This window comes from Streptomyces glomeratus (genome assembly GCF_021462825.1).
GTDB classification, from domain to species: Bacteria; Actinomycetota; Actinomycetes; order Streptomycetales; family Streptomycetaceae; genus Streptomyces; species Streptomyces glomeratus.
In genome coordinates this window covers 284,414-465,635 of the sequence record NZ_JAKEEB010000001.1, presented here as the reverse complement: position 1 = coordinate 465,635, position 181,222 = coordinate 284,414, and the positions used below count along the sequence as shown (strand labels likewise).

At 71.5% G+C, this 181,222-nt stretch carries 155 protein-coding genes, 2 tRNA genes, 1 pseudogene and 1 riboswitch (1 of these 159 only partly in view); of the genes and pseudogenes, 67 read left to right on the top strand and 91 right to left on the bottom strand.

Translation table 11 applies throughout. From position 1 onward, the window contains the following. Positions 1-388 precede the first annotated feature (388 nt). On the bottom strand, positions 389-1,396 hold the full coding sequence (locus LZ604_RS02080; protein ID WP_234511874.1) for a stage II sporulation protein M: 1,008 nt from the start codon (positions 1,394-1,396) through the stop codon (positions 389-391). Positions 1,397-1,527: 131 nt separating this feature from the next. On the opposite strand from LZ604_RS02080, the gene LZ604_RS02075 reads away from it, so the two are divergent. Further along, positions 1,528-2,568, top strand: coding sequence for an RDD family protein (locus LZ604_RS02075; RefSeq protein WP_234511872.1), 1,041 nt, complete (start codon positions 1,528-1,530; stop codon positions 2,566-2,568). Between the two features lie 19 nt (positions 2,569-2,587). Here LZ604_RS02075 and LZ604_RS02070 read toward each other — a convergent pair whose 3' ends face one another. After that, entirely contained in the window at positions 2,588-3,202 is a 615-nt protein-coding gene (locus tag LZ604_RS02070; RefSeq protein WP_234511870.1) for a hypothetical protein, read from the bottom strand. A gap of 102 nt (positions 3,203-3,304) precedes the next feature. Beyond that, a complete protein-coding gene (gene ahcY / locus LZ604_RS02065; protein WP_234511868.1) occupies positions 3,305-4,762 on the bottom strand; it encodes an adenosylhomocysteinase in 1,458 nt (485 codons plus the stop codon). 512 nt (positions 4,763-5,274) lie between these two features. Here ahcY and lepB point away from each other — a divergent pair. Continuing rightward, complete coding sequence (gene lepB, locus LZ604_RS02060; RefSeq protein ID WP_234511865.1) at positions 5,275-5,943, top strand: signal peptidase I; 669 nt, start codon at positions 5,275-5,277, stop codon at positions 5,941-5,943. Between the two features lie 3 nt (positions 5,944-5,946). On the opposite strand, the gene LZ604_RS02055 is transcribed toward lepB, so the two are convergent. The 6 genes from LZ604_RS02055 to LZ604_RS02030 all read right to left on the bottom strand — a co-directional run bounded on the left by LZ604_RS02055 (position 5,947) and on the right by LZ604_RS02030 (position 11,640). Next, positions 5,947-6,924 carry a cation diffusion facilitator family transporter gene (locus LZ604_RS02055; protein WP_234511863.1) on the bottom strand — a complete coding sequence of 326 codons (978 nt, stop codon included), beginning with the start codon at positions 6,922-6,924 and terminating at the stop codon, positions 5,947-5,949. A gap of 156 nt (positions 6,925-7,080) precedes the next feature. Then, entirely contained in the window at positions 7,081-8,232 is a 1,152-nt protein-coding gene (gene manA / locus LZ604_RS02050) for a mannose-6-phosphate isomerase, class I (protein WP_234511861.1), read from the bottom strand. A gap of 62 nt (positions 8,233-8,294) precedes the next feature. Continuing rightward, positions 8,295-9,422 (bottom strand): SIS domain-containing protein, encoded by a 1,128-nt coding sequence (locus tag LZ604_RS02045; protein WP_234511859.1) that lies wholly within the window; start codon positions 9,420-9,422, stop codon positions 8,295-8,297. Positions 9,423-9,450: 28 nt separating this feature from the next. Next, positions 9,451-9,621 (bottom strand): Trm112 family protein, encoded by a 171-nt coding sequence (locus LZ604_RS02040; RefSeq protein WP_234511856.1) that lies wholly within the window; start codon positions 9,619-9,621, stop codon positions 9,451-9,453. A 145-nt stretch (positions 9,622-9,766) separates the two neighbouring features. After that, positions 9,767-11,128, bottom strand: a complete 1,362-nt coding sequence (locus tag LZ604_RS02035) for a phosphomannomutase/phosphoglucomutase (RefSeq protein WP_234511853.1) — start codon at positions 11,126-11,128, stop codon at positions 9,767-9,769. 134 nt (positions 11,129-11,262) lie between these two features. Next, the gene (locus tag LZ604_RS02030) at positions 11,263-11,640 is read right to left on the bottom strand and encodes a DUF3499 domain-containing protein (RefSeq protein WP_234511851.1); all 378 of its coding nucleotides are present in this window, start codon (positions 11,638-11,640) and stop codon (positions 11,263-11,265) included. A 388-nt stretch (positions 11,641-12,028) separates the two neighbouring features. On the opposite strand from LZ604_RS02030, the gene LZ604_RS02025 reads away from it, so the two are divergent. After that, a complete protein-coding gene (locus LZ604_RS02025) occupies positions 12,029-12,478 on the top strand; it encodes a metallopeptidase family protein (RefSeq protein WP_234511926.1) in 450 nt (149 codons plus the stop codon). Positions 12,479-12,530: 52 nt separating this feature from the next. Here LZ604_RS02025 and LZ604_RS02020 read toward each other — a convergent pair whose 3' ends face one another. The 3 genes from LZ604_RS02020 to LZ604_RS02010 form a co-directional block, all read right to left on the bottom strand. After that, on the bottom strand, positions 12,531-14,063 hold the full coding sequence (locus LZ604_RS02020) for a DUF5719 family protein (RefSeq protein WP_234511849.1): 1,533 nt from the start codon (positions 14,061-14,063) through the stop codon (positions 12,531-12,533). After that, positions 14,060-17,680, bottom strand: a complete 3,621-nt coding sequence (locus LZ604_RS02015) for a glycosyltransferase family 2 protein (RefSeq protein WP_234511847.1) — start codon at positions 17,678-17,680, stop codon at positions 14,060-14,062. Before LZ604_RS02015 ends, LZ604_RS02020 begins: the two co-directional genes overlap by 4 nt. Before the next feature lie 241 nt (positions 17,681-17,921). Next, complete coding sequence (locus tag LZ604_RS02010) at positions 17,922-18,185, bottom strand: WhiB family transcriptional regulator (protein ID WP_003975777.1); 264 nt, start codon at positions 18,183-18,185, stop codon at positions 17,922-17,924. Positions 18,186-18,885: 700 nt separating this feature from the next. Here LZ604_RS02010 and LZ604_RS02005 point away from each other — a divergent pair. The 4 genes from LZ604_RS02005 to LZ604_RS01990 all read left to right on the top strand — a co-directional run bounded on the left by LZ604_RS02005 (position 18,886) and on the right by LZ604_RS01990 (position 22,986). Then, on the top strand, positions 18,886-19,428 hold the full coding sequence (locus tag LZ604_RS02005) for a cysteine dioxygenase (RefSeq protein WP_234511845.1): 543 nt from the start codon (positions 18,886-18,888) through the stop codon (positions 19,426-19,428). Between the two features lie 127 nt (positions 19,429-19,555). After that, complete coding sequence (gene cofD / locus LZ604_RS02000) at positions 19,556-20,515, top strand: 2-phospho-L-lactate transferase (protein WP_234511843.1); 960 nt, start codon at positions 19,556-19,558, stop codon at positions 20,513-20,515. Continuing rightward, positions 20,512-21,858, top strand: coding sequence for a coenzyme F420-0:L-glutamate ligase (locus tag LZ604_RS01995; RefSeq protein WP_234511840.1), 1,347 nt, complete (start codon positions 20,512-20,514; stop codon positions 21,856-21,858). Before cofD ends, LZ604_RS01995 begins: the two co-directional genes overlap by 4 nt. Before the next feature lie 126 nt (positions 21,859-21,984). Further along, on the top strand, positions 21,985-22,986 hold the full coding sequence (locus tag LZ604_RS01990; protein ID WP_234511837.1) for a DNA-3-methyladenine glycosylase family protein: 1,002 nt from the start codon (positions 21,985-21,987) through the stop codon (positions 22,984-22,986). Positions 22,987-23,172: 186 nt separating this feature from the next. On the opposite strand, the gene manB is transcribed toward LZ604_RS01990, so the two are convergent. Continuing rightward, positions 23,173-24,255 carry a mannose-1-phosphate guanylyltransferase gene (manB, locus tag LZ604_RS01985; protein ID WP_234511835.1) on the bottom strand — a complete coding sequence of 361 codons (1,083 nt, stop codon included), beginning with the start codon at positions 24,253-24,255 and terminating at the stop codon, positions 23,173-23,175. A gap of 125 nt (positions 24,256-24,380) precedes the next feature. Next, positions 24,381-25,742, bottom strand: a complete 1,362-nt coding sequence (locus LZ604_RS01980; RefSeq protein ID WP_234511833.1) for a peptidoglycan recognition protein family protein — start codon at positions 25,740-25,742, stop codon at positions 24,381-24,383. 121 nt (positions 25,743-25,863) lie between these two features. Here LZ604_RS01980 and LZ604_RS01975 point away from each other — a divergent pair, with 121 nt between their 5' ends. The 4 genes from LZ604_RS01975 to LZ604_RS01960 all read left to right on the top strand — a co-directional run bounded on the left by LZ604_RS01975 (position 25,864) and on the right by LZ604_RS01960 (position 31,965). Continuing rightward, positions 25,864-26,631: a TIGR03089 family protein gene (locus LZ604_RS01975; protein WP_234511831.1), complete on the top strand. Its 768-nt coding sequence runs from the start codon at positions 25,864-25,866 to the stop codon at positions 26,629-26,631. A 247-nt stretch (positions 26,632-26,878) separates the two neighbouring features. Next, on the top strand, positions 26,879-28,096 hold the full coding sequence (locus LZ604_RS01970) for an LCP family protein (RefSeq protein ID WP_443732470.1): 1,218 nt from the start codon (positions 26,879-26,881) through the stop codon (positions 28,094-28,096). Between the two features lie 240 nt (positions 28,097-28,336). Next, positions 28,337-30,076 carry an LCP family protein gene (locus tag LZ604_RS01965; RefSeq protein WP_234511828.1) on the top strand — a complete coding sequence of 580 codons (1,740 nt, stop codon included), beginning with the start codon at positions 28,337-28,339 and terminating at the stop codon, positions 30,074-30,076. 215 nt (positions 30,077-30,291) lie between these two features. Further along, on the top strand, positions 30,292-31,965 hold the full coding sequence (locus LZ604_RS01960; RefSeq protein ID WP_234511826.1) for an LCP family protein: 1,674 nt from the start codon (positions 30,292-30,294) through the stop codon (positions 31,963-31,965). Between the two features lie 61 nt (positions 31,966-32,026). On the opposite strand, the gene LZ604_RS01955 is transcribed toward LZ604_RS01960, so the two are convergent. Beyond that, positions 32,027-33,055, bottom strand: a complete 1,029-nt coding sequence (locus LZ604_RS01955; RefSeq protein ID WP_234511824.1) for a glycosyltransferase family 2 protein — start codon at positions 33,053-33,055, stop codon at positions 32,027-32,029. 94 nt (positions 33,056-33,149) lie between these two features. Between LZ604_RS01955 and LZ604_RS01950 the strand changes: the two genes are divergently transcribed. Next, positions 33,150-34,658, top strand: a complete 1,509-nt coding sequence (locus LZ604_RS01950; protein WP_234511822.1) for an LCP family protein — start codon at positions 33,150-33,152, stop codon at positions 34,656-34,658. A 10-nt stretch (positions 34,659-34,668) separates the two neighbouring features. Here the strand turns inward: LZ604_RS01950 and LZ604_RS01945 are convergent, their stop codons facing one another. Then, positions 34,669-35,241, bottom strand: coding sequence for an acyl-CoA thioesterase (locus LZ604_RS01945; RefSeq protein WP_234511820.1), 573 nt, complete (start codon positions 35,239-35,241; stop codon positions 34,669-34,671). Positions 35,242-35,361: 120 nt separating this feature from the next. Between LZ604_RS01945 and LZ604_RS01940 the strand changes: the two genes are divergently transcribed. Beyond that, a complete protein-coding gene (locus LZ604_RS01940; protein ID WP_234511818.1) occupies positions 35,362-36,633 on the top strand; it encodes an LCP family protein in 1,272 nt (423 codons plus the stop codon). A gap of 49 nt (positions 36,634-36,682) precedes the next feature. On the opposite strand, the gene LZ604_RS01935 is transcribed toward LZ604_RS01940, so the two are convergent. Continuing rightward, a complete protein-coding gene (locus tag LZ604_RS01935) occupies positions 36,683-37,066 on the bottom strand; it encodes a VOC family protein (RefSeq protein WP_234511921.1) in 384 nt (127 codons plus the stop codon). A gap of 61 nt (positions 37,067-37,127) precedes the next feature. Beyond that, positions 37,128-37,487, bottom strand: coding sequence for a VOC family protein (locus LZ604_RS01930; RefSeq protein WP_234511816.1), 360 nt, complete (start codon positions 37,485-37,487; stop codon positions 37,128-37,130). Positions 37,488-37,655: 168 nt separating this feature from the next. On the opposite strand from LZ604_RS01930, the gene LZ604_RS01925 reads away from it, so the two are divergent. After that, the gene (locus tag LZ604_RS01925; protein WP_234511814.1) at positions 37,656-38,156 is read left to right on the top strand and encodes a CGNR zinc finger domain-containing protein; all 501 of its coding nucleotides are present in this window, start codon (positions 37,656-37,658) and stop codon (positions 38,154-38,156) included. Positions 38,157-38,284: 128 nt separating this feature from the next. Here LZ604_RS01925 and LZ604_RS01920 read toward each other — a convergent pair whose 3' ends face one another. After that, positions 38,285-39,628: a UDP-glucose dehydrogenase family protein gene (locus LZ604_RS01920; protein ID WP_234511811.1), complete on the bottom strand. Its 1,344-nt coding sequence runs from the start codon at positions 39,626-39,628 to the stop codon at positions 38,285-38,287. Between the two features lie 174 nt (positions 39,629-39,802). Between LZ604_RS01920 and LZ604_RS01915 the strand changes: the two genes are divergently transcribed. Then, complete coding sequence (locus LZ604_RS01915; RefSeq protein ID WP_234511808.1) at positions 39,803-40,960, top strand: acyl-CoA dehydrogenase; 1,158 nt, start codon at positions 39,803-39,805, stop codon at positions 40,958-40,960. Between the two features lie 97 nt (positions 40,961-41,057). After that, positions 41,058-41,576, top strand: a complete 519-nt coding sequence (locus LZ604_RS01910; RefSeq protein WP_234511806.1) for a CbrC family protein — start codon at positions 41,058-41,060, stop codon at positions 41,574-41,576. A gap of 40 nt (positions 41,577-41,616) precedes the next feature. On the opposite strand, the gene LZ604_RS01905 is transcribed toward LZ604_RS01910, so the two are convergent. The 3 genes from LZ604_RS01905 to LZ604_RS01895 are packed head-to-tail and all read right to left on the bottom strand — an operon-like array spanning position 41,617 to position 44,467. After that, positions 41,617-42,795, bottom strand: a complete 1,179-nt coding sequence (locus LZ604_RS01905) for a dipeptidase (RefSeq protein ID WP_234511803.1) — start codon at positions 42,793-42,795, stop codon at positions 41,617-41,619. Between the two features lie 5 nt (positions 42,796-42,800). Then, positions 42,801-43,331, bottom strand: a complete 531-nt coding sequence (purE, locus tag LZ604_RS01900) for a 5-(carboxyamino)imidazole ribonucleotide mutase (protein ID WP_234511801.1) — start codon at positions 43,329-43,331, stop codon at positions 42,801-42,803. Next, positions 43,328-44,467: a 5-(carboxyamino)imidazole ribonucleotide synthase gene (locus LZ604_RS01895; RefSeq protein ID WP_234511799.1), complete on the bottom strand. Its 1,140-nt coding sequence runs from the start codon at positions 44,465-44,467 to the stop codon at positions 43,328-43,330. Before LZ604_RS01895 ends, purE begins: the two co-directional genes overlap by 4 nt. Positions 44,468-44,671: 204 nt before the next feature. On the opposite strand from LZ604_RS01895, the gene LZ604_RS01890 reads away from it, so the two are divergent. Next, positions 44,672-45,214: a GtrA family protein gene (locus LZ604_RS01890; protein ID WP_234511797.1), complete on the top strand. Its 543-nt coding sequence runs from the start codon at positions 44,672-44,674 to the stop codon at positions 45,212-45,214. 69 nt (positions 45,215-45,283) lie between these two features. Here LZ604_RS01890 and LZ604_RS01885 read toward each other — a convergent pair whose 3' ends face one another. Together LZ604_RS01885 and LZ604_RS01880 are read right to left on the bottom strand one after the other, a co-directional pair. Continuing rightward, positions 45,284-46,561, bottom strand: a complete 1,278-nt coding sequence (locus LZ604_RS01885) for a sensor histidine kinase (RefSeq protein WP_234511795.1) — start codon at positions 46,559-46,561, stop codon at positions 45,284-45,286. A 217-nt stretch (positions 46,562-46,778) separates the two neighbouring features. Next, on the bottom strand, positions 46,779-47,456 hold the full coding sequence (locus tag LZ604_RS01880; protein ID WP_086747411.1) for a response regulator transcription factor: 678 nt from the start codon (positions 47,454-47,456) through the stop codon (positions 46,779-46,781). Positions 47,457-48,034: 578 nt separating this feature from the next. On the opposite strand from LZ604_RS01880, the gene LZ604_RS01875 reads away from it, so the two are divergent. After that, positions 48,035-49,573 (top strand): peptide MFS transporter, encoded by a 1,539-nt coding sequence (locus tag LZ604_RS01875; protein ID WP_234511793.1) that lies wholly within the window; start codon positions 48,035-48,037, stop codon positions 49,571-49,573. A 66-nt stretch (positions 49,574-49,639) separates the two neighbouring features. Here LZ604_RS01875 and LZ604_RS01870 read toward each other — a convergent pair whose 3' ends face one another. The 4 genes from LZ604_RS01870 to LZ604_RS01855 all read right to left on the bottom strand — a co-directional run bounded on the left by LZ604_RS01870 (position 49,640) and on the right by LZ604_RS01855 (position 52,987). Then, a complete protein-coding gene (locus LZ604_RS01870) occupies positions 49,640-50,683 on the bottom strand; it encodes a hypothetical protein (RefSeq protein ID WP_234511790.1) in 1,044 nt (347 codons plus the stop codon). A gap of 172 nt (positions 50,684-50,855) precedes the next feature. Further along, positions 50,856-51,611, bottom strand: coding sequence for an LPXTG cell wall anchor domain-containing protein (locus LZ604_RS01865; RefSeq protein ID WP_234511788.1), 756 nt, complete (start codon positions 51,609-51,611; stop codon positions 50,856-50,858). Positions 51,612-51,815: 204 nt separating this feature from the next. Next, a complete protein-coding gene (locus tag LZ604_RS01860; protein ID WP_234511786.1) occupies positions 51,816-52,361 on the bottom strand; it encodes an ATP-binding protein in 546 nt (181 codons plus the stop codon). 257 nt (positions 52,362-52,618) lie between these two features. After that, entirely contained in the window at positions 52,619-52,987 is a 369-nt protein-coding gene (locus LZ604_RS01855) for an STAS domain-containing protein (RefSeq protein ID WP_234511784.1), read from the bottom strand. A 248-nt stretch (positions 52,988-53,235) separates the two neighbouring features. Between LZ604_RS01855 and LZ604_RS01850 the strand changes: the two genes are divergently transcribed. Together LZ604_RS01850 and LZ604_RS01845 are read left to right on the top strand one after the other, a co-directional pair. Next, positions 53,236-54,162, top strand: coding sequence for an RNA polymerase sigma factor SigF (locus tag LZ604_RS01850; protein WP_234511782.1), 927 nt, complete (start codon positions 53,236-53,238; stop codon positions 54,160-54,162). Positions 54,163-54,353: 191 nt separating this feature from the next. Then, entirely contained in the window at positions 54,354-55,904 is a 1,551-nt protein-coding gene (locus LZ604_RS01845) for an RICIN domain-containing protein (protein WP_234511779.1), read from the top strand. Positions 55,905-55,907: 3 nt separating this feature from the next. Here LZ604_RS01845 and hutI read toward each other — a convergent pair whose 3' ends face one another. The 4 genes from hutI to hutU all read right to left on the bottom strand — a co-directional run bounded on the left by hutI (position 55,908) and on the right by hutU (position 61,391). Further along, the gene (gene hutI, locus LZ604_RS01840; RefSeq protein WP_234511777.1) at positions 55,908-57,083 is read right to left on the bottom strand and encodes an imidazolonepropionase; all 1,176 of its coding nucleotides are present in this window, start codon (positions 57,081-57,083) and stop codon (positions 55,908-55,910) included. 35 nt (positions 57,084-57,118) lie between these two features. Continuing rightward, a complete protein-coding gene (locus tag LZ604_RS01835) occupies positions 57,119-58,453 on the bottom strand; it encodes a formimidoylglutamate deiminase (protein ID WP_234511775.1) in 1,335 nt (444 codons plus the stop codon). Continuing rightward, positions 58,450-59,658 carry an allantoate amidohydrolase gene (locus LZ604_RS01830; RefSeq protein WP_234511919.1) on the bottom strand — a complete coding sequence of 403 codons (1,209 nt, stop codon included), beginning with the start codon at positions 59,656-59,658 and terminating at the stop codon, positions 58,450-58,452. The genes LZ604_RS01835 and LZ604_RS01830 overlap by 4 nt, the downstream gene beginning before the upstream one ends. A gap of 68 nt (positions 59,659-59,726) precedes the next feature. Beyond that, positions 59,727-61,391, bottom strand: coding sequence for a urocanate hydratase (hutU, locus tag LZ604_RS01825; protein ID WP_234511773.1), 1,665 nt, complete (start codon positions 61,389-61,391; stop codon positions 59,727-59,729). Between the two features lie 227 nt (positions 61,392-61,618). Here hutU and LZ604_RS01820 point away from each other — a divergent pair, with 227 nt between their 5' ends. The 5 genes from LZ604_RS01820 (at position 61,619) to LZ604_RS01800 (ending at position 65,495) form a co-directional block, all read left to right on the top strand. Further along, the gene (locus tag LZ604_RS01820) at positions 61,619-63,007 is read left to right on the top strand and encodes a type III PLP-dependent enzyme domain-containing protein (protein WP_234511771.1); all 1,389 of its coding nucleotides are present in this window, start codon (positions 61,619-61,621) and stop codon (positions 63,005-63,007) included. 237 nt (positions 63,008-63,244) lie between these two features. Continuing rightward, the gene (locus tag LZ604_RS01815; protein WP_234511768.1) at positions 63,245-63,643 is read left to right on the top strand and encodes a hypothetical protein; all 399 of its coding nucleotides are present in this window, start codon (positions 63,245-63,247) and stop codon (positions 63,641-63,643) included. Further along, positions 63,640-64,548 carry a transcriptional regulator gene (locus LZ604_RS01810; protein WP_234511766.1) on the top strand — a complete coding sequence of 303 codons (909 nt, stop codon included), beginning with the start codon at positions 63,640-63,642 and terminating at the stop codon, positions 64,546-64,548. Before LZ604_RS01815 ends, LZ604_RS01810 begins: the two co-directional genes overlap by 4 nt. 40 nt (positions 64,549-64,588) lie before the next feature. After that, positions 64,589-65,104, top strand: coding sequence for a roadblock/LC7 domain-containing protein (locus tag LZ604_RS01805; protein WP_234511764.1), 516 nt, complete (start codon positions 64,589-64,591; stop codon positions 65,102-65,104). Between the two features lie 16 nt (positions 65,105-65,120). After that, on the top strand, positions 65,121-65,495 hold the full coding sequence (locus tag LZ604_RS01800) for a roadblock/LC7 domain-containing protein (protein WP_234511762.1): 375 nt from the start codon (positions 65,121-65,123) through the stop codon (positions 65,493-65,495). Between the two features lie 29 nt (positions 65,496-65,524). Here the strand turns inward: LZ604_RS01800 and LZ604_RS01795 are convergent, their stop codons facing one another. Beyond that, entirely contained in the window at positions 65,525-66,106 is a 582-nt protein-coding gene (locus tag LZ604_RS01795) for a hypothetical protein (RefSeq protein ID WP_234511760.1), read from the bottom strand. An 84-nt stretch (positions 66,107-66,190) separates the two neighbouring features. Next, the gene (locus tag LZ604_RS01790) at positions 66,191-67,033 is read right to left on the bottom strand and encodes a MurR/RpiR family transcriptional regulator (RefSeq protein WP_234511758.1); all 843 of its coding nucleotides are present in this window, start codon (positions 67,031-67,033) and stop codon (positions 66,191-66,193) included. Between the two features lie 845 nt (positions 67,034-67,878). Between LZ604_RS01790 and LZ604_RS01785 the strand changes: the two genes are divergently transcribed. After that, positions 67,879-68,301: a hypothetical protein gene (locus LZ604_RS01785; RefSeq protein WP_234511913.1), complete on the top strand. Its 423-nt coding sequence runs from the start codon at positions 67,879-67,881 to the stop codon at positions 68,299-68,301. Between the two features lie 408 nt (positions 68,302-68,709). Here the strand turns inward: LZ604_RS01785 and LZ604_RS01780 are convergent, their stop codons facing one another. Then, complete coding sequence (locus LZ604_RS01780) at positions 68,710-70,098, bottom strand: cystathionine beta-synthase (RefSeq protein WP_234511756.1); 1,389 nt, start codon at positions 70,096-70,098, stop codon at positions 68,710-68,712. Positions 70,099-70,272: 174 nt separating this feature from the next. On the opposite strand from LZ604_RS01780, the gene LZ604_RS01775 reads away from it, so the two are divergent. The 3 genes from LZ604_RS01775 (at position 70,273) to LZ604_RS01765 (ending at position 73,845) form a co-directional block, all read left to right on the top strand. After that, positions 70,273-71,373 (top strand): SGNH/GDSL hydrolase family protein, encoded by a 1,101-nt coding sequence (locus LZ604_RS01775; RefSeq protein ID WP_234511753.1) that lies wholly within the window; start codon positions 70,273-70,275, stop codon positions 71,371-71,373. Positions 71,374-71,541: 168 nt separating this feature from the next. Then, the gene (locus tag LZ604_RS01770) at positions 71,542-72,762 is read left to right on the top strand and encodes an acetyl-CoA C-acetyltransferase (protein WP_234511751.1); all 1,221 of its coding nucleotides are present in this window, start codon (positions 71,542-71,544) and stop codon (positions 72,760-72,762) included. A gap of 264 nt (positions 72,763-73,026) precedes the next feature. Then, entirely contained in the window at positions 73,027-73,845 is an 819-nt protein-coding gene (locus LZ604_RS01765) for a hypothetical protein (protein ID WP_234511749.1), read from the top strand. Between the two features lie 23 nt (positions 73,846-73,868). Here LZ604_RS01765 and LZ604_RS01760 read toward each other — a convergent pair whose 3' ends face one another. Further along, entirely contained in the window at positions 73,869-74,180 is a 312-nt protein-coding gene (locus LZ604_RS01760) for a hypothetical protein (protein ID WP_234511747.1), read from the bottom strand. A gap of 101 nt (positions 74,181-74,281) precedes the next feature. Here LZ604_RS01760 and LZ604_RS01755 point away from each other — a divergent pair, with 101 nt between their 5' ends. Beyond that, positions 74,282-74,509 carry a DUF4287 domain-containing protein gene (locus tag LZ604_RS01755; RefSeq protein ID WP_234511744.1) on the top strand — a complete coding sequence of 76 codons (228 nt, stop codon included), beginning with the start codon at positions 74,282-74,284 and terminating at the stop codon, positions 74,507-74,509. 83 nt (positions 74,510-74,592) lie between these two features. Here the strand turns inward: LZ604_RS01755 and LZ604_RS01750 are convergent, their stop codons facing one another. Further along, positions 74,593-75,480: a Bax inhibitor-1/YccA family protein gene (locus LZ604_RS01750; protein WP_234511742.1), complete on the bottom strand. Its 888-nt coding sequence runs from the start codon at positions 75,478-75,480 to the stop codon at positions 74,593-74,595. A 532-nt stretch (positions 75,481-76,012) separates the two neighbouring features. Here LZ604_RS01750 and LZ604_RS01745 point away from each other — a divergent pair. After that, positions 76,013-76,207: a hypothetical protein gene (locus tag LZ604_RS01745; protein ID WP_234511740.1), complete on the top strand. Its 195-nt coding sequence runs from the start codon at positions 76,013-76,015 to the stop codon at positions 76,205-76,207. Between the two features lie 11 nt (positions 76,208-76,218). Continuing rightward, positions 76,219-76,518, top strand: coding sequence for an FKBP-type peptidyl-prolyl cis-trans isomerase (locus LZ604_RS36180; RefSeq protein ID WP_372482075.1), 300 nt, complete (start codon positions 76,219-76,221; stop codon positions 76,516-76,518). 168 nt (positions 76,519-76,686) lie between these two features. Here the strand turns inward: LZ604_RS36180 and LZ604_RS01740 are convergent. Beyond that, positions 76,687-76,769: transfer RNA gene (locus LZ604_RS01740), tRNA-Leu, on the bottom strand. Between the two features lie 417 nt (positions 76,770-77,186). On the opposite strand from LZ604_RS01740, the gene LZ604_RS01735 reads away from it, so the two are divergent. Together LZ604_RS01735 and LZ604_RS01730 are read left to right on the top strand one after the other, a co-directional pair. Further along, positions 77,187-77,957, top strand: a complete 771-nt coding sequence (locus tag LZ604_RS01735) for an ABC transporter ATP-binding protein (RefSeq protein ID WP_234511737.1) — start codon at positions 77,187-77,189, stop codon at positions 77,955-77,957. Between the two features lie 153 nt (positions 77,958-78,110). Next, positions 78,111-80,639: an ABC transporter permease gene (locus LZ604_RS01730; protein ID WP_234511735.1), complete on the top strand. Its 2,529-nt coding sequence runs from the start codon at positions 78,111-78,113 to the stop codon at positions 80,637-80,639. A gap of 101 nt (positions 80,640-80,740) precedes the next feature. Here LZ604_RS01730 and LZ604_RS01725 read toward each other — a convergent pair whose 3' ends face one another. The 14 genes from LZ604_RS01725 to LZ604_RS01660 form a co-directional block, all read right to left on the bottom strand. Next, positions 80,741-82,036, bottom strand: coding sequence for an SAM-dependent methyltransferase (locus tag LZ604_RS01725; protein WP_234511733.1), 1,296 nt, complete (start codon positions 82,034-82,036; stop codon positions 80,741-80,743). Positions 82,037-82,302: 266 nt separating this feature from the next. Next, a complete protein-coding gene (locus LZ604_RS01720) occupies positions 82,303-83,685 on the bottom strand; it encodes an NAD(P)/FAD-dependent oxidoreductase (protein WP_234511731.1) in 1,383 nt (460 codons plus the stop codon). Positions 83,686-84,187: 502 nt separating this feature from the next. Next, positions 84,188-85,129 carry a Ppx/GppA phosphatase family protein gene (locus LZ604_RS01715; RefSeq protein WP_234511729.1) on the bottom strand — a complete coding sequence of 314 codons (942 nt, stop codon included), beginning with the start codon at positions 85,127-85,129 and terminating at the stop codon, positions 84,188-84,190. After that, a complete protein-coding gene (locus LZ604_RS01710; RefSeq protein WP_234511727.1) occupies positions 85,126-85,764 on the bottom strand; it encodes a DUF501 domain-containing protein in 639 nt (212 codons plus the stop codon). Before LZ604_RS01710 ends, LZ604_RS01715 begins: the two co-directional genes overlap by 4 nt. Positions 85,765-85,827: 63 nt before the next feature. Further along, on the bottom strand, positions 85,828-86,304 hold the full coding sequence (locus tag LZ604_RS01705) for an FtsB family cell division protein (protein WP_234511725.1): 477 nt from the start codon (positions 86,302-86,304) through the stop codon (positions 85,828-85,830). A 100-nt stretch (positions 86,305-86,404) separates the two neighbouring features. Continuing rightward, on the bottom strand, positions 86,405-87,691 hold the full coding sequence (gene eno, locus LZ604_RS01700; protein ID WP_234511722.1) for a phosphopyruvate hydratase: 1,287 nt from the start codon (positions 87,689-87,691) through the stop codon (positions 86,405-86,407). 326 nt (positions 87,692-88,017) lie between these two features. Beyond that, entirely contained in the window at positions 88,018-88,710 is a 693-nt protein-coding gene (locus LZ604_RS01695) for a LysM peptidoglycan-binding domain-containing protein (protein WP_234511720.1), read from the bottom strand. A 4-nt stretch (positions 88,711-88,714) separates the two neighbouring features. Further along, positions 88,715-88,880, bottom strand: a riboswitch (cyclic di-AMP (ydaO/yuaA leader). Positions 88,881-89,078: 198 nt separating this feature from the next. After that, on the bottom strand, positions 89,079-90,164 hold the full coding sequence (locus tag LZ604_RS01690; protein ID WP_234511717.1) for a LysM peptidoglycan-binding domain-containing protein: 1,086 nt from the start codon (positions 90,162-90,164) through the stop codon (positions 89,079-89,081). Positions 90,165-90,342: 178 nt separating this feature from the next. Further along, entirely contained in the window at positions 90,343-91,662 is a 1,320-nt protein-coding gene (locus tag LZ604_RS01685; RefSeq protein ID WP_234511715.1) for a cytochrome P450 family protein, read from the bottom strand. Positions 91,663-91,720: 58 nt separating this feature from the next. Beyond that, the gene (locus LZ604_RS01680; protein WP_234511713.1) at positions 91,721-92,797 is read right to left on the bottom strand and encodes a nucleoside triphosphate pyrophosphohydrolase; all 1,077 of its coding nucleotides are present in this window, start codon (positions 92,795-92,797) and stop codon (positions 91,721-91,723) included. A gap of 88 nt (positions 92,798-92,885) precedes the next feature. Next, a complete protein-coding gene (locus LZ604_RS01675) occupies positions 92,886-93,539 on the bottom strand; it encodes a SurA N-terminal domain-containing protein (RefSeq protein WP_234511711.1) in 654 nt (217 codons plus the stop codon). A gap of 139 nt (positions 93,540-93,678) precedes the next feature. Further along, complete coding sequence (locus LZ604_RS01670) at positions 93,679-94,506, bottom strand: glycoside hydrolase domain-containing protein (protein WP_234511708.1); 828 nt, start codon at positions 94,504-94,506, stop codon at positions 93,679-93,681. A 321-nt stretch (positions 94,507-94,827) separates the two neighbouring features. Further along, on the bottom strand, positions 94,828-96,609 hold the full coding sequence (locus LZ604_RS01665) for a peptidase M16 family protein (protein ID WP_234511706.1): 1,782 nt from the start codon (positions 96,607-96,609) through the stop codon (positions 94,828-94,830). Next, on the bottom strand, positions 96,606-97,562 hold the full coding sequence (locus LZ604_RS01660) for a hypothetical protein (protein ID WP_234511703.1): 957 nt from the start codon (positions 97,560-97,562) through the stop codon (positions 96,606-96,608). Before LZ604_RS01660 ends, LZ604_RS01665 begins: the two co-directional genes overlap by 4 nt. Positions 97,563-97,834: 272 nt before the next feature. Here LZ604_RS01660 and LZ604_RS01655 point away from each other — a divergent pair, with 272 nt between their 5' ends. Beyond that, positions 97,835-98,278, top strand: a complete 444-nt coding sequence (locus LZ604_RS01655) for a hypothetical protein (RefSeq protein ID WP_234511701.1) — start codon at positions 97,835-97,837, stop codon at positions 98,276-98,278. Positions 98,279-98,292: 14 nt separating this feature from the next. Here LZ604_RS01655 and LZ604_RS01650 read toward each other — a convergent pair whose 3' ends face one another. The 3 genes from LZ604_RS01650 to LZ604_RS01640 all read right to left on the bottom strand — a co-directional run bounded on the left by LZ604_RS01650 (position 98,293) and on the right by LZ604_RS01640 (position 102,507). Next, on the bottom strand, positions 98,293-99,816 hold the full coding sequence (locus LZ604_RS01650) for a serine/threonine-protein kinase (protein ID WP_267970790.1): 1,524 nt from the start codon (positions 99,814-99,816) through the stop codon (positions 98,293-98,295). Further along, positions 99,813-100,364, bottom strand: a complete 552-nt coding sequence (locus LZ604_RS01645) for a hypothetical protein (RefSeq protein ID WP_234511697.1) — start codon at positions 100,362-100,364, stop codon at positions 99,813-99,815. The genes LZ604_RS01650 and LZ604_RS01645 overlap by 4 nt, the downstream gene beginning before the upstream one ends. Before the next feature lie 118 nt (positions 100,365-100,482). Continuing rightward, the gene (locus LZ604_RS01640) at positions 100,483-102,507 is read right to left on the bottom strand and encodes an N-6 DNA methylase (protein WP_234511695.1); all 2,025 of its coding nucleotides are present in this window, start codon (positions 102,505-102,507) and stop codon (positions 100,483-100,485) included. Between the two features lie 200 nt (positions 102,508-102,707). On the opposite strand from LZ604_RS01640, the gene LZ604_RS01635 reads away from it, so the two are divergent. Both LZ604_RS01635 and LZ604_RS01630 read left to right on the top strand, forming a co-directional pair. Then, entirely contained in the window at positions 102,708-102,908 is a 201-nt protein-coding gene (locus tag LZ604_RS01635; protein WP_234511693.1) for a hypothetical protein, read from the top strand. A 74-nt stretch (positions 102,909-102,982) separates the two neighbouring features. After that, positions 102,983-103,732 (top strand): hypothetical protein, encoded by a 750-nt coding sequence (locus LZ604_RS01630; RefSeq protein ID WP_234511691.1) that lies wholly within the window; start codon positions 102,983-102,985, stop codon positions 103,730-103,732. A gap of 33 nt (positions 103,733-103,765) precedes the next feature. On the opposite strand, the gene LZ604_RS01625 is transcribed toward LZ604_RS01630, so the two are convergent. The 4 genes from LZ604_RS01625 to LZ604_RS01610 all read right to left on the bottom strand — a co-directional run bounded on the left by LZ604_RS01625 (position 103,766) and on the right by LZ604_RS01610 (position 111,879). Further along, the gene (locus LZ604_RS01625) at positions 103,766-104,521 is read right to left on the bottom strand and encodes an HNH endonuclease family protein (RefSeq protein ID WP_234511908.1); all 756 of its coding nucleotides are present in this window, start codon (positions 104,519-104,521) and stop codon (positions 103,766-103,768) included. Between the two features lie 177 nt (positions 104,522-104,698). Next, on the bottom strand, positions 104,699-108,241 hold the full coding sequence (mfd, locus tag LZ604_RS01620; protein WP_234511688.1) for a transcription-repair coupling factor: 3,543 nt from the start codon (positions 108,239-108,241) through the stop codon (positions 104,699-104,701). A gap of 273 nt (positions 108,242-108,514) precedes the next feature. Then, positions 108,515-111,094 carry an ABC transporter permease gene (locus LZ604_RS01615; RefSeq protein ID WP_234511686.1) on the bottom strand — a complete coding sequence of 860 codons (2,580 nt, stop codon included), beginning with the start codon at positions 111,092-111,094 and terminating at the stop codon, positions 108,515-108,517. Beyond that, positions 111,091-111,879, bottom strand: a complete 789-nt coding sequence (locus LZ604_RS01610) for an ABC transporter ATP-binding protein (protein ID WP_234511684.1) — start codon at positions 111,877-111,879, stop codon at positions 111,091-111,093. Before LZ604_RS01610 ends, LZ604_RS01615 begins: the two co-directional genes overlap by 4 nt. 478 nt (positions 111,880-112,357) lie before the next feature. Between LZ604_RS01610 and LZ604_RS01605 the strand changes: the two genes are divergently transcribed. The 3 genes from LZ604_RS01605 to LZ604_RS01595 all read left to right on the top strand — a co-directional run bounded on the left by LZ604_RS01605 (position 112,358) and on the right by LZ604_RS01595 (position 116,275). Then, positions 112,358-113,863 (top strand): MFS transporter, encoded by a 1,506-nt coding sequence (locus LZ604_RS01605; RefSeq protein ID WP_234511681.1) that lies wholly within the window; start codon positions 112,358-112,360, stop codon positions 113,861-113,863. A gap of 298 nt (positions 113,864-114,161) precedes the next feature. Further along, entirely contained in the window at positions 114,162-114,602 is a 441-nt protein-coding gene (locus LZ604_RS01600) for a DUF485 domain-containing protein (RefSeq protein ID WP_234511678.1), read from the top strand. Between the two features lie 26 nt (positions 114,603-114,628). Beyond that, the gene (locus LZ604_RS01595; RefSeq protein ID WP_234511676.1) at positions 114,629-116,275 is read left to right on the top strand and encodes a sodium/solute symporter; all 1,647 of its coding nucleotides are present in this window, start codon (positions 114,629-114,631) and stop codon (positions 116,273-116,275) included. A gap of 45 nt (positions 116,276-116,320) precedes the next feature. Here the strand turns inward: LZ604_RS01595 and LZ604_RS01590 are convergent, their stop codons facing one another. The 3 genes from LZ604_RS01590 to LZ604_RS01580 all read right to left on the bottom strand — a co-directional run bounded on the left by LZ604_RS01590 (position 116,321) and on the right by LZ604_RS01580 (position 121,415). Beyond that, on the bottom strand, positions 116,321-117,217 hold the full coding sequence (locus LZ604_RS01590; RefSeq protein WP_234511674.1) for a cellulose-binding protein: 897 nt from the start codon (positions 117,215-117,217) through the stop codon (positions 116,321-116,323). A 364-nt stretch (positions 117,218-117,581) separates the two neighbouring features. After that, positions 117,582-120,377 (bottom strand): SUKH-4 family immunity protein, encoded by a 2,796-nt coding sequence (locus tag LZ604_RS01585; protein ID WP_234511672.1) that lies wholly within the window; start codon positions 120,375-120,377, stop codon positions 117,582-117,584. Positions 120,378-120,386: 9 nt separating this feature from the next. Further along, complete coding sequence (locus tag LZ604_RS01580; RefSeq protein WP_234511670.1) at positions 120,387-121,415, bottom strand: SMI1/KNR4 family protein; 1,029 nt, start codon at positions 121,413-121,415, stop codon at positions 120,387-120,389. 265 nt (positions 121,416-121,680) lie between these two features. On the opposite strand from LZ604_RS01580, the gene LZ604_RS01575 reads away from it, so the two are divergent. Continuing rightward, positions 121,681-122,181 carry a YwqJ-related putative deaminase gene (locus tag LZ604_RS01575; RefSeq protein ID WP_234511667.1) on the top strand — a complete coding sequence of 167 codons (501 nt, stop codon included), beginning with the start codon at positions 121,681-121,683 and terminating at the stop codon, positions 122,179-122,181. Positions 122,182-122,329: 148 nt separating this feature from the next. Beyond that, positions 122,330-122,824 (top strand): SUKH-3 domain-containing protein, encoded by a 495-nt coding sequence (locus LZ604_RS01570; protein ID WP_234511665.1) that lies wholly within the window; start codon positions 122,330-122,332, stop codon positions 122,822-122,824. 77 nt (positions 122,825-122,901) lie between these two features. Here LZ604_RS01570 and LZ604_RS01565 read toward each other — a convergent pair whose 3' ends face one another. Next, on the bottom strand, positions 122,902-124,218 hold the full coding sequence (locus LZ604_RS01565) for a sensor histidine kinase (protein WP_234511662.1): 1,317 nt from the start codon (positions 124,216-124,218) through the stop codon (positions 122,902-122,904). A 166-nt stretch (positions 124,219-124,384) separates the two neighbouring features. On the opposite strand from LZ604_RS01565, the gene LZ604_RS01560 reads away from it, so the two are divergent. From LZ604_RS01560 to LZ604_RS01525, 8 genes are all read left to right on the top strand, one after another. After that, a complete protein-coding gene (locus LZ604_RS01560; RefSeq protein WP_234511658.1) occupies positions 124,385-125,257 on the top strand; it encodes a hypothetical protein in 873 nt (290 codons plus the stop codon). A gap of 11 nt (positions 125,258-125,268) precedes the next feature. After that, positions 125,269-125,339: transfer RNA gene (locus tag LZ604_RS01555), tRNA-Gln, on the top strand. A 125-nt stretch (positions 125,340-125,464) separates the two neighbouring features. Beyond that, on the top strand, positions 125,465-126,910 hold the full coding sequence (gene glmU / locus LZ604_RS01550; RefSeq protein ID WP_234511655.1) for a bifunctional UDP-N-acetylglucosamine diphosphorylase/glucosamine-1-phosphate N-acetyltransferase GlmU: 1,446 nt from the start codon (positions 125,465-125,467) through the stop codon (positions 126,908-126,910). Positions 126,911-127,055: 145 nt separating this feature from the next. Further along, positions 127,056-128,030, top strand: a complete 975-nt coding sequence (locus LZ604_RS01545) for a ribose-phosphate diphosphokinase (protein WP_234511653.1) — start codon at positions 127,056-127,058, stop codon at positions 128,028-128,030. A gap of 235 nt (positions 128,031-128,265) precedes the next feature. Then, positions 128,266-128,859, top strand: a complete 594-nt coding sequence (locus tag LZ604_RS01540; RefSeq protein WP_234511651.1) for a 50S ribosomal protein L25/general stress protein Ctc — start codon at positions 128,266-128,268, stop codon at positions 128,857-128,859. A gap of 69 nt (positions 128,860-128,928) precedes the next feature. Further along, complete coding sequence (pth, locus tag LZ604_RS01535) at positions 128,929-129,531, top strand: aminoacyl-tRNA hydrolase (RefSeq protein WP_234511649.1); 603 nt, start codon at positions 128,929-128,931, stop codon at positions 129,529-129,531. Positions 129,532-129,596: 65 nt separating this feature from the next. Further along, entirely contained in the window at positions 129,597-130,085 is a 489-nt protein-coding gene (locus LZ604_RS01530; RefSeq protein WP_234511646.1) for a hypothetical protein, read from the top strand. 136 nt (positions 130,086-130,221) lie between these two features. Beyond that, complete coding sequence (locus LZ604_RS01525) at positions 130,222-130,905, top strand: LAVTG motif-containing sortase-dependent surface protein (RefSeq protein ID WP_234511644.1); 684 nt, start codon at positions 130,222-130,224, stop codon at positions 130,903-130,905. 66 nt (positions 130,906-130,971) lie between these two features. Here the strand turns inward: LZ604_RS01525 and ppc are convergent, their stop codons facing one another. Next, positions 130,972-133,704, bottom strand: coding sequence for a phosphoenolpyruvate carboxylase (gene ppc, locus LZ604_RS01520; protein ID WP_234511641.1), 2,733 nt, complete (start codon positions 133,702-133,704; stop codon positions 130,972-130,974). Positions 133,705-134,012: 308 nt separating this feature from the next. Here ppc and LZ604_RS01515 point away from each other — a divergent pair, with 308 nt between their 5' ends. Together LZ604_RS01515 and LZ604_RS01510 are read left to right on the top strand one after the other, a co-directional pair. Then, a complete protein-coding gene (locus LZ604_RS01515) occupies positions 134,013-135,023 on the top strand; it encodes an acyl-CoA desaturase (protein WP_234511639.1) in 1,011 nt (336 codons plus the stop codon). Continuing rightward, positions 135,020-135,697 carry a TetR/AcrR family transcriptional regulator gene (locus LZ604_RS01510; RefSeq protein WP_234511637.1) on the top strand — a complete coding sequence of 226 codons (678 nt, stop codon included), beginning with the start codon at positions 135,020-135,022 and terminating at the stop codon, positions 135,695-135,697. Before LZ604_RS01515 ends, LZ604_RS01510 begins: the two co-directional genes overlap by 4 nt. A gap of 25 nt (positions 135,698-135,722) precedes the next feature. Here the strand turns inward: LZ604_RS01510 and LZ604_RS01505 are convergent, their stop codons facing one another. Beyond that, on the bottom strand, positions 135,723-136,094 hold the full coding sequence (locus tag LZ604_RS01505) for a VOC family protein (protein ID WP_234511634.1): 372 nt from the start codon (positions 136,092-136,094) through the stop codon (positions 135,723-135,725). A 3-nt stretch (positions 136,095-136,097) separates the two neighbouring features. Then, positions 136,098-136,943, bottom strand: coding sequence for a trans-aconitate 2-methyltransferase (locus tag LZ604_RS01500; RefSeq protein ID WP_234511632.1), 846 nt, complete (start codon positions 136,941-136,943; stop codon positions 136,098-136,100). Positions 136,944-137,107: 164 nt separating this feature from the next. On the opposite strand from LZ604_RS01500, the gene tamR reads away from it, so the two are divergent. Then, a complete protein-coding gene (tamR, locus tag LZ604_RS01495) occupies positions 137,108-137,605 on the top strand; it encodes a MarR family transcriptional regulator TamR (RefSeq protein ID WP_234511630.1) in 498 nt (165 codons plus the stop codon). Here the strand turns inward: tamR and LZ604_RS01490 are convergent. Further along, positions 137,564-138,331, bottom strand: coding sequence for a LuxR C-terminal-related transcriptional regulator (locus LZ604_RS01490; protein WP_234511628.1), 768 nt, complete (start codon positions 138,329-138,331; stop codon positions 137,564-137,566). The genes tamR and LZ604_RS01490 overlap by 42 nt on opposite strands. 249 nt (positions 138,332-138,580) lie before the next feature. Here LZ604_RS01490 and LZ604_RS01485 point away from each other — a divergent pair, with 249 nt between their 5' ends. Further along, positions 138,581-139,087: a GNAT family N-acetyltransferase gene (locus LZ604_RS01485; RefSeq protein ID WP_234511905.1), complete on the top strand. Its 507-nt coding sequence runs from the start codon at positions 138,581-138,583 to the stop codon at positions 139,085-139,087. On the opposite strand, the gene galK is transcribed toward LZ604_RS01485, so the two are convergent. Genes galK through galT form a run of 3 tightly spaced genes read right to left on the bottom strand, consistent with a single transcriptional unit; the run spans position 139,029 to position 142,204 of the window. Further along, positions 139,029-140,171 carry a galactokinase gene (gene galK, locus LZ604_RS01480; protein WP_234511626.1) on the bottom strand — a complete coding sequence of 381 codons (1,143 nt, stop codon included), beginning with the start codon at positions 140,169-140,171 and terminating at the stop codon, positions 139,029-139,031. The genes LZ604_RS01485 and galK overlap by 59 nt on opposite strands. Continuing rightward, a complete protein-coding gene (galE, locus tag LZ604_RS01475) occupies positions 140,172-141,140 on the bottom strand; it encodes a UDP-glucose 4-epimerase GalE (RefSeq protein WP_234511623.1) in 969 nt (322 codons plus the stop codon). It abuts the gene before it with no gap. Beyond that, positions 141,137-142,204, bottom strand: a complete 1,068-nt coding sequence (gene galT / locus LZ604_RS01470; RefSeq protein WP_234511620.1) for a galactose-1-phosphate uridylyltransferase — start codon at positions 142,202-142,204, stop codon at positions 141,137-141,139. The genes galE and galT overlap by 4 nt, the downstream gene beginning before the upstream one ends. A 201-nt stretch (positions 142,205-142,405) precedes the next feature. Here galT and LZ604_RS01465 point away from each other — a divergent pair, with 201 nt between their 5' ends. Both LZ604_RS01465 and LZ604_RS01460 read left to right on the top strand, forming a co-directional pair. Next, positions 142,406-144,106: a sodium:solute symporter family protein gene (locus LZ604_RS01465; RefSeq protein WP_234511618.1), complete on the top strand. Its 1,701-nt coding sequence runs from the start codon at positions 142,406-142,408 to the stop codon at positions 144,104-144,106. Positions 144,107-144,127: 21 nt separating this feature from the next. Beyond that, positions 144,128-144,433 carry a hypothetical protein gene (locus tag LZ604_RS01460; RefSeq protein WP_234511616.1) on the top strand — a complete coding sequence of 102 codons (306 nt, stop codon included), beginning with the start codon at positions 144,128-144,130 and terminating at the stop codon, positions 144,431-144,433. A gap of 69 nt (positions 144,434-144,502) precedes the next feature. Here LZ604_RS01460 and LZ604_RS01455 read toward each other — a convergent pair whose 3' ends face one another. Both LZ604_RS01455 and LZ604_RS01450 read right to left on the bottom strand, forming a co-directional pair. Continuing rightward, the gene (locus tag LZ604_RS01455; RefSeq protein WP_234511614.1) at positions 144,503-145,213 is read right to left on the bottom strand and encodes a helix-turn-helix transcriptional regulator; all 711 of its coding nucleotides are present in this window, start codon (positions 145,211-145,213) and stop codon (positions 144,503-144,505) included. Positions 145,214-145,542: 329 nt separating this feature from the next. Beyond that, positions 145,543-147,345: an ABC-F family ATP-binding cassette domain-containing protein gene (locus LZ604_RS01450; protein ID WP_234511612.1), complete on the bottom strand. Its 1,803-nt coding sequence runs from the start codon at positions 147,343-147,345 to the stop codon at positions 145,543-145,545. A 144-nt stretch (positions 147,346-147,489) separates the two neighbouring features. Here LZ604_RS01450 and LZ604_RS01445 point away from each other — a divergent pair, with 144 nt between their 5' ends. Continuing rightward, positions 147,490-148,092 carry a Uma2 family endonuclease gene (locus LZ604_RS01445; protein ID WP_234511610.1) on the top strand — a complete coding sequence of 201 codons (603 nt, stop codon included), beginning with the start codon at positions 147,490-147,492 and terminating at the stop codon, positions 148,090-148,092. A gap of 15 nt (positions 148,093-148,107) precedes the next feature. Here the strand turns inward: LZ604_RS01445 and LZ604_RS01440 are convergent, their stop codons facing one another. From LZ604_RS01440 to rsmI, 7 genes are all read right to left on the bottom strand, one after another. Then, complete coding sequence (locus LZ604_RS01440; protein WP_234511608.1) at positions 148,108-149,436, bottom strand: acyltransferase family protein; 1,329 nt, start codon at positions 149,434-149,436, stop codon at positions 148,108-148,110. Positions 149,437-149,537: 101 nt separating this feature from the next. Then, positions 149,538-150,434: a 4-(cytidine 5'-diphospho)-2-C-methyl-D-erythritol kinase gene (locus LZ604_RS01435; RefSeq protein ID WP_234511606.1), complete on the bottom strand. Its 897-nt coding sequence runs from the start codon at positions 150,432-150,434 to the stop codon at positions 149,538-149,540. Beyond that, a complete protein-coding gene (gene rsmA / locus LZ604_RS01430) occupies positions 150,435-151,361 on the bottom strand; it encodes a 16S rRNA (adenine(1518)-N(6)/adenine(1519)-N(6))-dimethyltransferase RsmA (protein ID WP_234511604.1) in 927 nt (308 codons plus the stop codon). 59 nt (positions 151,362-151,420) lie between these two features. Then, positions 151,421-152,755, bottom strand: coding sequence for a resuscitation-promoting factor (locus LZ604_RS01425; protein ID WP_234511601.1), 1,335 nt, complete (start codon positions 152,753-152,755; stop codon positions 151,421-151,423). A gap of 150 nt (positions 152,756-152,905) precedes the next feature. Next, positions 152,906-153,787, bottom strand: a complete 882-nt coding sequence (locus LZ604_RS01420) for a TatD family hydrolase (RefSeq protein WP_234511599.1) — start codon at positions 153,785-153,787, stop codon at positions 152,906-152,908. Between the two features lie 164 nt (positions 153,788-153,951). After that, positions 153,952-154,401, bottom strand: coding sequence for a hypothetical protein (locus LZ604_RS01415; RefSeq protein ID WP_372482073.1), 450 nt, complete (start codon positions 154,399-154,401; stop codon positions 153,952-153,954). Positions 154,402-154,727: 326 nt separating this feature from the next. Continuing rightward, positions 154,728-155,600, bottom strand: a complete 873-nt coding sequence (gene rsmI, locus LZ604_RS01410) for a 16S rRNA (cytidine(1402)-2'-O)-methyltransferase (RefSeq protein WP_234511597.1) — start codon at positions 155,598-155,600, stop codon at positions 154,728-154,730. 62 nt (positions 155,601-155,662) lie between these two features. Here rsmI and LZ604_RS01405 point away from each other — a divergent pair, with 62 nt between their 5' ends. Continuing rightward, complete coding sequence (locus LZ604_RS01405; RefSeq protein ID WP_234511594.1) at positions 155,663-157,402, top strand: dolichyl-phosphate-mannose--protein mannosyltransferase; 1,740 nt, start codon at positions 155,663-155,665, stop codon at positions 157,400-157,402. Between the two features lie 64 nt (positions 157,403-157,466). After that, the gene (locus tag LZ604_RS01400) at positions 157,467-157,886 is read left to right on the top strand and encodes a hypothetical protein (RefSeq protein WP_234511592.1); all 420 of its coding nucleotides are present in this window, start codon (positions 157,467-157,469) and stop codon (positions 157,884-157,886) included. Between the two features lie 27 nt (positions 157,887-157,913). Here the strand turns inward: LZ604_RS01400 and LZ604_RS01395 are convergent, their stop codons facing one another. After that, positions 157,914-159,002: a PP2C family protein-serine/threonine phosphatase gene (locus LZ604_RS01395; protein WP_308283551.1), complete on the bottom strand. Its 1,089-nt coding sequence runs from the start codon at positions 159,000-159,002 to the stop codon at positions 157,914-157,916. A 404-nt stretch (positions 159,003-159,406) separates the two neighbouring features. Here LZ604_RS01395 and LZ604_RS01390 point away from each other — a divergent pair, with 404 nt between their 5' ends. The 5 genes from LZ604_RS01390 (at position 159,407) to LZ604_RS01365 (ending at position 165,436) form a co-directional block, all read left to right on the top strand. After that, the gene (locus LZ604_RS01390; RefSeq protein ID WP_234511588.1) at positions 159,407-161,041 is read left to right on the top strand and encodes a penicillin-binding transpeptidase domain-containing protein; all 1,635 of its coding nucleotides are present in this window, start codon (positions 159,407-159,409) and stop codon (positions 161,039-161,041) included. Positions 161,042-161,133: 92 nt separating this feature from the next. Next, positions 161,134-162,804: a penicillin-binding transpeptidase domain-containing protein gene (locus LZ604_RS01385; protein WP_234511585.1), complete on the top strand. Its 1,671-nt coding sequence runs from the start codon at positions 161,134-161,136 to the stop codon at positions 162,802-162,804. Between the two features lie 920 nt (positions 162,805-163,724). Beyond that, positions 163,725-164,615 carry an NAD(P)-dependent oxidoreductase gene (locus tag LZ604_RS01375; protein ID WP_234511583.1) on the top strand — a complete coding sequence of 297 codons (891 nt, stop codon included), beginning with the start codon at positions 163,725-163,727 and terminating at the stop codon, positions 164,613-164,615. Positions 164,616-164,630: 15 nt separating this feature from the next. Beyond that, positions 164,631-165,053: a PPOX class F420-dependent oxidoreductase gene (locus LZ604_RS01370; protein ID WP_234511581.1), complete on the top strand. Its 423-nt coding sequence runs from the start codon at positions 164,631-164,633 to the stop codon at positions 165,051-165,053. A gap of 107 nt (positions 165,054-165,160) precedes the next feature. Further along, positions 165,161-165,436 carry a DUF1876 domain-containing protein gene (locus LZ604_RS01365; RefSeq protein WP_234511579.1) on the top strand — a complete coding sequence of 92 codons (276 nt, stop codon included), beginning with the start codon at positions 165,161-165,163 and terminating at the stop codon, positions 165,434-165,436. 154 nt (positions 165,437-165,590) lie between these two features. On the opposite strand, the gene LZ604_RS01360 is transcribed toward LZ604_RS01365, so the two are convergent. The 5 genes and pseudogenes from LZ604_RS01360 to LZ604_RS01340 all read right to left on the bottom strand — a co-directional run bounded on the left by LZ604_RS01360 (position 165,591) and on the right by LZ604_RS01340 (position 169,600). After that, positions 165,591-166,748 carry a serine hydrolase domain-containing protein gene (locus LZ604_RS01360; RefSeq protein WP_234511576.1) on the bottom strand — a complete coding sequence of 386 codons (1,158 nt, stop codon included), beginning with the start codon at positions 166,746-166,748 and terminating at the stop codon, positions 165,591-165,593. A gap of 127 nt (positions 166,749-166,875) precedes the next feature. Further along, positions 166,876-167,030: pseudogene (locus tag LZ604_RS01355) on the bottom strand (organic hydroperoxide resistance protein); the annotation flags it as partial. Between the two features lie 17 nt (positions 167,031-167,047). Next, positions 167,048-167,815, bottom strand: a complete 768-nt coding sequence (locus LZ604_RS01350; RefSeq protein ID WP_234511574.1) for an energy-coupling factor ABC transporter ATP-binding protein — start codon at positions 167,813-167,815, stop codon at positions 167,048-167,050. Then, positions 167,803-168,564 carry a cobalt ECF transporter T component CbiQ gene (gene cbiQ, locus LZ604_RS01345; protein ID WP_234511572.1) on the bottom strand — a complete coding sequence of 254 codons (762 nt, stop codon included), beginning with the start codon at positions 168,562-168,564 and terminating at the stop codon, positions 167,803-167,805. Before cbiQ ends, LZ604_RS01350 begins: the two co-directional genes overlap by 13 nt. A gap of 1 nt (position 168,565) precedes the next feature. After that, positions 168,566-169,600 carry an energy-coupling factor ABC transporter permease gene (locus LZ604_RS01340; protein ID WP_234511570.1) on the bottom strand — a complete coding sequence of 345 codons (1,035 nt, stop codon included), beginning with the start codon at positions 169,598-169,600 and terminating at the stop codon, positions 168,566-168,568. A gap of 168 nt (positions 169,601-169,768) precedes the next feature. Between LZ604_RS01340 and LZ604_RS01335 the strand changes: the two genes are divergently transcribed. Continuing rightward, on the top strand, positions 169,769-170,113 hold the full coding sequence (locus tag LZ604_RS01335; protein ID WP_234511568.1) for an SsgA family sporulation/cell division regulator: 345 nt from the start codon (positions 169,769-169,771) through the stop codon (positions 170,111-170,113). A gap of 59 nt (positions 170,114-170,172) precedes the next feature. Here the strand turns inward: LZ604_RS01335 and LZ604_RS01330 are convergent, their stop codons facing one another. Beyond that, entirely contained in the window at positions 170,173-172,398 is a 2,226-nt protein-coding gene (locus LZ604_RS01330) for an MMPL family transporter (protein WP_234511566.1), read from the bottom strand. A gap of 101 nt (positions 172,399-172,499) precedes the next feature. Next, positions 172,500-173,099, bottom strand: a complete 600-nt coding sequence (locus tag LZ604_RS01325; protein ID WP_234511564.1) for a TetR/AcrR family transcriptional regulator — start codon at positions 173,097-173,099, stop codon at positions 172,500-172,502. Positions 173,100-173,312: 213 nt separating this feature from the next. Between LZ604_RS01325 and LZ604_RS01320 the strand changes: the two genes are divergently transcribed. Next, on the top strand, positions 173,313-176,909 hold the full coding sequence (locus LZ604_RS01320) for a S41 family peptidase (protein WP_234511562.1): 3,597 nt from the start codon (positions 173,313-173,315) through the stop codon (positions 176,907-176,909). A 66-nt stretch (positions 176,910-176,975) separates the two neighbouring features. Here LZ604_RS01320 and LZ604_RS01315 read toward each other — a convergent pair whose 3' ends face one another. From LZ604_RS01315 to LZ604_RS01300, 4 genes are all read right to left on the bottom strand, one after another. Then, on the bottom strand, positions 176,976-177,233 hold the full coding sequence (locus tag LZ604_RS01315) for a hypothetical protein (protein ID WP_234511559.1): 258 nt from the start codon (positions 177,231-177,233) through the stop codon (positions 176,976-176,978). Positions 177,234-177,309: 76 nt separating this feature from the next. Then, positions 177,310-178,194, bottom strand: coding sequence for an SDR family oxidoreductase (locus tag LZ604_RS01310; RefSeq protein ID WP_234511557.1), 885 nt, complete (start codon positions 178,192-178,194; stop codon positions 177,310-177,312). Next, positions 178,191-179,117 carry an alpha/beta fold hydrolase gene (locus LZ604_RS01305; protein ID WP_234511555.1) on the bottom strand — a complete coding sequence of 309 codons (927 nt, stop codon included), beginning with the start codon at positions 179,115-179,117 and terminating at the stop codon, positions 178,191-178,193. Before LZ604_RS01305 ends, LZ604_RS01310 begins: the two co-directional genes overlap by 4 nt. Beyond that, positions 179,114-180,649, bottom strand: a complete 1,536-nt coding sequence (locus LZ604_RS01300; protein WP_234511553.1) for a flavin-containing monooxygenase — start codon at positions 180,647-180,649, stop codon at positions 179,114-179,116. Before LZ604_RS01300 ends, LZ604_RS01305 begins: the two co-directional genes overlap by 4 nt. 167 nt (positions 180,650-180,816) lie before the next feature. Between LZ604_RS01300 and LZ604_RS01295 the strand changes: the two genes are divergently transcribed. Beyond that, positions 180,817-181,222 carry the 5' portion of a MerR family transcriptional regulator gene (locus LZ604_RS01295; RefSeq protein WP_234511551.1) on the top strand. Its footprint extends 248 nt past the window's final position, so only the first 406 of its 654 coding nucleotides appear in the window; the start codon lies at positions 180,817-180,819; its stop codon lies beyond the right edge, outside the window.

Genomic DNA, 181,222 nt, shown 5'->3' with positions numbered 1-181,222 from the left:
CTTCCTTCGTACTCACCCGAGAGACTCTCTCAGGCTTTCCTCCGGGCGCTTCCCTTCGGTGTTTCCGACTCTATCAGACCTTTTCTCGGCCCGATTTCCTCGGCGCTTTCCAGGTTCCCGCTCTCGCGTTTCCCTTTCCGGCTTTCCCGACTTTATCAGAAGTTCCGGAGCCGATTGACCGGCATCCATTTCTGAATCGGGAGGGGCTCCACGGACCCGATGTTCCGGAAGCAGGTAGATGTTCTCAATGTCCCGTGGTGGAGGTCCACCTCCAGGCAACTGTTCGAATCTACCTCCTCGCTCGACCCGTGTCAACGGGTCTTGCGCGGCGAAGAGGAGACTAGCAGGCCAACGGAGCGCGACGCACATCCGACGGGCCGCCTCCGCATCACGCCGCCGTCGGGACGGCCGCGCTGCGCTCGTGCGCCTCCAGGTCGCCCGTGTTGCCGGCCCGTGCCGCGCGGCCGCCCAGGACGAACACGTAGGCAAGAAAGGCCAGCTCAGCGAGGATGCCGATCCCTATTCGCGCCCAGGTCGGAAGGCCGGAAGGGGTCACGAAGCCCTCGATGGCGCCGGACACGAACAGAACGAGGGCGAGGCCGATCGCCATTCCCAGAGCCGCCCGGCCCTCCTCCGCGAGGGCGCTGCGTCGGGTGCGGGGGCCCGGGTCGACGAGGGTCCAGCCGAGTCGCAGACCCGTGCCGGCGGCCACGAAGACGGCCGTCAGCTCCAGGAGTCCGTGCGGAAGGACGAGCCCCAGGAAGGTGTCTAGACGGCCGGCGGAGGACATCAGGCCGATGCCCACTCCCAGGTTCAGCATGTTCTCCAGGAGGATCCAGAGGACCGGGAGCCCCAGGAAGATGCCGAGTACCAGGCACATGGCGGCGGCCTTGGCGTTGTTCGTCCACACCTGGGCGGCGAAGGCGGCAGCGGGATGGCTCGAGTAGTACGTCTCGTACTCCCCGCCGGGGCGGGTCAGACTGCGGAGTTCGCCCGGGGCCGCGATCGCGGACTGGACCTCCGGGTGGGTGCCGATCCACCATCCCAGGAGCGCGGCGATCACCGTGGAGAGCAACGCGGTGGGTACCCACCAGCGGCGCGAGCGGTAGACCGCGGCGGGAAAGCCCTGCGTGAGGAAGCGAGTGACATCGCGCCACGAGGCGCTGCGGGTGCCCGTCACGGCACTGCGGGCTCGTGCCACCAGTTGACTGAGTCGGCCCGTGAGCTGGGGATCCGGCGCACTGGACTGGATCAGCGAGAGATGGGTGGCGGTGCGCTGGTAGAGGGCGACGAGTTCGTCCGCCTCGGCTCCGGTGAGGCGGCGCTGGCGGCGCAGCAGGGCCTCGAGGCGGTCCCACTCGGCGCGGTGGGCGGACACGAACACGTCGAGGTCCATGGGTCGGGCTGCTCCTCGTCCTCTCGTACTGCGTCACGTACTGGGCGTCAGCTTGTCGCACTGGAGCGCGATGCGCCCTCAGCTTGGCAGACTGTCGTATTCCGGGGCGGGTCAGGGGAAGGACGGCGGGCGTGAGTGGACTGGTGACGGGCGAGGCGGTGGCGTTGGAGCTGCGCCCGGCGAAACTGCCGAGCCGAGTGCTTGCGGTGATGCTCGACCTGGTGGTGGCGCTGGCCGCCTATGTGATCGTGATGATCGCCTTTGCCGCGTCGGCGTCCGATCTGGACGAGGCCGCGCAGATCGCGGTGTCGATCGCGGTCTTCATCCTCGTACCCGTGGGCGGACCGATCGCGGTGGAGACCCTGAGCCACGGCCGTTCGCTGGGGAAACTGGCCTGTGGACTGCGTGTGGTGCGCGACGACGGAGGACCGATCCGGTTCCGTCACGCGTTGGTCCGTGGCGCGGTCGGCGTGGTCGAGGTCCTGATGACGTTCGGGGTCGTCGCATGCATCGCCTCGCTGGTGTCGGCCCGGGGCCGCCGCCTCGGGGATGTGTTCGCGGGCACGCTGGTCGTGCGGGAGCGGGTGCCGGCGGGACGTGCGGCCTTCGTGCCCCCGCCGCCGCCCTGGCTTGCCGGGCGGTTCTCCGATCTGGACCTTTCGGCTGTTCCGGACGGGCTGTGGCTGGCGATCCGGCAGTACCTGACGCGTATGCAGTACCTGGATCCGCAGGTGGGCTGGGCGATGGCGGAACGTCTCGCCTCGGATCTCACGGCCCTTACGGAGGCTCCCGCGCCCCACGGAGTCCCGCCGGCCGCCTATCTGGCGGCGGTGGTGCAGGAACGCCAGGCCAGGGAGGCGCGGCGGACGCTCGGCGGCCGGGCTGAGGAGGCTCCCGCCGGGGTGGATTCGCCGGTGCGGGGGATGCCCGAAGGGCACTCTCCGGCACCGCAGGCTCCTGTCCCGCAGCATGGAGGAAGCCCCTGGCAGGCTCCCGGGTCCCACGATGTGGACGATTGGTCCGGCAAGGCCGTCGAGCAGCAGACGTATGGCCGGCCACAGACGTCCGGGCAACCGCAGGCGTCGGCCGCGGGCTCTCGGGATGACCGGCCGCCGACGACGCAGGCAGCGCCGGCGGACCGCCCTGCCACCGGGTTCGCGCCGCCCGCCTGACGGTCCGGCGCCCGTCCCGTCATGTGAACGCCGACGGCGGTGACTCGAGGTGTTCCAGCTCTACACCGGGCGCCGCCAGAACGACGTCACCGGCGATGTGAACGGTGTGCAGCTCCCCTGTGTCCAGGGCTGTGACCTGGTATTCGTCGACGATCAGAGGGTCGTTGTCAGTGGGGTGTGCTTCTCTGTCGATCAGGGCCCAGGACTGGTCCACGGTGCGGGGGGCGAGGACCGGATCGGTGAAGGCGACGAGGCGTACGCGCGTCGCGGCAGAGGAGGGGGTGAGGCGCAGCAGCCGGGCGGTGGCGACGAGGAAGGCGGGGGACGTGCCGGTGAAGGCGTGGGCGGAGACATTGCCTTCGGTGGCATGGGTGCCGGTGGGGTCGCTGCGAACCCAGGTGACGCCGTCCAGGGCGGCGCCCCGTACCTGCCAGCTCGCAGCGTGGAGTTCCAGGCGGATGGGGCGGCCGAGGTCGTCGAGGGCGAGGTCGACGGATCCGGCGTGGTCGCCGGAGGGGGTGGTGAGTTGGGAGACGTAGCGCCAGCCGGAAGGGCCCGGCGCGCACTGGAAGTGTTCTTCGGCGAGGAGGGTGCCGTCGTGCGGATCGTGAAGCGAATATCGGCCGCGGGGCATGGGGGTCCTGGGGTGTGACGGGCTGGTCCGGCCGGTCCCGCCGGTCGGACCGAAGGGGCAGGCCCCCGACACGGGGGTGCGGGGGCCTGCCTCAGTGCATGATCAGTACCGGTAGTGGTCCGGCTTGTACGGGCCCTCGACGTCGACGCCGATGTACGCCGCCTGCTCGGGGCGGAGCGTGGTCAGCTTCACGCCGAGCGCGTCCAGGTGGAGGCGGGCGACCTTCTCGTCGAGGTGCTTGGGCAGCGTGTACACGCCGGTCGGGTATGCGTCGGGCTTGGTGAACAGCTCGATCTGGGCCAGCGTCTGGTCCGCGAAGGAGTTGGACATCACGAACGACGGGTGACCGGTGGCGTTGCCCAGGTTCAGCAGACGGCCCTCGGAGAGAACGATGATCTTCTTGCCGTCGGGGAAGGTCCAGGTGTGGACCTGCGGCTTCACCTCGTCCTTGACGATGCCGGGGACCTTGGCGAGGCCGGCCATGTCGATCTCGTTGTCGAAGTGGCCGATGTTGCCGACGATCGCCTGGTGCTTCATCTTGGCCATGTCCGAGGCCATGATGATGTCCTTGTTTCCGGTCGTGGTGATGAAGATGTCGCCCTTGTCGATGACCTCGTCGAGGGTCGTGACCTGGTAGCCGTCCATGGCGGCCTGAAGCGCGCAGATCGGGTCGATCTCGGTGACGATCACGCGGGCGCCCTGTCCGCGCAGCGACTCCGCGCAGCCCTTGCCCACGTCGCCGTAGCCGCAGACGACCGCGGTCTTGCCGCCGATGAGGACGTCGGTGGCGCGGTTGATGCCGTCGATCAGGGAGTGGCGGCAGCCGTACTTGTTGTCGAACTTCGACTTGGTGACGGCGTCGTTCACGTTGATCGCCGGGAACAGCAGGACACCGTCGCGCTGCATCTCGTACAGACGGTGGACGCCGGTCGTGGTCTCCTCGGTCACACCGCGGATCTCGGAGGCCAGCTGTGTCCACTTCTGGGGGTTCTCGCCCAGGGTGCGGGTCAGCAGCTGGAGGATGACGCGGTGTTCCTCGGACTCGGCGGTCTCGACGGAGGGGACCTTGCCGTCCTTCTCGTACTCGACGCCCTTGTGGACGAGCAGAGTGGCGTCACCACCGTCGTCGAGGATCATGTTCGGACCGCCCGTGGGGGTGTCCGGCCAGGTCAGCGCCTGCTCCGTGCACCACCAGTACTCCTCCAGCGTCTCGCCCTTCCAGGCGAAGACGGGGATGCCCTGGGGGTTGTCGGGGGTGCCGTTCGGGCCGACGGCGATGGCGGCGGCCGCGTGGTCCTGGGTGGAGAAAATGTTGCAGGAGGCCCAGCGGACCTGCGCGCCGAGCGCCGCCAGCGTCTCGATGAGCACGGCGGTCTGGACGGTCATGTGCAGGGAACCGGTGATACGGGCGCCGGCCAGGGGCTGCGCCTCGGCGTACTCCTTGCGGATCGCCATCAGACCGGGCATCTCGTGCTCGGCGAGGGTGATCTCCTTGCGGCCGAATTCGGCCAGGGAGAGGTCGGCGACCTTGAAGTCCTGTCGGTTGTCGACAGTCGTCATTGCGAGGTGCTCCTCGGAGTCGGGTCGAGGTGGGTAGGGCTGGTCTGCGCGGCGGCGGGCACAGGGGTGCCCGAAGGGGACACGGTGATGCCCACGTACGCGCAGCGCAGTCCGTCGGAGGCCCTCTCTCCCTCGGCCGGCCCACGGGGCCGCCCGACCGCCATCAGCAGCGACGTCTGGCTCTGTCCCAAGCTACACCGCGGGACCCGGCCGTCCCCAGTCCGCCTCCGGACACATCGCGGGCCCGGCGGAGCGGACCGCGCGACGTCCCGGGCGGTCCGGCGGAAGCCCGCAAAGCCGTATGAGCAGGGTGTTTCCGTGCTTTTGCGCGCGGACGGCGAGCAAGGCGCCTGCAGTCGGGGACGCTGGACCGGGCGTTCCCGGGCCGCGATCCGTGTGAGGAAGGTGTCAGGCGGAGGGGTCAGGCGGGCGTCGGGCCCGGCGCTCGGGTGTCGCACAGGCTGTCGTTAGCCTCTGCGCGTGCGGATGGGCCGCGCGGGGAGGGGACGGCGATGGGTAAGGGGCGGGGACTGGCGCTCGCGGCATGGCTGACGCTGCCACTGGGGCTGATCTTGTTGGTGGGCTCCCTGCTGTATGTGCGGTCGGCCTATACGGCAGTCACGGTGCGCGGCGGAAGCATGGAGCCCACCTATGGCATCGGCCGGCAGCTCGTCGTGCAGCGGCTGGACGGGGACGAGATACACAGGGGGGATGTCGTCCTCTTCGCGACGCCGGGCCGCTTTTCCGACCAGGCCGTGCTGAAGCGGGTGATCGGGGTGGGCGGCGACCACGTGGTGTGCTGCGGCACGGGCACGGAGGAACGCATCACCGTCAACGGCCGGCCGCTGGTGGAGCCGTATGTGAAGGACGGCATCGCCGACGGTACGCATCGGCCGTATGACGTGAAGGTGCCCGAAGGCCGCTTGTTCGTGCTGGGTGACCACCGCGTCAACTCCATGGACTCACGGTTCTTCGCGACCGACGGCCACCAGGGAACGGTGGCCGTCGGCGATGTGCAGGGGCGCGTCGTCGGGGGTCCGGCCCGGCTTCTGGGCTGGCTCCTGTGCGGGCTGCTCGGACTGGTCCTGGCAGCCACGGGTCTCGGGCTGGGAATCGCCGCCGTGGCGGTGCGCAGAAGGCGGGTCGTCCCGCCCGCGCCGCCGTGGCCGACCCAGGTGTAAGGGTCAGTGACCGGCGGTCCGGTCCGGCCCCCCGGGCGTTGCCTCGGGGTTCGGGCCCTTGGCCGCCTCCGCCTCGCTGTAGATGTCCGGCTCCAGGTAGATGACGCGGGCGATCGGGACGGCGGCGCGGATACGGGCCTCGGCGGCGTTGATCGCGGCGGCGACCTGCGTGGCGGTGTCGTCGTGCTGGACGGCGATCTTGGCGGCGACCAGCAGCTCCTCGGGCCCGAGGTGGAGGGTGCGCATGTGGATGACGCGGGTGACGGTCTCGCCGTCGACGGTCGCCGCCTCGATCTTCCTGACCACGTCCGGGCCGGCGGCCTCGCCGAGGAGCAGGGACTTGGTCTCGGCGGCGAGCACGAGGGCGATCAGGACGAGGAGGAGGCCGATGCAGACGGTGCCGATGCCGTCCCAGATGCCGTCGCCGGTGAGGAGCGCGAGGCCGACACCGCCGAGGGCGAGGACCAGACCGATCAGCGCGCCGAAGTCCTCCAGGAGGACCACGGGCAGCTCGGGCGCCTTGGCGCGGCGGACGAACTGCGCCCAGGACAGCGTTCCGCGCAGTTCGTTGGACTCTTTTATGGCGGTGCGGAAGGAGAAGCCCTCGGCGATCAGCGCGAAGACGAGCACGCCCACCGGCCAGTACCAGTGCTCGACCTGGTGTGGGTGCTGGATCTTCTCGTAGCCCTCGTAGATGGCGAACATGCCGCCGATCGAGAAGAGGACGATCGAGACCAGGAAGGCGTAGATGAAGCGTTCGCGGCCGTAGCCGAAGGGATGCTGCGGGGTGGCCGCGCGCTGGGACCGCTTGCCGCCGATCAGCAGCAGGAACTGGTTGCCGGAGTCGGCGAGCGAGTGGACGCCCTCGGCGAGCATCGAGGACGAGCCGCTGAACGCGAACGCCACGAATTTCGATGCCGCGATCGCGAGGTTGGCGCCGAGTGCCGCCACGATCGCCTTGGTGCCGCCTGACGCGCTCATGTGTTCGCGTTGTCCCTTCGTTGCCGTCCGGCCCTGGCCCGGTCGTACTCGCGTACCCCGGTCCAGTGCTTTGCCCGTCCTTTGCCGGTGGGTCATTGTTGCAGCCGGGTCCGGCGGCGCTGCGCCGGACCGGCCAGGGACGGGGTACGGCCGCGGTCAGGCGACGACGGTGGCCCTGAAGAGCGTGCCCGCTCCGGACACCTGGGTCTGTTCGTCCGCCGGTACGAAGACGGACTGGCCCGGGGAGAGCGGATGGCCGCCGACGCGTACGGAACCGGCCGTGCACAGCAGGATCTGCGGGGTCGGGCGGGTGAGGTCGTGCGGGGCGGCGCCCTCGGGGAGGACGTAGCGGGACAGGCGGAACTCGTCGATCGGGGTCTCGTAGACCTCCTCGCCGTCCGGGGACGCCTCGGGGCGCAGCACGCCGGGGTCGTTCGCCTCGAAGCGGACGACGCGCAGCAGTTCGGGGACGTCGATGTGCTTGGGGGTCAGACCGCAGCGCAGGACGTTGTCGGAGTTGGCCATGATCTCGACGCCGAGGCCGCTCAGATAGGCGTGCGGGACGCCCGCGCCGAGGAAGAGGGCCTCGCCGGGCTGGAGCCGCACGGGGTTGAGCAGCATGGCCGCGATCACGCCCGGGTCGCCGGGGAAGTGGTGGGCGATGTCCGCGTACGCGGCGTAGGCGCCGCCGAGGCGGGCGCAGGCGGCCGCGGCCTCGGTGACCGTGCGGGCCATGTCCTCCGGGTCGGCGGACAGCACGGCGGTGAGGACCTCGCGCAGGGCCGCCTCTTCGGGGTGTGCGTGCAGCAGGTCGACGTAGGGCTTGAGGGAGTCGACGTCGAGGCCCGCGAGCAGGTCGGCGGCCTCGACGGGCGCACGGAAGCCGCACAGGCCGTCGAACTCGGTCAGGGCGCAGATCAGTTCGGGCTTGTGGTTGGCGTCCTTGTAGTTGCGGTGGGGCGCGTCGATGGGGATGCCGCGGCGCTCCTCGTCCGCGTAGCCCTCCTTCGCCTGCTCCAGGTCGGGGTGCACCTGGAGGGAGAGCGGGGCGCCGGCGGCGAGGATCTTCAGCAGGAAGGGCAGCCGGGGGCCGAACTTGGCGACCGTGCGGTCGCCCAGCTCGTGGTCGGGGGACTTTTCGATCACCTCGTTGAGCGGGCCACGCGGGGTGCGCGAGGGTGCGCCCGGGTGGGCGCCCATCCACATCTCCGCCTGTGGCTCACCGGTCGGCTCCACGCCGAGGAGGCGGGGGATGGCGGTGGTCGATCCCCAGGCGTAGGGGCGGACGGTGTTGTCGAGGCGATCCATGGGTGTCTTTTCTCCGTACGTACGCTGTGCGACGGGTACCGGTCAGGTGGCTTGAGCCAAGATCAGGCCCCGGAAGCGAGCGCCACGTAAACAGCGGCGAAATCCGTGATGGCGATCAGTTCCGCAAGGGTCTCCAGCTCGCTGCCGTCCTCCGGCTCCAGCTCGCTGATCGCCGTGTCGTGGCTGAGGGCCAGCTCACGGGCGGCGGGGGCCGCGCTCAGGCCCCCGATGGGGCGGTCCCGCAGCAGTACCACGCGCGCGTGGAGGGCCTGGGCCTCCTCGACGCGGTCCCGGAAGAAGTCCTCGGGGTCGGCACCGGCGGCGAGCGGACCGGAGAGCAGGACGCTGTGCGAGGCGAGTGCCTCGGGCAGCTGCGCGGTGAGCGCGGGGCGACCGGCCAGCTCGGCCAGCGCGGCCGCGAACCGGCGGCCGGCCGGCTCGGCGGAGATTCCCTCGGTCCAGATGACGGGGAGGGACTCCGCCAGCTCGGCGGCGAGGGTCTTGGCGGGGTTGCTGTAGGTGGCGATGGCCGGGCCGCAGCGTTCGGCGACCTGGTCGAGGCGGTCGGCGACCTTCTCCAGGGCGCCGGGCGGCGAGGCGATCAGGCCGGTGCGGTCCAGGAGGGCGAGCAGCGGGGTGAGCAGGGCCCACAGCACGCCGGGCGCGGACGCGGCGAGCGGCTCCTCCTGCTCGTAGGGGGCCGTCGCCATCGGCACGAACAGGCCGTGCGCGCCGCTCACCGCCTCCGTGACCGGGGAACCGGCGGGGGCCACGGCGACGACGGTGCAGCCGCGCCGGTAGGCCTGCTCGACCAGGATCCCGAGGCCCGGTTCGGTGCCGTCGGGCGTGGCGACCAGCAGGAGGTCGACGGGGCCCGCCCAGCCCGGCAGGTCCCAGCGCAGCGCGCCGGCGGCCGGGGCGACACCGGTCGGGTGGATACGGGTGACCGGGCAGGAGGCGCCGGCGAGGGTGCTGAGCAGCTCGGCCACGCCCACGGAGGCGGTGCCGGGGCCCGCGATGAGCAGGGCCCGGGGGCGGCCGTCGGGCTTCAGGTCGTTGATGCCCGCCTCGGCGGCGTGCCGCACCGCGGTGCGGACCCGGGCGCCGGCCTCGGCGGCGCCGCGCAGCAGGGCACGGCGGTCGGCGAGCGCCAGCGCGTCGGGGTCGTCCAGCAGCGATTCGTCGAGCATGAGCGGCAGTCTCCGATCGCCGGGTCCGTCAGTCGGGGCGGCGGGCCTCGTCCACGAGCAGGACCGGGATGCCGTCCCTGACGGGATAGGCGAGGCCGCAGTCCTGACCGGTGCAGACCAGCTCGCTGTCCTCCTCCTTGAGAGGGGCGTGGCACGCCGGGCAGGCGAGGATCTCCAGGAGGCCGGCTTCGAGCGGCATGAGGGGTCCCTTCAAAGCGAGTGCGCTTGGCCTGGTCAGACTACCGCCGAGGGGGGCGGCGTGCGGGGGTTGGGCGGGGCGGCGCGGCCTTGGGGCGCCCCGCTCGCAGGGGACGCCCGCTCCGGCCGTGCCGCGCGGGGTGCGGTCAGCCGCGGATGATGTCCAGGGCCTCGTCGCGGATCTTGGTCATGGTCGCCTCGTCCTTCGCCTCCGCGTTCAGCCGGAGCAGCGGTTCGGTGTTGGACGGGCGGACGTTGAACCACCAGTCCGCGGACGAGACGGTCAGGCCGTCCAGCTCGTCGATGCCGACGCCCTCGTGGCCCTCGTACGCCGCCTTGATCGCGGCCAGGCGGCCCTTCTGGTCGTCGACCGTGGAGTTGATCTCTCCGGAGCCCACATAGCGGTCGTACTCGGCGACCAGCTGCGACAGCGGGCCGTCCTGCCCACCGAGAGCCGCCAGGACGTGGAGCGCGGCCAGCATGCCCGTGTCGGCGTTCCAGAAGTCCTTGAAGTAGTAGTGCGCGGAGTGCTCCCCGCCGAAGATCGCGCCGGTGCGCGCCATCTCGGCCTTGATGAACGAATGGCCCACGCGCGTGCGCACGGGGGTGCCGCCGTGTTCGCGGACGACCTCGGGCACGGACCAGGACGTGATCAGGTTGTGGATGATCGTGCCCTTGCCGCCGTGCTTGGCCAGCTCGCGCCCGGCGACCAGCGCCGTGATCGCGGACGGCGAGACGGGGTCGCCGTGCTCGTCGACGACGAAGCAGCGGTCGGCGTCCCCGTCGAAGGCGATGCCGATGTCCGCGTGCTCCTCGCGCACCCGCTTCTGCAGGTCGACGATGTTCTTCGGGTCGAGCGGGTTGGCCTCGTGGTTCGGGAAGGTGCCGTCCAGCTCGAAGTACATCGGGACCAGGTCGACGGGCAGCCCGGCGAAGACGGTGGGGACGGTGTGGCCGCCCATGCCGTTGCCGGCGTCGACGACCACCTTCAGGGGGCGGATGGTCAGGTCGACGAGGGACCGAAGGTAGGCCGCGTAGTCCTCCAGCGTGTCCCGCTGGGTGACCGTCCCGGGCGTCTGCACGGGCTCCGGCGCGCCCTCGTCCACCCACCGCTCGACCAGGGCGCGGATCTCGGCGAGACCGGTGTCCTGGCCGACCGGGGCGGCACCCGCGCGGCACAGCTTGATGCCGTTGTACTGCGCCGGGTTGTGCGAGGCGGTGAACATGGCGCCCGGCAGGTTCAGCGCGCCCGACGCGTAGTACAGCTGGTCCGTCGAGCACAGGCCGATCTCGGTGACGTCGGCTCCGCGGGCGGCGGCCCCGCGGGCGAATGCGCGCGAGAGTCCCGGGGAGGAGGGCCGCATGTCGTGACCGATCACGATCGCGTCCGCGCCGGTCACCTGGGCGAAGGCCGCCCCGAAGAGTTCGGCCAGCGCCTCGTCCCACTGGTCGGGGACGACACCGCGTACGTCGTACGCCTTCACGATCTGCGACAGATCAGCAGCCACTGCCAACCCTCCTGAGGTCTTGACGATGGCCCCAAACTACCCGCTCAAACGGGTGCCCGGTGGGCTGTCCACCCGCCTCGAAAGGCAGTTCCCACGGAGTTCATACCGGGGCTTCATGGACGCCGCCGGAGGACTCAGTTGTCGGGTGAGCGCAGGACCCTCAGATGGCCCCGGCGCGCAACCTCCATCGGGTCCGCCGTGCGGGCGCTGCCGCCGCCCGCCTCGGCCGCGCGCTGCTGCGGGCGGGCCGCCTCGCGGACCGCGTTGGCGAGCGCCTCCAGGTCGTCACCGCTGGGGCGGGCGGGGGCCGAGCCGTCCAGGAGCCGGACGACCTCCCAGCCGCGCGGTGCGGTCAGGCGTTCGGAGTGCTCGGCACACAGGTCGTAGCAGTGGGGCTCGGCGTAGGTGGCGAGCGGGCCGAGGACCGCGGTCGAGTCGGCGTAGACGTACGTCAGCGTCGCGACGGCGGGTCGGCCGCAAGCGGTGCGCGAACAGCGACGTACAGGGCTCACGACGTTGGACGGTACCGCACTCTTGAGCGGGCCGCGACGACTCTCCCCCAGGTCACTCCACCGTGTCGTGCTGTGAAACACCCCACACGCTCCTCCTGGCCCGCCTGGGTGACCTGCGTGGAGACCTCCGGACCCGACCTCGGGGCCCTCTGAAATCGGTCACCACTTGGTACAAATCTCGTCAATTTTCATGAGGTAGACGGTCTGGGAGGGATATCGGATCGGGCCCAACCTTGGCTGAAATGGTCATCATGCGACATGCGGTACGGCTTCGGCGGACATCCGGCGGCCGGCCCCGGCGAGCCGTCTGGACAGGACGCGGCCCAGGGAGCGCGTGGTCGTGTGGGGCCGGGCGCCGAGCCCGTGCGGGGATTACGCTTCGTCAGTGATGGAGAACGCCGTACCGCCCCGCGCCGCCGCACCCGGGCCCCGCCGCCGTGACCGCCACGGCAGAGGCATGCGCGGCCCCATCGCGCCACCGCAGGTGCCGCTCGCCGCGAGCCGCGCCGAGGCGTTCGCGGATCTGGTGCAGGACTCCGTGGAGCGTCTGGAGCGGCGCTGGCCGCAACTCGCCGACATCGACTTCCTCGTTCTCGAGGTGCCGCGCCTCGACGGCCCCGGCCAGGCGTGGAGCGACGAGGCGGTGCCCCTGGGGGGCACGGTCCCGGCCGGTGACGGGCGCCGGGCGCGTGTCGTCGTCTACCGCCGCCCGGTCGAGATCCGCACCAAGGGCCGCGACGAGCGTGCCGCCCTGGTCCACGAGGTGGTCGTGGAGCAGGTGGCGGAGCTGCTGGGGCTGACTCCGGAGACGGTGGATCCGCGCTACGGCGAGGACTGACCGGCCTTCGGGGCGACGGCCGCTCGCTCCGGGGCGGCGGCCCCTCGGGCCGTCACTTCTTCAGCAGGACGGAGAGGTCCTGATCCGCCTCCGGCACCGCCACCGTCCCCCGGTCGTCGGGAAGGGTCTGCACGGTGAACGCCGGAACGCCCTCAAGGGTCGTCCTGAGCTCACGGGCGCCATAGACGGGCCCTCCGGAGAGCGGCTCGACGGTGAGGGCGTACGTGCCCTTCAGTCCGCTCGGCGCGGGCGCGTCCACGTTCTGCGTCGTACCGCCCTTGATCGTGTACTCCTTGGACATCGCCGTACCGCCGTCGCTGCCCGCGGACGCGGTGACCCTGACCGTGGCCGTGCCGTCCGGGGCGGTCAGCGCGAGCGTGGTCCCCTTGGCGCTGTTGTCGGCGACCGACGCACGGGTGCCGACCGGCGCGGTCGCCGGGATGAACGCGGACTCCTGCTGGGCGCCCTTGCCGCGCACCACCCGCACGGCGGCGACCAGCGGGACCGGGGTGTCGCCGGGGGTCAGCACCAGGGAGCCCGCCTCGCCGCGGGTGACGTCGCCGAGATCGACTGCGGTGGTCATCCCGGCCTTCACATGCAGCGTCTCGTTGCCCGCCGGGGTGATCTGCCCGGAGGGCGAGGCGAGGCGCACCTTGAGGTCGGCGTCGTTGTCGCCCGGCACGAAGGCCACCAGGCGGACGTCCGTGGCGTCCTTGGGGATGCCCGGCAGCACCAGGGAGCCCGCGGGATCCGTCGAGGGGGCCAGCCAGTCGCCGCCCAGCTTGTCGTCGAGGGCCTGCACGGCCGCGGCGACGCGGCCGCTGCGGACGCCCACGTGGACCGTGACGTCGGGCTCCTGGGCGCCGGTGAGCGTGGACAGCAGGATCGGCTCGCTGGAGTGCGGCTGGACGGTGATGCCCTCGCCGACCGTCGACTTGAGGCTGCCGTCCTTGCCGTACAGCTCGATGTCGACGACCGCGGCTGAGTCGTCGGGGTTGGTCAGGTGCACATAGTCGGTGCGGGAGGCGGCGGTGCTCGCTCCCGCGAACCAGAACTCGGTGTCCGGCGCGGAGCAGCCGGTGCCGAGCAGACCGCGGCCCGCGCCCGCGGCGACCTGGGTGGTCTCCTGGACCGTCCAGCCGGGCGCGAGGCTTCCCGTGGCGGTGCCGATCAGCGCGGGCGTGTCGGCACCCGTGGTGTCCCCGGTGACCGGGGTGCCGGGCGCCTTGGGGGTCACGGTGGGCGCGCCGGACTGCTTCTGGCCCTTGCCGCTCTTGCCGTCCTTGCCCTTGCCGTCCTTGCCGGTGTCCGTTCCGTCCGCCGACTGAGCGAGGGCCGCGGCGAGTTGGGCCTTACCGCTGCCGCTCGTACCCTTCGAGACGGGCGTGAACGACGTGTACGTGGTGTCCGCGATGTCGGAGGTGCTCGGCTCGGGGCACAGCAGCCGGGACTGCTCCACGGGCAGCCGGGCGGCCGTCTTCGCGGTACCGCTGCCGGACGCCTCGGGTGCGTCGAGGGCGGCGAATCCGGTGACGGCGGCGAGTGCGGTCACTGCGGCGATCAGGGACAGGGTCGTGCGGTTCACTGCTGGCTCCCGTCGGGGCGCTCACTGTCGGTGCCGTGCGCCGGGTCGTACGGCGCGGCGTAGCCCTGGGTGTACGTCGGGTCGTACGGCGCCGTGTTCCCGTAGCCGTACGGGTCGTACTGGGCGCCCTGGTAAGGGTCGGCCGGGTAGGACTGCTGCTCGTACGGGCCCTGCGCGTACTCCTGGGTGCCCTGGTACTGCTCGCCGCCGTACGTGCCGTACTCGGTGCCCGCGTAGCCCGCCGTGTCCCACTCCCCGTAGGCGTGCTGCTGCGGGATCGCCACGGGCTCGAAGGCCTCCTCCTCGCCCGGGGGCGGAGCGCCGGTGTCCTGTTCCGCGCCTTCCGCCTCGGCCTGGGCGCGCAGCCGGCGGGCCCGGCGGCCCTCGCCGGCGGTGTCCTGTGCGGCCACGGCCGGCTCCTCGGGGAGGTCGTCGTCGATGTCCCGGCGGCGGCCGGGCAGGGCGAGCACCACGAGGACGACGGCGAGCGCGCCCTGCGCCCACAGCCAGGAGGTGTGGCCGAACGGGGTGTTGTACGTGACGTCCAACGTGCCGCCCGATGCGGGCAGTTCGAAGCCCTGGGCCCATCCGTCGACCGTGGTGCGGGTGAGCGGCCTGCCGTCCAGGGAAGCGGTCCAGCCCGCGTCGGCGGTGTCGGCGATCCGCAGAACACGGCCACCCGTGCCGGACGGGATCTTGGTGTGGATGTCGACGGGTCCGGCCGCGACGGGCCGCGGTGCGGCCGAGCCGGTGACGATCGCGGCGCGGGAGACCTCCCGGTCCACCCGCCACAGGGCGCTGCCGTCCTGCTGGCTGAGCCGGGACAGACCGGGTGTGGCGTCCAGGACCCGGCTGACCTCCCGGGGGGCGCCCTTGCGCACGAGGACGTACCGCACGGCGAAGCCGCCCAGTTCGTCGGCCTGGTCGGCACCCGAGCCCGCGACCAGGTTGGCGACGACCTTGTCGAGCCGCTTGTTCTCACCGTCCTCGGCGGCGAGTTCACCGTCGCCGAGGCGGGCGCCGGAGCCGCGGACCAGGGTGTAGCCCACGCGCGCGGTGGACTCGCCGTCGAGAACGAGGGTGCGGGCCTGGTCGCTGGTGCCGCCCTCCTCGGCGACGAACGCGGGCACCTGGACGGGATCGCGCCGCTCCACGGGCCCGTCCGCGCCGCGGATCATCCATCCCGCGGCGATGAGCAGGGGCCCGGCCGCGGACGCGAACGCGATGAGCGCTGCCACGGGCTGCCGCCAGCCGAAGCTCTGCTCGGCCACCCGGTCGCGTGCGCCGTCCGCGCCGATCGCGGCGGCGGACAGCAGCGCCAGGCCGTAGACGAGGGTCGCCGGTCCGGCCCAGGCCGAGCCGTTGGAGAGGACCGCGAAGACGAGCCCCACCAGAGCGGCCGCCCACGCCGTCCAGACGCCTCTGTGGCGCTCGGCGCGCATCAGGGCCGCCAGCGCGGCCAGGACGATGCCGATGAGCATCAGCCCGCTGACCGTGCCGGGGCCGCCGGGGCTCGCGCCCAGCAGGTCGGAGGCGGAGGCCGCACTCTTGCCGTAGGCGAGACCCGCCTCCCGGAAGAAGCCGTGGGGCAGCAGCGTGAGCGACCAGGGGGCGAGCACCAGCAGCGGGGTGCCCAACTGGGCGAGGAGGCGCGGCGCGTAGGCGAGGAGGTCGTTCCGGCGCACGGCGAGCAGGGAGAGGCCCAGGACCACCGCGATCGGCCACACGATCGGCGTGAACGCGGTGGTGATCGTCAGCAGCAGCGCGTAGGCCCAGGTGGCGCGCCAGCTGCCGCGCGCGCCGGAGGCATGGGCGAGCCCGGCGGCCGCGATGCCCGCGCGCGCGAGGAGCGGCAGCAGGACGGCGAGGACCGCGGTGCCGATGCGGCCTCCGGCGAGGGCGCCGGTGGCGGCGGGCAGGAAGGCGTACACGACGGACGCCCAGGCGCGCAGCAGCCGGGACTCGACGAGCGGACGCGAGGCGAAGTAGGCGGTGAATCCGGCCAGTGGCACCGAGCAGACGAGCAGCACTGTCACCGCGAGTCCGGTGGAGCCGAAGAGGAGGCTCGCGAGCAGGGCGACGAGGGCGATGTAGGGCGGCGCGGACCGCGTGCCGCCGGCGCCCACCGGATGCCAGGCGTCCAGATAGCGCGACCACAGCTCGGAGGAGTCGGCGGGGGCGGGGAGCAGCGCGCCGCCGGCGAGCGCGCCACCGCCGAGCAGGGCGCGGCAGGCGACGAGCGAGACGAGCAGGAGGACGAGGAAGAGCACCGGGCCGGGTTTGCGGGCGATGCGCTTGAGCCGGGCGAACTGCTCGACCTGCAGGAAGTCGGCGTCGTCGCCGCCCGGTCCGGATTCCAGGCCGCCGCCGTGCCGGCCGGCCGAGGAGACCTCGGGGTCGGAGCGGCCCACCAGATTGCTCGCGACCTGTTCGACGGTGGCGCGGACGGTCGCCCCGGGCGGCGGGAACAGCGGGCGCAGTTCGCCCTTGTCGACCTGGGGGCGGCCGCGTCGGCGGCGCCCGGCGATGATCCGCTCCGGCCGCAGCAGGATTCCCAGCAGGCCGCGGATCTCGTCGACGGCCTGCCCGGGCACCTTGCCGACCAGGTACGCGACCGTGCGCAGCAGGGTGCCGAGGACCAGGCGGAGCAGGACCCAGGGCAGCTGTGCCGTACGGGCGTTGACGAGGAGGGTGTAGACGGCGCCCGCCTTGTCCACCTTGTGCGGGGATGCCGTGGTGCGGCCCGCGCAGTCGACGGTGCGGCGCTCGCGGGAGGCTGCCTCCGCGTGCCGTACGACCGCGTCGGGGGCGACCAGGACGCGGTGGCCGGCGGCATGGGCGCGCCAGCACAGGTCGACGTCGTCGCGCATCAGGGGCAGGTGCCGGTCGAAACCGCCGAGCTGCTCGAAGACATCGCGCCGGATCAGCATGCCGGCCGTCGACACGGACAGCACCGGGCGGACGTGGTCGTGCTGGCCCTGGTCCTGTTCGCGGCGGTCCAGACCGGTCCAGCGACGGCCGGAGTTGGCGATGCTGACGCCGACCTCGAGGAGCTGCCGGCGGTCGTACCAGCCGCGTAGCTTGGGGCCGACGACGGCCACGTCGTCGCGGCCCAGCTCCCGTTCGTTGTCCACGATCCGCAGCAGCTGGGCCAATGCGTCGGGCTCGGGGGCGCAGTCGTCGTGCAGGAGCCACAGCCACTGCACCGGCTCGCCGTGCGGCAGCTCGGGCAGGTCGTACGCCTCGTCGTGCCAGCTGCGGGTGACGGGGTCCCAGCCGCTGGGGCGCCTGAGGTAGGGCAGGTCGTCCGGGGTCAGCACGGCCGCGGTGCGGTTCGCCTCCTCGACGGCCTGGCCGAAGCCGGTGCGCCGGGCGAGGTGCAGTACACGGTCGCCGCCGAGGGCGTCGGTGAGCAGTTGGGCGGAGTCGTCGGCGCTGCCGGTGTCGGCCGCCACGGCGTTCTGCACGGGGCGCTCCTGACCGAGCAGCCCGGCGAGCGCGTCGGGCAGCCAGCGGGCGCCGTCGTGGGCGACGAGGACCGCGGTGACCACGTGACGCGGGAACTCAGGTGTGGCAGCGGTGTCTTGGTGGGCTGCCGTATGGCTGTGCACGGACATCGAGGTACGGGCCCCGGTTCGATGGACTGCGGTGGACGCCTGTGCCCACCGGGGGCAGCGGGACGTCTCGGACGAGCGACCACACTATCGGCTGGGCAGCACAGCGGCCCGCCGCCTGTGGATAACCCACCTGCGACGGGCCGTCATGGCGTCTGGGCGGCAGGCCGGGGCCGCTGTCCGCGCAAAGGGCGCCGGAGACCGATGTCCGGGAGAGGGTGCCGGAGATCTCCCCCGGCCCGCGTCAGACCGCGGCCTTCTTGAGGCGGCGGCGCTCACGTTCGGACAGACCGCCCCAAATGCCGAAGCGCTCGTCGTTGGCGAGCGCGTATTCGAGGCACTCCGAGCGGACCTCGCAGGCGAGGCAGACCTTCTTGGCCTCGCGGGTGGAGCCGCCCTTCTCGGGAAAGAAGGACTCGGGGTCGGTCTGGGCGCACAGCGCGCGCTCCTGCCAGCCGAGTTCCTCGTCCGCGTCGTCGACCAGCAGTTGCTGCACCAGCTCGGTCATGTGCGCCCCTCGTCAGTCTTTCGCGTCCCCGTGATGTAGCCGTTACCGATTTCGGCTGAACGACACGAGTGAAATTACAAGTGTGCCGATCCGGGCCAGTCAAGCCGAGATCTGCTATTGGGCCCCTTATTCACTCTGCGGAACCAAGGCTATGCGGAAAGTGTTCAAATCGGCATAAACCCAGACACCTCGCAGGGCTCCAGGCGGGCCGCCACCCCGTCACAGGGGAGGACGTCCGCGCGTTCGATCCCGTTCCGACGCGAACCACGAAGCGAACCGGATCACAGTCCGATCACGAGATCGCAACGAGGTTCGTGCGCCCGGTGGTGCGCTCCATGTGTCCCGCACCCCCCATGAACAAACCTTTCATCTGTCAGAAGAACCGGATGAGGTGAAACAGCTCGCACATTCCGGCTCTCAAGTTGACAGAGAAGGTGTGAGCCGATGTCCTAGAGGGCATGCTCGCGAACTCGGCACTCACCCAGACCCGCTCCGCCGGGTCCCACGGTGCTGCCCGCGCTCGCTGTAGCTGTTGCTGTCTCGGCTGTTGAGCCCGTCTTCCCGCTCCGGCCGCCCCTGAGTCCACCCGACTCGGCTGTTGTTCCCCGCCCGCACCAGGGCTCCCGCCACGCCCGTGACCCGGGCGGACGACTCGCGAAACCAGCCGCCCCCGCACTCTCGCCGAGGAACCACCGCACCCATGAACAGCGACAGCGACCTGCAGATCGCCGGCGACATCCTGGAAGTGCCGCACCTGCTCCAGCCGCCGCGCGAGCACCCGGCCACCGTGGCCGAGTTCGCCGGCCTCGCCCGTTCCATCGCCGCCGACCGCTCCCGGTGGGAGCACCTCGTGCGGTACGACGCGACCTCCCGCTGGTACCACCGGCTGAGCACCGGGCCCGGCTACGAGGTGTGGCTGCTGTCCTGGGTCCCCGGGCAGGGCAGCGGGCTGCACGACCACGGGCGTTCGTCCGGCGTGCTGACCGTCCTGCACGGCGCACTGACCGAGCGCACGGAGCGCGGCACCCGCGCGTTGGGCGCGGGGGCGCAGAGGGTTTTCGCTCCCGGATACGTGCACGAAGTGGTGAACGACGCCCTCGAGCCGGCGGTGAGCCTGCACATCTACTACCCGGGCCTGACCGAGATGCCGATGCTCTCCCCGTCCCGGGTCCGGGCGGCCGGGGGAGCCCCCGTCTCGGCGTGCACGGCGGAGCACGGCCCCGTGGACACGCTCACCGCCTGAGCACGGCGGCCGTCCACGACGTCCACACCCCCGCGCGCGTGGTCACAGCCGCCTGGCAGGCCTGCCCACCCGTCATCCCCGGCCACCGCCGCTCAACGAGTCGGCGTGCGGCTGACACACTGTTCCAATGCGCATTGTGGTTCTGGCAGGCGGCATCGGCGGTGCCCGGTTTCTGCGTGGTCTGAAGCGGGCCGTGCCCGACGCGGACATCACGGTCATCGGCAACACCGGCGACGACATCCACCTCTTCGGGCTGAAGGTCTGCCCGGACCTCGACACGGTGATGTACACGCTCGGCGGCGGTATCAACGAGGAACAGGGCTGGGGCCGGGCCGACGAGACCTTCCATCTCAAGGAGGAGCTCTCGGCGTACGGCGTGGGGCCGGAGTGGTTCGGCCTCGGCGACCGCGACTTCGCCACGCACATCGTGCGGACGCAGATGCTGGGCGCGGGCTATCCGCTCAGCGCCGTCACCGAGGCGCTGTGCGACCGCTGGAAGCCCGGGGTCCGGCTGCTTCCCATGTCGGACGACCGCGTGGAGACCCATGTCGCCGTCGAGCTGGACGGCGAGCGCAAGGCGATCCACTTCCAGGAGTACTGGGTGCGGCTGCGGGCCTCCGTCCCGGCCGAGGCGGTCGTACCGGTCGGAGCCGAGCAGGCGAAGCCCGCCCCGGGCGTCCTTGAGGCCATCGCCGGGGCGGACGTCGTGCTCTTCCCGCCGTCCAACCCGGTGGTGTCCGTCGGCACGATCCTCGCGGTGCCCGGCATCCGGGAGGCCATCGCCGACGCCGGGGTGCCGGTGGTCGGCCTCTCCCCCATCGTCGGTGACGCGCCCGTGCGCGGCATGGCCGACAAGGTGCTCGCGGCGGTCGGTGTCGAGTCGACGGCCGCGGCGGTCGCCGAGCACTACGGCTCCGGGCTGCTGGACGGCTGGCTCGTCGACACCGTGGACGCGGCCGCGGTGGAGCGTGTGGAGGCCGCGGGCATCCGCTGCCGCGCGGTACCGCTGATGATGACCGACCTGGAGGCGACGACCCGGATGGCCCGCGAGGCACTGGCGCTGGCGGAGGAGGTGCGAGGCGCTTGAGCGGCGGGTTTTCCGGGGGTGAGGGCGCGGGCGGGGCGGCCGGTGGTGTGCCCGGTTACCGTGTGTGGGCCGTGCCCGGGCTGCCCGAGATCCACGAGGGCGACGATCTCGCCAAGGTCATCGCGATGGCGGAGCCCGGGCTCGCCGACGGCGACGTGCTCCTCGTCACCTCGAAGATCGTGTCCAAGGCCGAGGGCCGCGTCGTCCGCGCGGACGACCGCGAGGCCGCCATCGACGCCGAGACGGTGCGGGTCGTGGCCCGGCGCGGACCGCTCCGGATCGTCGAGAACCGGCAGGGCCTGGTGATGGCCGCGGCCGGCGTCGACGCCTCCAACACCCCCGCCGGGACCGTGCTGTTGCTGCCGGAGGATCCCGATGCCTCCGCGCGGGCGGTCCGGGACGGGCTGCGGGACACGCTCGGCGTCGAGGTCGGCGTGATCGTCACGGACACCTTCGGAAGGCCGTGGCGCACGGGACTCACCGATGTGGCGATCGGGGCCGCGGGCGTACGGGTGCTGGACGACCTGCGCGGCGGCACGGACGCGCACGGCAATCCGCTGAGCGCGACCGTCGTCGCCACCGCCGACGAACTGGCCGCGGCCGGCGACCTGGTCAAGGGCAAGGCCGCCGGTCTGCCCGTCGCCGTCGTGCGCGGGCTGCCGCACATGGTGGCGGCGGACGACGGCGAGGGTGCGCGGGCCATGGTGCGCGGCGCACGCGACGACATGTTCCGGCTGGGCACGTCCGAAGCCGTCCGGGAGGCCGTGACCCAGCGGCGCACGGTGCGGGCGTTCAGCGACGAGCCCGTCGACCCCGGCGCCGTACGACGCGCGGTGGCGGCCGCCGTGACCGCGCCGGCGCCGCACCACACGACGCCGTGGCGTTTCGTGCTCCTGGAGTCCGAGCAGGCGCGGACGCGACTGCTGGACGCCATGCGCGAGGCATGGATCGCCGATCTGCGGCGGGACGGCAAGACCGAGGAGTCGATCGCGAAGCGGATCCGGCGCGGCGACGTGCTGCGCAACGCGCCGTATCTCGTGGTGCCCTGCATGGTCATGGACGGCTCCCACACGTACGGCGACACGCGGCGGGACGCCGCCGAGCGGGAGATGTTCGTGGTCGCCACCGGCGCGGGCGTGCAGAACCTCCTGGTCGCGCTCGCCGGGGAGCGGCTGGGATCGGCATGGGTGTCGTCGACGATGTTCTGCCGTGACGTCGTACGCGAGGTGCTGGGGCTGCCGGAGACCTGGGAGCCGATGGGCGCCGTGGCGGTGGGACATCCGGCCGAGGAGCCGAGGCCCCGGCCGCAGCGGGATCCGGGGGCGTTCATCGAGGTGCGCTGAGCGCGCGGAGCGCCGGGTGCGGGTCGCCGCATCCGGCCATGGGAGGCGATGTGCGGACCTGCACCCCCCGAGGGGCCGCGTCGGCTCTACTCTCTTAAGACACCCCGTATCACTAGGACCCCCACCGTGGCCGGACGCTTTCCTCCCCGCCCCACCCCCACGACCCTGCGCGGTGGGGATGTCGTCGTACCCACAGGTGTGCCGCGGCAGGTCACGGCGCCGGGCCGGCGGCGGACCTGGACCCCGCCCGGTCCGCTGGACCTCGGACTGGTGCTGGGACCGCTGCGGCGCGGACCCGGTGATCCCACCTTCCGGGCCACCCCGGACGGCTCGGTGTGGCGGGCCAGTCACACACCTCAGGGGCCGGGCACCCTGCGGGTCGCCCTGCGGTCCGGGATCGCCGAGGCGGAGGCCTGGGGGCCCGGGGCCGAGTGGCTGCTGGACCAACTGCCCGAGATGCTCGGCGCGTCGGACGACCCCGGCGCCTTCGAGCCGCGGCACCGGCTGCTCGCGCTGGTGTGGAAGCGGCGCCCCGGGCTGCGGCTGGCCCGAACGGGCCTGGTCCTGGAGTCGCTGATCCCGTCGGTCCTGGAGCAGAAGGTCACCACGGACGAGGCGTACCGGGCCTGGCGGCTGCTGGTACGGAAGTTCGGGGAACCGGCACCCGGTCCCGCGCCTGGGCGGATGCATGCGATGCCGGCCCCGCGCACCTGGGCGCTGATCCCGTCGTGGGAATGGCACCGCGCCGGCGTCGACGACAAGCGGGCGTCGACGATCCTCCGGGCGGTGCGGGTGGCGGCGCGGCTGGAGCAGACGACGGGGATGGAGCCGGCCGAGGCGCAGGCGCGGCTCGAGGTGGTGCCGGGGATCGGGCCGTGGACCTCCGCGGAGACCGTGCAGCGCAGTCATGGAGCGGCGGACTCGGTGACCGTCGGGGATCTGCATCTGCCGGGGATCGTGGGATACGCCCTCGCGGGGGACCGGCATGCCGACGACGAGGTGATGCTGTCGTTGCTGGAGCCGTACGCGGGGCAGCGGCACCGGGCCGCGCGGCTGATCCTGCTGAGCGGCCGCGTACCGCCGCGACGGGCCCCGCGGATGCGGCGCGGGGACATCGGGCGGTTGTAAGGGACATTCGGCGAGGGTCGGCAGGGGACATCGGGCGAGGAACCGGTAAGGGCCGGGTAAGGACGGTGTTCTGCCCGCCCTCGCCCGGCCCTCACTGGTCTTTACCGGCCCTCATGGCCCTTTACCGGTCCCGCCGGTCCTTCCGGTCCCGCCGGTCACTACCTGCCCCGCCGGTCCCGCCGTTCCTCACTGGTCCGACGAGAAGCGCACAGCGCCCGCGGGGATCCTCGCGTCGCACCAGACCCGTACCCCGTCACGGAGTTCGTTGTCCGCGCCGACCACCGCGCCGTCGCCGATGACCGCGCCCGTGAGCACCGAGCGTTCGCCGATCCGCGAGCGCGCGCCGATCAGGGAGTCGGTGATGACCGCACCCGGTTCCACCACCGCGCCGGAGAGCAGCGTGCTGCCGGAGATCCGGGCACCCTCCCCGACGAACGCCCCCTCGCCCACCACCGTGCCGCCCGTCAGCTTCGCGTCCGTGGCGACCGACGCCGTCGGCAGGATCAGGCGGTCGCCGCAGCGGCCGGGCACCGCGGGCGACGGGGCGCGGCCCAGCACCAGGTCCGCCGAGCCGCGCACAAAGGCGGCCGGAGTGCCCAGGTCGAGCCAGTACGTCGAGTCCACCATGCCCTGCAGATGGGCTCCGGCGGCCAGGAGACCGGGGAAGGTCTCCCGCTCCACCGAGACCGGGCGGCCCACCGGGATGGTGTCGATGACCGAACGGCGGAACACGTACGCCCCGGCGTTGATCTGGTCGGTGACGATCTCCTCGGGCGTCTGCGGCTTCTCCAGGAACGCGGTGACCCGGCCCGACTCGTCCGTGGGGACCAGGCCGTACGCCCTCGGGTCCGTCACCTTCGTGAGGTGGAGGGAGACGTCCGCGCCCGTCGACTCGTGGGTGTGCACCAGGGCGCGGATGTCCAGGCCCGTGAGGATGTCACCGTTGAAGATCAGGATCGGGTCGTCGGGGCCCGAGTGGAGGCGGCCGGCCACATTGCGGATGGCGCCGCCCGTGCCGAGCGGCTCCTCCTCCGTCACGTACTCCAGCCGGAGGCCGAGGGCCGAACCGTCACCGAAGTACGGCTCGAACACCTCGGCGAGGTAGGAGGTGGCGAGCACGATGTGCTCGACCCCCGCCGCCCTGGCCCGCGCCAGCTGGTGCGTGAGGAAAGGGACCCCGGCCGCCGGAACCATGGGCTTGGGGGTGTGCACCGTGAGCGGGCGTAGCCGGGTGCCTCTACCGCCGACCAGGAGGATCGCTTCTGTCACCTGTCGTCTCTGCTTCCTGCCGGGACCGGCCGAACTGTCCATCGGCCGGCCAGTGTATGCAGACCCTGTTATGAGGACCGCTAAAGGCGTTATGAGGAGCGTGAGAGGCACCTTCGAGTCCCCCGTCAGCGACCCTGGTAGCGGGCCGCCACGGAGCGGACCAGGCCGAGTTCGCCGTAGAGCAGCCTTCCTGGGCACTCCGTGGCGTATCCGTCCCGATGGCCGGAGATCACGTTCAGTCGTACGTTCTCGCCCTTTGGGTAGAGATTGCCACCCCCGGACACCAGATATGTCTTGGCTCGCGGATCCCTGCCGAAGAGGCCGAGTTTCCACGCGGTGAGCTGGGCGAGCCCGTCCGCCGCCGCGGCCGACGGGGCCGTGCCGTCATAGGAGCCGATGACGGCGATCCCCGTGGTGTCGCTGTTGAATCCCAGAGTGTGGGCGCCCATGACGGGCTTCTCCACGCCCCCAGCACGGCCTTCGTAGATGGTTCCGCACTTGTCGACGAGGAAGTTGTAGCCGATGTCGCGCCAGCCGCTGCTCACCACGTGGTAGCGGTAGATACTGCGGATGACGGAAGGGGCCTGCGAGCAGCCGTAGTTGTTGCCCGTGGCCGTGTGGTGCACGAAGGCCGCCTTCACGGTGTCCGTGTAGAGGAAGCCTCCCTCGCGCAGGCTCTCGTCGGCGCCCCAGCCGCTGCGCGAGACGATGCGCGGACGCGGGGCGACGTACGGCTGTCGAGGGAGCCCCGCCGACATGGCGATCTTGCCCGCTTTACCCCCTTTCGCCTCCGTCATCGCCGTCGGCCTCTTCGAAGTCCCCGGAATTCCGAGGGCGTTGAGGGGGGCGAGACCGCCGTCGACGACGGACGTGATCACTTCCGCGTCCGGTCCGTCCGATCCGCCGGTGGGGGGCGAGGACGGCGGGGGGATGGCGTCCCGCGGCTCCTTGCCCGGGTCGACCAGTTCGACACGGAGGCCCTCGGGGAGCCTCGGGGCACGGGTCGTGCCCGAGCCGGGCTCGTCCGCACGCACCCACACCTGCACGCCGTCCGAGTCACCCACCCACAACGGCGCGGTCGATCCGCGCATCCGGTTCGAGCGGCCCTCCGCGGTGTCCGGGTCGGGGCCGTGGTCCTGGTTGTGCACCTCCAGCTCCTGCCAGCCGGACCACCGGCCCGTGCCGTTGGCCCGGGTGCGGACGAGGACACGGCCGTGGAGCTCGACGGCCGGGTCGTCCCACACGACACCGACCAGGGAGAAGGAATGTACGGTCCGCGGGGCGAGGCCCCGCTCGGCTGCGGCCCCCGGGGCGCGCGAGCCGGCGAGGGGCACGAGGGGAAGCGACTGGGTGCTGCCGGGGACGGCCGCCCCGGCGATCGGCCCGGCCGCCGCCGAGGCCGGGGGCGCGAGGGACAGGGTCAGTACGGCACAGAGAACACCGGTCGAGGAAGCAAGGAATCCACGCATGCCCCAGATCTTGGACATAGTCAGACATATATGTCCATCAACGAACTGACGGGTCGTCGGATGACTCGGCCGAACCGGTGGCCCGTCAGATACCCGCCGCCCCCCCGTCAGGCCACCGTCCCCGCGTACGCTTGCGCCCGTGAAAGCCACCGACCGCACCCCTGCCGACCTGCTGCGTTCCGCGCTCGCCGCGGATCCCTCGCGCCCCCTGGTGACCTTCTACGACGACGCCACGGGGGAACGCGTCGAACTCTCCGTGACCACCTTCGCCAATTGGGTGGCCAAAACCGCCAACCTCCTCCAAGGAGACCTCGCCGCCGAACCCGGCGACCGGGTCGCGCTGCTGCTGCCCGCTCACTGGCAGACGGCGGTGTGGCTGCTCGCCTGCGCGTCCGTGGGCGTCGTCGCGGACCTCGGCGGCGACGCGGCGGCCGCCGATCTCGTCGTCAGCGGGCCCGACACGCTGGACGCGGCGCGCGCCTGCTCCGGGGAGCGCGTCGCCCTCGCGCTGCGCCCCCTCGGCGGCCGCTTTCCGCAGCCCCCGGACGGTTTCCTCGACTACGCGGCCGAGGTGCCGGGCCAGGGCGACCGCTTCCAGCCGTACGCGCCCGTCGATCCCCAGGCACCGGCGCTGATCGTCGCCGGGGCGGAGTACACGGGCACGGAGGTCGTGGAGCGGGCCCGTGCCGACGCGCCCGCCCTCGGCCTGACCGGGCCCGGCACACGCCTGCTGTCCGGACTGCCGTACGACACCTGGGAGGGTCTGAGCGCCGGGCTGTACGCGCCCCTGGCCACCGGGGGCTCGGTGGTGCTCTGCCGGCACCTGGACCGGCTCGGCGAGGAGGCGCTCGCCCAGCGGATCGAGAGCGAGCGCGTCTCGGCCACCGCCACCGCCCCAGGCCGCTGAGCTGCGGGCGCGCCCCGGCGGGGGCGCGTCCGGCACGCCCGGGCCCGTCCCGCACGCCCGGGCCCGTCCGGCACCCCCCGTTGCGGCCGCCGCGCCGACGCGGGCGCTGGGTGCGCCGCTCCGCAGGGCGCGCCCCCGCCGGGCGTGTCCCCCGTTCGGCCCAGCATCAGCCGCCTCCCGGCCCCGCCCCGGGCCATGGTCGTAAGAGCACGACACGCTCGTACGCCGCAAGGGGGTGCACCCCGCAGTGACCATCCACGGCACCCCGTGGCGGCCACCGCGCCGACGCCGGCGCTGGGTGCGCCGCTCCGCGCTCGGCCTCGCCGTGCTCGTGCTCGGGACCAGCGGGCTCGGGTGGGCCGCATACGAGAAGCTGAGCTCGAACATCACGGCGGACAACGACGCCGCGGCCGAGCTCGCCCGGTACGCCAAGGAGCGGCCCACCCCGCTCGTGCGCGGCGCGCAGAACATCCTGATCATCGGGTCCGACCGGCGGTCGGGCGACGGCAACGGCCAGTACGGGCGCGACCTGGGCAGCGAGCGGTCCGACACCGCGATCCTGCTGCACCTGGCGGCGAACGGGCGCACCGCCACCGCCGTGTCCCTGCCCCGGGACCTCATGGTGGACGTGCCGAGCTGCCGGCGGCCGGACGGCAGCCGTGCCGATCCGGTGTTCACGATGTTCAACCACGCCTTCGCGACGGGCGGTTCCGCCTGCACGGTGCGCACCGTCGAGAAGCTGACGAACATCCGGATCGACCACTACATGGTCGTCGACTTCAACGGCTTCAAGAAGATGGTCGACGCCCTCCACGGCGTCGCGGTCTGCCTGAAGAAGCCGATCGACGACAAGGACGCCAGGCTGAAGCTGCCCGCGGGCAGGGTGACGCTCAACGGCGAGCAGGCGCTCGGCTATGTGCGCGCCCGCAAGAGCCTCGGCGACGGCAGCGACACCGAGCGGATGGAACGCCAGCAGCTCTTCCTCGGCGCGCTGGTCAGCAAGGTGCGCAGCAATGACGTGCTGCTGAATCCGGTGAAGCTGTATCCCGTGCTGGACGCGGCCACCTCGGCCCTGACCACGGACCCGGCCCTGGCGAACCTGCGCGGGCTCTACCGACTCGTGAGGAGCCTGGGGAACCTCGCCACCGAACACGTGCAGTTTCTGACCGTTCCACGCACCCCGTACCCGGGTGACGCCAATCGCGATCAACTCGTGGAGCCCGGGGCGAGGAATCTCTTCGCGCGGCTGCGCGCGGACCAGCCCGTCGAGGTCACGAAGGAAGTTCCGGCCGATTCGCCCGCAAAAACGAGCACCAAGCCGGGCTCTTTCGGTGACTACGAGCAGTCGCACGGCAACGGAATGTCCCCTGGAAAGCCGCACGTTGCTCCCGAAGTGCCACACCGGAGCCCCGAACCCCCGCCCACTTTCCGCGGGAACACCGCCGCGCAGGACGCGTGCGGGTAAAGTGCGCCCCAAGGCGGGGAACGCGTGAGCTAAGAACTCTCTGGGAATTAGGACGGATTGCCCAGTTGTAGGGGAGTGGAATTTGTCACCGCCGTCGCTGAACGCTGAACTGGGCGGATAGTGTGAGCGATCCGGTGCCAAGCCCATGTGGTCCGTCCTGGGGTCGCGCACTGACTGAAGAGACCCGAGCGCCTCGAGGGGGAAGGCGCCGCGTGGCCCCGACGGAGGATTCGGACAACCGTGGACGCGCAAGGCCGTGGGCGGGCGGACAACATCGACCCCGCAGACCAGTGGGTGCTCAACCCGAACACCGGCGAATACGAACTGCGACTGCCCTCTTCCGCTCCGCAGTCGTCCGTGCCGAGACCCCGCCGAGGCGCTCCGGCGTCGGGTGCGTCAGGGGGCGCCCGCACGGCACCCGGATCCCGGGGGCCGCTTCCGGGCACAGCGCCGCCGGACAGCATCCCGGGACCGCGCCGGCGCCGGGGCGCACCCGAGGAACCGCTGCCCGGGCGCCGCCGCGGGCGTACCAAGCCCAGGAAGGGCAAGGCGAAGAAGGTCCTGCTGTGGACCGGCGGCGGCATGGCCTTCGTGCTGGTCGCGGTCTCCGCGGCGGGCTACCTCTACATCAAGCACCTCAACGACAACATCACGTCCGTGTCGGACGACGGCGCGAGCACCGGTGGCTTCCAGAAGGACAAGGCGATCAACATCCTGCTGATCGGCACCGACAAGCGCACCGGCAAGGGCAACACGGGATACGGCGACGCCGGCAGCGTCGGGCACGCCGACACCAACATCCTTCTGCACGTGTCCAAGGACCGCTCGAACGCGACCGCCCTGAGCATCCCCCGCGACCTGATCGTCGACGTCCCGGACTGCCCGACGAAGCAGCCCGACGGCACCACCAAGGTCATCCCCGGCACGAAGGGCGCCCGCTTCAACACGAGCCTCGGCCAGGACGACCGCACACCGAGCTGCACCATGCGCACGGTCACCGAGCTGACCGGTATCACCCCGGACGACTTCATGGTCGCCGACTTCAACGCGGTCAAGACGCTGACGTCGGCGGTCGACGGGGTAGACGTCTGCCTGGGCAAGGACATCAACGACCCGGACTCGCACCTCAAGCTGTCGAAGGGCACGCACAAGATCGAGGGCGAGCAGGCGCTGGCCTTCGTGCGCACCCGGCACTCCGTGGGCTTCGGCGGCGACCTGAGCCGGATCCAGTTGCAGCAGCAGTTCCTCAGCGCGCTGATGCGCAAGCTGAAGTCGAACTCCACGCTCACCGATCCGACGAAGATGCTGGACGTGGCGGAGGCGGCCACCAAGGCGCTGACCGTCGACTCGAAGATCGACAGCATCGGCAAGCTGAAGGACCTCGGTCTGGAGCTGGGCAAGCTCAACCCCAAGAACATGACGTTCACGACGGTGCCGGTCCTCGACAATCCCGCGGACGGGGCGGTCAAGAAGACGGTCATCCTCAATCCCGACAAAGCACCCGGGGTCTTCGCGGCGATAAGGGCGGACGTCTCCTTCACCGCGGTCAAGAAGAAGCAGAAGGCCGCCGTGGACGCCCGGCTCAAGGGCCCCCGCTCGGCCGCCGCCGACGTCCGCGTCGACATCTACAACGGCGGTGCCCCGGGCGGCAGCGCGCAGGAAACCCTCAACTGGCTGCAGAACACCAAGGGCGTGACCAAGTCCAGCCAACTCGGCAACGCGGGTGTCAGTCTCGCCAAAACCACCCTCGAGTACGCCCCCGACCAGGCCGATCAGGCACGCGAGCTGGCGAACCTGATGGGGCTGCCCGCCTCGGCGCTGAAGCCGGGCAAGAGCGAGAAGAACGCCCAGGGACTGCCCGCGATCGTGCTGACCCTCGGCAAGGACTTCAAGGGTGCCGGAGTGCCGCTGACGGCTCCGACCAAGCCGCCGGCCGTCGACAGCAAGTCCACGGCGGATCAGGTTCAGTGCGCCCAGTGACCTGAGCGGCCCGTCACGCGTCTTACACGGCGCAAGACCTGCCCGGCGGCGATACATCCCGTCGGGCGGGCCAAGCGTCCTACTGGACGCGGGAGACATCGGCGGGGCGCGACAGGCGCCGCGCCCACGACGAAGGTCCCGGAGAGGCGCGACGAGGCGGCTCCCGGACCGCGGGACGGACCCGTTCGCCGGGCGCAGGGTGGGGAGGCACGAACTTGGTGCAGAGCAGTGTGCGGGGAAAGGGGGCGCGACCAGGTGTCCGGCACGCCGGTGAACTGGGCTGGGACGAGAGCCCGTACGACGAGAACGGCGACGGCGTCCGGGACGGCGAGGACGGTCCGCCCACCGAAGCCCGCGGCCAGGGCCCGGGCGGCGGCGGAGGCGGACGCGACGGAGCCGACGGAGGGCACCCGCGCCGCAGACGCCGTGCCCTGCGCTGGTCGGCCACGGTCCTGGCGGTCGTCATACTCGGCACCGCCGGGGCGGGATACCTCTACTACCAGCACCTGAACGACAACCTCAAGAAGGACGACCTCAACATCGGCGACGCCAAGGACCGGGCGGCCGCGTCGACGCCGAACGCGGCGGGCCAGACCCCGCTGAACATCCTTCTCCTCGGCTCCGACGCCCGTGACTCCAAGGAGAACCAGCAGCTCGGCGGCGCCAGGGACACCTTCGGGACGCCGCCGCGCGCGGACGTCCAGATCCTGCTGCACGTCTCCGCCGACCGCACCAACATGTCGGTGGTCAGCATGCCGCGCGACACCCTGCTGGACATACCCAAGTGCACCGACTCCCAGGGGCACGTCTACCAGGCGTCGACGCAGGCGATGACGAACGACTCACTGGGCCGCGGCGGCCCCGGCTGCACGGTCGCCACCTGGGAGAAGCTCACCGACATCCATATCGACCACTTCATCATGGTCGACTTCGCGGGCGTGGTCTCGATGGCCGACGCGATCGGCGGCGTCCCGGTCTGCGTCGACAAGAACATCTACTCGCACACCGCCTCCGGCCACGGCTCGGGCCTGAAGCTGAAGGCGGGCACCACCTACGTCAAGGGCACACAGGCCCTCCAGTGGCTGCGGACCCGGTACGGGTTCGAGGACGGCAGCGACATCGCCCGCACCAAGGCCCAGCACCAGTACATGAGCGCGATGGTGCGCGAGCTGCGCGCCAACGCCACGCTGAGCAACCCGGGCAAACTGCGCGGGCTCGCCGAGACGGCCACCCGGGCGCTCACCGTCGACAAGGGCCTCGGCACGGTCGCGAAGCTCTACGACCTGAGCACCGAGCTGAAGAAGGTGCCCACCGACCGCATCACGATGACGACGATGCCGTACGTCTACGCCGGCGAGCGCGTGGTGCCCAAACCGGGGGACGCGGACCAGCTGTTCCGGCTGGTGCGCGAGGACATCCCGCTGGACGGCAAGGGCACGAAGAAGAAGGCCACGACCGCGGCGGCTGCGGCCCCGACGGACAGCGACGACAAGATCGCGGTGCAGGTGCAGAACGGCACGCGCACCTCCGAGCTGGCCCCGGTCGGCGGACGGGCGAGCTCGGTGGCCCAACTGCTCGCAGGCAAGGGCTTCGCCGAGGCCCGGGCGGACGGCTCGACGGTGCTCTCCGAGGACAAGACGGTGATCCGCTACCCGAGCGCGGATCTGAAGGGCGACGCCGAGCGGGTCGCCAAGGTCCTGGGCATCCCGGCGAGTTCGGTGGTCAAGTCCACGGACGTCTCCGGAGTCACCCTGGTCGTGGGCGCCGACTGGCGGTCGGACACCACGTACAAGGCGCCGAAGGCGGACAACAAGACCCCGGAGTCGGCGAACATCCTCAACGGGGCGACCAAGCAGTGCATGAAGGTGGACCCCAGCTACACCTGGTGACCGCAGCGCGTCGGGTCCCCCTCCGTCGCGGAGAGGGACCCGAGCGGAATGCCGAGCGCGCTCAGCGGGCGGCGAGGACCGCCGGCCGCCGTGACGCGATCACCTTCTCCGCCAGCGACTTGGGGCTCGTCAGAAAGCCCCAGCCCCAGGACATGTGCATGGTCGCGAGGGCCACCGGAATCCGCAGCCGCGCCTTCAGCGGCAGGCCCTTGCCCGCGGGGACGGAGCCCAGGGCGATGGCCGCGAGATAGCCGCCGGGAATCACGAAGCCCCACGGGGTCAGCGCGGCGCCCACCACGACGCCGGCCGCTATCGCGCAGACCGCGACCGGCGGGGCGAGGTAGCGCAGGTTGATGGAGCCCTCGTGGTAGCGGGCGACGACATGCCGCCAGCGCCCGTAGTCCTTGTACTGCTTGGCCAGCGCCCGGACACTCGGCCGCGGCCGGTAGGACACCTTCAGCTCCGGCGAGAACCAGATGAGCCCGCCCGCCTCGCGGATGCGGAAGTTCAGTTCCCAGTCCTGGGCGCGGATGAACTCCTCGTTGTAGCCGCCCTGCTGTTCCAGCGCCTCGCGCCGGAAGACGCCGAGATAGACCGTCTCCGCCGGACCGGCCTGGCCACCGGTGTGGAAGGCGGCGTTGCCGACCCCTATCTTCGAGGTCATGGCCGCGGCGACGGCGTGCTCCCAGTCGTTCTCGCCCTCGGCGTGCATGATGCCGCCGACGTTCTGCGCGCCGGTCTCCTCCAGCAGGCGGACGGCGGTGGCGATGTAGTTCGGCGAGAGCATGCCGTGGCCGTCCACACGCACCACGACCGGATGGCGGGAGGCCTTGATCGCGGCGTTGAGCGCGGCCGGCGTCCGGCCGGACGGATTCGGGACCGTGTGCACGCGCGGGTCCTCCCGGACCAGCTCGGCCGCGATCACGTCCGTGCGGTCCGTCGAGGGACCGAGGGCGATCACGACCTCCATCTCGCCGGCGTACTCCTGGGCGAGGATCGCTTGAACGGCTCCGCGCAGATGCCGCTCCTCGTTGAGCACGGGCATGATCACGGAAACGGCGGGGAGCCGCACGTCGGGGTTGGCGTTCATAGGAGCCTCACGTTACCGCGAACGGGGGACACCGGTGCGCGCCGCCCGGGCGCCGCCCGGAGCCCCGGATCGTGTCGGCCTACGGTGCGCAGGGATGCCCCATCCAGCTCCGCCGGAGGTCTCCCCCGTGCCCACGCCGACCCGCTCGCCCGCGCGCCCTCAGCCGGCCCGCCGCTCCCCCGCCCGGCGGCCGCCGGCGGGGCGGAGGAAGTCCGGCTGGACCGCGCGGGTGGTCACCACGCTCTCCGTGGTGCTGCTCGCCTCGGCGGGCATCGGGCACACGGTGATCACCAGCCTCGACGAGGGCATCGGCCGGGTCGACCCCTTCGGGGACATGAAGGACCGGCCCGCGGCGGGGCACGGCATGAACGTCCTGCTGGTGGGCACCGACGGCCGCGACAGGATCACGAAGAAGGAGCGGCGGAGGTTCCGTCTCGGCGGTGCGCCCTGCCACTGCACCGACACGATCATGATCGTGCATCTCTCGGCGGACCGGCAGCGGGCGACCGTGGTCAGCCTGCCGCGCGACTCCTACGCGCAGGTGCCGACGCACACCGGACGCACGGCCGGGCCCCGGCACGACACCCACCCGATCCGGCTGAACGCGGCGTACGCGGAGGGTGGCCCCAACCTGACCGTGCGCACGATCGAGAAGATGACCCGTCTGAAGGTCGACCACTATCTGGAGATCGACTTCATCGGCTTCATGAAGACCGTGGACCTGCTCGGCGGCGTCCGGGTGTGCACGGCACAGCCGCTGAAGGACCGCTACACCGGGCTGAACCTGTCCCCCGGCACCCACCTGCTCGGCGGGGGCCAGGCACTGCAGTACGTGCGCTCCCGGCACGTCGACGGAGCCTCCGACCTGGGCCGGATGCAGCGGCAGCACAAATTCCTGGCGGCGCTGATCGACCGGGCGACCTCCTCCGGCGTCCTGCTGAACCCGCTGAAGCTGCGGCAGGTGACCCGGGCCGCGCTCGGCTCGGTGCGGGCGGACCCGGGTTTCGGCACGGAGCAGTTGCTCGACCTGGGCCGGGCGATGCGGAACTTCTCACCGCGCTCGTCGGAGTTCACGACCGTGCCGATCGGGGACATGACCTACGAGGTCAAGGGCCTCGGCTCGACGGTGAAGTGGGACGACGCGAAGGCGCGGGCGCTGTTCGCGTCCCTGCGCGAGGACAAGCCGCTCGCCCCGCCCCGGCCGAAGCACAAGGCCCCGGCCACCGTCCCGGTCGATGTGGACCCCGGGCAGATCCGCGTGCAGGTGGAGAACGGGACGGGCACGAAGGGACTCGGCAGGCGAGTGGACGACGGGCTGGCGGCCACCGGGTTCCGCACCACCCGGCAGCCGGTGGACGCGGCGGACCGGGTGGCGCGGCGCACGGTCGTCGTCTACGACCCGCGCTGGGACCGCTCGGCGAAGGCCCTCGCTGCGGCCCTGCCGGGCAGTGAGCTGCGTGCCACACCGGGGCATGGGCCGACGCTGAAGGTGATCGCGGGGACGGACTTCAAGGAGGTACAGCGGGTGGGGACGGCACCACCGCCGGCTACGCCGGGGCCGCAGCCCTCGGTGGTGACCGGGGACGAGGTGGTGTGCCCCTGACGCCGGGCGCTCAGTCCTCGTAGCCCTGCGCCGCCCTCTTCTCCCGCAGTTCCCTGATCGCGCGGCGGCGGGCGAGGCGGTGGGTGCGGCGGATCTGGGCCTCCTGGTAGCGGCGCCGGTCCCGGTCCGTCTCCGGGACGACCGGCGGCACCGGCCGCGGCTTGCCGTCGGCGTCGACCGCGGCGAAGACCAGGTAAGCGGAGCCGACCTGGCTGGGCGGTGTGGACTCGTTCCAGCGTTCGGCCAGCACCCGCACTCCCACCTCCATCGAGGTGCGGCCGGTCCAGTTCACCTGGGCCTTCACATGGACCAGGTCACCGACCCTGACCGGCTCGAGGAACACCATCTCGTCCATCGACGCGGTGACGGCCGGGCCGCCGGAGTGCCGGCCGGCCACGGCGCCCGCCGCGTCGTCGACGAGTTTCATGATCACACCGCCGTGCACCGTGCCCAGCAGGTTGGTGTCGTTGTGGGTCATGATGTGGCTGAGGGTGGTGCGGGACGCGCAGGTGGGCTTCCCGGGTATGTCACCCGCGGTTTCGCCCGGAATTTCTGATTCCGGAGCGGGGGCCTGGTCTGTCATGCCGCCCACCTTATGCCGGGGCGACGCGGAGGAGACTTTGTGTCGGGTTCGCAACAGCCCTGACCCCGTTCTTCGTCACCCCTTGTATCGGCCATACCGGGACCGGGCACACTGGGGCGCATGAACGAGTGGCCCGAGGGACGGTACGAGGACAGCCGCGGCAACCGCTACGGACGCGGCAGCACCAGCGCACAGCCCGAGGGCGCGCGCGTGATGCGTCAGGTCCGGCGCGAGCCGGGCGGGGTGGGCGGCCCCCAGGCCGCGCCGCCGTACGGAGGCGTGCCGCAGCAGCCGACGTACGACCAGGGATACGGCGGCTACGACAGCGGCTACAACACCGGCCAGGTCTACGGCGGGCAGGGCGGCCACCCGCAGGGTCCGGGCGGCGCCGGCCCGGGCGGTGTACGCCCGGCGCCCAACTGGGGCCGCCGGATCAAGTGGACCGCGATCACCCTGATCACCGTGCTGGCGGTGACGACCGTGGCCACGTACTTCTGGGCCGACTCCAAGCTCCACCGGGACGTCGACCTCTCCAAGGTCATCGACCGGCCCGCCGAGGGCCAGGGGACGAACTACCTGATCGTCGGCTCCGACAGCCGCGCGGGCATGTCGGCCGAGGACAAGAAGAAGCTGCACACCGGATCCGCCGAGGGCAAGCGGACGGACTCGATGATGATCCTGCACGTCGGCGACAACGGCGACACCCTGATATCGCTGCCCCGTGACTCGGACGTCGAGATACCGACGTACCAGGGCTCCACGTCCGGCAAGGTCTACCAGGGCAAGGGACGCCATGTGAAGCTGAACGCGGCCTACGCGGAGGACGGCCCCGAGCTGCTGGTCCGCACCATCGAGTACAACACCGGCCTGCACATCGACCACTACGTCGAGATCGGCTTCTCCGGCTTCGCGAACATCGTGGACGCGGTCGGCGGTGTGGAGCTCACCATCGACAAGGGCTTCAAGGACAAGTACTCCGGCGCCGACTTCAAGGCGGGCCCGCAGACGCTGAACGGCGAGCAGGCCCTCGCCTTCGTCCGCACCCGGCACGCCTTCGCCGCCAGCGACCTCCAGCGCACGAAGAACCAGCAGAAGTTCCTCTCCGCGCTGGCCCACCAGGTCGCCACCCCGTCCACGGTCCTCAACCCCTTCAAGCTCTACCCGACGATGGGTGCGGGCCTGGACTCCCTGATCGTCGACAAGGACATGAGCCTGTGGGACCTGGGGTCCATGTTCTGGGCGATGAAGGGCGTCAGCGGCGGCGACGGCACGTCGATGAACATGCCGGTCTCCGGCTCCACGGGCGGCAATCTGCTGTGGGACAAGGCCAAGGTCAAGACGCTGGTCAACGAGCTGAAGAACGACCAGAAGGTGACGGTCACGGGCAACTGAGCCGTCCGCCGAGGGGCCCCGCCGAGCGGATCGGCGGGGCCCCTCGCGTTCACACGGCCGCCGTGCGCTCGACCCGGCACAGGCAGAACGGGTGCCCCGCCGGATCCGCGTACACCCGGAAGTCCCGCTTGCCGTTCAGATCGTTCACATCCAGCGGCCGGGCGCCGAGGGCGAGCACCTTCTCCTCGGCGGCCTCGATCGCCTCCACGGTGTCGCCCACGTCCAGGTCCAGGTGCAACTGCTGGGAGTCGGCGTCGTCCCGGGGCCACTCGGGCGGCTTGTGCCCGGGCGCGCGCTGGAAGGCGAGCTTGTGACTGCCGGGCACATGCAGATCGACCCAGTCGCCTTCCCCCTCCACCGTGCCGCCCAGCACCTGCGCGTAGAACTCGGCGAGCGCGCGGGGATCCGGGCAGTCCAGGACTACGGACCGCATACGGGCGACGGGCTGTGCCACGGGGTGCCTCCTCGACGGGCTTGACGGGCCGGCGCCCGGGTCAGCAGGCGCAGAGGCAGAACGGGTGCCCAGCAGGGTCCGCGTAAACACGGAAGGTGCGTGTGCGGTCCTCCGCGTCCAGCGGCCGGGCGCCCAGCGCGAGCACGCCCCGCTCCGCGGAGTCCAGGTCGTCGACCACGAGGTCCAGGTGGAACTGCTGGGAGTCGTCGGGGGACGGCCACTTCGGCGGTACGTGCCCGGGCGCGGCCTGGAATGCCAGCGACCGGCCACCGGGCAGCTTCAGATCCACCCAGTCGCCGTCGCCCTCCACCGTGCCGCCGAGCACCTCGGCGTAGAAACCGGCGAGGACGCGCGGGTCGGGGCAGTCCAGGACGACGACGTCCAGCTTGGCGAGCGCCATGACTTCCTCCTCGAAGTCCGAGTTCTCTTGAGTTACCAGTAAAGCCGTTCAACCGGTAACCGTTACCCCATGCTTGCCCACTGGAGGTAACGTCGCAAGGGAAATACGGAAAGGTAGCGTCGCGGGCATGAGGTCACGCAGGACGCAGAGGTCACAGAGGTCCCGGAGATGACGGACAGAGCCCCCGCGCCCGGCGCGCTCGCCCTGGTGGAGGCCCTGGTCAACACCGTGGACCTGGAGTCCGGCGAGGACCGCCTGGACACACCCGAGGGCCGCGCCGAGTTCGGCGTCACGGAAGCGGATCTGGCGGACATGCGGGAGCTGCGGGAGTCGCTGCGCGCGGTCTGCCTGGCCCACGCCGGCCACCCCCCGCACCGCGAGGTGACCCCCCTGGGCGCGCTGCTTGCGCGGGCTCCCCTGCTGGTGGCCGTCGACGAGCGGGACGGCTCGGCGTCCCTCGCCCCGGCCGACGGGGGCGCCCTGCTCTCCCGGGTGGCGGCGGCCGTCGCCGAGGCGCTCACGGCCGGTACCTGGCTGCGCCTCAAGGCGTGCGAACTGCCCGACTGCCACTGGGCGTACTACGACCGCAGCCCGGCCGGAAAGGGCCGCTGGTGCTCGATGTCGGTGTGCGGGGCGCGCGCGAAAATGCGGCGATACCGGGCGAAGTAGGCGTGCGACTCACAGGGTTGCGCCCGAGCCGCTCGTGCGCCGGGGCGGTGGGGCAGAATGCAAACAGGACGCCGGTCCGGCCGACTGAGCCTCGGCCGGACCGGCGTCACCCTGCTTCCGTCTGCTTTCTACGCCGTCGGGCGGCCCATCGCGCGGTAGGTCCACCCCGCCCGGCGCCACAGCTCGGGGTCGAGTGCGTTGCGGCCGTCGAGGAGCACCCGGGAGCTCGCCTCCGCGCCGAGCTCGGCCGGGTCCAGCTCGCGGAACTCGCGCCACTCCGTCAGGTGCAGCACGACATCGGCGCCCCGGACCGCCTCCAGCGCGGAGCCGGCGTACCCCAGGGTCGGGAAGAGCCGGCGGGCGTTCTCCATGCCCTTGGGGTCGTAGACCGTGACCTGGCCGCCCTGGAGGTGGATCTGCCCGGCGACGTTCAGCGCCGGCGAGTCGCGCACGTCGTCGGAGTCCGGCTTGAAGGTGGCGCCGAGCACCGCGACCCGCTTGCCGAGGAACGAGCCGCCGCCGAGCGCCTCGCGCGCCATCTCGACCATCTGGCCGCGGCGGCGCATGTTGATGGAGTCGATCTCGCGCAGGAAGGTCAGCGCCTGGTCGGCGCCCAGCTCGCCCGCGCGCGCCATGAACGCCCGGATGTCCTTGGGCAGACAGCCGCCGCCGAAGCCGATCCCGGCCCGCAGGAACTTCTTGCCGATCCGGTCGTCGTGTCCGATGGCCTCCGCCAGCTTGGCCACATCGCCGCCCGCGGCCTCGCAGACCTCCGCCATCGCGTTGATGAAGGAGATCTTGGTGGCGAGGAAGGAGTTCGCGGAGGTCTTCACCAGCTCGGCGGTGGGGAAGTCGGTGACCACGAAGGGCGAGCCCTCGGTGATGGGCGTCGCGTACACCTCGCGCAGCAGCTTCTCGGCACGCTCGCTGCGCACGCCGACCACGATCCGGTCGGGGTGCAGCGTGTCCTGGACGGCGAAGCCCTCCCGCAGGAACTCCGGGTTCCAGGCCAGCTCGGCGTCCTCGCCGGCGGGCGCGTGTGCGGCGAGGTAGGCGGCCAGGCGGTCCGCGGATCCCACCGGCACGGTCGACTTGCCGACGACCAGGGCCGGGGCCCTCAGATGCGGCGCGAGAGAGGCGATCGCGGCATCGACGTACGACATGTCGCAGGCGTACTCGCCGTGCTTCTGCGGGGTGTTCACACAGACGAAGTGGATGTCGCCGAACTCGGCCAGCTCGGCCCAGTCCAGGGTGAAGCGCAGCCGGCCGCTGGATCCCTCGATACCCGCCACATGCTTGCGCAGCAGCTCCTCGAGTCCCGGCTCGTACATGGGGACCTCGCCCCGCTGGAGCATCTCGATCTTCTCGGGGACGACATCGAGACCCAGTACCTCGAACCCGAGCTCGGCCATGGCCGCGGCGTGCGTGGCGCCGAGATAGCCGGTGCCGATCACGGTGATCTTGAGGCTCATGGGTGCTCCAGGAAATGCGGCGGTGAATCGGTGCCCGAGCATAGCGGGGCCCTTCGGCGGGCAGGTTTCCCGCTGTCGCCAAGCTCACGTATCACTCGGGTGGGCGTACCCCTAAAATTTGGGTTACTTAACGGTAATTAGCGTCAGCACAGCGTCTTTGGAGCGTGAGACACCTTGGCCGGATCGGCTGACTTCGACCTGTACCGCCCGTCCGAGGAGCACGACATGCTCCGCGACGCCATCCGCTCGCTGGCCGAGGCGAAGATCTCGCCGTACGCCGCCGCGGTGGACGAGGAGGCCCGCTTCCCGCAGGAGGCGCTGGAGGCCCTCGTCGCCAACGATCTGCACGCGGTCCACGTGCCCGAGGAGTTCGGCGGTGCGGGCGCGGACGCGCTCGCCACGGTCATCGTGATCGAGGAGGTGGCCCGCGTGTGCGTGTCCTCCTCCCTGATTCCGGCCGTGAACAAGCTCGGCTCCCTTCCTGTGATCCTCTCGGGCTCCGAGGAGCTGAAGAAGAAGTACCTGGGGCCGCTGGCCGCGGGTGACGGGATGTTCTCGTACTGCCTGTCCGAGCCGGAGGCGGGCTCCGACGCGGCCGGCATGAAGACGCGGGCCGTGCGCGACGGCGACCACTGGGTGCTCAACGGCGTGAAGCGCTGGATCACCAACGCGGGTGTCTCCGAGTACTACACGGTCATGGCGGTGACCGATCCCGACAAGCGCTCCAAGGGGATTTCCGCCTTCGTCGTCGAGAAGTCGGACGAGGGCGTCTCCTTCGGCGCGCCGGAGAAGAAGCTCGGCATCAAGGGCTCCCCCACCCGTGAGGTCTACTTCGACAACGTCCGCATTCCGGCCGACCGCATGATCGGCGAGGAGGGCACCGGCTTCGCCACGGCGATGCGCACCCTGGACCACACCCGCATCACCATCGCCGCCCAGGCCCTCGGTGTCGCCCAGGGCGCCTTCGACTACGCCAAGGGCTATGTCAAGGAGCGCAAGCAGTTCGGCAAGCCGATCGCCGACTTCCAGGGCATCCAGTTCATGCTCGCCGACATGGCGATGAAGATCGAAGCGGCCCGCCAGCTCACCTACGCGGCCGCCGCCAAGTCCGAGCGCGGCGACAGCGACCTCACCTTCCAGGGGGCCGCCGCCAAGTGCTTCGCCTCGGACGTGGCGATGGAGGTCACCACGGACGCCGTCCAGCTGCTCGGCGGGTACGGCTACACCCGTGACTACCCGGTCGAGCGCATGATGCGCGACGCCAAGATCACCCAGATCTACGAGGGCACGAACCAGGTCCAGCGCATCGTCATGGCGCGCAACCTGCCGTAGTGCGCCACCCGTTGCACGCGGTCTGTCGCGGCAACGCGCGGTGGTTTCCGGGGCACCCTGCGGGGTGCCCCTTTCCTTCGTACGGCAGGGTGGGGACATGAGCGATCCGGCGACGACGGCGGAGCTGCCGTCCTTTCCGTACCATCCGGACCCCCTGGCCACCGGCTCGGTGGTCGCGGCGGACACGGAGTGCCTGTGCTGCGGGCTGCGGCGGGGATACGTGTACGTGGGACCCGTGTACGCGGTGGCGGACGTCCGCGCCGAGCTGTGCCCGTGGTGCATCGCGGACGGCAGCGCGGCGGAGCGCTTCGGGGCGCAGTTCACCGAGGTGACGGGCGAGGCCCCGAAGTCGGTGGTGCGTACCGTCGAACGGTGCACGCCGGGCTTCTCCGGCTGGCAGCAGGAGCGCTGGCTGACGCACTGCGGGGACGCGGCGGAGTATCTGGGGCGCGCGGGCGCCAAGGAGCTGGCGGACCATCCGGAGGCCGCGCAGAGCCTTCGGGAGACCCTGGGCGAGACGTTCTTCGCGTCCCTGGACGCCGACGGCCAGCCCACCGCGTATCTGTTCCGCTGCCGCAGCTGCGCGCAGCATGTGGCGTACGCGGATTTCACCTGACGGACGGCGAGGGGCGCCGCAGCGGGCGGCGCCCCTCGAGTCAGCCGTCCAGCTGCTCCAGCGTCGCGTTCGACGGGCCCCTTTGCCCCTGGAGGTCGCGGGCCACGTCCTCGGCCGCGCCCAGCACCCGCACGGCGTTCTGCCAGGTCAGCTTGGCCAGGTCGGAGGCCGACCAGCCTCGGTCCAGCAGCTCCGCTATCAGGTTGGGGTACCCGGAGACGTCGTCGAGACCGTCCGGTGTGAACGCGGTGCCGTCGTAGTCGCCGCCGATGCCGAGGTGGTCGATGCCCGCCGCCTCGCGCATGTGGTCCAGATGGTCGGCGACCGTCGCTACCGTGGCGACCGGGCGGGGGTTGCGCTCCTCGAAGGCGCGGTGCACCTTCATGGCCTCGGCGGTGGTGTCGAGGTGGTGGAAGCCGTGCGCGCGCATGTTGTCGTCCGCCGCGGCCGTCCAGTCGACGGCCGCCTGGAGGACGAACTTCGGGACGAACGTCACCATCGCCACGCCGCCGTTCGCGGGGAGGCGTTCGAGGACGTCGTCGGGGATGTTGCGCGGGTGGTCGCACACCGCGCGGGCGGAGGAGTGGGAGAAGATCACCGGGGCGTCGGTGGTGTCCAGCGCGTCCCGCATGGTCGTGGCGGCGACATGCGAGAGGTCGACGAGCATGCCGAGGCGGTTCATCTCCCGGACGACCTCGCGGCCGAAGGCCGACAGGCCGCCGACGCCCGGCTCGTCCGTCGCCGAGTCCGCCCATGCCACGTTGTCGTTGTGGGTGAGCGTCATATAGCGCACGCCCAGCCGGTACAGACCGCGCAGGGTGCCGAGGGAGTTCGCGATGGAGTGGCCGCCCTCCGCGCCCATCAGGGAGGCGATCCGGCCCTCCGCGCGCGCCGCCTCCATGTCGGCGGCGGTCAGCGCCTGGCGCAGGTCCGCCGGGTGACGGGCGAGCAACTGACGGACGCAGTCGATCTGCTCCAGGGTCGCGGGCACCGGGTCGGGCAGGTCGGCGCGGACGTACACCGACCAGTACTGCGCACCGACGCCGCCCTCGCGCAGCCGCGGGATGTCGGTGTGCAGATGGGCGTTCTGGTGCGTGGCGATGTCACGGGCGTCGAGGTCGTAGCGGACCTGCTGGCGCAGGGCCCAGGGCAGGTCGTTGTGACCGTCGACGACCGGGAACGCGCGCAGGAGCTCCCGGGCTGCCTCCACCGAGCTCATCGCGGTCACTTCCCCGAGCCGAAGCCGAAGCCGCCGGCCGCGCCGTCGACCTTGGCGCGCAGCCGCTTGCCCTTCTCGGTGGCCTGGTCGTTGAGGTCGTGCTGGAAGTCGCGCATCCTGCCGAGGAGTTCCTCGTCGTGGGCGGCGAGGATACGGGCCGCGAGCAGGCCGGCGTTGCGGGCGCCGCCCACCGAGACCGTGGCCACCGGCACACCGGCGGGCATCTGCACGATCGACAGCAGCGAGTCCATGCCGTCGAGGTACTTCAGCGGGACGGGGACGCCGATGACGGGGAGCGGGGTGACGGAGGCGAGCATGCCGGGCAGATGGGCGGCGCCGCCGGCCCCCGCGATGATCACCTTCAGACCGCGGTCCGCGGCGTGCTCGCCGTAGCTGATCATCTCGCGCGGCATGCGGTGCGCGGAGACGACGTCGACCTCGTACCTGATCTCGAACTCGTCGAGGGCCTTGGCGGCGGCCTCCATGACGGGCCAGTCCGAGTCCGACCCCATGACAATGCCTACGACCGGGCTCATTCCGTGATCGTCCCTCTCAGGTAGCCGGCAGCGTGACGGGCGCGCTCCAGCACGTCGTCGAGGTCGTCGCCGTAGGTGTTGACGTGACCGACCTTACGGCCGGGCTTCACGTCCTTGCCGTACATGTGGATCTTCAGCTGGGGGTCGCGGGCCATGCAGTGCAGATACGCGGGGTACATGTCGGGGAAGTCGCCGCCCAGGACGTTCACCATGACGGTCCACCTGGCACGCGGGCGGGGGTCGCCGAGCGGAAGGTCGAGGACGGCCCGGACGTGGTTGGCGAACTGCGAGGTGATCGCGCCGTCCTGGCTCCAGTGGCCCGAGTTGTGCGGGCGCATCGCCAGCTCGTTGACGAGGACACGGCCGTCGCGGGTCTGGAACAGCTCGACGGCGAGATGGCCCACGACACCGAGCTCCTTGGCGATCGTCAGGGCCAGCTCCTCGGCCCTGAGCGCCAGTTCCGCGTCGAGGTCGGGGGCGGGGGCGATCACGGTGTCGCAGACGCCGTCGACCTGCCGCGACTCGACGACGGGGTAGGCCACGGCCTGACCGTGCGGCGAGCGTACGACGTTGGCGGCCAGCTCCCGGACGAAGTCGACCTTCTCCTCGGCGAGGACGGGCACACCGGCCCGGAACGGCTCGGCGGCCTCCTCGGCCGACCGTACGACCCACACGCCCTTGCCGTCGTAGCCGCCGCGGACGGTCTTGAGGACGACGGGGAAGCCCTCGCCCTCCGCGGCGAAGGCGGCCACGTCCGCCGGGTCGCTGACGATCCGGTGCCGTGGGCACGGCACCCCGATCGCGTCGAGCTTCGCGCGCATCACGCCCTTGTCCTGGGCGTGCACGAGCGCGTCCGGGCCGGGGCGCACGGGGATGCCGTCCGCCTCCAGGGCCCGCAGGTGCTCGGTGGGCACATGCTCGTGATCGAACGTGATCACGTCGCAGCCCCGCGCGAAGGCACGTAGCGTCTCCAGGTCGCGGTAGTCGCCGATGACCACGTCATGGACGACCTGCGCCGCGGAGTCCTGGGGGGTGTCACTGAGGAGCTTGAATCTGATGCCGAGCGGGATGCCTGCCTCGTGTGTCATACGAGCGAGCTGACCCCCGCCGACCATGCCGACTACCGGAAACGTCACGCCCCTAGGGTATCGGCCACGCCACGGCGGCCGGTTTCCGTCCCTCCCGCGGCATTCTTTCCGTCCTCATACAGTGGTCCCCGGGCGCCGCCCACGGCCGCTGGTTAGCATGGCGGGGTTGACGGAACCGCTCGGCGCGCCCTGCCGACCGGCGCCGCGTCCGACCGACCGATACGACCCGACCCGACGGGGGCTGGCGACACCATGGGCAGTGGTTCCACGGGCCTGCAGGACAAACCCCGGGGCGCGGTGCGCCGGCAGGTCGAGCAGCTGCTGCGCGAGATCGCCAAGTTCGGGGCGGTCGGCGGGGCGGGGCTGCTGATCAACCTCCTGGTGTTCAACCTCGTGCGCAACGTCACCGGCCTTCAGGTGGTCCGGGCGAGCGTCATCGCCACGATCGTCGCGATCGTCTTCAACTACATCGGGTTCCGCTACTTCACCTACCGGGACCGGGACAAGAGCGGCCGCACCCGCGAGCTGACGCTTTTCCTGCTGTTCAGCGCTGCGGGTCTGGTGATCGAGAACGGTGTGCTGTACGTGGCGACATACGGGTTCGGCTGGGACAGCCCGTTGCAGAGCAACATCTTCAAATTCCTCGGCATCGGCCTCGGCACGCTGTTCCGGTTCTGGTCGTACCGCTCGTGGGTCTTCCGCGCGATGCCGGCCGGGGAAGCCGTGGCGGGTGCGGAGTCGATACTCGAGCAGGCGGAACGGCGGCGCCACGACGGCCAGCGCGTCAACCGCTGAACCCGCGCCCGAGCGTCTCCGGGCGCCCGGTGCCTTCCGGCTCGCCTGACCCGGCTCACCTGACCCGGCTCACCTGACCGTGGGCTCCGGTTCGTCGCCCGGCGGGGGCACCTTCAGGGGGGTGCGCGACAGGAACAGACCGAACACGGGGGGCTTCGCCTGGAGCATCTCCAGGCGGCCGCCGTCGGCCTCCGCGAGGTCCCGGGCGACCGCGAGGCCGATGCCCGTGGAGTTGCGGCCGCTGATCGTGCGCTCGAAGATGCGGGAGCCCAGCTCCGGCGGCACACCGGGCCCCTCGTCGGTGACCTCCACCACCGCCTGGTTTCCGGTGACACGGGTGCGCAGCGCGACCGTGCCGCCGCCGTGCATGAGGGAGTTCTCGATCAGGGCGGCCAGCACCTGGGCCACCGCGCCCGGCGTGCCCACGGCCCGCAGGTGCCGTTTGCCCGAGCTGACGATCGCCCGTCCCACGCTGCGGTAGGCGGGGCGCCACTCTGCGAGCTGCTGCTGGATGACCTCGTCGAGGTCGAAGGAGACGGCGGAGCCGGTACGCGGGTCGCGGGCGTTGGTGAGCAGCCGTTCCACCACGTCCGTGAGCCGCTCCACCTGCGTCAGCGCGATGGTCGCCTCCTCCTTCACCGTGTCCGGGTCATCCGTGAGGGTGATCTCCTCCAGACGCATCGACAGTGCCGTCAGCGGCGTGCGCAGCTGGTGGGAGGCGTCGGCGGCGAGCCGCCGCTCGGCCGTCAGCATGCGCCCGATCCGCTCGGCGGAGGCGTCGAGGACATCGGCGACCCGGTCCAGCTCCGGGACGCCGTAGCGCTTGCGGCGTGGCCGCGGGTCGCCGGAGCCGAGACGCTCGGCGGTCTCCGCGAGGTCGGTGAGCGGGGAGGCGAGGCGGTTGGCCTGACGCACGGCGAGCAGGACCGCGGCGACGATCGCGAGCAGCGCGACCAGGGCGATGATCAGCAGCGTACGGCCGACTTCGCGGGTCACCGTGGAGCGGGGCTCCTCGACGCGTACGGTCTCGCCCTGCTCGCCCTTGGCCGTGGCGTGGATGACGTCGCCGACCGGCTTGGTGCCGACCTGGATGGGCACCTGGCCGGGGATGTCGATGAGCGCGTACCTGTCCCCGGTGACCTGGTCCTTGAAGATCCCGCGGTTGACCTTCTCGTCACCGAGGATCCGGCTGTCCACGATGCTCGCGAGCCGCAGCGCCTCCGAGTCGACGCGTTCCTGGGCGCTGTTGCTGATGGTCCGGGTCTCGACGATCACGAGGGAGACACCGAAGACGGCGATCACGACGAGGACGACCGCAAGGGTGGACTGGATGAGACGACGACGCACGAGGCCCTCCGGGCGGTGGCTTTACGACGACCAGTGTGCCCCGGGCTCCCCGGCACCTCGCAGGGGCGGCGGCCCTCGACGGGCGCCGAGCCGTGACGTCGCCCGGCCCGGCCGTCGACGTCGCCCGGCCCGGCCGTCACGGACGCGCGGCCGTGGCGGCGTGACGCGCGTAGCCACGCCGACCGCGCCCCGCCCGCCCGGCCGAGCCCGACGGCACCTAGTTCTTCTCGAAGCGGAAGCCCACTCCCCGCACCGTGGCGATGTACCGCGGGTTGGCCGCGTCGTCCCCCAGCTTCTTGCGCAGCCAGGAGATGTGCATGTCCAGGGTCTTGGTGGACGACCACCACGTCGTGTCCCAGACCTCCCGCATCAGCTGGTCGCGCGTGACGACCCGGCCCGCGTCCCGGACCAGGACCCGCAGCAGGTCGAACTCCTTCGCGGTGAGCTGGAGCTCCTCGTCCCCCATCCACGCACGGTGGGACTCGACGTCGATGCGCACCCCGTGCGTGGCGGGCGGCTGCGCCGGCTCGGTGGCGCCGCGCCGCAGCAACGCCCGGACGCGGGCCAGCAGTTCCGCCAGCCGGAACGGCTTGGTGACGTAGTCGTCGGCGCCCGCGTCGAGACCGACGACGGTGTCCACCTCGTCGGCCCGTGCGGTCAGGATGAGGATCGGGACGGTGTGGCCCTCGGCGCGTAGCCTCCGGGCCACCTCCAGGCCGTCCATGCCGGGCAGCCCGAGGTCCAGTACGACCAGGTCGACGCCGCCCTGCATCCCGGCGTCGAGCGCGGTGGGTCCGTCCTCGCGCACTTCGACCTCGTAACCCTCCCGGCGGAGGGCACGGGCCAGCGGCTCCGAGATGGACGCGTCGTCCTCGGCGAGCAGTACACGGGTCATGGGGTGATGGTAGTCCGCCTACGACCAGAGCAAAGGTGTGATCGCGGGTGTGACCGGCACAGGCGGATTCTTACCTTCCGCCGCGACCACGCGGCGAACCGGCCCATGGTCACGGAGCGCATTCGCGCCTGCGCCTCGGAGGTGTCATCCTGGGAAGGACCTTCGAATAGGCGTTCAAGGTTGCGGGCTCACCTGTGATCCCGGTCTCAAGTCCTTCCATATCCGACACTGTCATGCCGTATGGTGACCGAAACGCCTGTAGCACCACCAGAGACCTTTGGCGGGTACTCGACGCTGAAAGGTCTCTTTTGCGTGCGGGCTGGTTGTCCCCAGCCTGAGGAATGACCTGTGGCCGGGCCTCGGGCGCATCGACACAGACGCGCACGGAGGCGTGGATCCCGGTGACCGCCGTCCGCCGCTCCGTGACCCGGAGCGGACACCCCGTGGGCGTGGGGGTGGACGACCGGTCCCGCCGGAGCCGGCCGCCCCATACCGGGTGCGCATGAACCCCGACCTCTCGGCTCCGCCCGAGCGGAGGGACACCCACGGCAGCGCGCCCCGACCAGCAAGGAACGACCATGGCGTCCAGCCTGACGAAGGACTCGGTCCGCCCGGGCACACCCGGGTCCGAGAAGACCTTCTTCGGCCACCCCCGCGGACTGGCCACTCTCTTCATGACCGAGATGTGGGAGCGTTTCAGCTTCTACGGCATGAGGGCACTGCTCGTCGTCTATCTGCTCTCCGGCGGCCCCGACGCCAAGAAGGGCAGCATGGGCGGTGGCCTCGGCATGGACCTGGCCACCACGACGGCTATCTACTCCGTCTACCTGTCGATGGTGTACCTGCTCGCCATGCCCGGCGGCTGGCTCGGCGACCGCGTCTGGGGCCCCCGCAAGACGGTGGCGATCGCCGCTGTCACGATCATGTCCGGCCATGTGGTGCTGGCGCTGCCCGGCGGTCAGGCTCCCTTCTTCGCCGGTCTGGCTCTGGTCGCGCTCGGCTCCGGTCTGCTGAAGGCCAACATCTCCACCATGGTCGGCCACCTCTACAACGGCCCGGACGACCCGCGCCGTGACGGTGGCTTCACGATCTTCTACATGGGCATCAACGCGGGTGCCTTCTTCGCGCCGCTGGTCATCGGTACCGTCGGCCAGCAGGTGAGCTGGCACCTGGGCTTCGGTCTGGCCGCCGTGGGTATGGCGATCGGCCTCGCGGCCTTCCTCATCGGCACCCGCACCCTGGACCCGAAGAGCAGCGTCGTCCCCAAGCCGCTGGACACCGCCGAGCGCGCCTCCTGGCTGCGCAAGGGTCTGCTGTGGCTGGCCGTCGCGGCCGTCTTCTACGGCATCGTCGGCTTCAGCGGCCACTTCACCCTGAACTGGGCGATGATCCCGCTCACCGTCATCGGCCTGATCATCCCGGCCGGTGTGCTGCTGCGCATCAAGCGGGACAAGGAGCTGTCGGCCGTCGAGCAGTCGAAGATGACCGGCTACATCTGGTTCTTCGTCGCGGCCGCCGCCTTCTGGATGATCTACGACCAGGGCGGCTCCACGGTCCAGGCCTTCGGCGAGACCAAGGCCTCCGGCTCGCTGCTGGGCTTCGACTTCCCGTCCTCCTGGTACCAGTCGCTGAACCCGGTGTTCATCATGGCGCTGGCGCCGGTCTTCGCCTGGTTCTGGATCTGGCTGAGCCGCCGGAGCAAGGAGCCGAGCACGGTCGCCAAGTTCGCGGCCGGTCTGTTCTTCATCGGCGTCTCGTTCTTCTTCTTCCTGCTGCCGCTGGGCATGGCCACCAACGGCACGCTGGTCAGCCCGATGTGGCTGGTGGGCATCTACCTGATCCAGACCGTGGGCGAGCTGTGCATCTCCCCGGTCGGCCTGTCGGTGACGACGAAGATGGCGCCGGCCAAGTACGCCAGCCAGATGATGGGCGTCTGGTTCCTCGCGGTCACCGCGGGCGACTCGGTGACCAGCCTGCTGTCCAACCCGGCCGTGGCCGGTGTGGACCTCAGCGGCACGGCAGCGGTCGCCGTGGAGGCGGCCCTCGCCTCCCTCGCGGGCATCGCGGTCTACATGTACCGCCGGAAGGTCAAGACCCTGATGGGCGACGTCCACTGACGTCCCCCGGACACACGGAAAAGGGCCGCGGCACCCTGGGTGCCGCGGCCCTTTTCCGTGTGTCCGTCAGGTCCCGGGCGGCGGAGCGTCGGCCCCCGCCCCACCTCCCGGATCCGTGTCCGGGCAGAACCAGGGCAGCGCCGTCGCGGCGCGGAGTGCGGGGCCGGGCGGCGAGGGGTGCGGCCCCAGCGGGCGCGGGAGGAGCCCCGGCAGCCGCGGCCCGCGGTGGCGTACCGCCCGCCCCGCCGGCCCGCGCGGCCGTACCCGCTCCACGACGGCCATGCCGAGCCGGAACACGGCCGCCGGCACGACCACGCAGACCATGAGCCAGAAGACGGTGACGCCCCAGGGGCGGCCCGCACCCCACGGCTGTTCGGCGAGGACCCGCCCGCCGTACTCGAGGGAGACGGTGTAGTCGCCGTGGGCGCCCGCCGGAAGGTCCACCGGCAGTTCGATCCGCGCCTTGCCGCCGGGCGCGAGGGTGCCTTGCCAGCGCTGCTCGTCCCACTGGGGGGCGAACACCCCGTGGGAGGTGCCGACCCGGAAGACCGGGTCCTTCACCGGCGAGCGGCCGGCGTTGCCGACGGTGAACACGAGCGTGCGGGACGGCGGCGCCCCGAACCAGGTCAGCAGCCCGTCGGCACCGTCGAGCCGGGTGTCCGTCAGCAGCGACAGACGCCCGGAGGCGGACTCGGCGGGCAGGGGCTCGACCGCGTGCCCGGCGATCTGCAAGGCCGCGTCGGCATCCGCCCCGGCCCCGGTGACGGTGGCGACGTGCACCACGCAGGGGCACGGCACGGGCGGCTCGGCGACCGGAAGCCCCCGGCGGAACGTCCCCCGGGCGTCGGTGGTGACGGCCCGCCCGTCGGCGTTGGCGCAGAAGTCAGTGGAGCCGGTCAGACCCCGGGAGGGCACGGACTGCCCGCAGATCAGGATCGTCAGCAGGGCCCCGGGCCGCCAGCCGGTGCCGGTCACGGTGATCGAACCGCCCGCTCCGGCCTGGGAGGCGGACAGATGGACGGTCGGTCGGCCGGTGCCCCGGGCGGGCGCGGCCAGGGGCACGAGAACGAGCACGAGCACCGCCGCCAGCGCCGGGATCCACCGCTTCACGTCACCGCTCCCGTCAACTCGACTTCCGTGGGCGGCATCCGCCACTCGCGGGTCCGGCGGGCGGCGCCCGCGACGTCGTACGAGCGCGCCGAAAGCCGTGGGCGCCGCGCTCGCGACGGCATACGACCGGGTCGGCGTCCGGAGCCGCGGCGCCACCCCTCGCGGGGTGCGCTCAGGGGCGCGCCGCCTGGTTGCGGCGAGTCAGCCAGAGGACCCCGGCCGCGCCGGCGAGCAGCACCGTGCCGCCGAGGGTGCCCAGGGCGATGGCGGAGTCGTCGGGGCCGGTCCGCGGGAGCTGGCCGCCGGAGCCCGCACCGCTCGTGGAGGAGCCGGAGGAACCTGAGGAACCTGAGGAACCTGAGGAACCTGACGAGCCTGACGACCCTGATGAGCTTGAGGTTCCTGAGGAGCCGCCGCCCGAGGCGGAGACGTCGAGGGTCAGGGACGGGCCCGGGCTGTTGGTGGGCGAGCAGGTGGTCGTCGTGCCGAGCGCCTTGATGGTCAGCACGGCCGCGGTGAAGGTGACCTTGCCGGTCTTCTTCGGGGTGTAGGTGCCGCTCAGGTCGTTGACCTTGATGGGGGTGTTCGGGGGGATCGCCGTCTGGTTGGCCGGGCCGGTCACCGTCATGGTGCCGCCGTCGGCGCCGCCCAGAGCGATGGTGGCGCTCGGGTTCATCGCCCCCTTGCCCAGTTCCACCGGGCTGGAGGAGACGCCCTTCTGCCAGGACATGGTGATCTTGTAGCCGCTGCCGCTCCGGACGCCCTTGATGTCGATGGGCGACACGGCGGTCTTGACGCCGATCGGCGTCTGGCACCGGTAGTTGACGTCGACGACGTCGGCCCGGGCCTCGGGCGCGGCCAGCAACACCGCCGAGCCGGCCAGGGCCGCGGCGGACGCGAGGGCGGCGGTTCGCTTGTGGTACGACACGGTCGCCTCATTCCTGACGGCACATCAGATGGGCCGTCAAGGTACGCCCGGGGTCGTATGGAGGGAAGACACGGTGCGCGCCGGATGTGCGGTGATCCGGCGCGCAGTCGGTGAGCGGTGGGTAAAGGTGTCCGTGCCGCGGGAGGGAGAGCTCGTACGGGAGTGCGGCCTCGCGGGGCGGCTCCGCCGTGCGGCCGGGCGGGATCAGGCGGGGGCGCCCAGCTCCGCCCACACGGTCTTGCCCGCCACGCCGGGCGTGCGCACGACCCCCCAGTCCAGACACAGCCGCTGCACGATGAACATCCCGTGCCCCCCGGGACGCCCGGCGCGGTGCGGGGTGCGCGGGGCGGGCTGACCCGCGCCACGGTCGGCGACCTCGATGCGCAGCACCTTGTTGTCACAGGCGATCCGCAGCTCCTGCGGGCCCTCGGCGTGCAGGCAGGCGTTGGTGACGAGCTCGGAGACGACGAGCAGTACGTCCTCGGCGGCGGCCCGGTGGTCGGCGGTGGCGGCGGGCAGCCAGCCCCATGCGTACAGCGCCTGGCGGGTGAAGTCGCGAGCGAGCGGGACGACGCCGCTCTCGTCCTCGAAGCTCAGCCTGCGGACCTGCCGGCCACGGCCTGGCGCCGCCCCCTCGCCGGATCCACCGGACGAGGCGCCCTGGGCGGGCGGCCCCTGCGCGGACGTCCCGGAAGCGCCGCTGGGCTCGGGGCCGCGGTCGCCCGGCGAGTAGGGCCGGGTGGTGCTCATCAGCGCTTCACCTCACCGATTCACCAGTTCACGATTCAAAAGTCTCAGTACGGGGATGGGTGGCGTTTTCGCCAGTTGTTGCTCGTGCTGTGCGCGAGGGCTCTTCTCCTGCGGTTCTGGCCGGGGGCCGCCGACATGTTCAGCATGTCTCCTGCCCGACCGGACCGATGGAACACCCATGGATTCGGCCGGAACCTGTGACACCTGTAACGCGCCGGTCACAGAGAGGCACTCCAGGATGGGGCCCGCCCGCCGCATTACTGCTCCAGGGCCGCGTCCAGCGTGTCATGCACCGTGAAGACGGCGTCCGCCCCGGTGATCTCGAACACACGGGCCACCACGGGCTGCATCCCGACGAGATGGATCCCGCCCCCCGCGGCCTCGGCCTTCAGCCGGGCGGCGAGCAGCACGTTCAGCCCTGTGGAGTCGCAGAACTCCAGCCGTGAGCAGTCCACGACCAGGCGCGCGAACCCCTTCTCGAGGCAGTCCTCGAGTGGTTCACGCAACAAATCGGCGGTGTGGTGATCCAGCTCACCCGCCGGGGTTACGACGGCACTCGTGCCTTCGTGCCGCACCTCGACCAGAAGCCGGCCCGACTGTGCGCTGCCGACCGTCCCGCGGTCCATGCCGTCTCTCTCCCGACGTCGTCGCTGTTGGTGGACGCCCTCGAACACTACGCCTTCCTCACGTTTCCCGACACCCGAACAACCCTACTAAAACGGACATTTCACTACAGAGCGCACTTGCGGCGGCCAGACGAAAGCAGGTAGGGCTAGTAGGGACACCCGTACGACACGGCCGGCTTTGGAGGCGCCGCACACCGTAGAGCACGTATTGGCATCGGCTGCCATATGCCGAGAACGATGGAGGACACATGTCACCCCGGCTCGACGCATCGCAGAACAAGAGGGCGACGTCGGCACCCTCTCCGGCACGACCGGACGCGTACCCCACAGCCGGCCCCGCACACCCGGGCGGTGTCCCCGCTCCGCGCGGTCCGGTCGATCTCCCGGAGATCCCCCCGTACGACGAGGTGGGGGCCGTCGACGCACGGGCCCTGTCCAAGACGCTCTTCGAACGGCTGGAGTCGCTCGAGGAGGGCACGCACGCATACGCGTACGTCCGCAACACCCTCGTCGAACTGAACCTGGCGCTGGTCAAGTTCGCCGCCTCCCGCTTCCGCACGCGCAGCGAGCCGATGGAGGACATCATCCAGGTCGGCACGATCGGCCTGATCAAGGCCATCGACCGCTTCGAACTCAGCCGGGGCGTGGAGTTCCCCACCTTCGCCATGCCGACGATCATCGGCGAGATCAAGCGTTTCTTCCGTGACACGTCATGGTCCGTGCGCGTCCCGCGACGGCTGCAGGAACTCCGCCTCGACCTGGCGAAGGCCGGCGACGAACTCGCCCAGCAGCTCGACCGTGCACCCACCCCGACGGAACTCGCGGAGCGCCTCGGCCTCTCGCGGGACGAGGTCGTCGAGGGCATGGCGGCGTCCAACGCCTATACGGCGAGCTCCCTCGACGCACAGCCGGAGGAGGACGACTCCGAGAGCGCGCTCGCGGACCGCATCGGATACGAGGACCACGGCCTCGAAGGCATCGAGTACATCGAGTCGTTGAAGCCGCTGATCGCCGAACTGCCGCCTCGGGACCGGAAGATCCTCTCGCTGCGGTTCGTGGCCAACATGACGCAGTCGGAGATCGGCGAGGAACTGGGCATCTCGCAGATGCACGTCTCGCGCCTGCTGACCCGGACGCTGGTACGGCTGCGCAAGGGACTCACGGTCGAGGAGTGAGTGGGGACGCTGTGCGGCAACCCGGACCGTACGACGGGGGGTTGCCGTAACGGCACCCGGCGGCACGCCGTCAGTTACCCGGGGAAACCTCTTTCCTCGGGAGTCCCCTTCCACCACTATGGTCACCCACCGAACCGGCTGGTACGCCAGGGTTCTGGCGCATGGCCGCGGGGGCGCGAGGAGGCAGGTGGATGGCCCGGGCCGACGGGACCGACAACGACGTCGAGACCACTGGCGGGGTGCACGCGGACGCGTCCGACGTGCGTCTCACCGAGTTGCTGCGGGCCGACACGCCCGGCGTCTATCCGGCGCTCCAGGAGCTGCGCGCGCGGCACCGGCCGTCCGTGCTCGAGTACGCCCGTGTGTGCACGACGAGCGAGTCGGCGGCACGGCAGCTCGCGGCGCAGGCGTTCACCCTCGCGGCCAGAGAAGCGGCACGCGGCAGCGACCCCGGTGTCCCGCTGCGGCACCACCTTCTGCTGCTGACCGTACGGCTGGCCTCCTCCTGGGCCCGCGACGAGCGGGCGGGCGGCCTCGACCCCGGCCTGCTGCTGGTGCTGAGCCGGGCGGGAGCAGCCGGTCCGCTCCCGCCGATGCTCGCCGCCTTCCGGTCCCTGCCGTCCCGCACCCAGGGCCTCGTCTGGTACGGGATCGTGGAGGGGGAACCCGAGGACCGCACGGCGGTCTTCCTCGGCCTGAGCCCCGAAGACGTCGCGGACCGCACCCAGCGGGCGCTGGCGGCCCTCGGCCAGGCTTCCCTCAGAGCCCGGCTCGCCGCCTCCGAGGACCCGCGCTGCGGTGACTTCCGCAGGCTGATCGAGGAGTCCGTACGGCCGGACCAGCCCCGCTACAGCACCGATCTGAACGCCCACATGGCGCACTGCCCGCACTGCACGGCCGCGTTCGAGGAACTGTCCGTCCTGCGCGACCAGCCGCGCGCGGCGCTCGCGGAGGGGCTGCTGCCGTGGCGCGGTACGGCCTACGTCACGCGCCGCGCGGCCGAGCCCCTGGCCGGAACCGGTGCCGCGACGGGCTCCTGGTCGCACTCCCGCCGGCTGGCCCTGGCCTCGGCGGCCCTCGGCGTGGCCCTCGTCCCCCTGCTCCTCTTCCTCGTGTCCTCGGGCGGCTCGCCGGAGCACTCCGCCCCGGCCGCCGCGACACCCCTGAACCCGCCGCCGGTGACGGTGACGACGACGGTCTCGGCACCCGCGCCTACGCCCTCCCCGACCTCCGCGTCCCCCTCTCCGTCTCCGTCCCCGTCCCCCTCCTCGACCCCGAGTCCCACGCCGTCGCGGACGCTGCGCCCGAAGCCGACTCCGAAACGCACCCCGTCCCATGCGCCGAACGGCACCTTCGCCCAGGTGGTGAACGCGGCCTCGGGCCTGTGCCTGGAGGTCGGCGGGGATTTCTACGACGGCACGGACGTCGTCATGGTGCCCTGCACCTCCTCCTCCAGCCAGCGGTGGCGCGTGGACTCCGAACGCAGTGTCCTGCAGTCGTCCGCCGACCCCGACTTCTGTCTGGACAGCCGCGGCTCGGTCGACAGAGGCGTCGGGGTCTGGGAGTGCTCCTCGGTCTACGGCCGCAACGGCCGGAACCTCATGTTCACCGTGGACGACGACGGTGTCATCCGCCCGGCCATCGCCATCGAGACCGCGCTCACCGCGAACGACGACGGCAGCCTGTCGCTGTCGCCGCTGACCGGGGGCGCGGAGCAGCGGTGGCGGGCGGGCGCGACCTGACGGTCAGACCACCCGCACGCCTCGCCGCCACACTCCGGTGACGAGCGGCACGCCGGGCCGGTAGGCCAGGTGGACATGGCTCGGGGCGTCGAGGAGGGCCAGGTCCGCGTACGCGCCCGGGGTGAGGCGGCCGATGTCCGTGCGGCGCAGGGCCTCGGCTCCGCCCGCCGTGGCCGACCAGACGGCCTCGTCCGGGGTCATCCCCATGTCCCGTACGGCCAGCGCGACGCAGAACGGGACCGAGGACGTGAAGGACGAGCCCGGGTTGCAGTCCGTGGACAGGGCCACCGTGACGCCCGCGTCGAGCAGCCGGCGGGCATCGGGCCACTGCGCGCGGGTGGAGAACTCGGCGCCCGGCAGAAGCGTGGCGACCGTACGGCCGTTGGCCAGCGCGTCGACGTCGGCGTCCGTCAGGTGGGTGCAGTGGTCGGCGCTGGCCGCGTCGAGTTCGACGGCGAGCTGCACTCCCGGGCCGTACGACAGCTGGTTGGCGTGGACGCGCGGGTGCAGGCCCTTCGCCCTGCCCGCGGTGAGGATCGCGCGGGCCTGGTCGCCGTCGAAGGCGCCCTTCTCGCAGAAGACGTCGATCCACCGGGCGTACGGGGCGCAGGCGTCGAGCATCTCACCGGTGACCAGGGCCACGTACGCGGCGGGGTCCTCGGCGTAGTCCGGGGAGACGATGTGGGCGCCAAGGTAGGTGACCTCGTCCGTGTGCGCGGACGCGATGCGCAGGGACCGTGCCTCGTCCCGGACGGTGAGGCCGTAGCCGGACTTCGTCTCGAAGGTGGTGGTGCCCTGGCGGAGGGCCTCGGTGAGGTAGCGCACCAGGCCGGCCTCCAGCTCCGCGTCCGATGCGGCCCGGGTCGCCGCGACCGTGGTGCGGATGCCGCCCGCCGAGTAGCCGCGGCCCGACATGCGGGCGTTGAACTCCTCGGTGCGGTCGCCCGCGAAGACGAGGTGCGAATGGGAGTCCACGAAGCCCGGGATCACCGCCCGGCCGCCGGCGTCGACCCGGTTGTCGGTGGCGGGTGCTTTGCTTGACTCACCGATCCACGCGACGCGGTCGCCGTCGATGACGACGGCCGCGTCCCGGATCAGTCCGAGGGGCGAAGTGTCACCGAGGGAGGGGTCGTTGGTGACCAGGCTGGCGATGTTGGTGATGACCGTGCTGCTGCTCATGGGTTCCTCGTGGGTGGCCGGACCGGTGGTGGACGTCAGGCGCGCAGGGCTTCGACGGCGTCCGTCAGCGCCCGCGGCACATCCGGTACGCGTGTGTGCGCCCCGTCGCGGACGATGTGCCGTCCGCCCACGACCGTATGGCGCACATCCGCTGCCGTCGCGGCGAAGACGGCCGTCTCCGCGCCCAGCCGCGGCAGCGGCCCCGCGGTCCTGACCGAGTCGAGCGCGATCGTCGTGAAGTCGGCGGGCGCACCGGCCTCCAGTACCCCCGCTCCCTCCCAGCCGAGTGCGGCGTGCCCGTCGGCGGAGGCGGCCCGCAGCAGCGCCGCCGCCGTCCAGTGGCCCCGTGTGCGGGTGCGCAGCCGCTCGTTGAGCTCCATGGCGCGCGCTTCCTCGAGCAGGTCGATGACGGCGTGGCTGTCGGAGCCCAGCGAGAGCGGGGAGCCGGCCGCCTGGAGTGCCTTGGCCGGGCCGATGCCGTCCGCGAGGTCCCGCTCGGTGGTCGGGCACATGCAGGTGCCGGTGGAGGTGGAGCCGATCAGCCGGATGTCCTCGTCCGTGAGGTGGGTGTTGTGGACGCCCGTGGTGCGCGGCCCGAGGACGCCGTGGTCGGCGAGGAGCTGCGTCGGGGTGCGGCCGTGGGCCTCCAGGCAGGCGTTGTTCTCCGCCGTCTGCTCGGACAGGTGGACATGCAGCGGGGCCCGCCGCTCCTCGGCCCAGCGCGCCACCGTCGCCAGCTGCGTGGCCGGCACGGCCCGTACGGAGTGGACGGCCGCACCGATCCGCGCGTGATCCCGTTCTTTGAGAAGTGAACAGCGTTCTGCCCAGGCCTCGGCGGTGCCGTCGGAGAAGCGGAGCTGATGGGCGTTGGGCGGCTGTCCGAAGCCGGAGGAGAGATAGGCGGTGTCGAGGAGGGTGATGCGGATGCCGGCCTCGGCGGCGGCGTCGATGAGCGCCTCGCCCATGGCGTTGGGGTCGGCGTAGGGCGTGCCGTCCGGGGTGTGGTGAACGTAGTGGAACTCGCCGACCGCGGTGACACCGGCGAGCGCCATCTCCGCGTACACGGCGCGGGCGAGCGCGTGGTACGTCTGGGGGGTCAGCCGGTCGGCGAACGAGTACATGACCTCCCGCCAGGTCCAGAAGGTGCCGGAGCCGACCTGGACCGTGGAGCGCAGGGCCCGGTGGAAGGCGTGCGAGTGGGCGTTGGCGAGCCCGGGCAAGGTGAGCCCGCGCAGGATCTCGGCGCCGGGCGGCGGGGTGGCGGCGCCCCTGCGGACCGAGGTGATGCGGCCGCCGGCGACCTCCAGGGCGACGCCCGGCTCGACGGCGGGGTCGAGCCAGGCGTGTTCCAGCCAGTACGTCTGCGTCACCTGCGAACCAGCCCTTCCAGTACGTCGGCGAGTGCGGTCACCCCGGCCAGGCAGTCGTCCTCGGCGGCGTACTCGGCCGGGGAGTGGGAGACGCCCGTGGGGTTGCGCACGAACAGCATGGCGGTCGGAATGCTCCCGGAGAGGATCCCGGCGTCGTGTCCGGCACCGGTACCCAGGACGGGGACGGTCAGCCCCGGGTCCCGGTCCTTGCCGAGGATGCGGGCGAGCTCGTCGCGCAGGGCGTGGTCGAACTCGACGACGGGCGTGAAGGACTCACGGACGACGTCGAGGTCGATGCCGTGGGCCTCCGCGTACTCACGGGCCGCCTTCTCGACGCCGCCGACCACGGCGTCCAGGCTCGCCTGGTCGGCGGCCCGGGAGTCGAGCCAGCCGCGCACGAGGGAGGGGATGGCGTTGACGCCGTTCGGCTCCACGGCGATCTTGCCGAACGTGGCGACGGCACCGGCGAGTTCGGCTTCCCGGCGGGCGGCGAGGACGGTCTCCGCGTACGACAGCATGGGGTCGCGGCGGTCGACGAGCCGTGTGGTCCCCGCGTGGTTGGCCTCGCCGCGGAAGTCGAACCGCCACCGCCCGTGCGGCCAGATCGCGCTGGCGATGCCCACGGGGTCACCGCTCAGGTCCAGGGTCCGCCCCTGCTCGACATGCAGTTCGACGAACGCGCCGATACGGCCGAGCCGTTCGGGGTCGGGCCCGATGGCGTCGGGGTCGTATCCGGCGGCCTCCATGGCCCGCGGCAGCGTGATCCCGTCGCCGTCGGTGAGCCGGTGGGCCTGCTCGACGGTGAGCTGCCCGGCGGTCAGCCGCGATCCGACGCAGGCGAGACCGAAGCGGGCACCCTCCTCGTCCCCGAAGTTGACGATGGCGAAGGGCCTGCCGAACTCGACACCCCGCGCCCGCAGTTCGTCGAGGGCGGCGAAGGAGGAGACGACCCCGAGAGGCCCGTCGAAGGCGCCGCCGTCGGGCACGGAGTCCAGATGCGATCCGGTCACCACGGCGTCCCCTGCGGTGGGATCCCCCAGCCAGGCCCACTGGTTGCCGTTCCGGTCCACCTCGTGGACGAGCCCCCGGGCCCGGGCCTGCTCCTCGAACCAGGCCCGGCACTCCGAGTCGGCACCGGTCCAGGCGAAACGGCGGTAACCGCCGGAGCCGGGGTGCCGGCCGACGGGTGCCAGCTCCCGCCACATCTCGTGGAAGGAGCCGCCGGGCACGGGCCGGGGGGCGCCGCCCCCGCCCCGTGCGCGTTCTCCGTGCGTCACGCGTCGTCACCTTCACGCATCGGAACCCGCACGCCCCGCTCCCCGGCCACCGACTCCGCGATGTCGTACCCGGCGTCGACATGCCGGATGACACCCATGCCGGGGTCGTTCGTGAGCACTCGGCGGATCTTCTCGCCGGCGAGCTGCGTGCCGTCGGCCACCGTCACCTGCCCGGCGTGGATGGAGCGGCCCATACCGACCCCGCCACCGTGGTGGATGGACACCCACGACGCACCGGAGGCCACGTTGACCATGGCGTTGAGCAGCGGCCAGTCCGCGATCGCGTCGGAGCCGTCGAGCATCGCCTCGGTCTCGCGGTAGGGGGAGGCGACGGAGCCGCAGTCGAGGTGGTCGCGGCCGATGACGATCGGCGCGGCCAGCTCCCCGCTCGCCACCATGTCGTTGAACCGCTCACCGGCCTTGTCCCGCTCGCCGTAGCCGAGCCAGCAGATACGGGCGGGCAGGCCCTGGAAGTGGACGCGCTCGCCGGCCATCTTGATCCAGCGCGCGAGGGACTCGTTCTCGGGGAACAGGTCGAGGATGGCCCGGTCAGTCTTCGCGATGTCGGCCGGGTCGCCGGACAGCGCCGCCCACCGGAAGGGGCCCTTGCCCTCGCAGAACAGCGGCCGGATATAGGCGGGCACAAAGCCGGGGAAGGCGAAGGCGCGCTCGTATCCGGCCAGCTGCGCCTCGCCGCGGATGGAGTTGCCGTAGTCGAAGACCTCCGCGCCGGCGTCCATGAAGCCCACCATCGCCTCGACGTGCCGGGCCATCGACTCCCGGGCCCGTGCGGTGAAGCCGGCCGGGTCCTTGGCGGCGTAGGAGGCCATGTCCTCGAAGGCGACGCCGACCGGCAGGTAGGACAGCGGGTCGTGGGCCGAGGTCTGGTCGGTGACGATGTCGATGGGAGCGCCCATGGCGAGCAGCTGCGGGACGAGTTCGGCGGCATTGCCGAGGACACCGATGGACAGCGGCTTGCGCTGGTCGCGTGCCTCGACGGCGAGCTGGAGGGCGTGCTCCAGGGAGTCGGCCTTCACATCCAGGTAGCGGTGCTCGATGCGGCGCTCGATGGCGCGCGGGTCGCAGTCGATGCAGATCGCGACGCCGTCGTTCATCGTGACGGCGAGCGGCTGGGCGCCGCCCATGCCGCCGAGGCCGGCGGTCAGGGTGATCGTCCCGGCGAGGGTGCCGTCGAACTTCTTGGCGGCGACGGCGGCGAAGGTCTCGTAGGTGCCCTGGAGGATGCCCTGGGTGCCGATGTAGATCCACGAGCCGGCGGTCATCTGCCCGTACATGGTCAGCCCGAGGGCCTCCAGGCGACGGAACTCCTCCCAGTTGGCCCAGTCGCCGACGAGGTTGGAGTTGGCGATGAGGACGCGGGGTGCCCACTCGTGGGTCTGCATGACGCCGACGGGACGGCCGGACTGGACGAGCATCGTCTCGTCCTGCTTGAGGGTCCTCAGCGTGCGGACCATGGCGTCGAAGGAGCGCCAGTCGCGCGCGGCCTTGCCGGTGCCGCCGTAGACGACCAGCTTGTCGGGGTGCTCGGCGACCTCGGGGTCGAGGTTGTTCTGCAGCATCCGCAGGGCGGCCTCCTGCTGCCATCCCAGGGCGCTCGGTTCCGTGCCGCGGGGTGCTCGGACGGGGCGGGGTCCTGACATGGTCTGCCTCCTGGTGGACGGCCGCACGCGGCCGGGTGGGGGGCGCGCGGGGACTGTTGCAGTGGTTATTCACATCCTCGCGTCATGAATAGAGCTAGTCAATACGTTCGTGCGCCAGCACGGCGGCCGCGGGGGTGTTTGGCTGGAGACAGGGCCGCGAAGAGCGGTACGGGGGAACGGGGGTCGCGGCGAACATGAGGCGCGACCGGACGGGGGACGCGGTGAACATGAGGCACAGCGGGACGGAACTCGACAACCACCGGGACGGGGACGGGCGCCCCGACGACGTGAACCGGGTGGTGCGCCGGGACGAGGCCGTGCGCAGCGCCGTCGAGCAGGGACTTCTGGGGCCGGACGCGCCCCTCGTCGGCCTGCTGGACGTCGTCGGCATCCGGGACTCGGCGGCCGCGCTGCGGGCGGCCTTCGACGCGGTGGTCGCGCCCGGCACCCCGGTGCTGCACGCCTTCGCGGTGAAGGCGACCCCGCTGGTCCCGGTGCTGCGGCTGCTGCGGGAGGCGGGCATCGGCGCGGAGGTGGCGAGCCCCGGGGAGCTGGCGCTGGCCCGCGCGGCCGGAGTGGAGCCGGAACGGACGGTGCTGGACTCGCCCGCCAAGACGACGGCGGAGCTGCGGGAGGCGCTGGCGCTGGGCATCGCCGTGAACGTGGACAACCCTCAGGAGCTGGACCGCGTCGACGCCCTCATGCGGCAGACGAAGACGTCCTCCCCGCTCGGGATGCGCGTGAACCCGCAGGTCGGCGCCGGTGCGATCGACGCACTGTCCACGGCGACCGCGACCTCCAAGTTCGGGGTTGCACTGCGGGACGAGGGGGCGCGCGAGTGGCTGATCCGCGCCTGTGCCGACCGGCCCTGGCTGACCCGGCTGCACGCGCACTCCGGCTCCCAGGGAGTGCCGCTGTCGCTGATGGCGCGGGGCATCGCGGAGAGCTACGCGCTCGCCGAGGAGATCAACCGGCGGATCGGCCGCCGCCGGATCGACACGATCGACATCGGCGGCGGGCTGCCGGTCAACTTCACGTCGGACACCACGACACCGACGTACGCGCAGTACGCGCGGCTGCTGGCGGAGGCGGTTCCGGGGCTGTTCGACGGGCGGTACGGACTGGTCACGGAGTTCGGGCGGTCGCTGCTGGCCAAGCACGGGACCGTGGTGGCGCGGGTGGAGTACACCAAGCGCGCGGGCGGACGGGCCGTGGCGGTCACGCACGCGGGCGTGCAGGTCGCGACCCGCACGGTGTACGCGCCGGGGTCCTGGCCGCTGCGGATCGCGGCCTACGACGCCAAGGGGCACCCGAAGCAGGGGCCGACCGTGGTGCAGGACGTGGCCGGGCCGGCGTGCTTCGCCGGCGATCTGCTGGCCCAGGCACACGCGCTGCCGTTGCTCGAGCCGGGCGACCACGCGGCGGCCCTGGACACCGGGGCGTACTACTTCGCGCATCACTACGCGTACAACTCCCTGGCCCGCCCGGGGGTGTACGGCTACGCGCCGGACGAGGGCGGAGGCATCCGGTTCGCGGTCGTACGGGAGCCGCAGACCGTCGAGGAGATCGTGGCCGAGTCGGGCGGGGCGCGCGTAAGCGCACTGACGGATCTCTGAGCAGCCCGAGCACCCCCCCGGGGGCGGCGCCCCCCTCCGGGCGCACCGCCCGCATACCCGCAGGTCGGCAAGGGGGCACCCCCTCCGCCCCAACCGCCTTGCGAACAAGGTCAGTTGACCCACCTTAGTGATTCCGCGCATGTTCCACTGGAAAATGCCAGAACGCTCACCCCTTCGCGCACACGTTGCGTAGCCTCAGAGTCACTCATCCGTACCAGAGGCGGGAGGGGAGCCAGGGTGCCCGGAATCGACGAGTGCCTGTTGGAAGCCATGCGACTGCCCGGTGCCCGGGGCGCCGCGGTGGTCGACTGGACCAGCGGGCTCGCGCTGGGCACGGTCGGGGACGCACCCGGCGGTGACCACGAGACGACCGCGGCGGAGGCCGCGGAGCTGGCCCGGCTGGCCGCCGAACACCGCGCGTTCGCCCCGGAGGACGACGCCGACTGGTCCGACGACGCGTGCCCGGTCGAGGACCTGATCATCGCCAACCGGGACAGCTACCACCTGCTGCGGTTCGTCCCGACGACGTTCGACAGCAGCGTCTTCCTGCACCTGTGGCTGGCCCGCGCGGAAGGCAACCTCGCCCTCGCCCGCATCCGGCTCGGCGAGATGGCCGGGCGGCTGGTGCTGGGATGACGATGGTCGCGACTCCTCCGCCGCCCCCGCTGCCCACGCGGCAGCGCACGCAGATCCCGAGCGGCGGCCTGTCCCCCATGCTCAGCAGGCTCGCCGCCGAACGGGCCACCGGAGTGCTGATGCGCGAGGGAGGCCTGCTCCATCTGGCCGACGGCCAGGTGGTGTACGCCGAGAGCCCCGCGACCCCCGGCCTCGACGCCCTGCTCATCGCGCGCGGCGCGCTCGACGAGGACGGCTGGCGCGAGGCGGTCGCCGAGGCGGGGACGCGCCACCGGGTGGGACGGTTCCTGGTCGACAGCGGCCTCATCAGCGAGGGCGCCCTGGAACTGTGCCATCTGGGGGCGCTGTACGACGCGGCGTACTTCGTCCTGGGCCCGAGCAGCGCCCCCGCCCGCTTCCGGTACGGCGAGGCGCACTGGCTGGGCCCCGTGCGCCCGGTACCGGTGGCCGGGGTGGAGCGCGAGACGGTGCGCCGCCGTGAGCTGCTGCACCGCATCTGGCCCGACCCGGCCACGGACGAGGCCCCTCTCCTGCGCACCGGCCATCCGGTGGTCACGTCGGTCACGCCCCGCCAGGGGGAGGTGCTCGACCGGATCGACGGAGTGCGCACGGCGGCGGACATCTCCCGGGCGCTGGGCCGCCCGGCGTTCCACACGCTGGTCGACGTACGGCGTCTGGCGGCGGCAGGCGCCGTCACGGCCCGCCCGGTGCCCGTTCCCGGCCCGGCTCCGAGCCCGTTCCCCGCCCTCGGCGCGGCCCCGGGCGTCGGCCCGGGCCCGGTGCCGCAGGCCCCGTCACCCCCGCACGAGGCCCCGAGGGCCGCACCCACCGATCTGTCATCGCCTTTCGCCGACCCCCACATCACGTTGCTGAAGAGGCTGAGGGATGCGCTGGAGGCCCTTTGACCGGCTCGAACGCCAACGCCCCGCCGAGAGGAGACCCCTGATGGACGCGGAGCCCGAGGTCCTCGACGAACTCCGCCGCCTGAGGACCCGCATCCCCCAGCTGACCGGCGCCCTCGCCGCCAGCGTCGACGGACTGGTCCTCGCCCAGGACACCGCCGGCGTCGAACCCGAGGGTGTCGCCGCGCTCACCGCCGCTGCGCTGGGCGTCGCCATACGGCTGGCGGACGCGACAGGACAGGGCGACTTCCGCGAACTGCTCGTCCGCGGCGTCCACGGTTACGTCGCCACGTACGCCGCGGGCCGCGGCGCGGTCCTCACCCTGCTCGCCGAGGACCGCGTCAACGTCGGCCGGCTGCATCTGGAGGGCCGCCGCGCCAGCAGCCGTATCGGCGAGCTGATCGACGAGGCCGCCCCGCGGGCCGAGCCGCCACGGGCCCGTACCGCGAGAACCGCCACCGATACCACCGCCAGGTCCGCCCCCTTGCGGACCCGTACCGCGCGCACCCCCGCGAGCCCACGTTCGGCCGCGAACGCGCGCACCACCACGGAAAGTTGAAAGGACACACGCACACATGGCCAACACCGAAACCGCGCTGAAAGAGGCGCTCGCCTCCATCGAGGGCGCGACCGGAGCCGCTCTCGTCGACTACACCACCGGCATGGCGCTGGGCACGATGGGCGGCAGCAAGAGCTTCGACCTCACGGTCGCGGCCGCCGGCAACACCGATGTCGTACGGGCCAAGCTGCGCACCATGGAGCACCTCGGACTCAAGGGGCAGATCGAGGACATCCTGATCACCCTGTCCGACCAGTACCACCTGATCCGGCTGCTGACCGGCCGCGGCGGCAACGGCCTGTTCCTCTATCTGGTCCTCGACGCCAAGCGCGCCAACCTGGCGATGGCGCGCCACCAGCTGAGGAAGATCGAGGAGGACCTGGAGGTCTGACCTCCCGGCCCGTCCGCTCCCGGCCCGCGCTACACCAGCTCCGCGGTACGGCGGCGCGCCCCGCCCGGGGCCGCGTCGCCGGCCGCGATGCCGGTGCTGCGGTAGCCCTTGACCGGCTTGCCCGCGGGGGCGCCCCCGCGGGCGAGCCAGTCGACCCGCACCCACAGCAGTGCCTCGTCGGCGCGCTCGCGGCGGCCGAGCCAGGCGGCCTTGAGCCGCAGCCCGGTGCCCGTCCCGGCGAGCAGCATCCCTCCGGCGGCGGGCACCGCGAAGGAGCCGGCGAGCGCAGCGGCGAAGGCGGCGAGCAGCCACCAGCGGTGGCCGCGCCGCCAGGTCCGTACGGTCACCGCGCGGTCCTGGAGCACGTCGTACTTGCCGGCGCGGGCGGCGCCACGGGCAAGAGCCGTGTACCGCTTGCGGCGCGCGTACCCGACCACGGCCGCGGCGACGACGAACAGCCCCGCCCCGGCCAAGACGCCGATCCGGCGCCCCGTCACTCCGGGCACCAGAACCCCGATACCGGCCGCCAGCACCCCGAGCCACCACAGCGGTGCGGCCCCGGCCCGTACGACGACGGCCACCCGTGCAAGTCCCTGACCTCCGCGCGCCACCCTCAGCCTCCTGTCTCACCCGGTTCAGCGCCTTGGTGCGCGCAGACTAACGAGCCAACGTGAGACGAGTCTGAAAAAACGGGGCTACTCGACGAACAGCCCCCGGGACGCCGCCCGCACATCGAATTCCTCGAGGCGCGCCTGGGCGTCCGGCAGGTCGTCGCACATCGCCTCCAGCAGGACCCGGCCGAGCAGCATCGGCGCGCAGGCCGTGTCGAAGGCGAGCCCCGTGCCCACGGCGGCCGGCAGCAGCAGGTCCGAGACCTTGGCCACCGGCGCGAACGCCGAGTCGGCGACCGTGACCACCGTCAGACCCGCCTGCCGGGCGTACCCGAGGGCGTCCACGACCTCGCGTGGATGCCGGGGCAGCGCGAAGCACAGCAGGGCGCTCGCACCGGCCCGTACGGCCGCGTCGATGCGGTCGTTCAGCATCGTGCCGCCCTCGTGGAGCAGCCGTACGTCCGGGTGGACCTTGGCGGCGAAGTATGTGAAGCCGTACGCCTGGGAGGCCGCGGCCCGCAGGCCGAGCACGGGCAGCGGGCGGGAGGCGGCGAGGATCCGTCCGGCCTTCCGCACGGGCTGGGGGTCGGCCAGCAGCTCGGCCAGGTGCTTCAGGTTCTGGATCTCGGCCTCGACGGCCTGCTGGTACTCGTTGTACACGCCCGGCTCCGCGGCCTGTTCCACGGGCGCGACCTCGCGCAGATGCTTGCGCAGCGCCGGGTAGCCGTCGAAGCCGAGGGCCACCGCGAACCGGGTGACCGACGGCTGGCTGACCCCGGCGAGTTCGGCCAGTTCCACGCTCGACAGGAACGGCACGTCGGCGGCGCGCCGAACCATGCTGTGCGCGATGCGCCGCTGGGTCGGCGTGAGCCGGTGTCCCTCGAAGAGCGCCTGCAACCGTGCCGCAGCGCTGTCGGTCACGCTCATCACGTGCTCCCCCTCAAGATGTTCGCGTGCGGCGTTCCGCGTGCGGCGTTCCGCGTCCGGGGCCCCTGTTCCCGGGTCATGTCCACCTATTCAAACACCAAGAAACCTGCATGGCGATATGCAGGCGGGGGCACGTGCGCCGCCCGCACGGCGTGCACTCCGGGGTACGCGGACGGATGCGCCGGCTGACGATCAAGACGCGGTATCGGGGCGGCGATGATCCGACGACGAATCAACCAAGCGTCATCAAACCAACACACACGGTGACCACACGGCTGCCTACGGTGCACCTGCGCCGCGCTCAACGCCCCCGGTGAGCGCGGCGCTCCTCCTCGTCCCAGGACGGTACGGCCCGGAGGAGGCGTCATGGTCTTGGAGCGCAGGGCCCTTCTGGCGGCCGCGGCCGTGGGCGCAGTGGCCGGACCCGCCGCGTCGCCCGCTCGCGGCGCGGCTCTTCGCCCGCCGGTCACCGTCCCCGGCGCGATCGCCGCACTGCCGGCCTCGACCGGGGCTCGAGGAGCTGCTGTGTTCTGCGGCTGCTGGTGGACGAGATCGCCGCCGCCCGCCGGACCCGGGCGCTGCCCGGCGACTGGCTGGACCTCACGGTCCGGGCGCGCGCCTCGTGGGTGCGCGACGCGATCCGCGCGGACCCGGCCTTCGGGCCGGCGCGGGTGGCGGCGGCACGGTGCTACCTGGACACGGGGCTGGTCTCGCTGCTGCCCGCGTCGGCCCGGCGGCCCGGACGGGAGTCCCGGGGGACTCCGGGCGGACCTCACCCCGAAGAGGGGGGCTTTCCCCAGTGCCGCGGGGCGTTCCGGCTCCCTAACGTGGTGCGCATGACCGGAATGGAGGCGCGAGGCGCCGACCTCAGGAAAGAACTCGACGCCACCCTGCAGGCCCGCAGGGAACTGGGCGAGGAGTACGAGCCGGCGCTGGTCGAGTCGTTCCTCGAGAAGGTCGACCAGCGCATCGACGGCGCGGTCGACCGCCGCCTGCGCAGGCACCTGGCCGAGCAGCGGATGGTGGCGGCGCGCGACGCCCGGTCCCCGCGGGCGATGGACTCCTGGGGCGAGCGCTTCGGCTTCGGCATCGTCTCGCTGGTGCTGGCGATACCTCTGTCGGCGATCGGCGGCAGCCTCGGCCATCTGCCGGGCCTGCTGGCCGCCTGGGCGGGCATCGTCGGGGTCAACGCCGTCCAGGCCGCCCGCACCACCCCGGGCCTGTTCCGCCGCCATCGGCCCTCGGGCGCCGACGGCTGGGACGACTGAGAGCGGCGGGAAAGCCACCCGGGAGAAGGCCGGGGAAGAGGACCGGGGACGGCCGGAAAAGAGGGTGCGGGGACGGCCGGAAAAGAGATGCGCGGGGACCGCCGCACCCCCGTTGCCGGGGGGCGGGACGACGGCGGTCCCCGCGAGGGACGCGGGCCGGGTCAGGGCCGGGCTTGCGCGTCCATGGCGTCCATGGAGGTCCGGGAGCCGCTCCGGAGGTCCTTGGCGCCGTTTCGCTGCCGGTCCGGGCGGGGAGCCGCTCCCGCCCTGCCGACACCCACCAATGTGCCGGATGCGTGTTAAGCGGGTGCTGCGCGGACGTGACGCGCTCGTACCACTTCCGAGAAGCCCCGCCCCCGCGCGTCACCGTACGTGCGCCGCCGACACGCCCGGTTCACCGGACGTTCTCTACTGCTTCCCGCCCTTGGCCAGGAACGCCAGCAGGTCCTGCCGGCTGACCACGCCGGTCGGCTTGCCCTCGACGAGGACGATCGCGGCGTCGGCCGTGCCGAGCACGGACATCAGATCCGCGACCGGCTCACCGGAGCCGACCTGCGGCAGCGGCGCCGACATGTGCTTCTCCAGCGGGTCGTCCAGCGAGGCACGCTTGGTGAACAGCGCGTCCAGCAGCTCGCGCTCCACGACGGAGCCCACGACCTCCGCCGCCATGACGTCGGGGTGGCCGGCGCCCGGCTTCACGATCGGCATCTGCGAGACGCCGTACTCGCGCAGCACCTCGATGGCCTGGCCGACCGTCTCGTCGGGGTGCATGTGGACGAGGGAGGGGATGCCGCCCTCCTTGTCGCTCAGCACGTCCGCGACGCGGGCGCTCGGGCCGGCGTCCTCCAGGAAGCCGTAGTCGGCCATCCACTCGTCGTTGAAGATCTTGCTGAGGTAGCCACGGCCGCTGTCCGGCAGCAGCACGACGACGACGTCGTCCGGTCCCAGCCGCTCGGCGACCTCCAGCGCCGCCACGACCGCCATGCCGCAGGAGCCGCCGACCAGCAGGCCCTCCTCCTTCGCCAGCCGCCGGGTCATCTGGAAGGAGTCCTTGTCGGACACGGCGACGATCTCGTCGGCGACGGTCCGGTCGTACGCGGACGGCCAGAAGTCCTCACCGACGCCCTCGACGAGGTACGGCCGCCCGGAGCCGCCCGAGTACACCGAGCCCTCGGGGTCGGCACCGATGACCTTCACCCGGCCGTCGCTGACGTCCTTCAGGTAGCGCCCGGTGCCGGAGATGGTCCCGCCCGTGCCGACGCCCGCGACGAAATGGGTGATCTTCCCCTCCGTCTGCTCCCACAGCTCGGGGCCGGTCGAGTGATAGTGCGAAAGGGGATTGTTGGGGTTGGAGTACTGGTCCGGCTTCCACGCGCCGGGGGTCTCCCGGACGAGCCGGTCGGAGACGTTGTAATACGAATCCGGGTGCTCCGGGGCCACCGCCGTCGGGCACACGACCACTTCCGCGCCGTACGCGCGCAGAACGTTGATCTTGTCCGTGGAGACCTTGTCGGGGCACACGAAGATGCACTTGTAGCCCTTCTGCTGGGCCACGATCGCGAGTCCGACGCCCGTGTTGCCGCTGGTCGGCTCGACGATCGTGCCGCCGGGCTTGAGCTCGCCGCTCTGCTCGGCCGCCTCGATCATGCGCAGGGCGATGCGGTCCTTCACGGAACCGCCGGGGTTGAAGTACTCGACCTTCGCGAGGACGGTCGCCTGGATTCCGGCGGCCACCCGGTTGAGCCTGACCAGCGGCGTGTTGCCGACCAGGCTGATCATCGAGTCGTGGAATTGCACCGTTGTCTCCGGTTGCTTGCAAAAAAATGGTCGTGATGGTCCCGCCAGCGTAAGCGCTCCCGCGCCAGGACGGTTTGCCGCGGAGGTCCCGGCAATCACGCGCCGTTGAGATTGGACGACGGTGTGTACGGGGCAAGCAGTGGATGTACGGCTTCGAGGAGGTGGTGGCGACGCATGTCGAGCATGTCGAGGGCGAGGGTGGCCCGGCGCATCGCGGCGGGCGCGGCGTACGGCGGCGGCGGAATCGGCCTGGCCGGGGCGGCCGCCGTCGGGCTGCTGCTCGCGGAGGTGCAGCTGGCCAAGCGCCAGGTGGGCAACGGGCACAGCCCCCAGCCGCCGAGCGCGGACGGACTGTACGGACGGGGCTACGCCGGTGTGGACGGACCGCCACTGAGGCTGATGATGCTCGGTGACTCCACGGCCGCGGGACAGGGCGTGCGCCGCTTCCGCCAGACGCCGGGCGCACTGCTGGCCTCGGGGCTCGCGGCGGTCGCGGAACGCCCGGTGGAGCTGCGGGTGGTGGCTCTCCCCGGAGCGCAGTCGGACGACCTCGACCGCCAGGTGACGTCGGCGCTGGAGGGCCCGGATCCGGTCCCCGACATCTGCGTGATCATGGTCGGCGCGAACGATGTGACGCACCGCATGCCCCCCACGCGCTCGGTGCGCCATCTGTCGGCCGCCGTGCGCCGGCTGCGCACGGCGGGCGCGGAGGTCGTGGTGGGCACCTGCCCCGACCTCGGGACCATCGAGCCCGTCCAGCAGCCGCTGCGCTGGCTGGCCCGCCGCGCCTCCCGTCAGCTGGCCGCGGCGCAGACGATCGGCGTCGTCGAGCAGGGCGGCCGCACGGTGTCGCTGGGCGACCTGCTGGGCCCGGAGTTCGCGGCGAACCCGCGCGAACTCTTCGGCCCCGACAACTACCACCCCTCGGCGGAGGGCTATGCCACGGCGGCGATGGCGGTCCTGCCGACGGTCTGCGCGGCCCTGGGCCTGTGGCCGGCGGAGGAGGAGCGCCCGGACGCGTCCCGCCGCGAGGGCTTCCTGCCGGTGGCCCGTGCGGCTGCGGAGGCGGCCTCGGAGGCGGGCACCGAGGTCACGGCCGCCCTCCCGACGGGCCCCCGGGGCCCCTGGGCCCTCCTCAAGCGGCGTCGCCGCCGGCGTCTCCCGACCCCGGACGCGGCCCCGGCCACGGAACCGGAACCAGCGGCCTGGCCGCCCACCGCACCCGCTCCGGGTCCCGGCTCGACTGCCCCGGCCCCGGAGCGCAGACTTCCGTGAGAGACCACCCCGGCTCCCGGTCACGCGCCCTTTCCCGCGACCCCGGCCGGAAAAAAGCAAGCGCTTAGAAAAGTGCGGCCGGAGTCACACCCCCACGCCCGTGACCTCCCCCGTACGTACGGGTAACTTCCCTCACAGCCCTGCCTCCCCTCGTGCAATGGAGCCGTGATGCCCGAAGCCGTCATCGTCTCGACCGCCCGCTCTCCCATCGGCCGCGCCTTCAAGGGCTCCCTCAAGGACCTCCGCCCGGACGACCTGACCGCGACGATCATCCAGGCGGCCCTGGCCAAGGTGCCCGCGCTGGACCCCAAGGACATCGACGACCTGATGCTCGGCTGCGGCCTCCCGGGCGGCGAGCAGGGGCACAACCTCGGCCGCATCGTCGCCGTGCAGATGGGCATGGACCACCTTCCGGGCTGCACCGTCACCCGGTACTGCTCCTCCTCCCTGCAGACCTCCCGCATGGCCCTGCACGCCATCAAGGCCGGCGAGGGCGACGTCTTCATATCCGCGGGCGTCGAGACGGTCAGCCGCAGCGTCAAGGGCACCTCCGACGGCCTCCCGGACACCCACAACCCCCTCTTCGCCGAGGCCGAGGCCCGCACCGCCGCCGTCGCCGAGTCCGAGGGCGCCGACTGGCACGACCCGCGCGAGGACGGCCTGCTGCCCGACCCGTACATCGCGATGGGCCAGACCGCCGAGAACCTCGCCCGGCTGAAGGGCGTCACCCGCGAGGAGATGGACGAGTTCGGCGTCCGCTCGCAGAACCTCGCCGAGCAGGCCATCGCCAAGGGCTTCTGGGAGCGCGAGATCACCCCGGTGACCCTCCCCGACGGGACGGTCGTCAGCAAGGACGACGGTCCGCGCCCCGGCGTGACCCTGGAGGGCGTGGCCGGCCTGAAGCCCGTCTTCCGCCCCGACGGCCGCGTCACCGCCGCCAACTGCTGCCCCCTGAACGACGGCGCCGCCGCCGTGATCATCATGAGCGACACCAAGGCCCGGGAGCTGGGGCTCACGCCGCTCGCCCGGATCGTCTCCACCGGTGTCTCCGGGCTCTCCCCCGAGATCATGGGCTACGGTCCCGTCGAGGCCAGCAAGCAGGCCCTCCAGCGGGCCGGCCTCACCATCGACGACATCGACCTCGTCGAGATCAACGAGGCCTTCGCCGCCCAGGTGATCCCCTCCTACCGCGACCTCGGCATCCCGCTGGACAAGCTGAACGTCAACGGCGGTGCCATCGCCGTCGGACACCCCTTCGGCATGACCGGCGCCCGTATCACCGGCACGCTGATCAACTCGCTCCAGTGGCACGACAAGCAGTTCGGCCTGGAGACGATGTGCGTCGGCGGCGGCCAGGGCATGGCGATGGTCATCGAGCGCCTGAGCTGACCTCACCGCGCCCCCTGCGCAATGGCCCGGAGCCCCTGTTCCCTCAGGGCTTCGGGCCGTTTTGTGATCCAATCTCCCCCAGGATGTGACCTATCTCCCTCCGAAGGATGTCTGCGCAGGTCAGAGCCGTTTCGGGGAGGGGTCCCCACACTCGGGTCATGTCCGTTTCGTGACGTTACGCACTGACAGCTGGTTAGTCCACCCTTCAAGCTGATGTAGGAAGTCGGGGGCCGACCTTGAACCGGGAGTACGTCAGTGAGCGCCATGCCGATTGCTCTGCTGCTCACCACGACCGCCACCGCGGGCGTGGGCGTCGCCGTCCTGTGCAGCGTGCGGGCACTGCGCCGACAGGTCGCGGCCCTGCGCGGCGAACTCACCGAGAGCCGTGCCGCCCAGGCGCACGGCCTGGTGCCGGCCGCCCGCTCCGCCGCGGACGCGGAGGAGATACGCGCCGCCGTGGCGGAGGCGCTCGCCGAGGAGCGGGAGCGCGAACTGGCCGAGGCACGTGCCTTCTGGGCCGCCCAGGAGGCCCGGGACATCGCCGACGCCCCCTCCCTGTTCGGCCTGCCCGACGTCGAGCTGTTCCTGCCCCGTCAGTCGGACTTCGCGGGCCTGGAGCACGACAGCCTGGAGCCGGTGGCGGAACCCTCAGCCGAGGAGAACGAGTTCGCCCGGGGCGTCTCCGCGGAGGACGGCTTCGCGGGCGACTCCCCCGAACTGGCCGCCGCCCGTCGCCGGCACCCCTCGCACCCCGACTTCGTCCCGTCCCCCTCCCCCGTCGTGGGCGACCACGAGCGCACGGTCGCCCGGCTGGAGGAACTGGCCGCCACCCGTACCGAACTCGCCGACGTGCGCCCCGGCCCGCTGGGCACCCTCGACGTCTACGTCTTCGCGGACGGCACGACGCTGTGTATGACCCCGGGGCACCGTGAGACCGCCGAGCGCCTGGCCGCGGCCGTGACGGCCGGCCACGCCCCGGTCCTGCTCGGCGGCTCGGGCATCTCGGGGGCGTACGCGCTGACGTTCGAGTGCGGCGACGAGAGCGTCTACATCCTGGCGGACCGCGTCATCGCGTCCCTGTGACCACCGCGCCGGAAGTCCACGCCTCAGACTCCGGCGCGTTGCTGCGCCTCCCGCACCAGCGCCACGGCCCGGGCGAGCTCCTCCTCGTCGCCGAGGACGAGTGCGAGATCGTGTGCGGCGACCGTGATCTGGTCGGCGGCCGCGAACATGCCCGCGTCCGGCATCTCTCGGGGCTCGGCCGAGGGGTCCTCCAGGAGCTGGGCGCGGCGCGCCAACTCCCTTGCCAGGCCGAGGGCCTCGGCCGCGGCGCCCCGTTGAAGCCGGCTCTGGGGAGCGGCCCGCAGCCGGTCGGCGAAGTGATCCACTGCCCGGGTCAAAGGCGTCGTATCAAGCACGCCGCGAGACTACGCGTCGCGGCAGCACTGTTGCCAACAGGCGAACACTCAGGCACGGTGACCTGAAGGACCGGCTTCATCGAATGCGTCCGGAGGCGCCGATGTCCCAAGTCTTCTCCGAGGAGACCCATCGCAATCTGCTCGCCCGCATCCCCCACTGCACCGGTCGTGAAGTCTCCGACTGGCTTCGCACCGTCGACGAAGGCCCCGCTCTCCGCTTCGAGGAGAAGGTCAGCTGGCTCCGGCACGAGCACAATCTCGCGTACGGCCACGCCAAAGCGATCATTCACGAGTACGACCTGAGGAGGGCCGCGCGCAAACTCGCCTGAGCGCGCACCACCGAACCGCACACCACACCGCGAAGGGCCCGCGAACCGTGGTTCGCGGGCCCTTCGGCACAGACCGACCGGAACTAGTCGTTACTGCTGAAGATGGCGACCAGCCGCAGCATCTCCACGTAGATCCACACAAGGGTCATGGTCAGGCCGAACGCGGCCAGCCAGGCCTCCTCGCGCGGCGCACCGTACGCGATGCCGTCCTCGATCTGCTTGAAGTCGAGGGTCAGGAAGAACGCGCCGAGCAGGATCGCGATGATGCCGACGAGCGCGCCCAGCGGGCCCATGCTGCGCAGCCCGCCGTCGGGGGCGGCGCCGAAGGCGACCAGCAGCAGGTTGACCGCCATCACCAGGACGAACGCGATGGCGATGGCCATGCCGATGCGGGCGTACCGCGCGGTGACACGGATCCAGCCCGCCTTGTAGACGAGCAGGGTCGCACCGGAGACCGCCATGGTGCCGAGCACCGCCTGGAAGGGCGCGCCGGACCACTGCGCGTTGTACATCTCGCTGATGACGCCGAGGAAGACGCCCTCGAAGGCGGCGTATCCCAGGATCAGCGCGGGCGAGGGGGTGCGCTTGAAGGACTGCACCATCGCCAGCACGAACGCGATCAGGGCGGAGCCGATCGCGAGGCCGTAGCTGGTGGACGAGACCGGCAGCAGCGCCCAGGCGAGGATCGCGCCGACGGCGACCGTGCCGAGCGTCATCGCCGAGCGCATGACGACGTCGTCCATCGTCATCCGGCCGGTGGTGGCCGGGGCCTGCGGCGGGCCGCCGTACTGGGTCTGCTGGGCGTAAGGGTTCTGGGCGTAGGGGTTGCCGCCCGCGTACGGGTTCTGCGCGTACGGGTTGCCCTGCGTGCCCACGGGGGCTCCCCCGGCCTGCGGCGCGGTGTTGAAGCCCGCGTAGCCGTTGTCGCGGCTGAACCCCCGTCGCGAGAAGACCGGGTTGCTGCTCCTCATTTCACTCCTCCATGGCCACCCTGCGTGGCCTTGGCTCAAGAGTAATAGGTAGGCAAAGGAATGACCCTAGTGCTTGAGGAGGATCTTTCCCTCACCCTTGCGCGCAACACGCTACGCACCTCCGTGATTCCCCGCACGGAACCGCTCCATCCATGACCGAGCCGGAACAGAGTCGAGACCGGCCGCTGATCAACCCGGGAGCTCGCCGTCACTCCGACGGGCGACACGGGAGCCGGGCGGGCGGGTGACACCGGACTCCGGTGCACTCACCCCGACGGCCTGCAAGGGTCCCCCTGGGCATCGCCGCTTCCTCCGGGTGGCCCCCTGTGCCGGGTACTACCGGCATCAGCGCCGGTGGGGGCACCGCGTCAGCCACAGCCACTACTTCCGGGCCGGTACGGTGTGGGACGGCTCCGCCGGCGGAACGGTCCTCGTCCATGGCTTGACAGCCGGTCTGCTCGATCCGGTCGACTGGACCCTCGCGGGGGGTGTCCGTGGGCTTCGGCTGGGCGGGCGGAATGGTGGGATATGCATGGAACTGAAAAGCGGAGGCTCCCGGAAGCCTGACCGTGCCGGCGCGCTGATCGCGGCTGTCGCCGGGCCCAGCGTCCTGCTGCTGGCGCACCTGGCGGTCCCGTACGTCTCCCTTCGGGTGCTCCTCCTTCCGTCGATAGCTGTCGCGGCGCTGCTCACGGTGGCGTTGCGCCGGAGGCGACGCGGGGAGTAAGACGCCAGCTTCTGGACGCACAACAACACGTAGCCACGCCCGTCGCCATCGGCCACGGCAACGTCATCCCCGGCTGGGACCACGCCCTGACCGGCCGACGGGTCGGCAGCCGCATCCTCGCCGTCATCCCCGCGAAACTCGCCTACGGCCCCCACCCCCCGAAAGGCCTGCAACCCGACACCACCGTCAGCTCCGTCCTCGACATCCCGGCCGCCGTCCAGGTAGAGCCGGCACCGGCCGTCCATCGACTCGTCTCCGCTCATCCAGGCGACCGGCAAGTCGATACGAAGGCGGCCCGATGCGCACCGTGATGCAGCCCATCACCTGCGTCCAGGCGGGCCGGAGGGCAGCGCCGGGGCCCCGCGTCGCGCGGTTCCCGGCGCTCACCTGCGTCCGGATGGCGCTCGATTTCCGGCAGCAGGTCCGGTTCGGTCCGCTCCCGCACCCGAGGCCCGCGCCTCCGCTGCAGGTAGGGAAGGTGCCCGGAACCGGACTTGAACCGGTACGCCCCCGAGGGGCAGCGAGGTTTAAGCTCGCCGTGTCTGCATTCCACCATCCGGGCAGGCCATGGGCTCCGCATCGAGCGTTCCGAGCCTATCGGGGCGCATCCCACCAACAGCGTGCCCACGATGCGATGTTGTCTTATTTTATTGAGGTCTGAGGGTGCATCAGCATCCGGTACAGGCCTTCCGCACTTGCCAACAGCCTGTCGGGCAGCCATCGGCCGCGTATGCGGAATGACGGAATTTCACCGCCCTGAAGGAGGGCGTCGCGGGCGGCCGCGTATGGGCTGACCAACCGCTTTTCGCTCGGGGCGGACTCAGGGGCGGGGGTCATCCCCAGGTATGACACCGGCAGTCGCGGTCCGACTCGAGGCTGCCCCGGGAACCGGAACAGCGGCTGACTCCACGCCACCTTCGGGCCGCCACGATGGAACACGTCCCCTTGACCGTCGTCGTCCCGACAGGAGCACCCACCCGTGACCAGCACCCCTCTCGCCGACCGGACCACCACGGTGGCCGCCCGCGCCACAGATCTGTCGAAGGTCTACGGACAGGGCGAAACGCAGGTGGTGGCCCTGGACCGGGTGACCGTCGACTTCCGGCAGGCCCAGTTCACGGCCATCATGGGGCCCTCGGGCTCCGGCAAGTCGACGCTCATGCACTGCGTCGCCGGCCTCGACTCCTTCTCGTCCGGTTCCGTCCGCATCGGCGACGTCGAACTGGGCTCGCTGAAGGACAAGCAGCTCACCAGGCTGCGCCGGGACAAGATCGGCTTCATCTTCCAGGCGTTCAACCTGCTGCCGACGCTGACCGCGCTGGAGAACATCACCCTGCCCATGGACATCGCGGGCCGCAAGCCGGACAAGGCGTGGCTGGACACCGTGATCCAGATGGTCGGACTCTCGGGACGGCTGAGCCACCGGCCCGCGCAGCTGTCCGGCGGCCAGCAGCAGCGTGTCGCGGTGGCGCGGGCGCTCGCGTCCAAGCCGGACATCATCTTCGGCGACGAGCCCACCGGAAACCTGGACTCACGGTCGGGTGCCGAGGTGCTGGGCTTCCTGCGCAACTCCGTGCGTGAGCTGGGGCAGACGGTGGTGATGGTCACGCACGACCCGGTGGCGGCGGCCTACGCGGACCGGGTGATCTTCCTCGCGGACGGCCGGATCGTGGACGAGCTGTACGAGCCGAGCGCGGACGCGGTGCTCGACCGCATGAAGCGGTTCGACGCGAAGGGCCGCACGAGCTGAGGGCCGTGCGCCCCGCCTCCGTGCGCCCCGCCTCCGTGCGCCCCGCCTCCGTGCGCCCCGCCTCCGTGCGCCCCGCCTCCGTGCGCCCCGCCCCCGGACCCCCGTCGGCCTGAACGGCCCCGCCCGACTCCCGCTCCCAGCCCTGGAAGAGAAATGTTCCGTACCGCCCTGCGCAATGTGCTCGCGCACAAGGCCAGGCTGCTCATGACCGTCCTCGCCGTGATGCTCGGCGTGGCCTTCGTGTCGGGCACCCTGGTCTTCACCAACACCATCTCGGATGCCTACCAGAAGAGTTCCGCCAAGGGCTTCGACCAGGTCGACGTGGCCATCCGGCCCGAGGGCCGCCAGGACACCGGCGACACGATAGCCAAGGAGCCGAAGCTCACGGGGGCCCTTCTCGACAAGGCCGCCAAGGTGCAGGGCGCCGAGACGGCCATCGGCGTCGTCAGCGGCTTCACCGCCATCGCCGACAAGAACGGCAAGCTCATCGGCGACGGCTTCCAGTCCCAGGGCGGGAACTACTGGCGGACCGAGGACCCCCGGTACCCGATCGTCAGCGGGCACGCCCCGAAGGGCGAGGACCAGGTCCTCATCGACTCCAAGACCGCCGAGCGCGCCGGATACAAGGTGGGCGACACGGTGCGGCTGTCGATCGACGGCCCCGTGCTGACCCCGAAGATCACCGGCATCTTCACCACCGACGACGGCAACGTGGCGGCCGGCGGCAGCCTCGCCCTCTTCGACACGGCCACCGCCCAGCGCCTGTTCCACAAGGACGGCTCCTACGACGAGATCGACGTGAAGGCGGCCTCCGGCACCGGCCAGATCGCGCTGCGCAACGCCCTCGACGAGATCCTGCCCAAGGACGCCGCCTCCACCATCACCGGCAAGCAGCTCGCCGACGACCAGGCCCGGCAGATCGCCGAGGCGACGAGCAGCATGCGCACCGCCCTGCTGGTCTTCGCGGGCATCGCCCTGTTCGTCGGCACGTTCATCATCGCGAACACCTTCACCATGCTGGTCGCCCAGCGCACCAAGGAGCTGGCGCTGCTGCGTGCGGTCGGCGCCTCCCGCCGGCAGGTCACCCGGTCCGTGCTCGTCGAGGCGTTCGTGGTCGGCGCGGTCGCGGCCGTCACCGGTCTGGTGGCCGGCGTCGGCATCGGTGCCGGGCTGCGCTCGCTGATGGGCTCGCTGGGCGGGACGGTTCCCGACGGGCCCCTGGTCATCACCCCGGGCACGGTCGTCGCCGCCCTCGCAGTCGGCATCCTGATCACGATGCTGGCCGCCTGGCTGCCGGGCCGGCGCGCCGCGAAGATCCCGCCGGTCGCCGCGATGGGCAGCGTGCACGCGAAGACCACCACCAAGTCCCTGGTCGTACGGAACACGATCGGCGCGCTGCTCGCCGGAGCCGGCATCGCCACCGTGCTGTACGCCACCACGCTGAGCAGCTCGGACGGCCAGGCACCGATGGGTCTCGGCGCGGTCCTCCTCGTCATCGGCGTCTTCGTGCTCACCCCTCTGCTGTCCCGCCCGCTGATCGCGGCCGCCGCGCCCCTGCTGAGGGCCTTCGGGGTCGCCGGAAAGCTGGCCCGGCAGAACTCGGTGCGCAACCCGCGCCGCACCGCGGCCACCGCCTCGGCCCTGATGATCGGCCTGACCCTGATCACCGGTCTGACGGTGATGGCGGGCAGCCTGCAGAGCGCGATCGACAAGATGGCATCCTCCGCCATCAAGGCGGACTACGTGGTGTCCATGGCGAACCGCAACGAGCTGTCGCCCCAGGTCGAGAAGACGCTGCGGACGACCGACGGCGTCACCGCGATCAGCCCGCTGCGCAACGCGCCCGCCCGCATCGGGGGCGACACCGAGTACGTGACCGGTGTCAACGGCGCCGCCATCGGCAAGCTGACGGACCTCACGGTCGACCACGGCACGTTCAGGGTCGGCGGCAGCCAGGTCGTCGTGGACGACGAGACCGCCAAGGACCACCACTGGACGGCGGGCTCACGGTTCACGGTGGCCTACGAGGACGGCCGCAAGCAGCAGTTGACGGTCACCGGTGTCTACCAAAGCACCGAGATGATGCGCGGCATCATGCTCGACAACGCGACACTCTCCCCGCACCTGAGCGACCCGGCCGACATGCAGGTCATGGTGAAGATGTCGGACGGCGCCACCGCCTCGGCCAAGAGCGCTCTGCAGAAGGCGCTCGGCGACAACCCGGCCATCCTGATCCAGGACAGGAAGGACATCTCCAACAGCATCGCGCAGATCTTCACCCTGATGCTGAACATGCTCTACGGCCTGCTGGCCATGGCGGTGATCGTCGCCGTCCTCGGGGTCATCAACACCCTGGCCATGTCGGTCTTCGAGCGCTCGCAGGAGATCGGAATGCTCCGGGCGATCGGCCTGGACCGCAAGGGCATCAAGCGGATGGTCCGGCTGGAGTCCCTGGTCATCTCACTGTTCGGCGGGGTCCTGGGCATCGGCCTGGGCGTGTTCTTCGGCTGGGCGGCCGGTGAGCTGCTCGGCACCAAGATGGCGACGTACGAGCTGGTCCTGCCCTGGGGCCGGATGGCCGTCTTCCTCCTCCTCGCGGCGGTGGTCGGCGTGCTGGCCGCCCTGTGGCCGGCCCGGCGGGCGGCCCGTCTGAACATGCTCACGGCGATCAAGTCGGAGTAGCGGCAGACGGCCGTCCGTCACGAAGGGGCCCCGTTCCCGAGCGGAACGGGGCCCCTTCGTCCTACCCGCGGGCGGGTCGTACGGTCGCGTCCGGACGTTGGTCAGGCGTCCCAGGTGCGGGTGCGCAGCGGCAGCCCGGAGGTGCCGGCGTCCGGCGTCCGTACCGCGAGGACCTGGTTGACACCGATGCGGTTGCGTTCGAAGGCGAGGGCGGAGGCGGCCATGTAGAGCCGCCACACACGGGCCCGGCCGGGGCCGGCCAGGGCCTGCGCACGCCCCCACTGCGCCTCGAGGTTGGCGACCCAGCCGCGCAGGGTGAGGGCGTAGTGCTCGCGCAGGGACTCCATGTCACGGACCTCGAACCCGGCGCGCTCCAGCTGGACCACCGTGGAGCCGACGGGGGCGAGTTCCCCGTCCGGGAAGACGTAGGCGTCGATGAACGCGTCGACGGAGTACGAGGACTCGTCCTTCTGGGGGCGCCGCGCGATCTGGTGGTTGAGCAGCCGTCCGCCGGGCTTCAGCAGGCCGTGCAGATGCCGGGCGTACTCCAGGTACCGCTCGGCGCCGACGTGCTCGGCCATGCCGATGGAGGAGATCGCGTCGTAGGGGCCGTCGGCGACATCGCGGTAGTCCTGCACCCGGATCTCGACGCGGTCGGTGAGGCCCTCGTCGGCGACCCGCTTGCGGGCGTACGTGGCCTGCTCGTGGGAGAGGGTGACGCCGACGACGCTCACTCCGTGCTCGCGGGCCGCGTGGATCGCCATGGAGCCCCAGCCGCAGCCGACGTCGAGGAGCCGCTGACCGGGCTTCAGGCCGAGTTTGCGGCAGACCAGTTCGAGCTTGTCGCGCTGGGCGTTCTCCAGGGTGCCGTTCGGCGCCTCCCAGTAGGCACACGAGTACACCATGGACGGGCCCAGGACGATCTCGTAGAAGTCGTTCCCGACGTCGTAGTGGTGGCTGATGGCGCGTTTGTCGCTGCGCCGGGTGTGGAGGTGGCTGCGGGCCCCGCGGACCTCCTCGCGGGGCGGCGGGGGTGGCGGGAAGGGACCGCCCAGCCGGGCCAGTCCGCGGACGGCCGCCCGGACATCCGGGTCGCGGACCGCCTGGACGAGGGTGCGGGCGTCGTCCCCACGCTCCCAGACCAGGCCGGCCAGCAGGTCGAGGGTGGTGTAGAGATCGCCGTCGATGCCGAGGTCCCCGGCGACCCAGGCGCGGACGAGGCCCAACTCCCCCGGCTTCCACAGCAGACGGCGCAGGGCGCGGCGGTTGCGTACGACGAGGGCGGGGGCGCCGGGCGGTCCGGCCTCCGAACCGTCCCAGGCGCGGATGCGCAGCGGGAGCGGTACCCCGAGCAACTGTTCTACGAGGCTTTTCAGCCGCGGTGCGGCGTCGGCCATGGCGCACACCTCCGATTGGGGTTTCCCCTGCTCGAATCGGACGGATAGCCGGGAAGGCGCTTCCCGGATGTCCCACACCACGTAAACACCTGCGGGGCCGGGACGCAGTCCCCCGTTGGCGTTACGGCTGGGCAAAATGCCTGTGTCCGAAAGGGGCCGTGGGCGCGGCCTTGCGAGGTCAGGCGCCTGGAAGTGCGCCGCATGCCGAAGGGCCTCCCGCACCACGGATGGCGGGAGGCCCTTCGGCTGGACCGGTGACCGTGAGGTCAGGAGGCCTTGGCTCGCTCCTCGGTCTTCGCCGCGGCGGCCACGGGCGCCGGCTTGGCGGCCTCGTAGAACTCCTCACGCGGAGACTCGATCGCGCCGAGCGAGACGACCTCGCGCTTGAGGAACATGCCGAGCGTCCAGTCCGCGAAGATCCGGATCTTGCGGTTCCAAGTCGGCATGGCCATACCGTGGTAGCCACGGTGCATGTACCAGGCGAGGCGGCCCTTGAGCTTGATCTTCATCTTGCCCATGACGATCATCGCGACGCCCTTGTGCAGGCCGAGACCCGCGACCGCGCCCTTGTTGGCGTGGCTGTACTCCTTCTGCGGGAAGCCCCGCATGCCGGAGAGGACGTTGTCGCCGAGGACCTTGGCCTGACGCAGCGCGTGCTGCGCGTTCGGCGGGCACCAGGCGTTCTCGTTGCCCGCCTTGCGGCCGACGACGTCGGGCACCTGGGCGTTGTCACCCGCGGCCCAGATGTAGTCGGTGCCCTGGACCTGGAGGGTGGGGGCGGTGTCCACGTGACCGCGCGGGCCGAGCGGAAGGCCGAAGCGGGCGAGCGCCGGGTTCGGCTTGACGCCTGCCGTCCACACGATCGTGTTGGAGTCGACCTCGAGGCCGTTCTTCAGCACCACGTGGCCGTCGACGCAGGACTCCATGGAGGTGGACAGGTAGACCTCGACGCCGCGGCCCTCGAGGTGCTGCTTGCCGTACTGGCCGAGCTTGGGACCGACCTCGGGGAGGATCTTGTCGGCCGCGTCGACGAGGATGAAGCGCATGTCCTCGCGGGACACGTTCCTGTAGTACTTGGCCGCGTCCCGGGCCATGTCCTCGACCTCGCCGATGGTCTCCGCACCGGCGAAGCCACCGCCGACGAAGACGAAGGTGAGCGCCTTGCGGCGGATGTCCTCGTCGGTCGTGGAGTCGGCCTTGTCGAGCTGCTCGAGAACATGGTTGCGCAGGCCGATGGACTCCTCGATGCCCTTCATGCCGATGCCCTGCTCGGCGAGGCCGGGGATCGGGAAGGTGCGGGAGACCGCGCCGAGTGCGATGACCAGGTAGTCGAAGGGCAGCTCGTACGCCTCGCCGACCAGCGGGGCGATCGTGGCGACCTTGCGGTCCTGGTCGATGGTGGTGACCCGGCCGGTGAGGACCTCCGCCTTCGGCAGCACGCGTCGCAGCGGGACGACGACATGCCGGGGGGAGATGCTGCCGGCGGCGGCTTCGGGGAGGAAGGGCTGGTAGGTCATGTACGAGCGGGGATCGACGACCGTGACGGTCGCTTCCCCGTAGCGCATCTTCTTCAGAATGCGTCGAGCTGCGTACAGGCCTACGTACCCACCGCCTACTACGAGGATCCTGGGACGCTCCGTGGTGCTCATGCCATCGAGTATCCACCCGCCCCTGGGGGGTCGCTCGTGCGCCCCTTCACAAGCTCGGGTGAGGCATCTGCTACACTCCGCCGCCCGCGTGATGGAGATCATGACATCACGCGGGAACCGCGGGGGCGGGCGGGTCGTTGTCAAGGCCGCGTGAGCTGCCCCTTGAGCTCTTCACCGGTCCCCTGCCCGGTCCTGACGGGACATGCGCACCACACCCGCACCGGACCCCGGAAACGCTCGCGTGAGCACCCCGGAAGGGCCGTTGAGCCCCCCGAACGGCCCAATGGACCCATGGCGCCGCTCAGCAGGGACGATTTCCTTGTGAAGAACTTCACGAACTTTCTCGGCGGCACACCCCCGAGGAGTCCCGGAGGCCCCCTCGGGCACGCTCATACGTTACCGAACCTGCTCAGGAGAGGCTACCGGTGAGTAGCAAAAGTCACTTCGGGACCTCTCCCGACGGTCCGTCAGCACATCGGGCGCAGGCGCCCGCAGGCGACCGCTAGGCGATGGACCACGCGATGCCGTCGAGGATGTCGTGCTCGCTGACCACGACCTCCCGGGCCCCGATCCGCTCCATGATCGCGAGCAGTACGAGGGCCCCCGCGCCGATGACGTCCACACGCCCCGGATGCATGGAGGGGATCGCCGCCCGCTCGGCGTGCGTCGACCCGAGGAGCCACTCGGTGATCTCGCGGACCCGGTCCAGGGAGATCCGGGAGTGGTGGATCCGCGCGGAGTCGTACTCGGGGAGGTCCTGGGCGATCGCCGAGACGGTGGTGACCGAGCCGGCGAGGCCGACCAGGGTGTGCGCCTCCCGCAGCGGCACCGTCCGCTCCACCTCGTCCAGTGCGCCCTCGATGTCGGACCGTATGGCGGAGATCTGCTCCCCGGTGGGCGGGTCGCCGACCACCCCGTGGCGCACGAGGTGACGTTCCGTCATGCGCACGCAGCCGATGTCGACGGACCGGGCGGCGCGCACGTGGTCCTCGCCCACGACGAACTCGGTGGAGCCGCCGCCGATGTCCACGACCAGATAGGGCCTGGCGAGGTCCTCCCGGCCCATCAGCTCCTTGGTCGCGCCGGTGAAGGAGAACTCCGCCTCCTGGTCGCCCGAGATGACCTCGGGCTCGACGCCGAGGATGTCCAGCACCCCGCGGACGAACTCGTCCCTGTTCTCGGCGTCCCGGGAGGCGGACGTGGCGACGAAACGCAGCCGCTCGGCGCCGTACCCCTTGATGACGTCCGCATACTCACGGCAGGCGGCGAACGTGCGCTCGAGCGCCTCCGGGGCGAGACGCCCGGTCCGGTCCACCCCCTGCCCGAGCCGGACGATCGTCATCCGCCGGTCCAGCTCGACGAGTTCACCGGTGCGGGGGTCGGCGTCCGCCACCAGGAGCCGGATGGAGTTCGTACCGCAGTCGACGGCGGCGACGCGTGTCACTGGCCCTCCTCCTTCTCCTCGGTCTGCTTCTCCCCGGAGTCGGCGAGGTGGACGGGGTTGACCGCGAACCAGCCGCTGTCGGACGTCTCCACCACCTCCCACGCATCGCCGGACGGCGGCCCCGCGGGCGTCACACACGAGCCCTTGCGCCACCACTCCGGCAGCATCGCGATCGCCTCGTCGCCGAGCGGGTTGACGCCCGGGCCGGCGGCCAGCGAGTGGGCCACGAGCACATGCAGGCACTTCACCCGGTCCGGCATGCCGCCCGCGCTCGGGAAGCCCTCCAGGACCTCGATGGCGTCGCGGCGGGCGATGTAGTCCTCGTGCGCGGCACGGTAGGCGGCGGCCAGCTCCGGGTCGGTGCCCAGGCGCTCCGTCATCTCCTTCATGACGCCGTTGGCCTCCAGCGTGCCGATCGCGGAGGCGGCGCGCGGGCAGGTCAGGTAGTACGTCGTCGGGAACGGGGTGCCGTCGGGGAGCCTCGGAGCCGTCTCCACGACGTCCGGCTGCCCGCACGGGCAGCGGTGCGCGATGGCGCACAGCCCGCGCGGGGCGCGGCCGAGCTGCTGCTGGATGGCCTCGACATCCGCGTCCGTGGGCTCGGTGCGCGGGGTGGGCGGCGGGGGCGTTTCCATGCGGTAGGAAGTCTCTCTTGTGTCTCTGTCAGGCTCTGTGGAGCTCTGCGGGCTCTGTCGGGCTCACCGGTCGGACGCGTCGGCCTTGTCCACCCCGTCCCAGACGCCGGCGTACCAGGGGCGCGCGAGGGCCGTCCGGTGCACGGGGGGCCGCCGGGCCGGGTCCGGGTCGACCACGATGTACCCGGTCTCCCCCGGCATCACGTAGTGCAGCCGCTTCCGGATCTGCTGCTGCGCGTACGCGTCGTCCTGCCAGCGCGCCTTGAGGTCGCGCAGTTGCTCGACCCGGTTGCGGGCCTCCTGCCGCTGCCGCTCCATCTCGGCGATCTCGGCACGCTGGGAGACGTACTGCCGTATCGGGTACGCGAGCGCCACGACCAGCGAGCACAGGACGAGCGCGAGCAGGGCGGCGCGGCCGGTGAGCCGGGAGCGGCGGGCCTGGCGTCTGGTCTGGGAGCGGTACACCCGGGCCGCCGTCTGCTCCCCGAGCAGCCGCAGCCTGGTCGCGGTGGAGAACCGGTCACGGTCCTTCACGGCCATGTCTCGCGCCTCCCCTTCACACGTGCGTACGTCCCCGCACACGGTACGGGACCGCGTACGGGGACGTACGGACGACTGGCTCGGGCGCGGCCCTGGCCGCTCAGCCCTTGAAGCGCGGGAAGGCGCTGCGGCCGGCGTACACCGCCGCGTCGTCGAGGATCTCCTCGATGCGCAGCAGCTGGTTGTACTTGGCGACGCGCTCGGAGCGGGCCGGGGCACCGGTCTTGATCTGGCCGCAGTTGGTGGCGACGGCCAGGTCGGCGATGGTGACGTCCTCGGTCTCGCCGGAGCGGTGGGACATCATGCACTTGAAGCCGTTGCGCTGGGCCAGCTCGACGGCGTCCAGGGTCTCGGTCAGCGAGCCGATCTGGTTGACCTTGACCAGCAGGGCGTTGGCGGCGCCCTCCTCGATGCCCCGGGCGAGGCGCTCGGGGTTGGTGACGAACAGGTCGTCGCCGACCAGCTGGACCTTGTCGCCGAGCTTGTCGGTGATGACCTTCCAGCCGGCCCAGTCGTCCTCGAACAGCGGGTCCTCGATGGAGACGAGCGGGTAGGCCGCCACGAGCTCCTCGTAGTACTCCGTCATCTCGGCGGCGGAGCGCTCCTTGCCCTCGAAGAGGTACTTGCCGTCCTTGTAGAACTCGGAGGCGGCGACGTCGAGGGCGAGGGCGATCTGCTCGCCGGGGACGTACCCGGCCTGCTTGACGGCCTCGAGGATGAGGTCGAGGGCCTCACGGTTGGAACCGAGGTTCGGGGCGAAGCCCCCCTCGTCGCCGAGGCCGGTGGACAGGCCCTTGCCCTTCAGCACCTTCTTGAGGGTGTGGTAGACCTCGGTGCCCCAGCGCAGGGCCTCGGAGAAGGACTCCGCGCCGATCGGGGCGATCATGAACTCCTGGATGTCCACGTTGGAGTCGGCGTGCGAGCCGCCGTTCAGGATGTTCATCATCGGCACCGGCAGCAGGTGCGCGTTCGGGCCGCCCAGGTAGCGGAAGAGCGGGAGGTCGCTGGCCTCGGAGGCGGCGTGGGCGACGGCGAGGGAGACGCCCAGGATGGCGTTGGCGCCGAGGGAGCCCTTGTTGTCGGTCGCGTCCAGGTCGAACATGGCCTGGTCGATCAGGCGCTGCTCGGTGGCGTCGTAGCCGACGAGCTCCGGGCCGATCTGCTCGATGACCGCGAGGACGGCCTTCTCGACGCCCTTGCCCTGGTAGCGGTTGGGGTCCCCGTCACGGAGCTCGATGGCCTCGAAGGCGCCGGTGGAGGCGCCGGACGGAACGGCGGCACGACCCGTGCTGCCGTCGTCGAGGCCGACCTCGACCTCGACCGTGGGGTTGCCTCGGGAGTCCAGGATTTCCCGGGCTACGACGACGTCGATGGACGGCACGAGCATCTCCTTCGTGGAATGTGACGCTGTTGGTGCGGGGCTGGTGTGCCTTGCGCCTAGAGCCTAACCGTCCCGGGGCGGCGGCCAGCCGACCGACCGTCCCGTGGACAGGGTGACGGTACACATTGTTCCCACGCGGAACAAAGACGGGGTGGCGAAGAAGGGGCGCGGAGGCAAAAAGCCCCGCTCCGGCGCGTACGGGGGAACACGCACCGGAGCGGGGAGCCCGTGGGGACGGGGGGCGGTCCTCACGCGGCCCCCGCTGCAGGGGGCCGCGCCTGTGAGGGCACTGTGGGCCGGCCGACGGTCGGCCGTCAGACGCCGGCCGGCTGTCACTGCAGGTGCAGCTGCTGGCCCGGGTAGATGAGGTCGGCGTCCTCGATGATGTCCTTGTTCAGCCGGAACAGCTTCTCCCAGCCGCCCTGGACGTGGTGCCGCTCGGCGATCGAGCCGAGGGTGTCGCCCTTGACGACCTTGTACTCGCCGTCGCCCTTCCGGACCTTCTTGCCGGCCGGGGTGGTGACGGTCTTCCGCGGGGCCGGGCGCTGCGTGGAGCGGTTGGCCGCGTGCCGCTCGGTGGAGCGGGTGGTGGTGCTCTTCGCGGAGCCGGCGCTGCTCGAGCTGCCGGTGGAGGCCGCGGCACCGTTGTAGGGGGCGCCGGTCAGACCCGTGCCGCAGACCGGCCAGGCACCCTTGCCCTGGCCCGCGAGGACCTTCTCGGCGACGGAGATCTGCTGCGCCTTGGAGGCCAGGTCGGCCCGCGGGGCGTAGGCGGTGCCGCCGTACGCGGCCCAGGTCGAGTTGGTGAACTGCAGGCCGCCGTAGAAGCCGTTGCCCGTGTTGATGGACCAGTTGCCGCCGGACTCGCACCGGGCGACGGCGTCCCACTGGGAGGCGGTGGCGGCGGAGGCGCTGCCGGCCGCCATCAGCGGGGCGGCGACGGCGGCGCCGGTGACACCGGCGAGCGCAATGGCGCGGACGGCCTTGGACGGACGGCGGTGCTTACCCTTGCCGGAACACAGCATGGTTCGATCCCCTCACCGACGCCTGCGAGGTGAGCTGTCGGGTTCGGGCCGGTTGAGTTGCCCGGCCGCGCACCTCTCGGCGCGCGGCTCCACCCCTAGCCGCCCCGGTCGACTCCCGGGTGCGGCACCTACCTTGGGTCCCCCGCTCCTGCCTACGGCGCTTGACGCGACGACTGTTCCCGTACGGCCGCTGGCAGGATTCGGCGTTGCGACCGTCGGGGCCCGCTGTGGCGAGCGATCACGACCGTAAGCAGTCGATCGACGGAATTTCAAAGACGATCAGGGCTTATGAGACTCATATCTCACTCTCGCCAAACCGGACATTCAGCGCGAAGCAGGGCGTGAAGTGCCCCCGGCCAGAGGCGAGTTCAGGACTGGTCCCCGGTCGGCTCGGTCGCCAGCGCAAGGCTCTGACCGGGAAGGATGAGATTCGGGTCGGCGCCGACCGTCTCCTTGTTCGCGTCATAGAGGGCGGCCCATCCGCCTTTGACGTCAAGGGAGTCGGCGATCGCCGACAGATTGTCCCCGGGGCGGACGGTGTACGAGTCGTCGGCGGCGTCCCGCGCGGCAGTGGTGCCACGCGAGGCGTGACGGCCGTCCGAGTCGCCGGTACGGCCGTCCTCGGCACCCTCGTCGGCACGGTCACCCCGGTGGCGGCCGGCACCCGAGGTCTCGCCCGCACCCGAAGGCGCCCCGCTCTGCCCGGACTTGTCCGCATCCTCGCGCTTCGTCGTGGCCGTGAGAACACCGAGCAGACTCTGCGAATCGCGCTCGTCGCCGCCTTCAGTGGAGTCGGTGGCCGACGTCGAGGGCGAGGACGAAGGGGACGAGGGGGACGGCGAGGAGGACGATGTGGACGAAGAGGACGAGGGTGACGACGGAGACGCGGAGGAGGAAGACGGCGAGGAAGACGAGGACGGAGCCGAGGCGGACGGCGTGGAGGACTCCGATGAACGGGACGGATGAGACGAGTTGGATGACTGGGACAGTCCGTCGCCCATACCGGAGTACGAGGACGAGAAGGAGCCGCCACCGGAGGAGTCACCGGCCAGGCCCGTGTCGACGCCCGCGGCGCCCGAGTCCTTGCTCAGTCCGGACACCAGGCCGCAGGTGCTCCAGATGGAGACACCCCGGTCGTCGAGGATCTTCTCGGCGACGGCGATCTGCTGCGAGCGGCTGGCCTGGTCGGGGCTCGGGGCGTAGTCGAGACCGCCGTACCTGTCCCAGTCCTCCTGCGTCAACTGCAGTCCGCCGTAGCGGCCGTTGCCGGTGTCGGCGCTCCAGGTCCCGCCGCTCTCGCACTCCGCGACCCGGTCCCAGGTCGCACCAGTGGCCGCACTCGCACCGGTGGCGCCGAGGAGGGGGATCGCGATCGCTGATCCGGTCACCCCTGCCGCGACGAGGAGAGCCGGAGCCTGGCGGGGGCGACGGTGACGACCGTTCCCGGAGAGCATGCGGTTGCCTTTCACACGACAGCAGTGACCAACGCGGTGGCCTTGGCGTACCGCCGCGTTGCTGCGTGAACGTATAACCAGTCGATCACTTGTCACAAGTTAATGCAGCGTAGATCACGTGAAGATTACGGAGTTGAGGAAATGTCATCTTCCTGTGACCGTCGGCGTGTCCGCCACCTCACTTCGCCGTGCCGCCGATATGCCGAGGATCTTTTTCCGGAGCCGGGGTGAACTCCACAGGAAGCGTGCGCAATCCGCGCATAATGAGCCCTCCGCGCCAGCGCAGATCGGCAGAATCCACCGCGAGTCGCAGGTCGGGTAGACGGGTGAGGAGCGTGGCGAGGGCGGTCTGTCCCTCCAGCCGGGCGAGGGGGGCGCCGAGGCAGTAATGGATGCCGTGCCCGTAACCGAGGTGCTGGTTGTCACGGCGGGCGAGGTCGAGGACCTCGGGGTCGGCGAACCGCTCCGGATCCCGGTCCGCGGCGGCGAGCACCACCAGAACGGGGTCGCCGGCGGCGATGTCCTGCCCGCCGATGGTGAGCGGCCGGGTGGCGAACCGCCAGGTGGCCAGCTCCACCGGGCCGTCGTAGCGCAGAAGTTCCTCGACGCCGGTGGCGAGGAGACCCCTCTCGCCGCGCACCAGCGAGGTCTGCAGGAGGGCCCGCTGCCCGGGGTGGGTGAGAAGGGCGTACATGCCGTTGCCGATGAGGTTGACGGTGGTCTCGAACCCGGCGAAGAGCAGGATGAAGGCCATGGCGGCGGCCTCGTTCTCGGTGAGGTGCTCGCCGTGGTCGAAGGCGCGGATGAGCCCGGAGATGAGGTCCTCGCCGGGTCCGGGGGCGTCGGGCAGCGCCTCGCGCTTGCGGTGGATGAGGTCGGCGAGGTAGCCGCGCATCTTCTTCACGGACCGCGCGACCCCGCCCCGGGGACCGCCCTGGTGCCGGATCATCATGCCCGCCCAGTCGCGGAAGTCGTCCTGGTCCTCACGGGGGACACCGAGCATGTCGCAGATCGCGTAGATGGGGAGCGGAAAGGCGAACTCGTGGATGAGATCGGCACAGCCGCGGCCGGCGAACCCGTCGATGAGCTGATCGGCCAGCTCCTGCACGCGGGGCGCGAACTCGGCCACGCGGCGCGGAGTGAACGCCTTGGAGACCAGCCGGCGCAGCCGGGTGTGGTCCGGCGGGTCGATGTTGAGCAGGTGCGTCATCAGCTCGGCCTTGCGCTCGCCGGGGATACCGGTCTTCCCCTTGGCGTGCGCGGGCTCGTCGTGATGCGCCGGGTTCTTGCTGAGCCGCTGGTCGGCGAGGGCCTGCTTGGCGTCGGCGTACCGGGTGACCAGCCAGGCCTCCACACCGCTCGGCAGCCGCGTCCGGTGCACGGGGGCGTGCTCGCGGAGCCAGGCGTAGGCGGGGTAGGGATCGGCGGCGAACTCCCAGGTGAAGAGTTCGGGGGCGGGGGTGGAAGAGGGGCAGGCGGGCGGGTGCTGGTCGGTCACTCCTCGACGGTATCCACGCCCGCTCCGACCCGCCCCGTCAGGGCCCGGAGGGCCTGCCTCAGTCCGTCCCTAGCCCCTCGGCATGGGTCCCGAGCCCCTCGGCGTCCGGCCCGGGCTCCCCGCTCGCCGGGCCCAGCCCCTCGGCGGCCCGTACGGCGTCGCGGTAGGCGCGGGCGGCGGCTCTCAGGGCCGCCTCCGGGTCCACCCCCTCCGCTTCCGCCTGCGCGGCGAGCGCCAGCAGTTCGTAGCCGATGCCCTCGCCCTGCGGCAGCGGCACCTCCAGGCCGGCCGAGCGCACACGGGACGACAGCTTCGCCGCGAGGGCCAGGCCCGGCTGCCCCAGGGGGACGCCCTCCGTCACCGACGTGCGCTGCTTCTCGATCGCCTTGGTGCGCAGCCAGTGCTCCTTGACCTCCTCCGGCGTCGTCGCGGTCGCGTCGCCGAAGACGTGCGGGTGGCGGTGGATCAGCTTGGCGACGATGCCGCCCGCCACGTCGTCGATGGAGAAGGGCGCCTGCGGGTCCTCCTCGGCTATCCGGGCATGGAAGACGACCTGGAGCAGGACGTCGCCCAGCTCCTCGCGCAGCTCCTCCCGGTCGCCCGCCTCGATCGCCTCGACCAGCTCGTACGCCTCCTCGATGCCGTACTTGGCGAGGCCCTGGTGGGTCTGGAGCGAGGACCAGGGGCACTCGGCCCGGATACGGTCCATGACCTGCACCAGGTCGAGGAGGCGGGAGCCCGGAAGGTCGTACGACGCGGGGAGCAGCTCCAGCTCCGGCATCCGCGTCCGTCCCGAGCCCGCCAGGCGGGCCAGGCCGTCGGTGAGGCGCGGCTCGCCCTCGCCGGTCGCGACGACCACCACCGTGCGGCCGCCGGCGCAGGCGTCGACCAGCTGCTGCGCGGTCGGGGCGCCCTCCTCGACGGTGATGCCCGCCTCGCGCAGATATGGCAGCTGCGGGTGCGCGCCGTCCGCGCACAGGACCCGGTCGGCGTCGCGCAGCGCCTGCCACGCGGGCCAGGACAGCAGGCCGGGCGCGACCCGGTGGCTGGTGGTGAGCAGGACGACCCGGCCGGTGGCGGATGTCGCCGCGTCCCGGCCCTGGTGGGAGGCGCCTTCGAAGCTGGTTGCGTTCACCCTTCGAACGTAACCCACGGCGCCCACGCGCCCCGAAGTTTTCCACAGGCCGGTGGACGGTCCTCCGAGCGCCGGCGCCGCGTCCCCGCTACGCCGCCTGCCGTTCCCCGGCCGCCGTGACCTCCTTGACCCAGGGTGTCCTCGTGTCCACCCGGCTGCTCTTCTGCACGTCCCAGCTGCCGTAGCGCGGGTTGAGGTCGATGTTCAGTTCCTCGGACGCCCGCGCCATCGCCTTCCAGAACACGGCCTTGCCGTCGGCCGTGGTCATGTCGGCGCCGAGCGCGGCGGCCAGCTTCTGCGCCTCGACCTCCGTGCGGAGGTTGTCGTCGATGCGCCGGGGAGCCACCCCGTACTGGTCCAGCCACACCGACTTCAGCGCCGTCGCGCCGCCCGCCTGCTGCTCGAGGCCGGCCCGCAGCCGGCCGACGTCCCGGCGGGTGACGGACACGCCCGCGTCCGCGGCCGCGCGGTCCAGGACCCGGTCGAGGACCATGCCGCGGAGCGTGTCGCGGGTGAGACTGCTGGTCCGGGCGATCGTCTGCTGGTACTGGCTGTCGTCCGGGATGGCGGCGCGCTGGGCCGTGCGCACCTCCTTCACCCGGCCCTCGAGCTGGGCGACCGTGATCCGGTCCCCTCCGACCACGGCGGCGGTACCCGGGTGCTCGGTGCCACCGCACGCGGTGAGGACAGGGGCCGCGACGAGGGCGGCACTGACGACGATCACGGTGCGACGGCGGTGCAAGGTGGCCTCCCGAGGAGATTGTGCGACGGTGCACAAGGTCTTGCGGAGATCGATGGTAGGCAGTGGCCCAGCTCTGGCCAACCCGTACGACCAACGATTCACCGGGACTTCGGGCACCGTCGCGCGCCCACGCCGCTCGTCAGCCGGTGATGGCGACCGGTGCGTCCCATGCGTCGCGGTCCACGGTGAGCGTGTAACCGCCGCGGGTCTCCTTGCTGTTGACCATGTACTGGTGGCCACGGCTGTGGTTGGTGTACTGGGTCGAGCCCCACGGCCAGTCCGCGGTGGTGGTGTAGTTCTTGTCCCACAGGGCGTACCAGAGGTTGCCCGGCAGGTCGGTCTTGTCCTTCGCGGTGGCGATGGCCTTGGCGCTGGAGCTGGTGAAGCCGTAGAAGCCGGCGCGGTACGTCTTGACGCGCAGCTGCTTGTCGAAGGCGCGCACATACGTCAGCACGGCGTCGTTGCACGACGTGTTGGTGGTGTCGTACGGCTCCATGTCGAGGTAGATCGGGCTGCCGGCCTTGATGCCGAGCGCCGACGCCTTGGCCACCGCGTCCGAGGCGTCGCTCGTCCCGAGCGAGGCGGCGGTGGCGGCGGTGAGCTTCTCGGGGTTGGAGCTGGTCTGGCAGGGCGGCTGGGCGCCGACGTAGATCGGGATCAGCTTCCAGCCGACGGAGCTGACCGACTTCACCCAGGAGGCGGTCAGGTTCGGCTGGCTGCAGCCGCGGTTCTTGCCGCCCACGTACACGGCGGCGGCACCGTAGAAGCCGTCGTGCCAGGCCTTCATCGCGGACAGCGACGGCGCGGTGCAGGTGTCGAAGGCGCGTCCCGTGAACGTCTTCTGCGCCGGCCAGGTCGTCGCGGCCATGGAGGTCTGCGCCGCGATCCCGGCGCCCGCGACCACGGCGGCACCGGCCACCGCCCACGAGATGTACCTGAACTTCCTGGACTGCCGATGCCCGGCCATCCCCACCCCTGATTCACGACAGGCGGCACGCGCGGGCGTGCGCCGGAAGAGAGTTCCCAAGCCCCGGTGGCGGCGCCTGTCCGGCGTCGCCCTGTCCGTGGCGGCATGGCGCACGGAGGTCCGGGGATGGCTGAAACCTACACCTGCGCACGGAGCTTCGGCACCCGGGGCGGCCCCTTCCGCACGGACCGCCGAGCCCCCGCGCGCCGGCCGGCCGGAGTTCCGCGGCATATGCCGGGTGTGCGCCAGGCCCGGCAGGGTTCGCCGGGCGGCCAAAGTGCGCCAAATCCGCCGGGTGGCGTCAGACTCGCCGGGTGCGCGTCAGACTCGCCGGGTGCGCCGCAGGATCCGTACGGCGGGCCAGGCCAGCAGGGCGGCGACGCCCCACAGGAAGCCCGCGATGGCCGCCCACTCGCCGGTGCTGGTCTCCGGATCGCCGGCGCCGAACACCGTGAACAGCAGGGCGAGGAAGGCGAAGAAGCCACCGAGGATGCCGAAGACGACCACCGCGGCCGTCTGCCGCCCGGTGCGCCGGGCGGGGGCGGGCCGGGCGGACGTCCCGGCGCCGGTCTCGGCCTCTCCGCCGGGCGCCGCGGCCGCCCGCGGTGCCGGCCGCTGCTGCCGGGGCGGCAGCCACACCACCGCGTGGTGCGGTACGGCCGCGTCGAGGGCCGCCATCGTGTGCGCGTCCACGCCGTACAGCCCCGGCTCCACCTCGATGACCAGACCGTCGGTGCCGACGAGCCGGCGGCCGCCGTCTGGCCAGCTCAGCATCGCGGCGCAGGCACGGTAGAGCACGGTCGCCGCACTCTCCGTCCCGTTCTTCTCCCGGGCCGTCACGCTGATGCCGTCGTCACCCACGACGAGCGCCGTCCCGTCACCGCGCACCGAGGGGAACCGGCGCCCGGCCACCGTGTACGACGAGCCGGTGGGGGCCGCCGTGTACCCGGCCCAGTCCGCCGTGTGTCCCGAGGGCACCTGCATCAGGGCCGTCCCGGCCGCCTCCAGGGCCACCGCGTGCAGATGTCCCGGCGTCACGGCCCACAGCTCTGACCTGAGCTCGTCGAGGCCGCGCACCGGCCGGCCGGCGAGCAGGTCCTCCGCCGCCCCGGGCAGCCGCCGCACGGCCGCGTCCGGCGCGGTCAGCCCCCCGTCGGCCCGGGTGCGCACCGCCTCCAGGTCGGCCTGGCCGATCCGGCCCACCTGAAGCCCGGCGAGGACGTCGACGAAGCCGCCGAGCACCGCGTCCTGCTTGGCGGGCAGGGCGTCCGCGAAGGCGGTCACCAGGGCAAAGCCGTCGCGGCGGGAGGCGTAGTCGGTGGCCGCCGTGTAGGAGTAGCCGCCCTCCTGGCGCAGTGCACGGGAGAGTTCGCGCTCCAGGACGCCCGTGTACAGCCGGGCGGCGGTGGTGTCCGTGACGACGGCGTCCAGCAGGACGCCGCCCGTGCCGTCGGAGAAGTAGGCGGGGCCGCCGGGCAGCGCGGAGGTGACGGCGGGCATGGGGTGGCGCGCGCCGGCGGGCAGCCTGAGGGACAGCCCGGCCGGCAGGCGTTCCCCGGCGACCCACAGCACGGCGTTGCCCCGGGTGAACCAGGTGGCCGCCCACGCCCGTACGTCGTCCGGACCGAGGTTCCTGACGCCCCACTCCGGATAGCTGACCAGGCCGTATCCCTGGGCCCCGTAGCGCCAGAGCGGAAGCGGGCCGACGTCGCGCCGGGACTCCTCGGTACGCAGGATCTCCTTCTCGGTCTCCAGGCGCTCCATGGGCAGGTCGGTCAGGGAGGCGCAGACACCCTGGAGGTAGGCGACGACCTCGTGCTCGGCTCCCTCCACGTGGAAGTGGGTGAAGGCGGCCTTGGTCGCGCCGTTGAAGTGGTAGTCGGCCAGGCCCTGGCGGTGCAGGGCGAGGTGCTCGACGAGGTGGGTGATCCCGGCCCGGCCGAGCGTCTCGTCGGCGACCCCGACGCGGAAGACGAGTCCGGCGCGCACGGGTCCCGTGGCGTACGCGAAGAGGGTGGGTATGCCGTCGACCTCGGTGGGGTGGATGGCGGCCTGGGGGTTCATCTTCGGCCTCTGTTCGGCGTGTTCGTCATGGCGGGTCATCCTCGGGCGAGGGCGGCGTCGCGGTGTTTGACGTAGGCCGCGGCGGCGTCGCCGCCCAGGTCGGCCCACGGGTACTGGGAGGCGAGGTTGCCGAGCGCGCGGAAGCAGGCGGCGGCCCGTGCCAGGTCTCCCGTGAGGGAGAACAACGCGGCGAAATAGCCCTGGACGACGACCCAGCCGTAGTCGCGCCGGAAGCCGGGGTGGAGCGCGGACCGCTCGGCGGCCTCGACGAGTTCGGCCCGCACATGGCCCTGGCGCAGATACTCCTCGCGCTCGCGGCCGCGCAGGGCGAGCCAGTGCTCCATGTGCACCTCGGCCACCAGTCCGCCGCTCAGAGCGCCTTCGGGAGCGCCCAGCAGACACTCCCGGGCAAAGGCGTGGGCCGCCTCCCAGCTGCCGCCCCACTTGGGGCAGAGCTGCTGGAGCAGCCGGCCCTGCGCACTGAAGTGGTGCGGGTGGTGTGCGGCCAGCCGGTCGTAGCGGCGCCGCGCCTCGTTCTGCCCGAGTTGCAGCCCCATGGCCGTGGTGAGGCGCTCGGCCCAGGCCGCGTCGGACGACGGATCGAGCGCGGTGGCCCGGATCAGCAGTTGCTCGGCCTGCCGCAGGTGCGCGTGCAGTCCCGCGAACTGCTCCCGGCTGACCTGTTTGGCGGGCGCCGCGGTCCGGATCTCCCAGCCGATGCGCACCTCGCGGCTGCCGAGGACGGTGAGGGCGAGCACGTCGTCGGGGGCGGCGGCGAGGATCTCGCGCATCCACCCCTCCACTCCGTCCACCTCGGCGAGCACCCCGACGGCGAAGCCGCGGTTCGTCTCCCGCGGCAGCCCGTCGAGGTACTGCCGTATGGACACCCAGTCCCGCGCGGTGGCGGCCTGACGCAGCCAGGTGACCTCGGGGAAGGCCGAGGCGATCTCGAAGTCGGGAGGCGGCGGCGAGGAGGCGGAAGCGTGGGACATGCGGCGGATCCTAGGCGAGGCACCCGACCGCATGGCCCGCCGGGGGAAACCGCGCTTGGGCAGGGGCGATCACAACCGCACCTTGACCGCCCGCCTAGTATTCGTTCACCTGTCGTTAACCATCCCTCCCTACCGTCCCGCCGTCTCGATCACGTGTCGTGATCCGCGCGCCGCTCTCGTCGGCACCGTTCACCGATGTCCCGCCCAGCGCCCTCGTACGCGCCCCGGCAGCCCGCGCGGCCCCACGTCTCCTCTCACCTCCAGGAGTCCTCATGGCCCTCAACGCCCGCCGCGCCAGGCAGCTTCGGGAAGCCGCCGCCCCCTTGCTGCTCCAGGGCGAGGAGATACAGATGACGACCCTCGCGGGCGTCGGCTCGGTCTCCGTGCGCAGGCAGGCGCTCACCGCGGCCGTGGTCGGCGTGCTCAGCGCGGGCACGGTGATGGCCACGGTCACGCCCCGCCCGATGTACCTGGTCCTGACCGACCAGCGCGTGCTCTTCTTCGACGGCAACCGCGGCGGCAAGCCCGGCAAGCTCCTGCTCAACCTGCCGCGCCCCTACATCTCCGCGGGCGGCTCGAGGAAGGCGTTCCTGGGCCTTCAGTACGTCACCCACCTGTCGATGGCCGGCCAGGAGAAGGGCCTCAAGGTGACTTTCCCGGTCCAGCACCGCGGGGACGGGCCGCGGTTCGTGTCGGCGCTGCCGGTCACGCGCTGAGGGCCGCGGCCGCCTCAGCCGCGGACCTGCCCCAGCCACTGGAGGGTCCGCCGGATGTCCACGGCCAGCGGATGGCCGGGGCCCCGCAGGCGGTCGACGTCGTGCAGAAGCCGTACGAGGGTGTCGTGGGCGGCGGCGCGATCGCCGAGGGCAAGCAGCAGGTGCCCGATGCGGCGGCGGACGTCATGGGCGAGTTCCGGGTCGCCCGCGACGTACTGGTTCTCGTAGTACGGCAGCAGCGCCCGGTACTCGGCGAGCGCGGCCGCCGGTTCGCCGAGCTGCTCCAGGCACTGTGCGACCTCGTAGCGGAAGCGCAGTGCCTGGGGGTCGGCCTGGCCCGCCTCGGTCGCGCGTTCGTCGGCCAGGCGGCGCAGTTCGGGCAGCGCGCGCCGGTACTGGCCGTCGTCCATGAGGGTCGCCGCGTACTGCTTGCGCAGGGTGCGGACGACTGTCGAGTGCTCGCCGTGCCGGGCGGCCGCGGCCGGGAGGATCGCGCCGAGGATGTCCACCGCCTGGGTGATGCGGCCCTCGCCGAGCAGGCGTTTGACCTCGTCCACGGCGCCCGCGACATCGGGTTTCTCGACCGCCGGCGCGGCCTGCGGCTGGGGCGCCGGAGTCCGCGCCCGGTCCGGCCACGGGGCATGCGGGCGCAGAAAGGGGCGCGTGGGGTCGAGAGGGGCTCCCGAGGGCATGCCACGTGCGGGGAGGAGCGGGAGCAACTGCTCGTAGGTCTCCTGCGCCGAGGCCGGGCGGTGCTGCGGGTCCTTGGCGAGCAGACGCAGCACGAGCGCCTCCAGGGCCTCGGGCACTTCGGGGCGCAGTCGGCGCACCGGCAGCGGGGGCTCGTAGAGGTGGCGGTGCAGCACGCCGAGCGCGGTCGAGCCCGCGAACGGCACGTCACCGCTGAGGAGCTCGTGCATGAGCACGCCGAGCGCGTAGAGATCGGTGTACGGGCCGACCGCGCCGCCCATCGCCTGCTCGGGCGCCATGTAGGCGGGTGAGCCGATCGGGGAGCCGGTGTGGGTGAGACGGGTCGTGTCCGTGTCCATCACGGATGCCACACCGAGGTCGAGGACGGTGACCGTGCCGTCCTGTTTGACCATGACATTCCGCGGCTTCAGATCGCGGTGGACGATCGGCACCGCGTGCACGGCGGACAGCACGGCGCACAGTTGCGCGGCGACGGCCACCACCCACGGCCAGGGGTACGGGTCGTGCTCGGCGAGATGGTCGGCGAGGTCGGCCCCGTCGACGTACTGCATCACGAGGTACAGATCCTCGCCCTCGCTGCCCGCGTCGTGGACGGTGACCAGACCGGGGTGGTCGACCTGCGCGGTGACACGGCACTCGCGCAGGAACCGGCGGCGCAGTTCGTCGGCCTCCTGGCCCGCGACCTTGTCCGGCCGCAGCAGTTTGACGGCCACACGCCTGTCCAGGCGCTGGTCGTACGCCGTCCAGACCTGGCCCATGCCGCCCTGGCCGATGAGCGTGGACAACTCGTAGCGGTCCGCGACGATGCGTCCGGTCGTCGCGCTCATCTGCCGTCCTCGTGTCTGCGCAGGTAGTCGCTCAGCTCGTCGAGTTCGGCCCGGACCTGGTCGATGCGGGCGGGCGCGGGGCGCTGTGGTTGCCGGGGCGGCGGCGCCGGTGTGTACGGGGGTGGCGGGGTCTGCGCCGGCGGGGTGTAGGGCTGGACTGCGGGGTAGGCGTAGCCCGGTGGCGCATAGGCGGGGGGTCCCGGGGGCGTCGGGCCGGTGGGCGGCAGGGCGCGGTGGTGACGTATGTCGAACACCACGAAGTACGCCCCGCTGACGGCGCCGAGGAGGAGCACGGTGGCGAGCGCGATGTCGCTCCGGTGGTCGCCTTCGGGGACGGAGCCGACGACCGCGAGGCACCCGATGGACACGGGCATGCTGACCCAGGCCAGCAGCCAGTCCACCCCTCTGCCCCGCAGCAGCGCGACCCGGAACAGCGGGAGGCACGCGAGGAGTCCGCAGCTCAGGAAGCCGGCAATGGGAAACAGCACCCGCAGGGTGATGACCGTGCCCGAACTGCGGGTGGGCGGCGCCGCGCCGTGGCCGTACATGACTGCTCCCGGGACCGGATGAGGACGGACGTACGAGTGTCGAGGTCCGAGCGTATAGCCCGACCCCGACAGACGGTTTCCGGTTGTGTGGAACCGTAGTCGTACCGGCCCGGTGCCGTCAGTCCGGTGCGACCGTGCCGTCCGTCAGTCCGTCGTACAGACCGCGGACGAGTTGTTCGCCGAGGCGGCCGGCGAGGCGCAGGGCGTCCTCGAACCCGGCCAGCGCCCGGAAGCGCTCACCGTAGCGGCGTTGCCGGTCCAGCGGGAGCCGGGGCAGCTGGAGACGGCGTACGTCGAGCCGGGTCGCGGTGGAGGCATAGCTGCTGGCCTGGCGGTTGTTGGCGGTGCCGCGCAGGAAGCCGGCGAGGAACCAGGGGTCGAGCGCCGCCGGGTCCGGGCGCAGCAGGGTCAGATTGCGTCCCAGCGCGGCGCCCGCGGTCGCCGCGTCGATCACGCGCGCGACGGCGCCGCCGCCGAGAACGGGCACGACCACATCGCCCTCCGCGACGAGGACCGGTTCCTCCCCGGTCCCGGGCAGGGTTCCGGAGGGTGCGGTGCCGGCGAGCACGTCGTGGTCGGTGAGCACGCGCGTGTGGGGGCCGTTTCCGCCGGTACGCATCACCAGGTCGCCGCTCCGGGCGAGTTCGCCGACGGTGGTGAGCGGCCAGCGGGGCTGGTCGGCGGTGTCGTGCGCGGACGGGTTGAGGTCGACGGTGAGCCGGAGGGTCTCGTCGAGGCGTGCGCGCAGGGCCGTGAGCTCCTGTGCCCCGCCGCCGACCGCGGGCGGCGGGAGATGGCGGGCGGGGGCCAGGTCCACGTCGTCGTCGAGGAGTTCGATGACCGGTACGGAGCGGCTCACCCCCGGCACCTCCGGCGCGGTGCCGGTCCGGGCGAACAGGCGCCAGGCACCGAGAACGGCGTCGCGCACGGCCGCCCAGTCCGGGCCGCCACGGCCCTCAGGCACGGACGCGCCGGCGTCCGTGAGCAGCAACTCGGGCTGCCCGGGCGCCTTCTCGGGGCGCCGCAGCACCCACAGGTGCAGTGGGATGTTGTACGGGGGTGCCGCGCCCACCGGCAGGGCGATCACGGCGCGCAGGGCGCCGCGGCGCAGCAGATCTGCGCGGATGCGGCGGCCCGAGCGCCGGGAGGCGGCGGCCGGCGGCATCAGCAGCACGGCGGTGCCGCCGTCCTTCAGGCGGGCCAGCGCATGCTGCACCCAGGCGAGTTCGGACTCCGTCCGGGCCGGGAAGCCGTACTCCCAGCGGGGATCGTAGGCGAGTTCGTCGTGGCCCCAGTTGCGCTCGTTGAACGGCGGATGGCACAGCACGGCGTCCGCCCTGAGGGCGTCGAACGCGTCGGCCCTGAGGCTGTCGCCCGCGGCCGTGCGGACGACGCCCTTCGTGTGCAGCGCGAGGCGCAGGCCGGTGAGCGCGGCGAGCCCGGGGTCGCTGTCCTGGCCGTGCAGCTCCTGGCCGGGCGCGGCGGCGAGGGCACGCAGCAGGGCGCCGGTGCCGCAGGCCGGGTCGAGGACGCTGCGGGCGGGCCCCGCGAGGTCGGCCATCAGTGCGGCCAGGTCGGCCGGGGTCAGCGTGTACTGGCGCGGATTTGCGTCGAGGTGCCGGCCGAGCAGGAACTCGTACGCCTGCCGTGGGCCCAGTTCCTCGGCGAGGTCCGCGGCACCGCGCAGCAGCGGGACCGACGGGAGCAGCTCCGTCGGCGTCGGGAAGGGCACGGCGGCCCCCCGGAGCACGCCGAGGCGGGGAGTGAGCACCTGCTCCAGGGCGGTGGGCAGCAGCTCGGCCAGGCGGGCGTCGGAGCCCCCGCTCGCCTCCTGCCAGACGGTGAGCCGGTCGTGGACGAGCACGAGGACGCAGCCCGCGTGGACGAGGGCCGTGACGGGTCCCTCCGGGTGGCCGGCGATCTGCTGCCACACTCGCTCCCGCAGGGGCACCTCGGCGAGCTTGCCCTGCCGGCGCAGCCAGTCCTCGACCTCGGTGAGCGCGAAGGAGGGGCTGGTCTCCGTCCCCCCCACCGGCTTGGGGAAGTCGGTATGGCGACGGCGCCAGTTGCTGACGGCGGCGCGGCCGACCCCCGCGAGCCGGGCGATTCCGGCGGCGGTCACCTCTGTCCCGTTGTCCTGCACCGCCCGGCTCCCCTCTGCCCTGTCGGCCTGTGGCACAGAGCATACCGAGATGCGCAAGATCCACCCCTTCACGCGCGTGTACCGATGCGTTCGCCGCCCTCTTGTTGACTCGGTTCACAGCCTCTGCTTTATTGACTTTCGAACGAGCGACTTCGCCGTAACGGCGAGCGCCTCGACCAGGGGAGGGAACAGCCGTGGCCATGATGGGCAGGCTCACGCTCGGGGCCGTCGTCGGCCTCGTCGTCATCGGCACGGTCTCGGCCAACGCGGACCGAGCGGCCGGCGGGGCGGCACGGGAACGCCACGGCGGGACGCCGTCCATGTCCGCCGGGCAGCACCCGGGAGCCACGGGCGGCGACGGCAGCGCGCCGCGGACGCCCCGGGCGAACGCGACCCCCTGACCCGCCCTCCTCCTCACCCCACGTCATCTCACCGCACGTCATCTCCGCACGTCACCTCACCTCAAGGAACTCCCATGCGTCGCACCGCACTTGCCGCTCTCTGCCTCGCCGCCGCGGCCACCGCGGGACTCACCGGCTGCCTGCCCGGCCAGAACTCGGCGGACGCCAAGCCCAAGGAGCCGTTCGCCGGACTCACCGGCGGCGAGATCGCCGACCGGTCGATGAAGGCCACCACCGGCGCGACCTCGCTGCGCATGAAGGGCGACATCCCCGACGACGAGAGCAACGGCACCATCCGGATCGACATGGCCCTGAACAAGAAGGGCGACTGCGCCGGCACCATGAGCATGGGCGGGCAGGGCAAGGCCGACCTGATCAAGACCGGCGGCACCGTCTACATGAAGTACGACGAGGCGTTCCTGCGTGCGCAGGGCAAGGGCGACTCCAAGTCGGACACCGACGCGGTCGTGGCCATGATGGCCGGCAAGTGGACCAAGATGTCGGCGAAGGGGAAGGACGCCAAGGACATCGCCGGCTTCTGCGACCTGGACTCGGTACTGGGCGGAGCCGAGGAGGGGAACTCCGACGCGAAGCGGGGCGCGACGACCACGGTCGACGGCACCCCGGCCATCGTCCTGCACGAGAAGGACGGCAAGGACCGTTACACGCTCTACGTCGCCACACAGGGCAAGCCGTACCTCCTGAAGGTCACCAGCACCTCCAAGAAGGATCCCGGCTCGATCATCTTCACCGACTTCGAGCAGCGGGTCCCGGCCGACGCGCCCAAGGGCAAGGTCCTGGACCTGGACAAGCTGGGCGGCTGACCCGCACCGGCGACGGGCCCTCGGACGAGCGGTTCAGCCGCCGCACTGCTCCAGCATCATCCGCTTGTCGGACGCCGTCACGGGAAGCTCGTACTTCAGTGACACCTGGGCGAATCGGACGGCGTAGGAGCAGCGGATCCGCTTGTCCGGGGGCAGCCAGGCCGCCGGGCCGGAGTCCCCCTTGGCCCCGTTGGTCGGTCCGTCCACCGGGATCAGGTTGAGCGGATCGTTGGCGATGTCCTCCCGCTTGCCCTTCGTCCAGCGGGAGGCGCCCATCTGCCAGTCGTAGGACAACGGCATGACATGGTCGATCTGGACCGTGGCGGCACGGGACTTGGTCCAGTCGATCGTCTTCGCGGTGTACGGGTCGTGCAGCGTCATGGAGACCACGACACAGTCCGAACCGGACCGGAACCGGACGTTCTGCCCATCGCGTTTGAGGAGATCGTTCCGCGAGTCGCACCCGTTGTGGGAGAACGGGATGCCGCCCGGGGCCGAGTCCATCCACGCGTACCCGAACTCGTCCCGGTCATAGCCCGTCTTCGGGCCGCGTCCCTTGGTCGCCACCTTCCCGATCAGCGCCCGCGCCTTCGCGCGGTCGGCGTCCGACGTGATGGCCGCCAGTCCGGGCTTGGTGCCGTCCGGGTTGTCCAACGGGCTGACGGCACGCCCGTCACCGGCGGCCGGCGCCGAGGAGCCGGAGGGCGAGCCGCCCGCGGGCACATCGGCCCCCTGACAGCCGGTCACCGTGACCACGACCAGGGCGGCGGCGACGACCCCACCCCTCATATGCAGCACGCGAAGCCCTCCCCTTGCCCACACCGCTCGTCCGGACAGTCCCGCACCATGGGCGCGGCCTGCCCCGTCTCACGGTAGCCGCCGGTACGTCACGCTCCTACGACTGCCCCACGGCAACCGATGCACGCCGGGCGTGTGACCGGTGGTGAGCCGGATCGGGCCCCTGCCCTACGACCCCAGGATCGACGTCAGGAACTCCCCGACCCAGCCCAGCAGTTCCCGTCCGACCAGCGGCTTCCCGCCGACCTTCGCGGTCTTGGGGCGGGGCACCAGGACCTGGTGCAGCGCCGGCTTGACGACGCTCCCCGGGTACAGGCGCTTGAGTCGAAGTTCCTGGGACTCCCTCAACTCCACCGGAGCGAAGCGGATGTTGTTGCCCTGCAGAACGATCTCGCCGACGCCGCACGCGCGGGCGAGCATGCGCAGGCCCGCCACCAGAAGGAGGTTCTCGACCGGCTCGGGAAGCTTGCCGTAGCGGTCGACCAGTTCCTCGCGCACGGACTTGATGTCCTCCTCCGAGTTCACGGAGGCGATCGCGCGGTAGGCCTGGAGACGCAGCCGCTCGCCGGGCGCGTAGTCGTGCGGGACGTGCGCGTCGACCGGCAGCTCGACCTTGACCTCGAGCGGCGGCTCCTCCTGCACACCGCCCTCCAGGGACGCGCGGTAGTCCGCGACCGCCTCGCCGACCATCCGCACGTACAGGTCGAAGCCGACGCCCGCGATATGGCCCGACTGCTCGCCGCCGAGCAGGTTGCCCGCGCCGCGGATCTCGAGGTCCTTCATCGCCACATACATGCCCGCGCCCATCTCCGTGTGCTGGGCGATGGTCGCCAGACGCTCGTGGGCCGTCTCCGTCAGCGGCTTCTCCGGCGGGTACAGGAAGTAGGCGTAGCCCCGTTCGCGGCCCCGGCCGACACGGCCGCGGAGCTGGTGCAGCTGCGACAGACCGAAGTTGTCGCCGCGCTCCACGATCAGGGTGTTGGCGTTGGAGATGTCGATGCCCGACTCGACGATCGTGGTGGAGACCAGGACGTCGTACTTCTTCTCCCAGAAGTCGACGACCACCTGCTCCAGCGTCTGCTCCGACATCTGGCCGTGGGCGGTGGCGATGCGCGCCTCCGGCACGATCTCGCGCAGCCGCGCCGCGGCCCGGTCGATCGACTCCACCCGGTTGTGGATGTAGAAGACCTGGCCCTCACGCAGCAGTTCGCGGCGGATGGCGGCGCCGATCTGCTTCTCCTCGTACGGCCCGACGAACGTGAGCACCGGGTGGCGCTCCTCCGGCGGGGTCGTGATCGTGGACATCTCACGGATGCCCGTCACCGCCATCTCCAGCGTCCTGGGGATCGGGGTCGCGGACATGGTCAGCACGTCGACGTTCGCGCGCAGCTTCTTCAGCTGCTCCTTGTGCTCGACACCGAAGCGCTGCTCCTCGTCGACGATGACGAGGCCCAGGTCCTTGAACTTCGTCTCCGACGAGAACAGCCGGTGCGTGCCGATCACGATGTCCACCGAGCCCTCGCGCAGGCCCTCCAGAACCGCCTTCGCCTGCGTGTCCGTCTGGAAGCGGGACAGCGCCTTCACCTGCACCGGAAACTGCGAGTAGCGCTCGGAGAACGTGCCGAAGTGCTGCTGCACCAGCAGCGTGGTGGGCACGAGGACCGCGACCTGCTTGCCGTCCTGCACCGCCTTGAAGGCGGCCCGGACCGCGATCTCCGTCTTGCCGTAGCCCACGTCGCCGCAGATCAGACGGTCCATCGGAACCGACTTCTCCATGTCCTCCTTGACCTCGGCGATCGTGGTCAGCTGGTCGGGCGTCTCCGCGTACGGGAAGGCGTCCTCCAGCTCCCGCTGCCACGGCGTGTCCGCGCCGAAGGCATGGCCGGGCGCCGCCATCCGCGCGCTGTACAGCTTGATCAGGTCCGCGGCGATCTCCTTGACCGCCTTCTTCGCCCGCGCCTTCGTCTTGGTCCAGTCGGCGCCGCCCAGGCGGTGCAGGGTGGGGGCCTCGCCGCCGACGTACTTGGTGATCTGCTCCAGCTGGTCGGTCGGGATGTAGAGCCGGTCACCGGGCTGGCCGCGCTTGGCCGGGGCGTACTCCACCACCAGGTACTCGCGGGTCGCGCCCTGGACCGTGCGCTGCACCATCTCGATGTAGCGGCCCACGCCGTGCTGCTCGTGGACGATGTAGTCGCCGGGCTCCAGGGTCAGCGGGTCGATCGTCTTGCGGCGGCGGGCCGGCATCCGCGCGCCGTCGCGTCCGGCCGTCCTCTGGCCGGAGAGGTCGGTCTCCGTGAGGACGGCGAGCTTGAGGGCCGGATCCACGAAGCCGTACTCGATCGAGCCGCACGCCACGTGCACCACCGACGGGGACAGCGCCGCGAGGTCGGCGTCCAGGCGGGCCGCGATGCCCTCGTTGCCCAGCACCTCGACCGTGCGGGACGCCGGGCCGTGGCCCTCCGTCACGAACACCGCGCGCCAGCCGTCGGCGAGCCAGCCCTTGGTGTCGGCGAGCGCCTTCGCGGTGTCACCGCGGTAGGTCTCCGGGGCGTGCATACCGAGCTTGAGGGTGTCCCCGTCGAGAGTGTCCAGGTCGTCGGCGCCCGCCGCGAACGGCGACACCGACCACCACAGCATGCCCAGCTCACGGGCGCGCTCCCGGACGTCCGCGAGGGACCACAGGGAGGCCGCGCCGACGTCGATCGGCGCCTCGCCGCCGCCCGCCGTGGCCGCCCAGGACGCCTGGAGGAACTCCTGACTGGTCGCCACCAGGTCCCCGGCCCGCGTCCGCACCCGCTCCGGGTCGCACACGACGGCCATGGCGCCCTGGGGCAGCACATCGAGCAGCAGCTCCATGTCGTCGACCAGGACGGGGGCGAGGGACTCCATGCCCTCCACGGCGATGCCCTCGGCGATCTTGCCGAGCAGCTCGCCCAGCTCGGGGTGCTGCTCGGCGAGCGCGGCGGCCCGTGCGCGCACGTCCTCCGTGAGCAGCAGCTCACGGCAGGGAGGTGCCCACAGGCCGTGCTCGGCGACCTCCAGGGAGCGCTGGTCGGCGACCTTGAAGTAACGGATCTCCTCGACGTCGTCGCCCCAGAACTCGATACGCAGCGGGTGTTCCTCGGTGGGCGGGAAGACATCCAGGATGCCGCCGCGCACGGCGAACTCGCCGCGCTTCTCGACCAGCTCCACCCGGGAGTACGCGGCCGCCGCCAGGGCGTCCACCACCTCGTTCAGATCGGCCTGCTGTCCGCTGCGCAGGGCGACCGGCTCCAGGTCGCCCAGGCCCTTGACCTGGGGCTGGAGCACGGAGCGGACAGGGGCGACGACGACGGAGACCGGGCCGGTCTCCGGGTCGTCCACGCTCGGGTGGGCGAGGCGTCTGAGGACGGCGAGACGCCGGCCCACGGTGTCGCTGCGCGGGCTGAGCCGCTCGTGCGGGAGGGTCTCCCACGACGGGTACTCCACGACGCCGTCCGGCGGCAGCATGGAGCGCAGCGCGGCGGCGAGGTCTTCGGCCTCGCGTCCCGTCGCGGTCACGGCGAGGACGGGCCTGCCCGCGTCCCGGGCGAGCGCGGCCACGGCGAAGGGCCGAGCCGCAGGGGGGCCGACCAGGTCGACGTACATCCGGTTGCCGTCGGTCGCGGCCTTGACCGCTTCCGCGAGTGCGGCGTCCTTGACGACGGCGTCGAGCAGACCGTGCAGGCTCATGAGGGGGTATCCCGTCCCGGGTGGGCAACACGAACACCCGGCCACGAGGTTTTCGGGGGCCGGGGATGTCCAGCCTACGACGCCGGGTTCGCCGACGCCGGGGCTGTGGACAACGCCTCCCCGGAAGGATCGAAGGCGGCGGGCAAGGCGCGGGAGCAGAGCGCGGGAACGCGGGCACACGCGGTGGGACAGGGCACGGCGAAGCCCGGTGCCGGAGAGCCGCCGCCCCCGGCACCGGGCCAGCCCGTGCGCCCGTGCCCCCGTTGCCCCGGGCTACTCCGTGGCGATCGCGTTCAGTACGTTCATCCGGCCCGCCCGGAACGCCGGAACCAAGGCGGCGAGCAGGCCCACGAACGCCGAGCCGACGAACACCGCGATGATCGTGGACCACGGGATCTGCAGGACGTTCAGGCCTTGCAGGGCGAGGAGCTTCTGGGCGGTCGCGCCCCAGCCCATGCCCAGGCCCAGACCCAGCAGGGCGCCGAAGAGGGCGATCACCACCGACTCCAGCCGGATCATCCGGCGCAGCTGACGGCGTGAGAGGCCGATCGCGCGCATCAGGCCGATCTCCCGTGTGCGCTCCACCACCGACAGGGCCAGCGTGTTCACCACACCCAGCACCGCCACGATGATCGCCAGGGCCAGCAGGCCGTAGATCATGTTCAGCAGCCGGCCTATCTGGTCCTTCAGCGCCTTCTTGTAGTCGGTCTGGTCACGGACCGTGTACTGCGGATAGTCGTGCAGCGCCGACTTCAGCGCCGTGTACGCGGCGCGCTGCTGCCCGTCCCCGGCCGAGGCGAAGACCAGCACGTCGAGCGGCATCCTGTCGGACGGGACGTACCTCGCCACCGTCGCGATCGACACATACATCGCGCCCTTGTCGATCACCGCGTCGTCGCTGGTGATCGCACGGACCGTGAGCCGGGCCGTCCTGCCGTCCCGGAAGGCGACCGTGACCTTCGAGCCGACCCGGATGCCGTGCTTCTTGGCGAAGCCCTCGAAGACGGACATCGAGTCGGGCCGGTAGGCGTCCGCGAGGTTGCCGGCGACCGTCTTGGTGCGCAGATCCTGCGCGTATGTCGGGTCGGCGGCGTTGACGGTCTCCTTCGTGGTGGTGCGGCCGTCGGGCGTGGTCAGCGACACGTCCAGCACCTTGTACTCGGTGACCCGCTTCAGGCCCGGCGTCGACTTCACCGCCCGCACCGCCTGGGGAGTGATCAGCTGGCCGCTGTCCGACTGCACGATGAAGTCCGTGCCGACCGTCTTGTCGAGCTGCTCCGTCGCGGAGGCGACCATCGAGGAGCCGACCACGGACAGGCAGGCCACCAGTGCGAGACCGATCATCAGCGCGGCGCCCGTCGCCCCGGTGCGGCGGGGATTGCGCAGCGCGTTGCGCTCGGCCATGCGTCCGACCGGGCCGAAGATCCGCAGAACGACCGCGCCGAGCGCCCGCACCACCCCGCCCGCGAGCAGCGGGCCGACGACGACGAAGCCGATGAGCGAGAGGACCACGCCGAGCCCGAGCCACAGCGAGCCGTCCTTGGCCCGGTCGTCCGCGGCGGCCGCGTACAGGGCACAGCCGCCGGCGCCGGTGAGGACCAGTCCGAGCGCGGCCCGCAGCCGGCCGGCCTTCGCGTCCACGGGGGCGCCCGCGTCGCGCAGCGCGGCCATCGGGGAGACCTTCCCGGCACGCCGGGCGGGCAGGTACGCGGCCAGGACCGTGACCACGACACCCAGCACGAGACCGAGCACCGGAGTCGTCCAGGCGACCGTCAGGTCGTCGGTCGACAGATTCATGCCCATCGATCCCATGAGCTTCATCAGACCGATCGCGATGCCGACGCCGGCGCCGACGCCGAGCACCGAGCCGAACACGCCGAGCAGTAGAGCCTCGACCAGCACCGAGCGGTTGACCTGCCGGCGTGAGGAGCCGATGGCCCGCATCAGCCCGATCTCACGCGTGCGCTGGGCGACCAGCATGGAGAAAGTGTTGATGATCAGGAAGATGCCGACGAGGAAGGCGATCCCGGCGAAGCCGAGCATCGCGTACTTCATCACGTTCAGGAAGCTGCCGATGCTCTTCTGGTTGGCGTCGGCGACCTCCTTGGCGGTCTGCACCTTGTACGCGCCGCCGAGCCGGGCCGCCACGTTCCGCTTCAGCCGGGCGTCGCTGACACCGGAGGCGGCGGTGACATTGACGTTCGTGTAGACGCCCGTCTTCCCGACGAGGGTCTGCTGGGCGGTCCTCGTGTCCAGGTAGAAGACCGCGGCGCCGGGGTTGGTGACGGTGAACGCGGCGATGCCCGAGATCTTCGCGGTGTGCGTACCGACCGCGCTGATCACGCCGATCTCGTCGCCGAGCCGCAGGTGGTGCTGGTCGGCGGTGTCCGCGTCGACCATGACCTGCCCGAAGCCGTGCGGCGCCGTGCCGGAGGTGATCTTCTTGGTGCGGGCGTCGTTGACGTTCCAGCTGCCGACGATGGTCGGCGCACCGCTCTTGGGCGACAGGTTCCGCTTTTCCGCGTCGACGACGGTCACCGAGGTGGAGAAGACCGTGCCCTCCGCCGACTTCACCCCGTCGGTCCCGCGCACCTCACCGAGCACGGAGGCGGGCATGGTGGGCGGCCTGCCGTTGCCCGAGCGGGTCTCGCCGGTGTCCGAGGCGTCCTTCGCGCTGACCGTGACATCGGACGCGGTCGCCGTGAACAGTTTGTCGAACGTCGTGTTCATCGTGTCGGTGAACACGAGCGTGCCGCACACGAACGCCACCGACAGCAGGACCGCGACGGCCGACAGGGCCATGCGTCCCTTGTGCGCGAAGAAGTTGCGCATCGACGTCTTCAGCACGGTCATGACGTGCGCCCCCGGGCGTCGAAGTCCTTCATGCGGTCCAGGACCTGATCCGCGGTCGGCTGGTGCATCTCGTCCACGATCCGGCCGTCTGCGAGATACAGCACACGGTCCGCGTAGGACGCGGCGACCGGGTCGTGGGTGACCATGACGATGGTCTGGCCCAGTTCGTCGACCGAGCGGCGCAGGAAGCCGAGCACCTCGGCGCCGGCCCGGGAGTCGAGGTTCCCGGTGGGCTCGTCACCGAAGATGATCTCCGGGCGCGCGGCCAGGGCACGGGCCACGGCGACGCGCTGCTGCTGACCGCCGGAGAGCTGGGCGGGCCGGTGCTTGAGGCGGCCCGCCAGGCCGACGGTCTCCACCACCCGCTCCAGCCAGGCACGGTCGGGCTTGCGGCCCGCTATGTCCATGGGCAGTGTGATGTTCTCCAGCGCGTTCAGCGTCGGCAGCAGGTTGAACGCCTGGAAGATGAAGCCGATCCGGTCCCGGCGCAGCTGGGTGAGCTTCTTGTCCTTCAGGCCGGTGATCTCGGTCTCGTCGAGGAGGATCTGACCGCTCGTCACGGTGTCCAGGCCGGCGAGGCAGTGCATCAGCGTGGACTTGCCGGACCCGGAGGGGCCCATGATCGCGGTGAACTGACCGCGGGCGATGTCCACGTCTACGTGGTCGAGGGCGACGACCCGGGTCTCCCCGGCCCCGTACGCCTTGACGACCTGTCGCGCTCGCGCGGCAACGGCCGTACGCCCTCCAGTGCCCCCGTGCCTGGGAATGGTCACGGCCGATGTCATGACAGATCTCCTCTTTCCATTGCGAATAAGACGCGCGCCATTGCGAGTGAGACGCGCGGTGCCGCGCCAGGTCACATGCCACGAGACGCGCGCAACCGCGCCCCGTGGCTGAAGGAATGACCGGCGACGTCGATCAGTCTGGTGGCGGAGGGGCCCGGTCCGCGCTGGTGCCCGGCCCCGTCTTCCACTGGGGAAAACCCCACCCCCTCCGCTGCGGCCGGCACGACCCCCGTGCGTGCCGGCCCCAGCGCCGTAAAGCCAGATTAAGGACGCTCCGCCGCCCGCTCCTCCTCCGCCGGGACGAACCCTCCCCGAGCCCTAGTGCGGAGGTACCCCTAGGGGCTCTCCACCGACGGGTGGACCCCTCGTCAGGGTCGGCTCCACCCTCCGGCGGACCGAGCTTCCGCCCTCCCCCGGCGTCAGGGTCAAGTGGGAAGCTTGCGTGCGGCGGACAACAGGCCCTGGGGAGGGGAAACCGGTGGACCGTACGAAACCCGCTCTACGCGACACCGCACGGCGCACCGGAACCGACCGGCGTGGTGCCGCGGTAGCCGCGCTGATGCTGGCGATGGCGCTCGCCGCGCTCGACTCCACGATCGTGGCCACCGCCGTGCCGCAGATCGTCGCCGACCTCGGCGGCTTCTCCGTCTTCTCCTGGCTGTTCTCGGGGTATCTGCTGGCCGTGACGGTGACACTGCCCGTCTACGGCAAGCTCTCCGACACCTTCGGCCGCAAGCCGGTGCTGATCGCGGGCGCCTGCGTCTTCCTGCTCGGCTCGCTGTTGTGCGCGCTCGCCTGGAACATGGGAGCGCTGATCGCCTTCCGCATCGTGCAGGGCCTGGGCGGCGGCGCGCTCCAGGGCACGGTCCAGACACTCGCCGCCGACCTGTACCCGCTCGAGGAACGCCCGAAGATCCAGGCCAAGCTGTCCACGGTGTGGGCGGTGTCCGCGATCGCGGGTCCGGCGCTCGGCGGGGTCCTCGCCGCCTATGCGGACTGGCGGTGGATCTTCCTCGTCAACCTGCCGATCGGGGCGCTCGCGCTCTGGCTCATCGTCCGCCATCTGCACGAACCCCATCGCGAGGCGCGCACCCGGCCCCGTGTCGACTGGGCGGGCGCGCTCACGGTGTTCGCCTGCGGGGGCGTGCTGCTGACGGCGCTGGTGCAGGGCGGCGTGGCCTGGCCCTGGCTGTCCCAGCCCTCCCTGGCGCTGTTCGGCACGGGACTCGCCCTGGTCGCGGTGGTGGTCGCGGTCGAGCGCCGCGCGGCGGAGCCCATCATCCCCGGGTGGGTGTGGCGGCGCCGTACGATCGCCGCGGTCAATCTGGCGCTCGGCGCGCTGGGCTTGCTGATGGTGGCGCCCACGGTCTTCCTGCCGACATACGCGCAGGCGGTGCTCGGACTGGCCCCGCTCACGGCCGGATTCGTGCTGTCCGTGTGGACGGTGAGCTGGCCGGTGTCCGCGGCGCTGAGCCAGCACGTGTACCGCCGCATCGGCTTCCGCGACACGGCGATGCTCGGGATCGGCACGGCGGCGCTGCTCCTGCTGGTCTTCCCCTTCCTGCCGTATCCGGGCGAGGCCTGGCAGCCCACCCTGCTGATGCTCCTGCTGGGCGGTGCGCTCGGCCTCTTCCAGCTTCCGCTGATCGTCGGTGTCCAGTCGACGGTGGGCTGGGCGGAGCGCGGCACGACGACCGCTTCGGTCCTCTTCTGCCGTCAGACCGGCCAGACCGTGGGGGCCTCGGTGTTCGGCGCGATCGCCAACGGCGTACTCGCCGCACGTCTGGGAGGCGCGGGCGATCTGGACTCGGTCACCCGGGGCCTGGGCTCGGGCACCGCCCCGGAGGCGACGCGCCGGGCGATCGCGGACGCGGTCCACGCGGTGTACCTGGGCGCGTCGTGCGCGGCGGGCCTGGCGTTCCTGGTGCTGCTGTTCGTGGCCCCGCGACGTTTCCCGGTGCTGACCCGGGACGCCCGGGACTGAAGTGCACACGGGTGACGGCACGGGCCGTTGAAGCAGCCGATGAAGCAGCCGTTGCGTCAGCCGTTGAAGCAGCCGAGGAGAGAGCCGGGAAAAGCAGCACTCGAGGAAGTAGTCGATGACGTAGTCGGTGCAGTAGTCGGTGAAGTAGTCGGTGAAGTAGTCGGTGAAGTAAGCGGATACCGACCGCCCAGTTTGGTGAAAACCCCGCACAGCCCCGATCGCCGCGAGTAGCGTGCGTCGCCGCCCACCGCTCCCTGCGGTCCGCCGCCACGGACCCGAGCCTGCAAGGAGAAACGGAATGTCCGACGCATTCCGGTCGCCGTACGCGTCGCCCGAGCACTCCCCTCCGTACCACGTGCCACCCTCGTATCCGACCTATCCCTGGCAGCCGCCGCCCGTCGAGCAGGTCCGGCGGCGGCCACCGAGCCACCCGCCGCTCGGGCACCACAGCGATCTGCGGGTGCTGCGCACCGCCTACCGCTGGCAGCGCCGTGTGGCCACGCTCACCGCGCTGGGCTACTTCACGCTGTTCCTGATCCTGTCCGCGTTCGCGCCGTCCTTCATGACCACCGAAGTCTCGGGCGGTCTGACCACGGGCCTGCTGCTGGGCCTGCTCCAGGTCCCCGTCGCCTGCCTGGCGATCGGCGTCTACGAGTACACCGCCCGCCACACCGTCGACCCGATCGCCGACCGGATCCGCAGGCAGGCGAGCCTGGACGCCAGGCAGGGGTCCCTATGATGACCGCCTCGAGCGCACTCGGCACGATGAGCACGGCGAGCGGTGTGCACCCGGCCGGCGGATTCACCGGGTTCAGCAGTTCGGCGCAGGCCATGTCGCTGGTCGCGTTCACCACCGTCGCCACGATCACGCTCCTGCTGTGCGTGATGACCGGACCCGATCGCGACGACCTCGACGAGTTCTACACCGGCTACAACTCCCTGTCCCCGATGCGCAACGGCCTCGCCATCGCCGGGGACTACATCTCCGCCGCGACCGTGCTCGGCACCAGCGGGATCATCGCGCTCACCGGCTACGACGGCGTCGTCCTCGCGCTGAGCACGGCGCTGTCGCTGATGCTGCTGATGTTCCTGCTGGCCGAACCCCTGCGCAACGCGGGCCGGTTCACCATGGGCGATGTGCTGGCGCGCCGTATGCCCGGGCGGGCGGTGCGCATGGCCGCCTGCGGGGTGACCCTCGCCGCGCTGCTGCCGATGATGCTCGTCCAACTCGCCGGCACCGGCGACCTGCTGGCGTTCCTCCTCGGGTTCTCCGGCGACTCCCTGAAGACCGGCTGCATCATCGGCCTCGGCGCCCTGATGATCAGTTACGCGGCCATCGGCGGTATGAAGGGCACCGCCCTCATCCAGATCATGAAGATCGTGATGCTGCTCGGCACCGGCTTCGCCGTCGCCGCACTGGTCCTGCGCCGCTTCGACTGGGACCCGGGCGCGCTGCTCACGGCCGCCGCCGGCAACAGCGGTGTCGGCAGCGCCTTCCTGCACTCGGGCCTGGAGTTCGCGGACGGACCGGCCCCCCGCCTCGACATGATCACCTCGGAGCTGACGGTGGTGCTCGGCGGCGCCTGCCTGCCGCACATCACCATGCGGATGTACACGGCGAACAGCGCCCGGCAGGTGCGCCGCTCACTGTCCTGGGCGGTGCCCTCGGTGGCCCTGTTCGTGCCGGTCATCACCGTGGTCGGATTCGGCGCGACCGCTCTGATCGGGCGCAAGACCATCGCGTCGGCCGACCCCCAGGGCAACACCGCCTATCTGCTGGGCACCCGGGCCGCTTTCGGGCCGACCGTGTCCACCGCGGGGACGGTGCTGTTCACCGCGGTCGCCACGGCGGTCTTCCTGACCCTGCTGGCCTCCGTCGCCGGGATGATCCTCGCCTGCGCCAACTCCCTGGCGCACGACGTGTTCGCCGCCCGGGTGCAGGAGATGCCGCCGCGCCGCGAGATGGCCCTGGCACGTGTGTCCGCGCTGGTGGTCGGCGTCTCGGCGATCCTGCTCGCCACCCTCGTCCAGCACCGCAGCCTCCAGCCGCTGGTGACGCTCTCCTTCTGTATCGGCGCGTCCGCGATCGCACCGGCCCTCGTGTACGGCCTCTTCTGGCGCCGCTACACCCGGAGCGGACTGCTGTGCACGCTGATCGGCGGCACGCTGACGGTCCTCGTCCTGATGACCGGCACCAACCTGGTGTCAGGCTCACCCGCCTCGGCCTTCCCCGAAGCCGACTTCAACTGGTTCCCGTTCACCACCACCGGCCTGGTCTCCATCCCACTGGGCTTCGCCTACGGCTGGCTGGGCACGATCGCCTCCGGCCGCCACCAGGCCGCCGAGCAGCGCCGGCAGTACGAGGCGGTGGAGGGGTGGATCCTGGCGGGGGCGGTCCGCAGAAACGGGTAGATCACCGAGCGGGCGAGACGGCCCCCGCAGGGTCCTCGCGGGCCCTCAAGGGGCCTCCCGCTCCGCGGGAGCCCGGCCCGTCAGCATGGCGAGGCTGTTGCGCACATGGTCCATCTGGGCCTGCACACGGTCCCACGCCTCGCCGTGCTCCCGCAGCACCCTCTCCGTCTCCCGCGCGATCCGGTCCTCCCGCAGCCGCGCCTCGGCGACCAGCTCCGCGGCACGTGCCTGGGCGTCCCGCTGCACCCGCCGCGCCGACTCCCCGGCCTCGGCGAGCGCCCGTTCCGCCTCCGCCAAAGCGGCCTCCGCCTGCGCCACCCGCTCCGCCTCCGACGCCTCCATCTGCGCCAGCCGCTCGGCCTCCGCGCGCTCCTCGGCCTCCCACAGCTCGGCCTGCTCCCGCTCCTGCTCGACGAGCAGGGCCTCGGTACGCTGACGCACCTCCCGCAACGCGGCGAGCGCCTCCGCGCGCCCCTCCTTGACCTCGCGCCGCGCCGTGACCCGTACGTCGTCGGCCTCGGCACGGGCCGCCAGCAGCCGGGTACGGATCCGCTCCTCGGCCTCCCCCCGCACCTCGTCGGCGTACGCCTGCGCGGCCTCCCGCACCCGCCGCCCCTCCTCCTCCGCCTCCGCGACCAGCCGCGCCGCGTCCCGCCGGGCACCCTCGCGTACGGCCTGGGCCTCCTCCTGCGCCAGGCCGAACACCCGACGGGCCCCGTCACCGAGGGCCTCATAGGTCTGCGGGGGCAGCTGCGCCACCGTCTCGTGCAGCCGCGCCAGTTGGGCCTCCATGTCCTTGGCCAGCACGGTCAGCCGGGCGGCGCGCTCCCAGGCGCCGTCACGTTCCCGCGAGAGGGCCGCGGTATACGCGTCGGCCTGGTCGGGACGGTAGCCGCGCCGCACGGACACAAAGCCGTGCGGCGACCCCGATGCGCTGCTCATCGTGGAACCCCTCTCCACCTGACCCACAGGAAGCGACGATTCGCGCACATCCTTATGGATCAGACGGAAGTGTTCATAACACGACACTCCGCGCATAAGCAATGGACAGGGATGGGTCACGAGGTGCACGCGGGGTATCGCGCGCGCGGTCGCACCGCAGGCCCCGCACGCCGTCGCACACCACGGCGCGCACACGGCACAACAACCGCTCCACGTGCACACGGACACACGAACGGAAGCAGAGGCGAACCCGAGGCGAACCCCGAACCGGCCCGAAAGGGGGAACAGAAAAGGGCCGGACCCGGTCGCACGAAGGAGTACGGCGACCGGGCCCGGCCCTTGACGGAGCGTCAGCGGTGGATTGTCACAGCAGACCGTCCCACATCTGCTCGAGCAGCACCGACCACCAGCTGTCCGGCGAACCGAGCGCCGCCGGATCGAGGGAGGCCAGCTGCGCCTGGAAGTCGACGGTCCAGCGGCCCGCCTGCTCCTGGTTGAGCCCGTACCTCAGCCGCCACATCCGGCCGAGCAGCGCCAGACAGCGCACGAACTCGGGCAGCCCCGTGTTCACGTACTGCGGCGGTGCGGAAACACCGCCGGGCCCGGCCTCCACGGGAACCGCGACGATGTTCGCCGTGCCGTACTGCACACAGATCGCCTTGCCGAAGTCGCTGCCGAGGACGAGGTACGAGCCCGCGTCCGCGGCCGGCTGCAGCCCGCGCTCCTGCGCCAGTTCGGCCAGCGTCGGCACCGGACGGCCCGGCTGGGCCTGCGCCCAGAAGAACGGACCCATGTCGACCGGCAGCCCCGCCACCACCAGAAGCTGCGCCACGATCGGCGGCACGCCCTGCCGGGAGACCGCGGCCTGCTCGAACCGGAAGACCCCCGGCCCGAAGGCGGCGGCCATCTCCTGCGCGATGCCCTCCGGCGGGATCGGCGGCGCGGGCTGCACCGGCGGCAGTGGCGCACGCACCGGACCCGGGCGCGCAGGGCCATCCGCGACCTGGTGCAACTCACCCTGATGAGCGAGCAGTTGCTGCATACCCTGCTGACGCGAGGCATGGTCGGTCCCGTACGGGGCGATGCTGGCGATCCGGGCCTGCGGCCAGTTCTCCCGGATCATCCGCGCGCAGTAGGCACCCGGCAGCTCGCACGACTCCAGCTCCGTGTGCAGCTCGAGCACCTGGTCCGGCGGAACGTTCAGGCCGCGCAGCTCGTGGAAGATCTGCCACTCCGGGTGCGGGGTGCCCGGCGCCGAACGCCGGATCAGCTGCTGCTCGGAGCCGTCCGGAGCGCGGTAACGCAGCACGGCCTGATAGCCGGGGCCGACCGTCGGCACACTCTGCGGATAACCGTACGACGGCTGCTGCCCGGGCACCGGCCCCGGATCGGCAGGCGCCGCACCCGGAACACCGGGCGGCGGGGGCACCCCCGGACCTCCCACAGGCGGTCCGGCCAGCACGGTCTCGGCGTGGTGCACGGCACCGGGGGCAGCCGGGACACCAGGGGCACCCGGAGCGCCGGGGGCAGCCGGGATCCCGGAAGCGGCCGGGACACCGGGAGCCGAGGGAGCACCCGGCACGCCCGGACGGTTCGGCGGGCCCGGAGGGTTGGGCGCGCTCGGAGTGCCCGGGGGCACGCCCGGACCGACGGGCGGACCGGCGAGCATCGTGGCCGCGTGGTGCACACCACCCGGCGTACCGGCAGGCGGCTGCGGCGCACCCGGCGGCGGAGTGCCCGGGGCCACCGGGGCACCGGGGCCCTCCGGGCCGAGCTGCGAGACGAGCTGCGTGGGCACGTAGCCGCCCCCCGGAGCGCCCGGCGCCGAGGGCTGAGGCGTCGCGCCCGGCCGCGCCCCGGGCACGCCAGGAGCGCCCGGCGGAGGCGGCGCACCACCCGCGCGCGCGGCCCGCGGCGGAGCCGCCTTGCTGGTCGCCGCGTCGGCGATGTCCTCGGCGTTCGGCGCGAGCCGCCGACCCGGCCCGGACGAACCGTCCGGAGCCTGCGGCACGTTCGGGATCTGCGGCACACCTGGAGCCTGCGGCACGTTCGGCATCTGCGGCACACCTGGAGCCTGCGGCACGTTCGGCATCTGCGGCACACCTGGAGCCTGGGGCACACCGGGAGGCTGCGGGCCACCCGGCGGCGGCGGTCCGGGAGGCGGAGGCGGCCCCTGCGGCACACCCGGCCCGCCTTGCGGCACACCCGGCCCGCCGTGCGGCACACCCGGCCCGCCCTGAGGCACACCCGGCCCGGGCACACCCTGAGGCACACCCGGCCCGCCCTGCAGCGTGATCTTCGCGTCCGGCGCCGACGCGCCCGGCGGCGTACCGTCGTCGGCGTCGCTCAGCGGCGGCGCGATCACGGTCGCCGGAAGCGGCACCGAACGGTCCTCGCCCCCGTCGGCGTTGGTGTCGGTCCCCGCCCACGGCGTCGCCCCCTCGGGCACGCCGGGCACCGCGTCCCGCACCTCGTCCCCGCCCCCGGCCGCGGGCCACGCCGGCACAGACGTCGTACCCGAGACCCCCGGGACACCAGCCCCCGAGGCTTCCGAGGAGCCGGAAGCCACCGAGGGCCCGGAAGCGGCGGCGGCAGCCGCGATCGGCGCATTCCCGGCAGCCGCAACCGGCGCATTCCCGGCAGCCGCAACCGGCGCATTCCCGGCAGCCGCAACCGGCGCACTCCCGGCAGCCGCGCCCGGAGAAGAGCCGACGCCGCCCGGCGCCCCCGCGGTCGCCCCGGACGGCGGCGCGGACGGCACCCCGCCACCCTGCGGCCGATCCGGAGCCCCCCGCCGGTCCGCCTCCTCCTGGAGCCACTCCGGCGGGCTCAACAGGAACGACGTCTGGTTCAGATCGCCTCGGGCAGCGGGCGCCGGCGCCTGCCGAGCCGGCGCCTCCCTCACCCCGTACTCCTCCTCGTAACGACGGATCACCTCACCCACCGGCAGCCCCGGCCACAGCGTCGCCTCACCGCTGTCACGGGCGATGACGAGCCGCTGCGCGCCCCCGTCCGACCGCGGCCCCTCGGCCCGGTCCTCCGCCCACACCACGAACCCGAGCCCGAACTCCCGTACCCGCACCTCACGATGCTGATACGACGGAACGTCCCCGTTGATCCACTCTTCCGCGCGCTCCTGCGCCTGCGCGAACGTCACCATCGCCCGAACTCACTCCCCTGCCCCGGACGCCGACGACACCGGCACCACACGCGCGAACCCGCCGTCCACCATCAGATTCGCCACGGTCCCCAACTCCGGCGGACTGCCCGCGAGCCGGGCCAGGAACGCGTCGAAGTCGTCCCCACACGGCAGCAACAGCCGCTCCGCCCGCTCGGCCGGCGTCCACGACGCATCCACATCACGCGCGTCGTCGTACGCACAGAACCAGACCGAGCCGACCCGGTCACCCTTCACCTTCACGGCCAGCAGACCGCCCTGCACAAAACCGACGCCCAGATAGTCCTTCGTCAGATGGTCCCGCAGGCATTTGTTCACATACACCAGGTCGTTGACCGCCGCCTCGTCCCGCACCGTGAAGAACGGCTGGTCGACCAGCAGCCCCAACTCCGCGTCCAGCGCCACGCCCACCGGCGCACAGCCACCCGCAGCCTTCAGGAACGACCGGTACGCACCCGGCAGCCGGTACCCCAGATCCTCCTCGACGCCCTGAACCTGCTGCTCCGTCACCGCGACCGAGGACTTCGGCAGCCCGAAGTGCGCCGGCCTCGTCTCCTGCAACGGCCGCGTCCCCCGCTTGCCCTGGTCGACACCCGCCGTCGCGATCCCGCCGTGGTGCCGCAGCAACGCCTTCACCTCGACCGGAACCAGCTCCAGCCGACGCGACCCGCGGACGTGGTGCCACGTCCAGCCGTGCGGCGTCGCCACCGCCGGAACCGTGTCCCACAACTCGTGCCCCGACGCCGCCAGCGCCGCGTTCGCCGACACGTAGTCGGTCAGCCGCAACTCGTCCACACCGAAACCCTCCGGCGGCTCCGCGATCTCCGCTGCCGCACGGGCGTAGGGCGAGAAGTCCGGGTAGCCGTACTCGTCCACGCGCACCCCGCCCGGATGACGAGCGGCCCGGACCGGGTCCGGAAAGTGCACGAGCTGGCCCGCGTACGCCGCGTTGGGCGGCGCGGCGGGTGCTCCGGCCTGGCGGCCGGGAGGTACCCCCAGCCCGAGCCGACCTGTCGTCATGACGGTTCCCCCTGCGGCGATCTGTCTGGCCTGTACGGCGGTGTCGTTGGCGGACGTCGACAGCCTATGCGGTACGACGACACAGGTCACCGGGCCACCGGTGGCACCCCGGCCGACCGCCCGCCCGGTACCGTGACCAGCCGTCACACGGACGTGACCGTAAGCCGAAGCCCTGGCGTGTCGCGGCGCCCCAGCTTCCGCACCGGCCACGGCATTTGGCAGTCTGTGTCCCGCCCGGGGGATGCAAGGGAGGGGAAGACGACCCATGAACGCCACACAAACAGACACGTCGGACGACCCACGCATCGGCTGGAGCGCCACCGGGTCGGCCCCCGTCCCCACCCTCCGTCACCGCCGCGACGGCATACTCCCCACCGTCGCCGCCGCCCTCTCCGTCCGCGGCGCCACCCTCACCGGCACCGCCGCACGCGGCGACCAGCCACCCGCCCTGCACCCGCTCGTCCAGGACTTCCTCGACAGCCTCACCAGCGGCCAGCGCGACCGTTTCACCGGGCGGTGCGCCGAGGCGATCCTCATCTCCCGCCACATCACCGCCGCCGACGCCGCCCGCAGCAAACGCGCCTCCCGCAAACCGATGACGAACGGCGAGGCACGCAAGGCCCTCAAGCAGGCCAAACTCACCGCCCGCCGCATCCGCGAGGACGGCGACCCCCTGCATGGCAGCTTCGCCGCGCCCTGCCGCGCCTGCACCGCACTCAGCAACCACTTCGGCGTACGCATCGTCGACCCCGCGGCGCAGGGCTGACCTCCCCCCGACCCCGAACCACCGCACACCACAAGTCACACACGACAGGCCACGTCACACACAGCACGCCACACGCCACCGCCGCACACAACACACCGCACGACGGCGCACGCACGCCGGTCCACGGCACCTGACGAACGAAGGGCAGATGCACACCGACCGCTCCTCAAGCACACGCTTCCCCGTCCCCGTGGACGCCGCACTGCGCGCCGCCGGCTGGCAACCCGGCCGCTGGAACATAAGACAGGCGGAAATCTGGGCCGACACCCTGCGCGACCACACCTCCCCGGCGGGCCACCGGCACACGGTGTTCCCCGCGGCCGTCGAGGCATGGGCGGAATTCGGCGACCTCCGCATCACCGCACAGGGCCCCGGCCGCCAGCTCTCCCCCGCCACCCTCCACCTGAGCCCCCTGCACGGCCTCCACATGGCCCGCACCCTCGGCGACCTCGGCCGCGCCCTCGACACCGACGTCTGCCCACTCGGTGAGGAATCCGACAGCCGCACCCTGCTCGCCATCGACACCGAAGGCCGCGTCTACGCCCTCGACCACACCGGCGACTGGTACCTGGGCCCCGACATCGACCACGGCCTCACCACCCTGCTGACGGGCATCGAGCCGGTCCGGCTCACCGCCGGGTGACGGTGACGGTGACGCCGAAGGCCCACGCCGACCGGCACGACCGGCACCGCGACCGGCCGTAGGAGCCCGCGCCCTCGCTACGCCGCCTGGGCCGGAATCACCGCCGACACCCGGAAGCCACCCGCATCCGTCGGCCCCGACACGAACACCCCGCCCAGCGCGCTGACCCGCTCCTTCATCCCCACCAGGCCATTGCCCCCACTGGGCAGCCGCGCCTCCCGAGCCGACCCCGGCTCCGGCGGCGGCTCGTTCTCCACCTGCATCGCGATCTCCGCCGCACGATGCGCGAGCCGTACATGCGTCTTCGCGCCCGCCGCATGCTTGTGCACGTTGGTCAGCGCCTCCTGCACCACCCGGTACGCGGTCTGCTCGACCTCACGCGCATACGACCGCGCCTCGCCCTCGACCGACAGGTTCACGACCATCCCGGCCGCGGCCGACTGCCCGATCAGCTCCTCCAGCTCCGCCAGGCACGGCCCCTCGGAGGAGTCCACGACGACCCGCGACGCCGCCGCGGCCGCCGCCCCCACGGCCGCCAAAGGCACCGCGGACCGGGCAGGCCGTCCCACGGCCCCCTCCGCCGTCCGCAGCACCCCGAGCATCTCCCGCAACTCGGTCAGCGCCTGCCGCCCCATGTCCCCCACCAGCGCGGCGTTCCTGACCGCCTTCTCGGGATCCTTCCGCGCCACCGCCTGCAGCGCGGCGGCGTGCACGACCATGAGACTCACCCGGTGCGCCACCACGTCGTGCATCTCCCGGGCGATCCGGGTCCGCTCCTCGTTACGCGCCCACTCGGCCCGCTCCTCCGCCCGCTCCGCGAGCAGCATCAGCTCCCGCTCCAGCGAGTCGGCCCGCTCCCGCAGGCTCTCCATCAGCCGCCGCCGGGCACCGATGTAGAGCCCCAGCAGAACCGGCGGGGCCGTCATGCCCAGCGCCGTCGTGACGGACAGGAAGGGGATGAACCCCCCGGCGATCGACAGATCCCCCCGGACCAACCCCTGATGAGCCCGCACATACGTCACGATGAACATCCCGGCGAACGACATCCCCGCGAGGGCGGCGGTGATCCGCCGGGGCAGCTCCGAGGCGGCCAGGGTGTACAGCCCCACCACGCCCATCAGGAACCCCATCTGAGCGGGCGTGATCGCGATGGACACCAGCACGACGGCGATCGGCCACCGGCGCCTGAGCAGCAGGGTCACACCGGTGAACAGCCCGAACACCATCCCCACGGGGACGGGCAGGCCGGCGTCCCGCGAGAACTGGATCCCCTCGACCGCACACTCCACGGCGGACAGCGCGGCGAGCGAGATATCGAGCACGGCACTGCGCCACCGCGCCCACCACCAGGGGCCTTCCCCGGCCCCCATGCGGACTTCCCCCGTCCTGGTCATGGCACCAGCCTACGGGCGCGCGGCGGGGGTTTTCCGGGGAGTTTCCACGGCCGCGTCACACCACACTCCGTAATCGAACAGAAGCGAAACCGTCCGGAATCCCTCGAACTGCTGAATCGCACACCGTTCGACCCCGGAAGCCCGGATTCCGCCGGAGCTTATGCCTATGGCACACGCGGCAGGCAAGTACGCGGACTTCGAGGGCCTCAAGGAGCGCGCGGTGGCGCTGCGCCGGGCCGGCTACAGCCTTCGGCAGATCCGCGACAAGCTGAAGATCTTCAACAACGACATCCTCAACCAGCTGGTGAAAGGCGAGCCCCCACCGGCCTGGACGAAGCGCCCGAACGCGAAGGACGACCTGCGGGCGAGGGCGCGGGAGCTACGGCTCCAGGGCTGGACGTACGACCGGATCGAGGCGGAGCTGGGGTGCTCGAAAAGTTCGATCTCGTTGTGGGTACGGGATCTCCCGAAACCCGAGCGGAAGCGCAGCCCCCAGGAGGCTGCAGCAATCGCCCGGCGCGGCTGGGAGGAGAGGCTGCGCATCCGAGACGAGGAGCGACAGCGGACCAAGGAGGCGGCCAAGCAGTCGATCGGCGAGCTTTCGCCTCGCGAACTGTTTCTGGTGGGCGTGAGCCTGTACTGGGCCGAGGGCGGCAAGGACAAGCCCTACGCCCGCCGAGAGAACGTCACCTTCGTCAACAGCGACCCTGGAATGATCCAGGTCTTCCTCGCTTGGCTCGACCTGCTGGGCGTGGAGCGCGATCGCCTGCGGTACACGGTCATGATCCACGAGGCGGCCGACGTCACGGCCGCGGAGCAGTACTGGGCCGACCTGGTCGGCGCCACCCGCTCCTCGTTCAATAAGACCACCCTCAAGCGGCACAACCCCAAGACCGTCCGCAAGAACGTGGGCGATTCCTATCGCGGGTGTCTCGTCATCAAAGTCCTCAGGGGTGCCGACTTGTACCGTCGCATCGAGGGCGCCTGGTACGGCATAGTGGAGTCCGCACGCGAAGCTGATCAATCAAATCGGGCATAGCGCGCACATTATCCCGGATCGTCTAAGGGTAGGACAAACGGTTTTGGTCCGTTGAATGAGGGTTCGAATCCTTCTCCGGGAGCCGGTACGCAAGACCTCGATTCCGGGCCCTGACAGCACCGTCAGGGCCCGCTCTCATGTCCGCCCAGGAACACCCCGGTATCCTGCGGATGTCCACCCCACCCCATGAAGCCGAAGGGCATCCCCGTGAGCGCCATCCGCCCGGCCGCCGTCGTCGTTCTCGCAGCGGGTGAGGGCACCCGTATGAAGTCGGCCACACCCAAGGTTCTGCACGACATCTGCGGCCGTTCCCTCGTCGGGCATGTGCTCGCCGCCGCGCGCGAGTTGAAGCCCGAGAACCTCGTCGTCGTCGTGGGCCACGCCCGGGAGAAGGTCGGCGCCCATCTCGCCGAGATCGACCCGGGTGTCCGCACGGCCGTCCAGGCCGAGCAGAACGGCACCGGCCACGCCGTCCGGATGGCCCTGGAAGAGCTGGGCGGGTCCGTCGACGGAACCGTGGTCGTCGTGTGCGGAGACACCCCGCTGCTCACCGGTGAAACGCTCCGCCGCCTGGCCGGCACGCACCACGAGGACGGCAACGCCGTCACGGTGCTCACCGCGGAGGTCCCCGACGCCACCGGCTACGGCCGTATCGTCCGGGACGGCACCGGTGCCGTCACCGCCATCGTCGAGCACAAGGACGCCTCCGACGCCCAGCGCGCGATCCGTGAGATCAACTCCGGGGTGTTCGCCTTCGACGGGCAGCTCCTCGCCGAGGCCCTGAAGAAGGTCAGGACCGACAACAGCCAGGGTGAGGAGTACCTGACGGATGTGCTGGGCATCCTGCGGTCGGCCGGGCACCGGGTCGGCGCGTCCGTGGCGGGCGACCACCGGGAGATCGCCGGCATCAACAACCGGGTGCAGCTGGCCGAGGCCCGCCGCATCCTCAACGACCGGCTGCTGACCGAGGCGATGCTGGCCGGGGTCACGATCGTCGACCCGGCGACCACGTGGGTCGACGTGACGGTCACCTTCGAGCAGGACGCGGTGGTGCAGCCGGGGACTCAGCTGACCGGGGCCACGCACATCGGCGAGGGGGCCGAGGTCGGGCCCAACTCGCGGTTGAAGGACACCCGGGTGGGTGCGGGGGCGCGGGTGGACAACAGCGTCTCCGACGGTGCGGTCGTGGGGCCGCAGGCGTCGGTGGGCCCGTACGCGTATCTCCGGCCCGGTACGCGTCTGGGGGTCAAGTCCAAGGTCGGTACGTATGTGGAGACCAAGAACGCCTCCATCGGCGAGGGCACGAAGGTGCCGCATCTGTCGTACGTGGGCGACGCGACGATCGGTGAGTACACGAACATCGGCGCGGCGAGCGTGTTCGTGAACTATGACGGACAGGACAAACACCACACCACGGTGGGGTCGCACTGCCGTACCGGTTCGGACAACATGTTTGTGGCTCCTGTCACGGTCGGGGACGGTGCGTACACCGCGGCAGGGTCCGTGATCACGAAGGATGTGCCGCCCGGTTCGCTGGCCGTGGCCCGTGGTCAGCAGCGGAATATCGAGGGTTGGGTGGCTCGCAAGCGTCCGGGGAGCGCGGCCGCGAAGGCGGCCGAGGCGGCTTCCCGGGAGCCGGATGGCGAAGACTGAGCGGAAACAGGTGCGTCTGACACGGCGTACCGTGATAAGTGCACACGCGCACCCCTACCAGCCGAGACGGCCGCTCGCATTCCGCGGAGGCGGGCTGCGAGACCCCTTGGCGCCGAGCTGAGAACACCTCTGAGGAGACAGTGTCGTGACCGGGATCAAGACGACCGGCCAGAAGAAGTTGATGTTCTTCTCCGGCCGCGCCCACCCCGAGCTTGCCGAGGAGGTCGCCCACCAGCTGGGTGTCGGGGTCGTCCCGACGAAGGCCTTCGACTTCGCGAACGGTGAGATCTACGTCCGCTATCAGGAGTCGGCGCGTGGTGCCGACTGCTTCCTGATCCAGAGCCACACGGCTCCGATCAACAAGTGGATCATGGAGCAGCTGATCATGATCGACGCGCTGAAGCGCGCGTCGGCCCGTTCCATCACGGTGATTGTGCCCTTCTACGGTTACGCGCGGCAGGACAAGAAGCACCGGGGACGTGAACCGATTTCGGCGCGTCTGATCGCGGACCTGATGAAGACCGCGGGTGCGGACCGCATCCTCACGGTGGATCTGCACACGGACCAGATCCAGGGTTTCTTCGACGGGCCGGTGGATCACCTGTTCGCGCTGCCGCTGCTGGCGGACTACGTGGGTCAGAAGGTGGACCGCGCGAAGCTGACCGTGGTGTCGCCGGACGCGGGCCGGGTGCGGGTCGCCGACCGTTGGTGCGACCGTCTGGGTGCGCCGCTGGCCATCGTGCACAAGCGGCGTGACAAGGACGTGGCGAACCAGGTGACGGTGCACGAGGTCGTCGGTGATGTGAAGGGCCGGATCTGTGTTCTGGTCGACGACATGATCGACACGGGTGGCACGATCTGCGCGGCTGCGGACGCGCTGTTCGCCCATGGCGCGGAGGACGTGATCGTGACGGCCACGCACGGTGTGCTGTCCGGTCCGGCGGCGGACCGTCTGAAGAACTCGCAGGTGAGTGAGTTCGTGTTCACGAACACGCTGCCGACGCCGGGCGAGCTGGAGCTGGACAAGATCACGGTGCTGTCCATCGCGCCGACGATCGCGAGTGCGGTGCGCGAGGTGTTCGAGGACGGCTCGGTGACGAGCCTGTTCGACGAGCAGTGATGCGACGGCGAACGAGCGGTGACGCCGCTCGGCCGGTGATGGTGTCCGGCTGGTGACGGTGTCCGGCTGGTGATCCTTTTGGGTGCGGCCTCCCCTCCGAGTAGACTGCTCGAGTTGCTCGGCGAGGGAGGCCGTACTCATGCGTACGGCGGTCCGTAATCGACGCGCTCTTCGTAGCAGGCCGTTCGTGGCCGGGTGACCACGTCCGTTCACTGAATTTCTACGAGGAGTGAAGATGTCCGAGGTGAAGATCGCCGCCCAGACGCGCACCGAGTTCGGCAAGGGTGCCGCGCGTCGTATCCGCCGTGAGAGCAAGGTTCCGGGTGTGCTCTACGGGCACGGTTCGCAGCCGCTGCACCTGACGCTGCCGGGTCACGACCTGCTGCTGGCGCTGCGTACGCCGAACGTCCTGATCTCGCTGGACATCGACGGCAAGACCAGCGAACTGGCGATTCCGAAGGCCGTGCAGCGGGACCCGCTGAAGGGCTTCCTGGAGCACGTCGACCTGCAGCTGGTGAAGCGCGGCGAGAAGGTCACCGTCGAGGTGCCGGTGCAGGCCGAGGGTGAGCTGGCGCCGGGCGGCAACCTGCTGGAGCACGTGCTGCCGGCGCTGCCGGTCGAGGCCGAGGCCACGCACATCCCCGAGTCGTTCACGGTCTCCGTCGAGGGACTGGCGGCCGGTGCCTCGGTCCACGCCAAGGACGTCGCTCTGCCGAGCGGTGTGACGCTGGCCGTCGACGAGGACGCGGTCGTGCTGCAGGTCCTGGCCGCGCAGGCCGAGGAGGCGCCGGCGGGCGAGGCCGAGGGCGAAGAGGCCGCCGAGGCCTGATCCTCACCGTCATCGTTTTGTCAGCCGCTGTTCCCGGGAGGGGCAGCGGCTGGCGCGTATCAAGGAGACATGGACGTGACGACCGACGCGGGCGGTCCCTGGCTGGTTGTGGGCCTCGGCAATCCGGGGCCCGGTTACGCGATGAACCGGCACAATGTCGGGTTCATGGTGGCCGATCTGCTGGCGGAGCGGATCGGGGGGAAGTTCAAGCGGGCGGGCAAGGCGCAGGCGCAGGTCGTGGAGGGGCGGATCGGTCCGCCTGGTCCGGGGAACCGTCGGGTGGTCCTGGCGAAGCCGATGTCGTATATGAATCTGTCGGGTGGTCCGGTGAACGCCCTGCGGGACTTCTACAAGGTGCCGGTGGCGAACATCGTGGCGGTGCACGACGAGCTGGACATCGACTACGGGACGCTGCGGCTGAAGCTGGGTGGCGGCGACAACGGGCACAACGGGCTGAAGTCGATCACCAAGGCGATGGGTGCGGACTATCACCGGGTGCGGTTCGGGATCGGCCGGCCTCCGGGGCGTATGCAGGTCGCGGATTTCGTGCTGAAGGACTTCTCGTCGGCGGAGCGCAAGGAGCTGGACTACTTCGTGGACCGTGCGGCGGACGCGGTGGAGTGTCTGGTGATCGAGGGGCTTGAGCGGGCGCAAAGCACGTACAACTCCTGACTTGTCGGGCCGCCGGGCGGGGCCGGAGTTGACCGGGCGCAGGGGCATGGCCAAGGATCGCGGCCATGCCTTCTGCCGTCTCCTCCAGCCGGGGCTCGGTCGCGGTGCTGCGCTTCGGGCGGTTCGCGGCGATGGGTACGGTCGCCGCGCTGATCCTGATCGCCGGCGTCTGGGGTTCCTGGGGCACCGCGCAGTACGTGATGCTGACCAAGGGCCGTGAGCGGGGCACGGTCGAGGTGACCCGGTGCGGGGAGGACACGTGCAGTGGTCCGTTCACTCCTCTGTCGTCCGGGGCGAGGCGGCGCGCGAGCGTTGTGATCCCGAAGACGGTCGCGGTGCAGCAGGGGCGGACGTACACCGTGGTGGTGAAGCCGGATTCGGACGACGTCGTGCGGTCGGGTCCGGCGGGGATCCTGTATGCGTGGATTCCGCTGGGCGGGGCGCTGCTGCTGGCGTCGGTCGTGGTGGCGGGCGGGCTGCGGCTGGTGCGTGCGGCGTGGCTGCTGGCGGGGGTGGGGATCGCGCTGCTGACAGCCGCCTTCGTGGTGCTCTGAGGTTGTTCGGGCGAATTCCACTTCTGTGGAAGGTCTGTATGTTGTGCGTTCGTGATTGACCCGTGGTCGGTCTGGACCGGAAGCTGAGCCGCCCCCTCCACATCTTCCGTCGACCTTTCTCGAAGATGGACTGCCCATGCGTACCCTCATGCGCGCCGGCGCTTTCGTCGCCGCCGCCTCAGCGGCCCTGCTGTCCGCTCCCCTTGCCCATGCGACGGCGCCGGGCGACAACGGCACGGTGAAGATCCATGACGCCTCGACCGGCGAGGAGCTGCGCCGTAACGAACCGCACGTCTGCACGTTCTACCTGGACGCCTTCGGGTTCGACGGCGTCCAGCAGGTCGACTGGCACATCGAGGCCTGGGCTCCGACCGCCGCCACCAAGGGCGAGACGGTGAAGTCCGGTGTCCTCACCCTGGACTCCGGGGGCCACGGCCGTACCCAGGACCTGTCGCTGCCCGACGGGCACTACAAGCTGTTCTGGAACTTCGACGGTGAGAAGGGCGCCGCCAAGCACAAGGTGTTCTGGACGGACTGCGGTGACGCCAAGGGGCCGGGCCCCGGCGCGTCCGCGAGCGCGGCGCCGTCCGCCCCGGTGTCCGGCGGGCCGTCGCCTGACGCGTCGCCCGGCGCGGCGTCCTCCGCGTCGCCCGGCGCGGGCGCCGCGGCGTCGTCGTCCCCGTCGCCTCAGGGCGGTGGCGGCGATCTCGCCGAGACCGGCAGCAGTGCCCCGGTGGGTGCGCTGGCGGGGGCCGCGGCGGCGCTGGTCGCCGCGGGCGGTTACCTAGTGGTGCGCCGCAGGGCGGCCGGCCGGGGCTGACGTACGGCACGGCAGTGCCCCCGGGCCCGTGCGGGGCTCGGGGGCACTGCCGTGTTCGCAGGGGTGTCAGCCGGTGTTGCGCAGGCCGGCCGCCACACCGTTGACCGTCAGCAGCAGGGCGCGGGAGAGCAGCGGGTCGGGTTCGGCGCCGCCTGCGGCGGCGTCGCGCTGGCGCTTGAGCAGGGCGACCTGGAGGTAGGAGATCGGGTCCAGGTAGGCGTCGCGGATGGCGAAGGTCTGCTTGAGGACGGGCTGGGCGTCCAGCAGGTCGCTCTCGCCGGTGATCCGCAGGACCTCGCGGACGGTCAGCTCGTGTTCGGCCTGGATCGTCTCGAAGACGTGCTTGAGTTCGTCGGGTACGAGGGTGTCCACGTAGTGGCGCGCGATCCGCAGGTCGGTCTTGGCGAGGGTCATCTCGACGTTGGAGACGAAGTTGCGGAAGAAGTGCCACTGTTCGTGCATCTCGTCGAGCACGGTGTCGAGGCCGGCCTCGCGCAGCGCCTTGAGGCCGGAGCCGACGCCGTACCAGCCGGGGACGATCTGGCGGGACTGGGTCCAGCCGAACACCCACGGGATGGCGCGCAGTCCGTCGAGGCCGGCGCCGGAGTCCGGGCGGCGGGAGGGACGGGAGCCGAGGTGGAGGTCGGCGAGCTGGTCGACGGGGGTGGAGGCGAAGAAGTAGGCGGGCAGGTCGGGGTCCTCGACGAGCCTGCGGTAGGCGGTGTGGGCGGCGTCGGAGACGACGTCCATGGCGGCGTCCCAGCGGGCGAGGGCCTCGTCGGACTGGCGGGGGGCCGTGTGCAGCGCGGATGCCTGGAGGGTGGCGGCCACGGTGAGTTCGAGGTTCTCGCGGGCGAGGGAGGGGATGAGGTACTTGTCGGAGATGACCTCGCCCTGTTCGGTGACCTTGATCTCGCCTTCGAGGGTGCCCCAGGGCTGGGCGAGGATCGCGTCGTGGGTGGGGCCGCCGCCGCGGCCGACGGTGCCGCCGCGGCCGTGGAAGAGCCGCAGGCGTACGCCGTAGCGGTGGGCGACGTCGCGCAGGCGGCGCTGGGCGCGGTGGATCTCCCACTGGGAGGTGGTGATGCCGCCGAACTTGGAGGAGTCGCTGTAGCCGAGCATGACCTCCTGGACGTCGCCGCGCAGGGCGACGAGGCGGCGGTAGGAGGGGTCGGCGAGCATGTCCTCGAGGATGGTGTCGGCGGCCTTGAGCTCGTCGGTGGTCTCCAGGAGCGGGACGATGCCGATCTTCGCCCAGCCGGCGTGCAGGTCGACGAGGCCGGCCTCGCGGGCGAGGACGGCGGCGGCGAACACGTCGTCGGCGCCCTGGCACATGGAGATGATGTAGGACTCGACGACCTCGGGGCCGAAGACGTCCAGGGCCCGCTTGACCGTCTCGAAGACGCCGAGGGTCTTGGCGCCGGCCGCGTCGAGGGGGGCCGGGGTGGGGGCGAGGGGCCGCCGCGAGCGCAGTTCCTTGGCGAGCAGCTTGTGCCGGTACTCGCGGGGCATGTCCTCGTAGCGCCAGGATTCCTCGCCGAGCCGGTCGAAGAGCTGGCCGAGGGCGTGGTGGTGGGCGTCGGCGTGCTCGCGGACGTCCATGGTGGCGAGCTGGAGGCCGAAGGCGGCGAGGGTGCGGATGGTGCGGGCGAGGTGGCCGTCGGCGAAGAGGTGGCCGCGGTGGGCGCGCAGGGAGGTCTGGATGACCCTCAGGTCGTGCAGCAGCTCGGCGGTGCCGAGGTAGTCCCGTCCGGGCTGGTGTGCGGTGCCCTTGGCCAGGCGCTTCTTGGTGTTGACGAGCTTCTGGCGGATGCAGGTCGCCTTGAGGCGGTAGGGCTCCTCGGCGTTGAGGCGTTTGTAGCGGGGGCTGATGCCGGGCAGCCGGTCCAGGTCGGCCTTGAGGGACTCGAGGAGTTCCTCGGTGGCGCCGGTGTAGCGGATGGACTGCGAGAGCAGTCCGCGCAGCTCGTCGATCATCTCCAGCGCGTCGTTGATGCCGTGCTCGTGCTGGAGGATCAGCACCTCCCAGGTGACCTCGGGGGTCACGTTGGGGTTGCCGTCGCGGTCGCCGCCGATCCAGGTGCCGAAGGTGAGCGGGCGGGTGCCGTCGGGCAGCTTGACGCCGACGCGCTCCAGTTCGGCGGTGAGGTCCTCCAGGACGTCGCCGACGGCGCCGGCGTGCAGTTCGTCCAGGTAGTAGATGGCGTTGCGGGCCTCGTCGGCGGGCTCCGGGCGGACGACTCTGAGTTCGTCGGTCTGCCAGACGAGGTCGATGTTCTCGGCGAGCCGGGTGTCGTGGCGGCGGCGGTCGCTGACCAGGACCGGGGTGTCCAGGAGAGCGGCGATGCGCCGGAGCTTGTTGAGAACGGAGCGGCGCGCGGCCTCGGTGGGGTGCGCGGTGAAGACGGGGCGGACGTTGAGATGGCGGACGGTGTCGCGGAGGTGCTCGGCGTCGGCGTCCTTGAGCCGGTCGGCGGTGCGGGCGAGGAGCCCGCCCTCGGCGGCGCGCTTGGCGCGCAGTTCGCGGCCGCGGTGCACCTGCTCGGTGACGTTCGCCAGGTGGAAGTAGGTGGAGAAGGCGCGCACCAGCTTGGCGGCGGTCTCCAGTTCGGTGCCGCGCAGCAGTTCCGCGGCGGCTTCCCCGTCCTCGCGGGTCAGCCGGCGGACTCGCTCGACCAGTTCGAGGAGCTCGGGGCCCTCCTGCCGGACGAGGGTCTCGCCGAGCAGATCACCCAGTCGGCGGATGTCGGCGCGCAGCTCGCTGCTGGTCGTCGTGGTCTGGTCGTCGGCACTGCTCACAGGTGCGGCTCCTTGCAGTGTTGAAGCTCATCTGGGAGGGGACCCGGAGCGGTGCCGCGCGGCGGGTGCCGCATACGGGCCGGGCATCCGGGAAGAAAACAGAGCGGACCGCGCTGTCCGACCGACTCCAAGGATAGGTGTCCACGCTGACGCGCAGGCTCCGGGGCTCTTGCCGCCGGGCGATGCACTGCCATACTTACGATGCCGTAGGTTACGGAAGCGTAAGGTCTCCCGTAAGTTCCGGGGAGCACTCTCGGTCCGTATCCCGGGCCACCCGTCTCAACCCTCGACCCCACAGGGGACGCCCCATGACCACAAGCTCCGATGTGATCGAAGACGCCCCGGAGGCGAACGACGACACCGCGCTGCCCTCGGCGACGCTGGGTGGCGAGCAGAAGCGCTCGATCGAGCAGATCACCCTGTTGCTGTTCATCACCGTCCCCTTCCTGGCGCTTGTCGCGGCGGTGCCGCTGGCCTGGGGATGGGGTGTGAGCTGGCTCGATCTGGGCCTGCTGGTCTTCTTCTACTACCTGGGCTGTCATGGCATCACGATCGGTTTCCACCGCCACTTCACCCATGGCTCGTTCAAGGCGAAGCGGCCCCTGAAGATCGCTCTGGCGATCGCCGGGTCGATGGCCGTGGAGGGGCCGCTGGTGCGCTGGGTCGCCGATCATCGCAAGCACCACAAGTTCTCGGACGCGGAGGGCGATCCTCACTCTCCGTGGCGTTACGGGGAGACGGTGCCCGCGCTGATGAAGGGTCTGTGGTGGGCTCACGTCGGCTGGATGTTCGACGAGGAGCAGACGCCGCAGGACAAGTACGCGCCGGACCTGATCAAGGACCCGGTGCTGCGGACGATCTCCCGCCAGTTCGTGCTGTGGACGGGGGTGTCGCTGCTGCTGCCGCCGCTGATCGGCGGTCTGGTGACGATGTCCTGGTGGGGCGCGTTCACGGCGTTGTTCTGGGGTTCCCTAGTCCGGGTGGCGCTGCTGCACCATGTGACCTGGTCGATCAACTCCATCTGTCACGCGGTCGGCAAGCGCCCGTTCAAGTCGCGGGACCGGTCGGGGAACGTGTGGTGGCTGGCGGTCCTGTCGTGCGGCGAGTCGTGGCACAACCTGCACCACGCGGATCCGACGTCGGCGCGGCACGGGGTGGAGCGGGGCCAGCTGGACTCCTCGGCGCGGATCATCCGCTGGTTCGAGCAGCTGGGCTGGGCGTACGACGTGCGCTGGCCGTCACGCTCGCGTATCGATTCCCGCCGCAGCTCCGACGGGAACGGCTCCCGGCGCGGGAAGGCGACCGCCGGCACGGCATGATTGACAACGTGGCGACCGACTCCTCCAGCACTCCCAGCACCGACAAGCCGCGGCGGACCCGCCGCACCCGGATGACCGGGGCGGAGCGCCGCCAGCAGCTGCTGGAGATCGGTCGCACACTGTTCGCCGCGAAGGGGTTCGAGGGCACGTCGGTGGAGGAGATCGCGGCGAAGGCAGGCGTCTCCAAGCCGGTGGTGTACGAGCACTTCGGCGGCAAGGAGGGCCTGTACGCGGTGGTGGTGGACCGCGAGATGCGGCGCCTGCTGGACATGGTGACGAGTTCGCTGACGGCGGGGCATCCGCGGGAGCTGTGCGAGCAGGCGGCGTTCGCGCTGCTGGACTACATCGAGGAGTACACGGACGGGTTCCGCATCCTGGTCCGTGACTCGCCGATCCCGCAGTCGACGGGTTCCTTCGCCTCGCTGATCTCGGACATCGCCACCCAGGTGGAGGACATCCTGGGCCGCGAGTTCAAGAGCCGAGGCTTCGACCCGAAGCTGGCCCCGCTGTACGCGCAGGCACTGGTGGGCATGGTAGCGCTGACGGGCCAGTGGTGGCTGGATGTGCGCCGGCCGAAGAAGGCCGAGGTGGCGGCGCATCTGGTGAACCTGGCGTGGCACGGTCTGGACGGTCTGGAGCCGAAGCCTCGGCTGATAGGTCATCGCAAGAGCTGAGCCGCGGACATCACGCTGGACGCTCTCAGGCGTCTGTAGCCACCGGCTCCAGGAACTCCAAGCGGTTCCCCACCGGATCCTCCGAGTAGAAGCGCCGGTGCCCCGGCAGGTCGTCGTCCCAGGTCACCGCCGCTCCACGCCAGGCGAGCCGGGCGGCGTACGCCGCGATGGCACTCACCCGCAGCCCCGGGTGCGCCTTCCTCGCGGGCCGGAAATCCTCCTCGATGCCCAGGTGCAGCTGCACGTCCCCGGCCTGGAACCAGCAGCCGCCGCGTGCGGCCAGGACAGGCGGCTTCGGGATCTCGGTCATGCCGAGGACGTCCACGTAGTACGCCCGCAGCAGGTCCTCGGAGCCGGGCGGGGCGGCCAGCTGGACGTGGTCGACGGCGGCCAGCACGGCTCAGGCGCCCTTCGTGGCGACGGCGAAGATACGGCGGAACGGGAAGACCGTGCCATGCCCGGTCGCCGGATACGCCTCCCGCAGCGCGGCGCGGTAGTCGGTGAGGAACTCCTCCGCCTCCTCGCCCAGCTCGGTGAGGACCGGCCGTAGCCCGGTGCCCTTCACCCAGTCCAGGACCGGGTCCTCGCCCTGAAGCAGATGCAGGTACGTCGTCTCCCAGACGTCGGCGGTGCAGCCGAGGGCGGTGAGCTGCTCCAGGTAGGCCCCGGGGGTGAGCACGGCGTCGTCATGGCGCAGGGTGCCGGCGAGGCGGTCCTTCCAGCGGGCCGAGTGGGCGAGCTCCCTCATCAGGCGGTGGCTGGGGGAGTCGAAGTTTCCGGGCACCTGGAAGGCGAAGGTGCCGCCCGGCTTCAGCGCGTCCACCCAGTCGGGGAAGCGTGCGGTGTGTCCGGGCACCCATTGCAGGGTGGCGTTGCTGATGATCAGGTCGTACGGCTCCGCGGGCGTCCAGGTGCGGGCGTCGGCGTGGGCGAAGTCGAGGCGGCCTCCCCCAAGTTCCCGGCTTCGCTCGAACAGGGAGGTACCCCCGTCCGCGGTGGGGCCTTCATGGTGGGTGTGGGCCCGGTCGAGCATCTCCGGCGAGTTGTCGTAGCCGGTGATGTGGGCGGCGGGCCAGCGGTCGGCGAGCAGGACGGTGACGTTGCCGGGGCCGCAGCCGAGGTCGGCGATGCGGGGCGGGCTGTCGGGCAACATGGGGACGCGGGCGAGCAGGTCGACGAAGGGGCGGGCGCGGTGATCTGCGTGGCGCAGGTACTGAGCGGGGTCCCAGGCGGGTGCGGCGGGCATGGCGAGGCCTCCTCGTGGCGACGGCTCGACGTCCGCGCCGGAGGCGTCGCCCCCGTTTGACGACGCCTCCGTGCGCAGGGTCATCTTCGTATCGAGACTCTCTCGACGTCAAGAGACTCAATGTCAAGAGACTTCATGTCGACACAACCACTACACTGATCGTCATGGAGGACGAGGTCGATCGGCTGGTCGCGGCATGGCGCCGGGAGCGCCCGGACCTCGACGTGGAACCGCTCGAGGTCCTCAGCCGGGTGAGCAGGCTGGCCCGGCACCTGGACCGTGCGCGCCGGCTGGCATTCTCCGAGCACAGCCTGGAGCCCTGGGAGTTCGACGTTCTCACCGCGCTCCGCCGGGCCGGCACCCCCTATCAGCTCTCCCCCGGGCAGCTGCTGACCCAGACACTGGTCACCTCGGGCACGATGACCAACCGCATCGACCGCCTGGCGAAGAAGGGCCTGGTCGAGCGGCTGCCCGACCCCAGCGACCGCCGGGGCGTACTGGTGCGCCTCACCGACGAGGGCCGGGACCGGGCGGACCAGGCGCTGGCCGGACTGCTCGACCAGGAGCGCGCGATCCTGTCGGAGCTGAGCTCGGCCCAGCGCGGTGAACTGGCCGCGCTGCTACGCCAGCTGACCGCCCCGTTCGACAACATCCCCGGCTAGGTCGACCGGCCCGACCCCGGCACGGCGGGCGAGGGCGACGGCGGCGAGGGTGGAGTGGACGCCCAGCTTCCCCAGCACGTTCTGCATATGGGTGCGGACGGTGTGCGGGGACAGGAACAGCCGCTCGGCGACGGCCTTGCGGCCGAGCCCGGCGACCATACACCGCAGTACTTCGCGCTCCCGGGGTGTCAGGGACTCCACCAGACGCTCGCTCTCGGTGCGGTGCTTGCGGGCCGCGGTCAGCTCGCGCAGGACACCGGTGAGCAGGGCGGGCGGAAGATGCGTCTCGTCGCGCAGCACGCCCCGGATGACGGTGAGCAGCCGGGACAGCGAACAGTCCTTGGCGACCCAGCCGGAGGCGCCCGCCTGAAGGGCGACGGCGGCCCGGCGCGGGTCGTCCTTCTCGGCGAGCACGACGATCCGCACGCCGGGCTGTCCGGAGCGGACACCGGCGACGAGTGAGATGCCGTCGACGAGCCCGTCCTCGTTGGCCTCCTGGACGGGGACCGCCGGACGCGAGCCCGGAAGGTTGCCGCCGAGGTCCGCGTCGACGAGCATCACGTCGAACCTGCGGCCCTCCGCGGCCGCGCGGTCCAGGCAGCGCAGAGCGGCCGGACCACTGCCGGCCGCGGACACCTCGACATCGGGCTCGGCGGCCAGGGCGGCCGCGAGCGACTCGGCGAAGATGCGGTGGTCGTCGACGACCAGGACTCGGATGCGCACCACTGAAACCCCCACTGCTCGGGGGACGACCGGCGCGAGTACAGCGCCCGGAATGCTCCCCGGTTTTCCGCCTGGGACGGGGCACCGCAGCCACACGGCCGCCGCCGTGCTGGAACAGCTACCCCACCCCGAGCGTCGTACCCGACTGTTTCGCCCCCTGATCAGCACCGGCCCCCACCGGCGCTGTTCACAGGGTAGGGCCGTCGGCCCGGAGCGGAAGGAATTTTGCAGAACTGGTTGGCCAGGGCGTTTATGGTGTGCCGCATGTTTCGTATGGAGACAGAAGTCGACAAGGAGCGGCGCGATCTGCTCCGCTCTCGGCTGCTGGAGGCGAATACAGCGGCCTCACCGGTGCTGCGCGCGCTGCGTGGGACACCGGGGGAGCGCGAAGTCCCACTGCACGTCTGGGCGTTCGACGCGGCAGGGGATCTGGCGGGCGGACTGGTCGGCTACACCTGGGCGAGCTGGCTGCACGTGGCCTATCTGTGGGTGGACGAGCGCCACCGCGGTACGGGCCTCGGCACGCGTCTGCTCGCTCAGGCGGAGCGTGTCGCGCGCGAGGAGCGCGGCTGCCTGGCCGCGCGCCTGGAGACATGGGACTTCCAGGCCCCCGATTTCTACCGGAAGCAGGGTTACGAGGTGGTGTGCGTGATCCCCGACTATCCGCCGGGGATCACGGAGTACACGCTGACCAAGAAGCTCAGCCGAGCCGGCGGGCCCCTGCCGACGGCACCGCCGGGAACACCCGGGGGGCCGTGAAACCGGCGGCACCGAAAGCCTCCTCGATCGCCTTCGTGACCGTGTCCGCGTCGGCGGCCTCCGCCAGGACGATCGCCGAGCCGCCGAAGCCGCCGCCCGTCATCCGGGCACCCAGTGCGCCGGACGCGTTCGCCGTGTCCACCACCAGGTCCAGCTCCGGGCAGGAGATGCGCAGGTCGTCCCGCAGAGAGAGATGACCCTCCGTCAGCAGGGGCCCGATCGCCCGGACCTCGCCCGCGTCCAGCAGGGCGACGACCCGGTCGACACGGTGGTCGTCCGAGACCACATGGCGCACATAGCGGCGCACCCGCTCGTCCGACAGGCGCGTGAGCGCATCCTGAAGGTCCTCGTACGCGATGTCCCGCAAATGGGAGACGCCGAGCTGCCGTGCGCCCTCCTCGCACCCCTCGCGCCGCTCGGCGTACGCCCCGTCGCCCAGCGCATGCTTCACCCGGGTGTCGACGACGAGCAGCGCGAGGCCCTGGGCGGCGAGGTCGAAGGGGATCTGACGCAGGGACAGGTCACGGCAGTCGAGGTGCAGGGCGTGGCCCTGTGTGGAGCAGGCCGACGCCATCTGGTCCATGACGCCGCACGGCACGCCCACGAAGTCGTTCTCGGCGCGCTGGGCGAGCTCCGCCAGCTCGGGGCGGGTCAGGCCGAGCCCGTAGAGGTCGTCGAGCGCGAGGGCGGTGACCACCTCCAGCGCCGCCGACGAGGACAGCCCCGCGCCCGTCGGCACCGTGGAGGACAGATGGAGGTCGGCGCCGGTGACCGGGTGGCCCGCCGCGCGCAGCACCCAGACGACACCCGCCGGGTAGGCGGCCCAGCCGGTGTCCGTCCGCGGCCGGAGCTCGTCGACGTGCAGTTCGACGACCGGGCCCTCGATGTCCGCCGAGTGCAGTCGCAGCACGCCGTCGGTGCGGCGGGAGACCGCGGCGACTGCCGTGTGCGGCAAGGCGAACGGCATCACGAACCCTTCGTTGAAGTCCGTGTACTCGCCGATCAGGTTGACCCTGCCCGGTGCCGCCCAGACGCCCTCGGGAGCCGTCCCGTACAGCTGCGTGAACCCCTCGCGTACGCCCACCTACTGCCCCCTTGCGATGCTCTGCGCGAACTGCCAGGCGTCCGCGACGATGCCCGCGAGGTCCGCCCGGGACGGGTTCCAGCCCAGCCGCTCACGGGCCGTGGCCGCGGAGGCGACCAGGACCGCCGGGTCGCCGCCCCGGCGCGGAGCCACGACCTCCGGGATCGGGTGGCCGGTGACCCGGCGCACGGTCTCGATGACCTCCCGCACCGAGAAGCCGTTGCCGTTGCCGAGGTTGCAGATCAGGTGCTCGCCGGGGGTGGCGGCGTCCAGGGCCAGCAGGTGGGCCTCCGCGAGGTCCGCGACGTGGATGTAGTCGCGGACGCAGGTGCCGTCCGGCGTCGGGTAGTCGTCGCCGAACACCGAGATGGCCTCCCGCCTGCCCTGCGCGACCTGCAGGACGAGCGGGATCAGGTGGGACTCCGGGTCGTGCCGCTCACCGCAGCTGCCGTAGGCGCCCGCGACGTTGAAGTAGCGCAGGGACACCGCGCCCAGGCCGTGCGCGGCCGCCTCGCCGCTGATCATGTGGTCGACGGCGAGCTTGGAGGCGCCGTAGGGGGAGGTCGGCGCGGTCGGGTCGGTCTCGGTGATCGGGGTGCTGACCGGCTCGCCGTAGGTCGCGGCGGTGGAGGAGAAGACGAGCTTGCGCACGCCCGTCTCGCGCATCGCGCCGAGCAGTGCCATCGTGCCGCCGACGTTGTTGTCCCAGTACTTCTCGGGCTTCACGACCGACTCGCCGACCTGCGAGAACGCGGCGAAGTGCAGGACCGCGTCGAAGGAGGGGTCCAGCCACTTGGCGGCGTCGCGGATGTCGCCCTCGACGAAGGAAGCGCCCGCCGGTACGCCCTCGCGGAAGCCGGTGGAGAGGTTGTCGAGGACGACGACCTCGTGGCCGGCTTCCAGCAGGTGCTGCGCGACCACGCTGCCCACATAGCCCGCGCCACCGGTGACCAGGTACTTCCCGCTCATGAACTTGCTACCTCTCGCAGTCGCTGGGCCGCGGCTTCCGGCGGCACGTCGTTGATGAACACGTTCATGCCGGACTCGGAACCCGCGAGAAACTTCAGCTTGCCCGAAGTGCGGCGAATGGTGAAAAGCTCGAGGTGGAGCGCGAAGTCGTCACGGTTGACGGCTGCGCCCTCCTCGCCCTTTCTCGCACCGAACGGCGCCTGGTGCCAGGCGGCGATGTAGGGCGTCGGAGCCTCCCGGTCGCCGAAGATCCGGTCGAAGCGCTTCAAGAGTTCCAGATAGACCTGGGGGAACTCTGTGCGGGCGGCCTCGTCCAGCGCGAGCAGGTCGGGGACGCGGCGCCGAGGATAGAGGTGAACCTCGTACGGCCAGTGCGCGGCGTAGGGAACGAAGGCGGCCCAGTGCTCACCCCGCAGGACGACCCGCTCGTCGGCCAGCTCGCGCTCCAGCACGGCGTCGAACAGGTTCTCGCCGCCGGTTGCCTCCTTGTGCGCCGCGAGCGAACGCAGCATGAGGGCGGTGCGCGGGGTGGTGAAGGGGTATGCGTAGATCTGGCCGTGCGGGTGACCGAGGGTCACGCCGATCTCGCGGCCGCGGTTCTCGAAGCAGAAGACCTGCTCGACGGCGGGCAGGTGGGACAGCTCCGCGGTGCGGTCGGTCCAGGCGTCCAGGACCAGCCGCGCCTGCTGTTCGGTCAGGTCGGCGAAGGAGGCGTTGTGGTCGGAGGTGAAGCAGACGACCTCGCAGCGTCCGGAGTCGCCGGCGAGCGAGGGGAAGCGGTTCTCGAAGACGACGACGTCGTAGGAGGAGTCCGGGATCTCGCTCAGCCGGTCCCCCCGGGAGGGGCACAGGGGGCACTCGTCGGCGGGCGGCAGGTAGGTGCGCCCCTGGCGGTGGGAGGCGACGGCGACGGAGTCGCCGAGCAGCGGGTCGCGGCGGATCTCGGAGGTCGTGACGGTCCGCTCCAGCGGCCGGCGGTCCATCGCGTCGCGTACGGCGTCGTCGTGCAGGTCGTAGTAGATGAGCTCGCGACCGTCGGCCAGCCGGGTCGAGGTCTTCTTCACGACGCCTTGCCTTTCTGCTGCACTGCCGGACTCGCCATCCACTCAGGATGCACCTTCGAACATAACCCAACACAACAAACCACGACCCACCACGGCAGTCAACATCACAATCCAACAAAGGGCATCATCAGAAGTGTTCAGAAATCGAATGCCGAGGCGTAGGTTCCGCACTGATTGGTTCACGCAACGAAGCGAGTGATCATGCTGACCCCCACATACCCGGCCGTCGGCCCCACCGTTCTGGCAGCCGGTCTACGGCTGCCGACCAACGGCCTCGACTACACGATCCTCGGGATCTACTTCGCCGTCGTCCTGGGCATCGGCTTCGCCGCCCGCCGCTCCGTGAAGACCAGCCTCGACTTCTTCCTCTCCGGGCGCTCCCTGCCCGCCTGGATCACCGGCCTGGCGTTCATCTCGGCGAACCTGGCGGCCACCGAGATCCTCGGCATGGCCGCCAACAGCGCCCAGTACGGCGCCTACACGGTGCACTGGTACTGGATCGGCGCCATCCCGGCCATGGTGTTCCTGGGCCTGGTGATGATGCCCTTCTACTACGGCTCCAAGGTCCGCTCGGTCCCCGAGTTCCTGCTGCTCCGCTTCGACAGGTCGGCCCATCTGCTCAGTTCCGTCCTGTTCGCCTTCGCCGCCATCCTCATCGCCGGTGTGAACCTCTACGCGCTCGCGATCGTCGTCGAGGCACTGCTCGGCTGGCCCCAGTGGGTGGCGATCGTGGTCGCCGGCTTCTTCGTCCTCGCCTACATCACCCTCGGCGGCCTGTCGTCCGCGATCTACAACGAGGTGCTGCAGTTCTTCGTCATCCTCGCGGCCCTCATCCCCATCACCGTGCTCGGCCTGAGGAAGGCCGGAGGCTGGGGCGGACTGACCGACAAGCTCGGCGCGACGCACGGCCACGACTTCGTCACCGCATGGGGCGGCACCGGCATCGGCCACGCCAACCCGCTGGGCGCGAACTGGCTCACGATCGTCCTCGGCCTCGGCTTCGTCCTGTCCTTCGGCTACTGGACGACCAACTTCGCCGAGGTACAGCGCGCCCTGTCCGCCAAGAACCTCTCCGCCGCCCAGCGCACCCCGCTGATCGCCGCCTACCCGAAGATCTTCATCGTGTTTCTGGTGATGATCCCCGGTCTGGTCGCCGCCGCCCTGGTCCCCAAGTTCGGCACCCCCGGCTCCGGCCTCCAGTACAACGACGCCATCCCGTACCTGATGCAGGAGCTGCTGCCCAACGGCGTGCTCGGCATCGCGGTGACCGGACTGCTCGCCGCCTTCATGGCCGGCATGGCGGCCAACGTCTCGTCCTTCAACACGGTGTTCACCAACGACATCTGGGCGAAGTACGCGGTCAAGCACCGCGAGGACCTGTACTACGTGCGGTTCGGCCGCCTCATCACGGCGATCGGCGTGCTCGCGTCGATCGGCACGGCGTTCCTGGCGTCGTCGTTCTCGAACATCATGAGCTACCTGCAGACGCTGTTCTCCTTCTTCAACGTACCGATGTTCGTGGTGTTCATCGTCGGCATGTTCTGGAAGCGCGCGTCCGCGAAGTCCGGCTTCTGGGGTCTGCTCGCCGGCACGGTGACCGCGATGGTGAACTACTTCGTCATCTACAAGAACGGCATCATCGGCATTCCCTCCGACCAGGGCGCCAACTTCGTCTCCGCGATCGCCGGTTTCGTGGCCGGCGCGGTCGTCATGGTGGCGGTGTCGCTGTTCACCGCGCCCAAGCCGGAGGAGAGCCTCCAGGGACTGGTGTACGGCACCAGGTCCCCCGGCATGGCCGAGCCGCCCGCCGCGGGCGACGACGCCTGGTACCGCAAGCCGGCCCTGCTGGGCTGGGGTGCGGTCGTCCTCGCCGCCGCCTGCTACATCCCGTTCTCGATCTGACCGCGGGAGGATGGAGAAACCATGTCCGAGTACTCCGAGCACGAGGTCCAGCGCGAAGTCACCGAGCTGGAGTCCCAGTCCGCGACCGCAGCCCGCATCTTCGACCTGCGCCGCATCATCGGCGGCCTGTTCGTGATCTACGGCATCATCGTCATGATCGCGGGCTTCACGGCCTCCGACGCCGAGATCGCCAAGGCCCAGGGCGTCAACATCAACCTGTGGACGGGCCTGGGCATGCTGCTGCTCGGCCTGTTCTTCCTGCTCTGGCTCCTGCTGCGCCCGGCGGCCCCACCGGCCCCGCCGCTGACGGAGAAGAAGCCCGAGTGACACGGACGGGCGGCCGGGGCCCCTCGGGACCCCGGCCCGCCGCTCTTCCCTCCTCCTGAAGGGCTCGCCCTACTGAGGGGCCCCCGAGCCCGTGCGCGGTGAGGCGGCGGGCGGCCGTGGGCCCGCGCGGTCCAGCAGGCCGGTGCGCGCAGCGAGGGCCGCCGCCTCCAGCCGGGAGCCGACGCCCAGTTTCATCAGAACCCGCTGCACATGGGTGCGGGCCGTGGAGGGGGCTATGCCCATGCCGGCCGCGATCAGCCGGGTGTCCTCGCCGTCCGCGACCCGCACCAGTACCTCCACCTCGCGCGGGGTGAGCATCTGCAGCAGGCGCTGCCCCTCGTCGTCCGGCTGCGCCGCCGGGTTGAGCAGCTCGCTGAACGCGCCCTGCAACAGCTGCGGCGCCACCGCCGCCTCCCCCGCCCGCGCCTTCATGATCGCCCGCTCGACGCCCTCGATCCGCTCGTCGTGGCGTACGTAGCCCGAGGCGCCGGCGGCGAAGGCCGCGGCGATGCCCCGCGGGTTCGGCACCGGCCCGAGGACCAGCACCGCCACCTGAGGACGCTCCCGCTTGATGCGCACCACCGGGTCGAAGGCCCCGGGCTCGTCGGGTGTCGCCGTGCCCAGCAGGCACACCTCGGGCGCCCTGGTGATCACCAGTTCCGCCGCGCCCGCGGCGGGTGCCGCCGCGGCGAGCACCCGGTGCCCCCGCAGTTTCAGCGCCGAGGCCAGTGCCTCGGCAAGCAGTCGGTGGTCGTCGACCACCATGAGCCGCACTCCCATCGAGCAACCCCCCAGTCCCCCCCATGGATGCCCACTATGGATGCCCACTGGCCCGCACGGACAGAGGCCCCCCGGCGCACCCCCCGCCCTCCCTGCCCCCGGAAGCTACACGCTTGTTCGACGTTGCGCTTCCCCTACTGGTGAGAAGCGCCCCGGATTGCCGAAATCCCGCCTATTCGCGCCTGATGAGGGGTACGTGCAGGGCCCCGCCCCTGAACAGGAGCGAGGCCCTCACCGAGAGCGCCCGAGAGCTCCCGCGCGCTCCCCGGTGCCGCACCCGAGGGGGTGTACGGCGCAGGGCCGCCGCGTGCGCAGCGTCCGCCGAACGCCTACGCGTCCTCGGCGAGTTCCAGCCAGCGCAGCTCCAGCTCCTCCCGCTCGCCGGCGAGCGCCCGCAGTTCGGCGTCCAGACCGGCCACCTTCCCGAAGTCCGTCGCGTGCTCGGCGATCTGCTCGTGCAGCTTGGCCTCCCGCTCGGAGATCTTGTCCAGCTGCCGCTCGATCCGCTGCAGTTCCTTCTTGGCGGCACGGGCGTCGGCGGCCGAGACGGAGGTCTTCGCGGCCACGGGCGCCGGAGCGGCGGCCGCGGCGGCTTCCTCCATGCGGTGACGCCGCTCCAGGTACTCGTCGATGCCGCGCGGCAGCATCCGCAGCGTGGAGTCGCCGAGGAGGGCGTACACCTTGTCGGTCGTGCGCTCCACGAAGAACCGGTCGTGGGAGATCACGATCATCGAGCCGGGCCAGCCGTCGAGCAGGTCCTCGAGCTGGGTGAGGGTCTCGATGTCGAGGTCGTTGGTGGGCTCGTCGAGGAACAGCACGTTCGGCTCGTCCATGAGCAGCCGCAGCAGCTGCAGCCGCCGGCGCTCACCGCCGGAGAGGTCCCCCACGGGCGTCCACTGCTTCTCCTTGGTGAAGCCGAAGGTCTCGCACAGCTGCCCCGCGGTCATCTCGCGCCCCTTGCCGAGGTCGACCCGCTCCCGCACCCGCTGCACGGCCTCCAGCACGCGCCAGCTCGGGTCCAGTTCGGCGACCTCCTGCGACAGGTAGGCGAGCTTGACGGTCTTGCCGACGACGATCCGGCCGCCGGCGGGCTGCGTCTCCCCCTGGCTGCGCGCGGCGTCGGCCAGCGCACGCAGCAGGGAGGTCTTGCCGGCGCCGTTCACCCCGAGCAGGCCGATGCGGTCGCCGGGGCCGAGCTGCCAGGTGACGTGCTTGAGCAGCACCTTCGGTCCGGCCTGCACCGTGATGTCCTCGACGTCGAAGACGGTTTTCCCGAGCCGGGAGGAGGCGAACTTCATCAGCTCGCTGCTGTCCCGGGGCGGCGGCACGTCCTTGATCAGCTCGTTGGCGGCCTCGACCCGGAAGCGGGGCTTGGAGGTCCTGGCGGGCGCGCCGCGCCGCAGCCAGGCCAGCTCCTTCCTGACCAGGTTCTGCCGCTTGGCCTCCTCCGAGGCGGCGATGCGCTCGCGCTCGGCACGGGCGAAGACATAGTCGGAGTAGCCGCCCTCGTACTCGTGGACCGTGCCCCGCTGCACGTCCCACATCCGGGTGCACACCTGGTCGAGGAACCACCGGTCGTGGGTGACGCACACCAGCGCGGAGCGGCGCTCGCGCAGGTGGTTCGCGAGCCAGGCGATGCCCTCTACGTCGAGGTGGTTGGTGGGCTCGTCGAGAACGATCAGGTCCTGCTCGGCGATGAGCAGCTTGGCGAGCGCGATACGGCGCCGCTCACCACCGGACAGGGGGCCGATGACGGTGTCGAGTCCCTTCGGGAACCCGGGCAGGTCGAGCCCGCCGAACAGTCCCGTGAGCACGTCCCGGATCTTGGCGTTGCCCGCCCACTCGTGGTCGGCCATGTCCCGGATGACCTCGTGCCGGACGGTGGCGGCGGGGTCGAGGGAGTCGTGCTGGGTGAGCACGCCGAGGTGCAGCCCGCCGGAGTGGGTGACACGGCCGGAGTCGGCCTCCTCCAGCTTGGCGAGCATCCGGATCAGGGTGGTCTTGCCGTCGCCGTTGCGTCCGACGACTCCGATGCGGTCCCCTTCGGACACGCCGAGTGAGACACCGTCGAGCAGGGCACGGGTGCCGTACACCTTGCTGATGTTCTCGACATTGACCAGGTTGACGGCCATTTCACTCCTGCGCACGGGGGACGGTCAGCCTTCAAGCGTAGGGCCTCCGGGGCGGGTGACGGCGCGCGAGGGCTCGTCACTCTTTGTGGTGACGTGATCGGGGAACGGCGGCTACCGTGGACGACAGGCAGCAGGATCCCGTCCATGGGAGGAACCATGACCGCCGAGTCCACCGAGCAGTCTCGCTGGCCGATGCCGCCGATGGACGGTTACACCGTGGACGACCTGTTCACACTGCCCGATCTCCCGCCGCACACCGAGTTGATCGACGGGAGCCTGATCTTCGTGAGTCCGCAGCGCCGCTTCCACGGCAACATGGTCGACCTTCTGGTCAGCAGCCTGCGCGACGGCCTGCCCGCCGAACTTCGGGTCAGCCGGGAGATGACCGTCGTCCTCGATGTGCGCAACGGCCCCGAACCCGACGTGAGCGTGATCCGGGCCGACGCGGTCAAGGGACCGGACCAGACGAGCTATGAGGCACAGGACGTGCTCCTGGCCATCGAGGTGGTGTCCCCGGACTCGGAATCCCGCGACCGCACGACCAAACCGCAGAAGTACGCCGCGGCGGGGATCCCGAACTTCTGGCGGGTCGAGCAGAACGGGACGAGCGGCAGGCCCGTCGTCCACGTGTACGAGCTGGATCACCTCACCAAGGCGTATGTGCACATGGGCATGCACCGCGACCGGATCAAGGTCGACAAGCCGTACACCATCGACATCGACCTGACCGCCATCGACACCCTCTGAGCCCCCGGGCCGCCCTCACGCGGCCCCACCCCGCCCCCGCCCCGCCCGCTCCACGAGCAGCCACCCCGCGAGAGTCATCGTCACGGCTGCGGGCGCGGTCACGTGAACGGCTATCAGCAGGGCCGTACGGCCTTCGAGGAGTCCCCCGAAGCCGACCATCGACAGGCCCAGCACCCCGAACAAGGACAGGGTGACGCCGAGCGCGGCAGCGGGTCCCGCCCAGGCGCGCGGCGCACTGGACTCCCGTACGCCCGAGGGTTTTTCGAAGGTACGGAAGAGGGCCACCAGGACCGCGGTGAGCATCGCGGCGGCCGTGATCCGCAATGGTACCTGCAGCCACCACGTACCCGAGCCGGGTTCCGGGAGCCGCACGCCCGCCGCCGGCAGCGCCCCGTAGACGCCGAGCATCGCCGTGAGATGCCACAGGAAGGCGGTCATGGAGACGCCACCCGCCGTGACGACCGCGCGCCACACCCGCGGGCGCCGCAGCCACCGTGTGACGGGGACGCGCAGCAGCTCCACCGCCCCGACCAGCCACAGCCCGTGGCACAGCAGCGCGAGGGTCGGCGGCGCCATGTTGGAGATCTTCTCGCCGGGCATCCCGACCATGGACAGCGGATAGGGCCCGTACACGACCAGCAGCACGGCCCCCGTGACTCCGGCACCGGCGAGGATGTACGGCCGGCGGATCCTGCCGTCCGCGCGCAGGAATCCGAGCTGGTGGATGGCGAGCCAGACGAAGGCGAAGTTCAGGAACTCGACGTAGGGGACGCCCAGTCCGAAGCGGAGCACGTCGACGGCCACGGCGGCGGCGACGAGCGCGCCGAACGCGCCCCACCCCCAGCGTTCGTGCAGCCGGAGCAGCGGCGGGGTGAAGGCGACCATCGCGAGATAGATCCCCACGAACCACAGCGGCTGCGCCACCAGCCGCAGCGCTGTGTCGAGCAATCCACCACCGGCTCCGGCCAGTTGGAGGACGAGGGCCGCGGCGCCCCACACCCCGATGAACACGACCGTCGGCCGCAGCAGCCGCCGCAGCCGGGCGCGCAGGAAGGCCGAGTACGCCTTGGGGGTCCGGCGCCGGGCGGAACGGCAGGAGAGGGCGTGGGCGAAGCCGCCCACGTAGAAGAACACCGGCATGACCTGGAACAGCCAGGTCAGCGGCTGGAGTTCGGGCTGGAGGGCGAGCAGGTTCCCCACCTGCACATGGCCGTCGCGGTCCATGGACACGGCCGCCATCAGCCAGTGCCCGAGCACGACGACGCCGAGCGAGCCGGCCCTCAGCAGATCGACGAACCGGTCGCGGGACTCCGGGGTGGCGGCGGCGAGATCACTGGGTCTCATGCCGGTACGGTCGCGCGGCGCCCGGGTGCCGCGGCAGCGTGCTCGTACTCAACCGCCGTCTGAGTACGAGCGCGCACTACGGCCGGCTCGGACGAGCCGGCTCAGACGACGGTCGCCCCCGGCGCCGGCGACGACGCCACCCGCGCCGACCGGCAGGTGCCCGACGCCATGAGCGCCCGCGCGATCCGTGCCGCGGCGGAGGCGTCCTTCGCGAGGAACGCCGTCGTCGGTCCCGACCCCGACACCAGTCCCGCCAGCGCCCCCGCCGCGCGCCCCGCGGCCAGCGTGTCCGCCAGCTCGGGGAACAGGGACAGCGCGGCCGGCTGGAGGTCGTTGGAGACCGCGGCCGCGAGCGCGTCCGCGTCCCCCTTCGCCAGTGCGTCGAGCAGATCCCGCGAGGCGACGGGCTCGGGAATCCGTACGCCCTCGTTCAGCCGGTCGAACTCCCGGAAGACCGCCGGCGTGGACAGTCCCCGCCCGGCCATCGCGAACACCCAGTGGAACGTCCCGCCGACCTCCAGCGCCGTGAGCTTCTCGCCCCGCCCGGTGCCCAGCGCCGCCCCGCCCACCAGACTGAACGGCACATCGCTGCCCAACTCGGCGCAGATCTCGAGGAGTTCCTCCCGGGAGGCGCCCGTTCCCCACAGCGCGTCGCACGCCACCAGCGCCCCGGCGCCGTCCGCGCTGCCGCCCGCCATGCCGCCGGCGACCGGGATGTCCTTGGCGATGTGGAGGTGCACATCCGCCGTGCGGCCGTACCGCTCGGCGAGCGCGCGCGCCGCGCGGGCCGCCAGGTTCGTACGGTCCAGGGGCACTTGGCCGGCGTCCGGGCCGGAGCAGGTGATGCGCGGCCCACCGGCGGACGGGGTCACCGTGATCTCGTCGTACAGGCCGACCGCCAGGAAGACGTTGGCCAGGTCGTGGAAGCCGTCGGGGCGGGCGGCGCCCACCGCGAGCTGGACGTTGACCTTGGCCGGTACGCGTACCGTCACGCTCACTTACTCGGACTCCTCCGTGCGGAATGCGGCCCGCCGCGCAGCGGCCGTCCGGTGCTGGGCCGCCCGCGGTCCCGCGGCCTCGGCGATGCGCGCGAAGTCCTCGATCGTCAGTGACTCGCCGCGCGCCTGCGGCGAGATACCGGCGGCGACGAGCGCGGCCTCGGCCGCGGCGGCCGAACCCGCCCATCCGGCGAGAGCCGCCCGCAGCGTCTTGCGCCGCTGCGCGAACGCCGCGTCCACCAGCGCGAAGACCTCCGCCCTGGACGCGGTGGTCTTGACCGGCTCGGCCCGCCGGACCAGCGAGACGAGCCCACTGTCCACGTTGGGCGCGGGCCAGAAGACATTGCGCCCGATGGCCCCGGCGCGCTTGACGTCGGCGTACCAGTTGGCCTTCACGGACGGCACCCCGTACACCTTGGAGCCGGGTGTGGCGGCCAGCCGGTCCGCGACCTCGGACTGCACCATCACCAGCGTGCGCTGGATGCTCGGGAACGTGCCGAGCATGTGCAGGAGCACGGGGACGGCGACGTTGTACGGCAGGTTCGCGACGAGCGCGGTGGGTGCGGGGCCCGGCAGCTCACGTACGTGCAGGGCGTCGGAGTGCACCAGCGCGAACCGCTCGGCGCGCCCGGGCATCCGCGCCGCGATGGTCGCGGGCAGTGCCCCCGCCAGCACGTCGTCGATCTCGACGGCGGTGACCCGTTCGGCGACCTCCAGCAGCGCCAGCGTCAGGGACCCGAGGCCGGGCCCCACCTCCACCACCACGTCGTCGGGCCGCACATCGGCGGTGCGCACGATACGCCGCACGGTGTTGGCGTCGATGACGAAGTTCTGGCCGCGCTGCTTGGTGGGGCGTACGCCGAGGGCCGCCGCCAGCTCACGGACGTCGGCGGGGCCCAGCAGGGCGTCGGGGGTGGAGCTGTTCACGGACCAAGGGTACGGGGCGGCGCGGGGCGCCCGTGCCCGCGCCGCCCCGCCCGCCCCGCTCACCCGTACAGCCGTGACCCGCAATGCGGCCAGGGACTGGTCCCCTGGCGCACATACAGCTTCTTCGCGCGGTAGGTCTGCTCCTCCGCCGGGGCGTCCTGCGGCCGGCCGGAGCCGCCGGTACTGCGCCAGGTGCGCCGGTCGAACTGGTAGAGACCCCCGTAGGTGCCGGACGCGTCCACCGCACGCGGCCGGCCCCTGGACTCGCAGTACGCGAGCCCCTCCCAGTCGAGGTGCTCCGCGCCCGCCACCGACTCCGGGCGCGCCCTGGTGCCCACCCGGACCAGCTGGGTGGTGGGCCGCTGCACCACCTCGACGCGGACCCGGCGCGGCCGCTGCCGGACGCCGTTGACGGAGCGCAGGGCGTAGGTCACCCGGCGGGTGCCCGGCTGCCCGGCGCGGGCCACGAGCACGGTGCCCCGGAACAGGGTCGGGTCCTGCGTACGGCGCACGGGGAACGGGATGGGCTCCTCGCGGACCTCCCGGGAGCCCCGCACCCGCAGCACGGTCACCGTCTGCCCGTCGACCGGGAAGCTGCCGGGCGCCACGGAGGTCGTGTCCTCGCCGCGCAAGGTGATCCCGGCCCGTTCGAGGGCCTCCCGGACGGTCGCCGCGTTCGTGCGGAGCGTGCGCAGCCGCCCGTCGGCCATGACCGTCAGGGTGCGCTCGGTGCGGACGTCCAGCGCGAGCCCTTCGCGATGGATCCGCAGGGAGCGTGAGGTCGATAGGTACGCGCCCTCGGCACGCACCCCGAGCTGCTCGAGCGCGCCGTCCACCGTACGCGCCGTCGTCCACACCACCCGCCGGTGCCCGTCGAGGGTGAGGCGCACCGGCCGGCCGTAGTGCACCGCGACCTCTTCGCCGCTGGTGAGCGGTGTGCCGGGCGAGGGCACGACGACATCGTGCGCCCCCACCCCCACCCCCTCCCGGGCGAGCAGTTCGCCCACGTCGTCGGCGAACGTGTGCAGAGTGCGGTGCCTGCCCTCCACGGTCAGTTCGATGGCCTTGTCCTTGGCGATGAACGCGGTGGTGCCTCCGGCGAGGAAGGCGACCACCAGGGCCTGCGGGAGGAGACGGCGCACGGAGTGGGTGCGCGCGCGGCCTTTCCGGCGGCGCGCCGCGTGCCGGGCCGGGGCTCGGCCGCCGGTGCGCGGGGCGGCCTCCGTCGGCCGGTGCAGCAGCGGTCCCGTGGCCTGTCGGGCGCGCGCTGCCTGGACCCGCGCCTCGTACGCGGGCCGGTAGGTGTCCTGGTACATCCGGCCGTACGGCTCGTGGTCCTCGTACTCCGGTTTCGGGCCGTACGTCCCGTACGGCGGGTACTGCCGGTTGCTCACGACGACACGCTCCAGAGAAGGTCCGAAACGGGCGACCAACGTAGCGGCTGGTCGTCACTCTCCAAAGCAACGCCGTCACACGGTGTCGCGACACGCCCACGGTCGGCGGCCGTACACACCCCCGGCAGGCCGTCGCCGGGGGCGGCGAAGTCAGTAGCCGAAGGCGCGTGCCGTGTTGTCCGCGAGGGCAGAGGCCAGCTCGTCGTCCGCGATACCGCGCACCGCGGCCATCGCGCGGACCGTGACCGGGACGAGATACGGCGCGTTGGGCCGTCCGCGGTACGGCGCGGGCGTCAGGAAGGGCGCGTCCGTCTCCACCAGGACGAGGTCCAGGGGGGCCACGGCGAGCGCGTCGCGCAGCGGCTGGGCGTTCTTGAAGGTCACGTTGCCGGCGAACGACATGAAGTACCCGGCACGCGCGCAGACCTCCGCCATCGCCGCGTCGCCCGAGTAGCAGTGGAAGACGGTCCGCTCGGGCGCGCCCTCCTCCTTGAGGATGCGCAGCACATCGGCGTGGGCGTCGCGGTCGTGGATGACCAGCGCCTTGCCGTGCCGCTTGGCGATCTCGATGTGCGCGCGGAAGGACCGCTCCTGGGCGGCCTTGCCCTCGGGTCCGGTGCGGAAGTAGTCGAGGCCGGTCTCGCCGACGCCCTTGACCTGCGGCAGCGCGGCGAGGCGGTCGATCTCGGCGAGCGCCTCGTCCAGGGCGGCGTCCCCGCCCGGCTCGCGCGCGCCCTGCCGGGACCAGCCGTCGGGGTCTCCGTGCACGATGCGCGGGGCCTCGTTCGGATGCAGGGCCACCGCCGCGTGCACCGCGTCGTACGCCGCGGCCGTCTCGGCTGCCCAGCGCGAGCCCTGCACATCGCAGCCGACCTGGACGACCGTCGTCACGCCGACCGCCGCCGCCTTGGCGAGGCTCTCCTCGACGGTGCCGGACTGCATGTCGAGGTGGGTGTGCGAGTCGGCGACGGAGACGCCGAGGGGCTCGGGAAGCGGCGGCGGCGCGTGCTTGTCGGACGCTGGGGAAGGCATGCCCCGATCCTACGGAAGGGGCATGCCGCCCCGGAAAGGCCCGCCTGCCGGTCCGATCCCGCCGTGCGGTCCCGCTCGCCCCGCCGTGCGGTCCCGCTCGCCCCGCCGTGCGGTGCGGCTCGTCCCGCCCCTGCGGTTCGGCTCGTCCCGCCGTGCGGTTCGGCTCATCCCGCGTTGCGGTGGTGAAACGGGTGGAGCAGGTCCGACAGATGCCAGTGGTGCTGCTCCTTGGGCTTCGCCGGCTCCGTCCGGGGCTTGTCGAGGTCCTTCCCGGCGGCCGACGTCACCGGGCGGTGGTGGTGCAGCGAGTTCTGCGCGGAGGACACCTGGCCCGGGCGCATGATGCGCACCACAGGGCTGTCGCAGTTCACACAGGCGGGACGGCGCAGCGGCGACGGCACCACGCGCCCGCCCGCCACGTATATGACGAACTCGTTGCCGTCGCCGTCGAGGTGGTGCTCTATCTCGTACGACTGCTCCCAGCCGTGCCCGCATCGCATGCAGGCGAAGGAATAGGACTCGTGGACGACGGCGGTCGCCGCACCTCGGTCGTACTGCCCGGTGAGGCCACCGGCCACTTCGTCCTGGCCGGTCCGCCCTGCCATCTCACTCATGCCAGCTCCTCTTGTCCGCTGGACAAGCGCCCCGGTGGGGCGGGCTTCCCCTGAATCCCGCGGGTCCCCACGCCGGGCGAGGGACGGGTACGTCCCTGCCCCCAGTGGACGCCTCCACCAGCGCAAAGGCATCAGTGCCTGTCGAGTGTTGGAGGCGATTTGGACGTTGCTTGCCCAAGTGCCCCGGATGGCGGCGTTACGGCTTTGCCTTCCACGACAGCCCTTTGCCCGCCCATGGGGCGTGCGCTCATGGGAGATGCCCCCTGCTCAGAGGGGGTACGAGCACCCGGGCCCGCCGCCTTCGGCCGCACCCGGGCGCCGACGGCTCACCGGGCGGACCGCGCCCCGTCGGCGTTCTTCGCGGCCACCACCGCGTCGAAGACCTCACGCTTCGGCAGGCCCGCCGCCGCGGCCACCGCCGCGATCGCCTCCTTGCGGCGCTCCCCGGCCTCCTCGCGCACCCGGACCCGGCGCACCAGCTCGGCGGCGTCCAGCTCCCCGGCCGCCTGCTCGCCGGCCCCCTCCACGACGACGGTGATCTCGCCCCGGACGCCCTCGGCGGCCCACTCCGCCAGCTCACCCAGCGGACCGCGCCTGACCTCCTCGTACGTCTTGGTGAGCTCACGGCAGACGGCGGCCCGGCGTTCGGCGCCGAACGCCTCGGCCATCGCGGCGAGGGTGGCCTCGAGCCGGTGCGGCGCCTCGAAGTAGACGAGGGTGCGGCGCTCGCCGGCCACGTCACGCAGCCGCGACAGCCGCTCGCCCGCCTTGCGCGGCAGGAATCCCTCGAAGCAGAAACGGTCCACGGGCAGCCCGGACAGCGCGAGCGCGGTGAGCACGGCGGAGGGGCCGGGCACGGCGGTGACCCGGACGTCCTTCTCCACGGCGGCGGCGACCAGCCGATACCCGGGGTCGGACACCGAGGGCATCCCCGCGTCGGTGACGAGCAGCACCCGAGCCCCGCCCACCAGCGCTTCGACCAGCTCCGGGGTACGGGCGGACTCGTTGCCCTCGAAATAGGACACCACCCGCCCGGCCGGCTGCACTCCCAGCGCCTGGGTGAGGCGGCGCAGCCGTCGGGTGTCCTCGGCGGCGATCACATCGGCGGTGGCCAGCTCCTCGGCGAGCCGGGGCGGCGCGTCCGAGATGTCCCCGATCGGGGTGCCGGCGAGGACCAGGGTTCCGGGCGATACTGTCACGTTTCCATCCTCGCAGGCGCCATGCGCGGGACTCACACAGACGTGTTCCCTACGATGGCGCGGTGACCAGTACCGCGTCCTCCACGGACACCCGGCAGGGCCAGGCCACCGCAGACCAGCGGCCGACGTGGCAGCAACGGCTGCGCCGTTTCGGATACGCGGCGCCTGAGAGAGGCGACGTCCGCGACCGGCTGGTGCCGCCGTACAGCGAGCCCAGCCCGCGCATCCCGGCGGTGCTCGGCCTGCGCGCGGAGGTCGCCGACCGCCTCACGCGCTGGTCGGCCTGGGGCGGCCCGCTGCTCGTGACGCTCCTGGCCGGGCTGATGCGGTTCTGGAACCTGGGCAGTCCCAGGGCGGTGATATTCGACGAGACGTACTACGCCAAGGACGCCTGGGCGCTCGTCCACAACGGGTACGAGTCGAACTGGGCCAAGAACGCCAACGACCTGATCCTTCAGCACAACGGCCATGTGGCGATCCCCACGGACGCCGCGTACGTGGTGCATCCGCCGGTCGGCAAGTACGTCATCGGCCTCGGCGAGCTGATCTTCGGGTTCGATCCCTTCGGCTGGCGCTTCATGACGGCGCTGCTGGGCACGCTCTCGGTGCTGCTGTTGTGCCGCATCGGCCGCCGACTGTTCCGCTCGACCTTCCTCGGTTGCCTGGCGGGCGCGCTGATGGCGGTGGACGGGCTGCAGTTCGTGATGAGCCGCACCTCGCTCCTCGACGGCGTCCTGGAGTTCTTCGTCCTCGCGGCCTTCGGCTGTCTGCTCGTCGACCGCGACCGGGCGCGCGCCAAACTGGCGGCCGCGCTCCCTGCGGACGCCGACGGCCGGGTGCGTCCCGACGTGTACGCCGCCGAGACCACCCGGCTGGGGTGGCGCCCCTGGCGCTGGGCGGCGGGCGCGCTGCTCGGCCTCGCCATCGGCACCAAGTGGAACGGCCTCTACATCCTGGCCGCCTTCTGTGTGATGGCGGTGCTGTGGGACGTGGGTGCGCGCCGGGTGGCGGGCGCCCGCCGCCCGTACGCGACGGTCCTCAAGCGCGACACCGGCATCACCTTCCTGGCGACGGTCCCGGTGGCGCTGGTCGTGTACCTGACCTCCTGGATCGGCTGGATCCTCTCCCCCGCCGACGGCTCGGGCGGCTACTTCCGCAACTGGGCGGCCACGGACGGCAAGGGGGGCACCTGGACGTTCCTGCCGGACTGGCTGCGCAGCCTGTGGCACTACGAGCACGAGGTCTACCTCTTCCACGTCGGCCTGTCGTCCCCGCACACGTACCAGTCGAACCCGTGGAGCTGGATCGTGGTGGGCCGCCCGGTCTCGTACTTCTACGAGTCCCCCTCCCCCGGCCAGTCCGGCTGCCCCTCGGACGCGGGCGGGAAGTGCGCCCGCGAGGTCCTCGCCATCGGCACCCCGCTGCTGTGGTGGGCGGCCTGCTTCGCGATCCTGTACGTCCTGTGGCGCTGGGCGTTCCGCCGCGACTGGCGGGCGGGAGCGATCGCCTGCGGCATCGCGGCCGGCTATCTGCCCTGGTTCCTGTACCAGGAGCGCACGATCTTCTACTTCTACGCGGTCGTCTTCCTCCCGTTCCTGTGCCTGGCGGTGGCGATGATGACCGGCGCCCTCCTCGGTCCCCCCGGCGCGGACGAACGCCGCCGCGTCGTGGGAGCGGCGGGCGCGGGCGTCCTGGTCCTGCTGATCGCCTGGAACTTCATCTACTTCTGGCCGATCTACACGGGCACGGCGATCCCGATCGACTCGTGGCGGTCGCGGATGTGGCTGGACACCTGGGTTTAGCCGGGCGGACACACGACTGGGGCGCAGCGGTCGGCCGCGCCCGCGGCTCGTGGGCGCCCGGGACGTGCCGCTGCCCAAGGGCGTGGCCACCATGCTCCGGGACCATTCGAAGAAGTTTGAGCCGATCGACGTGACGCTTCCATGGCGCACGCCCGACGGCCACCTTGTGACGAAGCGGCTCATCTCCGGCGGAGCCCAAGGGCGGCACCTGCGCGTGGGCAACTTCAACGATCACCGCTGGAAGCCCGCTCTCGCCTCCGACGGCATCATCGCGCTCAGGCACTTCTACGCCGCCGTCCTCCTGGGCGTCGGAGCGCATCCATCGGATTCGCGGGCAACGCAGGCAGGTATGCAGCGATACCTCGGACTCCTTCGGATCGTTACGGAGATGATTGGGCAAGTGGAACCCGTCCCAGATGACGCGCTGCACCGGCGGCGCCTTCTTAGCGAACATCACGGCCCACACACGGCCCGAGCGGCCTGACACGGCCCTGGGGTCTAGCGACGACCGCTAGTCCACGTCCACCCCACCGGAAAGCGGCTGCGATTCGCCGTCGAGCCGGTCGGCGAGGATCATCGCCACATCGTCCGCCAGGTCGCCCTCGGCATGGCGGATCAACGCCTGGTGCAGCTGCTCCAGGAATTCCGGTGGGGTGGTGCCGTCGTGTATGCCCTCCATGGTCTCCGGGAGAGCGAAGAATTCGCCGTCCCGGTCGCGGGCCTCGATCACCCCGTCGGTGTACAGCAGCAGGCGGTCACCGGGGAGGAACCGATAGCTCTCGGCTTTGGGGGGAGGGCCGCTGATGAAGTCTTCCAGCCCGAGGGGCGGCAGGGGCGAGCTCGGCATCAAGGCCGTCGACCTGCCCCGGTGCAGCAGCAGCGGCGGCGGATGACCCCGGTTGACCAGCTGCACCACGGGTTCGTCCGGCACCTGCGCGATGAGCGCCGTGACGAACCCCTCCATCAGGACCTCCTGACCGTATGCACCCGGTACGGCGACTTCCCTTCGCAGCGCGGCGGCACAGTGGTTCATGACCTCGACCAACTCGTCCTCGTAGTGCACGGCCTCCCGGAACGCACCCAACGTCGCAGCGACGGCTCGCACCGCGGAGAGCCCCTTGCCCCGGACGTCCCCCACGATCATGCGGACGCCGTACCGGGTCTGCACGGCCTCGTACAGATCACCGCCGACCTGTGCCCCCGTCCCGGCCGCAAGGCACAAGCTGGCCGCCTCCACCGGGCCCAGTCGCGCGCGTACGGGCCGCAGCACGACCTCCTGTGCCGCCACGGCGATCCGGCGCACCTGGTCTAGCTCTCTCTGCCGGCGCGACTGCACGGTGCTGCTCGCGACGAAGCCGGCCACGGAGACCAGCGCCAGGGCCAGGAGGTTGGTGTAGACCTGCACGGTGCCCCATGCGTGGTTGTAGGTCGCCGTGACGACGCTGATCGCCAGCGCGAGAGCGGCTGCCGCGGTGGTTCCTCTGGGGCCCAGCGTCACCCCCGCCAGCGCCGGGATCGCGGTGAGCAGGGGGCCGGTGTAGATGAAGTGGGCAGGCGTGAGCTCGATGACCAGGACGGCCAGCGCGATCAAGAAGGGCACACACTGCACCAGTACGAAGAGGCCCCGGCTTCGGCTGCCTGCTCCGGGCAGAGGGGACGAGCGCAAGCGCGACCGCATGCATTCAGCCTGCCCTGCCGAAGCCCACGGCTCCACTCACCGCTCTCACGGCGTCCTCGCCGCCTGACGCCCGAGGCGCTCCGAGCGGCGCGACGGCTAGGGAGAGGGCCTTGGCCGGAGGGCCGCCGGTCGCAGCGAGCTCCTGCTTTCTGCCGCCCGGCGGCCGACGGCTCACCCACGGTGTTCATGGATGTGGCTGGGCACGGGGTTTGGATCATTTTCGGGCACGTTTCTGATCACTCTTCGGACAACAAACGTAGACATCAGTCACAACTGCCTCCCAGGTCGCTTACAGTGCGGGACCGACGGGGAAGGGGGAGCGCGCCATGCGCAAGGGGGCCAGAGCCGCCATAGTCGGCGGGGTGTTCGTGGTGATGCTGGGGGGAGCCGGGTACGGGGCGTACAACGTTCTGTCGGCGCTCCACGGGAGCTCGGGGAGCGGCGGCGGCGCTCCGGCAGCCGTGAAAACCGGGCCGCCGTCCGCGGACGAGGTCAAGGAGGCGAGTGCCAAGTTCCTCGCCGCCTGGGCGAAGGGCGACGCGTCCACCGCGGCCTCGTACACCAACAACGCTCAGGCAGCGGGGCAATTGCTGGCCGCGTACGGTGGAGCCGCGCACATCACCGCGGTGCACATCACACCGGGCGCGCGCAGCGGGGACTCGGTGCCGTTCTCCGTCAAGGCGACCGTGTCCTACGGGGGGACGTCCAAGCCGCTCGCGTACGACGGCGAACTGACCGTCGTGCGCGGGATGACCACCGGTCGCGCGCTGGTCGACTGGCAGCCGTCGGTCGTGTACCCCTCCCTGGAGAAGGGCGACACGCTCGTGACCGGTGAGGCCAAGGTCCCGCCGATCGAGGCGGTGGACCGCGACGGCGTGGTGCTGACCGCGGAGAAGTACCCGTCCCTCGGTCCCATCCTGGACGCACTGCGCGAGAAGTACGGTGACAAGGCCGGTGGGAAGCCGGGCACCGAACTCTCCGTCGAGCGCGCCGACCCGAACACGCCCGGCAAGACACTGCTGACCCTCGCCAAGGGCACGCCCGGCAAGCTGCGCACCACGATCCGCGCCTCCGCACAGGCGGCGGCCGAACGGGCCGTGCGGCAGTACCCGCAGTCGTCGGTGGTGGCGGTGCAGCCGAGCACGGGCGAGGTGCTCGCGGTCGCCAACCACCGCCAGGACCAGTTCAACGCGGCCTTCGAAGGGCGGCTCGCCCCCGGCTCCACCATGAAGATCGTCACCTCGGCGATGCTCCTGGACAACGGCGTCACCTCGATGAACGGCCCGGCTCCCTGTACTGCCACGGCCACCTGGCAGAGCCAGACCTTCACCAACCTCAAGGGCCTCGTCCCCAATGAGCACGCGACCCTCGCCAACAGCTTCATGCGGTCGTGCAACACCGCGTTCGTGAAGCTGATCGACGAGAAGCCGCTCACGGACGCCTCCCTGACGGCCGAGGCCGAGCAGCGCTTCGGTCTCGGGCAGAACAACTGGAAGACGGGCATCGTCTCCTTCGACGGCAGCGTCCCCGCCTCCACCGGCCCCGACCGCGCGGCCAACGCCATCGGCCAGGGGCAGGTCCAGATGAGCCCGCTGAACATGGCGTCCGTCACAGCCACCGCGATCACGGGCACGTTCCGGCAGCCGTACCTGGTCTCCCCGAAGCTGGACGGCCGTCAACTCGCCACCGCCAAGGGCCTGTCCTCCGGCACGGTGGCCCAGCTGCGCGCGATGATGCGGCTGACGGCGACCCAGGGCACGGCCGCACGCGCGATGTCCGGGCTCGGCGGGGACATCGGCGCCAAGACGGGGTCCGCGGAGGTCGACGGACAGGCCAGGTCCAACAGCTGGTTCACCGGCTACCGGGGCGACATCGCCGCGGCGGCCATGACCCAGCAGGGCGGGCACGGCGGCGACGCGGCAGGCCCTATCGTCGCAGCTGTGCTACGAACCGGCGGCTGACGTCACCCCTGTCACACCGGGGCTCTAGTGTGGTTGTACTCGTTGAGGAGCGTGAGGGCACAGGGGACCCCGACTGCGGAGGATCGAAAGCGGTGGGCAAGAGAAGACGCGCGGCCGAGCGGACGACGGGCCGCCCGCTGGTGATCGGAGGGCTGATCGCCGTCGCCGGTGTGGGCGGGGCGGTCGGCGCCTACAGCCTGCTCGGCGGGGGCGCGGTGGCCGACGACGGCAGGGCGGCCACGGCCCACCACAAGCACGTGAAGACGGGCCCGCTGTCGGCGTCCGAGGTCCGCACGACGGCCGCGGCGTTCCTCACCGCCTGGCAGCAGGGCGACGTCCCCAAGGCGGCCGCCGCCACGGACGACACGGCGGCCGCGACCCAGGCCCTGACGGGCTACCGCAAGGACGCGCACATCACCGGCGTGACCCTGACCCGCAGTACGCCCTCCGGGGCGTCGGTCCCCTTCTCCGTCAAGGCGACGGTGTCGTACCAGGGGAAGAGCAGGCCCCTGGCGTACGCGACGAAACTGACGGTCGTACGCCGCACCGAGGACGGCGCGCCACGGGTGCGGTGGCAGTCGTCCGTGGTGCACCCGGATCTGGCCGAAGGTGACCGCCTGGTGACGGGTGAGGCGGGCACTCCGCCCGTCAAGGCGCTGGACCGCGACGGCGGCGAGCTGACGACCGCCCGGTATCCCTCGCTGGGCACGGTGCTGGACGGCCTGCGCGAGAAGTACGGCAAGAAGGCCGGGGGGAAGGCGGGCATCGAACTGCGCATCGTGCGCAAGCCGGCCGCGAAGGGCTCCCAGAAGACACCGGACAAGACCCTGGTGACGCTGAGCGAGGGCACGCCGGGCACCGTGAGGACCACGCTGAGCCCGGCACTCCAGGCGAAGGCGGAGCAGCAGGTGGCGGACAAACCCAAGGCGTCCGTCGTCGTGATGCGGCCCTCCACGGGCGAGATCCTGGCGGTGGCGAACTCGAGCCACGGCTTCAACGTGGCCTTCCAGGGCTCCCTGGCCCCGGGCTCCACGATGAAGATCGTGACGTCGACCGTGCTGTTCGAGAAGGGCCTGGCGAAGGCGGACAAACCGCACCCGTGCCCCAAGTACGTGACGTACGGCGGCTGGAAGTTCCAGAACGACGACAAGTTCGAGATCAAGAACGGCACGTTCAAGGCGAGTTTCGCGGCGTCCTGCAACACCGCCTTCATCAGCCAGGCGAAGGAGCTGGGGAACGACGACCTCAGCCGGGTCGCCCAGCAGATCTACGGCCTGAGCATGAACAACTGGGCGATCGGCGTCCCGTCCTTCGACGGTGCGGTCCCGGTGCAGAGCGCGGCCCAGATGGCGGCGTCGCTGATCGGCCAGGGCGGGGTGCGCATGAACCCGCTGAACATGGCCTCGGTGGTGTCGACGGCGAAGACGGGCGTCTTCCACCAGCCGTACCTGGTCTCCCCGTCGGTGGACCACCGCACGACGGCGAAGGCGACCCGCACCATGTCGGCCTCCACCCAGGCCCAGTTGAGGGAGGTCCTCCAGTACACGGCCGCGGCGGGAACGGCCGCCAAGGCGATGGCGGGTCTGGGCCCGGACTACGGCGCGAAGACGGGGTCGGCGGAGGTCGACGGCCAGAAGCAGCCCAACGGCTGGTTCACCGCCTGGAAGGGCGACCTGGCGGCAGCGGGCGTGGTCCAGGCCGGCGGCCACGGCGGTGACTCGGCGGGCCCGATCGTGGCGGCGTTGCTGCGGGCGGGGAGCTGACGGCCGCGACCGGCTGCCGCGTGACCCGGTCGCGACCCGGACCGCCGCCGAGGCCGCCGCGGCGATCGGGTGCGAGCTGATCCGGATCTGCAAGTCACCCGGCCCGGGGGCCGACATGGTGTCGCCAAGTGGCGTTGGCGTCGGAGCGAAACGGTCGTCGGGGTCGGTAGTACGCAACTACCGGGACCTCGGCACGGGTCGGCGCCGGCACGGCCGGCATGCCCGGCAGCCAGGCAATCACCGCCCGGACGTGAGCCGGCAAGTCGCTCACATTCCACGGCACACACAACACCGTGTCGGCAGGCGCCATTCGGTCTCCGAGACCCCGGTCATCGCCCGGCTCCCAGCCCGCCGGTGTATGAGCAATACCCTGCGGGTCCGGGCGCTCTGCCCATGCGGTGGTGACTTGGCTGGTCGGGGTTGTACCCGCCTGATCGGGCCTAATCGTTGATCTTCGCCCCTTGGATCTGCTGGGTTTGGTCCATGGACACTGCCGCTGCCGACCGTCCGTCGGCGACCTACGACCGCATCGGCATCGGATACAGCGACATCCGGCGTCCTGGTGATCGCCCGGCTTCGTGACGACCTCGGCTCCGGCACCTGGCATCACCGCCACGCCGACTTGCTCGGTGAGGAGAGCATGGACTTCGGGTACCGCCTACTCATCGCGGGCAAGTAGTCCCCCAGCCCTCAACCCCACATCGCCCTCACAAGTGGCGGCGGCGCACACGGCGGCCGACGATGCAGCCAGAGGGAGGCACTCGCCCGGCCCACCGGTCCCGGCTCCGAGGGCTTGTCCGCGCCGCCTCCGGGAAGGTTCGTCCCTGTGCGAGGAGTCCGAGCATGACCCTGAGCGAGCGCCATCCGCGGCGAGCCTGCCGAAGCGCACTGTCCACCGTACGGATCAGGAAGTCGACGTCATGACCGACCCGCTCACCGTGAGCGTCCTGGGCACCGGAATCATGGGGGCCGCGATGGCCCGCAGCATCGCCCGCGCCGGACACACCGTCCGCGCCTGGAACCGGACCCGCGCCAAGGCGGAACCCCTGGCAGCGGACGGCGCGCACATCGTCGACACGCCCGCCGAGGCCGTGCGGGACGCCGACGTCGTCCTGACCATGCTCTACGACGGTCCAGCGGTCCTGGAGGTCATGCGCGAGGCCGCCCCCGCCCTGCGCCCCGGCACCGTCTGGGCCCAGTCGACGACCGCGGGGCTCGACTCCGTCACCGTACTGGCCGGATTCGCCCGCGAACACGGTCTGGTGTTCTACGACGCCCCGGTGCTCGGCACCCGCGAGCCCGCGGAGGCAGGACAGCTGACCGTGCTGGCCGCCGGCCCCACCGAGGGCCGGGACACAGTCACGCCCGTCTTCGACGCGGTCGGTGCCCGGACGATGTGGATCGGCGAGGACGGCTCAGGGGCCGGCGCCACCCGCCTCAAGCTGGTCACCAACAGCTGGATCCTCGCGGTGACCGCGGCGGGCGGCGAGGTACTGGCCCTGGCCCGGGGACTGGGCGTGGACCCGGACCGCTTCTTCGACCTCGTCGGGGGCGGCCCGCTCGACATGGGCTATCTGCGCGCCAAGGCCGAACTCATCCTCGGCGACAGGCTGACCCCGCCCAGTTTCGCGGTGGCGACCGCGGAGAAGGACGCCCGACTGATCGTGCGGGCCGGGCAGGTGAACGGCGTCCGCCTCGACGTGGCCGCCGCGACCGCCGAACGCCTCCGTCGCGCGGCCGCCCAGGGCCACGCGGACGAGGACATGGCCGCCGCCTACTTCGCCAGCTTCGACGACAGTCCCCGTTCCTGAGGCCGAGGAGTTCCCATGTCCAAGCCGCCCCTTCCCGCCGAGGCCGTCGCGCTGCTGCGCCGCCCCAATCCCGGTGTCATCGCCACCCTGCGCGCGGACGGCGCGCCCGTCTCCACCCCCACCTGGTACCTGTGGGAGGACGGCCGGGTGCTGGTCAACATGGACGAGGGCCGGGTCCGCCTGAAGCACCTGCGCCGGGATCCCCGGGTGACCCTCACCGTCCTCGACGGAGGCGGCTGGTACACCCATGTCACGCTCCTCGGCCAGGTCACGGAGATGTACGACGACGAAGGCCTCGCCGACATCGACCGCCTCTCCCGGCATTACCTCGGCAAGCCCTACCCGGAACGCTCGCGGGCCCGGGTCAGTGCCTGGATCGAGGTCGACCGGTGGCACGGCTGGGGAGAGATGAAGGACAGCGACCAGGCGTCCACCTGATCCGCGCGCCGCGTGCCGCTGGCCCGCGCGGAGCCGGGCCCGCTCAGGCCGTGCGTCCGAAGGTGAGGAGGAGCACCCTGGAATCAGCGGTTCCGGAGGTGATCGTCATGATGCACACCGCAGTCGGATGGCATGTCGAACTGGAATTCGAGGAAGACGACCAGCGCACGCGGGCGGCGGCACTCGTACGGCTTCCCGACGGGAACGAGGTACGGTCCCACGGGTACGCCAGCCGTCACCACACCGACGCGAATCAGCCCCGGGTCGGGGAGGAGATCGCGGGTGCGCGGGCGCTGAACGAGCTGGCGATGCAGCTGCTCACCAAGGCGCACGAGGAGATCGACGAGGCGTCGGGCAGGACGTCCCGCCCGCTGACGCACTGACGTTTCCGGGGACTTTCACAGGGCGAGGTCCGCGCGCGACCGCGCGTCCGGGCCCCGGCCCGCTCCGTTCTGCCCCGCGGACGGCCTCGGGGCCCGGGCGGTCGTGCGTCCGCGCCGCGCGCCCCTGTGATCGCGCGGCCTACGCCGGTGCCGCCTACGCCAGTGAGGTGCGCACCGCACGTACCAGTGCCTGCGCCCTCGGGTCCGCGGTCACGCTCTTGCGGAAGCCGTTGGTGACATAGCCGAAGGCGATGCCCGACTCCGGGTCCGTGAAGCCGAGCGCGCCGCCGCGGCCCGGGTGGCCGAAGGAGCCGGGGCCGAGCAGCGGGGACGCGCCGCCGTGGAGCATGTAGCCGAGGCCGAAGCGGGTGGTGACCACCAGCACACGGTCAGGACCCGCCGAGGCCTCCGCCCGGGCCCGTTCCAGCGTCTCGGGGGCGAACAGCCGTACGCCGTCGATCTCGCCGTTCAGCGCGGCGTAGAAGCGTGCGAGACCGTCCGCCGTCGCGATGCCGTTCGACGCGGGCAGGACGGCCGCACGGTAGGCGGGCTCGTTCTCGTCGGGCCCCGGGGTGATGGCGGCGAAGGCGCGGCGGGTCAGGCTCGCGGGGTCGGCGTACGCTTCGGCGACCGCGCGCTTGGGGCGGGCGCGCAGCGCGCCGTCCTGTGCCGGAGGCTCGACGGGCCCGACCCGCCCCACCCGGTGCGCCTGCGTCATGGGCAGCCCGACCCACAGGTCGAGGTCGAGGGGTCCGGCGATCTCGTCGGCGATCCACGCGCCGATCGAACGTCCGGTGGTCCGCCGCACCAGCTCGCCCGTCAGCCAGCTGTACGTCTGCGCGTGGTAGCCGTGGTCCGTGCCGGGCTCCCAGGCGGGCGCCTGCGCGGCCAGCACCGCGGCCGCGAGATCCGGGTCGGCGGCCTCGGTGAGAGTGAGCGTACGGTCGAGCACCGGCACACCGGCGCGATGCGCCAGTACATGGCGCACCAGCGTGCGCTCCTTGCCCTGCGCCTTGAACTCCGGCCAGTAGTGGCCGACGGGCGCGTCCAGGTCCAGCTCTCCGCGCTCGGCCAGCATCAGCAGGACGGCTGCGGCGACCCCCTTGGTGGCGGAGCGCACGATCTGGGCGGTGCCCTGCTCCCACGGCCGGGTACCGTCGACGTCCCGGCTGCCGCCCCACAGGTCCACGACCTTGCGCCCGTGCCGGTAGACGGCGACGGCCGCCCCGCGCTCCCCCAGCGTCTCGAAGTTCCGTACGAACGCTTCCCTGACCGGCTCGAAGCCCTCGGCCACCACGCCGTTCACGTCCACGCCCGCGTTCCCTTCACTCGCCTGCGACAGTGAGTGAAACACGGGCCGGCGGCCTTCGATTCCTCACCCCCTCGGGCGTCAGCCCGGGACGATCGACACGTCGACGTCGCCGCGGGTGGTGTCGGCCGTAGCCCGGGCGGTCGCCGACGCCGATGAGGGCGTGGTGGAAGGAGGCGCTGTAGTCCGCCGCGAACAGCCGCTCCGGGTCGGTGCCGTCACCGTCGCCGCCCAGCTGCGGCGGTGACGCGACCTTCAGCCGATCTGGCCCTCCTGGCCGGTCACGCGTCACCCGCCCGTCGTCAGGGACGGCCCGCCCCCGTCGGGACGGATCGGGGATCGAAGCCGAAGGGCAGCTCCAGACGATGGGCCCGCATGAGCGCGTCGTCGGCGAGCAGTTCGGCCGTCGTCCCGTCCGCCGCGATCACGCCCTCGCTCAGGATCAGGGAGCGCGGGCACAGCTCCAGCGCGTACGGCAGGTCATGCGTGACCATGAGGACCGTGACGTCCAGCGAGCGCAGGATGTCGGCGAGCTCACGCCGAGAGGCGGGGTCGAGGTTGGACGACGGCTCGTCCAGGACGAGTATCTCCGGCTCCATGGCGAGGACGGTCGCCACGGCCACCCGGCGGCGCTGGCCGAAGGAGAGGTGGTGCGGCGGACGGTCCTTGAAGTCCGCCATGCCGACCTGCTCGAGGGCACGGTCGACGCGGGCCTCGAGTTCCGCGCCCTTCAGGCCGGCGGTCGCGGGACCGAAGGCCACGTCCTCGCGGACGGTGGGCATGAAGAGCTGGTCGTCCGGGTCCTGGAAGACGATGCCGACCTTGCGGCGGATCTCGGCCATGTGCCGCTTGCCGACGGGCAGCCCGGCGACCGTCACCGTGCCCGTGCCGCCGGTCAGAATGCCGTTGAGGTGCAGCACGAGCGTGGTCTTCCCGGCGCCGTTCGGCCCGAGCAGCGCGACCCGCTCGCCGCGCGCGATGGAGAAGTCGACGCCGTAGAGGGCCTGGTGCCCGTCCGGGTAGGCGAAGGCCAGTCGGGCCACTTCCAGCGAAGGTGTCACAGGGTCCATCCCAGCAGGCAGACGACGAGGGCGGCGAAGGGCAGGGCCAGGGCGCAGGACCACTGGGCCCGGGACGCGGTCACCTGGTCGATGACCGGCAGGGAACCGGCGTAGCCGCGGCTGACCATCGCGAGGTGCACGCGCTCGCCGCGCTCGTACGAGCGGATGAACAGCGCCCCCGCTGACTTGGCGAGCACCCCCCAGTGCCGTACGCCCCTCGCCTGGAATCCCCGCGACTCCCGCGCGATCCGCATCCGCCGCATCTCGTCGGTGATGACGTCGCCGTAGCGGATCATGAAAGAGGCGATCTGCACCAGCAGCGGGGGCAGCCTGAGCCGCTGGAGTCCGAGGAGCAGTTCGCGCAGTTCGGTGGTGGCGGCGAGGAGCACGGAGGCGGCGACGCCGAGGGTGCCCTTGGCGAGGACGTTCCAGGCGCCCCACAGTCCGCTGACGCTCAGCGACACGCCGAGGACGTCGACGCGCTCGCCCTCGGCCACGAACGGCATGAGCACGGCGAAGGCGACGAACGGTATCTCGATCAGCAGCCGCCGCAGCAGAAAGGCGGCCGGGACGCGGGCCGCGTACGCGACGAGGCCGAGCAGTCCGGCGTACAGCGCGAACGCCCACATGGCCTCGCGGGGCGTCGACACCACGACCACCACGAACGCGAAGGCGGCCGCGAGCTTGGTGTGCGGCGGCAGGATGTGCACGGGCGAGTGCCCGTGCCGGTAGAGCCTGTGCGCGTGCCCGGCACCCACGTCAGCCCGCCTCGACGGGTTCGCCGGCACGGCGTCGGCGTACGGCCCAGAAGACGGCGCTGCCCGCGACGACGGTGGCACCGACGCCGATCACACCCGCCAGTCCGCCGGAGAGGCGGGAGTCGCGGATGTCCTTGACGGAGTAGCCGGCGAGCGGGGAGTCCGCGTTCGCGTGCCGCTCGGTCTTCTTGTCGATGCCCTGGTCGGCGGCGACCTTCTCGAGTCCGTCGGGGCTGGAGGAGGCGTAGAAGCTGACGACGCCGGCGAGGACGAGGGACGCGACGAGGCCGGTGATCCAGAGCCCGCGGCGGGAGCGGGCGGCGACGGGTTCGGGCGTGGCGGCGGGCGCGTCGACCAGTTCGCCGCCGACGCGCAGCTTGAGGCGCCGGGTGAGACCCCGGGCCCCGTGGACGAGGTCGGGCCGCACTGCGATGACGGCGCCGACCGTGAGAGCGGTGATGGTGGCCTCGCCGATGCCGATGAGGACATGGACGCCGATCATCGCGGTGGCGACCTTGCCGATCGCGACGTCGGTGGTGCCGCCGATCGCGTAGATCAGGGTGAAGACGACGGCGGCGGCCGGGACGGAGACGAGGGCCGCGAGGAAGGAGGCGACGGTGACCGAGCGACGCGTGCGGGGCAGGGCCTTGACCAGCCCGCGGAAGACGGCGTAGGCGACCACGGTCGTCACGATGGCCATGTCGGTGATGTTGACGCCCAGGGCGGTCAGGCCGCCGTCGGCGAAGAGGATGCCCTGCATCAGCAGCACGACGGAAACGCACAGGATGCCGGTGAACGGCCCGACCAGGATGGCGGCGAGCGCACCGCCGAGCAGATGACCGCTGGTGCCGGCGGCGACCGGGAAGTTCAGCATCTGCACGGCGAAGATGAAGGCGGCCACCAGACCGGCCAGAGGCGCGGTCCGTTCGTCGAGTTCACGCCTGGCGCCCTTGAGGCTGACCGCCAGGGCGCCCGCGGCGAGGACACCGGTCGCGGCGGACGTGGGAGCGTTGATGAATCCGTCGGGCACATGCACGCTGGGAGGATACCCGCTTATTGCGAATGGCTTGCAAGAGCTGGGAACAAGGGACAGCCGCTTGCAGGCGACAAGTGCCGCTTTCCTCGCGCTATGTCACATTGGAAGGGGGCATAGAAAGCGGATTCACAGGTACCTGCTCGGGTGACGCGCGTGAGGAGTGGTCCTATGTCCGTGGTGGAACAGTACGCACGAGCCCATCTGGTCACCGACTCCCCGGAAGCCCCGGACGCGGTCCCCGTGATCCTCCGCTACGACCCGGACCAGGACCCCCGCTCCGTCCACATCGGCCTCCCCGGTCCCCATGAGTGGGCCTTCTCCCGGGATCTTCTGGAAAAGGGCCTCCGCGCCCCGGCGGGCCGCGGTGACGTCCGCATCTGGCCGTGCGGCCGGGTCCAGGCGGTGATGGAGCTGCACTCGGCACGGGGAGTCGAGGTGGTCCAGTTCGAGTCGAAGGAACTGGTGCACTTCCTGCAGCGGACATACCTGGCAGCAACCACCTCACTGCACTGAACGACGGCGGGGCGCCCCACCCGGTGGTGGGGCGCCCCGCCGGTTCCAGGGGGCCGTGGTCAGGCTCGGACCAGTTCCCGGCTCTGGTCCGTGTCCGGGTCCCTCGGGCCGGCGGCGGGTCCGGAGCGCAGGCCGTCACCCTCGACGTCCACGTTGGGCAGGACCCGGTCCAGCCACTTCGGCAGCCACCAGGCCCTGCGGCCGAGGAGCGCCAGGACCGCCGGCACCAGCGCCATGCGGACCACGAACGCGTCGAAGAAGACCGCGACCGCGAGACCGAAGCCGATCATCTTGATCATCGACTCGCTGGAGCCGATGAAGCCGGAGAAGACGGCGATCATGATGACCGCGGCCGCGGTGACGACCCGGGCACCGTGCTTGAAGCCGGTCACGATCGCCTGGCCCGGGGGCTCCCCGTGGACGTACGCCTCGCGCATCCGGGTCACCAGGAAGACCTCGTAGTCCATCGCCAGGCCGAAGACGACGCCCACCATGAAGATCGGCATCATCGACATGATCGGGCCCGTCTCCTCGACACCCATCAGGCCGGACAGCCAGCCCCACTGGAAGACCGCGACCACCGCGCCGAGCGCCGCCGTCACCGAGAGCAGGAAGCCGAGCGCCGCCTTCAGCGGGACCAGGATCGAGCGGAAGACCACGATCAGCAGGAGGAAGGCGAGGCCGACCACCAGCGCCAGATAGGGGACCAGCGCGTCGTTCAGCTTCTGCGAGACATCGATGTTCATCGCCGTCGTGCCCGTGACCAGCAGCTTCGCATCGGTGTCCGCCGTGATGCCGACGCCCGCGTCGCGAATGCCGTGCACCAGGTCCTCGGTGGTGGCGGAGGACGGCTTCGAGCCGGGGATCACCGTGATCATCGCGGTGTCACCGGACTTGTTGTACGTCGCCGGCGTGACCGTCACAACGTCCTTCATGCCCTTGATGTCGCTGGTCACCGTGGTGACAGCCGCCTTCGGGTCGTCACTCGCCTTCGCGTCGACAACGACCATGAGCGGCCCGTTGAACCCGGGACCGAAGCCCTCGGAGAGCAGGTCGTAGGCCCGGCGCTGGGTGGTGGACGTCGGCTGCGAACCGTCGTCCGGCAGGCCCAGCTGCAGCTGGGACGCCGGCACGGCCGCGGCGCCGAGCCCCACGACACCCAGCAGCAGGACGGCCAGCGGACGGCGGACGACGAAGCTCGCCCAGCGCGTGCCCATGTTCGGCCGGCCGTTGCCGGCGGCGGCCCGGCCACCGCCCAGCAGCCTGCTCTTCTCGCCCGCCGGCTTGACCCTGCGGCCCGCGTAGCCCAGCAGAGACGGGATCATCGTCAGAGCGATCAGGACGGCGATGGCTACCGTGCCCGCCGCGGCGACGCCCATCTTCGTCAGCATCGGGATGTTGACCACGGCCAGACCCACCAGCGCGATCACGACGGTCAGGCCCGCGAACACCACCGCCGAGCCCGCCGTGCCGACCGCCCGGCCGGCCGCCTCCTCGCGCTCACGGCCCTCGGCCAGCTCCGTCCGGTAGCGGGAGACGATGAACAGCGCGTAGTCGATGCCCACCGCAAGGCCGATCATCGTCGCCAGCGTGGAGGTGGTCGAGCCCAGGTCCAGGGCGTTCGCCAGCGCCGCGATCGCGGAGACGCCGATGCCGACGCCGACCAGGGCGGTGAGCAGGGGCAGTCCGGCGGCCACCAGGGAACCGAAGGTGATGACGAGGACGACCGCGGCGACCGCGATGCCGATGACCTCGGTCGAACCGGTCTCCGGTACGGCCGACAGCGCGTCACCGCCGACCTCGACGGTCAGCCCGCCGTCCCGGGCCCTGTGCGCGGCCTCCTTGAGGGCGTCCTTGGAGGCGTCCTTCAGCTCCATGCCGGAGACCTTGTACTTCACCTGGGCGTAGGCGATCGTGCCGTCCTTGTTGACGGCGTGCGCGGCGAACGGGTCGGCGACGGAGACGACTTCGGAGCCGTCGCGCAGTTCCTCGACGGCCTTCTCGACGACCGCCTTGTTGTCCTTCGCCGTCACCTTCTCCCCGCCCGGCGCCTTGAAGACGACGCGTGCGGTCGCCCCGTCGGCGCTCATCCCGGGGAAGCGCTGTTCCAGCAGGTCGAAGGCCCTCTGGGCCTCGGTGCCTGGGATGGAGAATGAGGAGGAGCCCGCTGCGGGGGCGCTGGCGGCGCCGACGCCCGCGAGTGTCAGCAGCGCCACCCATATCAGGGCGACGAAGTGCCGTCGCCGGAAGGCGAGTCGGCCGAGTCTGTAGAGAAACGTGGCCACGAGGGCGTACTCCCGGTCAGGTCGTGGGGTGTTCAGGGCAGGGTTGATCAGCCCGACGACGTGAGCGGTGACGTCAGGTAGGGGCTAGCTGCGGGGACTGGTCAGGTGGTGGGCGCGCCGAGGGCGGGGAGGACCACGGCGTCGAGGTACGACGTGAGGAAGGCCTGGGTCGGCGGCTGGTCGTCGATCAGCGTGCGCGTGGCGAAGCCGCCGACCAGCATGTGCACCAGGAAGTCCAGCGCAGGGCAGTCCGGACGGATCTCGCCCCGCTCGACGGCGCGTTGCAGCACACGCTGGAACTCCGCCATCTCGGGTTCGATGAGCTGCTCCCGGAACGCCTGGCGCAGGTCGTCGTTGTGGTGCATCGCCATGGCGACACCCCGCATCAGGGCGGAGTTCTGCTCCATGATGCAGTCGTCCTCGCGTGCCACGAGGGCGTGCAGGTCGCCCCGGAGCGAGCCGGTGTCGACCTCGCTGACGGGGCCCGGCTTACCGTGCCGGATGGCCTTCACGACCAGCTCGGCCTTGCCGCCCCACTGGCGGTAGAGGGTGGCCTTGCTGGACCGGGTGCGGGCGGCCACGGCGTCCATCGTCAAGGCGTCGTAGCCGATCTCCCGGAGCAGGTCGAGCACGGCCGCGTACAGCTCGGCCTCGCGCTCGGGGGTGATCCGACTGCGCCGCGCCGTTGCGGTCTCAGTCATGTGACTCACCTTCCTGCTCCGCGTCCGGGGCGGCGACGCTCCGGACGACCCGGTTTCGTACCACCACGAAGATACCCCGCCCCACGAACGAAACGAAACCGTTTCGTACGTGTCTTGAATCACGGACTCCCCGCTCAACCGATACAGCGTGCGCCCGAGCACCCGAACGGCCCACGAGTTGCCGCCGCCCGTCGGCAGGAAAAGCATGGGTAGGTGAGCGACACGAGCGACGTGCACGAGAACGCCCCCGGCTATCTCCGCTTCCCGCATCTGCACGGCGACCGACTTTGCTTCGTCGCCGAGGACGACCTGTGGGTGGCCCCGCTGGAGGGGTCCGGCCGGGCCTGGCGGCTGACCGTCGACCGCACGAAGATCGGCCATCCCCGCTTCTCACCCGACGGCCACCGCATCGCGTACACGAGCTGGCGCAGTCTGGTGCCCGAGATCCATCTGACTCCGGTCGACGGCGGCCCCAGCCGTCGGCTCACCTACTGGGGCAACTCCGACACCCGTGTCTGCGGCTGGACACCCCCCGAGCCGGACGGCCACTCCGACATCCTCGCCGTCGCCTCGCACGGCGAGCCCTTCACCCATTTCACCTGGGCCTACAAGGTCCCCACCGATGGCGAGCCGGGCGGCAAGCTCCCCTGGGGCCCGGTCTCCGACATCGCCGTCGCCAATGTGGCGGGCGAACACATGACACTGCTTCTCACCGGCGCCGCGCCCCATGAACCGGTGTCCTGGAAGCGCTACCGGGGCGGCGCGACGGGCCGGCTCTGGCTGCACGGGCAGCGGCTGCTCGCCGACCTCGACGGCCATCTCGACTCCCCGATGTTCGTGGACGGACGGATCGCGTTCCTGTCCGACCACGAGGGCATCGGAAACCTGTACTCGTGCGCCTACGACGGCTCGGACCTGCGCCGCCACACCGACCACGACGCCTTCTACGCCCGGCACGCGTCCAGCGACGGAACGCGGGTGGTGTACCAGTGCGCGGGCGACCTGTGGATCGTCGACGACCTGTCGCCCGATTCGGTCCCCCACCGTCTGGAGATACGTCTGGGCGGGCCGCGCGCGGGGCGCCGCAAGTACCAGGTGCCGGCCACCCAGCACGTGGACGGCATCGCGGTCGACGACACCGGGCGGGCCAGCGCGGTCGTCGTCCGCGGCAGTCTGTACTGGCTCACCCACCGCGACGGCCCCGCCCGTACGATCACGGACACCCCCGGCGTCCGGGTGCGGCTGCCGGAGATGCTGGGCGACTCCGGGCAGGTCGCCTATGTCACCGACGCGGAGGGCGACGACGCGATCGAGATCGTGTATCTGCCGCGGGCCTCCGGCGACCGCGCACCGCGCCGACTGGCCTGCGGACAGCTGGGCCGGGTCCTGGAGATGGTGGCGGATCCCCAGGGCGAGCGGCTCGCGATCGCCTCCAACGACGGTCGGCTGCTGCTCGTCGACACGGCGGAGCCGGAGGAGGAGACCGTCGGGACGACGGAAGCCTCGGAAGCCTCGGGGGCCGAGGACACGGAGAAAGCAGGCGAGGCCCAGGGAACCGATGAGGTCCAGGGAGCCGGCGAGGCGAAGGGGGCTGAGGAGTCTCAGAGAGCCGAAGAGGCCGAGAGGGCCGATGAGGCACAGGGAGCCGAAGAGGCCGAGAGAGCCGATGAGGCACAGGGAGCCGAAGAGGCCGAGAGAGCCGATGAGGCACACGGAGCCGAAGAACTACAGGGAGCCGAAGAAGCACAGCAAGCCGAGGAGGACGCCACCCCGCAAGAGAGCACGGCGGCCAAGGGCGGCACGGTCACCGAGCTGGTCCGGTCGGTCAACGGCCCGGTGCGGGATCTCGCGTTCTCCCCGGACGGGGCCTGGCTGACCTGGTCTCACCCGTGGATCGGCCGGTCGCTGAGGCAGATCAAGATGGCGCGAATCCAGGACCGGCTGGTCGTCGAGGTGACCAACGGCCGCTTCGAGGACGAGAATCCGGTCTTCACCCGCGACGGCCGCTATCTGGCGTTCCTGTCCTGGCGCGGCTTCGACCCGGTGTACGACGTGCACACCGGGGACCTGTCCTTCCCGCTCGGCTGCCGCCCGTATCTGGTTCCGCTGTCCTCGGCGATCCCCTCCCCCTTCGCGCTGAACCCGGAGGGACGTCCCGCGGCCGGCGGCCTCGACCCGCTGGAGGAAGAGGAGGGCGACGGGGTGGTGACCGTCGAGGTCGAGGGCCTGGCGAGCCGGGTGACGCCGTTCCCGGTCCCGGCGTCGAAGTACTCCTCGCTGTACCCCGTCGCGGGCGGAGGCCTGGTCTGGCTGCGCTGGCCGATCTCGGGCGCGCTCGGCGAGACGTTCCTGAACCCGGACGACACCTCCGGCCGGCCCACCCTGGAGCACTTCACCATCAGCAAGGCGAAGAAGTCCGAACTGGTCGGCCACCTGGACTGGTACGCGGTGAGCGGGGACGGGTCGCGGCTGGTGGTCGTCGACGAGGGCGAGCTGCGCGCGGTCCCATCGACCGAGCCCGGAGACAGCGACACGACGGTCTGGATCGACACGCGCCGGATCATGCACGAGGTGGACCCCGGGGCGGAGTGGCGGCAGGCGTACGCCGAGGCGGGCCGGATCATCCGGGCGTACTTCTGGGAGCCGGACATGTGCGGGATCGACTGGGACGCGATCCTGCGGCAGTACCGTCCGCTGGTCGAACGGGTCGCCTCCCCGGACGACTTCGCGGATCTGCTGCGCGAGGTGCTGGGCGAGCTGGGCACGTCCCACGCCTATGTGTCACCGGCCCGGCGCAACGAGGGCCCGGCGCACTACCAGCGCTACCAGGGCCTGCTCGGCGCCAACTTCGTGCGCCGGGACGGCTGTTGGGTGGTGAAGAGGATCCTGCCGGGGGAGTCCTCGGACTCCAAGGCGCGCTCGCCGCTGGCGGGCATGGGGATCCGGGAGGGGGCCGTCCTGACTCATGTGGACGGGCGGCCGGTGGATCCGCTGACGGGACCGTATCCGCTGCTGGCGGGCGCGGGCGGCACGACGGTCGAGCTGACGTTCCGGCCCGCCGAGGGCGGGGAACCGCCGCGCAGGGTCGCGGTGATCCCGTTGATCGACGAGCGGCCGTTGCGCTACCAGGACTGGGTGGCCAAACGCCGCTCGGTGGTGCGCGAGTTGAGCGGCGGCCGCTGCGGCTATCTGCACATCCCGGACATGGGGGGATCGGGCTGGGCGCAGTTCAACCGGGATCTGCGGATGGAGGTCTCGCTGCCGGCGCTGATCGTGGACGTACGGGGCAACGCGGGCGGCCACATCAGCGAACTGGTCATCGAGAAGCTGACGCGCAAGATCCTGGGGTGGGACCTGACCCGCAACGCCCAGCCGGTGTCGTACACCTCGAACGCACCGCGCGGGCCGATCGTGGCGCTGGCCGACGAGGCCACGGCCTCCGACGGCGACATGATCACGGCCGCGATCAAGCAGCTGAAGCTCGGCCCGGTGGTGGGCCAGCGCACCTGGGGCGGGGTGGTGGGCATGACGGGCCGCCACCGCCTGGGCGACGGCACGGTGATCACGGTCCCGATGAACGCGGCCTGGTTCAACGCGTACGGGTGGTCGGTCGAGAACCATGGTGTCGCCCCCGACCTGGAGATCCTGCGCACCCCGCTGGACTGGGCGGAGGGCCGGCACAGGCAGTTGAGCGACGCGGTCGAACTGGCCCTGGAACTGCTGCACACCCAACCGGCGGCCGAAGCGCCGGACTACAGCGACGTCCCGGACAGGACCCGCCCGAAACTGCCGCCGCGGACAGAGGGTTAGCAACACCCCGACGTGGGGCGCCCTTCGGAGGGGACGCCCCACGTCGGGGCAAGACCGGGCGGCGAACTACATGTCGTAGTCCTGGTTGAAGCGGTCCTCCGCGTCGTCCTGCAGCCGTCGCGTGTCGTCTTCGCGCTGCCGGCCGCGCTGCTGGGTCTGCTGGCCGCGCTCCTGGGCCTGCTGGCCGCGCTCCTGGGCCTGCTGGCCGCGCTCCTGAGCCTGCCGGCCACGCTCCTGCGCCTGCTGCTTGGCCTGCTGCGTCTTCTGCTTGGCCTGCTGCTTCACCTGTTCGGCCTTGTCCTGGAACTGGTCCTTCATGCCCATGTGGGTTCACTCCCGTAGTGGGTGAGGGGATCGGGCTCGACCAGACTGACACGCACCGACAAAGCACGCATTTCGATCAGTTACGCAGCGTATGGCGCTGCTGCTCATCGGCCTCCCCGCCGGCTCCCACCAGCCCCGTGCGCACCGCCTTGAGCCGCGGCTCGAAGCGCCGCATCTCCCGCTGCCCCACCGTGGCGATGAGCCCGGGCAGACAGCCGCGCACGGCCTGCATCCCGCGCAGCCACGCCTGCCCGTAGACATGGCTCGACCGCCGCTCGATCCCGGCCACGATCCGGTCCACCGCCGGTCCCAGCGGATACGTCTTGTTGGACGGCCACGGCAGCCGCTGCCGCAACTCCCGCATGACGTCGTCCCGGTCGGCCCCCCGCACCATGTCCGTGTCGGTCCAGGACAGATACCCGACGCCGACGCGTACGCCGTGGTGCGCGACCTCGGTGCGCAGACTGTGTGCGTAGGCCTCCACGCCCGACTTGGACGCGCAGTAGGCCGTCATCATCGGCGCGGGCGTGATCGCTGCGAGCGAGGCGATCTGGAGCAGATAGCCGCGGCTCTCGATCAGCGCCGGCAGGAAGGAACGGGCCGTGACGGCCGAGCCGATCAGATTGACCTCGATCACCCGCCGCCATGCCTCGGGATCGGACGCGGTGAACGGCCCTCCGTTGGCCACACCCGCGTTGGCGACCACGATGTCGACCTTTCCGAACCGCTCCCGCACCTCCCCCGCGACACGCGTCATCGCCTCCTGGTCGGTGACATCGGCGCACCAGTGGCCGCTGTCCCCGTACAGCCCCTCGGAGACCCGCTTGAGCGCGTCCGCCTCGAGACCGACGAGCGCGACCCTCACCCCCCGGACCGACAGCTTGCGGGCCAGCAGTTCGCCGACGCCCCGCGCGGCGCCGGTGACGACCGCCACCCGGCCCTCCAGGTTCACCCTGCTCATGCGCCCTCCCTGACCTGCGTGTCTCCCGCGTATGCCGCGACGAGTCCTCGGATCTTCCCGGTCACCAGCTCCGGTGCCTCCACCGGCGTCATATGGCCGATCCCCGGCAGTTCCGTGCTGCCCACGCAGTGGGGCAGCGAAGCGACCAGCGCCCGTGTGTGCACCGGAGGGGTGAGCCGGTCGGCGGTGCCGACCACGACCTCGGTCGGAACGGTCAACTCCCGTACGCCGTTCTCCAGATCCAGCGCCTCCAGCATGCGCGACCAGGCGTGACGCACCTCGCGCGGGCAGCCGTGCACGACCCGCCCGCACGCCTCCACCATGGCGGGCGCCGAAGCGGCACCCATGGTGGCGTACTTGAGGATGCGCAGGGACAGCGGCGTGACCGGCCCGAGCGGGGCGCGGGATCCCAGCACGCGCGCCGTGAGCCAGGTACGCACGCGCCCGGCGCGGATCGGCAATACGAGAGCCTCGGCGACCAGGCGCGCACTCCCCGTGCTGCACAACAGAACAGCCGCCGTGTGCGCCCGGAATCGAGGGCGCGCGGCCGCGGCCAGCACCGTCATCCCGCCCATGGAGTGCCCTGCGACCACGGCCTTCTCGCCCGGTGCGAGCGTGGCGGAGAGCACCGCTTCCAGGTCGTCGGCGAGTGCTTCGGCGGTGCACGTGGGGCTCACGGGACTGCGCCCGTGCCCCCGCTGGTCGTACGCGATCACCCGGTGGTCGGCGGCGAGGTCCCGGATCTGCGCGGCCCAGAAGGCGGTCGAGCAGGTCCAGCCATGGGCGAGGACCACCGGGGGCGCGCCCTCGGGTCCATGGACCTCCACGTGCAACCGGGCGCCGTCGGCCGAGCGGACGGTCAACTCACGGGCGGGGGCGGGCGGCGCGTACGGCCCGCTCGTGACATACGCCGGCCGGCTCATGCGCGTGCCTCCGTCCTCGTCCCGGCGGGGCGCTCGCCCTGCCGTGATGTCCGGGGGGCCCGGACCACCTCGTACTCTTCGAGATCGACCCGGCGGGTCGCGCTGCGGAACTCCGTCGTCGTACCCGGCCAGATGGTGGTGTTGCGGCCGCTGGCATCGAGGTACCAGCTGGTGCAGCCGCCGGTGTTCCACACCGTGCGCTTCATGCGCTCCTGCACCTTGTGGTTCCAGGCGTCGACGGCAGCCGGCCGGGCGTCGAGCGCGACCCGGCCGCCGAGCACGTCCAGCTGCCGCAGGAAGTCGGCCATGTAGTTCAGCTGGGACTCGATCATCAGGATCATCGAGGAGTTCCCGAGACCGGTGTTGGGCCCGATGATCGTCATCCAGTTGGGGAATCCGGCGGCGGTCGCGCCCCGCAGCGCCCTCATACCGCCGCTCCACGCCCGGGCGAGCGTCCGTCCGCCGGCGCCGACCACCCGTTCCGCGATCGGCAAGTCCGTGACATGGAAACCGGTGCCGAAGACGATCACGTCGGCCTCGGTCTCGGTGCCGTCCGCGGCGATCAGGGTCGAGCCGCGGACCTCGCTCAGCCCGGAGGCGACGACCTCCACATTGGGCCGGGTGAGCGCCGGGTAGTACGAGTTGGAGAGCAGGATCCGCTTGCAGCCGATGCGGTAGTCCGGGGTCAGCTTGGCCCGCAGCGCCGGGTCCTTGACCGCCCGTGCGATGTTGCGCCGGGCCATCCGCTCGATCAGGCCCAGCTCGTCGGGGTGCTTGGTGAACGCCTGGACCTGAAGTTCCCGGATGCCCCACAGGAAGCCTCGGCGCAGCTGCGTGGTGAACGGCAGCGCGCGGTGCAGCCTGCGCTCCAGGCCGCTGATGTCGCGGTCGACGCGGGGCATCACCCACGGCGGTGTGCGCTGGAAGACGGTGAGCCGGCCGACGACCGGCTGGATCTCGGGAATGATCTGGATCGCGGAGGCGCCCGTGCCGATCACGGCGACGCGCTTGCCGCGCAGGTCGAGGTCCTGGTCCCAGCGGGCGGAGTGGAAGATCCTTCCGGGGAAGCCGTCGAGGCCGGGAACGGCCGGGAGTTTCGGGTCGGACAGCGGTCCGGTGGCGGAGACGACCACATCGGCGGTGAGCGGCCCGCTGCTGGTCTCGATCGCCCAGTGCAGCTTCTCATCGTCCCAGGTCATCAGCTTCACTTCGGAGTCGAAGCGTAGGTGGGGCCGCAGCCCGAAGACGTCCGTCACATGCTCCAGGTAGGCGCGGATGTGCTCCTGCCCGGAGAAGGTGCGGGGCCAGTCGGGGTTGGGCGCGAACGAGAACGAGTACAGATGCGACGGGACGTCACAGGCGCACCCGGGGTAACTGTTGTCGCGCCAGGTCCCGCCGACGCCGCTCGCCCGCTCCAGGACGACGAAGTCGGTGACGCCCTCCCTGCGCAGCCGCACGGCGGCCCCGAGCCCGCCGAACCCTGATCCGATCACCGCCACCCGCACATGAGGCACATGTTCGTGCTCGGCCATCCCGAAGCCTCCCGGTCCCTGGGCCGGCTCACCTGGCGCCTGGTCAGGAGAGCCGGTACGACTCTGCCAGTACCCACTGGCACAATGGGGAGCGTAGGGCAGCGGCGTACCGATGGGTAGAGGGCGGTACGAGGAAAGTTACCGGTGGTACGACGTAGGGTGCGGGCGTGGCAGAGGACGGGGAGCGGCGCGAGTACCGCATGGAGGAGCTGGCCAAGGAGGCCGGCATCACGGTGCGCACCCTGCGCTTCTACCGCGAGCGCAAGCTGATCCAGCCGCCGCGCCGCGAGGGCCGTATCGCCTGGTACGACGAGACCCATCTGGCCCGGCTGCGCACGATCTCGGCGCTTCTGGAGCGCGGCCACACCCTCAGCGGCATCGCTGAGCTGGCCGAGGCGTTCGACCACGGGCGCGACGTCGGCGATCTGCTGGGCCTCGGCGCGCCCACCGAGGAGATCCCGGTCCGCCTCACGCCGGAGGCCCTGGCCGATGTGTTCGGCGCCGAGGCGACCCCGGAGAACCTCGCCGCGGCCCTCGAACTGGGCTACCTCGGCACGGACGGCGGCGAGATCG

Excerpts from the sequence above, each read along its gene's own strand:
- LZ604_RS02080 (WP_234511874.1), bottom strand. The coding sequence starts at position 1,396 with ATGGACCTCGACGTGTTCGTGTCCGCCCACCGCGCCGAGTGGGACCGC.
- LZ604_RS02070 (WP_234511870.1), bottom strand. The coding sequence starts at position 3,202 with ATGCCCCGCGGCCGATATTCGCTTCACGATCCGCACGACGGCACCCTC.
- ahcY (WP_234511868.1), bottom strand. The coding sequence starts at position 4,762 with ATGACGACTGTCGACAACCGACAGGACTTCAAGGTCGCCGACCTCTCC.
- lepB (WP_234511865.1), top strand. The coding sequence starts at position 5,275 with ATGGGTAAGGGGCGGGGACTGGCGCTCGCGGCATGGCTGACGCTGCCA.
- LZ604_RS02055 (WP_234511863.1), bottom strand. The coding sequence starts at position 6,924 with ATGAGCGCGTCAGGCGGCACCAAGGCGATCGTGGCGGCACTCGGCGCC.
- manA (WP_234511861.1), bottom strand. The coding sequence starts at position 8,232 with ATGGATCGCCTCGACAACACCGTCCGCCCCTACGCCTGGGGATCGACC.
- LZ604_RS02045 (WP_234511859.1), bottom strand. The coding sequence starts at position 9,422 with ATGCTCGACGAATCGCTGCTGGACGACCCCGACGCGCTGGCGCTCGCC.
- LZ604_RS02040 (WP_234511856.1), bottom strand. The coding sequence starts at position 9,621 with ATGCCGCTCGAAGCCGGCCTCCTGGAGATCCTCGCCTGCCCGGCGTGC.
- LZ604_RS02025 (WP_234511926.1), top strand. The coding sequence starts at position 12,029 with ATGGAGAACGCCGTACCGCCCCGCGCCGCCGCACCCGGGCCCCGCCGC.
- LZ604_RS02015 (WP_234511847.1), bottom strand. The coding sequence starts at position 17,680 with ATGTCCGTGCACAGCCATACGGCAGCCCACCAAGACACCGCTGCCACA.
- LZ604_RS02010 (WP_003975777.1), bottom strand. The coding sequence starts at position 18,185 with ATGACCGAGCTGGTGCAGCAACTGCTGGTCGACGACGCGGACGAGGAA.
- LZ604_RS02005 (WP_234511845.1), top strand. The coding sequence starts at position 18,886 with ATGAACAGCGACAGCGACCTGCAGATCGCCGGCGACATCCTGGAAGTG.
- cofD (WP_234511843.1), top strand. The coding sequence starts at position 19,556 with ATGCGCATTGTGGTTCTGGCAGGCGGCATCGGCGGTGCCCGGTTTCTG.
- LZ604_RS01980 (WP_234511833.1), bottom strand. The coding sequence starts at position 25,742 with ATGTCCAAGATCTGGGGCATGCGTGGATTCCTTGCTTCCTCGACCGGT.
- LZ604_RS01955 (WP_234511824.1), bottom strand. The coding sequence starts at position 33,055 with ATGAACGCCAACCCCGACGTGCGGCTCCCCGCCGTTTCCGTGATCATG.
- LZ604_RS01950 (WP_234511822.1), top strand. The coding sequence starts at position 33,150 with ATGCCCCATCCAGCTCCGCCGGAGGTCTCCCCCGTGCCCACGCCGACC.
- LZ604_RS01945 (WP_234511820.1), bottom strand. The coding sequence starts at position 35,241 with ATGACAGACCAGGCCCCCGCTCCGGAATCAGAAATTCCGGGCGAAACC.
- LZ604_RS01940 (WP_234511818.1), top strand. The coding sequence starts at position 35,362 with ATGAACGAGTGGCCCGAGGGACGGTACGAGGACAGCCGCGGCAACCGC.
- LZ604_RS01935 (WP_234511921.1), bottom strand. The coding sequence starts at position 37,066 with ATGCGGTCCGTAGTCCTGGACTGCCCGGATCCCCGCGCGCTCGCCGAG.
- LZ604_RS01930 (WP_234511816.1), bottom strand. The coding sequence starts at position 37,487 with ATGGCGCTCGCCAAGCTGGACGTCGTCGTCCTGGACTGCCCCGACCCG.
- LZ604_RS01925 (WP_234511814.1), top strand. The coding sequence starts at position 37,656 with ATGACGGACAGAGCCCCCGCGCCCGGCGCGCTCGCCCTGGTGGAGGCC.
- LZ604_RS01920 (WP_234511811.1), bottom strand. The coding sequence starts at position 39,628 with ATGAGCCTCAAGATCACCGTGATCGGCACCGGCTATCTCGGCGCCACG.
- LZ604_RS01910 (WP_234511806.1), top strand. The coding sequence starts at position 41,058 with ATGAGCGATCCGGCGACGACGGCGGAGCTGCCGTCCTTTCCGTACCAT.
- LZ604_RS01905 (WP_234511803.1), bottom strand. The coding sequence starts at position 42,795 with ATGAGCTCGGTGGAGGCAGCCCGGGAGCTCCTGCGCGCGTTCCCGGTC.
- purE (WP_234511801.1), bottom strand. The coding sequence starts at position 43,331 with ATGAGCCCGGTCGTAGGCATTGTCATGGGGTCGGACTCGGACTGGCCC.
- LZ604_RS01890 (WP_234511797.1), top strand. The coding sequence starts at position 44,672 with ATGGGCAGTGGTTCCACGGGCCTGCAGGACAAACCCCGGGGCGCGGTG.
- LZ604_RS01880 (WP_086747411.1), bottom strand. The coding sequence starts at position 47,456 with ATGACCCGTGTACTGCTCGCCGAGGACGACGCGTCCATCTCGGAGCCG.
- LZ604_RS01875 (WP_234511793.1), top strand. The coding sequence starts at position 48,035 with ATGGCGTCCAGCCTGACGAAGGACTCGGTCCGCCCGGGCACACCCGGG.
- LZ604_RS01860 (WP_234511786.1), bottom strand. The coding sequence starts at position 52,361 with ATGAGCACCACCCGGCCCTACTCGCCGGGCGACCGCGGCCCCGAGCCC.
- LZ604_RS01855 (WP_234511784.1), bottom strand. The coding sequence starts at position 52,987 with ATGGACCGCGGGACGGTCGGCAGCGCACAGTCGGGCCGGCTTCTGGTC.
- LZ604_RS01850 (WP_234511782.1), top strand. The coding sequence starts at position 53,236 with ATGTCACCCCGGCTCGACGCATCGCAGAACAAGAGGGCGACGTCGGCA.
- LZ604_RS01845 (WP_234511779.1), top strand. The coding sequence starts at position 54,354 with ATGGCCCGGGCCGACGGGACCGACAACGACGTCGAGACCACTGGCGGG.
- hutI (WP_234511777.1), bottom strand. The coding sequence starts at position 57,083 with ATGAGCAGCAGCACGGTCATCACCAACATCGCCAGCCTGGTCACCAAC.
- LZ604_RS01830 (WP_234511919.1), bottom strand. The coding sequence starts at position 59,658 with ATGTGGCGGGAGCTGGCACCCGTCGGCCGGCACCCCGGCTCCGGCGGT.
- hutU (WP_234511773.1), bottom strand. The coding sequence starts at position 61,391 with ATGTCAGGACCCCGCCCCGTCCGAGCACCCCGCGGCACGGAACCGAGC.
- LZ604_RS01820 (WP_234511771.1), top strand. The coding sequence starts at position 61,619 with ATGAGGCACAGCGGGACGGAACTCGACAACCACCGGGACGGGGACGGG.
- LZ604_RS01810 (WP_234511766.1), top strand. The coding sequence starts at position 63,640 with ATGACGATGGTCGCGACTCCTCCGCCGCCCCCGCTGCCCACGCGGCAG.
- LZ604_RS01805 (WP_234511764.1), top strand. The coding sequence starts at position 64,589 with ATGGACGCGGAGCCCGAGGTCCTCGACGAACTCCGCCGCCTGAGGACC.
- LZ604_RS01800 (WP_234511762.1), top strand. The coding sequence starts at position 65,121 with ATGGCCAACACCGAAACCGCGCTGAAAGAGGCGCTCGCCTCCATCGAG.
- LZ604_RS01790 (WP_234511758.1), bottom strand. The coding sequence starts at position 67,033 with ATGAGCGTGACCGACAGCGCTGCGGCACGGTTGCAGGCGCTCTTCGAG.
- LZ604_RS01785 (WP_234511913.1), top strand. The coding sequence starts at position 67,879 with ATGGAGGCGCGAGGCGCCGACCTCAGGAAAGAACTCGACGCCACCCTG.
- LZ604_RS01775 (WP_234511753.1), top strand. The coding sequence starts at position 70,273 with ATGTCGAGCATGTCGAGGGCGAGGGTGGCCCGGCGCATCGCGGCGGGC.
- LZ604_RS01770 (WP_234511751.1), top strand. The coding sequence starts at position 71,542 with ATGCCCGAAGCCGTCATCGTCTCGACCGCCCGCTCTCCCATCGGCCGC.
- LZ604_RS01765 (WP_234511749.1), top strand. The coding sequence starts at position 73,027 with ATGCCGATTGCTCTGCTGCTCACCACGACCGCCACCGCGGGCGTGGGC.
- LZ604_RS01755 (WP_234511744.1), top strand. The coding sequence starts at position 74,282 with ATGTCCCAAGTCTTCTCCGAGGAGACCCATCGCAATCTGCTCGCCCGC.
- LZ604_RS01750 (WP_234511742.1), bottom strand. The coding sequence starts at position 75,480 with ATGAGGAGCAGCAACCCGGTCTTCTCGCGACGGGGGTTCAGCCGCGAC.
- LZ604_RS01745 (WP_234511740.1), top strand. The coding sequence starts at position 76,013 with ATGGAACTGAAAAGCGGAGGCTCCCGGAAGCCTGACCGTGCCGGCGCG.
- LZ604_RS01730 (WP_234511735.1), top strand. The coding sequence starts at position 78,111 with ATGTTCCGTACCGCCCTGCGCAATGTGCTCGCGCACAAGGCCAGGCTG.
- LZ604_RS01725 (WP_234511733.1), bottom strand. The coding sequence starts at position 82,036 with ATGGCCGACGCCGCACCGCGGCTGAAAAGCCTCGTAGAACAGTTGCTC.
- LZ604_RS01720 (WP_234511731.1), bottom strand. The coding sequence starts at position 83,685 with ATGAGCACCACGGAGCGTCCCAGGATCCTCGTAGTAGGCGGTGGGTAC.
- LZ604_RS01710 (WP_234511727.1), bottom strand. The coding sequence starts at position 85,764 with ATGGAAACGCCCCCGCCGCCCACCCCGCGCACCGAGCCCACGGACGCG.
- LZ604_RS01705 (WP_234511725.1), bottom strand. The coding sequence starts at position 86,304 with ATGGCCGTGAAGGACCGTGACCGGTTCTCCACCGCGACCAGGCTGCGG.
- eno (WP_234511722.1), bottom strand. The coding sequence starts at position 87,691 with ATGCTCGTGCCGTCCATCGACGTCGTCGTAGCCCGGGAAATCCTGGAC.
- LZ604_RS01695 (WP_234511720.1), bottom strand. The coding sequence starts at position 88,710 with ATGCTGTGTTCCGGCAAGGGTAAGCACCGCCGTCCGTCCAAGGCCGTC.
- LZ604_RS01690 (WP_234511717.1), bottom strand. The coding sequence starts at position 90,164 with ATGCTCTCCGGGAACGGTCGTCACCGTCGCCCCCGCCAGGCTCCGGCT.
- LZ604_RS01670 (WP_234511708.1), bottom strand. The coding sequence starts at position 94,506 with ATGGCCGGGCATCGGCAGTCCAGGAAGTTCAGGTACATCTCGTGGGCG.
- LZ604_RS01665 (WP_234511706.1), bottom strand. The coding sequence starts at position 96,609 with ATGACCCGCCATGACGAACACGCCGAACAGAGGCCGAAGATGAACCCC.
- LZ604_RS01660 (WP_234511703.1), bottom strand. The coding sequence starts at position 97,562 with ATGTCCCACGCTTCCGCCTCCTCGCCGCCGCCTCCCGACTTCGAGATC.
- LZ604_RS01655 (WP_234511701.1), top strand. The coding sequence starts at position 97,835 with ATGGCCCTCAACGCCCGCCGCGCCAGGCAGCTTCGGGAAGCCGCCGCC.
- LZ604_RS01650 (WP_267970790.1), bottom strand. The coding sequence starts at position 99,816 with ATGAGCGCGACGACCGGACGCATCGTCGCGGACCGCTACGAGTTGTCC.
- LZ604_RS01645 (WP_234511697.1), bottom strand. The coding sequence starts at position 100,364 with ATGTACGGCCACGGCGCGGCGCCGCCCACCCGCAGTTCGGGCACGGTC.
- LZ604_RS01635 (WP_234511693.1), top strand. The coding sequence starts at position 102,708 with ATGATGGGCAGGCTCACGCTCGGGGCCGTCGTCGGCCTCGTCGTCATC.
- LZ604_RS01630 (WP_234511691.1), top strand. The coding sequence starts at position 102,983 with ATGCGTCGCACCGCACTTGCCGCTCTCTGCCTCGCCGCCGCGGCCACC.
- LZ604_RS01625 (WP_234511908.1), bottom strand. The coding sequence starts at position 104,521 with ATGAGGGGTGGGGTCGTCGCCGCCGCCCTGGTCGTGGTCACGGTGACC.
- mfd (WP_234511688.1), bottom strand. The coding sequence starts at position 108,241 with ATGAGCCTGCACGGTCTGCTCGACGCCGTCGTCAAGGACGCCGCACTC.
- LZ604_RS01615 (WP_234511686.1), bottom strand. The coding sequence starts at position 111,094 with ATGACCGTGCTGAAGACGTCGATGCGCAACTTCTTCGCGCACAAGGGA.
- LZ604_RS01610 (WP_234511684.1), bottom strand. The coding sequence starts at position 111,879 with ATGACATCGGCCGTGACCATTCCCAGGCACGGGGGCACTGGAGGGCGT.
- LZ604_RS01600 (WP_234511678.1), top strand. The coding sequence starts at position 114,162 with ATGTCCGACGCATTCCGGTCGCCGTACGCGTCGCCCGAGCACTCCCCT.
- LZ604_RS01595 (WP_234511676.1), top strand. The coding sequence starts at position 114,629 with ATGAGCACGGCGAGCGGTGTGCACCCGGCCGGCGGATTCACCGGGTTC.
- LZ604_RS01590 (WP_234511674.1), bottom strand. The coding sequence starts at position 117,217 with ATGAGCAGCGCATCGGGGTCGCCGCACGGCTTTGTGTCCGTGCGGCGC.
- LZ604_RS01585 (WP_234511672.1), bottom strand. The coding sequence starts at position 120,377 with ATGGTGACGTTCGCGCAGGCGCAGGAGCGCGCGGAAGAGTGGATCAAC.
- LZ604_RS01580 (WP_234511670.1), bottom strand. The coding sequence starts at position 121,415 with ATGACGACAGGTCGGCTCGGGCTGGGGGTACCTCCCGGCCGCCAGGCC.
- LZ604_RS01575 (WP_234511667.1), top strand. The coding sequence starts at position 121,681 with ATGAACGCCACACAAACAGACACGTCGGACGACCCACGCATCGGCTGG.
- LZ604_RS01570 (WP_234511665.1), top strand. The coding sequence starts at position 122,330 with ATGCACACCGACCGCTCCTCAAGCACACGCTTCCCCGTCCCCGTGGAC.
- LZ604_RS01565 (WP_234511662.1), bottom strand. The coding sequence starts at position 124,218 with ATGACCAGGACGGGGGAAGTCCGCATGGGGGCCGGGGAAGGCCCCTGG.
- LZ604_RS01560 (WP_234511658.1), top strand. The coding sequence starts at position 124,385 with ATGGCACACGCGGCAGGCAAGTACGCGGACTTCGAGGGCCTCAAGGAG.
- LZ604_RS01540 (WP_234511651.1), top strand. The coding sequence starts at position 128,266 with ATGTCCGAGGTGAAGATCGCCGCCCAGACGCGCACCGAGTTCGGCAAG.
- pth (WP_234511649.1), top strand. The coding sequence starts at position 128,929 with ATGGACGTGACGACCGACGCGGGCGGTCCCTGGCTGGTTGTGGGCCTC.
- LZ604_RS01530 (WP_234511646.1), top strand. The coding sequence starts at position 129,597 with ATGCCTTCTGCCGTCTCCTCCAGCCGGGGCTCGGTCGCGGTGCTGCGC.
- LZ604_RS01525 (WP_234511644.1), top strand. The coding sequence starts at position 130,222 with ATGCGTACCCTCATGCGCGCCGGCGCTTTCGTCGCCGCCGCCTCAGCG.
- LZ604_RS01515 (WP_234511639.1), top strand. The coding sequence starts at position 134,013 with ATGACCACAAGCTCCGATGTGATCGAAGACGCCCCGGAGGCGAACGAC.
- LZ604_RS01510 (WP_234511637.1), top strand. The coding sequence starts at position 135,020 with ATGATTGACAACGTGGCGACCGACTCCTCCAGCACTCCCAGCACCGAC.
- LZ604_RS01500 (WP_234511632.1), bottom strand. The coding sequence starts at position 136,943 with ATGCCCGCCGCACCCGCCTGGGACCCCGCTCAGTACCTGCGCCACGCA.
- tamR (WP_234511630.1), top strand. The coding sequence starts at position 137,108 with ATGGAGGACGAGGTCGATCGGCTGGTCGCGGCATGGCGCCGGGAGCGC.
- LZ604_RS01485 (WP_234511905.1), top strand. The coding sequence starts at position 138,581 with ATGGTGTGCCGCATGTTTCGTATGGAGACAGAAGTCGACAAGGAGCGG.
- galE (WP_234511623.1), bottom strand. The coding sequence starts at position 141,140 with ATGAGCGGGAAGTACCTGGTCACCGGTGGCGCGGGCTATGTGGGCAGC.
- LZ604_RS01465 (WP_234511618.1), top strand. The coding sequence starts at position 142,406 with ATGCTGACCCCCACATACCCGGCCGTCGGCCCCACCGTTCTGGCAGCC.
- LZ604_RS01460 (WP_234511616.1), top strand. The coding sequence starts at position 144,128 with ATGTCCGAGTACTCCGAGCACGAGGTCCAGCGCGAAGTCACCGAGCTG.
- LZ604_RS01455 (WP_234511614.1), bottom strand. The coding sequence starts at position 145,213 with ATGGGAGTGCGGCTCATGGTGGTCGACGACCACCGACTGCTTGCCGAG.
- LZ604_RS01450 (WP_234511612.1), bottom strand. The coding sequence starts at position 147,345 with ATGGCCGTCAACCTGGTCAATGTCGAGAACATCAGCAAGGTGTACGGC.
- LZ604_RS01445 (WP_234511610.1), top strand. The coding sequence starts at position 147,490 with ATGGGAGGAACCATGACCGCCGAGTCCACCGAGCAGTCTCGCTGGCCG.
- LZ604_RS01440 (WP_234511608.1), bottom strand. The coding sequence starts at position 149,436 with ATGAGACCCAGTGATCTCGCCGCCGCCACCCCGGAGTCCCGCGACCGG.
- LZ604_RS01420 (WP_234511599.1), bottom strand. The coding sequence starts at position 153,787 with ATGCCTTCCCCAGCGTCCGACAAGCACGCGCCGCCGCCGCTTCCCGAG.
- LZ604_RS01415 (WP_372482073.1), bottom strand. The coding sequence starts at position 154,401 with ATGAGTGAGATGGCAGGGCGGACCGGCCAGGACGAAGTGGCCGGTGGC.
- LZ604_RS01390 (WP_234511588.1), top strand. The coding sequence starts at position 159,407 with ATGCGCAAGGGGGCCAGAGCCGCCATAGTCGGCGGGGTGTTCGTGGTG.
- LZ604_RS01375 (WP_234511583.1), top strand. The coding sequence starts at position 163,725 with ATGACCGACCCGCTCACCGTGAGCGTCCTGGGCACCGGAATCATGGGG.
- LZ604_RS01370 (WP_234511581.1), top strand. The coding sequence starts at position 164,631 with ATGTCCAAGCCGCCCCTTCCCGCCGAGGCCGTCGCGCTGCTGCGCCGC.
- LZ604_RS01365 (WP_234511579.1), top strand. The coding sequence starts at position 165,161 with ATGATGCACACCGCAGTCGGATGGCATGTCGAACTGGAATTCGAGGAA.
- LZ604_RS01350 (WP_234511574.1), bottom strand. The coding sequence starts at position 167,815 with ATGGACCCTGTGACACCTTCGCTGGAAGTGGCCCGACTGGCCTTCGCC.
- LZ604_RS01335 (WP_234511568.1), top strand. The coding sequence starts at position 169,769 with ATGTCCGTGGTGGAACAGTACGCACGAGCCCATCTGGTCACCGACTCC.
- LZ604_RS01325 (WP_234511564.1), bottom strand. The coding sequence starts at position 173,099 with ATGACTGAGACCGCAACGGCGCGGCGCAGTCGGATCACCCCCGAGCGC.
- LZ604_RS01315 (WP_234511559.1), bottom strand. The coding sequence starts at position 177,233 with ATGGGCATGAAGGACCAGTTCCAGGACAAGGCCGAACAGGTGAAGCAG.
- LZ604_RS01310 (WP_234511557.1), bottom strand. The coding sequence starts at position 178,194 with ATGAGCAGGGTGAACCTGGAGGGCCGGGTGGCGGTCGTCACCGGCGCC.
- LZ604_RS01305 (WP_234511555.1), bottom strand. The coding sequence starts at position 179,117 with ATGAGCCGGCCGGCGTATGTCACGAGCGGGCCGTACGCGCCGCCCGCC.
- LZ604_RS01300 (WP_234511553.1), bottom strand. The coding sequence starts at position 180,649 with ATGGCCGAGCACGAACATGTGCCTCATGTGCGGGTGGCGGTGATCGGA.